Source organism: Methylomonas stagni, from assembly GCF_050154735.1.
GTDB lineage: Bacteria > Pseudomonadota > Gammaproteobacteria > Methylococcales > Methylomonadaceae > Methylomonas > Methylomonas koyamae_A.
In genome coordinates this window covers 2,803,836-3,034,521 of the sequence record NZ_CP189557.1, presented here as the reverse complement: position 1 = coordinate 3,034,521, position 230,686 = coordinate 2,803,836, and the positions used below count along the sequence as shown (strand labels likewise).

Genomic DNA, 230,686 nt, shown 5'->3' with positions numbered 1-230,686 from the left:
ACGGCTTGCTGACCGGTGCCGGCCAGGTCGACGATGTAGCCGTCCTTTTCCAGAATATCCTGCAACGCAAAGCGCATCGCGCGGTCGTCGTCGGCCACCAGAATGCGCGGACCTTGCGGCGTGGGCGCGGCGTCGGCGATCGTTTCGGTGCCGATTTCGCGTAGCAGCAATTGTTCGATGAATTGATATTCCTCACGCAATTGGCGCAGCAGCGCTTCGCTGTTTTCAAGGCTATGCTGCTCTCCGGCATCTTCCAGCTGCTTGGCGACGGCCGCGAGCTTATCGGCGCCGAGATTGCGGCTGGCGCCTTTCAGGCTATGGGCGAGTTCGCGAACCTGCCGTGCGTCGTTGGTCGTCAAGGCCAAAGCCAATTGTTGGATTTGGACCGGCGAATCTTCCAGATAAAACCGCACCATCCGCTCGAAACCTTGACCGATTTCGTCGCGCAATTGGCGCAAGACCTGGTCGTCCAAGGTGTTGGGCGTCGCGTTGGCGCGGATATTGGGCGTCGCCGCGACAGGGGCGTTCTCCAGCCAGTGCAGCAGCTTTTCGCGCAACGGCGCCAATTTGATCGGCTTGGCCAGGTAATCGTCCATACCGGCGGCCTGGCACAAGTCGCTGTCGCCTTGTCGGGCGTTGGCGGTCATCGCCACGATCGGAATGCGCGCCAGTGGCTCGGGCAACAGCCGGATGCGGCGAGTGGCTTCGAAACCGTCCATGTTCGGCATGTGGCAATCCATCAAGACCAGGTCGAAGGGTTTGCGCGCCAGCCATTCCAAGGCTTCGTTGCCGGACGCGGCGATTTCGTACGCGCAGCCCAGCCTCTCCAGCATGCCGGCCGCCACCATCTGACTGGCGCGGTTATCCTCGACGATCAGGATTACGCGGCCCAACTCGGCTGAGTACGGCGTTTCGGCGATGGCTTCGACCGGTGCGGACTCCCGGTAATCCTGGCCGACGGTCAGGATGAAGTCGTATAACTTGGATACCTGTACTGGTTTGGTCAGATTGGCGGCCACGTTGGGCAGGCGGGACTGGCCGGCGGTGTTGCCCGGATTGGACAGCAGGATGATTTTCAGGTCGGCCAGCGCCGGATCGTGAGCGATCAAATCCAGCCAACTCAGGTCGCCGGCGTCTTTCAGATCGACGATCGCGAATTGGTACGCCTGGTCCTGTTCGCGCGCCGAGCGCAGCATGTCGACCGCGCGAATGCCGTATTCGCTGTGGCGGTAATGGATTTGCCAATGTTCCAGGGTCTGGGTCAGGAATTGGCGCATCTTGGCGTTTTCGGAAATTACTAGGACGCGCAAATTGGCGAAATAAGCCTGGCGGGCTTCCGACAACGCTTGAGTGCCGCGAGGCGCCTCGAAGGGCACGGTAAACCAGAAGGTGCTGCCGCCGCCGGGCTGGCTGACGACGCCGATCTTGCCGCCCATCAGATTGACCAGTTGCCGACAGATCGCCAAGCCCAGGCCGGCGCCTTCGTGGTGGCGGGTGCTGGAGCCGTCGGCTTGGACGAACGCGTCGAAGATCGTCAGCTGGGCGGCGGCGGAAATGCCGATACCGGTGTCGCTGACCTCGAAGCGCAGCAGATGCAGGTCGGCGCTGGCGCTTTCCACGCTCACCCGAATCGAGATTGCGCCTTGCTCGGTAAATTTCAGCGCGTTCCCGACCAGATTGATCAGCACTTGCCGGACCCTGGAGGCCTCGCCGTTCATCACCAACGGGATTTCGTCGGCGACGGCGTAATGGAGTTGCAGGTTTTTGCGGTGAGCTTGGCCGGCCATCAATTCGACGACTTCGTCCAACGTTTCGTAAAGTACGAAATCCACCGGCTGACGTTTCAACATACCGGCTTCGATCCGGGAAAAGTCGAGGATGTCCTCGATCAATTTCAACAATGCTTCGCCGGCGTTGCGGGCGATCATCGAATATTCGAGTTGCTTGGGCGTCAGGCCCATGTCCTGCAATAGTTCCAACATGCCCAGCACGGCGTTCAGCGGCGTGCGCAATTCGTGGCTGACGTTGGCGGCGAATTCGCCTTTCAATCTCGCCGATTCCAGTGCGGTGTCGCGGGCGCGTTCCAACTGCTTTTCGCGGGTTTCCAATACTTCCATCATCGTATTGAAGGCGCTACCCATATCGGTGATGTCGCGCGGGCCCTGTAATTTGGCTCGGACGTTTTTCGCGCCGGCCGATGCCTTGCCCATTTGCTTGGCCAGCAGTTGGATCGGCAGGGTCAGGCGGCGGGTCATCGCCAGCAGGAACACGAAAAACAGCATGGCCGCGCCGCCCGAGACCAGCAGCGTCGCCCAGAGTATCTGTTTTTTCATCACGTTCAGCGAGTGTTTGCCCTGGGCCAAACGCACGTAACCGATCAACTCCGGTTCGGCCTGGGCCTCGAACGGCGACGCGTCCTGGTCGCCGCCGCGCGCGAACACCGGTGCCACGAAATACCAGGCTTGATCGGTTTCCTGGACCAGACGCAGGTCGTCCGGCCAGCCGGATGCGTCGCCGCCGTCGGGCAGCGTGGTGTCGCCGCGCTCGAACAAGGCTTGCCGGGCGGCGTTGAAAATCGCAACCCCGCGCACGTCCGGGAAGGACAGAAATCGCCGGGCCGGTTCCTCGGCGTTTTCCTTGCTGGCGTAGAGCAAGGCCAGCGCGCTTTGGGCGGCGAAGGCTTCGGTGGATTGGCGGCCCTGGGCGATCCATTGATCGCGAACGATGCGGTAGGACAGGGTCGAAATGCCGAACGAGGACAGTAGCGAGATTGCCAGCAGCCCGACGGTAAAGGTGACCGTCAGTTGTTGTAAAAACTCGCTCCCCGCAGGCGTGGCCTGGCTCGCTGCTTCATTCGGGCTTAGGGGTTGGGAAAACCATGGCGAATTCGCGGCGGGTTTGACTGGAAAAACGCAGGCCTAAATGTTCGGCGGTCCGTAAGTTGACGGCGACCAGCAAATCCCGCAGCAATTTGACCGACTCGAATTTGCCGCCGGGCCTGGCTTGTTGCAAGGCCAAGCTGGCCAAGCTGCGGCCCATGCCGAAATTGTCCGGATACAACGAAAACAACGCGCCTTTGCGGACATGGTCGAGATTGCTGGAGAACACCACGAAGTTTTTCTCCCAGGCTTCCCGGAGCACTTCGGGCAACAGCGATTGTTCGTCCATCGCCGCGTTTTCGCGCGGTAGCCACAACGCGATCGAGTTGTCTTTGATTTCCAGCAGGATCTGCCGGAACAGGTCCGAGGAATCGCGTAGGTTGCCGGTCGGTTGGGCCGTCAGGATCAAGTCCCTCTCCTTGGCGGCACGTTCGGCGTGTTCGATTTCCCAGGCGGTTTGGCGGGGATCGTAAATCACGGTGACTTTTTTGATGTCCGGCACCAATTTTTTCAAATGGTCGAACATCGCTTCCGGGGCCGGCGTCAGACTGATGCCGGCCAAGCCTTGCGGTACCTCGTCCGGGCGGATCATGGTCGCGCCGATCACGACCGGAAAAGCCGCCGAGAGCGGCCTGGCCACAGCCAGTCCGGCGCGGCCCAGCGTGACGACCACGTCGATCCGGTCGTTTTTCAGGGCGCCGATCAAGCGGTCGGCGGCGGTCGAGTCGCGGTCGTTGAGCAGATAGTGGCCGACCGGTTTGCCCAGTTCCTCCTCCATGCCGCGGGCGATTTCCAAAAACACCGAGCGGTAAGGTTCGCGGACATCCGGATAAACGATTGCTACCGTCGGCGTATCGGCTCGCGCGATACCGGCCATCGCCGACAAAAAGACTGCCAATAGCAGCGTGAAAATCAAACGACCGAACAAAATAACTCCTGAATAATGCATGAATGAGCCAGTCGCGGCGACAATTCGTCGGCTAAAAGTTAACGCTGATTTCCCCGTAAAAACTGCGGGTCGCCAGCGGTAAATCGTTGGGGATGGCGGTCGGGCTGCCAACCAAGCTGGGTTCGCGGGCGCTGACGTCAAATAGGTTGCGAACCGAGAACGCCACTTCGACATGTTTGGCCAGATTTTGCCGGCGTAGGGTCAAGTCGACCCAAGTATAGTCGGCTACCGGCTCGCGTGTGTCGCCGTAGCTGCGTTCGCGGCCGACAATCCACTTGGCTTGCGGGCTGAGCGACCAGTCAGGCAGGAATTCCCAATTGGCGCGCAAATAAATCTGGTGATGCGGCGCATAGCCGGCATCGTGATTCAGCGCTTCGTCGCGGCTGCGTTGGTAGGCGTAATTGCCGATCAGTTTCAGATTGTCGGCGGCCTGCCATTCCGCTTCGAACTCGGTGCCGTAACCTTGTTGGGTGCCGGTGTTCCGCGCGGTGGATGTCGTCGAACCGCTGTCCGGCACGAAGCGGATAATATCCTTCCACCAATAGTTGAAGAAGTTCAAGCCCAGGCGCAGGCTGTCGGTCGGCCGGTAGTCGAAACCCAGCTCGAGGTTTTCCATCGTTTCCGGCTTCAAGCGCGGATTGCCGAGCTGCGCCGGGTTGTTGATGATGTACATCTCCTGAAACGACGGCGCGCGGAACGCCGAGCCGTACATCAACTTGGCGGTCAGGTTGTAGTCGGCCTCCCAGATCAACGCGGCGCGCGGATTGAAGGTGTTGCCGAAATCCGAATAGCGGTCGTAGCGGGCGCCGGCGGTCAGCGTCCAGTCGTTGGCGAAATTCCACTGATCCTGCAAAAACAAATAGGCGACCTTGCGGTCGACTTCCGGGATAAAGGTCGACGCGGTGCCCGAAACATCGGTGAGCGGAATGCCCGGTAGCGACGGAATCGGCAGGCCTGTGGTCGGGTCGATACCGAAGTTCTGGCTGACTTTGGCCCGGAACAGACTGTCGTAATTGAAGCCGATACCGCTGCGCAATAAATGTTGCTGAAAACCGGTGTAAGCAATCGATTGGTTGATGCGAACATGGCGTTCCCAGACTTCCGGGTTGCCGATATAGCCGTTCGGGAAGGTGACCGGCGCGCCGAGGCCGATCTGGCCGTTGCCGCCGATCGGCAACGTGGTGCCGGGCGGAAACAGTGTCAAATTGCGTTCGATTTCCTGGGTGGTTTCGAAATAACTGGCTTGGGTGGTCAGATCCCAGTTATCGATATCGTCGTTATGGTAGGTGACGTCGGCATTCCAGCGGTCGCTGGCGTAGCGGTTGATCGGGTCCAGCGCCTGAGCGACGCCCGAGCCGTTACCGAAATCGCCGCGATGTTGCAGGCCGCCGCGAAACCGCCAATGACCGCGCGATAAATCGATGCGGGCGTCGAGGTTGTCGCGCGACAGATTGAGCGGTCCCGGTGCCAACGAGGCTTTCGGCCCCAGGCCCAGACTGTCGAAATAGCTTTGCAGGTCGGCATCGACGATCGAATCCTGGCCGGCGGTCTTGTGGTATTCCAGCGCCAACGCCACGTCGAAGCCGGCCCATTCGCCGCCGTGCAGCGCCCAGCCGTCGTACGTGTCGAAGCTGCCGACCCGGCCGCCCACCTCGGTGCCCTCGATGTCTTGCCGGGTTTTGGTGATGACGTTGATGACGCCGGCGAAGGCGTCGGCGCCGTACACCGCCGAGCCGGGACCGCGCACCACTTCGATCCGGGCGACATCGCGCAGCGGCATGCCGCCCCAGGCCTCGCCTCGGCTGCCGGTATAGGAATTGGTGATCGGGATGCCGTTGACCATCATCAGCACTTGCTGATTGAACTGCGAAAAAATGCCGCGAAAGGTGTAAATCGGGTTATAGCCTATGGTGTTGCGCTCCACATGCAAGCCGGGAACCGTTTCCAACGCCTCGTCGATATCGGTCGCGCCAATCGACTTGATGTCTTCCGCGGTGATGACCGTCGCGATTGACGGCGCTTTGGAAATCGGCTGTTTGTAGCCGCTGGCGATGCTGACCATTTCTTCGCCGCCGTAGATTTGCGATAGGGCTTTTTCTTCTTCCTCGGTCGAAACCGGTTGCGCCGAGGGGCTTGCGCTGACGCAAACCGCGGCGAGGAAGAACAGGCGGCGATGCATGGTGGGCTCCTGAATGGATGTCTTGTCTTGATGGCGAAGCTCGGGTCACCGATGGGCCGGGCCGGTTGCGGAGCATACCAAGCCCGGACCATCGATTGCCAGAGATAATTGAAGCGCAGTTTAGTCGGGCTTTGCGGGATGCCAAGTGCGGCGAGGCGATCCGTCGTAAACAATGCCGTCGCACGGCGTAGGGTAGAGCGTGCCGGCCGGGCGTTCGCTGGCTTCGATATAACCCGGCGGCATTCCTGCCAGAAATACCGGAAAGATGAACAAATACAGCTCGCGTGCGCTCATGCCCAGGTCGCTGCCCAAGGCGGCGACCAGCGCGGCGTAATTCATTTTCATCCGCCAGCGGCCGTTCAACAACATTTGCTCGACCGCCAAGGCCAACTTTAGATAAGGGCCTTGGTCCAGGCCCAATGCCTTCGCCAAATCCAACAACGGACCGATGCGTTCGTCGCCGTTGACTAGCGGCCTGCCGTAACCGCCGATGCCGCGGTGGGTGGCCAGTTCCTCGCGAATACAGGTTTCCAGATCGCCGCCCTGTTCGAGTTGGCGTAACGCGCGGCTGAAAAAGTCGATCGATCGTACGAAAATGCCGCCGCCGTATATTTCCGCTTCCGATACTGCTAGGGCCGCCGCCAGACCCAGCGTCCCGGTGCTACGGGTACTGCCGGCCAAGGCCGCGACCCGATTGTTCCATAGCCGGACATCGGGATAACTGGTGTAAATCCAGATCGCGTGCAGCAATTTCAGTTGGGCTGGGTCGAAGTGGCGGCCGGTGATGCCGAACACGTACAACTCCAGCCAGTCCATGTCTTTTAATTCACTCAGCAAATCGCGGCCGCGAAACACCACGTGGCTGCCGGGGTAAAACTTGCCCATCCGGCTTTTCAAGACGCCGACGTGGCGGTCGAGTAATTTTGCCCCCCTCATGCCGCTTGCTCCACCGGTGGCGTTTCCAATTCGACGACGCCGAACGGAAATTTCTTGTAACCCAGCGGCCGCTGTTCCAAGGCATGCGCCGCCGCGCCCGGCAGACGCAACAGCAGATACAGCATTTCGCTTTGTTCCGGGTCGAAACCCAAATCCGCTAGCGCCGCCGCCGCGACGCCGGACAGTGCCAAAGGCCGGCCGGCCAGTGCTTGCAGCGCCGCCAGATTTTCGATCAGCCAAGGCAGGCGCGGCCCAACGCCGTATTTCGCCAGGCAGTCCAGGGTTTGCCGTACCGGTAGCGAGGTGCCGGCGCCATGGTCGTCGAACCCGGACGGATGCTCGACCGCCGGCCAGACACTGCCCGGATCGGCGGTCAGCGACTCGGTCAGCCAACGCCGCCAGGCGTTCAAATCGGTGCCGCAGCGCAGCCAGCCGTTCGCCGCGTTGTAGACTTCGCGAGCGCCGCCGGCCTGACCGGCGCCGACCGCCAACGCGGCCATCAACGACGAGGCGGCCGGCGAGCCGCACACGCCGCCGCACATGGCCGCATGCACGGCCGGGTCGCGCGGTCCCGGATTCGCCAGCGCCAGCGCCAAGCTGTCCAATAGGGCGGACTGCGCCGGACTCGGCGCTTCCGGCATGAACAACATATACAAGAGATCGGTCCAGCGGGCCCGGCCCAGCATTTCCCCATACACGTCGTAGCCTCGGCAATAGGCGGTGCGGGTGGCGAAACGGTTGTCGGACTCGGCTTCTTCCCGCCAGATGCGGGTGCGTATCGTTGGGATGGTTTGATCGGCGTTCATAATGCCTCCTAGGGTAAACAAACTAAACTGATGCCGCCGTCGACGACGATTTCTTCGCCGACGACATAGGCCGAATCGTCGGACGCCAAAAACAACGCGACCTTGGCGACTTCCTCCGGCGCGCCGAAGCGCTTGATCGGCGAGCGGTCCTCAATATCGGTTTTGATGGCTTGAAACACGTCGCCGGGTAACGGCAGGCGGTTGAAGCCTTCGGTATCGATGGGGCCGGGGTTGATCGCGTTGACCCGTATGCCTTGTCCTATCAAGGTCAATCCCAACGATTGCACCATCGAACGCAAGGCCGCCTTGGTGGCGGCGTACACGCTGAAATTGGGGGTGCCGCTACGGTTGGTGATCGACGTGGTGACGATGATGGAGGCGCCGGGTTTGAGCATCGGCAAGGCTTTTTGGATCGTAAAAAACACGCCCTTGAAATTGACCCGCATGATGCGGTCGAATTGGTCTTCGGTGGTCAGTTCCAACGGTGTCGGTTCGGCGATGCCGGCGTTCAGAAACAGAATGTCCAAAGTTTGAAAATGTTGGCCGACCTGTTCCAGCAGGGCTTCGATGTCGTTCAGACAACCGGCCTCGCTGACGAGGGCCAGCGTGTCGTCGCCCAACTGTTGGCGGGCGGTTTCCAAGCGTTCCGGGTCCCGTCCGGTGATCGCCAGCCGGGCACCCTCGGCGAGGAATAGTTTGGCGCTGGCCAGGCCGATGCCGCTGGAGCCGCCGGTAATCAACGCGGTTTTACCGCTGAGTTTGTTCATGAAGTCGCCCCGCTTATAAGGTGTTGGTCAGGACGCGCATCCGCACGTTCATCGGCGGCTCTTCGTCGGGATCGATCAGCACGTCAAGCAGGGTCGGCCCCTTGCGCGCGCAAATCGCGGCGATATTCAGATTGGCCAAGTCTTGCGGCGAGCGGATCGTGTAAGCGTCGGCGCCGAGGGCGCGGGCCAGGGCCGCGAAGTCGCTGGGCGGCAAGTCGCAACCGATTTGTTCGGCCCCGGCCAAGCGCTGGCCGTGTCTGACCATGCCCAACGACTGATCGTTGAGCACAATAAACACCACCGCCAGACGCTCGGCGACCGCGACCGAAATTTCCTGACCGTTCATCAACATGCTGCCGTCGCCGGTGATGCACACGACCGGCTGACGGCGGTTGGCGATCGCGGTGCCGATTGCGCCGCCGATCGCCCAACCCATCGCCGCGAAATTCATCGTTACCCGCAACCAGCCGCCGTCGGTGCGGCGCAGCCCCGGCGTAATCTTGCGGCCGCCGCCGCCCAATCGGCGTTCGCCGACCCGCCGGTCGATGCCGGGATGCAGATAATGCACGGCCCAGGAGACGCTGTTGCCGGTGTCGGCCAGGAAGCGGGTGGTCGGCGGAAACAGTTGGCCCAATTCGCGCATCAAGCGCTGCGGTTTCAGCGGCGTGGCATCACTTTGATATTTTTCCGGCGCGCTTAACAGTTGGTGGGGATCGTGTTGGTCGACCTTGTGTTCGCGGGAGGCGCGCTGCCGGGCATATTCGAAATTGTCGGTTTTTTGCTGGTGATGCAGGTGCTCGACCAGCCGGCTGAACACCGACAAGATCCGGCCGCGCACGTGCAGCCGGGCCATCGGCGTACGCGACAGGTTTTCCTCGGACTCGTCGATATGAACCAAGCGCTCGTTGAGCAGGCTGTCGCTCCAGCCGCCGCTATTCCACTCGCCCATGTTGGCACCGATGGCTAGGATCAAATCGACTGCTTTGTCTCGCAGCGCGGCGTCGGCGGTTTCGTGGCCGCCGAAACCGAACACGCCCCGGAACAACGGATGGCGGGGATTGACCAGGCCTTTGCCGTCGGGCGTGGTGACTAGCGGCGTGCCTTTCAGCGCGGCGAATTGCAGAATCGAACCGATCGCTTCGCCGCAGCCGCCGCCGATCAGCAGAACGACGTTTTGGGCCTCGGCCAGCATGTCGCGCAGTTCGGTGATGGCGTCGTCGTCCACCATCGACGACGGCGCCAGCAGTTGCTCCAGGTTGTAGGACGGTGTGCCGCGGCTGCAGGGGCTGCGGAACACATCCACCGGCACGGTCAGATGCGACGGTCCGCGCGGGGCGCGAATCGCCCGTTGCAGCGCGGTCACCAGTTTGGTTTCCAATTGCTTGGGGTGGGAGACCAACGAGTTGTATAGCGTGCAATGCCGGAACATGCCCAGCGTGTTGATGCCGGTGCACGAGGATTCTTGCAAGGGGTATTTGCCGAACGCCGGCAGGGCCGGCTGGCCGGTAATGACCAACATCGGAATGTTGTTGTCGTAAGCGCAGGCCACGCCGGTAATCAGGTTGGTGGCGCCGGGACCCGATGTCGAGCAGCAGACGCCGATTTTGCCGGTTTCCCGAGCGTAGCCGTCGGCCATGAAGGCGGCACCGGCTTCGTGGCGGGCCAACACGTGACGGATACCGCCGCGCCGGCTGCTACGGGCGATGGCGTTGTAGAGCGGCTCGATGGCGCCGCCGGGAACGCCGAAAACGTATTCGACCCCCATCTGTTCCAGATAGGCGACCAGCAGATCGGCGATGTCCGCCGGCTGCGAATGTCTGGGGTCGGCGATGTCGTCGATTAGGTCTGTATGGTGATGAATCAGGGAAATTTGCGCGCTCATGGTTACCCCGCGAGGTTAAACAATACCGGGTTATCGATAGCCGAATGGTTCGGGTGCCGGAACAGCGCCGCCGCGCTGCTTGCGGCAGGGTTGGCCGAACTTGGCCGGTGCGGTTCCGAAGAGAAAGTGTAGAGGAGCAATTTCCGCCGGTAGCGCGGGGGAATCGGGAGCGTTTCCAAATCGGGAGGGATTTTACGCGTGGCGGATAGTGGCGCGGCCGGATTGGCGGCTAAGCTTGGCCGGGGTACGCTTTATTCCAAGGCCGCTCGGGTTTTCTGTATCTTTTTGAGAAAATCGGCAAGCGTTGTCGCTCTGCTGCAAGCTCGATTGATCGCGAGGCGCCGACGGGCATTTAGGCGCTGGAAGGACAAGTCCAATCTGTGAAGAGGCTAACAAACGAATTTGCCTTGCCCGCGATTTGATGGAAGCGACGGCTGAGAAATGCCCGCCTTCAGGCTAACGGATTTGCGAAGTGGATCGCAAATTCATCGGAGTCGCCAGATGCCGATTGCGGCGAACAGGCCGGGCTGGCGAGTGCTGGCTTTGACGGCTGGCGACCAAGCGTTACCGAAACAGCCAAATCGCCAACCAGGGCACTACCAGAATCGCCAAGCCGGTTTGCCAGGTTGCTAAGGATGCGTTGGGCGGCGGCGGTTCCAGACGGTCGGCATCCGGGCTGCTGGGAATAAAGGCCAGTATGAGGGCGACCAGCAGCATGAACGGCGGCGCAAACAAAAATCCCAGTAAAATGCCCCACGCCGACGAGCCCAGATCGCGAGCGCGTTTGATCATTGCCGTGATGCCGAACAGACCGAGACCTCCGACCAAGGCCCAATAAAAACCATTGCGGATGTCGTCGGACCACTGCTCCGGCCGCAGTTCCAGCATGTAGATCACCAGCGCGGCATTCAAAAGACTGGGCAGGCCCAGGGCGATAAAGCGGGAGCGGTCGTAACGAAGCATGTTCGCGGGTATTCCGAAAGGTGGCGCAAGTTGGGATTTTAACGCATTCGGATTGACGCGCGCCCGTTCTTACGAACGGCGGCCGGCCGCGCTAGCTTGAATATTAGGTACTTTACGTCGCCCGGAGCGTAGAATGCGACCCTCCTATATCAATAAAAGTCGGGGGTTGGACATGAAGAACATAACATTAGCGCTGGTTTTGTCGGTCGTCGCAAGCCAGGCGTTTGCCGATGTCCCGCTGCAATCCGGCGACGAAGTACAAGGCAGTTGGAAACTGGAATACACCAAAAAATCGGCGGCGACTCAAGAAACCATCAAGCGGGAAGACACGTGGACCTTTGGCGCCGGCAAGGTCACGATCACCCATATCCCGCGCGAAGGCAGCTATTACGACCAATCGCCGGTCAATTACGAAGTGGAAAACGGTAAATTGAAAATTTCGCTGCTAGGCCGGTCGGATAAATTCGATATCTTCTCGCTGGTCGAAAAGGACGATAAGACGATGACGTTAAAAGGCAAGTTTGGGGATATTTACCACTTTAATAAGAAATAGATTTAAAGAATTGTTTGGCGGCTTCGCGGTGGCAGGCCGCCTCACTTTATTTGGAGTTGTGGAGGGTACGCGCCGCGTACCATTTTCAGATCATACAAGGGCGGATGCCAAGAGGCGATCCGCCTGTAGGCTTCCGCCGTACGGACTTACGAAAATACCAATTCCGGCAAAAAAATAGTAACGATGTTAACAAAAGCAGTGCCGAACTCGGAATAGGCACTTCGCTGACAGTAATGTGATATTCGAGAGCGTTAAAGGCGAATCCATGAACAAATAATCTAGTAGATAACCCCGCCTCCGAATTGAATATCCCTTCGAAAATAGTGTCATCGGCTAATAACTTTTGGTTGAGCAATTCCCAATCCCCAAGCAAGATATTGTCTGGATCGCGGTTTTGAAAAATAGCAATATAAACTTCTTCTAAATCAGCGAGTTCTCTATTCAGTGTTAATTTAATTTTAAACGTTCCTGACAGATTGCTACCCAGATCATACGGCAAAAATTGAGGAACATTGAATTGCCCCCAATCAAAGACGCCGGCCGGATTTGGCGCTAACGATGCTTCAACGTCCAATGGGGTTTTTTGGGTTCCGGCGGGTGCGGATTGGTAAAAAATACTTGAACTCGTTGCTCCGTACCCATTTGAACCATAAAAGGCCCGATAAGAGCCAAGACTCTGGCATTCTCCACCAATCAAACACCAGGTAAATGGAGTGCTATCCACCCATACGATGCTAGTGATGGGCTTGGTTAGATCGTAAATAGGAGCCCAAAAGAATGATGCATTGGCAGTTTTGCAAGCGCCAAGAAGCACTAGTAAACCAAACAACTTTGTGAGTCCATACAGTTTTTCGAGAAAAAACATAACAATTCCTCCTTTATTTTTGCCGAATAATTTGTGCGCCCCTGCTTGCAGCATATTGATTTAACTTGTCGACGGCGGTCAAAAGCAGGTGAGTTTTCTTGGAAAAATGGATATTTTTAAGAGTTTAGAGGCGTATGCTGCATCATGGCGTGCCAACTCTGACGGGAAGCTAAACATGCCTTATTCCTATGCTCCCGCGTGGGGTGATGGGTTAAGATTTAAACATCCGAATTCGTTCCCGCAGAAGACTCTATGAACTAGTCTGGCATCGAATAGTGTCAGATGTGTGACGCTTCATTCAACACTTCCGTCGCCCATTGATTCAGGCTTTTGCCTTTCGCTTTGGCGGTTACTAGCGCTGCGGCGTGGATTTCGTGTGGTATGCGCAGCATCAGTTTGCCGCTAGCCGGTTTTTCCGGCGGTTTGCCGATGCGGGCGCAAGTTTCCAGATAATCGTCCACCGCTTCCTCGAAAGCGCTGCGCAATTCGGTCACAGTATCGGCATGAAAGCCGATGACATCTTGAATGCCCAGCAAGCGCCCAACCAACAAGTTGTTTCTGTCGTCGAAATCGATGCGGGCGGTATAGCCTTTGTAAGTCATGCTGTTCATGCTCTGACTCCAATAATTGCCGTACCCTTGGATTTGCGCGTTTATTGGTCTATCGATAAGTCCGAATTTTTGAAATCGCGGCGTTTATGAACCACTGTGACAACATAGGCTTGATTAAACTTAATTTGGTAAATGATTCTCCAAGAATGCACGCCGATTTCCCTTAATTCCTGTTGTTCAAACTCGGGCACTTTTTTACCGAGGTAAGGAGACACCAGCAGGCTGTCGGTTTTTTGTATCAATTCCCGGATGATGCGTTTGGCAGTAAGCGGTGAATCCTGCGCGATGTAATCATGAATGGCTTTGAGGTCTGTTCTGGCGCGAGGCGTCCAAATTACCATTGCTCGATTTCGCGTAGCAAGATCTCGCTGCTAATGCCCTTGCCGTGCTCTACATCTTCTAGCCCCTGATATATTTTGTTCAGAACGTAGAGCCGATACACGATTTCTTCAAAATCTACCGTGTCTGGCAATAGATTGATGGCGGCGATGGCTTCTTGCTTGGCGGTTTGACAGTGCGACATATTACCTCCAAAAATTAAAATCAAGATTTAGGCGCCAATCGTATCAACAACTTCTCCAAAAACGCCACCTTATCCTCCATATCCTTAAACGTGTTGGTAAAGCGCAATTTATCGGCGCCGTCGAATTTGTAGACCTGCGACTGGCTTTGGATCATCAGGATTAGCTCGGCGGTATCGATTTGCGGCGTGGCGGTAAACACGATGCGGCCGCCGCTGGCGTGGGCTTCGATTTTCTTGATGCCCAGGTGAGCGGCATGTTGCTTGAGTTCGGTGACCGCGAACAAGGCTTTGACTTGATCCGGCAACAAGCCGAAGCGGTCGATCATTTCGATCTTGAGCTTACGCAAATCATCCTCGATTTCGGCGCTGGCGATGCGTTTGTACAGCACCAGGCGGGCGTGGATGTCGGGCAGATAGTCTTCCGGGATCAACGCGGCGACTTGCAAGTCCACTTCAGGGCCGTAATCCAGCGGCGCGTCCAGCTCCGGTTGCTTGCCGGATTTCAAGGCCTTGACCGCGCGTTCCAGCAATTCGGTATACAGGGTAAAGCCGATTTCCTGAATCTGGCCGCTTTGTTCGTCGCCCAACAGCTCACCGGCGCCGCGGATTTCCATGTCGTGCGAGGACAGCATGAAGCCGGCGCCGAGTTCGCCGGAGGTTTCGAAAGCTTCCAGGCGTTTGATCGCGTCCTTGGTCATCAAAGACTTGGGCGGCACGATGCAGTAAGCATAAGCGCGGTGATGCGAACGGCCGACCCGGCCGCGCAATTGATGCAACTGGGCCAGACCGAGCTTGTCGGCGCGATTGATGACGATGGTGTTGGCGCTGGGAATGTCGATACCGCTTTCGATAATCGTCGTCGCGATCAATAGATTGAAGCGCTGGTGGTAGAAATCCAGCATGATTTGCTCCAGCTCTCGCTCGGCCATCTGGCCGTGGGCAATCTGAATGCGGGCATCCGGCACCAGTTCGCCGAGTTCGCGCATCATCTTGTCCATGGTCTTGACATCGTTGTGCAAGAAAAACACCTGGCCGCCACGTTTGATTTCGCGCTGGCAGGCTTCCTGGATTTGCGAGTCTATCCATTCGCTGACGAAGGTCTTGATCGCATGGCGGTTGGGCGGCGGCGTGGCGATGATCGAGATGTCGCGTAGGCCGGCCATCGCCATGTTCAAGGTGCGCGGAATCGGCGTCGCGGTCAGCGTCAGCAAATCCAGTTCGTAGCGCAGCTTTTTGAAATGTTCCTTTTGGGTGACGCCGAAACGGTGTTCTTCGTCGATGATCACCAGACCCAAGGCCTTGTATTTCATCTCTTTGGATAACAGCTTATGCGTGCCGATGACGATGTCGACCTTGCCGTCGGCCAGATCGTCGGCGATGGCGTTTTGCTGCTTGGCGGTGACGAAACGCGAGGTGACTTCGACGCGCACCGGCCAGTCGGCGAAGCGGTCGCGGAAGTTTTGATAGTGCTGTTGCGCCAGCAGGGTAGTCGGCACCAATACCGCGACCTGTTTGCCGCTTTGCACCGCGACGAAGGCCGCGCGCATCGCCACTTCGGTCTTGCCGAAACCGACGTCGCCGCAGACCACGCGGTCCATCGGTTGCGGCGCGGCCATGTCCTGCAAGATGGCTTCGATCGCGCTGAGCTGGTCCGGGGTTTCCTCGAACGGGAAGGCGGCGGCGAAGGCGTTGTAATCGCTGTTGTCGATGTTGAAGGCAAAGCCCGCGCGGGCGGCGCGTTTGGCGTGGATGTCCAGCAATTCGGCGGCCACGTCGCGGGCCCGCTCCATGGCTTTTTGCTTGGCCTTGCTCCATTGCTCGCTACCGAGTTTATGCAGCGGCGCGTTTTCGGCACTGACGCCGCTGTAGCGGCCGATCAAATGCAAGGAGGCCACCGGCACGTAAATCTTGTCGCCGCCGGCATATTCCAACATTAGAAATTCGGCTTCGATGCCGCCGACCGTCAAGGTCTGCAAGCCCAGATAACGACCGACGCCGTGTTCCTGGTGTACCACCGGCGAGCCGATGCTCAGTTCGTCGAGATTGTTGAAGATGTTTTCCAGCGCGCGGGCGGCGGATTTGGCCCGGCGCCGGCGTTGCTGGACTTTCTCGCCGCTGAGCTGGCTTTCGGTGATGATGGCCAGTTTTGGCTCTTCGAGCCATAAACCTTGGTCCAGCGGCGCGACGACGATGCAGGGCGAATCCTCGCCGCGTAAAAACTCCGGCCAGCTCTGTATCTGTTTGGCGCTCAGCTTGACGCTTTTTAGCTTGTCGATCAGGCCTTCGCGGTGGCCGGCGGTTTCGGCGACGAATAGCACCTTTCCGGAAAAGCCTTCGATAAACTGCCGCAAGCGTTGCGCGGGCTCTTTCAAGCGGCTGTCGATCGCGACGTCGGGTAGAACCCTGCAATCGAGCGATTCGCCGTGTTCGGCTTGATTGTCCAGCACGATACGGCTGAAGCCGGCGATGTGGTGCTGGATTTCCTCGGTCGACAAAAACAAACGTTCCGGCGGCAACAACGGCCGGTCGACATCGTATTTGCGCTGCTGATAACGCTCGTCGGCTTCGTGGTAAAACCGTTCGGCGTCGCCGGCGAAGTCGGCCGGCAACACGAATAACGCGGTCTGAGGCAAGTAGGCGAGCAGCGATTCGGTACGTTCAACGAACAAGGGTAAGTAATATTCGATCCCGGCCGGGGCGATTTGCTTGGAAACGTCGAGGTAGAGAGGGTTTTTCGGCGAGGCATTCGGGAACTGTTCGCGAAAGGCCTGGCGGAAGCGTTTGATCGCGTCGTCGCTAAACGGGAATTCGCGGGCCGGAAACAACTCGATCTTTGGCATTTTGTCTTGCGACATCTGCGTGTCGGGATCGAAGCTGCGGATCGATTCGACGTCGTCGTCGAACAGCTCGATGCGGTAGGGCTGTTTTGACCCCATCGGAAACAAATCCAGAATCGAGCCGCGCACCGCGAATTCGCCGTGCTGGTAGACTTGCGACACACACTGGTAGCCCACCGCTTCCAGCTTGGCGCGAGTTAGCTCCAGGCTCAAGGTGCCGCCGACTTCGATCGCAAAACTGTGAGCGAGGATGTGCTCGCGCGGCGCCAGCCGGTGCATCAGCGTCGAGACCGGTACGATCAGCGCGCCGCGCTTGGTTTCCGGCAACAAGGCCAGCGTTCGCAGGCGTTCGGAGATGATTTCGGGTAGCGGCGAGAATACGTCGTAGGGTAGGGTTTCCCAGTCGGGGAATTGCAGGATGGGGTAGGCGTTGTCGAGAAAAAACGCCAGTTCGTGTTCCAGCCGTAGCGCGGTTTGAGTGTCCTGGGTGACGATAACCAACAGGCGCTTTTCCTGGGTAATCGCACTGGCCAGCGCTAGCGAGTCGCCGCAGCCGCTCAGGTCTTTGAAAGTTTGAGTGGCGGCGGAATCGGGTAGACTGGGAAGTTTGAGTGGCGAGCGAGTCATCGGTTATTGGCGGTGGAGAATGGCGAGGTGTGTGGCTGAAATTTGACGGTCGCGCTGGCCGCGCAAGTCGCCTGAAAAGTCTTGAGCGGAGATTGGTGGCTGGTATGCGCTTGAATCTTCGGAGGAGCGCCGACGTAAGAGCGAATCGACTGTCTGCCGATGATCTTGGCGCGCGCTAACCGATGTTTTTTTGTTGCCGCTCGATGTCTTGGACGTAACGTTGAATGCTGGATTCGAACATCTGCGAAACTTGGGTGAACTGGCAGCCGACCCGCTGCTGTTTACCGGCCGCTCCGGCCCGCATGGTGGCGATATCGCGGACCATGATGCCGACATTGGCGCGGCTGCCGTCGTTTAGATACAGCGCGCAATCGCCATGTTCGGCGCCCTGTTGCAGGAATTCGGAGAACTTGGTGTCGTTTACCAGCATCGCGAATCCGGAAATGCTCAGATCGGCCAACGGAAAAATCCCCGAGAGCGTTTGCGGATTGTTGTCTTCATCCACGGTGCGAAACTCGATTTCACAGAAACTGTTTTTATGCGAGAGCGGAATTTTTACTCGATAAAACTGGCGGCGCTGCATCCAAAATATCGCGTCCGGCAACGGCATCGCTAGAACCTGCATGCCGTTACGCTCGGTTTTTTTGATGGCTTTGCCCCGGAACGATACTTTGATACCGTCGAACTCGGTACGGAACAGGACTTTCGCCGAAGTCAGCAATTGTCGGTTCAGTTGCTCGTTGGGCGCGACATCGAGCGCCAGCAGATTGGCTTTCTGGTCGAGCTCGACGATGGTGGTCAAGAACGAAGCGTTGTCTTCGCCGAAATTCGCGGCGATGATGCACTTGTTTTTTACCAAGTCGGTCAAATGGCCATAAATCATTTTGGCGTTGCGAACGAGGTAGTCGGATTCTTTTTCCATTTACAGGGCTAAATAATGCGGTTTGACAGAAACGCTATTGTAAAATGCTCCGATTATAGCGTATGTCCGAGGAGAGTTGATGGGTTGGCTGTTGCTGTTGGCGGCGGGTTGTTCGGAGATCGTATTCGCGATCAGTCTTAAATTTAACGACGGCTTTACCAAGCTGTGGCCGAGCGTGGTGACCGGGATTTCCGGCGCCGGCAGTTTTTACCTGTTGATGTTGGCAATCAGAACCTTACCGCTGGGCACCGCGTACGCCGTTTGGACCGGTATGGGCGCGGTCGGCGTGGCGATCGTCGGCATTTTCCTGTTCAAGGAATCTTCCGATTGGATACGGCTGGCTTCGATTCTGTTGATCGTGATAGGCATCGTCGGCTTGAAACTGACCCATACCGAATAATGTTGCATATCGTGGCTTCCTCGCCGGTCAGGCCGGAATGGCTAGAGCGTATCGGCTCGGGCGATGATGTCGTGCTGTTGGATGCCGCCGCGTTGTCGGCTCACGCCGGACATCGGGATAACCCGCTGTTGCAAAGCGTGCTGGATCGGGAATGTGGGGTTTTCGTGTTACGGGAATACGCCGAGGCCTGCGGACTTGCGCCGGACGCCGCGATGGCCGGCGTGGCCTGGACGGATTACGCCGGGTTGGTCGATTTGACTGTCAAGCATCCGGTGGCTCATACATGGCGTTGATAGTCGACGGTGCCGAATTGGCTACGACCGATGACGGGTTTTTGCGGAGTGCCGATCTGTGGAATCGCAACGTCGCCGACGAATTGGCGCGTCTGGAAGGCTTGGTGATCGAAGAGGCGCATTGGGAGATTTTGCTGTTTATCCGCGATTACTATCGAAAATTCCAGCATTTGCCGAATGCCCGGATGTTCGTCGCCGCGGTACGCAAAACCCTGGGTGAAGAAAAAGGCAATAGCCGCTATCTGCAAAAATTGTTTCCGCAAGGCCCGTTGAAATACGCCTGCAAAATCGCCGGCCTGCCCAAGCCGCCCACCTGTTTATAGTGTTATCGAGAATGTCGAATGAGTAACCCCCGCGTTGGATTTATCAGTCTGGGCTGCCCGAAAGCCCTGGTCGATAGCGAGCAGATCTTGACCCGCTTGCGTAGCGAAGGCTACCAAGTATCGCCGAATTACAAGGATTCCGATCTGGTGATCGTCAATACCTGCGGCTTTATAGACGCGGCGGTCGAGGAGTCGCTGGACAGCATAGGCGAAGCGCTGGCCGAAAACGGCAAGGTCATCGTTACCGGTTGTCTGGGTGCGCGGCAGGACGAGATTTTGGCGCGGCATCCGCAAGTGCTGAAAATCACCGGCGCTCACGCGACCGACGAAGTGGTCGAAGCTGTGCACGAGTATCTGCCGCCGGCGCACAATCCGTTCATGGACTTGGTGCCGCCGCAAGGGATCAAATTGACGCCCAAGCATTACGCCTACTTGAAAATTTCCGAAGGGTGCAATCACCGTTGTACGTTCTGCATTATTCCGTCGATGCGCGGCGACTTGGTCAGCCGGCCGTTGGACGAGGTGATGGTGGAGGCGGAAACGCTGGCTGCCGCCGGTGTTAAGGAGCTGCTGGTCGTGTCGCAAGACACCAGTGCTTATGGTTTAGACTTGAAATATCAAAGCCGCGATTGGCGGGGGCGAGCTTACCAAACCCGATTCCAAGACTTGGCGGCGGCGTTGGGCGAACTGGATATTTGGGTCCGAATGCATTACGTCTACCCCTATCCGCACGTCGACGACGTGGTGCCGTTGATGGCGGACGGTAAAATTTTGCCGTATGTGGATATTCCGTTTCAGCATGCCAGCAGCAGGATCTTGAAATTGATGAAACGCCCGGCCGCCGCTGAAAACAATCTGGAACGCATCCGCGCTTGGCGGAAAATTTGTCCGGATTTGACGATACGCAGTACTTTCATCGTCGGTTTTCCCGGCGAGACAGAGCAGGAATTCGCAGAGCTACTGCAATTCTTGAGCGAAGCGCAAATGGACAGAGTGGGTTGTTTCGCCTATTCGCCGGTCAAGGGCGCGGCGGCGAACGCGTTGCCGGACGCGGTGCCGGAAGAAGTCAAACAGGAGCGATTGGCACGATTTATGGAGCATCAGGCCGCGATCAGCGCCGAACGTTTAAAGCAACGGATAGGCCGTCGTGAGGTGGTGTTGATCGACGAGGTCGTCGAAGAAGGCGCCGTGGCTCGCACTAAAAGCGATGCCCCGGAAATCGACGGTCAAGTGTTCATCGATGGTGCAAACCATCTGCGGGTCGGCGAATTCGTTGAGGTCGAAATCGAGGAAGCCGACGACTACGATTTGTGGGGTGCCTTACTCTAACGACGGAACGAGCCATCTCTCCGCGCCAGACGGTGCGGTTGGATGGATCGTGTTACAAGCAAATCGGCCGCAAATGAAAAAGCCGCTGGTCAGGCGGCTTTTTCGGGGCGATTTATAACGGAGTGACGTTTTCCGCTTGCGGGCCTTTTTGGCCGTTGGTCACTTCCATCGTGACTTTTTGGCCTTCTTTCAGGGTTCTGCGGCCGGAACCGTTGATAGCGCTAAAATGGACGAATACGTCTTTGCCGCCTTCTTGCTCAATGAAGCCGAAACCTTTCTCGTCGTTAAACCATTTAACTTTGCCTTCTACTTGAACTGACATAAATCTCTCTTGCTAAAAAGTGCTTTCGCTGTTTGGAACTAGGGTTGGTGAATAAAGCGGGTAAGCGGAAAACAAAGTTTGTTGATCCTATTGCGAGCTTGAAAAGCGACAACGATACCGAGCTAAATCGGCTTCATTATACATGGCTATTCCAAGCGTTCCACAAAAATAGCAGGATTTTGCGTGTTAATGGATTATGACGATTAAACAAAGAAATGAATATTCGTCAATCGGTTTGATGTACAGGGTGTCTTTTCTTATTAAGTAATTGAAATTTTTAGAAAACTGGGTGTTGGTCGCGTGTTGCCGAATTGGCCGCTCGGTTTACGGTAGGTTAAAAATAGTGGCTGTTTAATAAAAAATGCGCGGCGATACTGCCGGCGTAACCGAGCAGGATGACCGGCATCCACTTTAAATGGGCGCTAAAGGTGTAGACTCCCTTGACCTGTCCCATCAGGCCAACGCCGGCCGCCGAGCCGATTGCCAGCAGACTGCCGCCGACGCCGGCCGTCAACGTGACCAACAGCCATTGGCCTTGGGAAATCTCCGGATGCATCGTCAGCACCGCGAACATGATCGTGCCGTTATCGATGAAGGCCGACAAGATGCCGACGACGATATTGGCGATCGTCGGGTCCATGCCGACATACAGCACGTCGGAAGCCATCGTTAAATAACCGATGAAACTTAGTCCGCCGACGCTGACCATCACGCCGTAAAAAAACAAGAGGGTATCCCATTCCAAATTGGCGACGTTTTTGAACACGTCGAAGCGTTGATTTTGATTGGCCAACGGCAGTTCGACGTTGAATAATTTGTAAACGTGGGCAAAATCGCTGACTTTTTGTTTGTCTTCGGTTTTTTGCAGGTAGTAGCCTAAAAACTTCAGATAAGTCAGTCCGGCCAGCATGCCGGCGGCCGGCGGCAGATCCAGGAAGTTTTCGAAACTGACCGCGGTAATGATCGTCAACAAGAACAACACCATCATCGTCAAAGCTCCTCGTTTCATTTTCGGAGCTTTTCCGACGGCGGCCGGGTGTTCGTTGGGTATCCAAAAATGCATCACGGCGGCTGGCAGCGCGAAATTGACCACGGCCGGAATGAACAGCGAATAGAAATCCACGAAGGGCACAACGCCGCTTTGCCAAACCAGTAATGTGGTGATATCGCCGAACGGACTGAACGAACCGCCGGCGTTGGTGGCAACAACAACATTGATGCAGGCCATCGTCATAAAGCGTTTATTATGCTTGCCCATTGCGACGATGACCGCGCCCATTAGCAGCGCGGTGGTCAGGTTGTTACACACCGACGACATAAAGAATGACATCACGCCGGTTATCCAGAACAACTTGCGATAACTGAAGCCCTTGCTGAGCAACCAGACACGTAGGTTGTCGAATACGCCGCGGCTTTCCATCGCATTCAGATAGGCCATCGACACCATGATAAACAAGAACAGTTCGGCGTAACTTTCCAGGCACGCACGAAAGGCGCGGCCGGCTTGTTCGCCCATCCCGCCTTGCACGTAAATCGAAGCAATGAAGGCCCAGATCAGGCTTGCGGCCAGCACCATCGGTTTGGACTTGTTCAGCTCGGTGATTTCCTCGGTCATCGCCAGCATGTACGCAAGCGCGAATATTGCGATCGACAGATAGCCGACCCAATGCCGAGTCAGGTTGAGGGCGACTTGGTTGGCATCGGCGTCAGCCCAGGCCAGTAGCGGTAGGAAAATTAACGAAATGGCAAGCAGGGTGCGCTGCAACACGTGTGAACTCCAATTTCAAAGGCTGTCGGCGAGGTGTCCGGCGCGGAATACTAAGGTTCGCGGCGCCTCGCGAGCGGTTCCGCCACCCGGTTCGGCGGGTGGCGGTGGGCCGAGCTGGATTGGCTCTAGCCGCGTTCGCTTTCCAACAAATAGGTTAGCCACAAGGACGACAATTTCTCCTGCACCGTATTTTGCCGCAATCGCGCATTCAGGTTGGGAAAGTCGACATAATCCAGCGCTTGATCCTGGTTGTAGCAGGAATACATAAAGCTTTCCTCGCCGGTTTCCGGATCGACGTGTTTGCACATACATTGTGCGCAAACGCCTTTCATCATGCATTGCATCGGCGAATTGATCGAGCCGACGGCTTCGTGGCCTTCTTTCAGGTAAGGCTTCAATGCGCCGAAGCGGGCCGCCTTAACCGCCGCCATCATCCGGTCGGAACCGATCACGATCAAATGCTCGACATCCTGCAGTTTCAACGCGGTGTCGCCCAGTTGGCCCTCGGCATAGGCGATCATCGCCTCGACGATGTTACCGACGAAGGTCTTGTCCTGCGGACGGGTGACCGGAATCGCCTCGTTACCGGGCAATTTGTCCACCGCCCAGACGATGACGTCGGATGCTTCCTCGATTTCCGCTACCTTGAACAAGTCGACGCGGTTGCGGTAGCCGGCAAAATACAAGACTTTGTTGCCGGCGGCGCGCATCGCCTTGCCGATCGAGAACAATACCGCGTTGCCCAAGCCGCCGCCCAATAACAATACGGTTTTGCCGGTCGGGATTTCGGTCGGTGCGCCGGTGACGCCCATCAATACCAACGGATCACCTGCTTTCCAGGTCGCACATAGGCGGCTGGAGCTGCCCATTTCCAATGCAATCAAGGATACCAGGCCTTGGTCTTTGTCAACCCAGGCACCGGTCAGAGCCAAACCTTCGGCTGCCAGCGCGGTGCCTTCGACGACGGGCGCCAAGGACTCGTAGTTCTGTACTCGGTAGAATTGACCCGGCTCAAAGTTTTTCGCCGCCGCCGGGGCCTTGATCACGACTTCGATGATGGTCGGGGTCAGGCGGTTGACTTCGACGACATGGGCCAGGAACAATTCGTCCAGCTTGTCCTGCATGGCCCGCCAGGCCGCGTCGCGCTCGGCTTGTTTTCCGGCATCCAGCTTGGCGATTTCGTTTTCGAACAGTTTGACCATATACGGATAACCGTCCTTGGCGCTGGCCATCGCTTTGACGACGTTGCCGGCATAAACCGGATGGTTGTCGCCGTAGAAGCTAATATAGCGACCTTCGCTTTGGTACGAGGTAAACGGTGAGGGCTTGCCGACCTTGACTTGTGCCTCGTCGGCCATCGGTACCAGTTCGGCCTTGCCTGGCAGCCAGTCGGGTTCGTGGCGTTTGTAGAACTTGCCTTCCATCGCGAAGGTGCGGGGATGCTCGGATTGGTAAATGGTGTTCGGCGCGGTACCGGCGGCGATAAACAGGCCGCGCAACGCGACTTCCTGTTCACCGACGGTGCGCCAACGGCCTTCCTGCAATTCCAGTTTCTCGAAGCGCACCGCTTTTAGGTGGCCGTAGTCGTCGTTGATGGCTTCCAGCGGACTCATGCCTTCGGCCAGATAAATGCCTTCCGACAAGGCTTCGTGGATTTCTTCGTGGTTTTGGCGATAGGCCGGCGAATCCTTGATGCCTTTACGATAGAACATGGTCACGCCGCCCCATTGTTTCAGGAAGGGCAGGAAGTTCGGCGTTTCGCCGGCCGCCGCCGCGCGGGCGCGTTCGGCTTCGATCACCCGGCCGTGGGCCAGGAATTCTTCCAGGATTTCCAGTTCTTCCTTGTCATAACGGCCGCGTACTTCGGCCTCGCCGTATTTGGCGACCAATTTGTCGTAACGTTTGGTAATTTTGCTGACTTGCAACGGATAGTAAGCCAGCAATTCGGTGGCGGTATCGATAGCGGTCAAACCGCCGCCGATCACGCCTGCCGGCATTCTGACTTGCAGGTTGGCCAGTGACGATTCCTTGGCCGCGCCGGTCAATTGCAAGCCCATCAAGAAGTCCGAGGCCTTGCGAATGCCGCGGGTCATGTTGTTTTTCAGATCGATGACAGTCGGTTTGCCGGCGCCGCTGGCGATGGCGATGTGGTCGAAACCCAGATCCCAGGCCTCGTCGATGGTGATTGTGCCGCCGAAACGCACGCCGCCGTAACATTTGAAGGCGTTGCGGCGCAGCAGGGTCAGGTAAATCACTTTCAAAAAATTCTTGTCCCAACGCACGGTGATGCCGTACTCGGCGACGCCGCCGAAGCCGAGCATGACCCGTTTATCCAGGTCTTCGTAAAGCGCTTGGAAATCGATGATCGGTAACGGCGGATTGTCCCGGTCGCCGGTCAAATGCAAGGGCAGCGGTTCGATTTTCAACGCGTCGATGCCGACCACGCCGAAGCCTTCGTTGAGCAAATAATGCGATAGCGTGTAACCGGCGGGCCCCATGCCGGCCACCAAGACGTTTTTGCCGTTGTAGGGCAGGGCGACCGGGCGCTTGACGTTGAGCGGGTTCCAGCGGGTCAACAGGCTGTAAATCTCGAAACCCCACGGCATGAACAGCACGTCGGTCAGGACGTTGGTTTCGATTTGCGGAATGTTGACGGCCTCGGTTTTTTGGTAAATGCAGCCGCGCATGCAGTCGTTGCAAATCCGGTGGCCGGTGCCTGGGCACATCGGGTTGTCGATGATGATCATCGCCAGCGCGCCGATGTTGTCGCCTTGACGCTTGACCAAGTGCATTTCGGAAATTTTTTCCTCCAGCGGGCAACCGGTCATCAACGAACCCAGGTGGTTGGCCTTGAAGGTGTTGTCTTTTTTGTTCTTGATGCCTTTCGAGCACGAATCATTGTCGCGATCGTGGCAGTAAATGCAGTGATCGATTTCGTACAGTGCCTGGCGTTGTTTGAAGCGCTTGTCGGTCAATGCAAAACCATCGCGGCGGCGGTGATGGTGTTCGTCGCAGGCCCAGACTTCGTAGCCGTCTTGCGAGACGCTGGCGTGCGCCACCAAGTTGTCCAGATCGGTTTTTTCGGCGATCTTGAAGCTCAGCCACTTTTCGACGACGGCTTGCAGTTCCGGCACTTGTTTGGCGGCGAAGCTCCAGCGGCGGACGATGTCGAGCAGCGCGGCGGCGAAGGCGGCCGGGCCGTCGCTGATGGCGGCCTTGCTCAATATCGGTGAATCGGTGACTTGTTGCTTCAATGCGGCAATATCCGCATCGCTGAGATCGGCATTTTGGGTTAAACGCCAAAAGTCCGCGCCGAGCTGGCTAACAGCTAGTTCCGGATCGGTTGCATACAGTTCGGATCTGCCGGTTGCCGCCAGCAGGGCATCCAACTGCGCGCCGAGTTCGGCGATGTCCCAGCCCTCGATAGTCTGGCCTTTGAACAGTTTGGCCAAATTGCCAACGATTTGCGTGCGGTAAGTGAACACGCTGTCGAACTCGCCGCGAATCTTGTCGATTTGTTGCTCGCGCACATCGCCGACGTTGAACAGTTTCGCGACGAAGGTGCCAACTAGCGGCGCCATTTTGACCAGAAGTTCCGAGATGTCCTCGGGCTTCATGCCCGCTCCGCCGCAGGCGCGGTAAGCCGCGATTTCCTTGAACAAGTTAGGATCGTGTTGCTCGACCGACAGGTCGAACACCGTCATCAGGTCGTTCAGTCGCCGACTGTCGTACAGGTCTCGATAGTCGAAACCGGGGATGCCTAAAGTGAGTTGAGTCAGGTCGCGGGTGTTTAACTGTTTGGTCATCAAGTGTTTCCGTGATAGTTCGCTTGAAGTGGAAAATCGTAGTCTGGCATCGCGGCCGTCGTCACGGCCGCGATATGGAGCGCGCCGTGGCGTTCCTTGAGTGGAATGTTTTACGGCAGTTGATCGACGGTTTCATCTTTTTCGGGCGGCATCAGGTCTTCCCGGGTCAAGCCCAGGCTTAACGCCAAGGAGCTGGCGATATAAATCGACGAATAAGTACCTTTGATGACGCCGATCAACATTGCGATCGCGAAGCCGTGTATGGTTTTGCCGCCGAGGAATGCCAAGGCCAACAGGGTCAGGAATACCGTCAGCGAGGTCAGAATGGTCCGGCTCAAGGTGTCGTTCAGGGCGCGGTTGGTGATGTCGGCGATCGGTTCGCGGCGGCTGGTGCGGACGGTTTCGCGAATTCGGTCGTAGACGACGATGGTGTCGTTGATCGAGTAACCGATCAGCGCCAGGATCGCCGATAGCACGGTCATGTCGAATTCCCAGCCGAACACCGAGAAGAAGCCCATCGTGATGATGGTGTCGTGGAACAGCGCGGCGATCGCGCCGACCGACAGCTTCCATTCGAAGCGTATGCTGACGTAGACCATGACGCCGACGAAGGCGAAGAACAGCGCCAAACCGCCGTCGTTGATCAATTCGTCGCCGACTTGCGGGCCGACGAACTCGACGCGGCGCAGCTCGCCGGCTTGGGCTTGACTGCTGTTGGCGACGGACAGGACTTTCTCGCTGAGTTCCTTTTGGCTGATGTTTTCGATCGGCTTTAGGCGGATCAAAATATCTTGCGAGCTGCCGAAATTTTGTAGGTTGGCGTCGGCGAAGCCTTGTTGTTCCAGGGTCGAGCGCATTTTGTCGATGTCGACCGATTGGTTGTAATGCATCTCGTAAACGCTGCCGCCGGTAAAGTCGATGCCCAAGTCCAGGCCCTTGACGAAAAACGAAATCAGCGAGATCAGGAACAGGGTGCCGGAGAAGAAATAAGCCAGCTTGCGCTTGCTGAGGAAGTCGATATGGCGTTCGGCGGTCATGACTAGGGTTTCCGATAATTGAAGTGGTGGCGGGGCCAATGCCGGACGGCGACGGCGCCCACGGGCGATAAGGCTGGGAATTGTACTATTTTCTCCAGAAAGTGGGAGTAAAAAGCACGATCAGCGTGATAATTTCCAAACGTCCGAGCAGCATTGCCGCCGAGCAAATCCAGGTTTGAAAATCGCCGAGGCTCTGATAGTTGGTAGCCGGGCCGACTTGGTTTAGTCCGGGGCCGGCATTGTTGATGCACGCCAGAATCGCGCTTAACGCAGAGATCGCGTCCAGCCCGGAAAAAATCAGCGAAAAGGTCAGCACCACCACCGAGATAAAGTACATAAAGATAAAGGCCAGAACCGCGAAAATGATCTTATTGGGTATCGGCATGTCGCCGATCCGGATCGGGTTGATGGCCCTCGGATGGAGAATGCTGAACATCTCCCGGCTGGCCTGCTTCCAAAGCAGCAGTGTGCGAAACATCTTGATGCCCCCGCCGGTCGAGCCGGTGCAGCAGGTAATACAACTCAAATACAGCATCCACCAGGGGACGAACGGCGGCCATTTGTCGTAATCGACACTGGCGAACCCGCAGTCGGTCGCGATCGAGACCAAGTTGAACGCCACGTGTCGCAAGCTTTCGAGAAAAGTGGAATACACACCGTTATCCCAAATGTACCAACTGCACAGCCAGATGCTAAACGCGACCAAGGCCAACATAGGCAACACTTCGGCATCCTGCTTGTAGGGCATTAGGCTTCCGAGGTGTACGGCCTGGTAATGCAGCGCGAAGTTCATTGCCGAAATCAGCATGAACACGATCAAAACCAGTTCGATGGCCGGCGAGTCGTAATAGCCGACGCTGGCGTCGTGGGTGGAGAAGCCGCCCAGGCCCATTGCCGAGAATGCATGGCATATCGCGTCGAACCAACTCATTCCGGCCATTTTAAGCGAGGCGATGCACGCCAGCGTGATGCCGGCATAGACTAGCCACAGCAGGCGGGCGGTTTCCGTGATGCGGGGCGTGATTTTGCTGTCCTTGATCGGCCCGGCGATTTCGGCTTTGTAGAGCTGCATGCCGCCGATACCTAAAAGCGGCAGAATCGCCACCGCCAATACGATGATGCCGAGGCCGCCGATCCAAACCATTTCGTGCCGCCACAGATTCAGCGACGGCGCTAGCGCGTCCAGACCGATCAATATCGTGGCGCCGGTGGTCGTAAAGCCGGAAACCGTTTCGAAGAAAGCGTCGGTAAACGACAGGCCAGGGATGCCCCACAGTAGCGGTAGCGTTGCCGCCGCCGACATCAATATCCAAAACGAGGCGACCAGTAGGTAGCCGTCGCGGGTTTTAATGTCGCCGCGAAAGCGCATCGTCAGACCGGCCAGCACGCTGCCAAGGCCGATATTCAGCGACATGCCGCGGACGAAATGATCGGCCATGCCGTCGTCGAAGTAGAGCGAGGTGGCGATGGGCAGTGCGTAAGTCAGGCCGAAGACCATCAATATCAGGCCGAGTACGAATCCTAATGTACAAAAACGTTGCATAGTGCCCCGAGGTTGCCGGAGTGGGAACGGATCGATCATGGGTTGCCGGTAGCGCAAGGTCTTGCGCGACGCCGGGCGCGACCGTAAATTGTAGCAAACCTGGCGCGCGGCTAAAAATTCAATCGCCGCGCGCTCCATCGCGCCGGAAATTGCCAACCGGAGTCCGCCGGGATTGAAATCGCGCGAAGAAACCGTAGGCGATTCATTTGGTATAGTTTGCTCGGCCGGAGTCGAGCAACCATTGCTCGAATTGGTCCGCCGGCAAGGGAACGGTATACCAATAGCCTTGCGCATAGTCGCAGCCGGCCGCGGCCAGCAAGTCGCGCTGCCGTTCGGTTTCGACGCCTTCGGCGATGACCTGCATGCCCAGCGTGTGGGCCATGGCGATCATCGCCGCGCATAACACCCGGTCGTTCTCGTTGCTGTCCAGGTTGCGGACGAAGCTGCGGTCGATTTTCAGGAAATCGATGTCGTAGCGCTTCAGGTAGGCGAGCGACGAGTAGCCGGTGCCGAAGTCGTCGATCGCCACCTGGATGCCGGCATCGCGAAACAGTTGCAGCTTTTCGGCGACGATGGGTTTGCCGCCCAAGGTCAGGCTCTCGGTGATTTCGATCGTGACGCTGTCGCCCGGCAAACCGGCGTCGAGCAGAATTTGCAGCCAGTTCTTGTAAAAGGTTTGATCGGTCTGAAACTGTACCGGCGACTTGTTGACGCTGATCTGGAAATCGGGGCGAAAGCGCTCCCGCCATTCGCCGACTTGGCGGATCGCCCGCCGGAAAACCCAGTCGCCGATATCCAGGATCAAGCCTTGTTCTTCGGCCAGCGGGATGAAAATATCCGGCCCAATTAGGCCGCGTTGCGGATGTTGCCAGCGGATCAGCGCTTCGGCCTTGTAAACCGAACCGTCGCGCAGGTCGACGATGGGTTGGTAGTAGAGTCTGAGTTCGGCGTTGGCCAGGGCTTGGCGCAGGCCGTTGACGATGCTCAGCCGATTCAGCGCGACTTCGCGCATGTCCGAGGTAAAGTAGCTATAGCGATTGCGACCCTGGTGCTTGGCATCGTACATCGCCTGATCCGCATTTTTGCGTAAGTCGTCGAGCGCCTCGGCGTCGTCCGGGTAAAACGTGATACCTATACTGGCCGAAATGTAAAAAACCTCGCCTTCCACATGAAAACTGGTCGCCAGTTTTTCCAGGATATGTTCGGCGATACGCGAAGTGGCGCTCGGCGACTCGATGTCTTCGAGAATCACGGTAAATTCGTCGCCGCCCAAGCGCGCGACCGTGTCGGTGGCGCGCACGCTGCCGCTCAGGCGCCGAGCCGCTTCCTGCAGCAATTTATCGCCGATGTCGTGGCCCAGCGTATCGTTGATTTCCTTAAAATGATCCAGGTCGATAAACATCAAGGCCAGCGGAATGCCGCTGCGCTCGGATTTTTTGACGGCTAAACTGAGGTGTTCTTGAAACATCCGGCGGTTGGGTAGGCCGGTGAGCGGATCGAAATTGGCCTGGGTCCAGATCAATTCCTCGGCGCGCTTCTTTTCGGTGATGTCGGAGAACAGAGCCACACGCCGGTGCGGCGCGCCGGATTCGTCGAAAATCGTATTGATCGTCAGCCACTCGGCAAAGATTTCGCCGTTTTTGCGCTTGTTCCAGATTTCGCCCTGCCAGGCGCCGCAAGTGTTCAAACGATGCCACATTTCCTGGTAAAAGCCGGCATCGTGGCGGCCGGAATTGAGCATGCGCGGTTTTTTGCCGACCACTTCGTCCAGCCGATAGCCGGTCAATTCGGTAAAGGCTGGATTGATGTTCAGGATCGCACCGTTGGCATCGGTGACCATCATCGCTTCGCCGCTGTTTTGATAGATCAGCGAGGCCACTCGCATTTCGTCCTCGTTGCGCTTGCGTTCGGAGATGTCGCGAATGAATGCGGCAAATTCCCGGCCTTGCGCGGTTTCGACCAAGGTAACCGACAATTCCACCGCGAAATGCCGGCCCTGCCGATCGATCGCCAGGGTTTCGACGCGCATGTTCAGGCGGTTGGCGCCGGATGCCAGAAAGGTCCTCACGCCTTCTCGATGCTGCTGCCGATAAATCGGCGGCACGATGGTTTCCAACAGTTTCCGGCCCAAGGCCTGGTCCCTCGGCCAACCGAACATCGTTTCGGCCTGATGGTTCCAGCCGCTGATGGCCCCGCTTTCATCCATCAGCACGATAGCGTCCAGTGCGTTTTCGATGATCGCATCGAGCTTGCGTTGTTTTTCCAGGACCCGGTTTTCGCTGGCCAACAGTGCCGCCTGATAGGTCAGCTCGGCGATTTTGGCTTGGTGCCGGCGCAATTCGTCCAGTTGTTCGTGAATGATCTGATTGAGCAGGTCGATGTACTGGCCTTCGGTGTGCTTGACCACGTCGTGTTCGCCGACGGTGGCCAGCATGTCGCCCCGGTCGTCGACAACGACCAGGTGACGGACGCCGCGAGTCTGCATCAGTTGAACCGCGTCGATGACCAGATGCTCGGGAGACACGCTGAGCACCGGACTGCTCATCGCGTCGCCGACCAGCATATCGGCGGCTTGGCGGCGATAAAGGCGGACCATGTCGCGCTCGGTGATGATCCCGACCGGCTTGACGCCGTCGACGACGATCGCGCAGCTGGCGCGGCAGGCATGCATGCGGACGGCCGCGTCGCCGACGGTCGCGGTGCGGCGTAGCGACAGCACGTTGGTGTCCATGATGCTGGCGATCGTGCGCAGCCCGACGAATTCCTCGATCCCGCTATGCCGGCGAAAATCGGTTTCGGTGACGATGCCGTTGAGCCGGCCTTGGTCGTCGACGACCGCCAGATGGCGTATTCCGTGCTGTATCAATAAATGAACCGCGTCACGAAAATCGGTCTCGGCTGGTGCGGTAATCAGCGGAGCCGCCATGAAATCGCCGACCGGCAGCGCCAGATCGGTGCCGTTGCCGAGCAGTTTGACCATATCCCGTTCGGTGACGATACCGAGCGGCATTTGCTGTTCGCCGATGACCAACGAGCTAATGCGGCGGCGCGCCATCATATCGGCGCAATCCGCCAGCGGTGTCGCGGGCGCGACTTGCACGACCTCCCTGGTCATCAAATCGGCAATGGTTTTTCGACTCATCCTAATCTCGTGGTGCCCTATGCGGTGTCAGGCCCGGCCGAGCCTTCCGCTATTTTAGCCCTTTCGCGCAGGATCGGGTTGTCACACAACCTTAAACAAACCTTCATTCCACTGTCACACGGCCAATTTAAGCTAGTCCCATCGCGTTAAGGACCAAATAACAAAAGGAAAAACGGTTTTCCAACGCCGTGCGGCCGTCGCGGTCGACACGCGCGGCAAAGTTGAGGGGGAAGGGCCATGAAGCTGATTTATTCGATACACAAATACGACGTTTCGTTATTTACCTGGCTGAACGGCGTCGGTGCGCACGCCAATTTGGTAGGTGTATGTCGATCGATTTCCAAGACCGGCGACGGCGTGCCGTATGTGATGCTGGCGATTTGGTTGTACTGGGACCAGGGCGGTCACGACCGGCTGCTACAAGCGCTGTTGCTGGCATTTTTGTTGGAGCGTCCGATTTATTGGTTGCTCAAAAACGGTTTCAAACGCAACCGGCCGCAGCAGGCGCTGCGCGATTTTCGCAGCACGATCAAGCCGTCCGACCAGTTTAGTTTCCCGTCCGGCCATACCTCGGCCGCTTTCATGGTGGCGACTCTGCTGGGCAATTTCCTGCCGACGCTGATGCCGTTGTTGTATCTGTGGGCGGCGTCGGTGGGGTTTTCGCGGGTAGTGTTGGGCGTGCATTTTCCGACCGATACGCTGATGGGGGCTCTGCTGGGCGTTGCCATCGCGATTTTTAGCTTAAATCAAACCTTATTATGAAAATATTTTACGGGGTGCAGGGGACCGGCAACGGTCATATCACCCGCGCCAGAGTGATGGCCAGGGAGCTTAACGCGGCCGGTTTCGATGTGACGTTTCAATTCAGCGGCCGGCCGGCCGACAAGTATTTCGACATGGAAGTGTTCAACGGCTACCAGCTCAAGGATGGCTTGACCTTCAATACTCACAAGGGCCAGGTCAGTTACGTTAAGACCGCGTTGCAAGCCAAGCCTATCCGCTTTGTCAAGGACATCGGCAGCCTGGACTTGAGCGGCTACGATTTGATCATCAGCGATTTCGAACCGGTGACGGCTTGGGCCGCCAAACGCCAGCGCAAGCCGGTGTTGGGTATCGGTCATCAATATGCGTTCGGCCATGATATTCCGCGGGCCGGCGGCGACCCCATCGCCGAGCGGGTCATGAAGTATTTCGCGCCCGCCGACATTGGTATCGGCCTGCATTGGCATCATTTCGGCCAGCCTATATTGCCGCCCATCATTGAAACCCCGGCGTTTCCGCAAAGCGTGCAGGCGAACAAGATTCTGGTGTATTTGCCGTTCGAGGACATCGGCGAAGTGATGACGCTGCTGAGTCCTTTCGAAAATTACCAGTTTCATGTCTACGCGCCGGAGCCGATCGCCAGCCCCTACTCGCATATTCAGTGCAAACCGCTGTCTCGACAAGGCTTTCAAACCGATTTGTACGACAGTGCCGGCATCATCAGCAACGCCGGCTTCGAGCTGGCCAGCGAATCCCTGCAATTGGGTAAGAAGATACTGGTCAAGCCCTTGCACGCCCAGATGGAACAGATCTCCAACGCCGCCGCGTTGAAACAACTGGGTTACGGGCACACGATGTACAACCTGGACGCGGCGGTGATCGACGAGTGGTTGCGGCATCCGCATGCGGTGCATGTGACTTATCCTAACGTTGCCAAAGTCATCGTCGATTGGCTCAAGGACGGCATGCCGGCAATGGACGCCGACTTCACCGAACGGGTCTGGGAAAAAGTGGACGTGCTACAGGTCAGCTATTGACTGATCCCGTCTTCAATCATCGCCTTCGCCGCTGGCGGTGCCTTTCAATTGCTGAGACAGCAACGTCTGCGCGCCGGTCGTGACGACTTCCTCGCCGGCTTGCAGGCCGGCCGTCACGAAATAGTCAAGACCGTCCGCCGCGTAGTCCAGCAACGGCCGCGCGCTGAAACGGTCGTCGGCCGATTTGACGAACACCGTGGCTTGCCCCAAATGCCAGACCAGCGCGGAGGCCGGAATCCGCACGCCGGTCTGGCCGGTTTCGGCGCCGGGCAGCCAGGCCGTTAGCGGCGCGCCGTAGGGCAGGCGGCAGGCCCGACACAACATAAAGTAGCGGCGGCCCTGGCTGACCGGATCGACTTGCGGCGCCGGGGCGATGGCTTCGGCGCTCAGTTCGGTCTGGCGTTGGGCGTCGGCCTGAATTCGGGCCTTGCCGACGGCAAGATCGACGGGTGCGTCGGCCGGTAAGGTGATTTGCAATAGCTGGGCTTGGCCGGTCAGTAGCTGTTCGGCTTGCGGATGATTCGGGCGGGTGAACCAGTCGGTTAATGTTGCCCCCCAGGTCAGCCGGCTGGCGGCGGCGATCGCTTGTTGTTGGTAGCCGCTACTTGCCAGGCCGGATTTGTCGGCCTGCCACAGCGCTTGTTGTTCCTGGAGGCGGCGGGTGGAAACAATGTCTTGCCGGTGCAGGTCGCGGGTCCGGGCCAAGTTATGGGCCGATTCGTCGAATTTGGCCCGAGCGCTGTCCTGTTGGACTTGCGCGGCCAAATATTGCTGGCGGATTGCCAACAGCGGCTCCGGGTTCAGCACGCTGCCGTAAGCCGAAAATTCGGAACGGCGCCGGCTGCTTTCCAGGCGACGGGTGACGATGCCGGCCAAACGTTGGCCGGACCGAGTCAGCGTCAGCGCCTCGGTGGTGGCGCCTGCGGCCGGGACCTGGCCGGGCTCGGCATCGTCCGGGTCGGTAGCCGCGGCGGCGCTGGCCGCGACCGAGGCGGCCAGCAGACAGGCCGGAATACGGAGATTGCGCATGATGTGATCGAATGAATGTCTGGGAAACCGGCCGATTCGACGCCGGCGGATCGTCGAAATTATAAGGGTGCGCGCCAATGGCGCCCTGAATTTTTTGTTGTGTAAAAAAATTAGCCCGTTATGCTGTTGGGCTACCGTTAGGCTTTACAGGATATCGTCATGAGTGAAACGCCAGAAAACTTGAAATACGCGGCCACCCACGAGTGGGCCAAGCTGGAGGATGCCAACCTGGTTCGGGTCGGGATTACCGATTTCGCCCAGTCCGAACTGGGCGACATCGTGTTCATCGGCTTGCCGGAAGTCGGCAGGACCGTCAAGCAAGGCGAGCAATGCGCCGTGGTCGAGTCGGTAAAAACCGCGTCCGATCTGTACAGCCCGGTCGGCGGTAGCGTCGTCGCGGTCAACGACAGCGTGGCCGACGCGCCGGAGCAGGTCAACGACGCGCCGTACGCCACTTGGCTATTCTGCGTGCAGGCCGCCGATCCCGGCGAATTGGACGGCTTGCTGGACGCCGCCGCGTATACTGCTCAAATCGAGGCTTAGGAAACGGCATGGCCAATCAAAACGCAAAAGGATTGAAGCGCTTGGTGAATGCCTGCTTCTTCTCGATCGCCGGCTTCAAGGCCACTTGGCAACATGAAGAAGCTTTTCGCCAGGAGGTCGCGTTGTTTCTGGTGACCACGCCGCTGGCGATCTGGTTGGGGCATACCCCGATCGAAAAAGCCTTGCTGATCGGCAGTGTGGTGTTGGTGCTGTTAGTGGAGCTGTTGAACTCGGCGGTCGAGGCCGTCGTCGATAGAGTCGGTTTCGAGCATCACGAATTGTCCGGCCGGGCCAAGGACATCGGCTCGGCGGCGGTGATGCTGTCGCTGATTTGGGCCGCCGCGACCTGGGCTCTGATCTTGTTGTAACGGCCGGACCGGTTCGGCCGGTCTGCTATCTTTGCCTTGTACCGGGCGCCAACATCCGGTACCTTAGCGCCCGCCGAAAAACGTTATTTCAAGGACAACAATGAGCGCACTTATCTGTGGATCGATGGCCTACGACACCATCATGGTGTTCCACGACAAATTCAAAAATCACATCCTGCCCGAGAAATTGCACATATTGAACGTGTCGTTTCTGGTACCGGCGCTGCGCCGCGAATACGGCGGTTGCGCCGGCAATATCGCCTATAACCTGAAACTGTTGAACGAGGAACCGCTGATCATGGCCACGGTCGGCCACGATTTCGAACCCTACGCCCATTGGCTGAGCCAATGCGGCATTTCCAGCCGTTACATCAAGGTGCTTGACGACCATTACACCGGTCAGGCTTACATCACCACCGACGTGGAAGACAATCAAATCACCGCCTTCCACCCCGGCGCGATGAATTTCTCCCATCTGAACAGCGTGCCGTTGGCGTCCGAGATCAGCGTCGGTATCGTTTCGCCGGACGGCAAGCAAGGCATGCTGGAGCACGCCGAACAATTCGCCGAACTGGGAATTCCGTTTATCTTCGATCCCGGCCAGGGCATGCCGATGTTCGACGGCGACGAATTGTTGAAGCTGATGGATCTGGCCAATTACGCCACGTTTAACGATTACGAGTCGGAATTGATGCAACAGCGCACCGGCTTGAGTCTGGAACAACTGGCCGAGCGGGTCGACGCGTTGATCGTGACCTTGGGCGGCCAAGGGTCGAAAATTTATACGCGCGGCGAGTGCATCGACATTCCGTCGGCCCAACCCAAGCAACTGGCGGACCCGACCGGTTGCGGCGACGCATTCAGGGCCGGCTTGTTGTACGGTCTGATGAACGACTACGATTGGGACGTGACCGGCCGGATCGCGTCGTTGCTGGGCGCGATCAAAATCGAGCACAACGGCACTCAAAACCACACCTTCACACTGGCGGAATTCAAGGCCCGTTACGAACAAACCTTCGGATCGGCGTTTTGAGTTTAGCCAAAACCCAAGCCCTGCTGGCTTTGATGGCCCGGCTGCGCGATCCGGACACCGGTTGCGCCTGGGACGTCAAGCAGGACTTCCGCAGCCTGATTCCCTATACGATAGAAGAAGCCTACGAAGTCGCCGACGCGATCGAGCGCGACGACTTCGACGATCTGCGCGGCGAACTCGGCGACTTGCTGCTGCAAGTGGTGTTTCATTCCCGAATCGCCGAAGAACGCGGCTTGTTCGATTTCGAGCAAGTCGCCGGCGCGATCGGCGACAAGCTGGTGCGCCGCCATCCTCACGTGTTCGCCGACGCCAAATTCGATAGCGACGAACAACGCCAGCAAGCCTGGGAAGCCGCCAAGGCCGAGGAACGTCAACAAAAGCGGCCGGCCGACGCCGATGACAGCGTGTTGGCCGGCGTTGCCCAAAGTCTGCCGGCCCTGGTGCAATGCGAGAAAATCCAAAACCGCGCCGCCAGTCACGGCTTCGACTGGCCGGCCGTGGAACCGGTATTCGACAAGGTTCGCGAAGAATTGCAAGAAGTCCACGAAGCCTGGCAATCCGGCGATCAAGCCCACATCCACGAGGAAGTCGGTGATTTGCTGCTGGTAGCCGTCAATTTGGCCCGCCATCTGAAAGTCAATCCGGAAATCGCGTTGCGCGAAGCCACTCGTAAATTCACCCGCCGCTTCAATTTCATCGAACGCGAGGTCAAGGCCAGCGGCCGGCAATTGTTGGATTGCGAGCTGGCCGAACTGGACGCGTTGTGGAACGAAGCCAAGCGTCGCTTGCAAAGCCAATGAGTCGCTTGGCCGGTCCGATCAGGGGGCGTGTCTCGCTGGGGTGTTATCGTTGGGCACTCTGGCGGCCGGGACGGTCCGCGCGGAAGTGCTGGGCACGATTTCCGAGGACTCGGCCCCGCCAACGGTGCCGGCCGAGAGCAGCGGCCGCGACGATCGGCGAATTGTTTACCGGGTCATTTGTACGCCGGAAGACCACGATTTACCCGATTGCGATCAATCCACCGTCGATGGCGGCGTTGTCCCGTCTTCGGCCAATGCGGTTGCGGTACCCGATTTACCGGCCGATGCCGAGGACGACGCCAAACTGGAGAGCGCGGCCGCCGAACCGGCGGCCGCCCATGCCCGAAAATCCGGCAAGTCTAAAAAAGCCGGAAAAAAGACCGCGGCCAAATCCAGCACCGGCAAGAAACGGCATCGCTAGCCGCCGAATCGGGTTTCAGGCCGCCTGGGCGTAACCGCCGGTGGCGGTTTGCGGCTCCGGCGCGGCATCCAGCAGGCGTTGGCTGTCTTCCAGCCAATGTACGATGCTCAACTGGCCGGCGGCATTCTCGACCAGGGCGGTACAACTTTCCACCCAGTCGCCGCAGTTGGCGTAAGTCTTGCCGAACTCCATATCGCTGATGTCGGCGTGGTGGATGTGGCCGCAGATGATGCCGTCCACCTTGCGCTTTTGGGCTTCCAGACTCAGGATGTGCTGGTAGTTGTCCATGAACGCCACGATATTCTTGACCTTATGCTTCAAATACGCCGACAGCGACCAGTATTTGTAACCCAAACGGGCGCGGATCGCGTTGAACCAGCGGTTGATGTACAGCAGCACTTCGTAAGCCTCGCCGCCGATGTAGGCCAAGCTCTTATTGTGGCAGACGATGCTGTCGAACTCGTCGCCGTGCAACACCAGAAAGCGCCGGCCGTCCTGGGTCTTATGGACCGCGTTTAGTTGAATGTCGATGCCGTTGAAATGCATGCCGGCGTGTTTGCGGAACATTTCGTCGTGGTTGCCGGGAATGTAGACCACGCGGGTGCCGGCCTTGGCTTTTTTGATGATGCGTTGCACGATGTCGTTATGTAGCGCCGGCCAGTAAAAGCCGCTACGAAATTTCCAGCAATCAATGATGTCGCCGACCAGATACAGGTAGTCGGACTCGCTGTTGTCCAGAAAGTCCCGCAAGTACTCGGCCTTGCACCCCTTGGTGCCGAGATGGGTATCGGAAATCCAGATCGAACGATAGTGCAATTTCATGGCACGCTCACCATAGCAGTTTGACATGAGTTCAGCATAAATCTGTTATGTGACAGCTCGGTAAAGCTTGCGTGACATTTCGGTTAAAGCTGCTTGGGCCGCCACTTTCGGCGTTGTCGGCTATGCTTGTGGCGTGGCGTCCAGCTTGATCGCTCCGTCGATCGGCATGGTTGTCGTTATCCGAATCGCCATCGTTTCAGCCGAACCTACGGAGTAGTCATGAGTACCGAAATCAACCTGTCCGACACCGAACTGCGCCAGATCGACGCCTACTGGCGCGCGTGCAATTACTTGGCCGCCGGGATGATTTACCTGCGCGACAATCCCTTGCTGCGCGAGCCGTTAAAACCCGAGCACATCAAGCGCCGCCTGCTTGGCCATTGGGGTTCCAGTCCCGGTTTGAGTTTTGCCTACGTGCATCTGAACCGCTTGATTAACAAGTACGACCAAAGCGTGCTGTTCATTGCCGGCCCCGGCCACGGCGCGCCGGGCGTGTTGGCGCCGGTTTACTTGGAAGGCACCTATAGTGAGATTTATCCGAACAAGGGCGAAGACGAAGAAGGCATGCGCCAGTTTTTCAAGGAATTCTCGTTTCCGGGCGGTATCGGCAGCCATTGCACGCCGGAAACGCCGGGTTCCATCCACGAAGGCGGCGAGCTGGGTTACAGCATTTCCCACGCCTTCGGCGCGGCTTACGACAATCCGGATCTGCTAGTCGCGGCCGTGGTCGGCGACGGCGAGGCCGAGACCGCCGCGTTGGCGACCTCCTGGCATTCCAACAAATTCCTGAATCCGGCCCGCGACGGCGCCGTGCTACCCATCCTGCATCTGAACGGCTACAAGATCAACAACCCGACCTTGCTGTCGCGCATCTCGCATCAAGAGCTGGAAGACCTGTTCAAAGGCTACGGCTGGACCCCGTATTTCGTCGAGGGCGACGATCCGCTGACAATGCATCGGAAAATGGCCGAGACCCTGGAAACCTGCCTGCTGGAAATTCGCAAGATACAACAGGCCGCCCGCGCCGGCGGTGACGTGGTAAGGCCGCGCTGGCCGATGATCGTGTTGCGCTCGCCCAAAGGTTGGACCGGCCCCAAGTTTGTCGACAATCGCAAGGTCGAAGGCTTCTGGCGCGCTCACCAAGTGCCGATGGCCGAAGTCAGGGAAAAGCCGGCGCATTTGGCGCAATTGGACGAGTGGCTGAGGAGCTACCGGCCGGAAGAATTGTTCGACGCTAACGGCAGTTTAATTCCGGAATTGAAAGCACTGGCGCCGAAGGGGTCGCGACGGATGAGCGCGACGCCGCACGCCAATGGCGGCGTATTGCGCCGAGCATTGCGGATGCCGGATTTTCGCGACTACGCGGCGGCCTTGCCCGGCCCCGGCAAATCGGTCGCCGAGAACACCCGGCCGCTCGGCCTGTTCCTGCGCGACATTATGGCGGAGAACATGCGCAACTTCCGGGTATTCGGCCCGGATGAAAATTCGTCCAACAAACTGGATGCGATCTACGGTGCCAGCAAAAAAACCTGGCTGGCCGACTATTTGCCGGAAGACGCCGACGGCGGCGAATTGGCGACCGACGGCCGGGTCATGGAAATGCTGTCCGAGCACACGCTGGAAGGCTGGCTGGAGGGCTATCTGCTGACCGGCCGCCATGGTTTTTTCTCGACCTACGAGGCCTTCGTTCACGTCATCGACTCGATGTTCAACCAGCACGCCAAATGGCTGGCGATGATGAAGGCCGTGTCTTGGCGGGCGCCGGTGTCGTCGTTGAATCTGCTGATTACCTCGACGGTCTGGCGCCAGGACCATAACGGTTTCACCCACCAGGACCCCGGTTTCCTGGACGTGGTCGTCAACAAAAGCCCGGAAATCACCCGAATCTACCTCCCGCCCGACGTCAACTGCCTGTTGTCGGTCGCCAACCATTGTTTGCAAAGCACCAATTACATCAACGTCATCGTCTGCGACAAGCAAAAACACCTGCAATATCTGGACATGGACGCCGCGATCAAGCATTGCACCAAGGGTATCGGCATTTGGGAATGGGCCAGCAACGACAACGGCAGCGAGCCGGACGCGGTGCTGGCCAGCGCCGGCGACATTCCGACCAAGGAAGCGCTGGCGGCGGTGGTCCTGCTACGCGAGCATTTCCCGGACTTGAAAATCCGCTTCGTCAACGTCGTCGATCTCTACAAGCTGACCCCGGCCGCCGAGCACCCGCATGGCTTGAGCGACAAGGACTTCGACAGCCTGTTTACCGTCGACAAGCCGGTTATCTTCAATTTCCACGGCTATCCGTGGCTGATTCACCGCCTGACCTACCGCCGCACCAACCACAAAAATCTGCACGTGCGCGGCTACAAGGAAAAAGGCAGCATCAACACTCCGCTGGAATTGGCGATCCAAAATGAAATCGACCGTTTCAGCCTAGCCATCGACGTGATCGACCGGATACCCGCGCTCCGAGTCGCCGGCGCCCACGTCAAGGAAAAACTCCGCGACCGCCAGATCGAATGCCGCAACTACGCCTACGAAAACGGCGTGGACTTGCCGGAAGCGGACAACTGGCTGTGGCCGTGATCGTTTGCTAAACCCGTCGGCAGCCAGCCATTCCGGCGCGAGCCGGAATGGCTGGGACATCGCCTCGGGCGCGGCGGAAACCTAAGTGTTGTCGCCTGGCGCTTGGCTTGATTCAATGTCGGCGCCTTAATTGCCATTGCAGGTCGTAAAATGATTTACGGAAGGAGACACTCAATGTTTAACAACGGGTTGTCGCGCGGGTGAATCGTGGTGTGGTGGTTACGGAAACTATTTAATTGCTTGTTAGGCTGTGAACGAGATAGCGTAGATTGGAACGAAGAACTAGCTTCAACATTTTAGAACGGTGGGTGTATTCGAAAGACAATGACAAGCGTAATTATGCAAAAATACAAAAGTGAAATAGAAGAAATGTCAATATGGGCTAAAAAATTGACAAATTGGGATAAGCTTCGCGCTATACAAAATAGCAAAATAATTAGTTCAACATATGTATGGCTATTTGTTGTTCCGCTTGCGGCAAAGTTCTTATCGAAAATAAATGACTCCATAAAGATAACTATCGATGGCAATGTGTACGAATTTATTTTAACGCTACCATTCTCGTGGGAATCATTCTTTTACTCATCATTATGCTTTGTTCTTGGAAATATAATTTATATAGTTCTGGCTCCAGAGTTAATAAAAGATTTTAAAGATTATGGTGAATACACCGGATCAAGAAGAAATATAAATCATCTATCCAGGTACATGACAGAAAAATACAAACGCCATTTAGCGAAAATTCGTCAGAAAGAATCAGAAGATTCTAGAGAGTACGAAGAATTAAGACGGATTTCCGGAATTACTACAGGCGATAAGAGTCAAAAAATGCCAAGGACTGAAGAAGATCAATTCTGGGCATTATATGATTATTTGAATACCGAATATCATTGTTTTAGATACATCTGTTCCACTCTTTATGTAATTGGCTTTGTATTATTCTCATGGGTAATTATAAAAAATATTTTTTGGGTATTAGCCGCGTAGGGTGGGCACGGTGTTTGTGCCCACGCGGATTGAAAGCAAATTTATTTTGTGTTTCGCTAATTCGAAGCTGATTTTAATGTCGGGTTTCGGCCCGACGGCCGAGTTTCTTTCTTTTGTTTGGCCAAAAGAAAGAAACCAAAGAAAAGGCCACCCCATGCCGCTTGGCTTACTCGGCACATCCTTGTGCCTCGCCCTTCGGGTGCTATCGCATGCAAATCGGCTATCCTGCCGATTTGTCCTGCGCGCCTGCGAGTTTGAGCGGGGTTTTCGGAAGGGCTGTCCTAGCCCTCCGAAAACGCGCGGCATTCCTGCCGCGCCCCTGCCGGGCAAATCCCGCTCAAACCCTTCGGTGCTCGGCGCGGCATCAGGGGAGAAAACCTGTCGTGGTCGCAACGTTGTTCAATCAATACGCGCAGCCGGGCGAGTCTCGTAACTCGATAAGATGCGCTAAATAGGATGTGCCGACGCAAGGAGGCGCATCGTTCGAGTATCAAACACACCATGACCGAATATCGTCGTTTTTACATACCGAAAGCCATGTGGTTTTTTACCGTCAATCTTGCCGAACGCAAAAATAATCATTTATTGACTGACAAGATTGATGAATTACGCGATGCCTTTCGATATGTAAAACAACGCAAACCTCTTCATGTTGATGCCATCGTCATCATGCCGGATCATTTGCATTGTATTTGGACATTGCCGCCCGACGACGGTAATTTCTCTGTCAGATGGAATATATTGAAAGGGCGATTTTCCAGGACAATCGACCCCGGTGAAAGAATCTCAAAAAGCCGTCAAAAACGACGAGAGCGTTGAATCTGGCAACGCCGATTTTTGGCTCATTTAATCGAAGACCAAGACGATTACAACCGTCATGTCGATTATATCCATTGGAATCCGGTAAAACATGGGTGGGTCAATAAAGTTTGTGATTGGCCTTATTCGAGTTTCCATCATTATGTTGAGCAAGGTATTTATACGAAAAACTGGGGAAATAATGAAAAATCAGATATTAACGGCATTGAGTAACTCTACCGATGCGCCTCCTTGCGTCGGCACATCCTATCGGCGCACCTTATCGAGTTGGAGAACCGTAGTATGTGATTGCGTTCCTCCGATTACGCTGCGCTAATCGGAGCTTGTACTGTGGCGAGCGCCTCTTATGTCGAATGTTCGGTCGCTTAGAGATTTACTCTGGTACTGCCAATATGAATACTTACGTCGCCTTTTTTCGTGGCATTAATGTCGGTGGCAACCGTTCGCTACCGATGAAGGAACTTGTTGCCGCCTTGGAACAGATCGGGGCTCGGAAGGTTCGGACATATATTCAAAGCGGCAACGCGGTATTTGAGAGTACTGAAAAAAACCTGGCTCATCTTTCCAAGCAACTTTCCGCCGAGATCAATATGCGCCGTGGTTTCGAGCCGCATATTCACATTCTTACTCTCGAAGCACTCTCCAAAGCCATCGCGGAGAATCCATTTCCCGAGGCGGTGATTGCCCCGAGTAGCTTACACCTCGGTTTTCTCTCCGCATCGCCAAAAAATCCAAACCTGGAGAAGCTTGCCGCCCTAAGAACGAATAGCGAACGTTTTCTGTTAACCGAGCACGTGTTTTACCTTCATGCGCCGGAGGGGATTGGTAGGTCGAGGCTCGCTGCTAACTCAGAGAAACTTTTGGGTATCTCAATGACGGATCGCAACTGGAAAACGGTTTGTAAAGTCATGGAAATGGCAAGTTCGGGATAGCAGCTCCCTAAGCTCGCAATGCACCGGAACCGCGCAAAAAGCCGCGCAGTTCATGGTTCGTTACCATGTTGGTTAAAGCCCGGCGGCCGGGTTTTCGTAAAGCCGAAGGCTAGGGGAACGGTAAGGGCGTTGTCGTGACAGGAATTACCAAGCCCCCGCGAAAGCCGGTGTTCTAAAGCCCTTCAATTTCATTGTGATTCGGCTCATTCCCGACAGGCTTGACTTCTTTGGCAAGTTTGAGCCATTTTCGTCAACGATGATTGCTGACCGTCGGCGGGATGGAGTTGCCGCTGGCTTGCAAGTCTATGGCTTCCGGGTGTGCGGTGTAGTGTTGCCTGAGGCAAGCCGCGAACGCTTGCTTGGTCGCGTCTTCGATCGGGCAGGGGTCGGTTTCCGGCAGACAGGCCAGCAGGCCGCGCAACAAAGCGTCCTGCGGCACTGGCATTCCGGCGAGCCATGAGGCCAGCAAGCCGCGATGAATTTGGGCGGGCAACGAAGCCAGAATGCCGACGTCGTTCTGATCGTGTACCAGCAAGCCGGAAGTGGTGCCGCGATCCAAGGTCAACACTTGGAAAAGATACAAAGTGTGGTAGTCGAGCTGGCGTTGGCGGTGTTCCGCGCTGGGTTGGGTGCGGGTCGCCAGCACCGCCGCCAATATCGCGCAATAGGTATCGATCGCGGCCGTACCGACGGCCTGGGCCAGCGCCAGGTCGGCGTCGAAATCGCCGCTATTATGGTTTTCCAAATAAAAGTGGCTGACGCCGCGATGGCGTTCCAACGCCGGGATATAGAAGTAGCGGTCGCCTTGTCGCGCGGCTTCGTCGTAGAGCGCCGGCGCGGCTTGTTTCAGGCAGTCGGTAAACCGGGTCGTGTCCGATTCGATCGGGTTCGACGGATTCAGGTCGGCCATCATCCGCCAGTAACCGTTGCCGTCCTTCATTTCGGTCCAACTGATGTGGATGTGTACCGACGGCGCCAGCGGGTTGTTCGGATGGATGATCGTGGAAAGCGCCGACGCGGAAGCCAGCTTCTTGGCGGGGTCGTCGTCGTACTGGACTTGCGAGGTGTTGACCGAGGCGCGGTTGAATGCGTTCAGGTCGGTGGCCATGTAGCGGGCGCCGCCGCCGTGCCGGCCTTGGTCGCGCAGCCATTCGATCGGCTCGAATGGCTGGCCGTCGCCGAATTGGACCGCGATTGGGTTTAGTTGGCTCACGAAACGCCGCCTAAGCTCGCGGAGCATCGCGTAAGCGCGCTCGGCGCGCGGGGATTTTGCGTGAATCGCTTGCATATTCTGATTTCCGAGATTTAACGAGTTGGTTGAGGTCGGTTAGGCAACGGTCGCCGCGATGCGCCGATCGGGTGCTACCGGGGCGGATCGATGGACTCGACTCGGTTTTGGGTTTGTTGTTGAAATTCAGGGACCAATTGTTTCAAACAAGATAGCAGCTCGCCGGTTTCGCGGCACAGGCAGCCGGCCTGCATGCGCTCGATGCTGGCCAGCCATTCGCCGCTGTCGTAGACCCTGGCCTTGGCTAGCCGCAGTTTCGGCAGGCCGGTGGCTTGCAAGGCCTCTTGTTCATGGAACAGCTCTTCGTATAATTTCTCGCCGGGACGCAAGCCGACGTATTCGATCGCGATGTCGCGATCCGGGATTTTGCCGCTGAGCCGGATCATTTGTTCGGCCAGATAACGGATCTTGACCGGCTCGCCCATGTCCAGCACAAAGATTTCGCCGCCCTGGCCGGCGGTTTCGGCCTGCATGATCAGCTGGCAGGCTTCCGGTATCGTCATGAAGTAGCGGGTGATGTCCGGGTGGGTGACCGTGACCGGGCCGCCGGCCTTGATTTGCTCGCGAAACAGCGGCACGACGCTGCCGGCAGAATCCAGCACGTTGCCGAAGCGCACCGTCGTGAAGCGGGTCGAGCCCGGCCGGTCCAGGTTCTGGCACAGGATTTCGGCGGCGCGCTTGGTCGCGCCCATCACGTTGCTGGGATTGACCGCCTTGTCGGTCGAAATCAACACAAAGCGCGCCACGCCGCCGGCGATGACGGCTTCGGCGAGGATTTTGGTGCCGATCAGGTTGTTGTGCACGGCTTCGCGGACCTGATATTCCAACAAGGGCACGTGCTTGTAGGCGGCGGCGTGGAACACGATTTCCGGACGCTCGGTTTCGATCAGGCGTTGCACGGTCAAGATGTCGGCCACGTCGCCGAGCACCGCGACCCGCGGCAATTGCGGAAACAGCCGGGCCAGGTCGGCGTCGATCTTGTACAAATTGAATTCGCATTGGTCCAAGACGATCAGCCGCCGGGGTTTTACCTTGGCGAGTTGCTTGCACAGTTCCGAACCGATAGAACCGCCGCCGCCGGTGACCAACACCGTCTTATCCCGCAGATGGGCCTGAATGCCGGGCCAGTCCAATTTGACCGGCGCCCGACCCAGAATGTCTTCGATCGAGACGCTGCGCAGATTGGCCTTGGTGACCGCGCCGCTCAACAACTCCTTGACCGACGGCAGGGTTTGGAAATCGGCGCCGCAGCCTTCGCAGATTTCGACGATACGGCGCATCTGCGCGGCGTTGGCCGACGGCACCGCGATCAACACGGTTTCGATGTCCCATTGCTTGACCAATTCCGGAATTTGCTCGGCGTTGCCGGCCACCCGGATGCCGCGAATCTCTCGGCGAAATTTGCCCGGATGGTCGTCGACGAAAATGACCGGAACGTAGCCGCTGTCGTGATTCGCAAGCAGGTCGCGCGCCAGCATTTCGCCGGCCGATCCGGCGCCGACGATCAACGCCCGCCGGCCGACCCGCTCGACGAAGGCCCGCTCCTTCCAAAACCGGTACACCAAACGCGGCACGCTGAGCAGCGAGAATAGAATGATCACGTATAGCGGTACCACCGAGCGCGGCACGCCTTGCAGACGGTTGTAAAGAAACAGGCCGCAGGCGATCCAAAACACCCCGCTTAACACCGCCTTGCCGATCCGGATCAGATCGGGCAGCGACGAATAACGCCAGACGCCCCGGTACAAGCCGAACAGCCAGAATTGCCCGACCTGGACGCCGATGACGCCGGGCAGAAACAGAAACGCCGAATACAGGTATTCGTCCGGAATCGCGTGCAGATTAAAGCGCAGCCAATAAGCGCCGAACCAGGCCAGCGGCACCATCGCTAGATCGTGCAGAAAGATCGTCGTGCGCGAGCGGAAACGCCAGGTCACGGCTGAAACTCGGGTTGGCCGGCTTGATAATGCCGGGCGAGCAGGATCAGCGGCGTGTAGGCCAGCGCGATCGCCGCCAGCGCGTAAGCGGGGCGGGAGAACACCCAAAATGCAATCGGCAACAGCCAAAGCAGATTGATCGCCCAGCAGGCCAGCAAGACGTTGGCGTGGCCGTGGCGCTTGGCGGCGTGTTGATAGGTGTGCGAGCAATGCGCAGCGTACCAGCGTTGGCCGCCGAGCGCGCGGCGCGCCAACGTGTAGCTGGCATCGACGATGAACAGACCGTAAAGAATGACGCCGCAATACAGCAGAGCCGGGGCCTCGCGCGTGGCCAGCACGATCAGCAAACCCAGCGCCAAACCGATGAAGCCGCTGCCGACGTCGCCCATGAAGATTTTCGCCTTTGGCCGGTTCCAGATCAGAAAACCCGCGCTGGCGGCGGCTAAGGCCAGCGCCGTTGCTGCTAGGCCGGGGTGGATGTAATGTAGCAAGCCGGCCAGCGCCGCCGACACGAACAGGGCTTCCGAGGCGGCGATGCCGTCGGTGCCGTCCATGAAATTGAACAGATTCAACGACCAGACCAAGCCCAACAACGCCAAGGCATAGCCCAGGCTGCCCGCTTGCCAAATCAGCCCGCCCAATAATCCGTCCAGCGGCGCCGGGATTAGCACGGCCGGTAAACCGTTCAGCAGCCAGACGGCCGTGCCGGCCGACAGCAGATGAACGGCCAGTCTTAAACGGGCGCTGACTTCGGCATGGTCGTCGAGAAAGCCGATCGCGGCGACCGGTAGCGCGGCGGCCAAGGCTAGCGCGGCGTCGGCAGGTAAACGACCGCCGAGGTATAGCCAAGCCGAGGCGGCCGCGAAACTAATAACCATCGCCAAACCGCCGCCGCGCGGGTTGGCGTGGTGTGGGAGCTGCGTTGATTGGGGATGTCCAGCACGCGGTTGCGCAAGGCGTAAAGACGGATCAGTCCGGTCAGGCCGGCCGACAGGCAAACGACGAGGAAGAAAAGCAGCACGCGGATCAGGTCAAATAGCGAATCAGGTCGGGCAGGGCGTCCCGAAGATTGCGGGTGGTAGTAAAGCCCAGTTCCCGGCGGATTTTAGCAGACGAATACCAGGCCGAATCGGTTAATTTCCGCAAGGTGTCGCTATCCAACGGCATGCGCTGCCGGCACAGCCGGTTCAGGCCGTCGCCGAACCGAGCGGCGGCGCGCAGAGCTTGGAATGGCACGCGCCAGCGCGCCGGCGGTTTGCCCAGCGCGGTGCGAATCCAGTCGTAAATTTGCCGGGTGGAATAGGGCGTATCGTCGGTGACGATATAGATTTGGCCGGCGGCGGCCGGGTGTTCCGCCACCAGGATCGCCGCTTCGACCAGATCGGCGACGTGCACCATCGAGCGCCGGTTGCCGGTTTCCGGCAGCGGCGGAAACCGGCCTTGGTGGATGGCGCGTATCATCTGCGGCAAATTGCCCTTGTTGGTGTTGCCGTACACCATGCACGGCCGGATTACGACCGGATGTGGCACGTAGCCGCCGTGCAATACCAACTGCTCGGCGGTGTATTTGGAGCGGCCGTAAGGCGTGTCGGCCGGCGCGGACGCGGTTTCGTCCCACGGCGCTTGCTCGGCATCGCCGACGGCCTTGACGCTGCTGAAATAAATGAAACGCCGCACGCCCGCCGCTTTGGCGGCTTCCAGCAATTTGCGGGTGCCTGCGGTATTGACCGCGAAGTACTCGGCCTCGTCCTGGCGATTTTCGGCCAGCGCATGGGCCTTGCCGGCCAGATGGAACACGGTATCGATACCGTCCAGCAACTCGGGTGGACAAGCCGCTTCGCCGGCCATGTCCCAGGCGAAGTCAATGCCGGCCGTCGTGGCGCGGCCGGCGGTTTTCGGCGCATGGCCGCGCACGCATAAGGCGTCGCGTAGGGCCGAGCCGATAAAGCCGTTGGCGCCGGTGATTAAAATCGAGCGGATCGCGTCGTTCATCAAGTGGACAGGGATGCGGCCGGAGTTGGGTTTAGTCGGGGGCGGCGTCGAGCAAGAGCCGATACACCGCGAGTGTTTGCGCCAGGACGATGGCGTCGGAGAATTCCTGTTCGACCTTGCGGCGGCCGGCTAGTCCCATGGCTTGGCGCAACGCTGGGTTGGTCAGCAGTTTTTCCAGCGCGGTGGCCAGGGCCGGTACGTCCTTGACCGGCACCAAATAGCCGTTCTCGCCGTCGGCGACGATTTCGTCGCAGCCCGGCGTGTCGGTCGTGACGATGGCGCGGCCGCTGGCGGCGGCCTCAATCAGGCTCTTGGGAATACCTTCGCCGTAAAACGACGGCAACACCGCGATGTGCGCGTCGCGCCAGAAGTGGGCGACGTCGTCGACGTGGCCAACGCAGCGGACGTCGCCTTGTCGGTTCCAAGCCGTCAACTGGGCTTGGCTGATCGGCGCGAGGTTTTCGTGATCGGGGCTGCCGACCAGCAACGCGTCAAACTCCAGGCCCTTGCGTTTCAAAAGGCCGACGGCGGCGACATACTCGCCGATGCCCTTGTCCCACAGCAAGCGGGAAACCAGGGCTATCGTTACCCGGCCGGGCGGTTCCGGGATGGCGCGAAATTCGTCGGTATCGACACCCGAACCCTTGATCAGGTGCAGGGCCGACTCGGGAACCCGCAACTGGTCGCGCAACAACGCGTAATCCGCGCGATTCTGGACGATGGTTTGGCTGTTGGGGCGCCGGAACAACAGGCTGAACAGCGGCTGGACCACTTTCCGCAGCCATTTGGCGCGTTGGTGTGACGACGAAAAAATCGTACCGAGGCCGGCCAACAGGTTGACCGTTTTCAGTTCCGGCATCAGCAATGAGACGATGCCGCCGTAAAGTACCGGCTTCAGCGCGACTTGGTGGACCAGATCGGGTTTTAGGTGGCGATAGGCCCGCCACACTTGCATCAAGGTGTTTAATTCGATCCACGGATTGGTGCCGCCGCGATCGACCGGCAGGTCGATCAGTTCGAAGCCGGCCGCGCGGATCGCGTCGCCATGGCGAGTGACGCGGGTCATGACGCTGATGTCGAAGCCGGCGGCTCGAGCCGCCTTGGCCAACGCCATCCGGTGCGAGCAGAAATACCAGTCCTCGGTGACGAAATAGAGCAGTTTCGGGTTTGCCATGACCGAATTATCCGCCTAGCCCGTCTGCTTTTCCAGCCATGCCTGAAACATTAATACGTTCCACAGCGGGTATTGACGATTTAAACGGCCACCTCGGTGGGCTTGCCAGGCCTCGACTATCGGTCGCGGTTTTAGAAAACCCTGCTCGCGCAAGCGGCGTTCGTTCAATAGGTCGTCGGCCCAGTCGCGCAACGGTTCGCGCAACCATTGGTCCAACGGAATCGAAAAGCCGGTCTTCGGCCGCTCCAGCAACGCCGGCGGCACGTGGCGGTAAAGCACTTGTTTGACGATATGTTTGCCTTGGCCGCCGCGGATTTTCATCGCCAACGGCAAGCGCCAGGCAAATTCGACCAATCGGTGATCTAGAAACGGCACGCGGGTTTCCAGGCTGACGTTCATCGCCGCTCTATCCACCTTGACCAGAATGTCGTCCGCCAAATAGCCGACGGTGTCGGACAGCATCATGCGTTCGACGAAACCGAAACGAGCGTCGGGCGATGGCGTTGCCGGCTCGCGGCCGTCGACGACTAACTCGGCCGGTTCCCGCCAGTGCGAAATCAAATGCCGATACAGCGCGTCCGGCGAGCGGGCATGCAGCACGCCGGCCAGTTTGTGCAATTTGTCGCCGGGGTTGGCGTAGCGCCAGGCGTTCGGCAATAACGGCGCGGCCAACCGGGCCAGCCGGTTCCACTGTTCGGCGCCGAAGCCGGTTAACAGATTCGCCGCGAGGGTGCGCGCGACGGGCGGCAACGGCGCCAATTTGCGCCATAAACCGGCACCGAGGAAATAGCGGTTATAGCCGCCGAACAATTCGTCGCCGCCGTCGCCGGACAGGCTGACCGTCACTTGCTCGCGCGCCAATTGGCTGACCAGCCAGGTTGGAATTTGCGAGGCGTCGGCGAAGGGTTCGTCGTAAATCGTCGGCAGATTCGGGATTACCGCGCGGGCCTGAGCCGCCGAGACGTAGAGTTCGGTATGCTCGCTGCCCAAATGGCGGGCCACCGCGTGGGCGTATTCGGCTTCGTTGTAGCCGGCTTCGTTAAAGCCGATCGTGAAGGTTTTTACCGGCCGCGCCGACTGCGCTTGCATCAACGCGACGATCAACGACGAATCGATGCCGCCCGACAAAAACGCGCCGAGCGGCACGTCGGCCAGCATCTGACCGGCGATCGATTGGTTCAGCAAGTGCTCCAATTCGGCGGCCGCCTCGGCTTCGTTGCCGGGATAGGGGAGTCGATCCCGGCCGCCGCCGCGTTTGCCGTCGACCAATACGCGACCGGTTGCGGGTCGTCGCGCCCGGCGAAACGGACGTAACAGCCAGCCGGCAATTTGCCGATACCCCGGTAAATCGAAAGCGGGGCGGGCACGTAGCTCAGACGTAGAAACAGGGTCAGCGCTTCGCGGTCGATCTCGCCGCGAAAATCCGGATGCGCTCTCAGCGCTTTCAACTCCGAGCCGAACAGCAGCGTGCCGTTTTGCCGGCCGTAATACAACGGCTTTTCGCCCAACCGGTCGCGGGCTAGCGTCAACACGCGATCGCGCCGGTCCCACAACGCGAACGCGAACATGCCGACACAGGCGGCCAGGGTTTGTTCCAGGCCCCAGGCGGCAATGGCCGCCAGCAGGGTTTCGGTATCGGAGTGACCGCGCCAGACCGGCGCGCGGTTTTCGCGTTCCAACTGTTGGCGTAGCGCCAGGTGGTTGTAGATTTCGCCGTTGAAGGCGATGACGTAGCGGGCGCAAGCCGACGGCATCGGCTGGTGGCCGGCCGGACTCAAATCCTGGATCGCCAAGCGCCGATGCGCCAAACCCAAGCCGGCCTCTGCATCCAGCCACAATCCGCTGTCATCCGGGCCGCGATGGTTCAGCGTGGCGTTCATGATAGCGAGGCTGTCGCCAAGACGCGTGGAATCGCCGCCGTTGGGCTGAAAGATGCCGGCAAAACCACACATGGTTTCAGTGTCCTCGAATATTGTATGTAAAGGTGTTCATGCCAGCGCTTCCGGGAAAATCGCTTCAACCGCCCGCCGCCAAGTATAGCGTCGATTGTAGTCGCTCAGCTCCGGCTGGGTCCGGTCGGCCAAATAGGCGGCGATTTGCTCGGCCGCCGCGTCCGTGGCGAGCGAGCAGGGAATTTGGCAGGCGCCGGGCGGGGTGATTTCCGGCAACGAGCCGCCGTCCGACACGACGATTTTGCGGTGGAAGCGGGCGGCTTCCACCACCGGTAGGCCGAAACCTTCGTAGGCCGATAAAAACATCAAGGCGTCGGTGTGGGCATACAGCGCTAGGAGTTCGGCGTCCGAGACGTTGCCCAGCACGCGGATGTCGGCGCGGTCGGCGATATAGGCGTCCAAATCGAAATCGAAGTTCCGCCGGGAACCGGCCAGCGCCAATCGGCCCTGGTAACCGTGGCGGTCGCGCAGCAACTTGAAAATATCGACGATGCGGCGCAGATGTTTGTGCGGACGACGGTCGCCGACGTAAAGCAGATACGGCGGGTTCAGCAGCGGCGGTTCGATGTCGCCGCCGGCGTCGGTCAGCACCGGTCCTTCGTAAGCCACCCGGACTTTGCCCGCCCAGCGTTCACCGACCTGTTCGAGTATATCCTGGCGAGTCGTGGCCGACACCGCGTAACAGGCTTGCGCCCTGGCGACGTGGTGGCGCAGCATTTGTCGGAAATACAGTTTCTTGGCGAAGCCGAGCGACTGCACATAGCCGTCCACCAGCAGCGGAATCAAGTCGTGGACGACGAAGGCGCTCGGTATCTTGATCCCCAGCGGCATGTCGAAATGCGGATAGAAATAGCGGTCGGCGCCTTGCCGGTTGACCCAGCGCGGCACCGAGACGTGTTGACGGAACGAAATCGGCGGCGCATCGACGGCGTGCAAGCGGCAAGCGCCGAGTTCCAGATAACGTTGCAGGGCCCGATAGTGCATGCCGTTGGGATCGCAGCCCCGGTCGATCAGCACGTCGATGGTCAGGTCGGCGCGGCGCGGACTGTCCAACAGGGCGAGTAGCAGCGAGGCGGTGTAGCGGCCCAGGCCGGTGTATTGCAGCGCGATCGGGCGGGCGTCGTAGATCAGTTTCACGGTGGTCTGCTTGGGTTAACGGTGATTGACGGCCGGCGCTAGACGTTCGGCGATTTTTGTCAGCCAGCTATCGATGTCGTCCGGATCGGCTACCAACGCCGTCGGGTCGGCGATGGCCTCCGGCAGGCCGCCGCGCGCCGAAGCCACGACGGGAATACCTAGGACTTGCGCTTCCAGCACCACGCGGCCGAATGCTTCGTGCCAGCGCGACGGGACGATGACCAGTTTGGCGTGGGCGTAAACCCGGCCCGGCGATTGCCACGGCATCGATATCAGATTGCCGTCGCGTCGCTCGGTCAGGTTGCGCCGGTCGAACAAATAAAACCGCTCGCCGGGCAAACGCTCGGCGATTTTACGGGCGATATCGCCGCCCTTGAGAATATTGTCGCCGATCAGGACGATGCCTTTGTGCGACACGTAGGTCGCGTGTCGCGCGAAATCGGCTTGTAGCGTCGCGGTATCCAGCTCGGGATATTGAATGTCGATGGAGGCGTCCGGCGCCAAGCACTGCAATTCCTGGGCGATAAAGCGCGAATTGGCGACGAGCCGCGACTTGGCGATGGCACGGCGCAAATCGCGCAACCACAAGCGCTCCAGCGGCCATTCGGCAAGGCGGTACAGCGCGAACATCCATTTTTTCAGGCCTCGCCGGTAGTTCCGGTTCCAGCCCAGCCCGTATTCGTCGCGCACCAGATACACGGTTTGGCCGGTAAAAGCGTTGATTACCGCCGGCGCGTAAAGGCCGTAAGCGTAAAGTGCGTCGAAATCCTTCAAAGAGTTACCGAGTTCGCGTAGCGCGGCGCGGTTGCGCCAGTAGGCGAAGAAGCGGAAGCGAACCGTATCGGCCGGCAGCGAAATCGAGCGAATGTGCCAGGTGTCCGGCAGCGGCATGCGCAGCGACTCGGCGCCGTGGCTGCGCAGATTGGCGACGATGACGGCGGTGATATTGTCGCCGGCGGCTTCCCGACGTTTCAACAGCGCCAAGGTGCTGTGTTCGGCGCCGCCGATGTTGTAACCGAAGTACTTGGAAAAGATCGCGATACGGGCCATCAAAAATTCCCGCCGGCAAACTGTAAGATCGCTTCGGCGCGCCGATGCCAGGAATAACGTTGTTCGGCGGCGCTCAGCGCGTTGGCGGCGCGACGCGCGGCGGCGGCGGGGTCGCTCAGGAAGGCCGCGAAGCCGGCTTCGATACCGGCCGATTGCTCGGGATCGAAACAAAACCCGACACTGTCGTCGAAGACTTCGCCTATCGAGCCGATGCGGGCGCCGAGTATCGGGGTGCCGCTGGCCATGTATTCGAACAATTTCAGCGGCGAGGTGCACCAGTAAATCGGCGAATGCCGGGTCGTCATATAAAACAGCAGATCGGCGGCGACCTGGTACTCGCGTATCGTCTCGGCAGGGCGGTGCGGCACGAAATGGACGTTGCTTAGGCCGCGGTCGCGATAGTAGTCGCGCCAAACCGCGCACTCGCCGTCCTTGCCGCCGACATGCACGAAAGTGATTTGTTCGCGGCCGCGCGCCAGATATTCGAACAGTTCGGCACCGCCTTTATAGAGGCTGCCGGTATGCACCACCAAGAGTGTATCGGCCGGCAAATTCAGGCGTTGCCTGAGTGCGGCTTTCGGCAATGCTCGCAACGGCGCGTAGGCCTCCGGGAAGGCGGCATTGTGGGCCGGCAGCAGGTTGGCCTCGCTAAAGCCGTAGACCTTGCGGTAGTGTTCGGCCAATGCCAGGCAATTTGTGGTCATTTTAAAGCGGCCCGCTCGGTTCAATAGCCGAAACAGGGTTTTGGGCAGCCAGCCGTGCGGTTGATCGTGCGCTTCGTAAACTACTTGGCCGCCGGCGAAAATCACGCAGAACGCGACGACGATGTCGCGGGTGACAAATAGAGCCGAGCGCTCGGCACGAGCACCGCTCAACGCCGCCAGACAGGCTCGGATATAGCGTTGCCATTGCTTGGCCGACCAGGGCAGCGGACGGTGCGCGAACGGCGGATTGCCACTCAACCCGCCGGGCGAAATCAGCAGAAATTGCCCGGCCAGCCGGTCGTGGTAGGCCTGGGCCATCGACAGGATTTGACGGGCCTGGGCGCCGGACGCGGACAAGCTGGCACGGGTGATGTAAATAACGCGCATGCGGTTCCAATATTTTCAACTAACGATCATGAAGCGGTTTTTTCGGCCGAACAAGCAAAAAACTTGGCGTGGGAACGGCCGGGCTTAAGCCGGACGCCCTTCCGCGCCGGACCAGGCCAGCAGCAATTTCGCGGTCGCTACGTTCAATACGGTATTGACCAGCAAGGCCAGCGCCAGCGCCAGCGGCTGGGTCAACTCCAGCGCGGCCAGCAAGGCCAGCAAGGCCGTGGCCGGCAAATAACTCAGCGGCGACACCCAATAGACTTGGCGTTGGGTGATGGCGTTGCTCAGCGTCGTCCGCCACACCAAGAATGGCGAGCCGGCCAAAATGGCCAAGGCCGCCAGCAAGGTATCGTTCCAGCCCTGTTCCAGCGCCAGCGCCAATGCCGCCAACCCGGTGCTGAGCAGCACCGAAGTCGCCAGCACCCAGCGGGCTCCGCGTCGGTATTGATCGCCCAAATCGCGATCTTGCCGGAATAGGCCGTGACGGACATGCAGGCGTTGTAGCACAAAGTCGGCGATGTTGGTCACCAGGCCGCAGACCTTTTGCAAATAACCGAACAGGCCGGCGCTGCCGAAATCGGCTTGCGCGGCCGGAATCAGTAGCAAATAACGCACGCCTAACTGTTGCAGCAATTTGGAGAAAAACAGCGTCATCGCTTGATACAGGAAATCGCGGTCGAGTCGGCGTAACGACAGATTGACGCTCAGCCGATAGTAACGGCAGATTCGCAAGTTGCTCAAACAGCCGCCCAATAATTCCAGCGTGACGATTTGCAGCGCGTCGCCGTACCAAACCAGCGCGGCGGTCAAGCCCAGGCGTAACGCCGTTGCCTGCGCCAATTGCGCGTCCAGCAACTCGGCGTAACGCTCCGGATCGGCGATTTTGGCGGCGTGAATTCGAAATCCGCAACCGGCCACACAGAACAGCAACATAGACCAAAACCCGGCGGATAAGGGTTCCGGATACAAAGTGGCGAACAGGCCAGCCGCCCACGCTAGGCTGATCAGACCGGCATAAGTCGCGGTGCGATCGATCAACGCGTCGCTGGCGGCTTTATCGAGCGACAATGCCGCGCGGCGGCGGATCAATTGCTTATCCAGTCCCGATGCCGTCAGCAAGGTTGACAGATTGAACAAGGCCAGCAAACTCATATATTCGCCGATTTCCGCGAACGGCCAGCGCCATTGCATGACCAATAAAAACAGGCCTTGCGAGGCAACGCTGAGCAGGCGCAGCCAGATCGGTTTGACTACCGCGTGGGTTCGGGCGCGATGGGGGCGGGACGGAGCCGGCATCCGGCCCTACCAAATACTGTCGTGGCGGGTTTCGCCGGTGTAGGCGGAACCCGCCAATGCCGGTCTAGTCCGCATTCGCCAGACGCGCCCGCAACTCGGCAAACATTGCGCGGACTTCGTTCAGTTTCTCGGCGCGGTTTTGCCGGTAGGCGCCCCGATAATACGCGCGCCCGGCTTCGACGGTGTCGCCGTCCGCTATATTCAGAGGATATTGCCAAGCTTGCAGCAGCGATTCGTATTTTTCCGACCAGCCGACCGTCAGCAAGGGGACCTGCGCGTATAAGGCCAGGCAGCAGCCGTGGTAGCGCGCCGATACGCAAATCAGCGCTCGCGGCAACCAGTCCCAAACCGCTTCGGGATCGGGCGCGATGCTAACCTCGACGCTACCGGCGAGCGCGGCGCGGATTTCTTCGAGGTAGGCGGCCTTCTCGCCGGTATAAAACGACGCGATGACCACTTTCCGGATTGCGTCTCCGTGAGCGCTCAGCATGCGTTGGGCGGCCGCGACGATGTCGGCGGTCTGCGATTTAAAGTTGGGAATCACCAGCAGCACGTCGCGCGCTGCCGGGTCGTTCGCGGTTTCGAACGTGGCCAGCCGGGGGTGGCACAATACGAAGTCGGAGCACAGGCCGATGGGTTGGGGCAGGCCGAGCGCGGCGGCGGCGGCGTGGGAATGCGCGTCGCGGGCGTACACGATGTCGGCCAAGGCATAGAGTCCTTGGAAAATCGGGCGGTGCGCGGCTTGCTGAATCGACAGCGAATGGGGCAAAAACGCGATCTTGGCGCCGGCGGACTTGGCGAGCCGCAGCAAATGCAACTTATTGTTCATCAGCATCGGCGCATTCGCGTGGTCGTGCAAATAGCCGCTGATGTCCAGCACCGTGCCGATGTCGGTCAGCGTTTTAAAGCCGAGCCGGGCGAACGGGCCCGGCGCCAGTCGCGCGCACCATCGGTCCAAGCCACGACGGATCAGCGCGTTCGGCATCAAGAAATAGCCCCGGTACCAGGCGTGCCACTGCGAGCCGCGCGGCATTTCGATGACCGGAGCCGCGCCATCCAGTAAATGATGGGCGACGGTTTCGAACATCAGCCGCGAACCGAAATTTTCGTAGCCGAAGCCGGTCAGCAATACCTGTTTTTTCACGATCAAACCTTGCAAATGCGTCCGCTTTTCGGTGACTTACCGCTGGAAAGCGCGGGGTTTTGGTGGCCGACCAACAGACAGAATACGATCTTCTGGGTGGCGGGTAAATTCAGAAGGACGCGGGATTGGCGGTCTGTGTTTGGGCGGATCGGCCAGTTCAAATAGCAAGTGGCCAAGCCCCGGCTTTGCGCGGCCAGCGCGAACAACAAGGAGGCGAAGCTGCAATCCATGACCGGCACGTGGCGGTCGCGCGGATGGTTCACCGCCGCCAGATCGGCGACGAAGGCCAGCACCGTGCAATGCTCGACGCCGGTGAAATTGGTCAGGCCGATGCTGTTTGCCAGCAGCCAGTCGCGTTTTTCCGGGGTTTCGACGATCAGTACCCGGTACGCTTCGCGGTTGCACGACGTCGGTATATGGCGAGTGTCGTGCAGGATCTCGGCGATGGCGTCGCCGGCGGGGGCAGGCGCGATGAAATGCCGGCAACTGGTGCGTTGGGCGAAGGCGGCGCGCAAGCTGGCGTAGTCGGGTGCATCGAGCGGGATCGCGACGTCGGCCGGCGCTTCGACCGGCAGCGCCGGATTGGCGTGTCGTTGCCGATATTCGGCGAGGACGTGGTCGCCCCAATCGGCGATGGCTGGCGGCAATTGCGAACGGTAGGTTTCGAAGTCGCGTTCGGTTTGGCCGGCATAGGCTTGTCCGAACGGAATCCGGCATTCCGGGTTGCGCAAGCCTTTTTCCAGCCGATGAATGTTACGGCGTAGCAAATATTCCTTGGCCTTGGCGCCGCGCCGCTGGCGGATACCGGCGAACAGCAGGCGGTTGTCGGCCAGAAAGACTCGGAAATATTCGCGAAGAGATTTTAGTTTGCTGAACACGGGCGATACGACGATGGATTGAGCGGGCTAAGCTCCCCGCGTAGCCGGCGGATTCTCCACTTAGCGGGCGGCCTTGTCAATCGGAGCGACGCAAGCGTGGGCGCGGTCGGCGAGTTCCCGATACAGCTCGATAACCTTGGCGGCGTAACCGTCCCAACTGAATTGGCGCGCTCGCGCGCGGGCGTTGTCGCCCATCGCGCGGATTTGTTCGGGATGGGCCTTGAACCACAACATCCGCTCGCGCAACGCGTCGCGGTCGCCGGCCGCGATCACGAAACCGTCGATGCCGTCGCGCACCACCGAGCCGGAAGCATCGCTGACGATGGCCGGCAGTCCGCAGGCCATGGCCTCGAACACCGCCTTGGCCGAACCTTCCAGCCAACTTGGAAACACAAACACATCGCAATTCGGCAGGTATTCGAAGGTGTTGACGAAACCCGGTGTCAGTACCGGGTTAGTGGCGGCTGCGACATCGATTTCGGGATATAGTCGCCCGCACAAATGCAGGCTGTCGCCGGCAAAGGCCGGATCGCGCCAGGCATCCAGCAGCAAATCGACACCCTTGCGGCGGTTAATGTTGCCGGCGAAACAGAAGTCCAGCGGAGCACCGGGGCTTTTGGGCGGGTGTAGCTTAGTTGGGCCGGAACGCGGGTCCACGCCGAATTCGGCAATGCGGATTTTGTCCGGCGTCACGCCGATGCGTTGCAATTCCTCGGCGACGAACCACGATGGCGCGGCAATCAAGTCGGCCAGTTCGCACGCGGCTTGTTCGAAATCCAGCATGCTGCGATGGGTCATCAGAAAATCGAGGTCGTATTGCTCGGCGATGCGCAGTGAATACGCGGTCGGTGCGACCGGCATGTCCAACAGGACCGGAATACCGGCCGTCTTCAATGCCGTCAGCAATCGCGGGCAGGCGTCCCAGACGTGGGCGATCGGCCGCGGTCCGGAGCTGGCTTCTTGCCAGTGGCGGGCCGCGAACCACTCGAACAATTTGACGTCCGGATAGCGATGGTTAAAGCTGGGCGCCAGGTAAATTCGGGCAGCGTTCAACAGTCTGGGGAGATGGCCGAGCCAGCCCATGTCCCGGTAGACAAAGCCCGGCGATTTGAGTTGAGCTTGGCGCGACAAACAATAGCCGCTATCGCCTTGGGCCGACAGCGCGCGGATGATGCGCTCGGTGCGCACGCCGATATTGCCGGGCTTGCCGACGATGGTATTGGCGAAATGGCGGATATTCAACATGGCCGGAGGAGTGGGCAATACCCCCGCCCGGCGAGAGGTGGCCGGGATGAGGGGATCAAAAAACCTAAATTTGCGATTTGATAACGATATTCCGTCATTCGGAGGGTGTCGTAAAAGCCCCTCTCCTTGCGGGGGAGGGGTTGGGACGAAGGGGAATATCAAGGTAAGGCATTGATTTTATATCCATCACCCTGCCCTCTTCCGCGAGGAGAGGGTTCTGTTTCGACTTTTACGACACCCTCATTCCGACGGAGGACGCCGAATCCAGCCGCGTCAGAACACAAGACTTGGCGTTCTTGATTTGAGGTCCACTCTCGGTTATCGGTGTTTAGCTAGGCTTATACCGGGCTGGTAAAAGCCGGGCGGGTTTGCCGTGCCAGCCGATCAGCGACCGTTACCGTGTTCGGCATAAACTGCGTAATGCCCATCCTTATCGAAAGACACGACTTTGTAGTCGTCCTGGCGGCCGCCCATTTCCATGCCGGGGCTGCCCATCGGCATGCCCGGCGCGGCCAGGCCGGCGATGGCCGGTTTTTCCTTCAGCAGTTTTTGCGCGTCGGCGGCCGGGACGTGGCCTTCGATCACGTAGCCGTCCACGACGACGGTGTGGCAGGACGCCAATTTCTCCGGCACGCCGTAACGGGCCTTGATTTGATCCATGTCCGAGCTGATCACGTCCTTGATTTTAAAGCCGCTGTTTTCGGCATGCTCCAGCCATTTGCCGCAGCAACCGCAGGTTGGGCTGCGGTAGACGGTCATTTCGGGTTGGCTGGATTCCTCGGCGAATAACAGACCGCTGAACATCGTAGCCAGCGTTAAAACGGAAATTTTCGCTATTTTCATAAGAGCCTCTTCATTCGCCATTCAGCGTTACGATAATCGTGCGCGGCCCCGCGTGATTGCGGTGTTCGCATAAATAAATCCCTTGCCAGATGCCCAATGCCAATTGGCCGGCGCCGACCGGTATCGTCAGCGAGCTGCCGAGGATCACGGTCTTGATGTGGGCGGGCATGTCGTCCGCTCCTTCGAGGGTGTGACGGTAGTAAGGTTCATTTTCCGGCACCGCTCGGGAAAAGTAACTTTCCAGGTCGCGGCGCACATCGGCGTCGGCGTTTTCGTTGATCGCCAACGAGGCCGAGGTGTGTTGCAAAAACAAATGCAGCAGGCCGACTTCCAGTTCGCGAATTTCGGGCAGCTGGTTGACGATCTCCCGGTTGACCAGATGAAAACCACGCGGTTTGGCCGCCAATTGCAGGCGCTTTTGAAACCACATCAGCCGGCGCGATGGTATTGCGGACTGAATTCGCGCACGGCATCGACCATCGCCTTGACGTGCTCGGGGGCGATGTCCGGCAAAATGCCGTGACCGAGATTGAACACGTGGCCGGTGCCGTGGCCGAAGTCGTGCAGGATATTGCCGACCTTGGCGCGGATCACCTCGGGCTTGGCATACAGCGTAATCGGGTCCATATTGCCTTGCAAGGCCACCTTGGCGCCGACGCGGGCGCGGGCGTTGGCGATGTCGGTCTGCCAATCCAAACCCAGTGCGTCGTAGCCGGTGTCGGCCATCGTTTCCAGCCACAGGCCGCCGCCCTTGGTGAACAAGATGGTCGGGATTTGCCGGCCGTCGCGCTGGGTGTTCAGCAGTTCCCGCACCTGGCGGGCGTAGCTCAACGAAAACTCCAGATAATCGCCATGGCTAAGCATGCCGCCCCAGGTGTCGAACAGCATCACCGCGTCGGCACCTGCGGCGATTTGGGCGTTCAAATACGCGGCCACCGCTTGCGCCAGTTTGTCCAGCATTTGATGCATCAAGGCCGGTTCCTCGAACATCATGCTTTTGACTTTCTGAAAGCTTTTGCTGCCCTTGCCTTCCACCATGTAAGTCGCCAAGGTCCACGGGCTGCCGGAAAAGCCGATAAGCGGCAGTCGGTTGCGCAGATTGGATTTGATTAGACGCACGGCGTCGACGACGTAACGCAATTCGGTTTCCGGATCGGGAATCGGCAGGCGCTTGACGTCGTCGGCAGTGCGGATCGGATGGGCGAATTGCGGGCCCTCGCCCTCGGCGAAGGACAGACCCAAGCCCATCGCGTCAGGTATCGTCAGAATGTCGGAAAACAGGATGGCGGCATCGAAGCCAAAGCGCTCCAAAGGTTGCAGGGTTACTTCGCAAGCCAGTTCCGGGTTGGTACACAGTTGCATGAAGCTGCCGGCTTTGGCGCGGGTAGCGCGGTATTCGGGCAAATAGCGGCCGGCTTGGCGCATCATCCAGACCGGGGTGCGTTCGACCGGTTGCTTTAACAGTGCTCTAAGGAATATGTCGTTTTCTATTGTTGTCATCGGTGAGAAGGTGGTGAGTGATCAGCGTTTGCCGTCTTTTTGAATGGCCTTGAACCGGATCGGCTGGGCGGTTTGAAATTCGCCGGGCATCAGCGTTTTAAACTGATTGGCTTCCGCCGGGCTGGCGAACGAACCGTAAATCAGCACGAACTTTTCCTGATCGCCCTGGCGAATCGTGTAGTACTTCAGACTCTCGCTGTATTCCGCGTATTTTTTGAAAAAGCGCGGCAGGCCGGCTTTATTCGACAGCGTCATGACTTGCAGCGTGTAATGAGTGCCCGGTTGAGCGGCAATCCAGTCGCTATCGCCCTGATCCGACGGCTTGGCCGGTTTCGCCGGCTTTTCGGGCGGTTTGCCGGCGACGACCGGCGGCGTCGCGGATTCGGTTTTGCTCGGAACCGTCGGCGTCACGGCCGGTGTCGGCGGCGCAACGGGCGGAGTCGCCGTAGTGGTTGCCGCAATCGGCGCCGGAAGGCTGGGAGCAGCCACTGGCGCGGGCTGCGCTGCGACTGGTGCCGACGCGGTTTGCACGGCGTTTGGTTCGTTTTCGGCCGGCGCGGCTTTAGTCGTTTGCTGCGCTATCGGAAACGGCTGGGGGGTGGATTGCGGCGCTGGCGGCGGCACCGGTTCTGCCGCGTCGGCGGGACGTTCGTCAAGCCGCGCGGTCGGCGCCGGTCCGTCAAGCGGCTTGGATGCCGGTGTCGGCGTTTCAGCCGGGGCCTGGGCGGGTGGATTCACCGGCTCGGCCGGTAGCACTTGGCTCGTCGGCTTGCCGAGGGACGGCGCGGCGACGAGGGTTTTCTCGTCATTGTTCGGCCACAACCAAACCATTGCACCCCCGGTGCCGGCGATCACCGCGATGACTCCCAGCCATAATCCCCAGCGCGCGCCGGTTCGGCCTTGTTGCTCGGCCAGTTTCGGCAGTTCTTCGAGTATCCGGCCGGGAATGCCGTGGGTTTCCAGGTACAGCGCTTCGATCAACGGGTCGGTGACCGCGTTGAACGAAATGGCGGAACCCGGTTGGGCCGACAGGTTTTGCAGAAAATCCCGATAATGGCGCTGCTTGAGCGGCGGCAGTTCGATGACGTGGGCGTCTTCGATGCGCCGGTCGGTACCGGCCTTGATGCTGAATTGGTCGTGGCTCAGTGCGAATACCAGATGCAGGCCCGGCAGCGAATCGGCGAATTCGATCAACATCGTGATCAGCCCCGGCATCAGATGGCCGGCATCGTCGATCAACAGCACCACCGCCTGCTTGCCGCAAAGTTCGCGCAGTCGAGTCAAATCGAAACTGGCGGCAAGATTAGGGATATTCAGGCTGCGCAACAATTCGTGGACGATAGTCTCGAAGCTCGACGCCGGTGTCGCTTTTAACAGCGAGATTTGCCATTGTTCGCGCTGGCTTTGTTGCAAGGCTTCCAGCAGCGTGGTCTTGCCGATGCCCGGCGGGCCGCAGACGACCAGGGCTTGCTGCAGATTGCTCAGCAAATGCACCAACAAGTCCAGCTTTTGGGCGCGCTCCGGCGTCAATAGGCTGCGCTCGGGCCTATGATCCAGCGTGCGCTTTTGGTAGCTGTAAGTCAGATTTTCGTTATCCGGCATAAGCGTTCAAGGTTGCCTGCAACGGCGCTCTCTCCACGCTGATCGGCAACAAGGCCTTGCCGAGCGCTTCCAACAAAATCACCCGAATCTTGCCGTCGACGTTTTTCTTGTCCACCGCCATCAAGTCCAGATATTGCTCGGTGCTCATCTCGGTCGGCGGCCGGGTCGGCAGGCCGGCGGCGTGCAAAATGGCCAGCACGCGCGCGACATCGGCATCGCCCAGATAACCCTGCCGGCGCGACAAGTCGGCCGCGAAGCCGGTGCCTATCGCCACCGCCTCGCCGTGCAGATATTCGCCGTAACCGCAACCGGTTTCGATGGCGTGGCCGAAGGTGTGGCCCAGGTTCAAGGTGGCCCGTACGCCGTTTTCGAATTCGTCTTCGCCGACCACCGCCGCCTTGTTGGCGCAGGAGCGTTCGATCGCATAAGCCAAGGCGGCTTTGTCGCGAGCCAGCAACTTCGGCATATTGGCTTCCAGCCAGTCCAGAAACTCCGGATCGCGGATCAGGCCGTATTTGATCACTTCGGCCAAGCCGGCCGACAATTGGCGATCGTCCAGGGTATCGAGCACGTCGGCGTCGGCGATCACGCATTGCGGCTGATAGAACGCGCCTATCATGTTCTTGCCGAGCGGATGGTTGACGCCGGTCTTGCCGCCGACCGATGAATCGACTTGCGCCAGCAAGGTGGTCGGAATCTGGATGAAGGCGATGCCGCGCTGGTAGCAGGCCGCCGCGAAACCGCCCATGTCGCCGATGACGCCGCCGCCCAGCGCGATTAGCGTGGCATTGCGGCTAAATTTGTTGGCCAGCAGCCCGTCGAAAATCTTTTCCAGATATTGCAGGGTTTTGTACTGTTCGCCGTCGGGCAAGATGACCGTTTCGGTTTGGTAATCGCCAAGCCCGGCTAAGACCTTGGACAGATACAGCGGCGCGATCGTGTCGTTGCTGACGATCGCGACCTGCTTGGAACGGATGTGCCGGGTCAGCAGCTCGGCTTGGCCGAGCAGGCCGGCGCCGATATAAATCGGATAGCTTCGTTGCTTGTCGAGTTCAACTCGCAGCTCTTTCATGGTTCTCCAGGGCGGCTTGATATTGCTGCAAAATGGTTTTGACGACGGTCTTGCCCGGCAACATGCCGGAATCGATTCTAAAATCCGCGCATTCCCGGTACAGAGGATCGCGGATGGCAAACAGTTCCTGCAAACGCTGGCGCGGATTTTCGGTGCGCAGCAGCGGCCGCTGAGTATCGTGTTTGGTGCGGTGCAGGATTTTGTCGATCGAACAATGCAGATAGACGACAAAGCCGCGGGTTTTCAGGGCCTCGCGGTTTTCCGGCCGCAGTATCGAGCCGCCGCCGGTTGCCATCACGATGCCGTCCAGTCCGGTCAATTGGCGAATCATCGCCTGCTCCCGGTTGCGAAAGCCTTCCTCGCCTTCGTAGGCAAAGATGGTCGGGATGTCGGTGCCGGTGGTTTCTTCTATGACCTTGTCGCTGTCGTAAAACGGCCATTGCATCGCTTTCGCGACCTGCTTGCCTATCGTGGTTTTACCGACACCCATCAGGCCGATCAGATAGATATTGGGAGCTGGTTTCATGGCGCGGATGGGAAGCGGCTATCAAAAAATCCGGCCATTATGCCGTCTTTTGCCGTCGAACGAAACGCCAGCCAACCCGCGAACACGGCAAATCGAGATTTGCACTCCGCACAGCGACTCGAACAGACCCTACCGGAGTGCAAACCTCGGTTTGCCTCTCTGCTTATTCAAACTGAGCCGCAATTTGCCGCTGTATTTTTTCCGCCATGGCTTTGCGGTCCTCCGCATCGCGAATCGGCCGGCCCACTACCAAATAATCGGCGCCGCTTTGGATGGCCTGTTCGACGCTGACCGCCCGTTTCTGGTCGTCGTCTTCCCGGTTGTCGACCGGCCGTATGCCCGGCGTAATCACCAATAACTTGTCGCCCAAGTGAGAGCGAATCAATTCCGCTTCCAAGCCCGACGATACGATGCCGTCGCAACCAATCTGCAGCGCCCGCTTGGCGCGAGACAGCACCAATTCGCGCACATCGCATTGAAAGCCTAAGTCGTCCAAATCGCCCCGGTCCAGGCTAGTCAACGCCGTCACCGCCAAGACCTTCAGATTGCCCTTGGCTTCGGCCGCGGCTTCCATGATGGAATCGTTGCCGTGTATCGTTGCCAGGTCCACGCCCTTGCTGCTCAGGGCTTTGATCGCTCGCCCGACGGTGGCGGGTATGTCGAAAAACTTGAGGTCCACGAAGACTTTCTTGTCGCGCGCCTTCAACCATTCGATAAAGCCGAAATAGTCGCCGGACATAAACAGTTCCATACCGACTTTATAAAACACCACGGAATCGCCCAGTTCCTCGACCAGGGCTTGGGCTTCGGCGATGCTGGCGACGTCCAGCGCCATGATCAGGCGTTCGCGAGGAGGAATGGGTTTTTGAGAGATAAAGGTATTTGACATGAGAAGTCCGAATTAACGTTAACGGCGAGATTTTAACCGCAAGCCGGATTTAAATTGGGAGCATTTGCTGGCCCGTCAAAGGCCTGGGCGGGGATAAACACGCAAACACCGTGTCCGCGCGGGAAGGGCGGAACAAAATGACTAATCCGCGCGAGGCTTTCCTGCGATTTATCCAAGGCGGTGTAGGCCGAATTCGTGACCGTTTTCCGAGCGTGACGTGAACAAGCGACGGAACTTTTCCTGGAAAAACTTTCACGGAATGGATTTTTGCATCATTATTAACTTGGAAAAGTGGGGTAACCGATGACGAAAACATTAGGATGTCATTAAAAACGACAGATCGGAATGCCGTTCGCGTATAAATCGGCCGTTTGTTTACGGCTGCGGGAATGCTCGCATTCGGGCCGGGGAGTCGTAAAGCATTGATTAGCAGGCTAAAGGTATCGCCGAAAGGCGTTTTGCGACTTTGTCGGCGTGATGATGAACCAAGATGGTGCGGTTGCAACGCTATGTGATGGTCGGCAAAAAACTCGACACTGGGCACTTAGCGCGTGTTGTGCCTGATGAAGATTGGCTTATCGGTGTATCCTTAAGGCGCACTCGGGATGGTGTGTTCGGTCACGCTTGACATTGCTGCGGTGGGCCACGAGTGGAACCAGCGTTTAGAGGTATGGCAATCGTCGGGGGCTTCCCGGCTAACAGGGATAACTGGTGTGCATTTTGCTGACAGTTACGTTTGAATCCAGTCGCCGCATCGAACGGCTGGCTTATAGAAGCGGCCTATCAGTGTTTGCAACGACTTAAAACACCGAAAGGCCGAATCGATAGTCGGGTAGGGAGCCTAGATTCATGGGGCTGAAATAAAGCGCTGATAAATTATTGGATCAGCGCGGATCGATCGGATGTTCAACGAATAGTCTATAACTTCTGGATATGAACCAACTTCGCTCAAAAGGATTTATCCGTCCCTTGCGGCCTGAAATGCAAGGGGTTAAACGCGCCATCGATACCGGGATCATTTTTGTGTCGATGTTTGCGTCGCTGGAGCTCTATCAAATCCCTTTCACGCGCGAGTATTTGATCCTCTTCATCGCTTGTACGGTGTTGTTCGGTATCTTCGCCGAACATCAAGAGATCTATCACGGTTGGCGCGGCGACCCGATGTTCGACGATGCATTGCGGATTTTACTGTCGTGGATAGGCTCCTTTGCGGTGGTGTCCAGCGGCGTGTACTTGCTGGAGCCGGATTTCGAATTCTCCAAGCAAGTGCTCGAGTTGTGGTTTCCGCTGGTGCCGTTGGGCATTATATTGGTGCACACGCTCCGGCGAGCGACATTGTCGTTTCTGCGTTTGCACGGCTTGAATGTCCGTTATTACGCGATATTGGGTGCCAATCCGCTCGGCAAGCGCTTGAATATCGCGCTGACCGAAATGCCTTGGTTGGGCTACCATTTTGCCGGCTACTTTGACGATCGCGTCGAAAATCCGCAACGCCGCGAGCAAGGCGAGTTGATAGAAGACGACATTACCGGCGATTTCAAGGAATTGTTAAAGCGCAGTCAGCGTGGCGAGATCGACCATATCTACATCACCCTGCCGCTCCGCGCCGAAGTGCGGATCAATCAGTTGATCCGCGAACTGGCCGACAGCACGGTGTCGGTGAATATCGTTCCCGATTTTTTCACCTTCAACCTGATGCAATCCAAACTCAGCAGCGTCAAGGGTATCCCGGTAGTCAGCGTGTTCGACACCCCGCTCAATTCGGTGTTGGACGGTATGGCCAAACGTCTGGAAGACTTGGTGTTGTGCGCGCTGATTTTGCCGCTGATCGCGATTCCGATGCTTCTGATTGCGCTCGCGGTCAAGGTCACTTCGCCCGGTCCCGTCATCTTCAAACAATTGCGTTACGGCGTGAAGGGCGAGCCGATCGAAGTCTGGAAGTTCCGCTCGATGTCGGTCTGCGAAAACGGCGACGCCGTCAAGCAAGCGACCGCCAACGACAGCCGGGTCACGCCGCTGGGCGCGTTTTTACGGCGTACCTCGTTGGACGAATTACCTCAGTTTCTAAACGTCCTGCGGGGCACGATGTCCGTGGTCGGCCCGCGTCCGCACGCGATTGCTCATAACGAATACTATCGCAAGCAAATCCAGGGTTACATGCTGCGCCACAAAATGAAACCCGGCATCACCGGCTTGGCGCAAATCAGCGGCTGCCGGGGCGAAACCGAAACCATCGACAAAATGCAGGCCCGCATTCACTACGATCTGGAATACATCCGCCAATGGTCGCTGTGGCTGGACATCAAGATCGTATTCATGACCGTCTTCAAGGGCTTTGTCGGGGAGCAAGCGTATTAAGCGGCTCGCTAAATGAGGTTAGGGCGGCGGCAGAAAATAGTAACTGCCAACCCGAGCAAAATTCCAAAGCTATCGATGAAAACATCACCCAGTTGCGGGCCTCGGCCTACAGTGAATAATTGTAGCGTTTCGCTACAAATTGCAAAGACTAGCATCTGCATGATTTGTTGGGGTTTTGGTTTACGAAATCGGTTGCCAACCCAAACAGAGATTGGCAAAAAGGTAAATGTAACGATATGCCCCAGTTTGTAAATGTCAATTACAGGAATGGTGAAAGACAGTTTAAAAGTTCTTAAATGTTCCGCATGTTCGATTGGAAGTATTGATTTAGTCGGCCAAACTGATTGCCCAAGTGTTTCCTTAAGTGATTCCGGCATTAATACTCCGGATAGAATGCCGAGTATGGTAAATATTAAAAACCAATCGGATCGAATGCTGATATGGCTTCGAACAGCTTTTACAGTGATCCAAACGCCGAAGCCAAGCCATACAGATAATAACCACAATCTGTATTGGACAAACTGCGGATTTAATTCAACTGGATTTAAGCTGAATGATTTAACGAGTAATTGTCCCTGGCAATGCGTCAGTTGAGCGGCTACTTGGAGTTTTGTGGTATCAGCGCTAATTTCAAAAATACGCTCGTATTGAGCCCAATCGGATGATTCCGGTAAGTTGATAAGAACATGGGGGCGGTCGTATCGAGGTTTGTCAGACTGGTCGAATGCCAATAATACAACGCGAGCCGTTTCCCAAGTCGCAGAGCCGTTTACGACATTATTGGTCATCAGGGTCGAGTTGAGCTTGACCAACCTGCCGGGAGTTACTGGAGTAATAAATTGATAGATGGAAACAAAGCTGTTGGAATCGTTAGACGTTAGGGAAACGGCGGTCGCACCATGTACTCGGCGTTCCAAATCATCCGGATTTACTTTGTTCGGGAGGTCGGAAAAATAAAGCTCTACTCCCTTCTTTGAGTAAGCCCAATGCTCTAAGCCAAATTCAAAGCTAGGATTCTCTAAGAGCTCGGAGGGCTCGGATATAAATTGCGGGTAATTGTTAAAGAACGCTATGGTTACAACGCTTAGGAACAACGCTGCAATGATTATATGTGATTCAGATGGCTTGTGGCTCGAGAAGGTCGGCATCGGATATCTAGAATCTAAATTAAATACCATTCGAGGTAATGATGATACATTTTAGCGGATGTTTAATCTATTTTGTGTGAAATGATATTTATAGTTTAATTAAGCAGCAGTAGGTCTACTGTTTTAGTTATGGGGTCTTGGCGAAAGAGTTCGCTACATTAACGAATGTCGCCTATTTAGATGGTTAAGGAACCTTTGATTAATTCAGGTTTTCAAGAAAATCAATGCGCAAGTCGTTGATTTAATTGGTGCTGAAATTCATGTTGACGAATTAATCAGAGGTTTCTTAAGTGTAAGAGGTGGTTTTCTTGATTTCTCTATGCCTGTTCTAATGCAGAGAGATAGCAGGCTTGGTTCTCTGAAGGTTCAATATTTCAGCGATTTTTGACGGTTTTTATTAATTGGGTTTAGTTGATTAAGTGGGTAACTTGGGACTGGAAATGGAAAAAGAATTAACTGTGCTGGTCAATACTTCCGATAGTTTTGAAGATTGTTGGGAGCCTTTTTTTACATTATTTAAACGCTATTGGCCTAATTGCCCATTCCCGATTGTTTTGAATACGGAATTAAAGGGATTTGAATTCGATGGGCTTAACATATCGTGTTCAAAGGTAGCGGAAGGCGAAACTCGGCGTCTAACTTGGAGTGAATGCCTTGCTCGTTGTTTGGATAAAATTGACACACCCTACATATTGTATTTTCAGGAAGATTATTTCTTAGAAGAACCGGTGAAAGAAGAATATATTCACGAGTTCTTAAATGAGATGCGAGAAGGGCGTGCCGATGTCATCCGATTAATGGAGCTTGGCGGTTCTGGTCCCTGGCAACCAACCGAAAACAAATTGCTGTGGCGAGTGGCCAAAAGCTCAAGGTATTTGTTGGGATTGCAAGCAGGTCTTTGGCGAAAAAGCACAATGCAAAGCCACATTCGTCTTCACGAGAATCCATGGCAATTTGAAATATTCGGGTCGTTTAGAGCGCGTCGCAAAAATGACATTATTTTATGCGTAAATAGGGATTTGTTTACACAGCCCGGTGCGGCCGTGTTGCCTTACAGGGCAACAGGTGTTGTCGCAGGGAAATGGCAAAAACATATTGTTGAGCCGCTATTTGCAGCGCACGGGCTAACCGTGGATTTTGCCAAACGTGGGTTTTATGACCCTGCTGTGAAAAAGAAGAAGGCCAATATCATAAAACGAATCATGGGAAGAATGCGGTCGCTTTATTAATTTTGATTTGGCCTAAAATTCCAGTAGATTTCTGGATTAAAGGCTTTGTCAAATAACTATGCTGGGTTTAAACTAAATTTTGACAGTGACTAAAATAAAAAAGCTTTCCTCCGGTGTCGCGTGGGGGACATTATCGACAGTTTTTGTAACCGCTTTCCAATTGATATTTATGGCAGTGATGGCTAGGCTTCTTGATCCTTCTGCTTTCGGGGTTGTTGCTGTTGCTAGCGTTTGTTTGCGATTTTTCAGTTTTTTCGCGCAAATAGGGACTGCACCGGCAATCATTCAGAAGCAAGAACTGAATCAAGGGGATGTCTCGGCGGCTCTGGCAGTCTCCTTAGGCATATCCGCTACATTTTGCGCTTTAGTGCAAGTGGCCGCGCCGGTATTCGAAATATTTTATGAAATGCCGGGTTTGGCTTCGGTCATACGCGTGTTGTCGATAAACTTTGTAATTTCGGGTTTTGCGGCAGTTGCGCAAGGCTTATTGCAACGCAACACGGCATTTCGTTCGATAGCGATCATCGACGTTGTTGCCTATCTTATCGGATACGGCATAGTTGGAATAACCGCGGCGTATTCTGGTTTAGAAGTTTGGGCGTTAGTCTGTGCGGTCATGACCCAACTAACGGTAACCGCGGCCTTGAGTTATATGGCAATGCCATTTTCCCTGTCCTTGAAGCATTCCCCTGCACAGCGGAGACATTTTCTTAGCTACGGTGGTAGATATTCAGTTATTGGTTTCATGGAGTTTTTGGCCGCTGGCCTTGATTCCTTGGTGGTAGGTAAGTTGTTAGGGGCAAAAATATCCGGCTTTTACAGTCGAGCTAACCTACTGGCAAATTTGCCGGTACAACAACCCGCCAATATTTTAACCAAGGCGCTATTTCCTATCGTCAGTTCTATAGGAAATCAAAGAGAAAAGCAGAAGTACAGCTTGCAATTAAGCATATTGTTGGTGGGTAGTTACGCATTTTCAGTTAGTTTGACGATTTATTTAACTGCCAATGATATTGTAAAAGTATTATTAGGAGAAAACTGGCTGGAGGCAATTCCAATTTTGCAAATGCTGTCGTTATCGGTTGGGCCGTCCTTTATTTCCCACGTCGCGGGTGTTACGTTAAATTCGATTAATAAGCTGCGCGTGAAAATGCAAGTACAGTTTTTTGCGCTGGCCTTGATTTCCTTATTGCTATTTGTACTGGCTCCAAGCGGCAATGTAGTGGATATCGCGTTGGCATTGGTGATCACTGAATGGGTAAGGCTGATAGTCGTTACTATAAAGTTAAGTCGGATATTACGTATTTCAGTTAAAGAAACGTTGCTGGCCGGGGTTTGTATAATAACGATGGCAACTTTAACGATTGTAACGGTTTATGCCTCTATCCAGTTTATACCTGAGAATATTCCCAAAATATTTCGGTTGGCAATCGATGGTCTATCCGCAATCATAGGTTTTGGACTTGGTTTAATGGTGAGTCGATATGTTGCATTTCGCCTGCCTGCCGTTAAGTATTTACTGAAACAATCGGCAATGTTAAAAAAATTTTTTCCAAAAAGATATTTTCTATGAAAAAACTGAGATTGTTGTATTTGCCGGTAGAGTCAGTTGAAGGGGACCAACGAGCTAGACGAAAAATTTTCGCCGACATGCTTTCGGAAGGCCGCTTGGAAGCGCTGGAAATCTTTTCGTATCGAATTTTCGGACGTGAACACGGCTGGGATGCCATGGCGGAAAAAGTCTACGAAATTGCAAAAGATTTCGGTGCGGATGCCATCTATTGGCATGGACTCTGGACTGGACATTTAAACGAGAAAATCATGGCAAGGATCAGGGATTTGCCCAGCAAGCCGGCGATCTGTAACGAAAATGGCGATCCGTTCGGCAACTTTTGGGTAGTGCCGTATCCAAAGTGTTTATTGTCTTTAATTAAATATACCGATGTTTGTTTCAACTCAGGACTGGGGCGCGTAGCGGAATATTTGAAGAGGCATGGCGCGAGGCATGTTTATTTATTGCCGCACGGATACGATGAGGTATCATTTGGCGAGCCTATAAAAACCGAAAGAGATTATCAGAACGACTTGGTGATGATCGCCAATCAATGGAAATCTCGTCGGCCCTTTGCGTCCGCGCCCGGCGCTAAAGAAAGGCCTAAGTTAATTGCTGCGCTACAAGAAGAATTCGGAGATAAATTTGCGCTGTATGGAAAAGGCTGGGAGAAGTTCCAGTGTGGCAGAGGGCCTATCGACTTTTTTAAACAGGTCGAGGCATATAACGCATCCAAAGTCGCAATCGGTATTCCGCAATTTAGCGACATCGAATATTACGACTCCAATCGTCCGTTCAACACCATTGCAATGGGCATACCCTATGTATCCGGTTATTCGCCGAAATTTGATGAAATCTTGAAGGACGGGGTACATTGCCATTATTTCAAAACCCCCAATCAAGCCGTCGATAAGGTTAAATGGTTGCTTAGCATGCCTGAACAGCAAAGACTGGAGATGGCGTTAAGCGCCGCCGAATATGTAAGGAAGCATCACACGCAACGTAGCAGAATGGAAATTTTATTATCTACGTTGGAAGGGATTTGGGCGTATAAACATTATAATTCTCCGTTTCCTGAAGAAATAAAAACTTTTATCGCCCAATAAGTTTCAAAATTTAAATGAATATTCTCTTTAAAGTCGCCGGAAAGCTTCGATATTGGTATTGGCAAATATCGGCCAGAATGTTGGCTAGAGTACATGGCGTGGTTTTGGGTAGGGGGTGCAAATTCTATGGCATGCCGATATTCTCCATCGCTAAAGATTCGAAAATAATAATCGGCGATAGAGTTGTTTTTTGCTCCGACTCAAGATTTACCGCACTTGGCGTAAATCATCCTGTTATTCTTAGAACTTTGCAGCCGGGGGCAGTGTTGATGATAGGGGACGACTGTGGACTTAGCGGTACTAGTATTTGTTCCGCCAAGTACGTCAGTATTGGTAAGAGAGCGTTATTAGGTGCAAATGTGTCGATATTCGATACCGATTTTCACGCAAAGGCTTCGGATAATCGCAGATATTGCAAAGACTCGGCCAAAATCGCCGTAAAACCTGTCGAAATATCCGATGATGTATTCATCGGGGCTAATTCAATTATCGCAAAAGGCGTCTCTATTGCCGCGAATAGTATTGTAGGAGCTGGTGCGGTGGTTGTGCGAGATATTGCCCAGTCAAAAATTTATGCCGGAAACCCGGCGAAGGAAGTCGGCAATGTCGAATAAAAAAATACTCTACGTACAGCATTCGGGGGCAAATGGAGGGGCCCCAATGAGTTTGTTCTATTTACTGGAATATGTCAGAAAAAAATACGAGATTGTGGTTTATTTCATAACCGATGGGCCGGCGGTGGAGTTTTACCGTAATGCCGGCATCAGCTGTGTGGTCGATTCACGTTTGGGTAAATTGCCGCACTGTACCATCGAGAACCAGTCTTTGAATCCGTTTGGCGCAAAGTTTTATCACGACTTGAAAGCTTACGGTCGTCATTATTTGAAATTGATTCCAACTTATTTGGCCATGCGGCAAATATTGGTTGAAGAACAGCCGGATATTGTACATTTGAATTCGACGGTTCTGGTTGCCGAGGGACTAGCGGTAAAATCGATGAAAATTCCGTTGGTCTGGCACATGCGGGACTTTTTGGAGTACGGGCATTTTCGCATACGATATTCGGCAATAAGACAAATTATCGCGTATTGCGCCGATGTAGTCGTCTCGTTATGCCAATCCGAATTGAATAGAGTTAGGCCGGTACGAAACGGCGTAGTGATCCCGAACTTTGTCAATTTTGATAAATTCGACTATCGCATCGCCAAACCGGTGCATTTAAGGCAAAAACTCGGCGTGCCGGATAATGCCAGGATTATCGCGATTTTGGGCTGGCACACCCCGGCAAAAGGAGCGATGGTTCTTCTGATGGCGTTTGCGGCGATAGCCGATCGACACCCCGATGCGATATTGGTGTTGTTTGGCGAAGGCGCCAAAGAGCCGGATGTTACTAGATTTAAGCAGATCTTGCGTAAATTGACCGGTAAAAAAATCTGCGCTTGGAGCTTCAGGAAGTCATAAAAGAATATGGCTTGCAGAATAGAGTATTTTTCCCAGGCGTCATTTTCGATATTGCCGACTATATAGCCGAAGTGGATGTCGTCGCTGCGCCGTTTACCGAGCCGCATTTCGCCAGGCCGATTCTGGAGGCAGGCGCGATGAAAACTCTCGTGATCGCTAGCGATATTGATGGCACGCGCGAAATGATCCTAAACGGAGAAGCCGGCTATCTGGCTAGGCCAAACGACATTAAACATTGGAGTGAACAATTAAGTTGTGCATTATCGGTTGATAATGGAGATAAAATTACTGCGATGTTTAATAATACCCAACGTACTTATAATGCGGACGTGAATGCCCAAGCGACGATTGAGCAATATCGGATAGTTTTGGAGTTCCGCTAATCATGGAAGCTGTATTCAGATTTAAAAAGTTAACTGCGTTTATATTTTGCTGTTATTTATTGTGGGCATTTTTTGGTATCGATTTGACGATCAATGGAAGCGGAGCGGAAAGGTTGCCATTGCACCGAGTGTTTTTGCTAGGAACTGCATTTATTTTTTTATTTAATCTTCGAGTCGGTGTTTCAGGTTTGCTCCAAAACAAGTTACTCATCGCACTTGTGTTTTATTTGTTAGCAACCGCGTTGTGGGCAGGCGATCCAAAGGAGGTTGTAAAAACTTTTGTGTTTTTGATTCTTGGATTGACGATATCGATGATGATGGCAGTTGCATTCCGAAACGACTTTATTAATTTAACTAGATTGCTTTTTTGGTCGACCTTTTTAATGGTTATGGCTAGTGTGATAATGGCACTAGTATTTCCGAAATACGGCGTGAATGCGACAGGTTTCGAGAAAGTACGGTGGATAGGTATTACTGATCATCCGAATAAACTCGGCGGAATGGTTTTATTGTCAATATGGTCTTGTGTTAATTTGTTTGTTTTGACAACGAAAAAATTCGAAAAATTTCTGGTTTTTATATCGGCATTCATTTCAATAATAACGGTGATTAAGGCTGACAGCATGACTAGTATTGTTGCGTCGCTGTTTGTGTTCTGCCACATGTTATATATTAAGATTTTTTCTAGAAAATCGATGTCTTTTAAAGTGGTGCTTTTTGGCCTGGCAGGTTTTGTATTAGCAATAGTGACTACTTTTTATATGAGTTCGAGAGAGTTGGTAAGTCAGTCGTTGGCTTCAACTGGGCGTGACGTTACTTTGACTGGAAGATCTACGCTTTGGGAAAAGGGACTGGAGTCTTTCGCTGAAAACCCGATATCTGGTGAGGGGTTCGACGATCTCGAGCACCTAACCCGTAAGTATCACATAAGAATGTCGCACTTGCATAATGGTTACATCGAGATATTAGTAAAAGGGGGGTGGTTGCTGAGTTGTTGTTGTTCGCGATACTGATACGGAAAACTAAAGAACAGATTTTTATTGGGCATTACGATAAGAAGTTTTACACTCTTATTGCTACTGGGATGTTTGGGGTATTAGTTCATAATATGGCCGAATCCTCTCTGCTTAGAGGATTAAATGGCTTGAACCTGTTTTTGTTTTTGATGATGGCTTTGTCCACAGTCAAAATAACAGATATAAGAAGTCGCAATAATTTATAGGGCGTAGCTTGCCAGTGTTTTCTTTTGCCGGGTCTTAATTATGGTGGTATGGATTTGTATTCCAGTTTTTAATCGTATCGAATTTACGTTGGCTTGTTTAAAATCGATTTATTCGCAAGATTATAAGGATTATCGTGTAATCGTTTGCGATCACGGTTCTACTGATGGGACTACTGGTCGAATTAATGAGCTATATCCGGATGTCGTTGTTGTAAATGCGGATAGCTGCTTATGGTGGACCGGTGCAACTAACAGATGTGTGGAATATGTATTAACACAAGCCGGTGAAGGGGATCATCTGTTGACATTAAATAACGATACTGAGTTGCCTGAAAATTACCTTTCCGAAATGCTTAAACAATCCAGCAACTATCCTCACTCGTTATTGACCTCTGTTGTTCATGATATTGCAACGGGTCAACGAGTTAGCGAGGGCTTTAGGCAAAGTTGGTGGGGAGCCAAGGATAGAAGAGTGCGATTTTCCGAACATCATGTGTCGAGTGATGAGAACGCAATGCAGGTTAATTTAGTATCGGGACGTGGAACACTAATTCCGGTCGAGGTGTTCCATAAAGTAGGCTTGTATGACGAGCGCCATTTACCGCATTATGCCGCTGACTATGATTTCGGCCATAAAGCTTTTCGGGCTGGATACCCAGCGTACGTGTTTCAAAGTTGCAAGGTATTTTCGTATGTTGAGGCGACAGGATTGTCGGCGGTACGTAATAAGTTTAGTTTCGACAGCTTTGTAAAATACTTAACGAACATTAAATCGCCCGCTAACCTTTCGGCGCGATGGTGGTATGCGTGGAATAACTGCCCAAAAATTATCTTGCCTTGGTATATGGTTCTGGATTTTCTTCGGTTGGTTGCAGGCTATTTAAAGTATTTCATCAAGTAAATCCCATTTCCAGAAGTAGAGGTTCTTTTGTACTGGAATTTATTTTCTCAGCGCGCAGTTAGGCAGGTTTTTTGTAATATTCACTTTGCTGATTAAACATGAAAAAAGTAGTTATCGCTCAATATCGATTGTTGCATTATAGGTTGGGTTTATTTGAAGGTCTTCGAGAGGCCTGTTTGGCAAAAGGAATCGATCTTCATTTGTTGCACGGGCAACCGACGGCTCGTGAGGCCACTAAGAAAGATACTGGCACTTTGCCGTGGGCAGATGTCGTTACAAATTATTATTTGCCAGTAAAAAACAGGGATATACTTTGGCAACCTTTTCCGTCTCATCTTGCCGATACCGATTTAGTGATAATGATGCAAGAAAATCGATTGCTATCGAATTATCCATGGTTGTTATTTAAGCGAAGCGGTAAGACCAAAGTAGGTTATTGGGGCCACGGCCGTAATTTTCAGACGCGTAATCCAAAAGGGTTTAGGGAAAGATGGAAGCAGTTTTTAGTTGGGCGAGTCGATTGGTGGTTTGCTTACACCGATATGACCAGGGATATTTTAATCGCCGATGGTTATCCCGCCGAGCGCATCACTGTGTTGGACAATGCGATTGATAACGAACGATTCGAAGCCGATTTGGCGGGGATTTCGGACGACAGATTGCGGGAAGTTCGGGTCGAGTTGGGTATCGGCGATACCAGTCGCGTAGGATTGTATTGCGGATCGCTTTATCCGGATAAGCGGTTGGACTATCTGGTTGCCGCGGCCGACCGGATTCGCGAGTCGATTCCGGATTTTCAGGTGGTGATTATTGGCGACGGGCCTAGCGCGGCGGATATTCAGGCGGCGGCGGAAAGTCGCCCGTGGTTGCATTGGCGGGGCGTTCGAAAAGGGGTAGAAAAAGCCGCCTATTATCGCCTGGCCGACGTAATATTGAATCCCGGCCTGGTTGGCTTGCATGTATTGGATGCGTTTTGCGCCGGTTTGCCGATGGTAACAACGTCCGACGCGCGACATAGTCCCGAGATCGCTTATTTGAAGGACGGTGAGAACGGATTGGTTGTTAACGGCGCTTCGGATGCCTACGCCGACGCCATTGTGACACTACTTGGGGATTCCGAAGCCTACCAGCGGATACGCGCCAATGCGTTGGCCGCCGCGCGTCGTTATACGTTGACGAATATGATCGATCATTTCGTTGACGGCATGCAGCGGTGTTTGGCGATGGAGCGTAAAAAATAGGGCAAGTTTTGCCCATAGGGTTTTGCTGGCTTCTGAGAGCGCCCAACGGAAAACTGTTTTTAAGGCAATTGTCCTGGGTTTGGCAATCGTATAATAAGGCACATTGCCGAGAACTAGTTTTCTGTGGCATACCTTATGCCGAATTGGGAAAGTTCGGTCTTACAGGGATAAAAACTCTTCCTCGTGGCTGTTCTTTGGGGTCATCGGACATAAGAGTAGAAACCGTGTTAATCGTGCTAGCGGTTACTCAATTATTTATTCAGAGGATTTTGTCGTGACAACCTTTACAGACAGGTTGATGGGGATGCCCGTTTACACCGGGCCCCACGCAGACGTTTTGGCCGAAATGGCTAGGGCGATTTCAGCGGGCGAAACCGGCCGATACATCTCGATCACCAATACCGAATCGATGTATCACGCCTTGCGCCGCCCGGATCATTTAAAATTCATTCAAAACGCTAACTTTTCATTGTGCGACGGCGTGGGCGTCATCGCGGCCGGTTATTTTTGGGGCTTGAAAATCAACCGTTATAATGGCCCGATCTTGCAATTGGATTGCAGCGAGTACGGTCAGTCCAGAGGGTGGCGGCATTTTTATTACGGCGGTAAGGAAGGCGTCGCGGATTTAATGGCGGAGAAATTGAAAGAACAATTTCCGCAAATGCAGGTGGTCGGTACCTATTGCCCGCCGTTTAGGGAGCTGACCGCCGAAGAGGACGAGGAAGTCGTTCGCATGATCAACGAGACCAAGCCCGATATCGTTTGGGTCGGCTTGGGTCTAGTAAAGCAGGAAGCCTGGATCGCCAAGCATTTGCACCGGGTTCGCGCACCTTGGATGGTTGGGGTCGGCGCGGCCTTCGATTACCATTCCGGCGCGGTGCCGTGGGCGCCGGAATGGATACGCGCGCTGGGATTGGAGTGGGTATTCAGGCTGATCATTCAGCCCAAATTAAGGGCTAAACGGTATTGGTGGTCGTTTATATTCGTCGCCGAGGCCGCCGCGGCTGGTTTAATGCGGCGGTTTCAGCGAGCAAAAGTTAATTGAAAAGGAGTAATGCGGTGGTTCGTGTAGCTGTTGTAGGTTTGGGAAAAATGGGGTTGTCGCATCTGGCGATTATTAATGCACATCCCGATGTGCAGGTAACGGCGATCTGCGACGCGACTGGCTACGTCCTGGACGTGTTAAATAAATATACCGGGGTGCCGACGTTCAGCGATTACGACGTCATGTTGCGGGATGCCGAACTGGATGCGGTGGTGATTGCTACGCCGTCCAGCATGCACGGCCCGATGGTTCGCAAGGCATTGGAAAAAGGCTTGCATGTATTTTGCGAAAAACCGTTCAGTCTCAATCCCCAAGAATCCGAGGAACTGGCCGGTATCGCGGCGCAAAAAGGCTTGGTCAATCAGGTGGGCTACCATTACCGATTTGTCGGTGTGTTTCAAGAGGTCAAGCGTTTGCTGGACATGAACTTGATCGGCGATATCTCCCACGTTTTGGCCGAGGCTTACGGCCCGGTCGTGATGCGTCCCAAGGGCAGTTCGTGGCGAACTCAGCGCACCGCCGGCGGCGGCTGTCTTTACGATTATGCGGCGCACCCGCTGAATTTGCTGACTTGGTATCTCGGCATGCCGCTCGGCGTTGGCGGCAGTGTCTTGAACAGCGTATTTTCTAAGGAGACCGATGACGAGGTCTTCGGCACTTTGTATTACCCCGGTGGTATGAATGCGCAAATCTCGGTGAACTGGAGTGACGAGTCTTACCGCAAAATGAGCACCAAATTCAGCATTTGGGGCGCCAAGGGTAGGATCATCGCGGACCGCCAGGAGTTGCAAGTTTATTTGCGCGATACCGCCACGATACCGGCCGGTTACCAACAAGGCTGGAATGTCAACAACACCACCGCATTGACGGAAGAAGTCTGGTTTTATGTGCGCGGCGAGGAATACTCCGCGCAATTGGATTACTTCGTTAAATGTATCGCCGAAAAACGTGCCGAAAACGTCAACTCGTTTGCCAGCGCGGCCGAAACCGACAAAGTGATCGCGATGATGATTGCCGATGCCGAAAAGGGGCCATCGGTGAAAAACGACGAAGCTTTGCCGGTTACCGCCCCTAAAAAAGGCGGGCTGTTTTCGTTCTTAAGCAATTGACGATAGGCTGGTTGTGATCGTTATCGCCCAGTCAGGCTGAGCACGGTGTTGTAGGGCCGCTTTTGCCGCGATTGGGCGGTATGCGTTAACTTAGCCGTTCGTGGTGAGCTAGTTGAACCATTAACGACTTAATCTTCGGTTTTGCTCGGGACGAATGGTTAAGCCTTAACTAAACGGTATTGGGGTAGAAAAGAGGTTAGCGAACTGTGGGTTCGTTTTCCTCGTCTTAACTTTCCGCAGAGCGAGGGGGTAATAAACAGGGAATTTGCCCGCTTTTAGCCTTTGACGAATTGCTACCCGTTTTTAACAGTTACCCCATGAAGGGGCTGGAGTAGATTAGATGGACCAATTACTTTTTGGCGACAATCAATTTTTTGGCGTCAATCATATGTCGGAAGAAAAGGCGCGCGCTCAGGCCATGCGTTTTCAGGACATCGGGGCCGTGATCGAGGTATTGGACAATGCCTACGACGAAGGCATCAAAACCTTTATGTGTACCACGCACGAGCGGATAGCCTTGGTTTGCGACCACATGCGCGCCAACCCAACACGTTACGCCGATTATAAATTTTACCCTTGCATGCCTTATGCGCATAAATACGCCAATGCAATGACCGATCACGGTTTGTTGGGGGCGATCAAACACTTCTTGCCGGAAGAAGGCTTCCTGGATTCGGCTATGCGTGGCGGTATGTCATTGGCAAAAAAAGACATCGAAGGCATCACCACTTTATTGATAGACGCCGAGATGAAAATGTTCGCTGGCTTACAAACACCGGTGATTTTCTTGCAGAATGTGGTTGTCGACTTTTTGTTGGGCCTGGGTTTTAACGAAGCCTTTCGGATATTTGCCAACCACGTCAAGGCGAGATACGGCGCCGAGCCCGGCTTTATCACGATGAATATGCCGAGGCTGTTGGATGTGTTGGAGGAATTGGGCGTCGAGAATCCCATCGTTTGCGCGAATATCAATAAAGTGGGTTTTAGGATGTCCGGCGGATTTGAGGCCTACGAAACGGCCTTGAAAGAGAAAAATTTCGAGCCATCGCAATGTCGGTATTCGCCTCCGGCGCCATCCCAGCCAACGAGGCCATCGAATGGGTCTGTGCCCAGCCGAATATCGAATCGATTGTCTTTGGTGCGTCCAGCAAAGGCAATATTCGGTCTACCCGCGAGTTGGTCGATCGGTATTGGCCGCGCGACTGACTATTTACTTTAAATCATCAATCAATCGCTTGTTCCAAATGAATGAGCGATTGAGTCGCTTCAGAGCATTCGCTCTAAGTTCTATCCTCCCAAATCTCTTTTTTCGGTTCTAATACCGTGCGCTTTTTACAGTGGCGATCGTTACTGATTGAAAGCGGCATTTTGCCACAGTCGCAACTCTAAAAGTCAACGAAGGATCTGCGAATTTTCACAAGCCTAAACAGAGCAAACTGATTAAATTTTGATGAATTGGTTTTTTTGTTAGAAAGATTGTTGTACATTATAGTGCGGCATCGGATTGTGAGCTTTAGCGGAATTGAACTCCAGTAGTGTGCCGAGAAAACTTCGTTAGTGCAGGGAGAAATTAAAAGGAGTCAGCGGCATGAGAAAACTGAATTTTGGGTGCGGTTTGAAGGTTGCACCCGGCTGGGACAATATCGATTTTCATTCGAACCGTCCGGAGGTTAAGCGAGTTAATCTCTTGAATGGATTTCCCTATCCGGACAATCACTTTGATGTCGTTTACAGCAGTCACGTGATAGAGCACTTTACCCGCGACGATGCGCGATTTTTATTAAAAGAAGCCTATAGAACTTTGAAACCGAATGGAATATTACGCATCGTAGTTCCCGATTTGGCGGTTACCTGTAGGGAATATATACGGATTCTGGAGCTGCCTGATGACGATATCCCTAAACTGCACCTGCATGAATGGATTTCTATCGAGCTACTCGATCAATTGGTTAGAACGCGGCATACTGGCGAAATGGGCGCGTTTTTCCAAAAAATGCGTAATGGCGATTTCCGGGATATTTCGGATTATGTGCAATCCAGGACTCAGTATGCAAGCTATAGCCCACCAATCGGGGAAAAATCATTCATCGATAAATTGCGAGGAGTGAACTTGCAAAAGTTGTCAACTAAATTGGACTACTTCTATGTCCGGTTAGTAACAAAATTGTTACCGCGCGGATTAAGGGAGTTAGTTTTTGATGGTACGGGAATTGGCGAAAGGCATAAATGGATGTACGATTATTTTAGTCTGACTAGGTTATGCGAGTCTGCTGGGTTTGTTGACTGCAAGTCGTTGCCATATAACGAGTCTCAAATACCGCAGTTTTCCAGGGATTGTCTTGATAGTAACAATGATGGTTCAGTGTACAAAAAAACTCGATTTATGTTGAAGGAATAAAGCTTTGAATGGCTATAGTGTTGGGTTATGTTTGAGTTTTGTAAGAATGGCTTAGTAGGCTATTGGTTGTTTGAAAAATGTAGCTAGCTTTATTAGCGATTTTTCAATTGCAACTCGAAGTTTTGTGTTGACTGTATTCTCGAAATAAATGTTTATCAGCCATGATATAAATATCATTAGTGCGATGGTTGATAGATTGATCATTAGCCCGTTATCTGTCAAAGAATTGTTTCTCATGATCACATTGCCAACTTTAAGGTGCAGAAGATAAAATGGATAGGTTATTGCGCCTAGGGTTGGAAGTATTTTCCAGGTAATGTTGTCAAATTGTCTGGTTGAAATGAGTGCTACAAGGGTGTAAATGGTTAAAGTTATTGCTATGATTGTTTCCGGTGTTAATTCGGAGTGTCTTTGTAGTGAGAAATATATTGCTGTTATGAAAGAAAGAGTTAGTGTGATTAATGCTAATATTGTATGTTTTTGTCGGTACAAATGGTATAGAGCGCCTCCGCCGGCAAAATAATAGCCGTAGGACGTGATGAATATTTGTTTGCAATAGCCGAGGTTAACTCCAAATGCGTCAGAAAGGCATAAGGCAGACCAAATCAATAATATCCAATGGTAGTGTTTGTATATATTGAATATGATTAATATGGCGACCAGCAAATAAAATCTAAACTCTATTACGATGCTCCAGTAAACTCCATCGATAAAGTTTTCCTGCATTGGTTTCTGCAAAAAAATGACATTGGCGATAATTTGCCGAATGGATATGCTCTCGTAGCTTGAAGCGACTACTATAAGGCTAGTAATCACAATGGCGAGCCAGTACGTCGGTACGATTCTAGCGACTCTAGAAGCAAAAAACTTCGAAAATGACCGGCCTTCCGCGCTAAGGGCAATTACAAAGCCACTGATAAGGAAGAATAGATCTACGCCAAAGCGGCCATAACTAAAAAATTCAAGGGAAGGGAATTCGAAAATCTTACCATACTTAATATTATATCGAGTATGCCAGCTATGAGCATCTCCAAAGTAGTGAAAACAGGCTACTGATAGAGCGGCCAGGAAACGATATGCATCAAGAAGCGGGATGTGATTATTCATATTTAAAATAGAACTATGTGGACAGTCATCGCTATCGATTGAGACCTATGTCGCTTTGCGGGAGCGGGATGTGTTTATCAAAAATCGGTGAGTCCTTGCACGCTATAAGGCTTTTACCTATTAAGTCGATGCAAGGGTTGATGAATAAGCTATTTTTCTCAACTCCTTCAGCGATCCATTGTTGCCATGATGCGGTTTGATGTCTTACATTCTGCTCGGTAATGTTGTAGTCAAGGATTATCTGGTTAGACGTAGACCAGACAAGATTGTTTCGTATTGTAGTGCTGCTTCCCGGTATCCAGTATATTAATGATGGGGTGTCAATACTATTGCTGATAATAACATTACCTTCTACCGTATTGCCTTCAGGCCAAAACATATTTATGCCAGGCTTGGTCAGTTCCGGGTATTTTTTACGCCATATTTCGGACTGGTAAGGTACTTTGTTCAACCTGTCCTGATTTTTGTTCCAATCATAATTGGGGGTCAGTATTTTTGATATTTTGATTGCGGAGTGGTCGGTGATAATATAATTATTGTAAAAGTTATTGTCTCTGCCGCCATGAATATAAAAAGACACTCCCCCGATATTCTTAAGAATATTTCCGTTAACATGGAATCCACTGGCACCATCGTCTAAATAAATACCCATGGCGTAATCGGGGGATTGATAAATTACTTGGTTGGTACTCACATCAGTGCCTTTTAAGCCATAGCCTGGGATTTCATGAATATAGTTGTTACGGATGGTGTTACCTCTTCCCGCCCAGTCGCGCCCGGTGTAAATCGCGCCACAATCGGAGGATAGTAGACAGAACTGACGGACTTCGTTTTTTTCGATTAAATGTTCGTTACCGGCAACCAGAATAGCGCTCCCGTTTCCAAATTCCACTAAGTTATGCGTTACAACGCTTCCAACGCCATCGACATAGATGGCACCCGAATACGTTAGAATACTGACGCCAACGTGATGAATATGATTGTTGTGTAGAATATGTCCTGAAGGTTGCAACGTATTTCGGTTGCCACCGGTCATGATGGCGCCGTGTTTGCCTGTGTCGTATACCGAGCTATTGCTCAACGTGACGTTATTGCCGCCACGCACTTCCAAGCCGTTCCCGCCAGTCCCTGCAATTTCCAAACTGTCCAGTTGAATTTTTGTGCTGCTTCTGAATATTAAACCGCTGCCAGCGCTATGTTTAAATTTAAGGCGGCTAAAATTAACGTAGCTAAGTCCGTCAGCAATAACCACGTTTGGTAGCGAAGAGACCGTTATTGTTTGAATGGGCTCTAGATTAGTAGGTATGAAACTGATTTCACGGGTTTGTTTGTCATAAAGCCACTCGCTAGCCGCATCCAGAAAAGATCGTTGGTTAAGAAGATAAAATCGTCTGCCGGGTTGTAGATCGTATTGTGCGGGACCTGAGGTTTGAATAGTATTCGATGCCTGATTGATAAGGGCAACCCCCAGATATTGGTCAAACCAATCGTTGCCGGGAAAGATGTGGATTTGGGTGTCCGCTATGTTTTCGTTCATAGCCGGAAGAGTTTCCATCGTCGTGAAGCTGGTTTTCTGGACTAATGGATTTTTAATGTGCGCCCATTCTTGGTTGGGCCACCGAGCCAGTGTCATGCGTTTTTCATTTACGTACAGGTCAAATAAGGGGGAGGTGCCTTTTGCTCTGTTCGTGTCTATTGGTTCGCTATTAATTGGTTTTTTTGCAGAGTGCAAGTCCATATTCCGTTTTCGCCTGGATGGCATTCGATAGGTATCCCTCCGCTCAGCGTGACTTCGGCACCAAGCTCCGCTTGCCAAGTAATGGTTTGGGTTGGCGAACCCGAATCTGCTGAGTCAAATCGAAGCGGATGATCCAAATAATAAATGCCGTGTGCAATGTTGACATAAATCGGCTCTTTGATTTTTTGGCTTTTTTTCAAAGAACGTATAATTTCTTTCGCTTTTTCGGGGGTTTTGATCGGACCATCATTACCTGCGGAATTTTGCTCTCTAAGTGTGCCGGACCAAGAGTCGTTGCCGAGCGGGTTAATATAAAGTTCAAAGGCGCTGGCTGGTAACGCGATGAATACTAAACTCAGAATTAACGCTCTCATAATATGTGGTACCTCATTGATTGATTGCGGTGACACTTTTGACAAATACTTGTTTGTCCCAATACGCCACTTTGGGCATTGCTGTCTGAAAATCGCTTGCCGCTTAAATGTCGTTCTTCACGTTGGGGTGGTCCAGGGTGTGCTTTAGTGGAGTTGGATGAGCTCTGCCCTGAGTCTGTGTTTCCGCTAACGTAAACGTCCCGATTATGCATGAGCGCATTTTTTCCCCGCCGCACCCTCGGCACGTTGTTTTTTAGCGTCCAGTGGGCATTTTTCTCCCAAAAGCCGTCCACCACCCAGGCCGTTTGATCGGGTCGCGCACAAGAGGGCGTTCGCACGGCAGTGAGCAAGCGGGAGAGCTGCTTTTCTGTCGGCGTTTATTCCGGTGCGGCGACGTGAACAATCAGGCGCGCTCCCAAAGCCAGCCACCATTGCCGGTGTTTACGCGAATCACCTGGTGGCTCTGTATGTGATTTCCGGCAGCATCGTTCGGATTCGTCGCCGCTAGGCTGGATGTCTGGTCCGGCGCTCGGTCGCCCAGCAAGCCGAGTTGTCCGAGCAATCGTAGGCCATTGTAGGTCAGACTCTCTAAGCGCAGGATGGCGCGAATACACCTACTTCGCTTAGTACAGGCTTTGCCGGACAGCAGGCGCTCTAGGTCGAGGTCGGTCTTAATTTCGGAGTGAAATTGCCCATGGGTGCCGTGGTCGCGTAACGTTCTGCCGCCTTGGCTTCCTCGTCGTCCAGACGGGTCCAACAGCCTTCCAGTTTGATGTCCGTCAACAGTGGGAGCTGTCAGTGCTGGGCGATAATACGCTCGACTAGGCAAATTGCCCGCCAAAGAAGGCGGGTTCGTTTGCCGAAAGCATGTTCGAAATCCATCGAAAATAGCGCTTCGCGCATGTCCGAACGTTTTGCGACGAAGGCCGCTGGCCGCTTCTGCTACCCAATGGTATTTATTCTGCCGACGGGGATACCGTTTCACAAGATATTCGAAGCCAGAGTCCTTGCGCAACAATATCCTTTGTTCCTTTGGCGACAAAAGATTGACGCGCGGAAAAAGGCATTTTAGAAAATACTCGAACTCCAAGTACGAGTGCCAGCGGCCGGGCCGCAGCTCCAGGCCCAACGCGCATCCGACTTCGTTCCCAAGATAGGCTCCTACCGGCGTCGTAGGGCGTAAATAGCCACCCATGCCCTGATAGGTGCGGCTGATCTCTTTCTTCTTGTTGCCGCTTTGGTCAATCATAAAGATATCCATGTCCAAGCAGACGTAGCCGTTGTGCGAACTGGTCGGCGCGGCGGTAGATCGATCAGGTGAACCTGCATTTCATCCAACGGTTCTCGCAACGCCCCGCTGACACGATCCTGTCGTTGTCCCAGCAAAACGCAGCTCAGCACTTTGCGTAGACTGGGTGTCTGCTTGAAAAAGCAATTGTCCGGAAATGGCTCGATCGCTTCGAAAGCGCTTTTGCCGATACTGAGCAAGCTGGTCGTCGATTTCACTGTGTAGGAAGTTTTGGTGTCTTGTAAGATCGGTATCCGTCCATCGACCACCGTTTCAATATTTTTTATACCGGGCATGGACCCAACAAGGCCAGTCCGGTGTAGGCGGTAAATTCCATTTTTGAAGCTTTCAGCTTGACGCGACTCATAGATATTTCGGGCGCGCAGATAAAATACCGGCTATCCGATTTTTATCATACAGTCGCTTCCCGGCGGATATCCCTGAGCGCACCGCCGTCGATTCAATTCCGTACTGCGCGTCTTCCATGTCTTGATCGAGGCAATCTGCTCCATGAGAGCATATGGCATAGAGTTCAAAGAAAAGGACTCGCGATCATGCTCCTTTGCTGAGCGCGGGATGGCGTAATCACCGTCAAAAAAATTGCCCAATGCAATAAGGCAATGATAGTGAAAACTCCGGCGCGCTTGGCTGGAGTCAGTCTTCGGCAAAGCAGAGCTGTGTTGGTATGTTCCATTGGTGTCGTCATGAAACTGAGTCGGTGCTAACTACATTGCGGACAAGGAGGTACAAGGGCTTCCTTTGGAATTAAAATCCTTAGCCATATTAAGTCTCCCGTAAGAAGTCGATATTGAGGTTGTTTTCTACAAATAAGAAATTGTGCGTTTTTAGGGTGTCAACCCCACTGTCGACAATCTCCTCAATTTGGCTTAGGTTTACGGGTTCTGGTTTACTTGAAGCTGTATATGCATCATATCCGTTATTTAAAAATAACTTGAAAGTTGATAGTAAATTCGGGTTGACTGCCACTTCATCCGGAAAGTGTTCGCAAATGTTTATCTCTAACATCCAAATCGGTTTCGGATCGCGATTTATAACTGATAAAGCACCTTGAAGAAAGTAATATTCAGCCCCCTCAACGTCTACCAGTATGAGTAACCTTTTGTCTAGAAATCTGGATTGTAGGATAGTATCGAATGTCGAGCAAGGAGCCAAAGTTACATACTGTGGTGGGGTATGGCTCCATCCCGGTAAGAGTGAAGCCATTGTACCGCCGCCATAGATTTCGATTATTCCATTTTTATTGCTAAGGGCTAGAGGATAAACTTCCGCGTTGTCTTGGCAATGATTTGCCTTTAAGTTTTTCAAAAGGTAAATTAGATTTGTGTTGATAGGTTCAAATGCAATAATATTCTTATTATAAGTAAGCGCAAGGCAACAGTAATATCCTATATTCGCGCCAACATTAATAAACATGTCGCACTTGGTTAGTAATTTTTTTACTAATTTTGTTTCTTCTATTTCAAATTGGCCAGACTGCATGGCTTTGTTGCCTATCAGCTTAAATCCATGCGGTGTTTCTACGGGTTCGTTATATAGTTGCCAGCTATCTCGAAGGTATCGATAACTCATCGAAAGTTTTGGATAGCGGTCAATTAGCGTTCTTACAGCGCGTAGGAAGGGCATTGCTCTCTCCGTGTGAAATTTTTTAAATTGACTAGAGGAAATATTTAACAGGTTGTTGAAAGATACAAAGCACGGGAAAAATATCCCACAATACAGGTGTTTTCCCATGAAAAGCGCTTAGCGACAGCGAACAATTAATCGATGACTTACGCATAGGTTTTTTGTAGGAACTGTGCTTTTACTATCCAAGTGGAAAACAATTTCAAGTTTCAAAAGTCAGTTAAACACGCTAGCATCTGTTTCGTTTCAAATTAAGCGTAGACCTGGAGCTCGATTATATACAACTCCGCTATGAATCGGTGACTATATTTCTTTTTATTTGCAAAAAATACTTTTACCTGATTACCCATAACCCTCAGCCAATTTGAGCAAGCGGCCCGGCATGGGCGGCGTATTTGCTGCAGCGATGAGAAACCGGGGCATGATGGTTTGGAGATCGAATCTGCGGTTAAAGCGATAACAAAACTCGGCCAAATAACGAGGTAAATGGTTGGGGTTGATGGCATGGTAAGTGCTATTGATTGAGCGTTTCACGTTGCCGATCATGGTGTTAACCCAGGCGAATTCTTCTTTAGTCACGCTGTCCGGGCCGCCGCCGGTAACGATGCTGTAGTTTGTAACAGCCGTGATCGAGCAAGGCGGAAAAGCAGGCTCGACCGTCGGAATACACCAGGCTACCCGGTTCAAGATGTTTGCCGGCCCAGCGCTTAATTTCGCTGTTGCGGAAACCTTTGACGACATTCAAGTTCATCGCGATGGGATGGTGTTCCTTGTTCAGCGGCACCGCCGCGACAAACGGCGTCTTGTTTTCCGAGCCTCGCCCGCGTTTTCCTCCCCCGATGCTCACCCCCCAATAGACGTCATCCAGTTGGATGATGCCGGTCAGCGGTGTACGGTCATCCCGCTCTTTCATGGCCTGCATGATCTCGTGCTTGAGACTCCCGGCAGTGTTGTAGGACACACCAATTTGCCGCTTCAAGGCCAAGGCGGACAAACAGGTTTAGGCTTGCGTCAGTAAATGGATGGCCAGAAACCACACCGTAAGCGGTAGCTTTGTCTGTTCGAACAACGTCCCGCTGATCAACGAGGTTTGGTGGTGGCACCTCGTGCATTGATACAAGTGGCGGGTCTTGATTACGCTATAGCCGCGACCACCGCAGCCAGGGCATTGAAAGCCGGACGGCCAGCGTGCCTGAAACAGCGCTTCGGCGCACTGAAGTTCGGTACTGTATCGTTTCATGAAATCCGTCAGACTGAAGCCTTTTTGAAATTGGATCGGATTCTTTTTCGTGGCACGATCTCCTGTCAGTTCATGGCTTTCATTGGACTATCAGGATGCTTGGAAGTTGCTGAGAGTAGCGGGGAATCAGGTACTTTTAAGATTATCCTGAATCCGTGTTGCCGCTTATTTGACGCTTCCGATTGCGTATAAGCGCATTTTTTCTGCCACAAATTTCAAATAGCTATAGTCGAGATATTTGTAGTTTGCCCAGTAAATCAGCTCAAGACACCCACAAGCGCCCGGTTTAAATTAAACTGAGCGCGCTGCTTTAAATGCATTCGTTCCCACACCTGCAACCATGCCTTAATTCCGCCAGCAAGGCGGCATTGGCTGAGGGCAAAAAAGATCCGTTCCAGGATCAGTAGGGTCATTGCCAGGAAGATGGTGTTGATCCAGGCGAACGAGGTGTTGGCGCGCTTGACGCGAATGCAGTTGAGCCGGTAGCTGTTTTTGCCTTGGCCGAATTTGCCTCCTATGGATATGCGTTGCAAGTTCTCCTGCCAAGGTTGGGTTTTTCTCGTTTGAGCTGTTCGCGATTGGTCTCGGTTTCTTGCTTGGGCGGCCGAGCGGCTTGTCTGCAATGCGGATGCCATACTGCTTCAGGTAATCGCGATTGGCGCGAGGGGGGCTGCGGATAGGATCGGCGAGCACCCGTTCCGGGTAGTGGCTGCAGTGCGCAAGATAGGCTTCGACTTACGCGATCAGGTCCAAGCCTTCGTGAAAGGCGTCCCGCGCAAGTGGTCGAGATGGGCAGGCCACTCGCCCGTCGGGCTGATGCTGAACTTGGCGCCAAATTCGACCGATTTGCCCAGCTTGCCGCGCGTCCTCGGTCGCGCGCACAGGGTTGACTGATACTGACGATGCGATGATCGCGGTGCTTGGATTGGGTTCGATACATGTCCCATTGTTGCTGGTAGAGATGCTGAGTCACCCTGTTGTTTAGCACTACGATAAACCACGGCATTATCACGCTTCAATATGCTGCACCTGTCGCGGCCTAGAATTCGCTGAATACCTGCGAATTTAATGTGCTTGACCACAATTTTAGCATGGCTATTGGGTCAGTCCCATGTCGGACGGTAATCCCTTTATTCCTAGCAAATTGACAGGCGAGTCGGTGCAGACCAGCTTTACGCTCCTGCCCTCGATGCTGATACAAGGGTCGGCATTGATGCTATCGACTTCAACCCCTTGGTTGACCCAATCGCTCCAGAGTGCTCCCCCTTTTTCTGCTCCAGTGTCCGGTACCTTGTAATTGACTCTGATGTCGCTGCTGGCGTGCCAGACTATATTCTTTCCAATAGTATTACTTTCTTTCGGCAAATGGTACACAAGGGAGTAACCCATATAAGCGGTAGAAATTACAACATTATTCTGGATGGTATTTCCTTCCATCCAGGTGTCGTGAGCCATCGGTTCGGATAAAACAGGATATTTCGTTTTCCATAATACACTGTTAATTGGCATGGTATTTAAAGAAGCGCGATTCCATTCCCAATTATAATAGGGGCTATATAGTCCGGCGAATATCGCAGATTTATTGGTCTTAATGACGTTGTTCAAAATTAAGGTGTCCCGGCCATTACCCAGTTGGATTGCGCGGCTGCCGGCGTTGACCAGCAAATTGCCGAGCACTGTCGTGCCACTAAGGCCGTCGTCCATATAAATGCCGCGAGCGCCTTCATAGGTATACCGAATGATATTATTAGGTATATCGACTAGGCTTAAGCCGTAACCGTAAGAGTCATGGATGTAGTTATATTGGATAATATTTCCGCGAAATGTCCAGTCCCTGCCGCCATAGATTGCGCCGCAATCATTGCCGGCCTGACAAATCGAATAAATTTCATTCTTTTCGAGTACGTTGTCGTTGCCGGAAAAAAGTATCGCCCCACCCGTACCCTGCGCAATAAGGTTATGAGAAATATGTGCGCCAACTCCTCCAACCGTAACCCCGTAAATCATCAACAACTTGGAGCTGTAATTATAAATTCTATTGTTATAAATTCTATTTTCCGAGGCTTGTAGGGTAGGTCGATCGCCTCCGTAAAGAGCTATTGCACCAGTACCAGTATGGTGAATATCGCTATTGGAAATGATGACATCGGTGTTGCTTTGCTTGGCATTGATTGCCGATGCGCCGATATTGTTTATTTCCAAATTATCGAAAATAATCGAGTTCGAATCGCTGGCGACAATGGCGTCGCCTGCGCTATGCCTGAAGGTCAGATTTTTAAAGCCAAGATAGTGTGTGCCGGTTAGAATAATTAAATTCTTGGTTGAAGAAATGGCGATTGATTTTGGAGTTACTCCGCTCGGTGGGATAAGCAGTAACTGCTTGTTGTTTTTATCGTAAAACCATTCGCCAGGGAGGTTCAAAAAACCTTCGGCATTTTGTAAATAAAAACGTCGTCCTTCCCCTAAATCGTAATTTGTCGATGATGCAAGTGTGATCTGGTTATTGGTCAAGTCCAACGTCTTCACGCCAACGATTTGGTCGTAATAATCGTTGCCTGGGAAAATATGCACTTGTGAGTCGCTTAAATCCCCGGAAAATGCAGGTAGGGATTGGTAAACCTTAAATTGGGTGCGATCATCTAGCGGGGTTTTTACATAGGCCCATCCGTAATCCGGCCATCTTGCCAACTGCATCCGCGAGTCGTTGACGAAAAGCTCGAAAGCCGGGCCATTGCCCTTGATGCGGCTGTTGTCTTCGGCGGTTATGCTGTCGGCGACTGTGGCGTCCAGAGGGCAACTGAGAATTTGTTCGGGATTTTCGGCGTCGTAAGCTTGACAGCCTGTTAACAGTAGGCCGCCGGTAACCAACGTGGCGCCTTTTTCGCCTAACCAGATAATCTCCTTACCGGCTTCTCCCGAATCGGCATCGGTAAACTCCAATGGTGTTTTCAACTGATAGGTGCCTGCGCCAATATGTACTGTCACCGCTTCTGTCAACTGTCCGGCGGCTTTCAGATCGCGTATGGCTTGTTGCGCTTTGTTAAGAGTCTTGAACGGTCCGGTTTTCGCTGAAACATTGATTGCGGTGGAAGAGCCATCCAGTCTGTCGTCGCCATTTCTCGCCACATACAGGTCTTTGGCAAGTGATACCGAACAGAAACAAAGCGACACTACGCTAAACAATAGTCTTATTGACATAAACTTCTCCTAAAAATCTGATATTGCATTCCAATGTTTCGCCGACCACGGTTTGCAAGCGGTTAAAAATTTGCTGGACAGGGGGATTGGTATTTCCGTCCTTGGACGCGAGGGTACTGGACAATTATTTCAGGACTGGGACATCTTTGTATATAACATACAAGGTCAATATTGCCAACTCTTTGCGCGCTACTAGGTTTTGTGCATCATAGATGCCTGCATGCCGATTCGTCGAACGTTGACAATAAAGCCTTTCTGTGCGGGGAGTGGGAGGATGTGCGTTGATATGGCATGATCCCGATTGAGCAAGCGGTCGTCACATTTCAACAAACAGACGTCTATGTTTAGTACCCAGGTGTTTGTCGCCGATACCCAAGGGTCGATGATGAACAGTAAGCCGCCTGATTTTACAAATCAGACTTCTGATATTAACAGGCAGGCTCGACTGTTTAGCAATCAGGCGGCTTATTTGAATACCGGACGGCCTCTGTTTGATACCGGGCCTTTCAGATTTACAACGCATGCGTGATTTGTCATCGGCGGGTGCTGCCTGCTTGTAATCAATTGCCGGCTGCTTGCCGGAGAGCGCTGAGTGTTCATCGGAGGCATTCCGCTGGTCAAAACAGAACTCTGAGTGTTCATCGTAGCCGGGTGGGTTTTAATAACCGGCGCCTGGGTGTTAACCAGGGGCATCTGCGTATCAAGCGGCGGACCTTGGTTGTTCATCCGAGAGTTCTGGATGTTAGGCATAGTCGCGTGAAAGTGTGTGGAGCATGGAGGCATATTGGGACTAGTCCGCTGAATGTAAATGACATAAGAATTGTGGCAACTAGAGGTCGAATGCTGCTTGTCAACCAAACAGAGGAGAAGCGATCGAGGCAATTTATTCATTAGATCTTGTCGATCGCAGTTGGCAAATTTGCGTAGGGGTTTCTGTCGAATATCGGCTTTTTAACGCGAAGATCGTCAGAGGTGTTAGCGTTTAGCCATCAAACCGGAGTCAGTCTCTTCGGTTTCACCTAGGTTTGTCCATCCGGGTCGAAAGAAATAAGTCGGCTTTGCCGGGGAGTTCCCGGCAAAGCCGCCAAAAATGCGGCTGATAAACCCGGTTCTCAGATACCATCTGTTGCACAGAAGGATGCGCCGCGTGAGGCTTAGCCCGAACCAATTAATTAGGTTTTGGTTATGAACGCTATTTGGCGTTGTTGTCGGATGAAGAGCCTGGTGTCTTGCGGGCAAAGCGTTTACCTAGGCTATCCAGATGTTCGTCCAGGGAGCCGTCCTTACCGGCCAGTTTGGCAGCGTGATAAACATGCAGTGTTTGGGTATAGGCATCGCTGCCTGCCGCTAAAAACGTATCCTCCATTTTTTTCATCAATTGCCTCATGGTCATCATGATCGGTTCCATTTTCCTGACCATTTCGACATCGGCGCGGTATTCGTCCAGATCGAAGGCTCGCGGCAAAATGCCTTCGTTTTGAGTTGCCAATGCCAGGCCTTGATCAACGAAGGCCCGGCTTTTGTCGCCCATCTTGGGTAAGCCCCGGCGGTCTTCTGTCGACAGGTCTATTAAAAAGGGTAGTTGAGCTTGTATATCGGCAAAAGCCTTCAATACAGCTTCTTGTTGTTCGGGGAGTAATTCCCCTTTGATCAATTCTGTAGCCATGGCAACCTCCAAGGGTAAAAGCCGACAAGTGCTTTGCGTTGCAGTCGGAGCAGCAAGGCACCTGCTAGATTAATTTGAGTTTTGGGAGATACGAAAGGTGTTAGATTTTGGCATCAGTAAGTCGTCGATATGGTTTAAAATCGACCTCAATTTAGATTATTCCCTGGACTCGGCTCCGATTATAGTTAGTGTTTAAGTAATTTCTAGCAAACATGAGAAATAATTCGCCTAATAATGCATGTTTCTGCTGGGATTGGCGGCTTTGTCGGGTTATAAGGGGGGCGATCGATTGTTATTCCCTGGATTACCGCGATGTACTTTGGTCTAATGTTGCTTGCTTTACCGACTCCGTAAACTGTGACGCAAGTTTAATCATTCAGGAGTTAAATTCATGCAAGTCGTAAAATCACTTCTGCTGGCCGGCGTTGTTGTGTTGTCCGCAGCCAGCGTATCGGCGGTCCAAGCGAGTACCGTTTTAACGCCGGCTTCGGCAACCGTGATCAACCATTCGGTTGCGGACGGTTCGTTTCAGGACGTTTACAGCTTTGCGATCGACAACGCCTATAGCGCCTACAACTTGTCCGGCGCCTTGAGCTTTCAATCCATACAAACCGTGGTCAGCTTGACTAGCGATTTTGCTTCACCGTTGGTGACGAGTACCACTGGCGTCGCCAGCGCTAGTGTCGAGCTGCTGGATTCGTCCGCTGCTCTCGTTGCGACCGGTTCGTTGAGTTCTTTCTCGAGCCCGTCCGCGCCGACTTTGGTTTCTTTGCCGATCCCCGGTTTCCCGTCGTTCTATCAAGCATTGTTGACGACGTTCAATACCATTACGTTGAACAACGTCCCGGTAATCGGTGCGGGCAATTACTTCTTGAAAGTGCAAGGGTTGGCATTTAATAGCGGTACGTATACCGGTAGCTTGAGCGTATCGCCCATCGTGCCCGCCACTGTACCGTTGCCGGGCGCAGCGTGGGCGTTCCTGACCGGTTTGTTGGGCGTATTGGGTGTGCAACGCCGCCGTTCATTGAAAGCCTAGGCTTACGCATTGCTCTCCTAAAAAGCCGGCGCTAATGCCGGCTTTTTTATGTGCGGCATATTGTCGCTGGTTCACGGATTGAGCTGAGACGTAAGCGCCCGCCGCCAAAAACCAAGCCGCGCAAATCGAATGTGGTCTCGATGTAATCGAGCTTGCAGGCCTACCAAACCAACCTTCGGCAAATGGAGGGGGCATCCGATCATCAAACCCCGGTTGGCGGTCGGCAAAATGACTTTCAAGTCGCCGGAAACCCTCCGCAACCGATGGCTGAACGCCGAAACCTCGATTCCAATGAGGCTATCAACCTAAAAAGAGCAGTTTGGCGATGAAAAATTCCGTTCGTCCTGAGCTTGTCGAAGGGCGCGCGGGATTTTTCATTCACCCGTTTGGCAAGTGTATTGCGAGCCGTCCATGCTTCGACGTTGCTCAGCACGAAAGGCCCGCAATACACACCAACTGCCCTTTTTAGGATCAAACCAATCTTCCGTCAATCGAATACGCCTCGATTTCACCGAGGCCGCCAGAACCGATCAGCGACGAATCAAAGGTAGAGGCGGATGTTGGCTTGTTGTCATCGCTTTGCAATATGTAATTATCAAAATAACTCGATGTTAAAGCCAAACCCATCGCAAGGTGGGGACGGAAAACCACGGGTCCGTTTTGTCGCGATAGCCGAGTTGCCATGCTGAGCAACTCTCACTAAGACACTAACGGAGACCCCGATGTTAACGAAGTCATTATTAGCCGCCGCCATCGCGGCCGCCGCTTTTTCCAACGCTGCCAGTGCGTCGATCGCTTCCGGCGACCTGATCGCCATCGGCAGCTTGTCCGGCAGCGGTGCGGGCTTGAACGCCGATTTATCGGGCTTGACCGGCACCCTGGAAAACGGCGTTGCCGCGAATTATTTGGGCGGCATAGGCTCCGGATTGGCTTATGCCGGCGGCAATATTTTCATCGCCACGCCGGATCGCGGCCCGAATGCGGTCGCGTACAACAGCGGTTTGGACGATACCGCTTCGTACATTTCCAGATTTCAAACCTTGAGTTTGGACTTGAGCACTAACCATTCCGGCACCGGCTTGGCATACAATTTGGCACCTAAATTGGTATCGACCACATTGCTGTCCAGTGCCACCGCTTTAAATTATGGCGCAGGCGTCGGCAAGCAAATCGACGGTGTCACGCCGGTCGGCAATGGCGCGCCGGCTCTGAACGCGGCGAATAACACCTACTATTTCACCGGCAGATCGGATAACTTCGGTTCCGCCAATCCATTGACCGGCATTCCCGACGCTTCGTCCGCCAACGCCAGCAACGCCCGCTTCGATCCGGAAGGCGTTCGCGTTTCCAACGACGGCAAAAGCGTGTTTATTTCCGACGAATACGGTCCTTATGTTTATCAATTCGACCGCGCAACCGGCCAACGCATTCGCGTCTTCAATCTGCCGGCCAATTTGGATGTAGCGAAATTGAGTCCGGTCGGCAAAACCGAAGAAAGCAACACCAGCGGCCGCGTCGATAACAAAGGCATGGAAGGTCTGGCATTGACGCCCGACGGCAAAACCTTGGTCGGCATCATGCAAGCTCCTTTGTTGCAGGACGGCAAAAAGTCCGGCATCGACCGCATCGTGACCATCGACATCGCCACCGGCGCAACCCATGAATATGCCTATCAATTGACCACGGGTTCCGGCGTTAGCGAAATCGTTGCGATCAACGACCACGAGTTTTTGGTGGACGAGCGCGACGGTAGCGGCCTGGGCAATGGCGACAGCGCGGCGGTCAAGCAATTGTTTAAAATCGACCTTAGCGGGGCTACCGACATTTCCGCATTTTCAGGTAGTACCGCCGCTTTACAAGCCACTGCGGTGCCGAAGACGCTGTTCTTGGATGTCGTGAAATCCCTGAATGCCAACGGTATCAGCAGCGACAAGATTCCGGCCAAACTCGAAGGCGTGTCCTTCGGTAGGGACATTACCGATGGCGGCGTGCTGTATCACACCTTGTTCGTCGCCAACGACAACGACTTTTTGCCTAACGTTGCCGGCACCAACCAGTTTTATGTGTTTGCGTTCGCCGATTCCGAGCTTAACTATCAGGCTCAGCAATTCTCGGCCGTGCCGGTACCCGGAGCGGTTTGGTTGTTCGGTAGCGCGTTGATGGGCTTTGTAGGTCGTTCGGTGCGTAAAAACCGCTGCTGATATCAATTATTAACCCGGTATTTAAATACCCGTTGGCTTTGATTTTATCAGAGGGCGTGCCTTCATCTAGGGTTTGGACAGGTTCAGGATGAACGGTCAAGGCCGTAGGGTACGCACCGCGTACTTTTAGAAGCTCATCGTGGTGGCGGAGATCATGCGGTATGCGGTGCGTACCCTACGTTTCCAATACCAATACCAATACCAATGCCATACGAAGCGCTGATCGGGCAAGGGGGTGATCGCTTCGCGCGGAAATTTGTAGATTTTTGACAAGACTGAACTACACTAAAAACCAAGGGACTAGAACGATACAGCGATTCCGTTAACGATCTTTATTTGTCTAGATGACGAGGAGGTTTGCGACAGTGTCTTCAACTTATATTTTGCACCCGGTCGTAAAGACCTTTATTGATTCGTAGAATCAAAATACCGAGAGATACCAACGAACCCCGAAGACTTAAAATCTTCGGGGTTTCGTGTTTTTGGGGGCTGGCGCGGGAGAGATTACCGGTACGATTTCGGTCTCTCGACCCGATCGCGGGTATAGCTGACAGAATTGATAGGCGTATTACGCTTTTGAACCGTTAATCCCACCCATCAAGCGGGATACGGCGCAGCCGATCGTACATAACTGAAGCCGTATCAAGTAACGCTTATTTCATAAGCGGCCTCGTTTAGCAAGCTAAAGGCCATCCTGAATTTCGCAGCTTGGTTACGTCGAATGGTATCTTTTTTCTGATGGTTAATTGGATTCGGCGTCTTGTCGGCCATAAGCCCCATTGTGCCGAAAAGGTGTTCTGCGATACCATGAAGACAGATTTAAGTTGTTAGATTGGATGGCCGGTCGATGTGTATGCAACGTCGAGGAGCGGCTGGTAAGGCTGTATTCCGACAGAGTCCTATTGAAGACTGTAAAGTCCTTGGATGCCTGCTTTTGCGACAATGTTGGGGCCGCCGGGCGCGGCAGTCCAGATGCTTGGTTATCGCGGCGGGAGTAAGTCTTCCAGATAAAGAGGCCGACACTTCGCTGCTTCAGCGTGTAGAACGTGCTGATTGCAAGACCATGTTGCCGCAGTCGCCTGCTCAAGCTCGAACGCTGTTGCTGTTTGATAAGCGAATAACAACAAGTCTGAATGTATAGATGGCTCTCAGTCCAGCATCCACCCAGGGACGCGACACCGAGAACACATGCTAACTTTTTGTAAGGCGCTTATATGCTGTCGTGGTTCATCAATCGCTTACGCATTTAAGTTCAAGATATGTGATTTGAAAAGATGTCCTTTGGAATGGATTGGAGCTACTCATTCTAGCGCTTCAACTTATTCGAATTTTATGTTATAAACTGAAAATTCATTTTCTACAGTTGTTTATTTTAATAAAAAGCTAGGGTGGTTTGATTTCAATCTTGGCCGGTTAGGTTTTATCAACTGGGGCTTAGGGTGAATTATATTCTCACGGAATTCGTGCGTTAGACGAGGGCGTTTTCTGATTGGTATTTGGCTTGATTGTCATGAAGTGTACAAGCGAATCACTCAAGAGTTCATGGCGAAGCTGCGAGATGTTTGTTAATGTATCGGGCTAGTTGGTACGGGATATAAACCGGTACTTTATTTTTGCTGACGGATTTTGATAAGAATACAGTGACAATATAGATAAGCCGTCGGTTACTTGTCAGGGTATTTAGAGCAACCGAGCTTATAAACTACATGCTATTTTAATAGTCGGTTTTACCAGGAATTAAATTTTTTATATGTTGCGCTTCTTTTTATAGCTGGTGGGAGCCTGGTATTGGGTGGCGCGTGCTACATAAAAAATCAATTTTTTAATCATGTGGCGATTTTATGGAGGATTTTATGAAAATGATGGCGCTTAATATTTATGCGGTAAGTCTTTTGTTTTTTGCCATCCCGGCGTGGAGTATAAGCGTGGTGGATGCGGGTCTTGATCCGACGATTACTAACGAATATATTGTCGATGAAAATTTAAGTTCGATGACTTATTTGGATAGTTCGTCATCTCCTCAGACTCAAGGACTCTCTGGGTCGTTTAAGGTTAATTTTGCGCATGCCTATTGGGTTTTCGATGTTGATGATGACATCGCTACACCGGATGCTTACCTGGTAAACGATTATGGTGTTTTCTTTTGGGAGCCATATATATCTACTGAGAATCACGTGTCAGCAGGTCTTCAATTCCCTATTTATACCACTTTTAATGTTGAGCCGAATTCTTTGGAAAACGGTTCTGCGTGTAATGTTCCGTATGGGCTGTGTAATTATTATTTCGATTTTAACCAATACGAAATACCGAAGCTGACGGGCTTTATACAAAATGGAAAAATTATCTTGGATGGCTTTCAACCAAGTGCGCTAGGTGGATACTCTTATCATATTGAAGCTTTCGCTGTGCCGGTTCCGGCTGCATTTTGGTTATTTGCCTCAGGGCTATGTTTTGTTCCCAGAACACGGCGTCTATCGCTACTTTGCTCAGGGCGAACATGCATTTAAGGAGATGGGCATTCTGGAACTATGCCTGAAAAGTCGGTATTTTGTGAAAGATTTTCGGCAATCCCTAGCCTGAAAAATCGGGAAAATTGACGCGACTTCCAATGTTTCCGACGAGTCCAGCTGGGCTCGTTATTCCACAATATGGGCGTAAAAATTGGATTTTCGAATGACTTTATGGTGTGCCGCGATGCTTTCCGGGTTTTCTCGATTCTAAGCGAATAACAACAAGTCTGAATGTATAGATGGCTCTCAGTCCAGTATCCACCCAGGGACGCGACACCGAAAACACATGCTAACTTTTTGTAAGGCGCTTATTTGTCCGTCTGGTTAGGTTTTGGTAGAAACCGAACGACATGGGTTAAAATTGTCTGACTGAATTGGCAGTGTATGCATGTTGAGCTTGCCCGCTCTACTATGTTTTAATTGTGTCTCCCCAGAAGTTTGTAGATTTTCGATAAGATTGAGCTACACTTAATACAAAGGGACGGGAACGATACAGCGATTTCGTTAACGATTTCCAACAGCCTAGATGGCAAGGGGGTTTTCTACAGTGTCGCCAACTTATACATCTGAATCCGGTCGTTACGACCTTTATTGATTCGTGCAATCAACATACTGAGCAAATACCATCGAACCCCGAGCGCGCAAAGCCCTTGGGGTTTCGCATTTTAAGCGTCCTACGGTGTCAGATAATTGATGGGGCTGGGCTCCTTGTCCCGCCCAAACGGGCTGACAAATGTTTGGGTTGTGCGCCGGGTTGCGGATTTGAATGGCTTCCGACGCATGAAGCTGAATGCGTTGATTTTAGCATTCGTGCTATTGAAACTGGCTATCCCGATCAAGCCAAAACAGAACAACCAAGCTGCAGATGGAATTGGGACAGTTGCCGGTGTTAATAGAAAGGCATGTGATTCTGTCGACGTATAGGGCTGACACGTGCCTCTAAAACACCAATAACTAGTGACTTCTCTATCGCCTCGCCCCACAATTTGGCCTAAATTATTAATCCCTAACGCTATCACAAGATGCCAACCTGTCGTTCCTGTTACCATCAACGAGTTAAGGTCAAGCATGACGTCGTTGTCAGTTACAAAGGCGCTTTGTATGCCGACAGAGGAATTCCAAGAAGAACCGACTACTTGGCCCGCATTATTGATATCGTAGCCCTCGCTAAAGCTATTCCCTTCGCCCAAAGCTAAAACGCCTAAATCTATCATTTGTCCGCTAGTGTCGGTAACAAAAGCATGCAGGCTACCATTGCCTGTATCGGAGGCCCCCGTCACTTGGCCTGAGTCGTTAATAGCATTTCCACGGCTAGAATACTCATATCCACCCAATGTACCCAAATCGGTCATGGAACCGTTGATATCGGTTCTAAAGGCGTGGTCCCCTCCAACATTCGGAACCAATTCTGCCCACCCAGTCACCTGTCCTGAGTTATTAATATCTTGTGCTTGACTTCGATCGCCGCCCAAGGTGCCCAAATCGGTCATAGACCCGTTTATATTGGTGACGAAAGCATGGTAGTTGCCAAGAGAAGTGGTATCCGACCATCCTACTACCTGTCCAATATTATTAATACCGGTTCCAGAGCTGATGGCGCCTCCTAAGGTTCCCAAATCGATTATTTGTCTATTGCTGTTGGTAACGAAGGCGTGGTACTCGCTATCTGGGGCTGTCTCAAACCACCCGGTTACCTGCCCAAAAGCATTGATGGCGTGCACGACGAAGTTATGATTTGTTGAATTCACACCCGTTCTACTTGTCTGTCCGGAGTCATTAATGTCTTCTGCAAAACCTTGCCCTAAATCCTGAATTCGATAGAGTAAACTTGCATGAGCCATATTGCCCATTGACACAGAGGCAGCAAGAAGACTTACTTCCAGAAAAAACTTCGCATGGTTTACTAGATAAAATGTAGCCATACATCGCTCCAAGATTAAATGGTATTTTACTTGCGGACTCAAGTTTCGATACTCAGCCGCCGAGCCTGCTAAGGCAATTAGCTTTTTAGCTCCGGAATTTTTCACGTAACGTAATAATTACTCGACATATCCTCCATTCCATCTGATCGCCAGTTGAAAATAATCTTAGCTCTAGTGCGTAAACTATGTCAATTTTATCTTGTAAACATTATGGTTATTGGGCTTGGCCTGTTGCATGAAACTATCGGTATTGCGTCGGGCAACGCGGAATAGGGCATTCGCCAGCGGATCTATCCACTCATTTGGCCGTTGAATAGCGTTATCTCGCGCCGCGCAAGCGACAATAGTGTTGGAATTTCTTTGACGACCTGCTTCAAGGATGATCTGCCATCAAAAGGTCGAGCCCATCGGAGGGATTCGTTGTCGTTATGTCGTGTGGGCGCAACGTCATTGAAAAGACTGCGTTTGGAGGGCGATGCCGCAGTCGATAACGACCGCCCTATTAACTCGCATTCAACCGGCGCTATCGTTTACTATTGCCTAGTTACACCTCAGTTTCGAATCTAATCTCGATTCGCTGCTTGGCAAGCGGCTTATGGCTCCTCACGGAGCAAGGGTGGTGTTGGTTGCGCCGGAGCCAGGATTGAAGCGCGTATTCCAGTAACCTCAGCCTAAAACCTAAAAAAGGACCGTGCGTGGAAACCGCCGCCATTAAATATCCGGATGCTAAACCAATTGCTTTTATCGACGAGCGGATTGACGGTTGGCAAGCCCCGTGCGTGCAATTGGCGGGCATGATAGATACCGTTGTTTTGGATGCCGCGAGCGACGGGGTGGAACAAATTTTGAAGGCATTGGCTCGATACGATCGGCTGAGCGCAATCCATCCGTACTCGCGCGGCAGCGAGGCCGCTTTGTCTTTGGGAGCTAGCGAAATTAACGGCGACGACGGTAGACAGTTTCTCGGGCGGTTAGCTGACTTGACGGGGGCGGCGTGGCGGCGGCGGACATGACCGGCCTGTCGGCTTTGGGCGGTAACAGCCTGCTTGAAGTGCAAGCAGGAGAGACCGAGGCACAGGCGCCCAGCCTGTCCGACTCCGGCTTGCTGGACAATATCAATGATGCCAATACCTGGTTATTTCCAAGCCACACGGCCGGTGCATGGCAAAATTCGTTTAGTTTTGCCGCGATTAAAACGAATGGTGCGGTGATAACCTGGGGTGGGACTACGGATTATTCCCCGGAGATGGCTAGCCAGCTCAACGGCGAGAAGGATGTCGTGCATGTGTATTCGTCCGGCGCCAGTTTCGCCGCCTTGCATGCGGACGGTTCCGTGTCGGTTTGGGGCGCAAGCCTCGGCGATTACCGCGACGCGATGCAAGCGCTGGACGGCAGCGTGCCGGCGCTACAAATGTTCTCGACCCAATTCGGCGCGTTTGCGGCGTTGCGCGCGGACGGATCGTTGGTGACCTGGGGTTCCATCGCCGCTTTCAACAGTTCGGACCCGATCGCGGCGCAACTGGACGGCACGATCGATGTGGAACAAGTGTTTTCAACCAGTCAGGATTTCGCCGCCTTGCGTGCCGACGGGTCGGTGGTGACTTGGGGTTCGTCGTATTATGCCGGCGATAGCAGCGGCGTGGCCGGTCAGTTGGACGGTACGGTCGATGTCGTGGACATTTCCTCTACCGGCTACGCCTTTGCCGCGCTTCGCGCCGACGGCTCGGTCGTTACTTGGGGATTTTCACCGTTCGGCGGCGATGCCAGCACGGTCGCCGGTCAACTCGATGGCTCGCTGGATGTGCTGAGCATCGCGGCGAATTTCGTATCCTTCGCCGCTATTCGCGCCGACGGTTCGGTGGTGACTTGGGGCGAATCGGCTTGGGGCGGTAACAGCGGCGCGGTTGCCGATCAATTGGACGGCACTGTTGACGTGGTGCGGATTTTTTCCTCGTTGTATGCGTTCGCGGCATTGCGTTCCGACGGTTCGGTGGTGACCTGGGGACGGGCATCCGACGGTGGCGACAGTCGTTCCGTGGCAAGCTCGCTGAACGGCACGGTGGACGTGGCGGAAATCTATGCGACCGAGAATGCGTTTGCCGCGGTGCGTGCCGACGGCTCGGTCGTGACTTGGGGCGATGCGCAATACGGCGGCGACAGCTCGGCCGTGGCGGACGAAATCGACGGGACTATCGACGTGGTGAACGTTTGCGCCACGAATGGCGCCTTTGCCGCGTTGCGGGCCGATGGCTCGGTGGTGACGTGGGGCTATGCGTTCACCGGCGGCGACAGTAGTACGGTCAGCGCCGCATTGGATGGTACGGTCGATGTCGTGCAACTAGTCAGCAGTGGCGTGGCGTTTGCCGCGTTGCGGGCGGACGGTTCGGTAGTGACCTGGGGCGACTCGCAATTCGGCGGCGATAGTGCCGCGGTCGCCGCCGAATTGCGGAAAAACGTGCTCGAGCTAGCCACCGTCGAGGATGACCGTCATTTGACGTTCGCGGCGAATCAATTGCCGGTGCTGTCGGGCGTGGACGATGCGACCTTCGCCGGGCCGTTCCAAAGCCGGACGCCGCAAATCGTGGACGGCGATGTCGGTGTCAGCGATGCTATTACCAATAACTTGGTGCGCGGGCAGTTACTGGTTTCCTACGATCCCTATTTCGCGGGCTCATATAGCGACAATCTGTCTTTCGTGGATGGCGTGGGTGGTATCGGAGTGTCCGGACGGGCGCTGTCCTTCGACGGCCATGTGTTTGCCGAGTTGGATGCGATAGAGAACGGGGCGCACGGCGGGCGATTGGTTTGCCACTTTACGACGGACTATGCGACGCCGGCCGCGATCGAGGCATTAATCCAAGCCTTGGCCTACCAAAACGACCCGCAAGCCAATTCCTATAATTCGGAGTCGCGGGTTCTGACGATCCGCATCAGCGACGGAGAGGGGCAGACCAGCAGTCCGGTTCAAATCACCATCCATACCGTGGCAACCACGGTCGGAAACGATGACGCGATAGGCTATTTTGGCGGGGACCGGGCCGATGCGATCTTCGGTTTGGGGGGTAACGATACGTTGAACGGCCTGGCTGGCGACGATTGGCTCGACGGCGGGACCGGCGCCGACAACCTGATCGGCGGGGCCGGTAACGACACCTATATCGTCGATAATCTCAAGGATAAAATCGTGGAACTCGCCGGGCAGGGCGTCGATACCGTGGAAGCCGGCGTTAGCTTTACGCTGACCAAGTTTTTGGAAAATCTCACACTGACCGGCGCCAACTCCATCGCCGGGAAAGGCAATAGCTTGGCGAATACGATCACCGGCAATAGCGGCGGCAACGTACTGACCGGTGCCGCCGGCGACGACACGCTGGACGGCGGTTTGGGCAACGACAGCCTGTTGGGTGGAGCCGGCAACGATTGGCTGCTCGGTAGCTTGGGCGACGACCTGTTTAACGGCGGGGCCGGTATCGATACCGTCACCTTTGCCGAGGCCGGTAATGGCGTATCGGTGAGTTTGCTGACCAGCGGCGCGCAAGCGACCGGCGTGGGCAACGACCGTTTCGTCGGAATAGAAAACCTGATCGGCGGCGATCAAGCGGATTATTTAAGCGGCGGCAACGTCGGTAATCGTCTGGACGGCGGCGGCGGCAACGACGTACTACGCGGTTTGAAAGGTAAGGATGTGTTGATTGGCGGCGATGGCGAGGACATCTTCGTTTTTGATACCAAGTTTTCGAAGGCCAATCTCGACAGCATGCTGGATTTCGCTAGCGGAACCGACCGTATTCAACTGGACGATGCCGTCTGTAAGAACATTGGCGGCTTAGGTCGATTGGCGATGGACGACGAGCGGTTTTACCTGGGCGCTAACGCCCACGATGCCAGCGACAGGGTGGTATACGATCCATCCTCCGGGACGTTGTATTACGATGCCGACGGTACCGGCAGCACGGCGGCGGTACCGATCGTTTTAGTGGCCAACCATGGCCCGGTCGTCGCGACCGACCTTTGGATTGCATGAGCGGCCGGAGGCGTTAGCCCGGTGCCGGGCTTGTAGGCGCGCGAATCGTCCGAGGTTTGCTTGCCGCTACCCGGCGTGGCGGATGTCGGCGGCTTATCGCGGCGGGAGTAAGTCTTCTAAAAAAAGGCCGACAGTTCGCTGCGTCCGGCGACCCCGGCCTTGCGATAAACCGCTTGCGCTTGGTCGCGTATGGTGCGTTCGCTGGTCCGCCGCAGCTCGGCGATATCGCTCAGACCGAGGCCTTTCAAAATCAACAAGCCGACTTCCGCTTCCGCCGGCGTCAAATGCCAAAGATCAAACTGCTTCTGAATTTGAGCAGCCAGCCCGGCGACCAGTTCGCGATTGGTTTCCCGCCATTGCCGGGCTTGTTGCTCGGCTAGCGCCAAATCCCGGGTCAGTCCGGAAATTTTAGACTGCGCGAGTTGGTAGCTTAGCCGGCCGAAGTAGACCAGTCCCGCCAGCGACAACATCAAAATGACCACTTCGGTCAGCAAGTGCATCCAGGACACGCCGTCTCGATAGTCCCCGAGCAGATCGATAGCGATCAGCACGAAAACCAATAGGCTGACGGCTATGGCCCACAGGCTGAAACGTTTGTTATCGTCGATTAACGCCACGGATCGTCGCTTATCCGTCGGATGACGGATGTTAAAAGTCGCAGTTTAACCCACTATTCGTTCCAACTTAATTCGTATCGGACATCCGGTTGGAGACATGTCATGAGAAACGCTAAACAAGTAGTGAACGTATGGGACCCAGTGATTCGAATTGGACACTGGACTTTGGTGCTTGCCTTCTTTACCGCCTATCTGACCGAAGACGACCTTATGATCGTGCACGTTTGGGCCGGCTATAGCGTTGCCGGCTACCTGCTGCTTCGATTGGCGTGGGGGCTGATCGGCGGCAAGTACGCACGCTTCAGCCGTTTTGTTTACTCGCCGGCCAGGGTATTCGCGTATCTGAAAAACTTAGCCGCCGGAAAGCCGCAGCATTATATTGGCCACAATCCGGCCGGCGGCGCGATGGTGATCGCCTTGCTCTTGAGTTTGAGCGGAACCGCGTTGACCGGCATGAAGTTATACGCGGTAGAAGACAATAAAGGACCTTTCGCGGTATCGATAGGGCACGCGGAAACGTCATTCCGATTTATTGCCGCCGCCAAGGCGGACGAGGCTAAGGACGACGATGAGGATGGCAAATCAGCTGATGCCGGGGAACGGGAGGATCAACAAAGCGAAGAATTTTGGGAAGAGTTGCACGAGTTTTTTGCCAATTCGACATTGTTGCTGGTGTTATTGCATGTTTTAGGTGTCGTGGTTTCCAGCCGCGTCGACAAAGAAAACTTGGTGAAAGCCATGCTGACGGGTAAAAAAGACATCGATGACACTTATCAATAGAATCGCAAGCGCCGCTACGACATTATCGATGGCTAGGAGTCAAGTTGAAACATTCGGAATTCCATAATGCGGGGAGAATCGGCTGGTTGCGGGCCGCGGTGTTAGGCGCCAACGACGGCATTGTGTCGGTATCGAGCCTCATTATCGGTGTGGCGGCCTCCCATGCCGACCCGCAATCGATAGTGGTCAGTGGCGTTGCCGGACTGATGGCCGGCGCCATGTCGATGGCGGCCGGCGAATACGTATCGGTAAGCTCGCAAGTCGATACCGAACAAGCGGATTTAAAGCGGGAAGCGCGGGAGTTGGCGGAAAATCGCCATCACGAGCTAAACGAATTGACAACGATCTACGTGAATAGAGGGCTGCAACCCGAACTGGCTCGACAAGTGGCCGAACAATTGATGGCGCACGATGCTTTGGCGGCCCACGCGCGGGATGAGCTGGGTCTAACGGATGTTGCCGCCGCTAGGCCCCTGCAGGCTAGTATCGTCTCCGCTCTGACATTTTCGCTGGGCGCTTTGTTGCCGCTTTCGATGGCGATGATTTTCCCGCATTTGCCGTTAGCTCCAGTCAGCCGATGGCTGATGGCGGCCGGCGGATCGGATGCATTGCCCATGATTAGTGCGGTGGGGGCGATTTCCTTGCTGGCGCTGATGTCGTTGGGCGCACTGTCCGCGAGGGCCGGCGGCGCATCGGTGTGGTTGGCGGTCGGACGGGTTTCGTTTTGGGGGATGTTGTCGATGATCGTAACCGCCGGCGTCGGTTTGCTGTTCGGTGCGGCAACCGCTTGAGGGCGTAGCTCGCGCAGGCGGATGCATACGTCACCGCTTACAAGTGCTAAGCCGGCAAGCATTTCAATCGAAACCTGCCAGTGCAGTTCCGCCACTCAAAACCGCCGGAATATCTGTGGGTCATGGCGAGTCTTGGGCGCCAACTATCGGGGAGCCAAGCCAAAAAGTCGATTCAGGAAATTCAAGCTTCGTGGTGCGAACCGCAAAAATGTGCCGATGCTGGTGAGCAGAATCGGCATTTCTGTATTTGGCTGGAATCCGCGACGGCGTTAGCTTGCTAAGCCGCGGCATCCAACGGTCTCAACGCCGATGGCGCGCCGACGGCCGGCAGCGGTACCGCGCCGCTAAACGGCTCGTCCTGAAAATCCGCGTCGTCGGCAAACACGACGCGTTGGCTAGCGGTAGGCCGGTCCGGCAAGCGGTACCATGGCATCAGACCGGCGGCTTGTGCGGAAACCGGGCCGCGAGCTTGGAAATCCATCTTGCCTTGTTCCGTGCAATATTTCATTTGAGTGAGTGCGTTGGCGATGTAATTCAAACGTTTCCAACCGCGTAACTTGGCGTGCCAGCGCGATTGATCCTGTTTGCGGTTCTCCAGAAAGGCCAGATAGTTGCTCTGCGACAGTACCGACTCGACTTCGTAGGCAAAGGTCAACATCTGGCTACGGGTCCATTCGGCCGGAATGCCGCTGTGGACCAGGGTGTAATTGAGTTTGCTGTCGTGGTGGATCAGGCCTCGTCGGCGCAGCCAATTCAGTAATTCGTCGCGGTCCGGGGCTTCCAGCACCGCGCGGTGGCTGCCTTGAGCGGGCGAGAAGCCGGCGGCTTGCATCAATAATTCCAGATCTTGGTTGCCCAGCACGCAGACCGCGCTTTTTCCCAGTCCCTTGACGTAACGCAGAACCTCCAGCGATTCCAGCCCGGCGCCGACCAGGTTGCCGGTCAGCCATAAGCGGTCGGTTGCGGGATCGAAGCCGACATCTTCCAAGCATTTGCGCAAAGCACTGAAATGGCCGTCGATACTACCTATCGCATAAATCGTCATGGTCTAGTTCCGAGGGGAATCGTTAAGGGCACTCGATTTGGCTATCAAATTGGATGCCAGTTCGGCTGTCCGATGTTGGGTCGTCGATTATTTGACTCTAGCACTTGAATTTACTGAGGGGCGCGCTTGGTCTTCGGTTGAAAGCGGTATGCCGAATGGCGATTCCCTTCGGCGATTGCTTGATTATGCGGCTTGCTTTGTCGGAACTGCGACAAAAAGCCGGGCATGCGCTCGCGATAAGGGGCGGATAACGAGTGGGGTGGCCGGCGGTGCCAACCCGCTTGGGTTCCATTCCGAGCCGGACGCCATGGACGGATTTAAGCCAACCATCCGTGGCGCTGGATGCCTGCTTCCCGGCCGGCATGACGGTCTTGAACATATCCGACAAAGTAGAATTCGAAACGTGGGATAAACACCTGAATGTCCAAGGTGCCGTTCGCTGAGCGGAGTCGAAGCGAAATGGCTGGCTTCGACTTCGCTCAGCCAGCGGCTACATTGTTCGCTTAGCCACCGGCTATATTGTCCGCCCAGCCACAGGCCTGCAATGCCCGCTCAGCCAGCGGCTGACATTGACGGTCGCCGTTTAACTTCCGGGCACTGGATACCCGTTTCCCGGCTGGCATGGCGGCCTTAAACATATCCGACAAAGTAGAATTCGAAACGGGGGGATATACACCTTGATGTCCAAGATGCCGTTCGCTGAGCGGAGTCGAAGCGAAATGGCTGGCTTCGACTCCGCTCAGCCAGCGGCTATATTGTCCGCTCAGCCAGCGGCGTGGATTGCCAGCTCAGCCAATGACTTACATGGACTGTCGCCGTTTAACGTCAGGCATTGGTAACCGCCTTCCGCCAAACGCCCTCCGAATAGCTACTCGAATTAGTTTTCGGCATCGTGGACCTTGTCGCAAAAACACGACGTTTTTTTGCGTTGCTGTCACGCTGTCACAAAGTTGTCATATTGCCTGCCTAAAATGCCTCCCAACTCGCCGAACAGCCGAAAGCGGCTCGGTAATGTGTTGATTTTATTAAATATCGGAGACATCGAAATGAAGTTTTCTAAACTGGGTTTGGCGGTGGCGGCGGTGTTGGGCGCCGGTACGGCCGGTCAAGCACTGGCATTGGACTTATACGTGGATACAAAAACCCAGCAGATTTTTGCCGAGCCGGGTCCGGGCCGGGCCAAGCTGGGCTCGTTCGAGCGAGTGGAAGACGGTGCAAACCAAAAAGCCGAGATGAGCGCACAGAAAGCCGAGATCGCGCACATTAAGGAAGAATTGGCATTGAAAAACAACGAATTGAAAGCGTTGGACGAACACGTCAAGGACGAGAAATACGGCGAGTTGCAAATCAACGAAAAAGGCATCAAGTTCGAAAGCAAGGACGGCAATTTCGAAATGATGATCAACGGCCGTATGCAAGTGGATTCGCAAACCAATGTCTCGGGCTTGAGCAACCACGGTATCGCCGACCCGACCGGGGCGAGTACCACGAATCAATTGGCCGACGGTGCCGGCATCCGTCGCGCGAGGATAGGTATCGAGGGTAGTTATTACAAGGATTTCGGCTACAAGTTCGAATACGACTTTGCGCGCGGCAACGGTACGGTGGCGAGTGGTCTAACCGACGCCTTCCTGACTTGGAACGGCTACGCGCCGTTTCAAGTGAAAGTTGGTCAGTTCAAAGAACCGTTCAGCATGGAAGAAGCCACCAGCAACCGCTATTTGACCTTCATCGAGCGTAATAACGTGGTTAATACGTTCTCGGATAACGACAATGCTTACAAAGTCGGCTTGGGTTTAGGTTACTCGGAACCGCGTTGGACCGCGAATATGGCATTGCAGACCGAATCGGTCGGCTCGGGCGGCGCGACGAGCAGCACCAGTTCCTTGAATGCGATGGGTAACACCAACCGCAATAACGGCTCCGGCGATACCGGTTGGGGCGTTACCGGCCGGGTGACCGGTCTGCCTTGGTTCGAAGACAAAACCAAGTTTTTGCATGTCGGTTTGTCGGGTTCCGAGCGCCAGATTGAAAATAATTTCCTGGCGAACGGTACGTTCAGCAACGGCGGCATCAGTTTCGGCAACCAGATCAACACCAATGTCGATAGAACCTATATTCTCAACACGGGTAACTTAACCGCTACCAACGGTTCCAGAATTGCCCAACGCATAGCTCGTTTCGGTGGTGAAACCGCGTTGGTCTACGGTCCGTTCTCGGCACAAGCCGAATACATTCAGGCCAACGTTTCCGGTAAAGGTTATCACGACGAGATGTTGAACGGTTGGTACGGTTACGCCAGCTACTTCCTGACCGGCGAATCGAGAGCGTACAAAACATCTACCGGCGCTTGGGATAGAATCAAGCCTAACCGCAACTTCAGTGCGCGCGGCGGCTGGGGCGCTTGGGAACTCGCGGCCGGTTACGATTATTTGAACTTGATCGACGGCGGCATCAACGGCGGTCGTGCGCAAACCGCCAAGTTCGGTATTAACTGGTATCCGAACTCGCATATTCGGATGATGGCTAACTTTGTCCATGCGTTGAATATCGACACTGCCGGCGTAATTAACGCCGCAAACGGCTCGGCGAACGCTCGTGCTCGCGCCTATAACAGTTCCAACTTCGACGTGGTTGAATTGCGCGCGCAAGTTGACTGGTAGTTGCCGTTTCGTTGGGCAAGGATGCCTGCTAATCACCGAAAGCCGCCTCGATTCCTGAAAAGGACGAGGCGGTTTTTTTATGGTGCGTTGGGTGAGACAGAGTACCGTGGTAAATTTGCCGGCATTCATTGACTGCAAGGTAGTTGTTTATGTACCCCACGATGCGCCAGTTGCTGTTCCGTCCTGTCATTTTCGTCAGCTTCGTGCTGGGCATCCTGGTGGTTGGCGAATTGGCCGCCATCGGTCGGCTGACCTGGGTGAACGATCAACGCATTCATACCATAGAGCAGGACATTGGCCGCGGGCGGCATCTGGAAGAAACGATATTCGAACTATTGCATTTGCAGCTCAGCTTGTCGGCCGAGGAAGGCGTCAGCGATGCCGAAAAGGCCCAAAAGGCCGCGATTCAGGCGCAACTGCTGGATAGTCTGCAAGATTACGATGCGGCGATCCCGGTCGATTTGCAGCAATTGCAGGACATATTCGCCAAGGCGGTGCAAGGCGATCGCACCAATCTGCTGACAGCCTTGCAGGTCATCAAGCAGGTGCTGGACAAGCAAGCCATGGAGGAAGAGAAGCTGCTGATCAACATTGAGGACGACGGCCAATTGGAAATGCAGCTGGCGGTTATTTTGCCCTTCCTGTTGCTTTGGGTGGTTAGTTACTTCTTCCGAAATAATGTCTTGGAGCCGTTGGACGCTTTGAAAGCCTTGTTGTCCGGTCTGGCCGAAGGTGAAATGAAGCCGATCACCCGGACCACCTCCGATCCGTTGATGCATTCGTTATTCGATCGCTACAACCATCTGGTGTCTCGCTTGGTCGAATTGGAGCAAGAGCATTTGGAACATACCGCGTCGCTGGAATATCGGGTGCGCCAAACCACGCACGCATTGCTCGAACGCAGTCAGCAATTGGCCAAGGCCGAGCGATTGGCGGCGCTGGCCGAATTGGCGGCCAGCACCGCCCACGAGTTGCGCAATCCGTTGGCCAGCATCCAACTGGCGCTGGAAAATATGTTGGCGGAATGCCGCGACAGCGATTTGGCGGAACGCATGCAGTTGGTCTATCGTGAAGTGCAGCGCTTGACGCGCAATTTGAACGATTTACTGGCTTCGGCGCGCGGTAACGATGCGGCGGCGCAGCGGATCGCGGTCGCGCCGGTCGTCGCCGAACTGCTGACCTTGCTGAAGTATCAGGCCCAGGAAAATATCGGATTCGATTGCGAAATCGACGCCGACATTCACGTATTCCTGCCGGAAAGCGAGTTCCGGCAAGTGTTGCTCAATCTATTGTTGAATTCGATACAGGCGATAGGCCCCAATAGCGGCACGGTCAGAGTCACCGGCAGGGTCGAAAACGGGCACTTGCTATTGACGGTGAGCGATAGCGGGCCGGGCTTTAGCGGCGATTTCCTGCGGCACGGCATTCGCCCTTTCGTCAGCCTTAAGGACGGCGGCAGCGGTTTGGGCTTGGCGATGGTGCAACGCTTCGTCAAGGATAGGCAAGGCCGGCTGGATCTGCGCAACAGCCCGGACGGTCACGCTTGCGTTACACTGAATTTGCCGGTGACCGTTTAGATCGGCTTGGGCTTGGCGGCCAGCAACTGCTAGACTAGTCGGCCTTTTTTCATGGTTTTTCCGCCTATGTCTCAATCCAATTCGCTGACGGCTTACGGCTGGCTATCGATAGCGGCCGCGCTGAGCACGATAGCGCTGAAAAGTTACGCCTACTGGTTGACCGATTCGGTCGGTTTACTGTCCGATGCGTTGGAATCGCTGATTAACTTGGTCGCCGCGATCATCATGGTGATCGTGCTGAGCGTATCGGCCCGGCCGCCGGACGATAGCCACGCTTACGGCCACGAAAAGATCGAGTATTTTTCCAGCGGCGCCGAGGGCATCATGATTGTGTTGGCGGCTTGCAGTATCGCTTTTGCCGCCTGGGAACGGCTTTGGCACCCGCAAGCTTTGCAGCAGCTCGACTTAGGTATCGCGGTGTCGGTGTTCGCGTCGTTGATTAATCTGACGGTGGCGCGCATATTGATTGGTGTCGGGCGCTCACGTCAATCGATTACTCTGGAGGCCGACGGCAAGCATCTGATGACCGACGTCTGGACCACGGTCGGCATTTTAGGCGGCATTGCGCTGATCGCGGTCGCCAACCGCTACGATCGCGAACTGGCGCTGGCCCACCAACTGGGACTCGCAGGGTGGGACGTGCTCGATCCGCTGATTGCGTTTCTGGTGGCCGTGCAAATCGTTTGGGCCGGATTTCAGTTGATTACTCGGACGGTTGCCGGGCTGATGGACGCGGCGATGGCGCCGGACGAAGTCAGGGAAATTATCCAGGTGTTGGAACATTACGCGGTCGAGCGCGGTATCGCTTACCACGCCTTGCGTACCCGCTACGCCGGCGCGCGGCGTTTCATGTCGGTACACGTTTTGGTACCGGGTGGTTGGAGCGTCCAGCAAGGCCACGATTTGCTGGAGGAAATCGAAAGCCGTTTGATGGATTGCTTCGATAACATCGACATCGACACCCATTTGGAACCGATTGAAGATTTGGCCTCCTGGGAGCACTGACCGAATATGAACGACACGTTGCTGATTATCGAGGACGAAACCCTGCTCGGCTCGGAGCTGGCCCGATTTTTCCGAAAGAAGAACTGGGAAGTTTCGGTGACCGAATCGATACGTGAAGCCGAAGAGCATTTGTTGAAACAGGCCATTGATCCGCTCGTGGTTTTGTCGGATATGAATCTGCCCGACGGCAACGCTCTGGATTTGCTGGAGCGGATCAAGGATAAAAACGCTTGCAGCAGCGAATGGGTGTTTTTGACCGGTTACGGTAGCGTCGCCGATTCGGTACGCGCGGTGCGTTTGGGGGCTTACGATTTCGTCGAAAAGCCCTGCGAATTGGAGCGCTTGAATTTGTTGGTCGAGGGCGCGGCCCGTAGCGCCAGGGCACAGCGTCGAGTATTGCAGCAGGCAACGGCTCAACAGCGCCGCTACAGCGTCGACGCGCTGATCGGCGGCAGTCCGGCGTCGGTGGCGCTGCGCGGCATGATGACGCAGATTGCCCAAGTGCCGTTTTCCAGTCTGATCGTCAGCGGCGAAACCGGTACCGGCAAGGGTTTGATTGCTCGTATCCTGCATTGCGCCGGCGCGCGGTCCCACGCGCCGTTGATCGAAATCAATTGCGCGGCCTTGCCCAGGGAATTATTGGAATCGGAGTTGTTCGGCTACGAGGCCGGCGCATTTACCGGCGCCAAGAAGCGCCATCGCGGCCTGTTCGAGCAAGCCCATACCGGCACCTTGTTTCTGGACGAGATCGGCGAGATGGATCTGGATCTGCAAACCAAACTGTTGAAAGCCGTCGAGGACTTGCGGATTCGTCGCTTGGGCGGCGAGTCCGAAATCGACATTGACGTGCAGATCATCGCCGCAACCAATCTGGATTTGGCCGAAAAGGTCAGGGACGGGCAGTTTCGGCGGGATTTGTATCACCGGCTGAACGTGATGAGTCTGCGGGTGCCGCCGTTACGCGAGCGTAAACAGGACTTGGACGAATTGGTGCCGATATTCATCGCCGACAGTAATCGCAAGTCGGCCAAAAACGTCCGCAATATTTCCGAAACGGCCTGGCAGGCGCTCAAGCGTTACGACTGGCCGGGCAATATCCGCGAATTGCGCAACGTGTTGGAGCGTTGCGTGCTGTTGGCCAGCGATGAGAATTTTCCGGAACAATGGTTGCAGTTACCGGATCTCGGCGGTCAAACATCGGCGGGCGTGCGCGGCGACGGTATTTATTTGCCGCTGGATGGCAGCTTGAGTTTGCAGGACATCGAGAAATTCGTGATCCAGGAAGTGTTGAACCGGACCGACGAAAATGTCACCGCCGCGGCCCGAATGTTGGGCACGACGCGCGAAACCTTGCGCTATCGGGTCCAGAAATACAATCTGAAATGCAAATAATCCGTTCAGGATTCGGTCATCGTCAGCACCGCTTCCCGGCTGACGCCGTTGTGAATTTGAAAAGCGCGCAATTCCAATACGCCCTTGGTATTCAATGAAACGATCAATTGCAAGGCCGTCGGATATCCGCTTTGCTCGATGTCGGTCGGCGACGGGACGGCCGGAGCGCTGGGATGGGAATGATAGATCGCGAATAGCGTTTCGCCTTTATCGCGCATCTGCTTCATCGCGGCAATTTGTTGGCGGCTGTCGAGCAAAAAGCGGGTGCCGGGCGTTTCGGCATCGTTGGCGATCGGGTAGCAGCTGATGGGTTTGCCGTCCGCGTCGGCGCCGATTAAACCGCAAACTTCCGCCTCGGGCGACTGTTGCGCCAAGTGCAGCAGTTGATTGGTGAGTTTGCGCGGGAGTTGGATTTCCGATTTATTCATAGGGGTTGCCATAGGCCTGAAGTAACGCGGGGATTGCCGGCGAGGTCGCGATGGGTAGCGACTGCCCGGTAACCGTGATTGTCGAAAATGGCTTGGACCGGCGCGGCTTGCTCGTAACCGTGCTCCACCAACAAACGCCCGCCCGGCTTTAAATGCCGGCCGGCTTGTTCGGCGATCGACTCGATGTCGCTCAAACCCTGTTTTTGGCTGACCAGCGCCGAGCGCGGTTCAAAGCGGACATCGCCCTGTTGCAAATGAGGGTCTTCCGCGGCGATATAAGGTGGATTGCTCAGGATCAGGTCGAAGTCTCGTTCCGTCACTTGCGCAAACCAATCCGAAACAACGAAGCGGACATTGTCGACCGCGAGTCGTTCCGCGTTGCGTTCGGCGACGGCCAAGGCCGGGCTGGAATTGTCGCAGGCTAAAACCGTGCTCAACGGCCTTTCCGCCGCCAGCGTGATCGCCAGTATTCCCGAGCCGGTGCCGAGGTCGAGTATTTTGGCGGCCCGGTCCCTTGCCAGCCAGACGAGGCTGAGTTCCACCAACAGTTCGCTGTCGGGGCGCGGAATCAGCACGTCCGGGGTCACGATAAATTCGCGCGACCAGAATTCGCGCAGACCGAGTAGATAAGCGACCGGATGGCCTTGGCTTCTCAGCGCGAGCATTTGCCGAAATTCATTGGTTTGCTCCGAATCCGGGCGATGGTCCGGCCAGGTGCGCAGAAATGAGCGGGGTTTGTTCAGGCAATGACACAACAACACTTCGGCATCGAGTCGCGCGGACGGGGAGGTTTTTGTCAGTTGCCGCTCGCCGGCCTCGAGTAGCGTTGCTATCGAGGTAGCGCCGGGGTCAACGACAGGTTTGGTACTATCAAGCATTGCCCAGTTGGGTTAGCAGTTCGGCTTGGTGTTCGTGGATCAACGGTTGGATAACTTGATCCAGGGCGCCTTCCATGATGTCTTCGAGTTTGTACAGGGTCAGGTTGATGCGGTGGTCGGTGAGTCGGCCTTGCGGATAATTGTAAGTGCGAATGCGCTCGGAACGGTCGCCGCTGCCGACTTGCAGCTTGCGGCTTTCCGATTGCTCGGCGTGTTGCTTTTCCTGCTCGGCGGCCAGCAATCGCGCTTGCAGTACCGACATCGCGCGGGCGCGGTTTTTGTGTTGCGAACGTTCGTCCTGGCATTCCACCACCACGCCGGTGGGAATATGAGTGATCCGGATCGCCGAATCGGTGCGGTTGACGTGCTGACCGCCGGCGCCCGAAGCACGGTAGGTGTCGATGCGCAAATCGGCCGGATTGATCTCGATTTCGTCGACGCTATCGACTTCCGGCATGATCGCGACGGTGCAAGCCGATGTATGCACGCGGCCTTGCGATTCGGTTTCCGGCACGCGTTGCACCCGGTGTGTGCCGGACTCGAATTTCAGTTGTGAATACACATTCTGGCCGGCCACGCGCAGGATGACCTCTTTATAGCCGCCGTGCTCGCCGCGATTTTCGTTGATGATTTCCACGCTCCAACCTTGGCGCTCGGCATAGCGTTGGTACATGCGCGCCAGATCGCCGGAAAAGATCGCGGCTTCGTCGCCGCCGGTGCCGGCGCGAACCTCGAGAAATATATTGCGGTTGTCGTTGGGGTCCTTGGGTAGCAACAGGATTTGCAGTTCTTGTTCGAGTTGTTCCCTCAGTTGTTCGGTCGAGGCGATTTCCTCCTTGGCCATCTCCCGTAAATCCGGGTCGCTGTCCTTGGCCATTTCCCTGGCCGATTCGAAATTAGCTTCGTTTTCCCGATAAGCGTTGTAGCAGGCAACGATGGGTTCGAGTTGGGCGTACTCCTGGCTTAGGCTGCGGAATTGGTTTTGGTTGCTTTGTACTTCCGGTTGAGTGAGCAGTGCGGTGATCTCCTCGAAGCGCTCGCCGAGGTTTTCCAATTTGGTTTGTATCGAGGGTTTCATCAAGAGTTAACGTAATTTGAAAATTTCGCGCGAGGCGGCGATAAGATCGTGGCGCTCGTTGGCGCCGGCTTCGCGCAATTGCGCGCAGGGCGTGTGGATCAGTTTATTGGTCAGCGTGTGGGCCAGGCGCTGTAACACTTCTTCGGCGGATGCGCCGTTGCCGAGCTGCTGAACGGCTTTTTGTAACGCTTCGTCGCGCGCCAATTCAGCTTGTTGGCGGTAGTCGCGAATGGTTTCCTGGGCGCCTTGCGAACGCAGCCAGGCCAGGAAGTGTTCGACCTGGGTGTCGATGATTTCCTCGGCCTGCTCTGCGGCCCGGCGGCGCGAGTCCATGTTTTGGTTGACGGTATTTTGCAGGTCGTCGACGGTGTACAAATAGACGTCGCGCAATTGCGCCACTTCGGCTTCAATGTCGCGGGGTACCGCGAGATCGACCATGAACATCGGCTTATGCTTGCGCTTTTTGATGGCGCTCTCGACCCGGCCCTTACCTAGAATCGGCAATTGGCTGGCGGTGGAGGAGACGACGATATCGGCTTCGGTCAGATGGTCGGGTAGTTCCGACAGCGCGATCGCATAGCCGTTGAATTGCATTGCCAGGGCGTGGGCCTTGTCGTAGGTGCGATTGGCGATGATGACGCGGCCGATGCCGTGCTGGTACAAATGCCTAGCGGTCAGTTCTATCGTTTCGCCGGCGCCGATCAGCAGTGCGGTTTGTTCGCTGAGTTTATCGAAGATTTGCTGTGCCAGTTGCACGGCGGCAAACGCGACCGACACCGGACTGGAGCCGATCGCGGTATCGGTGCGAACCTTCTTGGCTGCGGAAAATGTGTGATGAAACAACTTGCTCAGATTCCTGCCCAGCGTGCCGGCCTGATAAGCGGCGTGGTAGGCGGTTTTCATTTGGCCGAGAATTTGCGGCTCGCCGAGTATCATCGAGTCTAGGCCACAGGCTACGCGAAACATGTGGCGTATGGTTTCGCTGTCTTTATAGCTGTACAGATAGGGCGTAAACTCCGCCGGCCGAATTTGCTTGGTGTCGGCGATCCACTCGATTAAAGGTGCTTGGCTATCGTTGTCGGTTTGACAGTAAAACTCGGTACGGTTGCAGGTCGACAGAATGGCTGCCTCGTTGATTTCCCGCAGACTCCGCAGATTCCGTAACGTGAAATCCAGGACGTCCGTCGGGAACGACAGGCGTTCCCGGACGGCTACCGGCGCGGTGTTGTAGTTAATGCCTACGGCGAGAAATGTCATCGGCTGCGAACAATAGCACACTGAAAGTATCTTATTTTAAGGACTGCGCGGTTTTTGTCCAAATGCAAACAAAGCCGGCCTCGTTTCGGCGCGGTTTTCTGGTAATCTATGGCGCCATATTTCTTGAAAAAACGGGTCGAATGATTGCATGAATAAATGGATAGGCATCGCAATACTTTCCGCTTTGTCGGGGTGCGCGTTAGCGCCGGAACAGCCGGCGGAAAACGAGGCCGCGGCGGTCAAGCCCGAGGGCTTGGATTTTAGAGTCAACCGCAATACCGTGATCGATGAGGAAGTCTTGTACTTGCTGATGGCGGCGGAAATGGCCGGTCAGCGCAATCAATACGATTTGGCCATGGATGCCTATCTGCAAGCGGCCAAGCGCGTCAACGATCCGCGAATCGCCGAGCGAGCGGTAAAAATCGGTTTGTTCCTAAAGGACGAGAGGCGCACGCGCGAGGCTTTGTCGATCTGGCTGGAGAAAGACGGAAAAAATCTCGGTGCCCGAAAATTCGCGGTGATGCTGGCGTTAAAAAATGGCGACCGCAGTGCGGCTGTCGATCACCTGAATGCGATGCTGAACGATGATCCGGCCGGTTTCGAGGCCGGAATGTTGGAAATGGCCAAGATTTTGGAAAAAGAAGGCCGGGTACAGTTCGCATACGACGTTTTGGACGAATTGGCCAGGCAGCGACCCGATCAAGCCGGCTTGTTGTTCGTTCAGGCAGTGTTCGCTTCATTATTGCCGAATAACGAATTGGCCCAGCAAAAAATCGATAGAGCCCTGGAGTTGCAACCCGACTGGAATAAAGCAGTCATTTTTCAAGCGCAATTAGCCGGTCGTGCCGGCGACATGGCCAAAGCCCGGCAGTTTTTGGAAAAGGCGGTCAAACAGGCGCCGGACGACAAGCAGTTGCGGAAAATGTTGCTGGAGGTGTTGATTAACACCGGCGGGTTCGATGAAGCGATTAAATTATGCCAAAGCGTTTTGGAGGATAAGCCCGACGATCCTGAGACGCTGTTTATGCTGGCGGTTATTTACTTGCAACAGAATCAATCGGACAAAGCTGAAAATTATTTAGAAAAACTCGTGAGTAACCCGGATTGGGAAAGTCAGGCCAGTTTTTATCTGGGAAAGATAGAACAAGAGCGTCAGCGGCCCGACAAGGCGATTGCCTGGTTCGACAAAGTGGGTGAGGGTAATTACGCATTCGACGCCGACATGGCGGCTTTGTCGCTATTGATGGCGCAGAAACGATTCGATGAAGTCGAGAGCCGAATCGGGCGGATGGAGACCAAGTATCCAGACCGGCGCTTGCGGGTGTTGCTGGCCAAAGCCGAGCTCTTCAATCAACAAAGCAATTACTCCGAAGCGTTTGGCGTGTTGTCGGAGGCGCTCAAGGAAGTGCCCGACAATCGCGAGGTCTTGTATGCCAGGGCGCTGGTTGCCGAGCGCTTGGACAAGCTGGATGTTCTGGAAGCTGATTTGTTAAAGATCTTGGAAAAGAAACCGGATGATATCGCGGCGTTGAATGCCTTGGGTTATACATTAACGGACAGGACAAATCGCTATAGCGAGGCTGAGAAATATTTGGAGAAGGCCCTGGCCTTGCAGCCGGACGAGGCGGTTGTGATCGATAGTTATGGATGGTTGCAGTTCAAATTGGGCAAGCCGGAACAGGCCTTGGTTTATTTGCGTAAGGCTTACGAAAAGCAGGCGGAAAACGAAATAGCCGCTCATATCGCCGAGGTGTTGTGGTCGTTGGGTGAGCAAAAAGAGGCCAAGGAGTTTTTTGAAGGCGTTTACAAGAAATTTCCCGACGACGAATATTTACTTGAGTTTAAGAAGCGGTTTCTCCAGGTTACGCCGTAGTGAATCAGCGTGTTTGGTGGTTAGTCGTTCTCGGTTTGCTGGCCGGCTGCGCAACGCTGTCGGAGGGGCCGATTCTCGAATACCGGGTGGCTGACGCGGGTGCGGCGCAAACTTTAGATCGTTGGTATTTCGAGGGGCGTTTGTCCTTTGTCGACGAGCGGGAGTCGGTTTCGGCTCGTGTGAATTGGCGTCACTCAAACCAAGTCGATGAAATCGAATTGGTTGGGCCATTGGCGCAAGGGCGCGTTAGGATTTCCGTGAGCGGCGACATTGTTGCGATCGATGACGGTGAGGCGCGTCGCGAACTTCGGGGGGATGTTGACTCGATGGTAGAGGAAGGGCTGGGTATTTCCCTGCCGATCAGTGCGTTGCGGTTCTGGGTGTTGGGCGCGAGTCAGCCGGAATCTACGGTTACCGTCCAGCCAAGCGGTTTTTTTCAGTTGGGGTGGTTAGTGATTTTTCAAGAGATGTTTCAGGTGGAGCGAGTCGCTTTGCCGAGGAAAATGAGTGTGCAGCGGGACAAAACCCGAATAAAGTTATTTGTGGATCGGTGGGATTTGTCGTGACGAGAATTCAAGAAAATCGGTGGGGTGAGCGTTGGCCGGCGCCGGCCAAACTCAACCTGATGTTGAGAATTACCGGTCGGCGACCTGACGGTTATCACTTGCTGCAAACCGTATTTCAATTAATCGATTTGTGCGATTGGTTAACATTTCATCCGCTTGACGAAGACGTGGTTGAATTGGTTACCGAGATTCCAGGCGTGGCGGCGCAAGACGATCTCACCGTCAGGGCTGCCTTGTTGCTAAAGCATCATACCGGATGCAAGTTCGGTGTGAGAATTCAGGTGGACAAGCTGTTGCCGATGGGTGGCGGTTTGGGTGGAGGCAGTTCGGACGCAGCGACGACATTGGTGGTGCTGAATGCCTTGTGGGGGCTGAATTTGTCGACCGAAACTTTAATGTGTTTGGGGTTGCGTTTAGGTGCTGACGTGCCGGTATTTGTTGCTGGGCATTCCGCATGGGGAGAAGGGGTGGGTGATGTCTTAACGCCAATGACATTGCCCGAATCCTGGTTTGTGGTCATTAAGCCGGACTGTCACGTGAACACGAAGGAAATTTTTTTAGCTGATCGGTTGACACGAGATAGTAAATCAATCAGAATGAGCGACTTTATTGCAGGGGATAGCGTAAACGACTGTCTCACTGTGGTTAGGGAGTTGTATCTGCCCGTGGCGAATGCATTGGACGCCTTATCGGGTTATGCGGAATCTCAGTTGACTGGTACGGGCGCGTGCGTGTTCGCGCGGTTTGAAAGCAGGTTTTCGGCTGAGAAGGTTTATTCTGCATTGAAGGGTGATTGGTCGGTTTATTTGGCCAAGGGGGTAAATAAATCCCCGCTTCATGAGATGTTCGGACACGGATCTGTTTAATCTAATTTTTGGGCTGTCGCCAAGCGGTAAGGCACGAGGTTTTGATCCTCGCATACCAAGGTTCGAATCCTTGCAGCCCAGCCATAATCCTCGTATGTAGCCTCTTGGGAGTATGCTTCAATGCACGAAGCTTCGGTAATGGTATTCTCCGGTAATGCCAATAAGGCGTTGTCCGAAGGTATTGTAAAGAAGCTTAATATGCGGTTAGGCATGGCCAGTGTTGGCCGGTTCAGCGATGGTGAGATTTTTGTAGAAATTGAAGAAAACGTAAGGGGGCGGGATGTCTTTGTAATCCAGCCTACTTGCGCGCCAGCCAACGAAAACCTGATGGAGTTGTTGGTGATGATCGATGCCTTGCGCAGGGCATCGGCGGCAAGAATTACGGCGGTAATGCCTTATTACGGTTATGCGAGACAAGACCGTCGCAGTCGCTCGGCTAGGGTGCCTATCACGGCTCGGCTGGTTGCCGACATGATAGGTAATGCCGGAGCTGATCGAGCATTGACGGTGGATTTGCATGCCGATCAGATAATGGGTTTTTTTGCAATTCCCGTTGATAACGTCTATGCGTCTCCCATTCTTCTGGGTGATATTTGGCGGCAAGAGTACGAAAATTTGATTGTTGTCTCTCCAGATGTTGGGGGGTTGTTCGGGCGAGGGCTATAGCCAAACGGTTAGGTGATGCGGATTTGGCCATCATCGATAAGCGTAGGCCTAGGCCGAATGTGTCTGAAATCATGCATATTATCGGCGATGTCGAAGGGCGCACTTGCGTGATGGTCGATGATTTGGTCGATACGGCCGGTACTCTTTGTCATGCTGCGGATGCTTTGAAAAAGCACGGAGCGAATAAGGTGGTGGCCTATTGCACCCACCCGGTTTTATCCGGGGCGGCTGTAGATAATGTCAGAAATTCGGTCTTGGACGAGTTGGTTGTAACAGACACGATTCCGTTAAGTAACGAGTTGGTGGCTGTTGATAAGATTCGGCAGCTCAGTGTGGCGGAGATGCTGGCTGAAACAATCAGGCGGATCGCCGTAGGCGAGTCGGTTAGTTCGCTTTATGTGGATTAGGGTTTTATTAGTTTTTGGGCGAGTGCCTTTTGGGGTGCTGCTTTTGGAGAAATAAATGGCTAACGTATTTGAATTTGTAGCGGAATCTCGCTCAAGTGCTGGAAGTAGTGCTTCGAAAGGGGTTCGTCGCATCGGTAAGGTTCCGGCGATTATTTATGGTGCTGGTGCTTCCCCGCAAATGCTGGTGCTGGATCACAATGAAGTTGTTAAGCATTTGGAGCATGAGGCTGTTTACTCTCATGTGTTGGATGTGAAAATCGACGGTAAAACTGAAAAAGCCGTTTTGAAGCAGATTCAAAGACATCCTGCCAAGCCGCAAATTCTTCACATGGATTTTATGCGTATCGATGAAACGCATAAGTTGAAAGTTCATGTGCCGTTGCACTTTGTTAACGAGGCGATTTCCGTTGGCGTTAAAAAAGGCGGCGTTGTTACTCATGCGATGGTCGATGTTGAGGTGCTTTGTTTGCCTGCGGCGTTGCCTGAGTTTATCGAGGTCGATTTGGCTAAGGTCGAAATTGGCGAAGCCGTACACTTGTCCGATCTCAAATTGCCTAACGGTGTTGAGGTTGCTGCCCTTCAGCACGGTGCCGAGCATGATCATCCCGTTGCGCAAATCGTCAAATCTCGTTCTGGTGAAGAATCGGAATAACACTGTTTTTTGATGATTAAGGTGCTGGTTGGTTTGGGTAATCCAGGTCGGCAGTATGAAAAAACCCGGCATAATGTCGGGTTTTTGTTTCTCGATCATCTGTTGCTTGGTTCTGGTGGGCGTTGGCGAAATGTAAGTGGGTTTGAGGCGGAGATTGGGGAGCTGGTTATCGGCAATAAGATGCTGGTGTTGGTAAAGCCTCAAACGTTTATGAACAGAAGCGGGTCCTCGGTTACAAAAGTTTTAAAGTACTACAAGTTTGCGAGAGAAGCGATGCTGGTTGCTCACGACGACCTTGAGTTGCCGATGGGTGTGGTTAAAACCAAGCAGGGTGGCGGGCATTCGGGGCACAACGGGCTTCGCGACATTATCGCGCATTTGGGTTCAAACGAGTTTGCTAGGTTGAGGTTCGGCATCGGGCGTCCAGACATAGGGGGGCGTGTCGCTGATTATGTGCTGAGCTCTCCTTCTAAGGAAGTGTTATCAAAGCAGTCTATGTTGTTTGATGCTGTCTCGGCCAAAATAGAAGGGATGCTTAATGGTGAAGAGCTTGTCTACGGACTTTAAAAAGATATTGACGGAAAGGTTTAAAACGAGGATAATTGACTGATTAAGTAAAGGAGGGGTTCCCGAGCGGCCAAAGGGATCAGACTGTAAATCTGCCGGTTCTACCTTCGGAGGTTCGAATCCTCCCCCTCCACCACTTCATTTGAAATTAGAAGGCTACGCGGGTGTAGTTCAATGGTAGAACTCCAGCCTTCCAAGCTGATTGCGTGGGTTCGATTCCCATCACCCGCTCCATTTTCTGGAAGTTTATTTTGCTCATATAGCTCAGTAGGTAGAGCACTTCCTTGGTAAGGAAGAGGTCACCGGTTCAAATCCGGTTATGAGCTCCAGTTTGGTTGATTGTTTTGTGTAGGGTGTTTTTACAATGGCAAAAGAAAAATTTGAAAGAAAGAAACCGCACGTAAACGTGGGCACGATTGGTCACGTCGACCACGGAAAAACCACGTTGACCGCCGCGTTGACGAAAGTAATGGCGGAACTGCAAGGCGGTGAAGCAAAAGCTTTCGATCAAATTGACAATGCGCCAGAAGAGCGTGCGCGCGGTATTACTATTTCGACCTCGCACGTTGAATACGAGTCTGCGTCACGCCACTACGCACACGTAGACTGCCCGGGTCACGCCGACTACGTCAAAAACATGATTACCGGCGCCGCTCAAATGGATGGCGCGATTTTGGTTTGCTCGGCCGCCGACGGTCCGATGCCGCAAACCCGCGAGCATATCCTGCTGTCTCGTCAGGTCGGCGTTCCGTACATCGTGGTGTTCCTGAATAAAGCCGACATGGTCGACGACGCGGAGCTGATCGAGCTGGTTGAAATGGAAATTCGCGAATTGTTGAATCAATACGAATTCCCCGGCGACGACACCCCCATCATTATCGGCTCCGCGCTGAAAGCGTTGGAAGGCGATCAAAGCGAAATCGGCGTGCAATCCGTCGTCAAGCTGGTTGAAGCACTGGACAGCTATATCCCTGAACCAGAGCGCGCGATCGACGGCAAATTCTTGATGCCGATCGAAGACGTCTTCTCGATTTCAGGCCGCGGTACCGTCGTTACCGGTCGTGTAGAGCGTGGGATTATTAAAGTGGGTGAAGAGGTCGAGATCGTCGGCATTCGCGACACGCAGAAAACCACCTGTACCGGTGTAGAAATGTTCCGCAAACTGCTCGATCAAGGCCAAGCGGGCGACAACGTAGGTGTCTTGTTGCGTGGCACCAAACGCGACGACGTCGAACGCGGTCAAGTTCTGGCTCACGTGAACAGCATCAAGCCACACTCGCACTTTAAAGCCGAAATTTACGTGCTGTCCAAGGAAGAGGGTGGTCGTCATACGCCATTTTTCAACGGCTATCGGCCGCAATTTTACTTCCGTACCACCGATGTCACAGGCGCGGTTGAATTGCCGGAAGGCGTCGAAATGGTGATGCCTGGCGACAACATCTCCGTCACCGTCAAATTGATCTCACCGATCGCGATGGAAGACGGTTTGCGCTTTGCAATTCGCGAAGGCGGTCGCACCGTGGGTGCCGGCGTCGTGGCTTCAATTATCGAATAAGTTGCCTTTAGGCGACTGCACAATGAGTTCTCTGGAATAGGTCAGTAGTTCAATTGGTAGAGCAGCGGTCTCCAAAACCGCAAGTTGGGGGTTCGAGTCCCTCCTGGCCTGCCACCCAGGGTTTCTTTCTTACTTACATCTTTAGTCAAGCAATGAACGCACAGGCAGAAGAAGCTACCTCGGTAGGCGATATAGTAAAGCTGGCTTTTTCGCTGGTTGTTATGGTAGCGGGCATCGTTGCGTTTTATTATTTTTCGGATTTCCAGCTTCTCTACCGCGTTCTCGGATTAGTTGCATTGATTTCTGGGGCGGTTGCGGTTTCATTTACGACCGCGAAGGGTAGAGAGTTTTGGGGTTTTATGCTTGAGGCCAAGCAGGAATTTAAGCGTATCGTGTGGCCAACTCGCGACGAAGCGGTCAGGACCACTTTGATGGTGTTCCTGATGGTATTTATTGTCGGTCTGATATTGTGGTTGCTTGATATGTTCCTGTTTTGGGGTGTTCAGCTTTTGATGAATCTGGGGATTAAGTAAATGGCGCTACGTTGGTATGTGGTTCACGCCTATTCGAATTTCGAAAATAAAGTCAAACAGGCCCTGGAAGAAAGAATCAAGCGCGAAGGCTTGAGCGAATACTTCGGCAAGATTCTGGTCCCAACCGAAGAGGTCGTTGAAATGCGAATGGGGCAGCAGCGCAAAAGCGAGCGTAAGTTTTTTCCCGGATATGTTCTAGTACAGATGGAGTTGAACGACGAAACATGGCATTTGGTTAGAAACGTTCCTCGTGTATTAGGTTTTATTGGAGGTGCCTCCGATAAACCTTCGCCGATTTCTGACAAAGAGGCGATGGCGATACTGAGTAGGGTTGAAGAAGGTGTGAACAAACCTCGCCCGAAAGTGTTGTTTGAAGTTGGTGAGGTGGTTCGTATCGTTGATGGGCCGTTCAAGGACTTCAATGGAAGTATCGAAGAAGTCAATTATGAAAAAAGCCGTTTGCGCGTTTCGGTCCTGATTTTCGGAAGGTCTACTCCAGTTGAGTTAGAGTTTGGACAGGTTGAAAAAGTCTAATTCTTGTATTGAGATTTTGTGAAAATCCCTGTCATCGAGGTGGCAGGGATTTTTGTTTGTTGGGGAGCTGGAAAGCGTTAATACCCGTTTAGGAGCGAAAAATGGCAAAAAAATTGATTCGTACATCAAGCTGCAGGTGAAAGCAGGCGAGGCAAATCCAAGTCCACCGGTGGGCCCCGCGCTTGGTCAGCGCGGTGTTAACATCATGGAGTTTTGTAAGGCTTTTAATGCCCGCACTCAAGAGGTTGAAAAAGGCTTGCCTCTTCCCGTTGTAATTACGGTTTACAGCGACAAGAGCTTCACCTTTATTACTAAAACACCGCCTGCATCAATTTTGCTTAAAAAAGCGGTTGGAATTAAAAGCGGCAGCAGTAAGCCGAATTCCAATAAAGTTGGTACCGTTACGCGCGAACAACTCGAAGAGATCGCGAAAACTAAAATGGAAGATTTGAATGCGGCCGATATGGAAGGGGCGATTAAAACAATCGCAGGTAGCGCTCGTAGCATGGGTTTGAATGTGGAGGGCGTGTAATGGCTAAAATCACTAAACGTGCAAAAGCAATCAAGGAAAAAGTTTCTAGAAATAAACAGTACAGTATTTCAGAAGCAATTGGTTTGTTAAAAGAATTCGCCAATAGCAAATTCGACGAGTCAGTCGATATTAGCGTTAATCTCGGTGTCGACCCTAGAAAATCCGATCAGAACGTTCGTGGTGCTTCCGTGTTGCCGCACGGGACAGGTAAAACCGTGAGAGTGGCGGTTTTTACCCAAGGCCCAAATGCCGATGCCGCTAAAGAAGCCGGTGCCGATATCGTTGGTATGGACGATTTGGCCGAACAAGTTAAGCGCGGCGAAATGAATTTCGATGTGGTTATTGCGTCTCCCGACGCGATGCGGGTCGTCGGTCAGCTTGGTCAAATCCTGGGTCCAAGAGGCTTAATGCCAAATCCGAAGGTCGGCACGGTGACGCCTGATGTTGCTACTGCCGTGAAAAACGCAAAATCGGGTCAAGTTAGGTACCGGACGGATAAGGCTGGCATTATTCATTGTTCTATCGGTAAGGTTTCATTCGATGAAGTGGCAATTAAACAAAATCTGGAGTTTTTGATTGCCGACCTTAAAAAAGCAAAGCCGACCGCCGCGAAAGGGGTTTATCTGAAAAAGATTTCCTTGTCTTCGACAATGGGGCCAGGCTTGTCTATCGACCAAAGCAGCGTCGATATCTAAACACATTCACGACTTTGGGTTGCCGGTAAACGGCAACCGTCAAAGACCGTAGGGGCGAAAGCTTAATCATCCTACGCAGACGGAAGCTGGAACCATCGATGGTGAAAGGGACCGTAAGGAGCATCGCAAAGATGCGTTTTATTGTTTCTGATATCACATCGGAAAATAATTGGAGAAAAATGTGGCACTCAATTTAGATGGCAAAAAAGTTGTCGTAGAGGAAGTTGCTGAATTCGCCGCCAAAGCCCACTCCGCAGTTGCTGCGGAATATCGTGGATTGACCGTTACCCAATTGACGAAATTGCGTAAAACCGCGAGAGAAACGGGCGTTTACTTGCGAGTAGTCAAGAACACATTGGCTAAACGTGCTGTTGCGGGAACTGAATTTGAATGTATGCAGGAGGGTCTGGTCGGACCACTGATCCTGGCATTTTCAATGGAAGATCCAGGCGCCGCCGCGCGATTGGTAAGCGATTTCGCGAAAGAAAACAATAAACTGGTTGCGAAGGTTGTTGCGATCGGTGGTCAAGCATTTGATGGTTCCGAACTGGAGCGCTTGGCCAGACTGCCGACTCGTGATCAGGGCATCAGTATGCTGATGTCGGTCATGAAAGCCCCCGTCGAGAAACTCGCCAGAACCTTGGCGGCTATCAGAGACGAGAGAGAAGCGGCATAACTATCGCCTTAACCAGTTAATTAGTATTAAATTTAGAGGAATTAAGAATGGCAATCTCAAAAGAAGATATTTTGGAAGCAGTCGCGAACATGACTGTCATGGAAATCGTTGATTTGATTTCTGCAATGGAAGAAAAATTTGGCGTATCCGCGGCTGCTGCAGTCGCGGTAGCTGCTCCGGCTGCTGCGGCGGCGGTTGTCGAAGAACAAACCGAATTTGATGTAATTTTGACCGGCTTCGGTGAAAACAAAGTCGCGGTCATTAAAGCTGTACGCGGATTGACCGGTTTGGGCTTGAAAGAAGCAAAAGACGCTGTCGAAGGTGCGCCTACGACTGTCAAAGAAGCTGTGAACAAAGCAGAAGCAGAAGCCGCCAAGAAAGAACTGGAAGACGCAGGCGCAACTGTCGAAATTAAATAATTATTTCGACAGCACCTTGGGCAGCGAATGCCCAGCAAACCGGGCTGGCGGTATTTTACCGCCGGCCTTTTACTGTTTGTCAAACAAACGGTAGTAAATCATCCCTGACGACGAAGGTATAGAAGCAATATGGCCTATTCTTTTACCGAAAAAAAGCGCATCCGTAATAATTTTGGGAAAGGTTCGGAAGTACTCGAAGTTCCCTATCTCTTAGCAACACAGATTGATTCTTACGCAAATTTTTTGCAGTTGGGCGCGGACCCAGAAAAAAGACGCAATCAAGGATTACATGCTGCATTTTCGAGTGTATTTCCGGTGGTTAGCCACTCAGGATACGCGGTTCTGGAATATGTCAAGTATCGTTTAGGTGAGCCGGCGTTCGACGTCAGAGAGTGTCAGCAGCGGGGGGCCACTTTCTCCGCGCCATTGCGCGTAATGGTGCGCTTGGTGATTTACGACAAGGACGCCCCTGCCAATACCAAAGTCGTAAAAGATATTCGCGAGCAAGAAGTCTACATGGGTGAGTTACCGTTGATGACTGAAAACGGCACGTTCGTTATCAATGGAACTGAGCGCGTCATCGTGTCGCAATTACATCGTTCGCCTGGGGTGTTTTTCGATCACGATAAGGGTAAGACTCACTCTTCCGGTAAATTGCTGTTTAACGCTCGAGTGATTCCGTATCGCGGCTCTTGGTTGGATTTCGAGTTCGACCACAAAGACGCGGTTTATGTGCGTATCGACCGCCGCAGAAAGATTCCGGCAACGATCTTGCTGCGCGCCTTGGGTTACGACAACGAAGAAATGATTCAAATTTTCTTCGACACCAATAAGTTTTCGTTGACTGCCGACAAATTCATGTTCCACGTGATTCCGGAACGACTGCGTGGCGAAATGGCGGTGTTTGACATAAAGCATGACGGTAAAGTGCTGATCGAAGAAGGTCGGCGCATCACCGCGAAACACGTTCGCCAACTCGAAAAATCCGGCGTCACCGAGATCGAGGTGCCACGCGATTATTTGTTCGGGAAGATTCTTGGGCACAACGTTGTGGATAAAGCCACTGGCGAATTGTTAGCCAGCGTTAACGACGAATTGACCGAAAACCTGTTGCAAAAACTGATCGATGCCGGTGTCAGCGAGATCAACACCTTGTACGTAAACGATTTGGATCGGGGCCCATATATTTCCAACTCGATGCGCCTGGATACGACAACCAATCGCTTGGAGGCCTTGGTAGAAATTTACCGGATGATGCGCCCAGGTGAACCGCCCACGGTCGAATCCGCCGAAAACCTGTTCGAGAACCTGTTTTTCACCGACGAGCGTTACGATTTGTCGGCAGTCGGCCGGATGAAGTTTAATCGGCGCTTGGGCCGAGAGGAAATCATCGGTACGGGCACGTTGAGCAAGGAAGACATCATCGACGTATTGAAGGAGTTGATCAAAATCCGCAACGGAAACGGCATTGTCGATGACATCGATCATTTAGGTAATCGCCGGGTACGGTCGGTGGGCGAAATGATTGAAAACCAATTTCGGATCGGATTGGTGCGAGTCGAGCGAGCAGTTCGAGAGCGCTTAACTCTGGCTGATTCCGAAGGGCTGATGCCGCAAGAAATTATTAACGCTAAGCCTGTGTCTGCCGCAGTGAAAGAGTTTTTCGGCTCCAGCCAATTGTCGCAGTTTATGGATCAAAACAATCCATTGTCGCAAGTGACCCACAAGCGCAGGGTCTCCGCGTTGGGTCCAGGCGGTTTGGCCAGGGAGCGTGCCGGTTTCGAGGTTCGCGACGTTCATACCACGCACTACGGTCGGGTTTGTCCGATCGAAACGCCGGAGGGACCAAATATCGGTTTGATCAACTCGTTGTCGGTCTACGCCAGGACTAACGAATACGGCTTTCTTGAAACGCCGTACCGGAAGGTAGTCAACGGTATGGTGACCGATCAAGTCGATTATATTTCGGCTATCGAGGAAGGCGAGTATGTGATTGCGCAGTCCAGTGTCGCGGTAGACGAACACGGTAAATTGGTCGAAGGCTTGGTATCCTGCCGCTACAAAGACGAATTTACGTTAGCTTCGTCAGAGACCGTGCAATATATGGACGTGTCCTCCAAACAAATCGTTTCGGTCGCGGCATCGATTATTCCATTCTTGGAACACGACGACGCTAACCGGGCGTTGATGGGCTCCAACATGCAACGGCAAGCGGTTCCGACCTTACGAGCGGAGAAACCGCTGGTTGGTACCGGTATGGAGCGTGTCGTCGCCAAAGATTCCGGCGTAACTGTTGTGGCGACCCGTGGCGGTCGTATCGAAGCGGTTGACGCGGCCAGGATCGTGGTGCGAGCCAACGATAATGAAACGGTCGCCGGCGTACCGGGTGTCGATATTTACAACCTGATTAAATACACCCGGTCTAACCAAAACACCTGCATTAACCAGAAGCCGCTGGTTAAATTGGGCGATATCGTTAATAAGGGCGACATCCTCGCCGACGGTCCTTCTACCGACTTGGGCGAGTTGGCTTTGGGGCAAAACATGCTGATCGCCTTCATGCCTTGGAACGGCTACAACTTTGAAGACTCGATTCTAGTCTCCGAGCGCGTGGTTAAGGAAGATCGTTTCACGACAATCCATATCGAAGAGAAAACTTGCGTCGCTAGGGAGACGAAGCACGCTCCGGAGGAGATTACCGCCGATATCCCGAATGTCAGCGAGGAAGCTTTATCGAAGTTGGACGAGTCCGGTATCGTTTATGTCGGTGCCGAAGTCAAGGGTGGCGACATCCTGGTCGGAAAAGTTACGCCCAAGGGCGAGACTCAACTGACGCCGGAAGAAAAACTGTTACGGGCTATTTTCGGCGAAAAAGCCGCAGACGTTAAAGACACCTCGTTACGGGTGCCTGGCAACGTAAGGGGTACCGTCATCGACGTGCAGGTATTTACTCGCGACGGTGTCAAGAAAGATAAGCGCGCCCTGGAAATCGAAGAAGCAGAAATCAAGCGTTATCGGAAGGATTTGGACGATCAGCTGAAAATTGTCGAGCACGATATTTTCGCGCGGGTCAAAGCCATGTTAGTTGGTAAGAAAGCTGAAAAAGGTCCGAATGGTCTGAAAAAAGGCGAGGAAATCGTTTGCGAGTATCTGGATGGCTTGGTCCCTTCGGAGTTGATGAAAATCAAAACCCAAGACGAGGATATCAACGTTCAATTGGAAACGATCGCCGAGCATATCGAGCAACAACGCAAGGAATTCGACGAACGTTTCGAACAGAAAAAGAAAAAAATCACGATGGGCGACGATTTGGCGCCTGGCGTGTTGAAGATGGTTAAGGTTTATTTGGCCGTCAAGAAGCGTATTCAGCCCGGCGACAAGATGGCGGGTCGACACGGAAATAAAGGGGTTATCTCCCAAATCGTGCCGATCGAAGACATGCCTTACACGGCGGACGGCAATCCGATCGACATCCTGCTGAATCCGTTGGGCGTACCTTCACGCATGAACGTCGGGCAGGTGTTGGAAACCCATTTGGGTTGGGCCTCGAAAGGCTTGGGCATCAAAATCGGCAAAATGCTGGAAGCTCAGGCCAAAGTTGTTGAAATTCGCGGTTATCTCGAAAAAATCTACAACTGTAGCGGACGGAAGGAAGATTTGGATTCGTTCTCCGATAAAGAGGTGCTGGAGTTGGCGGCCAATTTAGTTGGTGGCGTCCCGATGGCAACCCCGGTTTTCGACGGCGCATCCGAGGATGATATCCGGGAAATGTTGCGTCTGGCCGATCTGCCTGAACACGGACAAACTCGGCTTTACGACGGGTTAACCGGTGAACCGTTCGAGCGTGAAGTCACCGTCGGCTACATGTACATGCTCAAATTGAACCACTTGGTGGATGACAAAATGCACGCGCGTTCCACGGGGCCATATAGCTTGGTCACTCAGCAACCGCTGGGCGGAAAGGCGCAATTCGGCGGCCAGCGTTTTGGGGAGATGGAGGTGTGGGCCTTGGAGGCTTACGGCGCCGCTTATACCCTACAGGAAATGTTGACCGTGAAATCCGACGACGTTACAGGCCGTACCCGAATGTATAAAAACATTGTCGACGGAAACCATTCAATGGAAGCGGGAATGCCGGAATCCTTCAACGTTTTGGTCAAGGAAATACGTTCGCTTGGCGTCAATATTGAAATGGAACAAGAGTAATCGGGCTCTGGATTTGGTTCTGGACAACATCGGATAACAATTAGAGAGGATAAGCTCTTGAAAGATTTAATGAATTTTTTAAAACGTCAAGGTCGCACCGAAGATTTCGACGCTATCCGCATTGGTTTGGCTTCTCCCGACATGATTCGCTCGTGGTCGTATGGCGAAGTGAAAAAGCCCGAAACGATTAATTACCGCACATTTAAGCCTGAGCGTGATGGTTTGTTTTGCGCCAAAATCTTTGGTCCTATCAGCGACTACGAATGTTTGTGCGGTAAATACAAGCGCTTAAAGCACCGCGGTGTAATTTGCGAAAAGTGCGGGGTAGAAGTAACGCTATCCAAGGTTCGTCGCGAACGGATGGGACACATCGATCTGGCCAGCCCGGTCGCTCACATTTGGTTCTTGAAGTCTCTCCCGTCGCGTATCGCGTTGCTGCTAGACATGACTCTGCGGTCGATCGAGCGCGTGTTGTATTTCGAGACATTCGTCGTCACCGATCCCGGTATGTCGCCGTTGGAAAAAGGTCAGTTGTTGACCGACGAAGAGTATTTGAATGCGATGGAAGAACACGGTGATGATTTTGTCGCCAAAATGGGCGCCGAGGCGATTTATGATCTGTTGAAATCCATCGACTTGAAAGATGAAATCAACAAGTTGAAGGAAGAGATTAATTCGACCAACTCCGACACCAAGATTAAAAAGTATTCTAAACGCCTGAAGGTCATCGATTCTCTGCTGGCGTCCAACAATCGTCCGGAATGGATGATTATGACCGTGTTGCCGGTGCTTCCGCCCGAATTGCGTCCGCTAGTGCCGTTGGACGGTGGCCGTTTCGCGACCTCCGACTTGAACGATCTCTATCGCCGCGTCATCAACCGCAATAACCGTTTGACTCGGTTATTGGACCTGAACGCCCCGGACATCATCGTTCGCAACGAAAAACGAATGCTGCAAGAAGCCGTCGATGCCTTGTTGGATAACGGCCGTCGCGGCCGGGCCATTACCGGTAGCAACCGGCGCCCGCTGAAATCGCTGGCCGATATGATCAAGGGCAAGCAAGGTCGTTTCCGCCAAAATCTGTTGGGCAAACGGGTCGACTATTCGGGGCGTTCGGTAATCGTGGTCGGTCCAACCCTGAGATTGCACCAATGCGGTCTGCCGAAAAAAATGGCCTTGGAGTTGTTCAAGCCGTTTATATTCAGCAAGCTGCAACTGCGCGGATTGGCGACCACTATTAAAGCCGCTAAAAAAATGGTCGAGCGCGAAGGCGCCGAGGTGTGGGATATCCTCGAAGAGGTCATCCGCGAGCATCCGGTGCTCCTGAACCGTGCGCCAACACTGCACCGTTTGGGCATCCAAGCATTCGAGCCGACCCTAATCGAGGGCAAGGCGATCCAACTGCACCCGTTGGTATGTAGTGCATTTAACGCCGACTTCGACGGCGACCAAATGGCCGTGCATATTCCGTTGTCGATCGAGGCGCAGTTAGAAGCTCGTACCTTAATGATGGCGACCAATAACATCTTGTCGCCCGCAAACGGAGAGCCGGTGATCAACCCGTCGCAAGACGTGGTTTTGGGCCTCTATTACATCAGCCGTGAAAAAGTCAATGCGGTCGGAGAAGGCAGCATATTCACCGATTTGGCCGAGGTTATGAAAGCCTTGGATGCCAAGACAGTGGAGTTGCAAACCAAGGTTCAGGTCAGGATTACTGAAAAACTTAAAAACGCTGACGGTGAGTGGGAAAGCATCACCAGTCGTAAACAAACAACGGTGGGGCGTGCCCTGATCTGGGAGATTGCTCCTGATGGCATGCCGTATGAGCTGATCAACGTTGATATGACCAAGAAAAACATTTCGAGGTTGATCAACTATAGCTACCGCTACTTAGGTATAAAAGAAACCGTAATTCTCGCCGACCAAATCATGTATTTGGGTTTCAAATACGCAACGAGAGCGGGTGTTTCGTTCGGTATCGAAGACATGGAAATTCCGGCTAAAAAAGCCGATATCATTCGTTCCGCCGAGGCCGAGGTTAACGAAATCCAGAATCAATACGCGTCAGGGTTAGTGACCGACGGCGAGCGATACAACAAGGTCGTCGATATTTGGTCGCGGGCAAACGATCAAGTTGCGAAAGTGATGATGGAAGGCTTGGGTGAAGACGAAGTGGTCGACGCCAAAGGTAATAACGTCAAACAAAAATCGTTTAACTCGATCTTCATGATGGCCGAATCTGGCGCGCGGGGTTCGGCGGCGCAGATTCGCCAATTGGCGGGGATGCGCGGATTGATGGCTAAGCCGGACGGTTCGATCATCGAAACGCCAATTACCGCGAACTTCCGGGAAGGTCTGGACGTATTGCAGTATTTCATCTCGACGCACGGTGCTCGTAAAGGTTTGGCGGATACGGCGTTAAAAACCGCTAACTCCGGTTATCTAACTCGACGTCTGGTAGACGTGGCGCAGGATCTGGTGATTGCCGAGCTGGATTGTGGGACCCAAAACGGTCTGACTATGACGCCGATCATCGAAGGCGGCGATGTGGTCGAGCCGCTGGTCGATCGGGTATTGGGCCGCGTGGCAGCAGTCGATGTGACCGACGCTTCCGGTTCAAAAGTGTTGATCCCGGCGGGTACGATGATCGATGAGAACCTGGTGACCGTTTTAGAGGAAAACGGCGTTGATAAAATGCTGGTTCGGTCGGTTATTACTTGCGAATCTCGGGTGGGCGTTTGCGCCAAATGTTACGGCCGCGATTTGGGACGTGGGCATCTGGTCAATAGCGGCGAGGCCATTGGTGTCGTCGCGGCTCAATCGATCGGTGAGCCGGGTACTCAGTTGACGATGAGGACCTTCCATATTGGTGGCGCGGCCTCCAGGTCGGCGGCTGTCAGCAATGTTCAAGTTAAATCCAGCGGTACCGCAAAACTGAATAACCTGAAGACCGTTAGAAACCGAGAAAACAACTTGGTCGCGGTATCCCGTTCCGGCGAAGTTGGCGTGATGGACGATTATGGCCGTGAAAGAGAACGCTATAAGATTCCGTATGGCGCGGTACTTTCGGTCGACGACGGCGGACGTGTCAGTGCCGGTGACATTATCGTCAACTGGGACCCGCACACTCATCCAGTTATCACCGAAGTGGATGGCTTCATTCAGTTGATCGATTTTATCGACGGTATCACCGTTCAAGAGCAGTCGGACGAAGTCACCGGGCTTACATCGCGTGTGGTAACCGATCCTAAGCAACGAAGTGCGGCCGGTAAAGAGCTGCGCCCCATGGTACGGTTGATAGACGAACAAGGCGGACAAATTAACTTACCTGGAACCGATATTCCGGCTCAATATTTCTTGCCCGCCGGCGCAATTGTCGGGGTTAAGGATGGTGGTGAAGTAAAGGTTGGTGACGTATTGGCCCGGATTCCGCAAGAATCCAGTAAAACCCGCGATATCACCGGTGGTTTACCGCGGGTTGCGGACTTGTTCGAAGCTAGAAAAACCAAGGATCCGGCCATTCTTGCCGAAGCTACCGGTATGGTGTCTTTCGGTAAGGAGACGAAGGGTAAGCAGCGCGTCATCATTACCGACGCCGAAGGGGAGCAATATGAAACGCTCATTCCAAAATGGCGTCATATCACGGTGTTCGAAGGTGAGTTTGTAGAAAAAGGCGAAACGATTGCCGAAGGGGAATTGACGCCGCACGATATTCTGCGTCTGAGAGGTATCGAGGAGCTGTCTGATTATCTGGTTAAGGAAATTCAGGATGTTTACCGTCTACAGGGTGTAAAAATAAACGACAAACATATCGAGGCCATCATCCGGCAAATGCTCCGGAAAGTTGAAATAACAGCTTCCGGCGAAACCGATTTTGTGAAAGGTGAACAGGTAGAGCGCGTATTGGTCAATATTGTTAACGAACAAGCGGAAAAAGAAGGGAAAATTCCTGCTAGCTATGACTCGTTGTTGCTAGGGATCACTAAGGCATCGTTGGCGACTGAGTCGTTTATATCCGCCGCCTCTTTCCAAGAGACCACAAGAGTGTTGACCGACGCTGCAGTGCGAGGCATCAGCGATAGTCTGAACGGCCTTAAAGAGAATGTCATTGTTGGTCGTTTAATCCCGGCCGGTACAGGTCTGGCCTATCACGAACAAAGGCGGAAAAAACGACATGCCGACTTGGCGAGCGGGATGGATTCCGGCATGTCTTCAGTCGAAGTGGTCGATGTCGAGGAAGCGCTGAAACAGGCGTTGAATATAGAATAGCTCTAGTAAAAAAGCTTGACCTAACAATGATCTGCAGGTATTATGCTCTGCTCACATCAGCCAAGAGATTTGGGTGGAGCAATGCTATCCGGTTGGGCGACTAATTGTATTGCTTATTAACATTGCATATTTGGAGTAGTTAAGAATGGCCACGATCAATCAGTTGGTCCGTAAGCCTCGTGCTAAAAAAATCGAAAAGACCAATGTTCCGGCATTGGAGGCCTGCCCCAAAGGCGAGGTGTGTGTACTCGTGTTTATACGACTACGCCTAAGAAGCCTAATTCAGCCTTGCGTAAGGTGGCTAGGGTTAGATTGACCAATGGTGCTGAGGTTAGTAGTTATATTGGCGGAGAGGGGCACAATTTACAAGAGCACTCCGTGGTTCTGATTCGTGGTGGTAGGGTCAAAGACTTGCCCGGTGTTCGTTATCACGTTGTGCGAGGAAGCTTGGATACTTCAGGCGTAAAAGATAGAAAGTGCGGGCGCTCCAAATATGGCGCTAAGCGGCCTAAGAAATAAAGGTTGGTAAACAATGTCTAGAAGAAGAGTTGCGGCGAAAAGACCGGTCAATCCTGATCCAAGGTTTGGTAGCGATATGTTGTCCAAGTTCATGAATATGATCATGGTGGACGGCAAAAAGTCTGTCGCTGAAAAAATTGTATATGGTGCGTTGGATGTGATCGAGCACAAGGGGCATAAAGAGTCGCTAGAGCTTGTGGCAAAGGCGCTGGAAAATGTGCAGCCTAGGGTTGAGGTAAAGTCTCGTCGCGTAGGAGGGGCAACCTATCAGGTTCCGGTAGAAGTGCGTCCTGCGCGTAGACTGGCGTTGTCAATGCGTTGGTTGATCGATGCTGCCCGTAAGCGTAACGAGCGGACCATGGCTGCGAAGCTGGCCGGGGAATTGCTGGATGCGTCCGAGGGTCGTGGTGCGGCGGCTAAGAAGCGAGAAGATACTCATAGAATGGCCGAAGCGAACAAGGCTTTCGCTCATTATCGCTGGTAAGGTTCGTGATGCCTTTGGGGTGATAACGTGGTTCGCAAAACGCCTATAGAGCGTTATCGAAATATAGGCATAATGGCCCACATTGATGCCGGGAAGACGACCACTACCGAGCGTGTTCTGTTTTACACAGGGGTTTCGCATAAGATCGGCGAAGTGCATGACGGCGCCGCGACAATGGATTGGATGGCTCAAGAGCAAGAGCGGGGCATCACGATTACGTCAGCGGCGACAACGTGTTTTTGGTCTGGAATGTGGAAGCAGCATTCCGAGCACAGAATCAATATTATCGACACGCCAGGGCACGTTGACTTTACGATTGAAGTTGAGCGGTCTCTTAGGGTGTTGGACGGCGCTTGTGCGGTGTTCTGTGCGGTAGGAGGTGTGGAGCCTCAGTCCGAGACAGTTTGGCGGCAAGCTAACAAATATCACGTTCCCCGTTTGGCATTCGTGAATAAAATGGATCGCACCGGGGCTGACTTTTATCGAGTATTAGAGCAGATAAAGGGACGATTAGGGAGTAATGCGGTCGCGATGCAGCTCCCAATAGGCGTAGAGGACGGCTTTAAAGGGATTGTTGATCTTATTGAGATGAAAGCTGTGTACTGGGACGATGCCAGTATGGGGTTGAAATTTCAACAAGGGGAAATTCCTGCGGACATGGTTGTTCAAGCAGTTGAGTGGCGGGAAAAGTTGCTTGAAGCGGCCGCCGAGGCGTCCGAGGAGTTTATGGATAAATATCTCGAGCAAGGCTTTTTAAGCAATCAGGATATTAAGTTAGGTATCAGAGCGCAAACGCTAAAAAATAAAATTGTTCCGGCGTATTGTGGCTCCGCCTTTAAAAACAAAGGCGTTCAGTGTGTGTTAGATGGTATCATTGACTATTTGCCATCGCCCGCAGACATTGATGCTGTGGTCGGCCACGTAAACGAAGAATTAGATGCTACGCGTCACCCGAGTGACGACGAGCCTTTTTCCGCCCTGGCTTTTAAAATCGCCACTGATCCATATGTTGGAATGTTGACGTTCCTGCGGATTTATTCTGGTGTTTTAAAGTCCGGTGATGCGGTTTTGAATGTTGCAAAAGGCAAGCGTGAACGAATAGGACGCATCGTTCAAATGCACGCCAATAGTCGGGAAGAGATTGGCGAAGTTCGAGCCGGCGACATCGCCGCCGTAATTGGATTAAAAGAGGTTACTACCGGTGATACGTTCTGCGATATGGCGCATCCCATTTTGCTGGAGCGTATGGAGTTTCCTGAGCCGGTAATCTCTGTTGCGGTAGAACCGAAAACCAAAGCCGATCAAGATAAGATGGGCAATGCGTTGGCAAAGCTGGCGCAGGAAGATCCGTCGTTTCGGGTGAGTTCCGATCCGGAGTCCGGGCAAACGCTAATAGCGGGCATGGGGGAGCTTCATCTCGAGATCATTGTCGATCGGATGCGGCGCGAATTTAATGTCGAAGCTAATGTCGGCGCACCGCAGGTGGCGTACAGGGAAACGATACGTAAGTCCTTGGAGTGCGAGGGTAAATTTATTCGACAGACCGGCGGCAAAGGGCAGTACGGTCACGTGTGGCTCAAGTTGGAGCCCAAGGCGGCTGGTAGCGGCTATGAGTTCGTAAACGGCGTTGTAGGTGGGGCCGTTCCTAAAGAGTATATCCCTGCGGTAGATAAAGGTATTCAAGAGCAAATGGAAAACGGCGTACTCGCTGGTTTCCCAATGGTGGACGTCAAGGTTACTTTGTTCGATGGTTCGTATCATGATGTCGATTCGAATGAAATGGCTTTCAAGATAGCAGGGTCTATGTGTTTCAGGGATGGAGCTAAGGCTGCAAATCCTGTATTGCTGGAACCCATTATGAAAGTGGAAGTAGTCACTCCAGAGGATTATATGGGGGAAGTCGTTGGTGACGTTAACCGGCGCAGAGGGGTTATTCACGGCATGGAAGACGTACCGGCTGGTAAGGTAATTAGTTGTGAAGTGCCGCTCTCGGAAATGTTTGGCTACGCAACCGATTTGCGCTCGGCCACGCAAGGTAGAGCAACCTACAGTATGCAGTTTGAAAGATATAACGAAGCACCTGCGCATATAGCGGAAGCGATTATTAGAAAAGTATCTTAAATTTTTTATAAATATCAGGTATCGAGTCATGGCAAAAGAAAAATTTGAAAGAAAGAAACCGCACGTAAACGTGGGCACGATTGGTCACGTCGACCACGGAAAAACCACGTTGACCGCCGCGTTGACGAAAGTAATGGCGGAACTGCAAGGCGGTGAAGCAAAAGCTTTCGATCAAATTGACAATGCGCCAGAAGAGCGTGCGCGCGGTATTACTATTTCGACCTCGCACGTTGAATACGAGTCTGCGTCACGCCACTACGCACACGTAGACTGCCCGGGTCACGCCGACTACGTCAAAAACATGATTACCGGCGCCGCTCAAATGGATGGCGCGATTTTGGTTTGCTCGGCCGCCGACGGTCCGATGCCGCAAACCCGCGAGCATATCCTGCTGTCTCGTCAGGTCGGCGTTCCGTACATCGTGGTGTTCCTGAATAAAGCCGACATGGTCGACGACGCGGAGCTGATCGAGCTGGTTGAAATGGAAATTCGCGAATTGTTGAATCAATACGAATTCCCCGGCGACGACACCCCCATCATTATCGGCTCCGCGCTGAAAGCGTTGGAAGGCGATCAAAGCGAAATCGGCGTGCAATCCGTCGTCAAGCTGGTTGAAGCACTGGACAGCTATATCCCTGAACCAGAGCGCGCGATCGACGGCAAATTCTTGATGCCGATCGAAGACGTCTTCTCGATTTCAGGCCGCGGTACCGTCGTTACCGGTCGTGTAGAGCGTGGGATTATTAAAGTGGGTGAAGAGGTCGAGATCGTCGGCATTCGCGACACGCAGAAAACCACCTGTACCGGTGTAGAAATGTTCCGCAAACTGCTCGATCAAGGCCAAGCGGGCGACAACGTAGGTGTCTTGTTGCGTGGCACCAAACGCGACGACGTCGAACGCGGTCAAGTTCTGGCTCACGTGAACAGCATCAAGCCACACTCGCACTTTAAAGCCGAAATTTACGTGCTGTCCAAGGAAGAGGGTGGTCGTCATACGCCATTTTTCAACGGCTATCGGCCGCAATTTTACTTCCGTACCACCGATGTCACAGGCGCGGTTGAATTGCCGGAAGGCGTCGAAATGGTGATGCCTGGCGACAACATCTCCGTCACCGTCAAATTGATCTCACCGATCGCGATGGAAGACGGTCTGCGCTTTGCAATTCGCGAAGGCGGTCGCACCGTGGGTGCCGGCGTCGTGGCTTCTATCATCGAGTAATTAACCATGGCAAATCAAACTATCAGAATCCAATTAAAGGCATTCGATCATAAACTCATCGATCAATCCGCCGGAGAGATAGTAGAGACAGCGAAGCGGACTGGCGCCCAAGTTAAGGGTCCGATTCCTTTGCCTACTAGAAAAGAAAGATTCACAGTACTTATTTCGCCTCACGTTAACAAAGATGCGCGCGACCAGTACGAGTTGAGAACTTATAAGCGGTTGCTTGATATAGTCGAGCCAACCGATAAAACTGTCGATGCCTTGATGAAGTTGGATCTGGCGGCTGGCGTAGATGTACAAATCAAGCTGAAATAAGCAGTAAGTAATAATTTTGAGGATTGGCAGATGTCAATAGGTCTTATTGGTCGTAAATGTGGTATGACCCGGATTTTTTGCGAAGACGGTTCAGCGGTACCAGTAACTGTGCTCCAAATTGACTCGAATAGGGTCATACAAGTGAAAAGTATCGAAAAAGATGGGTATCGTGCGGTTCAAGTTGCTGCGGGCGATATCAAGTCTTCGAAAGTCAATAGAGCAATGGCCGGTCACTATGCATCTGCCAACGTTACAGCGGGTAGGGGTTTGTGGGAGTTTCGGCTGAGCGACGAACAAGGTGTCGATTTGGCTCCCGGCGCATCTTTGGACGTAAATGTTTTTGAAGCCGGACAAAAAGTGGACGTGTCCGGCACAAGTATCGGTAAAGGTTTTGCCGGTACGGTTAAAAGGCATAACTTCCGTACTCAGGATGCAACGCACGGTAACTCGCGATCTCACCGCGTACCCGGTTCGAATGGTATGAATCAGACCCCTGGACGGGTTTTCAAGGGCAAGAAAATGTGCGGTCAGATGGGTGCGGTGAAAACCACGGTACAAAACCTGACGGTTCATTCTATTGACTCTGAAAGGGGGTTAATACTCGTTAGAGGCGCTGTACCCGGTGCTAAGGGCGGTGATGTCGTCATCACACCAGCAGTCAAGAAAGGTTAATAAGGTTAATTTATGAGTTTGCAAATACCTGCAATAAACGGTGGAGACGCAGCTCAAGCGCTCGATGTCTCTGAAGCCGTATTCGGTCAAGAATACAACGAGACGCTGGTGCATCAACTGGTAACCAAATACATGGCTGGGGCTAGGGCCGGAACAAAAGCGCAAAAGACTCGCTCGGACGTGAGCGGAGGCTGCGCTAAGCCGTGGCGGCAAAAAGGCACTGGACGTGCACGCGTTGGTAGCACTCGCAGCCCAATTTGGCGGACAGGCGGTGTTACATTTGCCGCCCAGCCGCGTTCGTACGACCAAAAGTTGAACAAGAAGATGTACAAAGTAGGCATACGCTCAATCTTTTCAGAGCTTTTAAGACAGGGGCGTCTTGCGGTTTGCGATGACCTCACTCCTGCCGTGCCAAAGACCAAAGAGTTCCTGAAAAAAATCAGCGGGATCGAGGTCAAACGTCTACTAGTAGTGGCTGAGGATTTGAACGAAAATCTGATTCTTGCTGCCCGGAATATTCCTTATGTCGCAGTTGTAACACCGACCAGCGTCGATCCGGTGTCTTTGGTTTCGGCTGACAAAGTCATTGCCACTGCGGCGGCGTTGAAACAAATTGAGGAGCGATTGGCATGAGTGCTCAAAAAATTAAGCTAGCAAATGTGCTGCAGGCCCCAATCATTTCAGAAAAAAGCACAAACGCTGCGGATCAAAACAACCAGTTCGTCTTTAAGGTTCAAAAAACTGCTAGCAAACTACAAGTAAAGCAGGCGGTCGAGCTCATGTTCAATGTAAAAGTCGAATCAGTTCGGGTTTTGAACGTGAAAGGAAAAATAAAGAGATTTGGACGCAGTATCGGTAAACGCTCTGATTGGAAAAAAGCATACATAAAGCTTGAATCCGGTCATAGCATCGAATTGGCAACGGCATAGTAAGTTTTAATTAGGTTAATTAGGAGCGGTAGAAGAGCATGGCTATTCTGAAATCAAAGCCGACATCTCCAGGTTCTCGGTTTGTAGTGCGTGTACAAAATAATGATTTGCATAAGGGTAAGCCATTTGCGCAACTACTGGACAAAAAAGGGAATACTGGCGGTCGTAATAACATGGGGCGAATCACCACGCGCCACATCGGCGGAGGACACAAAAAGTTCTACCGTATCATAGATTTCAAACGCAACAAGACAGACATTCCGGCTGTTGTTGAACGGATCGAATATGACCCAAATCGGACTGCGAATATCGCGTTGGTGTTATTTAAAGACGGTGAGCGCCGCTATATTATCGCGCCCAAAGGCATTGAGCTGGGTCAAGAAATACTGAGTGCCGAAACAACGCCAGTTAAACCAGGCAATTGCATGCCATTGCGGAACATGCCACTTGGCACGACTTTGCACTGCGTAGAGTTGCGGCCGGGTAAAGGAGCTCAAATCGCCCGGAGCGCCGGAACGTCGGTGCAATTGGTCGCGAAAGACGGCGCCTACGTTACAGTTCGCCTGCGATCCGGTGAGATGCGTAAGGTCTCCGCAGATTGCAAGGGTGTCGTCGGCGAAGTATCTAACTCCGAACATAACTTGATTTCGTTAGGGAAAGCCGGTGCGAAGAGATGGAGAGGTGTTCGCCCGACAGTGCGCGGTGTCGCAATGAACCCGGTCGATCATCCCCATGGTGGCGGTGAAGGGCGCACTTCCGGTGGTAGACACCCGGTATCACCCTGGGGTACCCCTACTAAGGGTTATAAAACGCGCAAAAACAAACGTACTGACAATATGATTGTCAGACGCCGTAAGCAAAAATAAGAGGTATCTGACGTGCCACGTTCAATTAAAAAAGGTCCATTTATCGATCACCACTTGTTGAAGAAAGTAGACGAAGCGGTTCGAACGAATAATAGGAAACCGATTAAAACCTGGTCTAGAAGGTCGATGATTAGTCCTGAGATGTTGGGGCTGACCATAGCGGTTCATAACGGAAAACTACACGTGCCGGTCTTGATTACCGAAAATATGGTTGGTCACAAGTTGGGTGAGTTTTCGCCAACGAGAACCTACAAGGGCCATATTGCTGACAAGAAATCGAGATAAGGAGTGAATGTGGAAGTATCAGCAAAATTGAGTAACGCTCCGCTGTCTGCTCAGAAGGCAAGATTGGTTGGCGATCAGATTCGCGGTTTGCCGGTTGAAAAAGCGCTAAACCTGTTGAATTTCAGCTCAAAGAAAGCCGCCGCAATTGTTAAGAAGGTTTTGGAATCGGCAATTGCGAATGCAGAGCATAACGAAAATGCCGATGTCGACGAGCTGAAAGTATCGACGGTCTTCGTGAATGAAGGCAGGACGTTAAAACGCGTAAGTGCAAGAGCTAAAGGGCGTGCAAACCATATCCTGAAAAGGACTTGCCATATAACCATTAAAGTAGCAGAGAAATAGAGGTAGAAAATGGGACAAAAAGTACATCCCACTGGGATTCGTCTCGGGATTGTAAAAGATTGGACTTCTAGATGGTACGCAAATAGCCAGAACTACCCTGTACTGCTGCTGCAAGATCTTAAGGTTCGCGAATACATAAAACAAAAGCTTGCGCACGCTTCAGTTAGTCGCGTTCAGATAAATCGTCCGGCGAACAACGCGAACATTACTGTGCATACTGCGCGGCCTGGTATTGTTATCGGCAAGAAGGGCGAAGACATCGATATTTTGCGACAAAATATTTCCGCAATGATGGGCGTTCCGGTTCAGTTAAATGTGGAAGAGATTCGGAAACCTGAACTAGATGCTTATTTGGTAGCGGAAAGTATCGCTCAGCAACTCGAAAAACGAATTATGTACCGCCGAGCTATGAAAAGAGCCGTTACGAACACAATGCGTTTAGGTGCCGAGGGTATCAAAATTACAGTCGCTGGACGGTTAAATGGTGCGGAGATCGCTAGAACCGAGTGGTATCGCGAAGGTCGAGTTCCTCTTCATACGTTGCGAGCCGATATTGATTACGGTACCGCCGAGGCGAAAACGACTTACGGCATTATCGGTATAAAAGTCTGGATATTTAAAGGTGAGGTGTTCGATATGGACGCCCATACAGCCTCTTTAAATGCCGAAAATAAGAAGTAGTTGAAGGAGTAAATTAGACATGCTTCAACCGAAAAGAACAAAATTTCGAAAACAACATACCGGCAGAAATAACGGCACAGCCTTGCGGGGTTCGTCTGTTAGCTTTGGCGAATATGGCTTAAAGGCGTTAAGTCGTGGTAGAATGACCGCCCGTCAAATCGAGGCGGCACGTCGGGCGATTAGTCGGCACGTAAAACGTGGAGGAAAGATTTGGATCAGAATCTTTCCCGATAAGCCTATCACCAAAAAGCCATTAGAAGTTCGGATGGGTAAAGGTAAAGGTAGCGTGGAATACTGGGTCGCTCAAATTAAGCCTGGTACCATGCTGTTTGAAATTGAGGGTGTTTCCGAGGAGATGGCTAGGGAAGCATTTCAGCTAGCGGCCGCGAAATTGCCGGTAAAAACTACTTTCTCTGCACGGACAATAATGTAATGAAAGCGTCAGAATTACGAACCAAAACAAAAGACGAACTCCTGACAAATCTACTGGAGCTGTCCAGAGAACAATTCAACCTGCGGATGCAAAAAGGCACTGGTCAACTCTCCAAATCCAGCCAAGTAAGGCAAGTCAGAAGGGACATCGCGCGGATCAATACTATTCTTGGCGAAATGGCGCGGGCTTAAATATGAACGAAAATGTAGATGGCGTACGCAAGGTAACGGGACGCGTCGTGAGCAACAAAATGGATAAAACAGCGTCGGTTCTAGTAGAACGATTGGTTAAGCATCCAGTTTACGGTAAATATATAAAACGCTCGACTAAGTTGCTGGTGCACGACGAAAATAACCTCTGCCAAGAGGGAGACATCGTCGCAATAGCCTCGTGTCGCCCTATTTCAAAGCGGAAATCTTTTACGTTGCTGGAAGTAGTTGAGTCTTCAGGCAAATAATTTAAATAAGTTGGGAATTTAAAAATGATTCAGATGCAAACTAGCCTTGACGTCGCCGATAATAGCGGCGCAAAAAAGGTCATGTGTATCAAAGTTCTAGGCGGGTCTCACCGCCGGTACGCCGGAATTGGCGATATTATAAAGGTGAGTGTAAAAGATGCCATGCCAAGAACTCGCGTAAAAAAGGGCGACGTCTATAACGCGTTGGTTGTGCGCACCAAACGAGGTGTGCGCCGTTCCGATGGCTCTGTCATCCGTTTCGACGGCAACGCTGCGGTCATTTTGAATAACCAACTACAACCGATCGGCACCCGCATCTTTGGACCTGTTACGCGTGAACTTAGGGGCGAAAAGTTTATGAAAATTATTTCATTGGCGCCAGAAGTCCTATAAGCGAGGGTTTACAGATGCAAAAATTAAACAAGGCGACGAAGTAATTGTCATCGTCGGCAAAGACAAGGGTAAGCTAGGAAAAGTTGCGAAAATCCTGGATAACGAAAAAGTCCTGGTTGATGGGATAAATGTGGTAAAGAAACATCAGCGTGGAAATCCGAATTTGGGCGTTTCCGGCGGAATCGTCGATAAGAATTTGCCGGTCCATATTTCAAATGTAGCCCTTTATAACCCAAAAACAAAGAAAGGCGATCGTGTCGGCTTTAAAGTCCTTGATGATGGAAAGAAAGTCAGATTTTTTAAGTCTACAAACGAGAACGTCGAGCTCTAAGGGTAATTAAAAATGGCTAGATTAGAAAAAAATACAAAGAGGAAATCGTTCCGGCTTTGGTGAACCAGTTCGGTTACAAAAGCGTTATGCAAGTTCCTAAGTTGACCAAAATCACGTTGAATATGGGCGTTGGCGGTGCCATCGCAGATAAAAAAGTGTTGCAATCCGCTGTGGCGGACATGGAAAAAATTTCAGGTCAAAAAGCCGTAGTTACTTTAGCTCGAAAATCAATCGCCGGGTTCAAAATTAGGGACGATATGCCGATTGGTTGTAAGGTTACATTGCGGGCGGATCGCATGTACGAATTTTTAGATCGCTTGATTACAATATCAATTCCTAGGATTCGCGATTTTCGCGGTATGAGTTCTAAAAGTTTCGACGGGCGTGGAAACTATTCTCTGGGTATTAAAGAGCAAATCATTTTCCCCGAAATCGACTACGACAAGATCGATGCACTTCGCGGTATGGATATTTGCATTACGACAACGGCGCAAACAGATGAAGAAGGCTTGGCGCTGTTGAAACTTTTCAATTTTCCATTCAAAAACTAGAGGCGCAACGATAATGGCTAAAAAATCCATGATAGCGCGCGAATCGAAGCGCGCTGGTTTGATTAAAAAATTCGACACAAAAAGAAAAGAGTTAAAAGAAATTATTCGTTCGCCTGGTTCTTCGTTTGACGAAAAAGAGGCTGCTCAATTACAACTTCAAAAACTACCAAGAGACTCCAGCAAGTCGCGGTTACGCAACCGTTGTAACTTGACCGGGCGTCCGCACGGTTTCTACCGTAAATTCGGACTCGGTCGGAACAAATTAAGGGAAGCCGCCATGCGCGGTGACGTTCCTGGTTTGACTAAAGCAAGCTGGTAAGTCCGGTTATAAAAGAGTTTTTGGAGATTAATTTATGAGCATGACAGATCCAATTGCAGACATGCTGACCAGGATAAGAAATGGTCAAGCGGCTGGCAAAAAAAGCGTCAAAGTACCTTCGTCGAAACTTAAATTGGCAATCGCAAAAGTTTTGAAGGAAGAAGGCTACATTAGCGATTATAAAACCGAGGTTAACGGTACGCATACCGAAATGACCGTTGATTTAAAATATCACAACGGCGTCCCTGTAATCGAAAATGTAAAGCGTATTAGTCGTCCCGGCTTGCGTATCTACCGATCAAAAGACCAATTGCCAAAAGTATTGGGCGGATTGGGCATTGCTATCGTTTCTACATCCAGCGGTGTTATGACTGACAGAGCGGCGCGCGCGATCGGTCACGGCGGCGAAATTATCTGCACCGTTTGCTAATCATTCCGAGGTAAGTTATGTCGCGAGTCGCAAATTCGCCGGTTACCGTCCCAGCCGGTGTAGAAATCAAATTGGACGGAAAAAACATGTTAGTTAAAGGTAAGCTGGGTGAATTAGCCTTTACTTTGAACGATGCTGTTGACTTAGAATTGCAGGATAATCTTATCCGAGTGAAGTGGGATGCCGATTGCAAAGGCGCGAAAGCGCATGCGGGCACGACGAGAGCTTCTATTAGCAATATGGTCGTGGGAGTTTCGGACGGCTTTGTTAAAAAAATGCTTTTAGTTGGTGTTGGTTATCGGGCTCAGGTTAAAGAGAGCCTACTAACACTAGCGCTCGGTTATTCCAACCCAGTCGAATATCCGATTCCTGACGGGATTACTATCGAGGCGCCAACTCAAACGGAGCTACTGGTTAAAGGTCGCGATAAACAACGAGTTGGACAAGTCGCTTCTGAAATTAGAGCGTTACGTCCACCGGAGCCCTACAAAGGCAAAGGAGTGAGAATCGCCGATGAATATGTCGCTCGCAAAGAAGCTAAGAAGAAATAGGTGAAGTGATGGATAAAAAGTCATCAAGAATGAAAAGAGCGTTGCGCTTACGCTCTAAAATTAAAGCTCTGAACGTTAATAGGCTAACAATACACCGCACTTCTCAGCACATTTATGCGCAAGTCTTGAGTGCGGACGGAAAGTCCACATTGGCCGCCGCTTCTACGGTTCAAGGCGATATTAAGAGCGCGTTATCCAACACGAGCAATATTAAAGCCGCATCTGAAGTTGGGCGCGTAGTCGCTGAAAGAGCGTTGGCTGCTGGCGTCACCGAAGTCGCGTTTGACCGTTCGGGTTTTAAATATCACGGTCGCGTAAAGGCACTTGCTGATGCCGCCCGCGAAGCCGGACTGAAGTTTTAAGGGGTTATCATGGCAACAGCACCATCTCAAGGTAGTACAGACGGATTACAGGAAAAACTCGTATCGGTAAGGCGGGTTGCAAAAGTAGTGAAAGGCGGACGGGTATTCGGCTTTGCAGCTCTGACCGTGGTTGGCGACGGCGATGGCCGTGTTGGCTACGGGGTTTCCAAAGCGCGCGAAGTTCCGGTCGCCATTCAAAAATCGCTGGAGCAAGCCAGAAAGAACATGCGCAAAGTCGCGCTTATTAACGGCACGTTGCAATATTCCGTCATGTCAGATACGGGGGCTGCGAAGGTTTACATGCAACCGGCTTCGGACGGTACCGGTATTATTGCCGGCGGTGCTATGCGAGCTGTGTTTGAAGTGGTTGGCGTGCACAATGTATTGGCAAAATGCATCGGTACCAGTAACCCGATTAACGTCGTTAGAGCGACTATTAACGGGTTGACCTCGATGAAAGATGCCAAGCAGATCGCCGCTAAACGTGGCCTATCCGTTGAACAAATAACAGGATAAGTAAATGTCTGACAAAGTATTGAGCGTCACGATGACCAAAAGCAAGAACGGTCGCTTGAAAAATCACCAAGAGTGTTTGAAAGGGCTTGGGCTGAGAAAAATTAGGCAGACTGTGCGAGTCATCGATACCCCTGAGAACCGCGGCATGATTAATAAGGTCGCGTACATGGTTAAGGTCGAGGAAGTCTAATGTTTTTAAATACTATCCAAGCATCCGAAGGTGCTAGAAAAAAAGCCAAACGTGTGGGCCGCGGTATCGGCTGTACTGATGGTAAGACTTGCGGAAGAGGGCATAAAGGTCAAAAAGCACGGGCTGGCGGTTTTCACAAAGTTGGCTTCGAGGGCGGTCAGATGCCATTGCAGCGTCGTTTGCCTAAAGTCGGATTCACGTCTCATCTTAAGAAATTTACCTCTGAAGTAAGGTTGTCAGAAATCAATTCGCTTACTGATGATATCGTTGATATCCAGGTCTTAATTGCGAACAACGTTGTCCCTGTTTTCACAAAAAAAGTCAAAGTCGTGAACACTGGCGTTGTTAATCGTGTTTTTACGGTTAAAGGGTTGGCTGTAACGGCGGGTGCGGTATTAACTATCGAAGCTGCTGGCGGCAAAGTAGAGGCGTAACGTGAGTGCGAAAGGGTTTGATGTGGCAGCCGGCACGTTTCGGTTTGCGGAGTTAAAATCGCGGTTGTTGTTTGTCTTGGGTGCTTTCGTGGTGTATCGCGTAGGCGCTCATATTCCCGTGCCAGGCATCGATCCTAAAGCGCTTGCTACCATGTTTGAGCAGCAATCGGGTTCTATATTGAACATGTTTAACATGTTCTCTGGCGGGGCTTTGATGCGGCTCAGTTTATTCGCCTTAGGGATCATGCCCTACATTTCAGCCTCTATTATTATGCAGCTGATGACAATAGTCATTCCTGCGATGGAGCAGTTAAAGAAGGAGGGTGAATCCGGTCGTCGTAAGATTTCTCAGTATACCCGCTACGGCACGGTAGTGTTGGCTATGTTTCAATCGGTAGGGATTTCTGTCGCGTTACAGAATCAGACGGCGGGCGGTTTGGCTGTCGTTATACAGCCGGGTATCGGGTTCGTCGTGGTAACCACAATTACGCTGGTCACTGGCACGATATTTTTGATGTGGCTAGGCGAGCAAGTAACCGAGCGCGGCATAGGTAATGGCATATCCCTGCTTATATTCGCAGGTATTGTTTCCGGATTGCCGTCGGCTATCGGAGGGACTCTTGAGCTTGCGAGAACTGGCGAAATGAATGGTGCTTTTATCGTGCTGTTGTTCGTACTCGCAATCATAGTTACGGGGATTGTCGTCTTTGTAGAGCGAGGGCAAAGGCGTATCACAATCAACTACCCAAAACGTCAGCAAGGGAATAAGGTTTACGGCGGTCAAAGCTCCTTTCTTCCTCTAAAGTTGAACATGGCCGGGGTGATACCGCCTATCTTCGCGTCCAGCATTATTCTGTTTCCAGCCACTATAGCCGGTTGGTTCGGAAACGTCGATGGATTTGCCTGGTTGCAAGACATTTCTTCGGTGTTGTCTCCAGGACAACCCATTTATGTGCTTTGCTACGCTATTGCTATCGTTTTTTTCTGTTTTTTCTACACAGCGTTGGTGTTCAATTCGAAAGAAACAGCTGAGAATCTGAAAAAGTCCGGGGCTTATCTTCCAGGTATTCGGCCAGGCCAGCACACAACGCACTATATCGATAAAGTCATGACCCGGTTGACATTAATCGGAGCGGTTTATATCACTCTAATTTGCTTGTTACCCGAGTTTTTAATTGTATATTGGAATGTTCCTTTTTCCTTTGGCGGTACTTCTTTGCTGATTATCGTCGTGGTTGTGATGGATTTCATATCGCAGATGCAAACGCATTTGATGTCGCAGCAATACGAAGGATTAATGAAAAAAGCCAATTTGAAAAAGTCTTAACTTAATTTAGGAGTCAGCGATGAAAGTGCGCGCCTCAATAAAAACTATCTGTAAAAGTTGTAAAGTGATCAAGAGAAATGGTGTGGTCCGCGTGATTTGCAAGGACGGACGTCATAAACAGCGTCAAGGCTAATTTGTTTTTGTGATTTATTTTTCGGAGTGATATAATCCTCCGTTTAACCTAATAGCACTGTGTTTGGAGTATCTGAATGGCTCGTATTGCCGGTATTAACGTGGCTGACCATAAGCATGCGGAGATCGCGTTAACAGCGATTTATGGGATTGGCAGGCAGACTGCTAGAAACATCTGCGATCAAATCGGGGTGTTGCCAACCGTTAAAATTAAAGACTTGACCGAAGAACAAGTTGAAGCAATCCGGAAAGTCATTTCAGGTATGACTGTAGAAGGCGACTTGCGTCGTGAAGTGTCTATGAATATTAAGCGTTTGATGGATTTGGGCTGCTATCGCGGGATCAGGCATCGGCGTGGGCTGCCTCTCAGAGGGCAGCGAACCAGAACCAATGCCAGGACTCGTAAAGGTCCTAGAAAACCAGTTACCAAGTAAGATTTCCAGAAAGGCAAGTTAGATGGCAACCCAAAATCGAGTAAAAAAGCGTGTTAAGAAAGAAGTCGCTGATGGCATAGCTCATGTCCATGCTTCGTTCAACAACACTATTGTTACTATAACTGATCGCAAAGGCAATGCGCTGTCTTGGGCGACGTCCGGAGGCTCAGGCTTTCGCGGATCCAGAAAGAGTACACCCTTCGCTGCTCAGGTAGCCGCCGAAAAGGCTGGCGCTGTTGCTCAGGAATATGGCATGAAAAACCTCGATGTCATGATTAAGGGGCCCGGACCCGGAAGAGAGTCGGCTGTTCGGTCGCTTAACAGCATGGGTTTTAAAATTTCAAACATCGTGGACGTCACTCCCATTCCTCATAATGGCTGCCGTCCACCAAAAAAACGTCGCGTTTAGGATAGTGGAGTAAACAATGGCAAGATATCTTGGCCCTGCTTGTAAACTGAGCCGTAGGGAAGGTACTGATTTATTTTTGAAAAGTAGAGGTAAATCTCTAGAGGCCAAATGTAAGTTAGATCAACGACCCGGGCAGCATGGCGCTAAACGTACAAGAAACTCCGACTACGCGCTGCAGTTAAGGGCGAAGCAACGGTTGCGCAGAATTTACGGCGTCCTGGAAAAACAATTTAGAAATTACTATAAAGCCGCAGACCAAAAGAAAGGCGCGACTGGTCAGAACTTGCTGAATTTCCTGGAAAGCCGCTTGGATAACGTGGTTTACAGAATGGGTTACGCGGCTACCCGCGCTGAGGCCCGTCAACTGGTATCTCACAAAGCGGTAATTGTGAATGACAAGTTGATCAACATTCCGTCGTTTCAAGTCTCGGTTGGCGACCAAATCAAAATCAGGGAAAAGTCAAAAACTCAGCAACGCATTAAAGATGCGTTGGTCGTCGCTGAACAATACGGGTTCCCGGCTTGGGTAGAAGTGAACGCTAAAGAAATGAGCGGTGTGTTCAAATCCGTACCAGATCGTATCGATTTGGGTTCGGACATCAACGAACAGTTGGTTGTCGAGCTTTACTCCAAGTAAAAAATAAGTCCAGGATTTAATCTATGCAGAGTTCTATTGGCGGCCTTTTAAAACCCAGACTAGTCGAGGTTGTTAACGAAACGGCCAACCACTCAAGAATCGTTATTGAGCCTTTAGAGCGCGGTTTTGGGCATTCTTTGGGTAACGCGTTGCGCCGTGTCATGTTGTCGTCTATACCCGGTTGCGCGGTTACCGAAATCTCGATCGAAGGCGTTTTGCACGAGTTTACTACGCTGGAAGGAGTTCAAGAAGACGTCATCGACATCATTTTGAATTTGAAAAAGCTTGCGGTGGTAGTGCATTCTCGGGACGAAGTCACGTTGACTCTCTCCAAGAAAGGAGTTGGTTCTGTTTCGGCTGGCGACATCGATTTGCCCCATAATGTTGAGATCATAAATCCTGAGTTGGTGATCGCCAATATCACGCAACCGGAATGCGCGCTGAACGTCAAAATTAAGGTTGAGCGTGGTCGCGGTTACGTACCCGCCAGCATTAGAAAGGAACAAAATGAAGACGCCCCGGTTGGCGTTTTGATGGTCGACTCGTCATTTAGCCCGATTGTTAAGGTTGCATACCACGTCGAGAGTACGCGTGTTGAGCAGCGCACGAACCTGGATCGGTTAGTAATCGAACTGGAAACGAACGGCACAGTTGATCCAGAGCAGGCTATTAAGTTAGCTGCTTCCATTCTCCATGATCAATTGTCGGTTTTTGTTGATTTCGAGAAAGTTAACGAAAGGGTGGAAGAAGAAGTTGTTATCGAAGAAGAAACCTTCGACCCTATCCTATTGCGTCCAGTAGACGATCTGGAGTTGACCGTAAGGTCTGCAAACTGTTTGAAGGCAGAGAATATTTTCTACATTGGGGATCTTATACAGCGCACCGAAGTTGAGCTATTGCGTACCCCTAACTTGGGAAAAAAATCGCTTACCGAAATCAAGGATATCTTGGCCATTAAAGGTCTGTCGCTAGGTATGAGGCTTGAAAACTGGCCGCCAGAGAATTTGGCCGATCAGTCACAATCAGGCATTTGAAATATAAGGCATAAAAATGAGACACCGTAAATCTGGAAGACAGCTTAATAAAAACAGTAGCCACCGTAAAGCCCTATTTAGCAATATGGCCTGTTCGTTGTTTAAGCACGAGTTGATTAAAACTACTTTGCCGAAAGCCAAAGAGTTGCGCATGATTGCTGAACCTCTGATTACCCTTTCGAAAGTTGATTCAGTAGCTAAGCGCAGGCAAGCTTTCTCTAAGCTGCGCGACCGTGATGTGGTTACTAAACTGTTTAACGAACTGGGGCCCCGTTATCAATCTAGAAATGGCGGCTATCTGCGCATCATTAAATGCGGGTTTAGGCCCGGGGACGACGCGCCGATGGCTTATGTCGAATTGGTTGATCGGCCTGAGCCGGCTCAGGCGTCCGCTGAGTAAGCTAGTTTCGAAAGGTACAAAAAAGCCGTGTCGGCCCAAGCCGACGCGGCTTTTTTAGTTTTAGGCCTTGCTGGTCTAATCTATTGAGACTCCTGAAGGGGGCGATTGAGGAGTTCAGGTAGCACACGCCAATTTTCCAGTTTCTGTTCGAAGCTCATCGCGGCATTGGCTGGGCTAGTTGAAGGTAAGCGGTAGCGCTTAATTTTTTCGGTAAACGCCTTGCTATAGTAATGCTTGTTGAATATTTTGTCGGCAGTCGCGCCGTTAAATAATATTGCTTCAATTTTGCCGTGGCTTTCGAAGAAGCTATCGAAGTCATTGATTACGACGCTCGTAAAGTCTATATCGGAATCCATGCTGCCGGGGCGGCGGCATCTCTTCATTACATCCCACAATGCGACGCCCGATAGGGTAAGTTTGTTTAATCGTTCGACATAAGCCGAATCGGGATTGATGCTTAGTAGCTTACAAATGATCGGCCAGAATTGATTCCTGGGATGAGCATAATATTGCTGATCTTGCAGAGAGCGAATGCCGGGTATGCTGCCCAGGACAAGTATTCTGGCATTCTTGTCAGCGATAGCTTGGAAGCTCTCGATTATCGTCATTTGATGAAGATTCCCGTAGATATTTATGTTCTAAAAAGATCGTTTATCTGGTTATAGGCTTTAAATGTCATGACTGTGAAGCTGGTTTTAAGCGGTCTGCTTGGCTATCGATATTGCTTATGTCTCGCTCCGGTTCTGCTAGCGATCGATTCTTTGAGGTTTTAGTAGTTAGCGCGTTTGGTTTTAAAGGTCGTCATCCTTGTCGGCGAATTTATCGGATAGCCGCAACAACACCAGTAGCGCGCCCGCGCCACCGTGACTTCTGGGTGCGGAACAGAAAGCTAATACGTCTCGGTGCTGACGTAGCCAAATATTGATGTCGTTTTTTAAAACTGGCAGTTGATCCGGCGAATTGTAGCCTTTGCCGTGAATAATCAATAAGCAGCGACAGCCTTTTTCAACGCAGCGGTGTAAAAAGTTCAATAGCTGGCTTTGCGCCGAGCGACTACTTAGGCCGTGCAGATCGATTTCGGCGTCAAGGTCGTAATGCCCCTTACGTAGTTTTTTTAATACGTTCTTTTGTACGCCCGGCACGGCGAATAGCATTTGGTCTTCTTGAAATAAACGGGAAGGTACATCGTCCAACGGTATTTCCAAAGGATCGACAATCTCTGGCAATTTAGGTTTCGGCCTGGGAGGCGGGCTCTTATTGGGTCGTAAAATGACCGTGTCGGCTTTGATTTCTTTGACCTTGCCGACGGCCTCGCGAAAAAGCGTGGTCTCTTCAGGCGTTGTGGTTTTTTTGTCACGTAAGCTGCTGGATTTGCGGTTTTTTTGCTAACATGCGGCAATTTTAAAGCGTTTTATCGCGACATGCATATTCTGATCAGCAACGACGACGGCTATTTGGCGCAGGGCATCAATACCTTGGCCGCAGCTCTCAGACCATTCGCCAAGGTTTCGGTAGTCGCCCCCGATAAGAACCGTAGCGCTGCCAGTAATTCGTTGACGTTGGATATGCCGCTTAGGGCGACCGTGTGCGAGAACGGTTTCGTTCGGGTTGACGGGACGCCTACCGATTGCGTGCATCTAGCCATTACCGGATTGTTGGCGGATGAACCCGATATGGTCTTCGCCGGCATCAATCACGGTGCGAACCTGGGGGATGACGTGATTTACTCGGGGACAGTCGCCGCCGCTACCGAGGGACGTTTTCTCGGATTGCCGGCGGTGGCTATCTCATTGGTTGGGCACAATGCCAAGCATTTCGATACGGCGGCCCAAGTAGCGGTGACTTTGCTAAACAAAATGCAATTTCGGCCTTTGCCGGAGGACACCTTGTTGAATGTCAACGTGCCCGATTTGCCGTTTTCCGAAATTAAGGGCTTCTTGTCTACTCGGCTTGGTCAGCGGCATAAAGCCGAGGCTGTCATTCGCGGATCTGATCCGCGGGGGCAAACCATCTATTGGGTGGGGCCGCCTGGTGCCGAGCAGGATGCCGGTCCCGGAACCGACTTCGACGCCGTTAAGAACGGCTATGTGTCAGTCACTCCGCTACAGCTGGATTTAACTCGCTACGAGCGTTTGGAGGGACTGCGCGACTGGCTGGCATTGGACGCATAAGTATGAGTCGACGAATACAAGGCATCGGTATGACATCGCGGCGCACCCGCGAGCGTATGATCTCCCGGCTACGCCAGCAAGGAATTTCCGATAACAAAGTGTTGGCAGTCATGGCCGACACTCCCCGCCATATTTTCGTCGACGAGGCTTTAGAGAGTCGCGCTTACGAAGATACCGCATTGCCGATTGGGCACAATCAAACGATCTCGCAGCCGTACATCGTCGCGAAAATGACTGAGTTACTGCTGCAATCCGCTGTTCCCGCCAAGGTTTTGGAGATCGGTACCGGTTGCGGTTACCAGACGGCTATCCTCGCCAAACTGGTCAGTCAGGTTTACACCGTTGAGCGAATTGCTCCTTTGATGAAAAAAGCACGCGATACTTTATGGGAGTTGAACATCAAGACTGTCGGTTTCAAGCATACCGATGGTGGATGGGGCTGGCCCGAACATGCGCCGTTCGAGGGCATCTTGGCTGCGGCGGCTCCCGCCGAAGTGCCGGAAGCTCTATTGCAACAGTTGGCGGTCGGGGGGTGCTGGTGATACCGGTCGGTCAAGAGGGGAAGCAGTATTTGCATCGTATTGTGCGTACCGACGAAGGTTATTTGGACGAAGTGATCGAACGCGTCACTTTTGTGCCGTTTCTGTCGGGTGTTACCGGGTAATTCGCGAAAACTTTGCTTGTGGACTCGTGATTCCTGAAGGCGGTAACCATCCGTTGTTACTCGCGAGCAGTTGGTGTTGGCAAACTTGATTACAGGTTTCATTGTGCCGGCGCCAATCCTCTTCTTCGGCGAGATTGCCGGCATCTGGCATACAATGGATGCAATTCAATCGTGTCCGTGATTCCGCTTTGAAAAATAATACCCAATATTCGGTCGGTATCGACTTAGGTACTACCCACACCGTGGTTGCTTACGCCGAGGCCGAAGACCCGCACAAGACCATCCGTCTGTTCGAAATACCTCAATTGATCGCGCCGGGTGAAGTCGATTCCAGGCCTTTGTTGCCGTCGGTGCGATATCACCCGGCGTTTGGCGAGCTTAATGCCGATAGCGGTTTTTTAACGGCCCCCGATGGTGCGGTGCTTGGGGAAGCGGCGCGATTGCTCGGTACCAAGTCTCACGGCCGGCTGGTGACTAGCGCCAAGAGCTGGTTGTCGCATAACGCTGTCGATCCGGCTGCGGCTATTTTGCCGTGGGGTAGCGACGAGTCGGTGTTCAAGGTTTCTCCGGTGGCCGCGAGCGCTAGCTATCTGCAATATGTTCGTAGCGCATGGGATCAACATTTTCCCCAGGCGCCGTTGTCCAGGCAGAACGTGGTGATCACGGTACCGGCGTCATTCGATGAATCGGCGCGTGCGCTGACCCTGGAGGCCGCCAAGTCCGCCGGCTTGGTGGATGTACGCTTACTGGAAGAGCCTCAGGCGGTTTGTTATGACTGGTTACGTCGGCATGACGGCAAAGTCGCAGCCAGTCTGGCCGGTTGTCGTCTTTTGCTGGTCTGCGACGTCGGTGGAGGCACCACCGACTTGACATTGATTCGCATCGACCACGGTGACGGCGATCCAAAACTCACTCGGATCGGCGTGGGCGATCACTTGATGCTGGGCGGCGACAACATCGATCTAGCGCTCGCGCGTCTAGCCGAAACACGGTTAACCGGGGGTGATAAGAAGCTGTCGGCGGGTGATTTGTCGCAATTACTCGAACAATGCCGGGTAGCAAAAGAACGTCTGTTGGCGGATGCCGCTCCGGAACAATTCGCCGTCACTTTGCTGGGCGGTGGCTCGAAACTCATAGGCGGAGCTCGAAGCAGTTTTCTTACCCGTGACGAAGTGCGACGCATCGCGCTAGACGGATTCTTCCCGCTGTCCGGAATCGAAGAGCTGCCGGACAAAAAACGAAGCGGAATGGTGGAGTTCGGTTTACCGTACGCCCCGGAGCCCGCGATTAGCAAGCATATCGCCGCTTTTCTTAAGGCGCATGCCCGAAGCTCGAGAGCAGCGTTGACTGGTACCGGCGAGGGGGCGGAGTTCGCGGGTCCCAGCGAGGTAGTAGACGGCTTGATCGTGCCTGATGCGCTGCTCTTGAATGGTGGTTTATTCCGTAGCCCTGCGCTCGTTACCCGCGCGCTTGAGTTGTTGGGACATTGGCGCGGTGAGCCGCCAGTACAATTAGAAAACCTTGATCCGGAATTGGCAGTGGCCTACGGTGCTGTCGCGTATGCGATCGCCCGGCGCGAGAAAAAACTGAAAATCGGCGGTGGCGCGGCCAGGGGCTATTTTTTACTGGTAGACACCGTTAACGATGCGGGAGCTCGATTTACCAAGCCTGGCATCTGTATTTTGCCCAAAGGTAGCGAGGAGGGGCGGGAAGTCACATTGACCGGCCGGCAATTTGCGCTGCGGATCGGCCAGCCGGTACGTTTCCATCTGATGTCGAATAGCACGGACGCCGATTATCGCCCCGGCGACGTCGTCGAACTTGACGATGACCGTTTTCATGGGCTGCCGCCGCTGGCTGTCGCGTTCGCCGGTGATCAACGAGTGGAAGTCGTCGTGCAGTTGGTGGCGACCTACACTGAAGTCGGCACCTTGCGCTTGCAATGCGTGGCGAAGGCGGATTTGAATCAGCGCTGGGATGTGGAGTTTCAAATAAGAAAAACTGCCCCAACGATCGGTGGAGGGGAGTTGCCGAATCAACTACCGCAAGCCCTAGAAAAGATTCAGACGGTTTTTGGAGCGAAATCCAGGGACGTTGATCCGCAAGCGGTGAAAACCCTACGTGCCGATCTGGAAAAATCCTGGGCGCGCCCCGAGCCGATTGGCGCACGCCATTACTGCGCGAGCTTTTCAATGCGCTGCTGGAGGGTGGAAAATATCGGCGGCGAAGCGAGCAGCATGAACGTTTGTGGTTTAGCTTGGTCGGTTTTTGTCTGCGGCCCGGTTTTGGGTATCCGCTCGATGATTGGCGGGTTGAGCAAATATGGAAGTGGTATGGTGACGGACTCCAGTTTGTCAATGAGAAACAAAATTGGACGGAGTGGTGGACCTTGTGGCGGCGCGTGGCGGGAGGATTGCAGGCCGAGGCTCAGCAGCGCTTGTTCGGCGACGTTGCTAAATTTATAAACCCCGCCACGGCTCGTCAAGCGGGCCTCGCCAAACAATTGATGACGCGTGGGTACGAAGATATGGTGCGCTTGGCCGCAGGTCTTGAGCGTTTGCCTGTCGCAGATAAAACTCAGCTTGGTGAATGGCTGTTGAAACGGCTGGAAAAGGCTGGAGAGCCCGAACAAAGTTGGTGGGCGCTTGGCCGGGTTGGCGCGCGCGTCTTGTTTCATGGTAGCAATCACGAGGTAATTCCGTCGGATACCGTGTCGAAGTGGTTGCACCGGTTATTGGCGGTAGATTGGAAAAAGCAATCTCAAGCCGGTTTCGCCGCCGCATTACTCGCGCGCCGCTGCGACGATCGTGTCCGCGATATCGACGACCATTTGCGCGCCTTGGTGCAGGACAAACTCAAGCAGGCCAAAGCGCCTGTCTCCTGGCAGCAAATAGTTTCCGACTACATACCGCTCGACGAGCAGCAAGAACGGCAAATATTCGGAGAGGCGTTGCCTCCAGGTCTTAAATTGCTTGAAGAGCATTAACCGGGCTGTAGTTAAATTGCGAAGTTGTCAATAGCTGCTTGATGGTTCCCTGTTAGTATTGTCGGCAAAACCACAAATTCACGGCGGATATCTGTCCATTTTTAAAAATTGGGCTAAACTCGACAGCGTTTTATGTCGTCGTAATTCCTAATCCAGTCATGTATGGAGCGAGTAAACCATCTCCAGCTTGACCGCGAGATCGGCACAGGCGGAACGCACAGGGGCGGCAAGCGAGTTTGCCGCTAACGACGAGTATCCGGCAATCGAAAATGGATGGTCGGCGGGACGGTCAATCATCGGAACAGCCTAGCTTGCATTTAGGCGGCTTTCCAGGAACTCAGTAAAGTAGGTGGGCTATGGCTTCGGTAATTTCATTATTCACCACGGCGCAAATCGCCGGACTAAGCACAGATGCTGTAGCAGCGCTAACCACCGAGGACATGCAGGCTCTGAGTACTGCTCAGATCGTCGCATTTACCACTGTTCAATTTCCGGTATTCAACAGCCTGCAGATTGATGCGTTGAGCACGGCGCAAATCGTCGCCATCGAAACCGCCGATATTGCAGTGATGAGTACGCTAGCGCTATCTTCCGGGCTATCCAGCAGCGACTTCGCCGCGCTGAGCACCCAACAAATCGTCGCGCTGAGCACCGCCCAAGCCTTCGGCCTGAAAACCAGCCAAGTGGCCGCGCTGACCACCCAACAAGTGGCCGCGCTGGAAACCGCCGACCTGGTGGGCCTGGGTACCAGCAATGCCGCATCGCTGACCACCGCCGGCATCGTCGCCCTGACCACCGCCCAAGCGGCGGCGCTGGCCACCGCCCAAATCGCCGGGCTGACCACCCGCCAAATCGCCGCGCTGGAAACCGCCGACCTGGCCGCGCTGAGCACCGCCCAAGCCGCCGCGCTCAAATCCCATCAAGCCGCCGCGCTGACCACCGGCCAAGTCGCCAACCTGATCACCGCCGACCTGGCCGCGCTCAGCACCCTGGCGCTGAGCAACCTGACCACCGCCGGCATCGTCGCCCTGACCACCGCCCAAGCGGCGGCGTTGACCACCGCCCAAATCGCCGGGCTAACCACCCAACAAGTAGCCGCGCTGGAAACCGCCGACCTGGCCGCGCTAGGCACCGCCCAAGCCGCCGCGCTCAAATCCAACCAAGCCGCCGCGCTGAGCACCGCCCAAGCCGTCAACCTGGAAACCGCCGACCTGGCCGCGCTGACCACGCTGACCCTGAGCGGACTGACCACCGCCAGCACCGCCGCGCTGAGCACCCAACAAATCGTCGCGCTGAGCACCGCCCAAGCCTTCGGCCTGAAAACCAGCCAAGTGGCCGCGCTGACCACCCAACAAGTGGCCGCGCTGGAAACCGCCGACCTGGTGGGCCTGGGTACCAGCAATGCCGCATCGCTGACCACCGCCGGCATCGTCGCGCTGACCACCGCCCAAGCGGCGGCCCTGGCCACCGCCCAAATCGCCGGGCTGACCACCCGCCAAATCGCCGCGCTGGAAACCGCCGACCTGGCCGCGCTGAGCACCGCCCAAGCCGCCGCGCTCAAATCCCATCAAGCCGCCGCGCTGACCACCGGCCAAGTCGCCAACCTGATCACCGCCGACCTGGCCGCGCTCAGCACCCTGGCGCTGAGCAACCTGACCACCGCCGGCATCGTCGCCCTGACCACCGCCCAAGCGGCGGCGTTGACCACCGCCCAAATCGCCGGGCTAACCACCCAACAAGTAGCCGCGCTGGAAACCGCCGACCTGGCCGCGCTAGGCACCGCCCAAGCCGCCGCGCTCAAATCCAACCAAGCCGCCGCGCTGAGCACCGCCCAAGCCGTCAACCTGGAAACCGCCGACCTGGCCGCGCTGACCACGCTGACCCTGAGCGGACTGACCACCGCCAGCACCGCCGCGCTGAGCACCCAACAAATCGTCGCGCTGAGCACCGCCCAAGCCTTCGGGTTGAAAACCAGCCAAGTGGCCGCGCTGACCACCCAACAAGTGGCCGCGCTGGAAACCGCCGACCTGGTGGGCCTGGGTACCAGCAATGCCGCATCGCTGACCACCGCCGGCATCGTCGCCCTGACCACCGCCCAAGCGGCGGCGCTGGCCACCGCCCAAATCGCCGGGCTGACCACCCGCCAAATCGCCGCGCTGGAAACCGCCGACCTGGCCGCGCTGAGCACCGCCCAAGCCGCCGCGCTCAAATCCCATCAAGCCGCCGCGCTGACCACCGGCCAAGTCGCCAACCTGATCACCGCCGACCTGGCCGCGCTCAGCACCCTGGCGCTGAGCAACCTGACCACCGCCGGCATCGTCGCCCTGACCACCGCCCAAGCGGCGGCGTTGACCACCGCCCAAATCGCCGGGCTAACCACCCAACAAGTAGCCGCGCTGGAAACCGCCGACCTGGCCGCGCTAGGCACCGCCCAAGCCGCCGCGCTCAAATCCAACCAAGCCGCCGCGCTGAGCACCGCCCAAGCCGTCAACCTGGAAACCGCCGACCTGGCCGCGCTGACCACGCTGACCCTGAGCGGACTGACCACCGCCAGCACCGCCGCGCTGAGCACCCAACAAATCGTCGCGCTGAGCACCGCCCAAGCCTTCGGCCTGAAAACCAGCCAAGTGGCCGCGCTGACCACCCAACAAGTGGCCGCGCTGGAAACCGCCGACCTGGTGGGCCTGGGTACCAGCAATGCCGCATCGCTGACCACCGCCGGCATCGTCGCGCTGACCACCGCCCAAGCGGCGGCCCTGGCCACCGCCCAAATCGCCGGGCTGACCACCCGCCAAATCGCCGCGCTGGAAACCGCCGACCTGGCCGCGCTGAGCACCGCCCAAGCCGCCGCGCTCAAATCCCATCAAGCCGCCGCGCTGACCACCGGCCAAGTCGCCAACCTGATCACCGCCGACCTGGCCGCGCTCAGCACCCTGGCGCTGAGCAACCTGACCACCGCCGGCATCGTCGCCCTGACCACCGCCCAAGCGGCGGCGTTGACCACCGCCCAAATCGCCGGGCTAACCACCCAACAAGTAGCCGCGCTGGAAACCGCCGACCTGGCCGCGCTAGGCACCGCCCAAGCGGCCGCGCTCAAATCCAACCAAGCCGCCGCGCTGAGCACCGCCCAAGCCGTCAACCTGGAAACCGCCGACCTGGCCGCGCTGACCACGCTGACCCTGAGCGGACTGACCACCGCCAGCACCGCCGCGCTGAGCACCCAACAAATCGTCGCGCTGAGCACCGCCCAAGCCTTCGGGTTGAAAACCAGCCAAGTGGCCGCGCTGACCACCCAACAAGTGGCCGCGCTGGAAACCGCCGACCTGGTGGGCCTGGGTACCAGCAATGCCGCATCGCTGACCACCGCCGGCATCGTCGCGCTGACCACCGCCCAAGCGGCGGCGCTGGCCACCGCCCAAATCGCCGGGCTGACCACCCGCCAAATCGCCGCGCTGGAAACCGCCGACCTGGCCGCGCTGAGCACCGCCCAAGCCGCCGCGCTCAAATCCCATCAAGCCGCCGCGCTGACCACCGGCCAAGTCGCCAACCTGATCACCGCCGACCTGGCCGCGCTCAGCACCCTGGCGCTGAGCAACCTGACTACCGCCGGCATCGTCGCCCTGACCACCGCCCAAGCGGCGGCGTTGACCACCGCCCAAATCGCCGGGCTAACCACCCAACAAGTGGCCGCGCTGGAAACCGCCGACCTGGCCGCGCTAGGCACCGCCCAAGCGGCCGCGCTCAAATCCAACCAAGCCGCCGCGCTGAGCACCGCCCAAGCCGTCAACCTGGAAACCGCCGACCTGGCCGCGCTGACCACGCTGACCCTGAGCGGACTGACCACCGCCAGCACCGCCGCGCTGAGCACCCAACAAATCGTCGCGCTGAGCACCGCCCAAGCCTTCGGGTTGAAAACCAGCCAAGTGGCCGCGCTGACCACCCAACAAGTGGCCGCGCTGGAAACCGCCGACCTGGTGGGCCTGGGTACCAGCAATGCCGCATCGCTGACCACCGCCGGCATCGTCGCCCTGACCACCGCCCAAGCGGCGGCGCTGGCCACCGCCCAAATCGCCGGGCTGACCACCCGCCAAATCGCCGCGCTGGAAACCGCCGACCTGGCCGCGCTGAGCACCGCCCAAGCCGCCGCGCTCAAATCCCATCAAGCCGCCGCGCTGACCACCGGCCAAGTCGCCAACCTGATCACCGCCGACCTGGCCGCGCTCAGCACCCTGGCGCTGAGCAACCTGACCACCGCCGGCATCGTCGCCCTGACCACCGCCCAAGCGGCGGCGTTGACCACCGCCCAAATCGCCGGGCTAACCACCCAACAAGTAGCCGCGCTGGAAACCGCCGACCTGGCCGCGCTAGGCACCGCCCAAGCGGCCGCGCTCAAATCCAACCAAGCCGCCGCGCTGAGCACCGCCCAAGCCGTCAACCTGGAAACCGCCGACCTGGCCGCGCTGACCACGCTGACCCTGAGCGGACTGACCACCGCCAGCACCGCCGCGCTGAGCACCCAACAAATCGTCGCGCTGAGCACCGCCCAAGCCTTCGGGTTGAAAACCAGCCAAGTGGCCGCGCTGACCACCCAACAAGTGGCCGCGCTGGAAACCGCCGACCTGGTGGGCCTGGGTACCAGCAATGCCGCATCGCTGACCACCGCCGGCATCGTCGCCCTGACCACCGCCCAAGCGGCGGCGCTGGCCACCGCCCAAATCGCCGGGCTGACCACCCGCCAAATCGCCGCGCTGGAAACCGCCGACCTGGCCGCGCTGAGCACCGCCCAAGCCGCCGCGCTCAAATCCCATCAAGCCGCCGCGCTGACCACCGGCCAAGTCGCCAACCTGATCACCGCCGACCTGGCCGCGCTCAGCACCCTGGCGCTGAGCAACCTGACCACCGCCGGCATCGTCGCCCTGACCACCGCCCAAGCGGCGGCGTTGACCACCGCCCAAATCGCCGGGCTAACCACCCAACAAGTGGCCGCGCTGGAAACCGCCGACCTGGCCGCGCTAGGCACCGCCCAAGCGGCCGCGCTCAAATCCAACCAAGCCGCCGCGCTGAGCACCGCCCAAGCCGTCAACCTGGAAACCGCCGACCTGGCCGCGCTGACCACGCTGACCCTGAGCGGACTGACCACCGCCAGCACCGCCGCGCTGAGCACCCAACAAATCGTCGCGCTGAGCACCGCCCAAGCCTTCGGGTTGAAAACCAGCCAAGTGGCCGCGCTGACCACCCAACAAGTGGCCGCGCTGGAAACCGCCGACCTGGTGGGCCTGGGTACCAGCAATGCCGCATCGCTGACCACCGCCGGCATCGTCGCCCTGACCACCGCCCAAGCGGCGGCGCTGGCCACCGCCCAAATCGCCGGGCTGACCACCCGCCAAATCGCCGCGCTGGAAACCGCCGACCTGGCCGCGCTGAGCACCGCCCAAGCCGCCGCGCTCAAATCCCATCAAGCCGCCGCGCTGACCACCGGCCAAGTCGCCAACCTGATCACCGCCGACCTGGCCGCGCTCAGCACCCTGGCGCTGAGCAACCTGACCACCGCCGGCATCGTCGCCCTGACCACCGCCCAAGCGGCGGCGTTGACCACCGCCCAAATCGCCGGGCTAACCACCCAACAAGTAGCCGCGCTGGAAACCGCCGACCTGGCCGCGCTAGGCACCGCCCAAGCCGCCGCGCTCAAATCCAACCAAGCCGCCGCGCTGAGCACCGCCCAAGCCGTCAACCTGGAAACCGCCGACCTGGCCGCGCTGACCACGCTGACCCTGAGCGGACTGACCACCGCCAGCACCGCCGCGCTGAGCACCCAACAAATCGTCGCGCTGAGCACCGCCCAAGCCTTCGGGTTGAAAACCAGCCAAGTGGCCGCGCTGACCACCCAACAAGTGGCCGCGCTGGAAACCGCCGACCTGGTGGGCCTGGGTACCAGCAATGCCGCATCGCTGACCACCGCCGGCATCGTCGCCCTGACCACCGCCCAAGCGGCGGCGCTGGCCACCGCCCAAATCGCCGGGCTGACCACCCGCCAAATCGCCGCGCTGGAAACCGCCGACCTGGCCGCGCTGAGCACCGCCCAAGCCGCCGCGCTCAAATCCCATCAAGCCGCCGCGCTGACCACCGGCCAAGTCGCCAACCTGATCACCGCCGACCTGGCCGCGCTCAGCACCCTGGCGCTGAGCAACCTGACCACCGCCGGCATCGTCGCCCTGACCACCGCCCAAGCGGCGGCGTTGACCACCGCCCAAATCGCCGGGCTAACCACCCAACAAGTGGCCGCGCTGGAAACCGCCGACCTGGCCGCGCTAGGCACCGCCCAAGCCGCCGCGCTCAAATCCAACCAAGCCGCCGCGCTGAGCACCGCCCAAGCCGTCAACCTGGAAACCGCCGACCTGGCCGCGCTGACCACGCTGACCCTGAGCGGACTGACCACCGCCAGCACCGCCGCGCTGAGCACCCAACAAATCGTCGCGCTGAGCACCGCCCAAGCCTTCGGCCTGAAAACCAGCCAAGTGGCCGCGCTGACCACCCAACAAGTGGCCGCGCTGGAAACCGCCGACCTGGTGGGCCTGGGTACCAGCAATGCCGCATCGCTGACCACCGCCGGCATCGTCGCGCTGACCACCGCCCAAGCGGCGGCCCTGGCCACCGCCCAAATCGCCGGGCTGACCACCCGCCAAATCGCCGCGCTGGAAACCGCCGACCTGGCCGCGCTGAGCACCGCCCAAGCCGCCGCGCTCAAATCCCATCAAGCCGCCGCGCTGACCACCGGCCAAGTCGCCAACCTGATCACCGCCGACCTGGCCGCGCTCAGCACCCTGGCGCTGAGCAACCTGACCACCGCCGGCATCGTCGCCCTGACCACCGCCCAAGCGGCGGCGTTGACCACCGCCCAAATCGCCGGGCTAACCACCCAACAAGTAGCCGCGCTGGAAACCGCCGACCTGGCCGCGCTAGGCACCGCCCAAGCGGCCGCGCTCAAATCCAACCAAGCCGCCGCGCTGAGCACCGCCCAAGCCGTCAACCTGGAAACCGCCGACCTGGCCGCGCTGAGCACGCTGACCCTGAGCGGACTGACCACCGCCAGCACCGCCGCGCTGAGCACCCAACAAATCGTCGCGCTGAGCACCGCCCAAGCCTTCGGGTTGAAAACCAGCCAAGTGGCCGCGCTGACCACCCAACAAGTGGCCGCGCTGGAAACCGCCGACCTGGTGGGCCTGGGTACCAGCAATGCCGCATCGCTGACCACCGCCGGCATCGTCGCCCTGACCACCGCCCAAGCGGCGGCGCTGGCCACCGCGCAGGTGCGGGCCTTGACTACTAGGCAGGTCTCAACTCTGGAAACCGCCGATTTGGCCGCATTTACGACGGCTCAAGTGGTTGCGCTGGCGACCAATCAGATCGTCGCGTTGACGACTGCGCAGGTGGTTAGCATGGAAACGGCGGATGTGGCCGCATTGACCACCAGCCAATTTATTAAGTTGGAGACCGCCGACATTCAGGCGCTGTCTACCGCGCAGATTTTCGGTTTAACCACCGCTCAAGTTTGCGCGATGACCGACGCCCAAGAGCTTGCGCTGACAACGGCCCAGTTGAACGCGATGACCACCGCGCAATTGAACGCGTTGTTTACGACACCGTTGGTGCTGGATCTGAATGGCGACGGTATTTCGACTTTAAGTCGAGCAGCCGGCGTGAGCTTCGATATCGACGCCGACGGTAGTCGGGAGACAGTGGGTTGGGTCGGCAGCGGCGACGGTTTGCTTGCGATCGATACCAATCGAGACGGGGTCATCAATGACGGTTCGGAATTGTTCGGGTCCGCGACCCGGCTCGCTGACGGTCAGACCGCCGCCGACGGTTACGCCGCATTGCGAGCCCTAGATAGTAATCAAGACGGTTGGATTAGCGCCGACGATAACGCATTCAAGGAGTTGAAGGTCTGGACCGACAACAATGCGGACGGCTTAAGCCAAGCCGACGAGTTGCATAGCTTGACCGAGCTTGGCATTAGTCGGTTGGGTGTGAACGCCGAGACCACCTCTTCTCTGGATAACGGTAACTGGATAGGCTTGACTTCGAGTTACGAAACCGTCGACGGTGACAACCGCGCGGTGGTCGATGTCTGGTTTGCGAAGAGCGATCAGGCTAATCCAGAAGCCGATTTGAGAGCCAACGTCAATCGCCTGGCCCAAGCGATTAGCAGCTTTGCCGATGCTGACAGCGGTAATGCGTTACCCGTGACACCCGGTTTGCCGAGCGGCTCGGAAAGGGTGTCCGCCAACCCGGCATCGCTTGCGACGCTCGCCCTTGCGGATACCCTCAAGCAATTCGACGCCAATGGCAACCCGCTGGCGTTGGCGGCCACACCGTCGCAGACCGCGCGGACCGGTTTGACGCCGTCGCTGCCTGGTCTCGACGATCCAGCCAGCGGCTATCTCGCCAGCAAAGGCAAATAAACGCGTTACCTTCAAACAACAGGCATCGGGAGTTCGCTCCCGATGCCTTTTTTATGTCGTTTGCGTTATTTGGCTGATAGCGGCGGCATTGCAACACCATGATGTCCGGCCGCTTGTGTTTTCCAGTTATCATGCCGGGTTTGGCGTATAGCACTAGCGGGTATCACACTCTACATGGCTGACAAGTTTCAACATTCGGTTATTCAATGTTTGACCGCGATCGCCCAGCATCACGGCATACAGATCAATCCGGAACGGCTGATCGACGAGTATGCACTGGAAGCCAAGGAACCCAATGCGGCGATGTTGCAGCGTATTGCCAACGAGATAGGGCTGAAAATCAAGATTGCCCGCTTAAGCTGGCAGACATTACTAGCGCAAGCCGGCGTTTTCCCGATCATGGCCAGACTGCGCGACGGTGGCGCCGTGATTGTGGTCGGCATCAAGAAAGAAGCGCCGGAACAGGTGGCGATCCTCGATCCGCTGGCCGGCGACGCGGCGGTGACCTATTTGGACCGCGAGCAATGGTGGGAACGTTGGTCCGGCGAAGTGGTGCTTCTGAAGCGCCACCACGCCCTCGGCGATCCGAATCAGCCGTTTGGTTTGCGCTGGTTCATTCCGGAAATCCTGAAGCAGAAGGCGGCTTTTCGGGACATTGCGGTCGCCGCGTTCGCGATGCATTTTTTAGGGTTGGCCTCCCCGATCTTCTTTCAGTTGGTCATCGATAAAGTGTTGGTTCACCAGAGTCTATCCACGCTCTGGGTCTTGGGCATCGGTGTGATGCTGGCCTTGGTGTTCGATTCGATATTCGGCTACCTTCGCCAGTTGTTGACCTTGGCGGCTACCAACAAAATCGACATGCGCCTGACGCGGCGCGCCTTCGCGCAATTATTGTCGCTACCGATCGATTATTTCGAGACCACCACTGCCGGTGTCATTACTCGCCACATGCACCAATTGGAAGGCATACGCCAATTTTTGACCGGGCGGCTGTTCTTTACCGCACTGGACGTGTTGGCGCTGCTGATATTTCTGCCGATTTTGTTTGCCTATTCGGTCAAGCTGGCGCTGATCGTGTTGGGGTTTTCGGTGGTGATCGCGGCGATTATCGCGGTCTTACTGCCCAGCTACCGGCGCCGGTTGGATGCCTTGTACAGTGCCGAGGGCAAGCGCCAGGCCTTGCTGGTCGAAACCATACACGGCATGCGTACCGTCAAGGCGCTGGCGATCGAACCGATGCAACGGCGGATCTGGGACCAATTTTCCGCGCAGTCCATCACGATGCATTTTCGGGTCGGCAAATTGTCGATCGCCGGCGGAACCATCACCGATTTCCTCGGCAAGCTGTTGCCGATCGTCATCATCGTTATCGGTGCTCAAGACGTGTTCGATCAGACCTTGTCGGTCGGCGCCTTGATTGCGTTTCAAATGTTGTCCAGCCGGGTCAGCTCGCCGTTGTTGCAAATCGTCGGCTTGATCAACGAATATCAACAAACGGCGCTGTCGGTGCGGATGCTCGGCGAGATCATGAACCGCGCCCCGGAAGGCCGGTCCGGCGCCGGCGGTTTGCGGCCGCAATTGGCCGGCGCCATCGCCTTCGACGCGGTGGCTTTTCGCTATCCGGGGTCCAGCGTCGCGGCGCTGGATAGAGCCAGCTTCACGATCCCGGCCGGCAAGGTCATCGGCATCGTTGGCCGGAGCGGTTCCGGTAAAACCACGCTGACCAAATTGATTCAGGGTTTGTATCCGGTGCAGGAAGGCATTATTCGTTTCGACGGCGTGGACATGCGCGAAATCGATTTGTCTCATTTGCGGCGGCAAATCGGCGTGGTGCTGCAGGAGAATTTCTTGTTTCGCGGCAGCGTCCGCGAGAATATTTCGGTTACCCAGCCGGGCGCCAGTTTCGAAGACATCGTCGCGGTAGCGCAGGCCGCCGGCGCCGACGAGTTCATCGAACGCTTGCCGCAAGGCTACGATACCTTGCTGGAAGAAAACGCCGCCAACCTGAGCGGCGGGCAAAAGCAGCGGTTGTCGATCGCCCGCGCTTTGCTGTCGCGGCCGCGAATATTGATCCTCGACGAAGCCGCCAGCGCCCTGGACCCGGAAAGCGAGGCAATCTTTATCCGCAACCTGTCCCGCATCGCCGTCGGCCGCACCGTGATTATGATTTCCCACCGTTTATCGACGCTGGTCAACGCCCACGGGATCTTAGTGATGCAGCAAGGCAAGTTGGTGGACAGCGGTCGCCACCAGGACTTATTAAGCCGCTGCGATACCTATCGGCAATTATGGAACCAACAAACCAGTCATCTGTGAAACCCGGCGTTCCGAATAAGCACGCCACCGACGAACTGGCGGTGGACTTCCTGCCGGATGCCGACGAAATCGAGCGCAGTCCGCTGCCGCGTCAGGCCCGCGCCACGCTGTACGTGCTGCTGACGGCCTTGCTGGGCTTTTTGCTGTGGGCGGTTTACTCGGACGTCGATCGGGTCGTGGTCGCGCGGGGTCGCCTGGTCACACCGCTGCCCAATATCGTCGTGCAGCCGCTGGAAACCTCGATCATCGCCAGCCTGGACGTGCGGGTCGGCCAAATCGTCCACAAGGGTCAGCAATTGGCGACCCTGGACCCGACCTTCGCCGAAGCCGATCAGGCCCAGTTGCGGATACGTCTGGATAGTTTAAACACCCAAGTGCAACGTCTGAATGCCGAACTGTCAGGGACCACGTCGGCCGATGCCGAATCGGACACGGCCGACCGGCAATTGCAGGCGCAACTGGACGCCGAACGCAAAGCCAATTATCAGGCCCAGCAAAAGCAGCTCTCGGAAAAAATTCAACAACTGCATGCCGGGATTACGACTAATCTACGCGATCAGCAAGCGCTATCTGCAAGGGTCAAGCCGCTGCTGGAGATCGAGGAAATGCAGAACAATTTGGTGAATCGGCATTACGGCGCGCGCGTGCAAATGCTGGAAGCCCAGGAGAAGCGCATGGAAGTCGAGCGCGATTTACAGTTGGCAAAGAACCGCGAACAGGAATTGAAGCGGGAACTGGCCGCGCTGGAGGCCGAAAAGGCGGCCTTCGATAAAGGTTGGCGGCAAAAAACCATGGAAGATTTGCTGGCGACCCAGCGCGAGCGCGACGAGGTTAACGAACAACTGCAAAAAGCCGAAAAACGCCACAAACTGGTCACGTTGGTATCGCCGGCCGAAGCCGTGGTGCTGGATGTCGCGAAATTGTCACTGAGTTCGGTAGCCAAGGCCGCCGAACCGCTGTTTACGCTGGTGCCGTTGGAGGCCGAATTGGAAGCCGAAGTCGAGATCGATTCGCTGGACGTCGGCTACGTCAAACCGGGCGATCTGGCTAGGCTGAAACTGGACGCCTATCCCTTCCAACTGCACGGTACCTTGGATGCGACGGTGCGGACGCTGAGCGAGGACGCGTTTCGCCGCGAATCGGCCGGTCCCGGCATGGAGGCCTATTACGCCAGCCGCTTGGCCTTGGGCGACGGGCGGCTAAAGAATCTGCCCGGCCAAGCCAGATTGTTGCCGGGCATGACCTTGACCGCCGAAATCGTGGTCGGCAAGCGTTCGGTGATTTCTTACCTGCTCTGGCCGCTGACCAAGGCGTTGGACGAATCGATACAAGAACCCTGATGGCACACAACACAAGTAATGCAACCATGAAAGCGACGACTTTGGTGGAAGTCATGGCGCAAGCCGACGCGTTGGCGAAAAGCGGCGACAGCGCCGCCGCGATCGCCTGTTATACCGATTGGCTAGCCTCGCCCGGCGCCGAGCCGCAATTGCGCCACCTGGCGCTGTTCAATCTCGGCAGCCTGCTGCGTCCGGCCGGACGCATCGAGCAGGCGATCGCCGCCTATCAAGAGGCCCTGCAACTTAGGCCGGATTTTTATCAGGCGGCGGTGAATTTGGGTTTGACGTTGGAAGCCCAGGGCAACCAGGCCGGGGCAATGGCGATCTGGTTGCAGGCGCTGCAACCGGTCGAGGGGCAGACTTTGTTGTTGAATCACGCTGGCCGTCTGCAAGAGGTCAACCGCAACTTCGACGAAGCAGAAGCCTTGCTCGGGCGCAGCTTGGCGGTGATGCCGGATCAACCCGACGTGATGCAGCATTATCTGCATATTCGCCAGAAAAAATGCCAGTGGCCGGTGTTCGACGGCGTGGCCGGCATCTCGTTACGGACTTTACAACAGAACGTCGGGCCCTTGGGCTTGCTGGCCTCCAGCGACGATCCGGCCCTGCAATTGGCGGCGATCACCGCCTGGGTGGAGCGCAAGGTGCCGCGCAATCTGGCGAGGATGGCGCCGCTCGACGGCTATCGGCACGACAAATTGCGGATAGGCTATTTGTCCTGCGACTTTCGCTGGCACGCGGTCAGCATTTTGACCGCCGAGTTGCTGGAACTGCACGACAGAGAGCGCTTCGAAGTGTACGGCATCGATTTCAGTCCCGAGGACGGCGGCACGATGCGGCAGCGTATGCTGGCGGCTTTTGATAGGCATTTGCCTATCCATGCGCTGTCCGACGAGGAGGCGGCGCAAACGATACGCCGCCACGAAATCGACGTATTGATCGACCTGACCGGCTTGACCGCCGGCGCCCGGCCCGGCATCGTCGCCCACAAGCCGGCACCGGTGCAGATTTCGTATCTGGGTTACGTCGGCAGTTGCGGCATGGCCGAGATCGATTACATCCTGGCCGACCGCTACGTATTTCCGGAAGCGCTGGCCCGCTACTATTTCGAGAAGCCCCTGTATTTGCCGGAGGTCTATCAAGCCAACGACAGCCAGCGCCCGATTGCCGAGACGCCGAGCCGGGCGTCCTGCGGTTTGCCCGACGACGCTTTCGTGTTCTGCTCGTTTAACGGTAGCTACAAGATCAGCGAGCCGGTGTTTACGGTATGGATGAACATCCTGCGGCGGGTGCCGAACGGTGTGTTGTGGCTGGCGATCGACAACCCGACGGCGCGCGGCAATCTGGCGGCCGAGGCGGTAAAGCGCGGCGTCGATCCCGGCCGGCTGGTGTTTGCCGACAAAGCCGCCCCGTCCGAGTATCTGGCCCGCTACCGGGCGGCCGATTTATTGCTGGACACCAACCCCTATAACGCCGGCACCACTGCCAGCGACGCGTTATGGGCCGGTTTGCCGGTGCTGACCTGTTCCGGCAAGACCTTCGCGTCGCGGATGGCCGGCAGCTTGCTGCACGCGGTTGGTTTGCCGGAATTGATTACCACCAGCTGGCTGGATTACGAAAATCTGGCGGTGGGGTTGGCATCGGAGCCGACGGCGTTGCAAAGCTATCGACAACGCTTGCACACCCAGGGCCGCAGTTCCGCGCTATTCGACACCCGCCGCTTCGTCAAAAACTTCGAAGCGACGATCGCCGGGTTGTTCGACTAAGGACGGACCGGGCAAGCACTGCGGGGCCGGCCGTTGGTTCGAAGGCGGTTCCGCGCGATTTGATTGGCGGTTTTCGACGCTTTCGCCGCTAGCCGAAATTGGCGAATCAACCTAACGATCATGAAAGGGTTAGCCCCAAGGCGTGAGAAAAAGGGCGTGGGGGCGGCTTTAGCCGCGATTGACGGCGTCCGGCCACCGGTATGTCCGTACTTTACCCACCGGATTTTTTAGGATTAATGACCTACGACAACCTGCAAATCACCCGGAGAAGCCCATGATAATACCGACCGAAGCCATCGGCAGCATCCCTCGTCCGCCGCAATTATTGGATGCGCTGGGCGAATTCCGCGCGGGCCGGTTGTCGCGCGAACGGCTGGATGCCTGCTACGACGCGGCGCTGCGAGACACCCTGGAACGCTTCGAGCGCACCGGATCGCCGGTGATTTCCGACGGCGAACAGACCAAATCCAGTTTCGCCACCTATCCGCTGCAAGGGCTGGACAATCTTGCCGCCGACGGGGTAGTTATCCCGTTCGCCGACGGGCATACCCGGCAACTGCCCAGGTTGAATGCCGGGCCGTTCCGCTACGGCGCTTATGCCGGCGATTATGTCCGCGCCGCCAAACGCTATACCGCACGGCCGCTGAAACAGGCCGTCATCTCGGCGTCGGCGCTCAGTCTGCTTTACCCGCAACAGGGCTTGGAAGGCTATACGCGCGAGGCGTTTATCGACGATCTGATCCGGGAAGCCGTGGCGGACATTCGCGGTTGTCTGGCGCAAGGCGCGCAGCATGTGCAGATCGATTTTACCGAAGGCCGCTTGTCCGTGAAGCTCGATCCGTCCAAACAACTGCTCCGGCAATTCATCGCGTTGAACAACCGGGTATTGGCGCATTTCACGGCGGACGAACGCCAACGCATCGGCGTCCACACCTGTCCGGGCGGCGACCACGACTCCACCCACAGCGCCGACGTCGATTATGCCGAGCTGTTGCCCGAGCTGTTTCAACTTCAGGCCGGCCATTTTTATATGCAACTGGCGAGCGAGAACAAGCCTGAACAGGTCTTGGCCGTGGTCCGCGACCATCTCCGGGGCCATCAGCGAGTCTATGTCGGCGTCATCGATGTGCTTGATCCGGCGGTCGAGTCGCCGGAATCGGTCCGAGACCGGATCTTGCAAGCCGCCGAATTTATACCGGTCCACCAATTGGGCAGCACCGACGATTGCGGATTTTCGCCGTTCGAAGACGACAGCTCTACCGGGCGAGACACCGCATTCGCCAAAATCGAAGCCCGCGTAATCGGCACGAAACTGGCCGAGGCCGCGCTGAAACTGGGGTAGGCAGCGGTTGAGGCAAACCGTTCCGAAGCCAGCTTGAATCCACGCGATTTCGGGCGGATATATCAACTGAGCTATCCGTGCTTGTCCTCACTTTGGTGTCTTAGGCCCGCAAATCGACGCAGACGGCCAATTTGTCGGGCGAGGCATTTTTGGGGGAGAGGCCTTGTCCGGGGAGCGCCGGGAGCTTGAGCGGCGGAACGCTAATGTTCGCGTGCTTCGCGGCGTTTTTAGTTCAATCCGCCGCGATGTGCCCGACAGGTCCGGCGACTCTGAGCTGAAGACCAGCGCTTCAACAAAATCTCACATCGATTGCCAATCACACTGGACCGTTCCGGTTTAGACCGGGAAGCATCCAACGTGAACTCGCAACGGCCGCTGTTGAAAGCGCAGGATTCTCGACAAAACAGCTAACGATTTCCCGGCAACCTGCAACGTTCGCCGTTGAACATAGACCAGTGTCTGGTTGAGATAGACCGCTAGATGCCCGCCAAAGAACATTGTCCGATTGACGCAGATCGCCGAGGTGGCGCAGTGCGGCGTTCCATGGTTATCGTGGAACGCTTCAAAAACTTTCTAGGCCGATTCGCGTTCATCGTAAAACGTTCCGTGTTCCAACAAGCACGTTGCTTATCGAAGTTGGAACGATGCTGTACCAATAGAGAAGCGTGCGTGTTTAACACAGATCGCTGTGGGTTGTAGCCGGAATCGTCCCCGCTCAATCCGCAACGGTGAGGTTTGAAACCGCGCCGTCGAGCGTTCCGGCCCGCTGGCCCGAGGTTTGAGCCGGAACGGGATGTTTTCGGATAGCGATTGTGGCTTGATCAGGACCGTCCGATTTGGGAATCGTAATCGGACGAATGGTTGGTATGTCTCCGATTACGCTTCGCTAATCGGAGCTACGCGGGCTCGCCAGAAACCTGATTAGGTTTAAGCCTGGCGCCACAAAACCCAGGCCAAAGCACCCAAGCCTCATCGAAAACATGCTTATAAATCTTCTTGTTGAGACTTAAGTTGAGAGGATTGATTTTGGTCCTACTAAGAAATTTAAAAATGGCAATTTAGTAGGTAATCACGAGTTTCAACATACAATACAAGGTGAACAACTTGGCCCCTTATATCTGCCATCAAATCTTTTAGGTGGTACAGCAGGATTAATCTTCAATGGGTTATGGGGAGGGAGTGCGAACTGGAATGAAGTTGGGCCGTATTCGTCCCCTCAGTCTCCGTGGTGACAATTATGATGTGGATGCATTTTCTAGAAAATGAAACTTTGTAATAACCTTTGGTGCTAGTTCGTAAATTATTTCATATAAAGTTCAATGATATATAGATTATTGGGTATGTTGCATAGGCCTGCATGACCCGCACAAGCTATTGATGCAACCGATAAAAATACAACTAGCACTAAATAATATAAAAAGTAATGAATGCAGATAGACCAACTTTCAGAGGAATGTGTGTATTAATGCTGTTATCAATTTTTACGGTTACCGCTTATGCCTAGGTTCTGGTTTTTTATTTTAATAATTAGCTTGAACGGGTGTGATGTTTTTTATATTAAGCGGCTTGATTTTCAAAGGCCTAGCGAATTTTCATTTGTTTCTCGCTATGAAGCAAATAAAGCTGAAATCATTTCAGCAGTGGAAAATTATGCTTTGGCAAACAATATGTCTTGTAGCGTAAAACCCAGTGTGCTTTTGGATTGTAGCTTACAGCCTAAAGATGTTGTGGTTTTTGAAGATGCAAATGGAGTTTCTATTTGCTTATTTATGCTTGGAATTAGTTGGGAGGCTGGTGATTTTAATCAATTCACCGAATTAATTAAAAATTTAATACACGAAAAGTTACGTTATGCAACACTAAATAATTTTAGTGAAAAAGACGATTGTAATAACATACCAATGCCGTAAGAAGTGTTGCCGGCTGGGTAAATCTCGTAAGGTGGAACGAATCGCGGTTCCGCCGTATGTGGCATTTCGATTGCGGCTCGCCTACGACCGCGCGGCGGATTATTGTGATTTTGCCGGGTGATTCGCGGCGCAATCCACCTGTTGCTATAGGACCGTAGGTCCGATTAGCGAAGCGTAATCGGACGCATGTATTTAATTCATTCCTCCGATTACGCTTCGCTAATCGGAGCTACGCAAGTTGGGCGACATCCCGCTGGCGGTCATCGACCAACGGCCGGACGGTAGTCTGGTCAACCTGGCCTACATCGAAACCGACTTCGCCAACACCCCGCGCTATTTGCGTCGGGTGGCCGGCGACCTGACCCAACCAATCTGGGCCTGGCCGATCGCCCCCTACGGCGACACCCCAGCCCTGGAAGACCCGGACGGCGACGGCGTGAAGACCACCTTCAACCTGCGCTACCCCGGCCAATACTACGACGCCTTCTCCGGCCCGCACAACAACCACACCCGCTATTTCTCCCCCGCGCCGGCCGCTACCTGCAACCCGACCTGATCGGCCTGGAAGGTGGCACCAATGTGTATACTTACGCCAACGGTAATCCGATCAGCTATACCGATCCGACCGGGACTTGGGCATTTGAAGCGGTTGCCTCCTTTTTCGAGTCGATTAACTTTAGCTCCATGTTTAGTTCGGGCGGGTTCTTCAGCGGATTGGTCTCTAACGTGTCAATAGGAGCGGCTACGGTAGTTGGAGGGGTCGTTGGGGCTGTTTATCCGTCATCGTTGGAAAGCGATGAGACGCCATACTATCAAGCCGAAGCCAATAATGGAGATGCGAAACCTCATGGAGGCGATACACATAACGGTGCGATTGACGCTTTAATCGATGATCTTAAACAAGACCCGAGTGTTGAAAATATTCGTAAAAACCAACAACAAGTAGATGTAAATGGCGATAAAGTTGGCAATAACAGACCCGATGTCCAATATGACCAAGATGGGTGCCACTACTGCGTTGAGTTCGATAATAATCCTTCGAACAGCGATAAACATGGTAATGTGATTAGAGGTAATGACTCGAATGTGGAAATTATCCTTAAATTGTTAAATTAAATGAAAATGCTTGAATCCGATATTAATGATTTACTAGACAAATTAGATGGCTTAGGTTCAGACCAGGAGTTTTATGCTGCACGCGAACTAGGTAAGTTAGGGGGCAAGTTGCCTACGTTATTGCTAAAGAAGTATCAAACATCAAGAAAATGGCAGGCAAGATGTTCTTGCGTTTTCCACTCTATCCGTTTTGCCAGAGTTGTTGACGAGGCGGTTCAGTTGGGAGTTCAAGCACTTTCAGACAAATCAAAGGTCGTCAGATATAGAGCTTGCATGTTGTTAGCGTGTTCTTTAAATGCGAATGCATTATCTGCATTGAAAGAGTTAGAAGCAAACGCTACCGATACTGAAACGCGCGCCAATGCGCACGCAGCAATTGATGCAATCGAGCACCAGAATTCAAATTATTTTGTCGATAGAACGCATTCAGGCAAAGTAAAACTAGAGTTTGACTAGGACCGTAGGTCCGATTAGCGAAGCGTAATCGGACGTATGTGATTTCGTTCCTCCGATTACGCTTCGCTAATCGGAGATACGCTGACTGACCATGCAAAAGATCGCCAACGGGCAAGTCGGAGATCCAAATAGAGTTGTAGAAGAAGGGCGAGAGTACACTGACAATGAAAATGGAAATATAGCCTATGTGAAAGGCGATCGTGTTGTTGTTAAAGATTCTGATGGAAATCTCGTAACCCAATTTAAAAACTCAAGAAGCAATACCCTCAAAAGAATTGAGTCCGGTAGATGGGAACCAAAATACTTTTTAACGAATATTACGATTAAACGCTCCATATTCGACCCTTTGGCACTTTAAAATTAACCTAATATAGATATTTCGGTGTCTGTGCTAAATCATGCTATGAAACTAAAGTTGGCTATTCAGGTGTTAATTCATGCTAGCGTTTGGCGCGCTGTTATCTATATTTGTAAGAATGGAATTAGGTGGGGTTATGTATAGACAGTTTAATGTATGGAGAATCAACGATAACGGGGGGTGGTAATATATCGATGCTTTGAAAAACTAGATAACAAAATGTTCTGTGTTCAAAGTGCTGATTATTTTAACGAACCAATAACTGACGTTAAATTATATAACTCTGAAAAGCAAGCATTGGAGCTTTTTATCGAAGAAGCCCCCGACAGTCGATCTGGGTTATATCCATCAGTAGAAGAAGCGATCGAGAAATTTACGATTGATTTTTCGTAACTACTAACGCCCTATCGAAGCCTGATAGGACCTACGCAAGTTGGGCGAACATCCCGCTGGCGGTCATCGACCAACGGCCGGACGGTAGTCTGGTCAACCTGGCCTACATCGAAACCGACTTCGCCAACACCCCGCGCTATTTGCGTCGGGTGGCCGGCGACCTGACCCAACCAATCTGGGCCTGGCCGATCGCCCCCTACGGCGACACCCCAGCCCTGGAAGACCCGGACGGCGACGGCGTGAAGACCACCTTCAACCTGCGCTACCCCGGCCAATACTACGACGCCTTCTCCGGCCCGCACAACAACCACACCCGCTACTTCTCGCCCCGCGCCGGCGGCTAGCCGCGCTCTTCGATACCGGGCAGTCGGGCAAATGTTGGCTATGCTTAGCGTCGGTTCCGAAGCGGTGGCGTTTAACGCGGGTCACAAATTCCCGAAAGATGCCGCGCCATTACCGGCATCATCTCGCCGGCGATCTTTTTCCGGTCGCGGCCTTGCGCGTTGGCGGTCGGCCGCGTTGCCGACTTGGCGTCACCGCCGGCAGGGTTCCGGCCTATTTTGAGTAGCCTATGAAAATCGATATTACTTTTTTGAATTACGAGCAGTGCCAGGTCATGTTATCGGAGACGCCGCGCGACGGCGTGCTGGTGGTTTGCCAGACCGACGCTTCCGGCGCCGAGGTCGTGCTGGGCCGCTTTCCGCTGACCGGCGCGGCCTTGCCGATCGCGATACCGATCGGCACCGAGCGGAGCGAGGAGTTGGAGCGCCTGGTGTTCCACGAATACAACGGCGACACGCAACGGGCGGTCGCGCACCGGTTGAATCTGGCCGCCACGCTGTTAGCCCGGCAAGCCTTGCAAGCCGGGGTTTACCGGGCTAGGCCGAGTACGGTCACGCGGGTGGCGGCGCTGACGATTGCCTATAACGAGGACTTCGTGCTGCCGAAATGGGTGGATTACTACGGACGCCAGTTCGGTCTGGAAAACCTGTATGTGATCGACGACGGCTCGGACCGCGATCCGCGCACTTATCTGCCGGCGGCCGTCAACGTGATTCGCCAGCCCCGCACCAGTTTCGATTCGTGGCGGCTGTCGCGCAGTCTGGGCATTTTCCAACATTTTCTGCTGGAGACTTACGACTTGGTGGTGGTGACCGATTCGGACGAATTCATCGTGCCGACCCGCTCCGCGTATTCGAGTCTGGCCGATTACGTGACCCGCTTGTCCGTCGATACGCCCAGGCGGTTAATCCCGACCGGTTGGGATTTGGTGCATCTGCGTGGTAGCGATGCGGCGATCGATCTATCTCAGCCCATCGTCGGCCAGCGGCGGGCCTTGTTGCGCAACACCGCCTTGGACAAGGTGGCCATCCTCAGCGACCCCGTGTCGTTCACGCCGGGCCAGCACCAATGCTACGAACGCAGCGAAAAAGCCGACGACCTGACGCTGATTCATTTGCGCTATTTCGATTACGAGTTTTCCCGCGAAAAACTCCAGCGCTACCGGACCACGACCTGGGCCGCCAACGATTTATCGGCCGGCCTGTCCTACCATCAACGCCAGGAATTCAGCGCGTTGGAGCAGGAGTTTCAGCGCTTCGAGGACCGTTACCAAGGCGGCGGTCAGGAAACCAACGTACTGAACGACTTTTGGCGGGCGCAGTTGGGGGTGTAGCGGGGAGGGCTTTTTGAGCAATCAAGACGCTCGGATTCTGCGTTTTGGACGTGAGCGGACTTTTAATAAGGCGGTTGATTGGGCACGCAAACTGTCGCTATCGATCCGTTTTTTAAGGTTGCGCTTCGCCAACGCGGCTTGCTAGGTCGGTCCAACTTCAGCGAACTTGAGACGGCAAAGCAACCACGGGCGACCTCGCCAAATTAGCCTGTCAGCCGGCCCTGGGCAACAAGACTCGAAAGCAAGTGCCCTTGCCGACCGTGCTTTTCACTTCGATGCGTCCGTTGTGTTTGTTCACGATGCCGTAGGATAAGGAAAGACCCAAGCCGGTGCCCATGCCGACCGACTTGGTGGTAAAGAACGGATCGAAGATTTTTCCAAGCTGTTCCGGCTTGATGCCCTTGCCGGTATCCTCCACCTCAACCCAGACACTGTTCTCGTCATAAGCGGTGCGAATCGTAATTCGGCCGTGATCCTCGATGGCTTGCACCGCATTGATCAGCAGGTTCATGAACACTTGGTTGAGTTGGGACGCGATGCAGTTGATCTCGGGGATTGCGCCATATTCCTTGACGACCTCGGCTTTGTACTTGATTTCGTTCCATACCACGTTCAGCGTGCTGTCGAGACCCGCCTCCAGATTCGCCGACTGCTTTTCCAATTCGCCAACGTGAGAGAAATCCTTTAGATCCTTAACGATGCGCCGCACTCGCTGCAAACCATCGAGGGATTCCGCCAGAAGTTCGCCGATGTCTTGGCGCAGATAGCCGATATTGATTTCCTGCTTCAGAAGCGTTATGTCTTGCAAGGCCTCATTCACCAGCTTACCTTCGACGTCTTCGTAAGCCGCGAGCAGTCTGAGCATTCCATCCACATACTCTTGTAACGTGCTCAAGTTGGAGTTGACGAAGCCAATGGGGTTGTTGATCTCATGAGCCACGCCGGCCGCGAGCTGACCGATCGAAGCCATTTTTTCGGATTGCAGCAGTTGCATCTGGGTTTCTTCAAGCTGCTTGATTAGGTCCTCTTGACGCGCCTTCTCGGCCAGCAGTTGGGTATTGGCCATTTGCAGCGAGGCGGTGCGCTTTTGCACCTGCTCTTCGAGTTTATCTCGGGAGTCGCGCAACGCTTCCTCGGCGCGTTTGTGTTCGGTGATATCGTTGAAGCCGAAGACGCGACCGATGATGTGTTCGCCAAGATATTGCGGCCGCGATCGGCATTCGAAAACCCGGCCATCCTGGAGACTCAGGATATCTTCGGTTTCCCCGTCCCCAACGAGCTCTTGTAAGCGCACACGAAATGCCTCGGGCTCGACGACCTGCCCGGCAATGAACTCAAGAATATCGGCTTCTTCTGTCTCGAACAGCAAGTCGTCCGAAATGCCCCACATGCTACTGAACTGGCGGTTCATGTTGGCGATCTTGCCGTGCCAATCGATGACCAGTATGCCGTTGCCGGTCGATTCCAGCGTGGCCCTGAGCTGGGACAATAGCTGGGCCAGGGCATCCTCGGCCTTGTGTTCGTTTTGGACATCCCTGGCTTGGATCAGAATCAGCGGACGGCCTTCGTGGTGAATGATCTTGACCGATTTGGTCACCGTCAGCAGCGAACCGTCGGCGCATTGATAAAGCCCATCCTGGGTCTCGATATCCTGGTATTGGCCGTTGCGGACGTCTTCCCAATAAAACACGTCCTGCAATGAACTTTCGATATTCGTGATCGCCATGGCCAGCAAATCCAGTTCCGAATAGCCGAGCATTTTCTCTGCCATCTTGTTGGCGACGATGATCCGCAACTCACCGGGTTCAACCAGCAGCATCATATGCTGGCAGTAATCGATCATCAGATGTTCGAGGCTGCTCATCTGGCTTGCTCCTGGCCGGGGCTGCTCGGGTCGAAATAATAATTGACCCGTTTGCGAGGACTGAGGTAGTTGTATATTTCCCTCGGAACCTGCGCCGGTCTGATCGCCTTCGCGATATTCGCATCCGCTTCGCAGGCCATGTCCACCAGGATAGCCTCGTCCCTGGGGATATCCGCGTCGTAAATGAGCACCAGCGGTTTCATCGGCTTGGCGGTATTGACGGTGACGACCATGCCGATCACGCCGTTGGAAAACTGCACGATCGTGCCTGGCGGATACACCCCAAGACAACGGATGAAGACCTGGAGCAATTTCTGATCGAATTTGTTGCGCAACTTGGCGAACATCGTCGACAAAGCCTCGTGAGGTGTCAGCGCGTTGTTAATGTTCACCGGGTTGCAAAGTTCATCATAATGGTTGGCAATGACGACGATGCGGGAAAGCAAGCCTATCGCTTCGCCCTTGAGTCTGCTCGGGTAGCCGGTCCCATCGAACAATTCGTGATGTTCGCTGATGATGGTCAAGACGGCGGGTGCGAGCCCCAGTCGCTGGCCGATATCCGCGCCATACTGGCAATGCATTTCGAATAAATGCCGCTCGGCCTGATTGAGCGGCTCCTTTTTCATCAAGATCTTGGACGGAATCTCCTTATGACCAATATCGTGAAATAGCGCGCCTATGCCCAAAGTGCCGACCACTTCTTGGGGCAACTCGATGTCGCGCGCCATCATCAGCGACAGCATGGTGACATTCAACGAGTGGTAATACATTTCCTCGGCACCTGCCTTGCCTATCATGACGTGTATGGCGAGTTCCGGCGCGGAAAGCAGGGAGTCGATAATTTGATCCACCAATTGTCCCGCCTTTCGCACGGTTTCCGCCGGCATGGTAAACAGGCTTTTCTCGATGCCGTGTATCGTTTTAGCGGTATCGATAAAGGCATTTTCAATCCGCGCCGCTGCCTCTCGCTGCCGCTGGATGCGTTCTACCAGCGCGACCTTGGCCGCCAACACCGGCGAAATATCAGGCTTGGCCGCTTCCGGTGTTTGCTGTACCGGCTGTGTCTTTTGAGGGAGCGGATTGACATCGCTGAGGGCCGGATCGTAACGAATCGACTTGAGCCCGAGACTCTGGATGGTCTTGATCTGTGCCTCGTTCTTGATCTTGAAATTGCTGAACGAGAACGGGTGATCAAACCACTTGAGATCGAGGTGGATATATAACCCGACCCGAAGCTGATCCATCGTAATGTTGAAGTTATCTGGCATCGGTAGCGACAGTCCGATCTACTTGTGTCAAATGGAATACTGCGGAATTCGGCGGTCTCGACCGATATTCCGCGCCCGGCCACTCAAGGTTTTGCGATCCGTTTTCACAGGGATGTAAGCACCGCCGCAGTGTGATTGAGCGGACGCCGATCCGAGATTATCGTGCCCGTGGTGGTGGGTTTCGCCCCACTAATTTGTGCCTCGGAGCCTTTGCGACGCCCACCGCTATCTTTTCCGGAAAACCAATGTGAAACGCCGCAACCAAGGCTTGCGATTGCCGATGGAGTTCGTCTGGCGTTCATTGTCCGCCGAATTCCTTCGAATTGCGGCACTAATTTTCAGTGTCTGTCAACGCGTGTTTGCACACTAACATAACAACTCCAGCAATCACAAGTGAATGGGTGGTGCGATAGCGGTGGTTCGCCCTAATGGTCATGAAGTGATTTGTCACCCAGGATACTGAAAAAGGCAGGTGGGGTGGCTTTAGCCGCGATCGAGAGCGTCCCGCCATTGGTGGGCCTAACTTTGCCTAACCGCTGCTTTTAGGGTCTGAGAATCTCGGATCAGCAATCGCCGTCGGCATTCAGCAAGCCCGGCATCAGACCGTCGACGAAGTGGGCGAAGCGGCGTGATAGCCGCTCGGGAGCCGGCGGCGTTTTATCCTCGAAGACTTCGATCAACTCGATGAACCAGCATACGAGGTCGGCGGCAAACACCGGTTGCAAGCTGTAGGGCGGCGCGCAAAATTTCAGGTAGCCGGCCAGCGCTCGCGGGTGTTCTGCGAACAGCATGCGGGCGGCGGCGTGGCTGGATTCGGCACTGACCATCGGTAGAAAGCCGGCGGTGTAGATTTTGGCGAACGCCTGTTGGGCGCAGACGGCGCGTTGCAATGGGTCGGCAATCGGCGATCGGCTGCCGCCCAAGAACAAGGCGCATTGGACCGCGGTACTCAGCGCGGTGAAATACACGAACGAAAACTGCAGACCGACGCCTTTGCAGATCAGTTCGTAGAAGCGTTGGGTGCCGTCGCCGTTTTGCGAGCCGTTCGCCGGATAATGTACCAAGCAGCCCGGCCCCGGCTGGCTGACGAAATCGCCCAAGGCCAGCCGATTCAATTCCCACAAGTCTTCCGCCAAGGTCAGGCCGTGCAGCGGCGTCGCGGCCAGGAATTGCAAGGCGTGGTTCAGCGCGCCGCGCCGCGAGGCGTTGTACATCGTCGCGCGGGCCACCTCGGGGCGCCAGGTCGGCAAGCGTTCGGCCGGGGTCGCACCCTGCATCGCCGCTTGGCTGACATTGACCAGCTTGCCGTCGCCGATGTCCACGAAGGTACTGCCGACCTCGGCGCAGCTGAGTTTGGCATCGCCGCGCAGCAGTTCGAAGGCGTCGGTGTGATACGTCGGCGACATCCAGTCGTCGTCGGCCATCATCGCGCAATAGGGCAAGTCGCCGCACCACTCGAACAGATAGCTCAAATTGCCTGCGCCGCCGACGTTCTTCTGGTGGGCGATCGCGAAGATATAGGGATTCAGGGCCCGGATGCGCTCCAGAAATTCGCGTTTTTCCGGGGTTTCGCTGTTGTCGGCGACCAGCACCACGGTTTCCTCGTTGGCCGTGCCGACCAGCGAGGCGATCACCGAGCGCGCCATCGGCGTCCAGCGCGCGGTCGGCAATAAAATCGCGGCTTGCGCGGAGGCGGGCAATGGCGGAAAGTGCCGGTCGCCGGTGGCGATGAGCGGAACTTCGTGAGTCATGGCGCGTTCGGTGCGAGGTATCGAACCATGGTTGGCGTCAAGCCGGTACTCGGCGCAGAAAGCCGTCCGGCGAGGCGGTGATGGCGATTTTATGTTCGAGGGTTTTATCGATCTCGAAATTCAGCACCTTGCCGTCGGCGGCTTGGCGGCCTTCGCCGCGCAGCAGGCGCAGATATTCCCAAACCGCGGTCTTCGGGTTGTTGCCCTTGTCCCAGGGACGGTCGCGACAAAAGCCTTCCGGCAGATCTTCGACACCGGTATCCCAGACCACGCAGTAGCTGTCTTCCGAGGTCAGCGGCGCGTAGGCTTCCAGTTCGGCCAGTACATGGTCGTGGGTGTGGTTGGAGTCCAGGAAAACCAAAATGCGTTGGGCTTGCGCCGCGCGGGCCTTGACGGTGGCGACGATGTCCGGGGCGATCGACGATCCCTGGAGGGTCTCGATTTTGTGCGCCAGCGGATGGGCTTCGATGGCCGCGCGGTTGTGGGGACGGATGTCGATGTCTATGCCCAACACCTTGCGCGGGCTTTGCAGCGGGTCCAAGGCTTGGCCGGCGGCGACCGCGTCGCAATAGTCCAGCAGGGCCAGCATTGATGCGCTCAGCACCAGCGAGCCGCCGTGGGCGATGCCGGTTTCGACGATCAAGTCCGGCTTGACCCGCCAAATCAATTCCTGAATCGCGTAAACGTCCTGCGGCACCTGGATGACCGGCCGGCCCAGCCAGGTAAAGTTCTGCGCGTAGTTGTGGCGGATGGACTCGCGCACCCAGATGTTGGAGAGACCGATGAAATCGCGGTCGGTGCCGATCCGGCGAATGTTGTCGGCGACGTAAGTTTCGAATTGCTTGTTGGCGTCCATGAGAGGCTTCGGTGTGGTAGGGGCGAAATCGGTTGGTTAATCTTTCCAGCAATACAGCACGGTTTCCATCAGCAGCGGCGAATGGTGGCGCAACGCGAAGCGGTAGCTAGAATCCAGGCTACGCACGTAGGCCGGAATCTCGAAAATATCGCTGGGGAAGTGGTAGACGCTGAGCGCCATTTTGGGGCCGTAGCGGCGGATCGTGGCGGCCGCGCCGCGCAACAGCGCCATTTCCAAGCCTTCCACGTCGGCTTTGATCAAGGTGGCCGGCTCGCCTTGCAGGTAGTCGTCCAGGCTGTAAACCGCGCTGGTCGGCAGATCGTCGCGGTCGGCGGCGGTCGCGACCAGGTTCAAGCTTTGAGCCGGTCCGCTGACGTTGACGCAAGCCATCCGGCCGCTGGCCTCGGCAACGCCGGCGTTGACCAGCGCGATTTGACCGTCGTCCAATGCCCACTCCGCCGTCAAGCGTTCGGTCCGCCGGCGTAACGCGGCAAATTGCCGCTCGCCCGGCTCGAAGGCGTGAATGCGTTTGAAGGCGCCGTGGCAGGCCCAGATGAACTTCTCGACCGTATCGCCGACGTAGGCGCCGGCATCAATGAAGATGTGGCGGTCGTCGTCGGCAAATCCCGGCAGGCAAAAATATTGATCGGGGGCTTGCACGTCGCGGCAAGGTGCCGGCGAGCCGCTCAGCCAAGCCAACACCACGGCGCCCAAGGTTTGCCGGGATAATTCGTCGGCGAGAAAAGCCTCGTTGATTTCTAGAATGTCTGGATAGCGGCTGACCGCGAAAAACGCATCGAAGCTCAGCGCGGTCAGGCCGGTTGCGGTCAATTGCTCGACGACGGCTTTAGCCGCGTGGCGGGCCGCCACCAGCACCCAGCCTGTTTCGGCGACCGAAGGATGCTCCGGCGCTACGACCGGAACGCCGCGTATCGCCGTGTGCCATTTTTCGGGATTGCGGTCCGCCACGCAAACGACCTTGGCGCCCAGCCCTTGCAGATACTGGACGGCCCAGGTGCCGACGAATCCGGCCCCGTAAACGACGATGCCGGTCGAGAATGCCGCCTGAAAGCGGCTAACCAAGGGCTGTTGATCGGTACGGAGATCGGCGGCGCGCGTCCAAAAATCGCTCAATGGCTGCTCCGTTCGTTGGGCAGGGCGTAGATCACCGCGCCGGTGCCGCACCAACTGTGCAGGCGCAGCAAGAACCGGTAATTCGGCAAGGTTTGCATCAGCCACAGCGGCAATTCCCAGAGTCCTTGGACGTTGTGGTAGGACGTGGCGACGACGATAGGCCGATGACTCAACAAGGTTTGCTCGGCGCCCCTCAGCGCGTCGAGCTCGCCGCCTTCCAGATGTAGTTTGATGAAGGTCGGCGTAAACTCCAAATCGTCCAGCGCGACGACCGGCAATTTGCGCTTGCCGAGCGGAGTCAGTTGCGAGGCATAGTCCAAGCCTTCGTAAAACCGCCCCATCCCGGTTCGAGCGGCGATTCCGCAATCCATGACCCGCAACCGGGAATCGTCGCAAAGCCCCAGCTCGTCCATGGTGACTTCGAGTTGCTCAAGGCTGGTTCGGTCAGGTTCGATCAAGCATAGTTCAGAGAAGTGGCCACCGGTCAACTGGCAAAAACGTCGAGTCACGCTGCCGGTATGGGCGCCCAAATCGATAAAACGCTCCTCGTGGTTTAGGCAGTCCAACACTTCGGGGATAAAGAAGCGGTCGTCGGTCGTGACCGGCGCGGCGGAAAACGTCCATTCCTGGCGCAGCCGCCGCCAGGCGATGAATTGCAGGTGGTGCGCGCGGGACACGGCGTCGTGCCAGCCGTCCATTACCGTTTCGATGCGGTCCAGATCGGTGTCGCTGAACGGGTCGGCGAACCAGCCGTTGGAGAGCGGATGGCGATCGCGGTAGGCTTCGGCAATGTCGTAAAACGGCACGGCATCCTGCCAGCCTTGCCGAGTCAAATATTCGGCCAACGGTGTAAAAGGATCGTTGGCGATGCTGATTGCCAGCAAGGTCTTGGTTTTGAGTTTGTTCGGGACGTCCTCGGGCGCGATCAACCGGGTTTGTTCCCAGAACGGGGTGTTTGCCAGCGTGCCGGCGTTGGCGTCGACGACGGTTTGCACGGTGACGCCGATCCGCTTGAAGTAGGCATGGGCCAGTCTGCCTAAATTGCCGGCACCGTACAACGTTACCGGCTTGTCTACTCGGCGAGGGGCTGCGTGACTCGGTACTTGCTGTAACCGGCGCAGCATTCGGCGGGCTTCGGCCGGATCGGGTAGGCGGCTAAATTGCCGGGCGATGGGATGTTGCAAGATCATCGGCTGAACGGATTTGCGATCGGGAACACGACGAATCGGGGCGCTTCAATCGTCCAACAGCGTCCGGATTTGTTCGGCATGGGCGCTGAGATCGACGACGGTTTTGGCGCCGCAGTAATAACAAATCGGTTTCTGGTGCTTGAGATCGCCTCCCAGCATGGTTTTGCGAATGTCGTTGAGCGCGCGGCCTTCCAGTATCTCCCGCAGACTTTGTTGGCTCAGATCGCCGATCGCCAATTCGCCGAAGATGTCTGCGCAACAGGCCGAAATCTTGCCGTCGAATTTGACGTAGGCCATGTAGAACGGCATCTCGCAGGGCGCGTTGGAACCGGCGAAGCCGATTTTTTGGCCGTCGTGGGTATGGAACACCGGCATGTCTTTCAGATGGACCACCTGCGAATGCTCGCATAAGGTTTTCAGCCCGTCCCAGCCTCGCTGGAACAGGCTGTCGGTGATGCCGTACAACTCGGCGTCGGACGAGGCCAGTTTGATGTAAAGCTGGACGGTTTGACGCTGTTCGACGGCTTCGGCCGCCGCGTAAATGTTGCGCATCAACTTGTCGAAGAAGTCCTTACCCTTGATGGTTTGGTATTCCTCGCGGCTGAAGGCATCCAGACTGATGTGGATTTCGTCGACGCCGGAATTCAACAGTTCTTCCAGAATCTCGGGTTTCAGGACGGTGCCGTTGGTGATGATGCGCAGCTTTTCGGCCAGCCCCCGCGACTTGCAGGCGGCCAGCATCGCCGCGATCTTTTTGTTCAGCAGCGGTTCGCCGTAGCCGTGAAACTGAATCATCGCCATTTTGTAAGGCAGGGCTTGCAGATCGCCTAGCAGTTTGTCGAACACCGCGTCGCTCATCATGCCCTTGCGGTGATCGGTGTCGTAACGTCCGGAGTGCATGTCGCAGAAGGTGCAGCTCAGATTGCATTCCGAAGTCGGTTCGACGATCAGGCTTAAGATGCGTTTTTCGGCGAGCGCCTTGAGCAGATTGTCGACCCGGGTTGCGGCGATGTCGATGTTTTTGGCTTCTTGTTTGGTGAGCATAAAACTTACGCTAGGGTTTGCCGGGCATTGCGCGGTGCGGAACGGGGCGGCTCGGCGAGCGCCCGGCTCCAGGACCGCAGTCTCGGGTTGTCCGGAAAGTACTTCAAAAAGTGAAACACGCTGCCTTTGGAGCGCTCGAAATCGCCATGCGCCAAGTCCGCGCCGGCGGGGATACTACCGTCGTCGGCATACGGGCCGTTCGGGTTTTGGAAGGCTTTAAACCAGTCGCAGGGGCGGTTACCGAATACGGCGGCGTAAGCAGGGTGGCGTTTCTCGGCGTTCATCAAATTAAGGTAATGCGCATTGAGTCCGGCGGTCATTTCGGCAAAAGTGTAGCGGGTTCTGGCGAATTCGGCGGCCTGCTGGGCCAACGCCAAGCGTCGTTCGGGCTGGTTGACCAGATCGCTAAGCGCTTCGGCGAAGTCGGCGGGGCCGTTGACGACCAGCCCGGTCAGCCCGTGCGTGACGATTCGGCGCTCGGCCGGGTTGTCCAGCACGATAGGTACGACGCCCATCGCCATCGCTTCGATCAGCGCATTCTCGGCGGTACCGTAGTGCAGAGGGTTCAGCAGATATACCAGAATATCCAGTTCGGCCAATGCGGCGACGATGTCTTCGGAATAACCGGCGAATTCCAGCAATTCCGGCCGGCCGGCCGCGATGCACCGCGCTTGCAGTTCGGCGCGGTTGGCGATGTCGCCGAGCAATTTAACGCGTAGGTCGGCCAGCGGCACCGCCGCCAGAAATTCGACGAAGCGCGGATACAGTTTGGCGAAGTTCAAGGTGCCGACGTAACCCAGACGCGGCGGCCGGCCTTGACGTTGCGGGAGCGGCGGCAAGTCGGCGAGGCCGGCGCTGGAGACCACTCCGAGGCTTTGTCGCTCGGTATCGCTTAAACCGGAGAAGGCCGGGTTATCCAGCGAGCATGCCGAGGTGAACACCCAGCGGTCCGCGATCGCCGCTAAACCGGCCGGAATACGCGGATTCCCCAGGCCGGAAATATGGCACCAAAACAAGGCCCTGTGCGGCGGGAGCTCGGCTTCGCATAAGCACTTGGGCAACAGCGGGTGGTTCCAGAATTCGAATTGCACGATGTCAGCCTCCGCCATCGCAACGCGCAGCCTATCGGGCGACGGACAAACTTCGACCGCGAAATTCGGATCGCCTAGCGAGGTGATGGCTTCGACGAACTGGGTTTTTTCCAACGCTTCCAGGCAAATAAACCGGTGCGACACCCCGGCGTTCTCAGCGGCCGCTTGCCGGGCCAGGCCCGACAGGGCTTTACCGACGCCGCCGCCCAGGTGCGGGGTGATGTGCAGGACCCGGATCATCGATGGTTGGCTGGAGGCCGTCGGTTCAAGCGGTTTCTAGGACGCTGCGTCGCAACAGTTTGGGCAGCAATTGCTCGCGGTAAGGATCGATGTTGTCGGGCAGGCAATGGGTCAATTGGCCGCATTGCGAGCACACCGGGTTTTGTCGGCGCTTGCCTTCCAAATGTTGGATGCGCAAGCGGTTGAAGGCGTCGGAATGCCAGATGTCGCGGATCGATTGTTCCCTGGCGTCGCCGATGATCAATTTACGGCCCCAATCCAGAAAGCAGGAGCTGACCAAGCCGTCGGCATTGACCGACATCGAATAAAAAATGTAGGGGCAGGTGTCGGTCGGCGTGATCGGTTGCTGGTAAATGCCTTCGGTAATCTTGAAGCCGGTGCGTGTTTCCACGTCGAATTCCGGCCAGCATGGCGCGAAATTTTCGATAAAAATCCGGTCGCAGTAATCGCCGAAGGTATCGTAGAACTCTTGCTGCTGAGCTTCGGTAATCAACTCTCTGGGAATTTTGATGACGATTTCGCAATCGCCCTTATGCTCGTACAACCAATGAATGTTATCGACGAAGCGCTGGAACTCGAAGTCGAACTTGGTGAAGCGTTGGTATTGCTCCTCGTTCATACCGTCGACCGAAATATTGATCTTATCCAGGCCGGCTTCGATCAGCGGTCCCATCCGGTCCGGATCGATCAGCGTGCCGTTGGTGGTGGTGTCGATGTAAGGTATCCGGCCGCTTTGCTTGGCATAGGCCACCATCTCGGCCAGGTGTTTGTTCAGCAGCGGCTCACCGTCCTTGTACATCCGCAACACTTTGATGTCTTGCGGGAAGTCCGCCAAGTCGTCGATGATCTTTTTAAACAGCTCCAGCTTCATCGCGCCCTGGTAGCGGCCGGTTTGCTTAATCAGTTCGCGGTCGCCGGTCGGGCAAAACGTACATTGAAAGTTGCAGGAACTGGCCGGATCGACGAACAACACGAACGGCGTTTCCAGCGGAATCACGTCTTGCAGCGGGGTGCGTTCGTCCAGGTTAATGCGAGGTTTGATTTGTGCTTTCATCAAGATTTTCCTAGGGTTGGCTCCTGCGGTGTCGATAGCGCCCGACGACTCAGTCGAGCGGTCCCAAAAACTGGGTCAGTTTGCGCGGATCGCCCCAAAACGCCATCGGTTCGTAATCGGGGTAGGCATGGTAGCCCAGATTCAACGCGATGTCGGCACCGCGCTTGCGAATATGCCGCTCGACCAGCGTTCTGATCGAAATCGGCGTACCGCTACAGACGTTGTAGACACCGTTGGCGTCCGGGCGTTCGACTAATTGCACCAGGCGGCGGGCCGCGACTTCGATCGGCAGGTAATCGCGGAGCTGTTCTCCGCCGGACATATCGAATGTCGGCCGCCCGTCGGCAATCGCCCGCTCCAATTGCGCCAGCAGGCTGTTGGCGTGCTGGCCTTCGCCGTACAGGTAGAACAGTCTAGCCCATTGCAGCGTGAAGGAATGATGTCGTTGGAGTTGTTGCAGAAATTTTCGCAAACTGTCCTTCGCCAGCGCGTAGGGATTGGCCGGCAGCGTCGGCAAATCTTCGGCCAGGCAGCCGTTTCGCAAGCCGTATTCGAAGCAGGTGCCGGCGACCAATAATTGCCCGACGCCTTGTTCGACCAACGACTTCAGGAAGCGGTAATCGCCGATCAGGTTTTGTTCGAAATGGAACAGCTCGCGGTAATTGGGCAGTCCCGGCCAAGCCAGGTGGATCACCGCGTCAAGTTGTCCCAAGCGGTCCGGCAAGCGGTCGGCGTGTACGTCGCCGCTTAGGAACTCGACTCGGTCGAACCAAACCAAACCTTGCGCCTTGCCGGCGTCGCGAGCCAGCGCGGTGACGCGGTGGCCGCGTTCCAGTAAGTGTGTGACGACGTGGCGGCCGACGAAGCCGCTGGCGCCGGTAACTAAGACCTTCATGGTCGGCTCCGGGCGAGTCTGGGCTGGATTCGCGTCGGCATCTTCGGCCTAAAACACGCTCAATTCCGGCACCGCGACCGCGAATTGCCCGCCCCAGTCGCGGATTTTCCGGTAATCGGCGACGATTTCGGCGCGGATATTCCACGGCAGAATCAGCAGGATGTCCGGCTGGCGCTCCGTCAGCGCGGTCGGCGGCAGAATCGGGATGTGCGAACCGGGTAGGAATTTACCTTGCTTGGACGGCGCGGCATCGCAGACATAGGCCAGCAAATCCGGTTTGACGCCGGCATAGTTCAGCAGGGTGTTGCCCTTGGCCGCCGCGCCGTAGGCGGCGACTCGCCGACCGAGCCGGCGTTGCTCGATCAGAAAGGCCAGCAAATCGTTTTTGATGCGGTCGGCGCGCGGCTGAAACGCCCGGTAAACGGCCAAGTCGGCCAGGCCGAAGTCGCGCTCGTGGGTCAACACCTGGGCGACCGCCGCCGTCGGCTCGCGCCCGTGTTCGGCATGGCAACCGTACACCCGCAGGCTGCCGCCGTGGGTGGCCAGTTCCTCGACATCCCAAATCCGCAAGCCGGCCCGTTCGAAGATGCGGCTGACGGTTTGCAGCGACAGGTAGGAATAGTGTTCGTGGTACACGGTATCGAACTGGGCCGATTCGATCAGCCGCAACAGGTGCGGAAATTCCAGCGTAATCGTGCCGGCCGGTTTCAACGCCGTTTTGAGGCCGGCGGTAAAGTCGTTGATGTCCGGCACGTGGGCGTAGACATTGTTGCCGACGATCAGATCGGCGCGTCGGCCCTGGTCGGCCAGACGGTGGGCCAGCGCGTCGCCGAAAAACTCGCGCAGAATCGGAATGCCTAGGGCTTCGGCGGTGGCGGCGGTGCTGGCGGTGGGTTCAATGCCCAGGCAGGGAATGCCGGCGGCGACGAAGTTTTTCAGCAAATAACCGTCGTTGGCGGCGACTTCGACGACCAGGCTGTCGGCATCCAACGCCAAGCGCTCGCGGATGGTCTGGCAGTAATCGGCGGCGTGGCGCAGCCAGCTTTGCGACACCGACGAAAAATAGGCGTAGTCGCGATCGAACAATTGCTCGGCCGCCGCGTAATCCTCGGTTTGCACCAGCCAGCATTGTTCGCAGACGTAGAGTTTCAGCGGGTAATACAGTTCGGGCTTGTTCAGGTCGGTGGCATTCAAGTAGGCGTTCGACGGCGGTGCGAAACCCAGGTCTAGGAATACGTGTTCGAGCGGCGCGTGGCAGTGGCGGCAGTTCATAAGGCGATTCCGCGAAAGTCGGGGGGCAGGGCGGGGTGTTGGTTGTCTCTGGCCGACAAATCGCCGATCGGTAAGGGCCAGGCGATTTGCACGGCCGGGTCGGTCGGCGAGACGCCGGCTTCGGCATCCGGACAGTAGGCGGCGGTATGCAGATACAGCAGTTCGCTGGCGGCTTCCAAGACTTGAAAGCCGTGGGCGCAGCCTTCCGGAATCACCAGCATCCGGGCGTTGGCGGCGCTCAATTCCTCGGCGTGCCATTGCAGGAAGGTTGGCGAATCGGCCCGTAAATCCAGTGCCACGTCCCAGACCCGGCCGCGCAAACAGCGAACGAATTTGGTCTCGGCATGCGGCGGCCGCTGATAGTGCAGGCCTCGCACCGCGCCGACCGAGTGGGTCAGCGAATGATTGATCTGGACGATGCGGCGCGCGCCGACCGCTTGCGCCAGTTCGTCCTCGCAAAACCAGCGGGCGAATGCGCCGCGCGAGTCTTGAAACGCTTGCGTCTCGACGACGACGACGCCGGCCAGCGGGGTCGGCAGCTGCTTCATGAGCGTGCCCAGGCGATGCCTGCTTGCTTGGCCGCCGCCGAATAGTCCTGCAATTGCGCCCGACTGACCGCCGGCTTGGCGGATAGCGGCGCTTGGTACCAAGCTGCCGTGGCGGCCAGCGCGGTATCCAGCGGCCAAACCGGCCGCCAATCGAGTCGGCTTTTGGCCTTGCTGCTGTCCAGATACAGTAGGCCGGCTTCGTGCGGTTGCGGATCGCTGCCGATTTGCCAGTGCAGTTCCGGCCAATGCCGCTGCAACTCGGTCAATACGTCGGCCACGCTGAGGTTGCCTTCGGCGTCCGGGCCGAAGTTCCAGGCGTCGGCGGCGTCGCGCCGTTCCTCCAACAAATGTTGGCCCAGCAGCAGATAACCGCTCAACGATTCCAACACGTGTTGCCAGGGCCGGGTGGCTTGCGGGGAGCGGATTTCCAGGGTCTCGCCGGCTTCGACGGCGCGGACCAAATCCGGAATCAGCCGGTCTTCCGACCAATCGCCGCCGCCGATCACGTTGCCGGCGCGGGCCGTGGCCAGTAATGGCGTACCGGAGCGTTGAAAAAAGCATCGCGATAACTGGCCGCCAACAGTTCCACCGCCGCCTTGGAGGCGCTGTAAGGGTCGTGGCCGCCTAGGCTATCGGTTTCCCGGTAGCCCCACGGCCATTCGCGGTTTTGATAGCACTTGTCGGTGGTGACGACGACGACGGCTTTCACCGCCGGCACGTGGCGGCAGGCCTCCAACAGATTGGCGCTGCCGACGACGTTGCTGGTCCAGGTGTCCAGCGGTTGCCGGTAGCCGCGCCGTACCAAGGGTTGCGCGGCCAAATGAAAGACGATGTCGGGTTGGACATCGGCGACGATTTCGGCCACCGCCGCGCTGTCGCGCATATCCTGAAGGTATTCGACCATGTCCAGGCCGAGTAGCTGCCAATGGTTGGGCGCGGTTTCCGGCGGCAAGGCCAGGCCGATCGGCTCGGCGCCCAGTTCCCGCAACCACAGGCTCAGCCAGCTGCCCTTGAAACCAGTGTGGCCTGTAACCAGCACCCGCCGGCCGCGATACTGGCCGTTGAACAAGGTCATGCCCAAACCTTCCAGGGCGGATCGAGGCGCCACAGTTCTTCCAATTGGGTCTTGTCGCGCAAGGTATCCATTGCTTGCCAGAAGCCGGCGTGCTTGTAGGCGCGCAGTTGGTCTCGGGCGGCCAGATCGGCCAGCGGTTGGCCTTCCCAACTGCTTTGATCGCCATCGATTACTTCGAAAATATCCGGCTCCAACACGAAAAAGCCGCCGTTGATCCAGGCCCCGTCGCCGGCCGGCTTTTCCTGAAAGCCCTTGACTGCGGTGTCGGCGATGTCCAGCGCGCCGTAGCGGCCGGGCGGTTGGATCGCGGTGACGGTCGCCCATTTGCCGTGGCGGCGGTGAAAATCAATCAACGCGCCGATGTCCACGTCGGACAATCCGTCGCCGTAGGTAAAACAGAAGGCTTGGCCGTCCAGGTAATCGCGCACCCGTTTCAGGCGGCCGCCGGTCATCGTCGCTTCGCCGGTATCGATCAGCGTGACCCGCCAGGGTTCGGCGTAACGCTGGTGGACTTCCATTCGATTGGCGGCCATATCGAAGGTGACGTTGGACATGTGCAGGAAGTAGTTGGCGAAGTATTCCTTGATCACGTAGCCCTTGTAGCCTAGGCAGATGATGAACTCGTTGATGCCGTAATGCGAAAACAGCTTCATGATGTGCCAGAGTATCGGCCGGCCGCCAATTTCTATCATCGGTTTGGGCTTTAAATGCGATTCTTCGCTGAGCCGAGTGCCGAGGCCGCCGGCCAGTATGACTGCTTTCATAGGAGTTCGATTAAGGCGTTGGCGGGAAGAGATTACTCGCTGCTCCGGCGCCGGCATTGGTCAAACCGGCCGGCGGCTAAACGGCGGCCATGATACCGCAATTGGGAGGGATTCGGGTTATGGCGGCCGGGATGGAGCGTTTCCGGTGGCGGAGCGTTTTGGGATGCCAGGCGCGCCGCCGGATCGGCGCTAAGCGCCGGGCGGGCTCAGTTCCCGAAAGGTCAACACCGCGCCGACCAGTTTGCCGTCGACGTGCATCGGGTGAGCGGAGCATTCCACGGTAAACGTGCTGCCGTCCTTGCGCCGGAACAGGTCGGTGCCGTGGCGAGGTGCGCCGTCGTGGCAGGCGGCGTAAATGCCGCATTGCTCTTCGGCGACCGACGTATCGCCGTGGATCGTGGTACAAGCGTTCTGGCCGAGCAGTTCCTGTCGACTGTAGCCGAGCATCGCCAGGGCCGCCGGATTGACGAAGTGGCACAGACCCTTGCCGTCCACGCCGACGATGCCGTCGCCGGCAGACTCCAGCAACAACCGGAAACGGGCTTCGCTGGCGCGCAACGCCGCTTCGGCTCGCTTGCGTTCGCAGAGCTCGTGGTCCATGCGGGCATTGGCCGCCTCCAGAATCGCGCTTTGCTTTTCCAATTGCTCGGTGCGTTGCGCGACCAGTTCTTCCAGGCGGCGCCGGTAGTAATACAATTCCTGAGCGGTTTCCTTATCGGCGGTTACGTCGATCAACAGACCTTGCAAACACAGCGCGCCGCGCGCTTCGTCGCGCACCACCTTGGCTTCGTCCAAAAACCAGCGGGCTTGGCCGTTATCGTTTAGCAATCGGTATTCGCAATGCAGCGGGGTGTAGTGTTCGTAGGTCGCCGAATAGGCTTCGACGACGGCATCGCGGTCTTCGGCATGCACCCGTTTTAAGAAGCCGTCGCTACCTTCCAGCCAGCTGTCCGGCGCGAAACCCAGTTGCCGGATCTGTGGGCTGACGTACAGCAGTTTGCCCGGCGTGTCGAGCGACGCGATATAGGTGATGGCCGGCATTTGCTCGATCAGGCAGCGGTATTTGGCTTCCGCTTCGCGCAATTGTTCGACGGCTTCGGTTTTATCCAGCAAGGCTTGTTGTTCGCGCATGGCCCGCATCACTACCGCCGGCAACCATTGCAGCGTTTCGCCGTTGGCGTTGGAGCCTTTCACGACGTAATCGCGGGCGCCCAGTTTTAAGGCGTCCACCGCGATCATCGCGTTGTCCGAGCCGGTCAGCATCACCACCGGCATCGGCAGTTCGCCGGATTCTTCGGCCAATTCGGACAGAAACTCGACCCCGCTCAAATCGGGCAAATGGTAGTCGAGCAGGATGCAGTCGATCTTCTCGTCGCGCGCCAGTTTCAAGCCCTGGTTGCCGGTTTCGGCTTCGAACAATACGAACTCGCAGTCGTGGTGTTGGGCTAGCGCTCGCTTGCAAGCCATCCGGTCGATTTGGTCGTCTTCCACCAGCAGCAAGCGGATGACCGGTTTACCGTTTAAATCGGTCATAGCGGCGACTCGCTGATGGTCCAGTAGGCGTCGATGGCGCGCACGATCTCGACGAATTGCCGGTATTCGACGGGCTTGCGCATGTAACCGGCCACGCCCAGCTCGAAACTTTCCACCTTGTCTTCCTGTTCGTCGGAGGTGGTCAACGCGACGACCGGAATGCGTTTGAGTTCCGGCAGCGATTTGACGGCATGCAGAAACTCGATGCCGTTCATCACCGGCATGTTCAAGTCCAGCAGAATCAAACAGGGTTGCTCTTGACTGGCATCCTGAAGGTGCGCCAGGGCTTCCTCGCCGTTTTCGACATGGGTCAGTGGGTTGGAGACATGCAGCTCTTTCAAGGCGCGCTTGACCGTCATCGCGTCCACGCTGTCGTCTTCCACCAGAAGGATGGGATTGCTCTTGATTCTCATGGTTACGGGTTCAATTGGGTTGCGGGTGCTTGTTTGGGTACCGTGAAATAAAAGATACTGCCTTGGCCGGGCTCGGAGTCGAGCCAGACCCGTCCGCCGCTTTGTTCGACGATTTTTTTGACGATGGACAGCCCGACGCCGGTGCTTTCCACCCGGTCGCGCGGGTGGAGGGTTTGGAACAATTGAAAGATGCGTTCGAAGTGACGCTCGGCGATGCCGGGGCCGTTGTCGGCGACGCTGAATTGCCAAGCGTCCGGCTGTTCGGCGCAGTCGATGGCGATGCGGCCTTCGGGTTTGTCCAGATAACGGATCGCATTGGACAGCAGGTTTTGCAGGACCTGCTGCATGCCGGTGCGTTCGACGGCCAGCGTCGGCAGATCGGTCCCGACCGAGACCGCGATGTGGGACGGCGGGGCCAGCGCATCGATCACCTCGCGCGCCAATTCGTTGAAATCGACGGCGCTGACCGCCTCGTGGATACGGCCGATCCGCGAATAGCGCAGCACGCCGTCGATCAAGCCGTCCAATCGGCGCACCCGCTGAATCAACAGACGCAAGTGTTCCTGGCCTTCGGCATCCAGGCGTTCGGACTGGTCGGCGGCAATCCAGTCGGCCAGCGAGCCGATCGCGCGCAACGGCGCTTTCAGATCGTGAGAGACCACGTAGGCGAAATTCTTCAATTCCTCATTGACGCTTTCCAGTTCGTGGATCATGCGTAGTTTTTGTTCTTCCAGCTGTTTGCGCGGCGTGATGTCGTACACGGTGGCCAGCACGCGGCCGCTTTCGATCGGGGTGATGCTAATGTCGGTGGCGAATTCGCTGCCGTCCTTGCGCAGTCCGCACAGCGTTAGACCGCTGCCCATTTTGCGGTATTCGGGATGCTCGGCGTAAGCGGCGCGCTTTTCGGTGTGCGTGAGCCGGAAGCGGCGCGGGATCAGGTCTTCGACGGTCAACCGGGTGAATTCGTCGGTGCCGTAGCCGAACAGGCGCTCCGCCGCCGGATTGGCGAGCAGAATCCGGCCGTCCGTGTCGGCAACCAACATCGCGTCGGCGGCGATCTCCATCAGCCAGCCGGCGTCGTGTCCGTTCAAGATATTTCTAGCGGCAATCATGCGGATGCTCCTCGGTCCTGCCGACGGTAAGGGCCAGGATCATACAATAAATTCAGAGAAAATAAGCATTCTCTAAAACTGTCTCCGGCTGGCGCGCGTCTGTCCGGCCGTGTGAAAGAGTGCGCCGGTACTGTCGCGCGTACCGGCGTTGCTGTACTAAAGTAGTGCCGAAACCGTCTATTACAATCCGACCCGATGACATTCGCTTCCCATCCTCTTAAACCCCGCTGCCTGTGCTTGGACATCGAAACCGCCCGCCAGGATAGCTTGCATCTGCGCGAAATCGGCGCCGTCCGCCCGGATACCGGCGCGAAACTGCGCATTTCCGGCAAGGCTAAGGACTTGAGCGCGCGGCTGGACGACATCAGTCTAGGCGCGGCGTTTGTGCTGGGGCATAACATCGTCGCCTTCGACCAGCCGGCCCTGGCGCTGTTGCATCCGGATCTGTCTCTTCATCAACTGCCGCTGGTCGATACCCTGGAACTGTCGCCGCTGGCCTTTCCGCAAAACCCTTACCACCGCCTGGTCAAGGATTACAAACTCTGCACGACCACCCGCAACGATCCGGTACGCGATGCCGAACTGGCTTACGAGCTGTTTCTGGAGCAGCGCGAGGCCTTGTTGCAACGCGTCGAGGAACACCCGAACGACATGCTCTGTCTGCATTTTTTGTTGGCGCCGGAAAGCGGACGCGGCGTCGCCAGTTTCTTCGCGACCTTGCGCAATGCGCTAAGGCCGACCTTGGCGCAAGCCCAGGCGGCTTGGTTGAAAGCGACCACCGGCAAGGTTTGCAGCAACGCCCAACACCGCGTCGCCGAAGATTGTTTCCCCGATGCGAATTGGCACAAGCCGCTGGCCTACGTGCTGGCCTGGCTGCGGGTGGCCGGCGGCAATTCGGTATTGCCGCCCTGGGTGGGCGCGCAGTTTCCTCGAACCAAAATCCTGATTAGCCAACTGCGCGACGTGCCCTGCGGCGATCCGGCTTGCGCTTGGTGCAGCGAACAGCACGACTTGAAAAAACTGCTGGCGCGCTACTTCGCCGGCATCTCGGATTTTCGCGCCACGCCCACCACCGCCGACGGCCGCTCCTTGCAGCAAACCATCGTCGAGCACGGTTTCGCCGGTCGGCCGATGCTGGCGATTTTGCCGACCGGCGGAGGCAAGTCCTTGTGTTACCAGTTGCCGGCCCTGGCCCGCTATTACCGGAGCGGCAGCCTGACCGTGGTGGTTTCGCCGCTGCAATCGTTGATGAAGGATCAGGTCGACAACCTGGAAGCGCGCGGCATCGCCTGCGCCGGCTATTTGAACAGCCTGCTCAACCCGTTGGAGCGGCGGGTCGTGCTCGACAAACTGCGCTTGGGCGATTTGGGATTGATCTTCGTCGCACCCGAGCAATTCCGCAGCAGCGCCTTTGCCAACGCCCTGGCTCACCGCGACGTCGGCGCCTGGGTGTTCGACGAGGCGCATTGCTTGTCCAAATGGGGGCACGACTTCCGCCCGGATTATCTGTACGTGTCGCGCTTCATCAAATCGCGGCAGAAGGATAAACCGTCGCCGGTATTCTGCTTTACCGCCACCGCCAAGCCCGACGTGGTCGCCGACATCGTCGGCCATTTCAAGCAGAGGCTGGACATGGACTTGGCGGTGCTGAGCGGCGGGGTCAGTCGCGACAACTTGAACTACGAAGTCCACGCGGTGCCGGCCCAGGCCAAATACCCGGCGGTGTTGAGTTTGCTGGAAGCAGCCTTGCGCGGCGACGGCGGTGCCATCGTGTTTTGCGCCCGGCAGAAAACCGTCGAGGAAATGGCCGAGTTCTTGACTCAGGCCGGCCTGGACTGCGGCCACTTCCACGGCGGCATGCCGCCCGAGCATAAGCGGCGGATGCAGGAAGCCTTCATCGCCGGCGAGTTGCGGGTCATCGCCGCGACCAATGCTTTTGGGATGGGCGTGGACAAGGCCGACGTGCGGCTAGTGATTCATCTCGATACCCCCGGCTCGCTGGAAAATTATTTGCAGGAAGCCGGCCGCGCCGGCCGCGATCAGGCGCCGGCGCGCTGCATCTTGCTGTACGACGACGCCGACCTGGACGTGCAGTTTCGCTTGTTGCGTAATTCCAGGCTGACCCAGCAGGACATTTACGCGATTCTCAAAGCCCTGCGCGGCATCGAACGTAAGGACAGGAGCGAGGGCAGCGTAGTCGTCACCAGCGGCGAAATCCTTTTAGAAATCCCCGACAAGCATGGCATCGACCCCGACGCCGCCGATGCCGACACCAAGGTGCGCATCGCCGTGGCCTGGCTGGAAGAGGCGCGGCTGCTGGAGCGCCAGGAAAACCATACCCGGGTGTTTCCAGGCTGTTTGAAAGTCGCGACGCTGGACGAAGCCGGATTATTGTTGAAGCAAAAGCTAGGGCCCAACGCCGATCCCGAACCTTATCTGGCCGTGCTCGCGGAATTGCTCAACGCCGGCGACGACGAAGGCATCAGCACCGACGACCTGATATTGGCCACCGGCCAGCCGGCGCAGGTGGTGCAAAACCTGCTCCGCGATTTGGATCGCTTCAAGCTGGTGTCCAACGACACTGAAATCGGCGTGAGCTTTTACCGCGACCCGGACACCGTCGAACGCCTGGCGGACCTCGTCAAACTGGAGGACGCGCTAGTCAACTGTCTGCGCGAAGCCGCGCCGGATGCGGATCTGGAACAATGGCAGATGCTGCACATGCGCCGCTTGTGCGACACCTTGCGCCGCGACGCCGGCGTCGAATTGGAACCGGACCGTTTGACCCGCTTGCTGAAAGCCTTTGCCGAAACTTTCGGCGACGACGGCGACAAATCCCGGCGCGGCTTTTTTGCGTTGCGCCCCGGCGGCCCGGACCACCGCTACGTCAAGCTGTTGCGCGACTGGCGGCAAATCGAGCACATCCGCGCCAAGCGCATGCGGCTGGCTCAGGCCCTGGTCGGCTATTTCGCCGGGCTGCGCCAGGGCAACAATCTGTTGGTGACCTGCGAACAGGGCGTGTTGGAAGCCGCCTTGCAAAGCGATTTGACCTTGCAAGACCTGGAAATCAGCGACTGGCAAGCGGCGCTAGCCGCCGCGCTGCTGTATCTGGACGCCAACGAGGTCTTGCACTTGGCGCGCGGCAAGGCGATTTTCCGTTCGGCGATGCATATTCAACTGAATCCCGAGGCGCGCCGCCGCCAGTTTAAGAATGCCGATTACGCCGAGCTGGCTTTGCATTACAAGGACAAGATCATCCAGGTGCACGTGATGGCCGAATACGCCAAGCTGGCGCTGGGCAAGATCCAGGCGGCGATGAGTTTCATCGTCGATTACTTTGGTATGGAACGGGCCGAATTCGTGCGCCGCTATTTCGCCGGCCGCGAGGACATCCTGGAAATGGCAACCAGCGAGGCCGCCCACCGCCGCATCCTCACCGACCTGAAAAATCCCGAGCAGCAAGCCATCGTCGCCGCGCCGCCGGACGCCAATTTACTGGTGCTGGCCGGACCCGGCGCCGGCAAGACTAAGGTTATCGTCCATCGCGTGGCCTGGCTGCTGCGCGAGGCGCTGGTCGCGCCGGATGCGATCATGGTGCTGACTTACAATCGGGCGGCGGCGGTTGAAATACGCCGCAGGCTGTGGGCCTTGGCCGGCGCCGATGCCGCCGGCGTCACCGTGCAAACCCTGCACACGCTGGCCCTGCGCCTGACCGGCACCAGTTGCGCGGTGGCCGCCGAGCGCGGCGAAGTGGTGGACTTTGCCGCGGTGATCAAAAACGCCGCCGCCAACTTGCGCCGCGCCGACGCCGACGAGGAAGCCGGCGCCTCGGCGCGCCGCGACCGCCTGCTGGCCGGGCTGCGTTACGTGTTGGTTGACGAGTACCAGGACATCAACGCCGACCATTACGACTTGATCAGTGCTCTTGCCGGCCGAACCTTGAGCGGTGCCGACGATAAATTGACCTTGATGGCGGTCGGCGACGACGATCAAAACATCTACGCCTTCAACGCCGCCAACGTGCGTTTCATCCGCCAGTTCGAAGTCGATTATCAGGCCAAGGTGTGTTACCTGGTGGAAAATTACCGCTCCACCGGGCAGATCATCGCCTGCGCCAACCGCGTCATAACTGGCGCCAAGGAACGCATGAAGCGCGAGCAGCTTATCCGCGTCGACCACTTCCGCCGCGACCAGCCGGCCGGTGGCGAATTCGAGGCGCTGGACCCGTTGACCTTGGGCCGGGTGCATATCCTGCGAACACCTCCGCCAGCCGGCGCGGAACTGGCGGCAGCGTTGGCCGAATTGAAACGCTTGAACGCCTTGCGTTTTGGCGAACGCCCGGCTCATTGGGGCCGCTTCGCGGTCATCGCCCGCCATTGGCAAGCTCTGGAGCCCTTGGCCGCGCTGTGCCGCAGTCTGGAGATTCCGGCTAGGTTATTGCGCGACGACGAATTGCCGGCTTTGCATGCGACGCGCGAAGGGGCGGCGTTGCTGACTTTGCTGTCGGGTCAGTCCCGGAAATCCGTTCGCCCTGAGCCCTTCGGCTTCGCTCAGGACAGGCCCGGCGAAGGGTGGCAGCTAAAAGCAGGGCACCGTCGGGAGAGCAGTGGCCGGCGGCTGTTGATTCGTCATGGCGCCTTGTCGCGCTGGTTTAAACGCCGCTACGGCCAGTCGGTTACCGAGGCTATCAGCCATCCCTACCGGGCGATGTTGGCACAATTCATCGCAGACGCAGAAGTCAGTTCTACAGACAACGTGCCTTTCATCTCCCCTCTCCCTGGGGGACGACTGCAAGGAAGCAGGAGTGAGAGCAACGTCCGGAACGGTTGCCGGGAGGGGCCGGGGGTGAGGGGCAGGGCCGTTTAGTCGCCGCCGACCTGATCGAAGCCCTCTACGAATTCGGCAGCGGTCGCCAAGCCCGTTTCGCCGACGGCCCGCACGCACCGCTATTGCTGCTGACCGCCCACCGCGCCAAGGGCCTGGAATTCGACCACGTCCTGATCCTGGATGCCGGCGGCTGGCAACAAGCCGGCGACGACGAACGCCGCCTGTTCTACGTGGCGATGACCCGCGCCCGCCAAACCTTAACCCTGTGCCAAAGACTAGGCGGACGCCACGCCTTCATCGCCGACTGCGCGCCGCTGTGCCTGACCAGCACTATCGAAGCTGGCGGCGACCTGCCGGAAGCCTGCCAACGCCGCTGGCTGGCCGGACCGGAACAGGTTGTCCTGTCCTGGCCCGGCTACTTTGCCGCCAACCATGCCATCCACCGCGCCATCGCCGCCTTGGACTACGGCGACCCGCTAACCCTGCGCCCACGCGGCGACGGCAAACCCGGCTGGGAACTAGCCGACGCCAACGGCACGACCGTCACCCGCATGGCGCAAGCCTTTGTTCCGCCGCAAGGCGCTATCGTCGCGGTTCGTGTTGCGGGGATTTTGGCGAGGCAGGCCAAGGCGGGGGATTCGGAGGGTTTGCGGTGCGAGAGGTGGGAGGTGGTGTTGGCGGAGATTGAGTATTGGGTTAGTTGATAGGTTGTGTTGCCCGCGGAATATCGGGGATGATATAAGGACGCTATCTAATTACTTGTTGGGCAAACAGGAATCACATGCAGTTAATAATCCCTTTGATATCAATCGTTCTGTTCACTATTTGGTATTCAGCTTATCTCAAGCTTTCTGCCAGAATTATGCATGGCTCCGTTGTTAGCTGGACGCACTCCTTTTTGTTTTCCTTGTTGATGCTTTTTATAATCGCGCTCGGACGTGCTGCATCAAATATCTGGGATGTTTCGTTACCTATCGGTCTAAGTCTGCTTTATAGCTTTGTTTTACACCTGGGCCTGGGCGGTTGGTTCTTCAGCAACCGAATCTCCAACAAGGAAGGCAGGTTACTTGGATGGCGTGGTGGAATGCGGCTTGTTGTCATCACATATGGCCTTTTTTGTCTAACCTGTGCAGTATTATGGTCAATACTTTATTTTCTAGGCCCTCCATCGTAAGTCCGCGTAGGTCCGATTAGCGCCAGCGTAATCGGACGCATATTTTTGATTCAAATGCTTTTGTTTTAATCGTTTCGCTACCGCGAAGCCCTATTTACCGCCGGTTCGCGGACCGGCAACCGCGATACTTTTCTTTGCTTGTCCAAAGAAAAGTATCCAAAAGAAACGACACCCCATGCCGCTTTGATCCTGCGCTCCCGAGGGTTCGGGCGGGGTTTTCGGAAGGGCTTTCCTAGCCCTCCGAAAACGCGCGGCTTCCCTGCCGCGCCCCTGCCGGGCTGATCCGTCCAAACCCTCAAGTGCTCGGCGCGGCATCAGGGGATAAAACCATCCGGTGGCGTAGGGTGGGCACGGTTTTTGTGCCCACGCGGATTTAAAACTGGGATGAATATTGTTTCGCTATCGTGAGGCCTAATTTTTAATGCCGGTTCGTGGACCGGCAGCCGCGATACTTTGGCTACGAAAACCATCCTTGGTTTTCGCCCTGCGGGCCAGCCCATTGGCTGTTTAAATTCGCGCCAGGCGAATTTGTGTTTGGCCTCGGCAATTGCTCCTGCATCCATGCAGCCTCGTAGGGTGCGCACCGCGTAGCGATTGCGGTGTTGAAAAAGTTGGATAGATAGACGCCTTTTGATGCCGCGTTTACGTGCAACGCCAAGGTTAGGGTTATAGCTATTTGGGAGTAGAATTAAACCATCCGTATGAATTGAGCAGGAGGGCAAAATGAATTTCACCATTGAACTGGAGCAAGAATCTGATGGCCGTTGGTTGGCGGAGCTCTTGGAGTTGCCGGGTGTCCTTGCTTACGGCACATCTTCGCTGGAAGCGGTGTCCAAAGTTGAAGTTCTCGCCCTTCGCGTGATTGCTGAACGGCTCGAAAACAACGAGAGCCGCCCCTGCTCCATCAATATTACCGTTCCGATTGCGGCATGAGCCAATGACCATCGGTCAAAGCAAAGCATCTTCTCGCGGCGCTGCTCCGACTCGGTTGGCAGATCAAACGACAATCCGGTTCGCATAGAACACTTACCCGGAATGGCTGGCACGGTTTTGTTTTCGCCTTCCATGATGACGATGAAATCGGCCCCAAAATGATGGCGCGCGTTGCAAAGCATACTGGCCTATCTCCAGATGATCTGTAACCTTCTCGGCGCTCGAAGCGGACATCCTATAGTTCCGTAGGCGGCGCACCGCGCTTCTTTTTCGGGGAATACGCCGTACCCCCCGTTTGAATTTCATCTTCCCGCCGCTTGGCGGTAAAATCGGGGCAATTTTGCCAGCCGCGGACCCGTCATGGACAACGACATTTACCTCTACGACACCGAACGTTTGCACGCCATCGCCTCGGAGGATTTGGTCAAGCAAGGTTTGCGCTATTTCAACGACAACCGGGTGATCGGCGTTAGACTGGAAGAGGGTCGGCTGACGGCTCAGGTCGAGGACGAAAACGGCGAGCAATATTGGCTGGAGCTCGCGGCCGATGCCGACGGTAATTTGCTGGTGGGTTGCGATTGCCACCCCGAAGCCACAGTCTGTGTCCATGCCGTCGCGGCGTTGTATGCCTATGCCGACCAATTCGCGACTATCGACACCACCGGTCTGGATAGCGCGGTGGACGAGGCGATACAGGAGCGCGTTAAAAAGGGCCGGAACGAAGTCCGGGTCAAATTGCTGAGCGGCAATCTGGGTTTCGGCACCTGGCAGGCCACGTCGCTGGTGTCGGCGACGCATTGGCAGCGTTCCTATCAGGTGCAGATTCGCTCGCTGGACCAGCGCGTCAATTACTGCACTTGTCCGGACTTGGCGAGCAACCGGCTCGGCACTTGCAAGCACATCGAGGCGGTGCTGCATCATGCTCGCAAGCAACCGCATTACCAACGTTTGAAGGAGGCCGGTTGCCCGTTGTCCTTCGTTTATCTGGCCTGGGAGTCGGCGACCCGGCCGGTATTGAAACTGCAGCGCCGCGCCGATATGGCCGAAGACTTGGCGGCGTTGCTGGCCGAATTTTTCGACGAACAAGACCGCTTCTCGGGGCGCTTGCCGGAGGATTTCTTCCGCTGCTCGCAACTCGTTTACGGCCGCGAGGATTTTCTGCTCGGCGACGATGCCGTGCAATACGCCCGGCAAGTCGCCGAAGACGCGGCGCAAGCCCTGCGCGGCCAGGACATCACCCGGCAAATCCAGCGGGGCAACGGCGTGCTGCCGGGGTTGAAGGTCAAACTGTTTCCGTATCAGGTCGACGGCGCGGCGTTTCTGGCTTCGCGCGGCCGGGCCTTGTTGGCCGACGACATGGGATTGGGCAAGACGCTGCAAGCCATCGCCGCCGGCAGTTGGTTGGCCGAGCATGAAGGCGTCAAACGCATCCTGGTGGTTTGCCCGGCGTCGTTGAAACACCAATGGGCGCGGGAAATCGCCAAGTTCACCGGACTTTCCACCCAAATCGTCAGCGGCGGCCCGGAGCAGCGCGGCGTGCAATACCGCGCCGATGCGAGCTTTTTCATCCTCAATTACGAATTGGTGCTGCGCGACCTGAGCTTGATCGGCGAAGCGCTCAAACCCGATTTGCTGATTCTCGACGAAGCCCAGCGCATCAAGAATTGGCGTACCAAACTGGCCTCGACCGTCAAACTGATTCCGGCCCGCTACGTGTTCGTGCTCAGCGGCACGCCGCTGGAAAACCGCCTGGAGGATTTGTACAGCCTGTTGCAATTGGTGGACGCTCGGGTGTTGGGGCCGCTGTGGCGCTGTCTGCTGGATTTTCACGTCACCGACGAACGCGGCAAGGTCATCGGCTACCGCAACCTGTCGGAGCTGCGCCGCCGCATCGCGCCGGTGTTGCTGCGCCGCGACCGCAAACTGGTCGCCGACCAGTTGCCGGATCGCACCGAAGTGACGCTGGACATTGCGATGACCGACAAGCAACAGGAATTGCACGGCTCGGCGCTGCAAGCCGCCAGCCAGATCGCGCAAATCGCCAAGCGCCGGCCGCTGACGCCGGGCGAGCACAACCGCATGCTGGCGGCCTTGCAACAGGCGCGGATGGCTTGCAACGCGGCGGGACTGGTGGACAAGGAAACCGTCGGTTCGCCGAAACTGGACGAACTGGCGCGCTTGCTGGAAGAACTGTGTCTGCAAAGCAACCGCAAGGCGGTGGTGTTTTCGCAATGGGCGCTGATGACCGAGATGGTCGAGTCGCTGGTGCGCGGCATGGGCCTGGGCTGCGTGCGCCTGCACGGCGGCGTGCCGAGCAACCGGCGCGGCGAATTGATGGAGCGTTTTCGTGGCGACGATTCCGTGCAGGTGTTCATTTCCACCGATGCCGGCGCCACCGGTTTGAATCTGCAGGAAGCCACGGTGCTGATCAATCTGGACATGCCGTGGAACCCGGCGATCCTCGATCAACGCATCGCCAGGATTCACCGCCTGGGCCAGAAACACAAGGTGCAGATTTTCATTTTACTGGCCGAGGATTCTTACGAACAGCGCGTCGCGCAATTGGTGAAGGGCAAACGCGATTTGTTCGACAACGTCATCGAGCCGGACGCCAGCGAGGACGTGGTCGGCCTGACCAAGAAAATGCTGGAAACCCTGATCGATGATCTGGCGGGCGGCCCGCCGGCCGACGATGCGGCGAGGGTGGAAACGCTCGAGCCGCGGGCGGTTCCGGAAACCGAAGCGGAACCGCCGCGTCCGGCCGCCGTCCATGTGCCGCTCGGAACCGGTGCCGACGACGAAGACAGCGTAAGGCTGGCCGTAGCCGGCATCCAGACCGCCTTTGGATCGCGCATCGAACGCGTGCTGGCCAAAGCCGGCGGCTTGCTGGTCGTGGTCGAAAGCTGGCGGGAAGGCGACGAAAAGGTCGCCGAAAACGTGTCTGACGGCGGTTTGCCGGTCGCGGTGATCGACCGCCGTACCTGGCGTAGTTTGCAGCGGTTGGGCTCCGCCTCGCCATTGGCCGAAACGCGGGCCGTGTACGAGGCCGCCGCCGAGCCCGCGCCCGTCAATCCGTTGCATGAAACGGCCTTGCAAAAACTGCGCTCGGCGCAAGTGCTGTTGGAACAACAATGCACGGCCGGCGTGATGGATTTGCTGGCGTTAGCCCTGCTCGACAAGGTCGCCGCGCTGGCCGGAATAGACTGCGCGCCGCCGCCCAACGAAGCGGCGATCTGGCTTTACGCCGACATCGTGCCGCGCGCGTCGCTGACGGCCGAACAGGTTGCGCTGATTGTGCAAGCCGTATCGCTAAGCTTAAGCCCTTGGGTTCCGGAGCCGCTGCTGCGACAGGTCGCCGCGGACGCGGAGCGCTTCATTGATGCCGCGACTTGACGGTCGCCCACCCGGCCGGACCGGACGAAACTAGGCTCAATGCGCGAAGAGCAAGGCATTCAGTCGTTTGGAAAGTCGGGTAAGGAAACCGTATCACGAGTGTCTTGACCAGCGCGATGGCATTGCGTCATCCCGGTTGGTGAATAACAACGCCATGGAAGGGGCTTATCCGCGATTGGCGCCGTTCCGATCAGTGGATACTCAACGTCGTGATAGCCGATTCCGACATCGATTATTACGCCAATGCGGTTTTCCGAGCTGTGCGGGTTGTCCGGGCCAACGGAGATGTATGTGCCGGCCGGGGCTCTTGCCGGTGCAAGTGGGCAATGGAAGCTTTCTAGCGTATTTGTTATGCAGACGTCGGCGGCAAATTGTCTTATGATTCTCGCGCTTGGATCAAGCTCCAACTTTCGGCGAGGGTGTCTGATGAATCGAGGTATGGCTTTGAAAATCGGCTTGGTGGTCTTGCTGTCGGGATGTGCTAAACCCGGCTTGCAGACCGGAGGCAGCGGTAATCTGGTGTCCGGATCGGCGGCGGGCGGGACCAGCGTCGATGCGAATAAATCGCTGGAGCGCTGCGCCAGTCCCATGGGGACTTTGGCGGTCAGCGATGGCCGTATTACCGGCGCTCAGGCGGTGACGACGGTCGATCCGTTGATCCGCTTGGCGGTGCAACAGTCGAACTGTTTTGCGATCACCGCGATCGGCAACACCGCCACTCGAGCATTGATTAACGAAATCGTCGGCGAACAGCGCAATTCCGGGGAATACCGGGCCGGCTCCAAACAGCATAAAGGCCAACGGGTCGCCGCCGATTATCTGATGGAACCGCAGGTGATCGTGCTGAACGAATCGACCGAAGGGCATCGGGCGGGCGCCTTTGGCGCCGGCTACCGCCATTACTCGCCGCCGGGGCAAATTTCGTTGGGCGGCATTCTGGCCGACTCGCTGGCCGCCACGATGGCGGACGCCGCCGATAAACGGACCACCGATGTGACCCTGACCTTGACCGATATTCGCTCGACCGTGCAGATCGGCATCTCGCAAGGCAGCGCCACCGCCAACCGTTTGCAAACCAACGGCTGGGGCGGCTATTTGGGGGACAGCGTTGGCGCGGTGGTCGGCTTGGCGAGTTTCAAAAACACGCCCGAAGGTTTGTCCACGGCGGCGGCGTTTTTGGATGCCTACAATCAACTGGTCGTCGCGGTTAAAAACTACAAGGCGCAGGAAATCAAGGGCGGTGCCGGTACCGGCGGCGTGTTGAATCTTCAATAGCGACGGGGCGGAATGGCTTGGACCGGCTACGCACCGCGTACCGCTCGAAGTCGCGGCTCGCGATTCAGTTCCCGCGCCGGCTTTCCTGAAACGCCAGATACAGGCGCAGATCGAACTCCAGTTGGTGATAGTCCGGTTCCATGTGGCGGCACAGTTGGTAAAAGGCTTTGTTGTGGTCTTTTTCGCGCAAATGCGCCAACTCGTGGACGACGATGGCGCGCAGGAAGGCGGCCGGCGCGGTTTTGAAAACCGCGCCGATGCGGATTTCGGTTTTGGCCTTGAGTTTGCCGCCTTGCACCCTGGCGACGACGCTGTGCAAACCCAGCGCTTGATGAACGATGTCCAGTTTGTCGTCGTAGACGATTTTGCTGAGCGGAGCGGATTGGCGCAAATATTGGCTTTTCAAGTCCGTCACGTAGTGATAAAGCGCCTTGTCGGTCTGGACGTGGTGAGTCCGCGGGTATTTGCCGGCCAGCCAGTCGCCCAGCTTGCCGCTGCTCAGCCATTGCTCGGCGCGCTCGACCAATTCGGCCGGATAACCGTTTAAATATTTGGAAACCGGGGTGTGCATTGGACCGAGAGGCTTATCGGGCCGGAACCGGCGCGGTCTCTGGGGAAGCGGCGGCGTCGGCCGGCTTGATTCGGCTGCCCTCGCGTAATTTGTCGCTGCCGCCCACGACCAGGACATCGCCGGGAGCGAGGCCTTCCAAAACGGCAACGCGGTCGGCGTCGACCGGCCCGGTCTTGATCGGCCGAATCGTGACGGTTCGGTCGGGTTTGACCCAGTAAACGAAATCGCCGTTGGCGCCGTGCTGAATGGCGGCGGCCGGGGCTAGCGTCGCGGCGGGTAAGGTGTCCAGCCGCAGCCGGATATTGACGAACTGGTTGGCGTACAGTCCGCGCTCGGCGTTGTCGAACCAGGCCTTGAGTTTCAGGGTGCCGGTGGCGGTATCGATTTGGTTGTCCACCGCCAGCAATTTGCCGTCGGCCAATTTGCGCAGGCCGGAGCGGTCGAAGGCTTCCACCGTCAGATTGCGTTCGCTACGCCAGCGGCGCATCACCGCCGGCACCTGATCCTCGGGCAGCGTGAACAGCACGGTGATCGGTTGAATTTGGGTGATAACGGCCAGACCGGTTGTGTCGCCGGCGCGGACGATGTTGCCTTTATCCACCAGCCGCAGGCCGATTTGACCGGCGATTGGCGCGACGATGCGGGTGTAGTCGAGTTGGAGCTTGGCGTTGTTGACTTGCGCTCGGTCCATTTCGACGGTGCCCCGGTATTGGCGTACCAGTGCCTCCTGGGTGGCGGTTTGCTGGGCGGCGATTGAATCCTGTGCCAGCAGGGTACGATAGCGCTGCAAATCCTGCTCGGCATTGCTCAACAGTGCTTCATCCCGCATCAGTTGGCCCTCGGCCTGGTGCAATTGCACCTGATAAGGGCGGGGATCGATCTCGGCCAGCAGTTCGCCGGCTTGTACGGTTTGGCCCTCCCGGAAGGCTACCTTGACCAGTTCGCCGTCCACTCGGCTTTTGATCGTCACGGTTTGTAGCGGGGTGACGGTGCCCAGGCCGTGCAGATAAATCGGCAGGTCGCCTTGGTTGACGGTGGCGGTGGTGACGCTGGCCGCTGGTGCGTCCCCAGCGCCGGTCGAGCCGGGTCGCTCGCTAGGCTCTTCGGTGGCGTGCAGGCGCCAGTAGCCGTAGCCGGCGGTCAGCGCGAACAGCAGCGCGGCGGTCGGCCAACCTGACCGGCCGGCGGCGCGGGTTTCGGGAGGTCGTGGATTGTCCATGCGGGCTTACCGTGGTGTCCTTGTCGGCGGGGCGGAGTGGCCCGGCGACTTCGAGGCGTTGTCATAAAAAAGGCATCCGGTGGATGCCTTTTCCAAACCTCGGGCCGGCCGCGCCTTAATCGTAGTGATAGTGTTTGCGTAGCGGTTTGACTACTTCCCAATGACTGTCCAAACCGGCTTGAAAGATCACCAGATCGCCGGGGACGATGCGCACCGCTTCGCCGCCGGTCGGCGTGACCAAGATTTCGCCGTCCAGGACGTAGGCGGTTTCGGTTTCGTCGAAATCGATCGTGAATTTGGACACTTCTTTTTCCCAGATCGGCCATTCGGAGACGCCCAATTCCTGTAAACGCTCCTCGCTGGGATTGTGTTCGATAATAATCTGACTCATGACTTCCTTTCGGGTTCGGGTGGTAAGAGGGTTTGATTCTACCATTGTCGGCGGCGCGGGGCCACGCGGCCGCGTGCTAGAATGGCTCGGTAATTTTAGTCAAGCGGGGCCGGGCGTCACAGTTCGAGTCCGGCACATTTCGGGCGGGGGCCGATTTTGAAGACTCTACAACACGTCAATATGCACGAGGCGATCGCCGCGTTGAGCGGCGCTCTGGACCTGGTGGGCGTCGACGAAGTGCGGCACGGTAAACGGGTGGCGATGATCGCCCGCGCCGTGGCCGATCGTCTGGGTTGGTCGGCCACCGATCGGATGGCGATGTTGCATGCCGGCATGTTGCACGATTGCGGCGTGTCGCGGATTCACGAGCACCGTCAGTTGACCGAGACGCTGGAATGGGACGGCGCGGAAGATCATTGCATCCGAGGCGCCGAGTATTTGGCGGCCTGCCGGCCGGTTGCCCATCTGGCCGACGACATTCGCTATCACCACACCCGTTGGCGGACCTTGCTGGAATTGCCGCTGGCGCCGGACTTGCGCTTGCGGACCAATTTGCTGTTTCTGGCCGATCGCATAGACGTGCTGCAGGCGCCGTTCTTGAATAGCGAGCATATTCTGAACGAATTTTCGAATATCATCGCCCGGATTCGCGGTTTGGCCGGCTTGCTGTTTTGCCCGGAATTGGTCGAGGCGTTCGCCGAGTTGGCGGAGGTCGAGGCGTTCTGGCTGGCGATGGAGCCGGAATACCTCGACGAGGACTTGCGCGTGATCGGCGCCGGTCTGGAACCGGTGTTGCTGGACATGGCCGAGCTTAAAGATTTGGCGACTTTGTTTTCCCGCGTGGTCGACGCCAAGACCCCATTTACCGACGAGCATTCGCAGCGGGTGGCGTTGATAGCCCGCGAATTGGGCGCCGATTTCGGATTATCCGGTTGCCATCTGGAGCAGATTGAAATCGCCGGCTTGCTGCACGACATCGGCAAACTGCGCGTGTCCGAGGACATCATCAATAAGCCGGGAGGCTTGACGCCGTCCGAACGGGCGACGATGCACCGGCACAGTTACGATACCTTCAGGATTTTACTGCGGGTGTTCGCCGATTCCAAAATCCCGATTTGGGCCGGCTATCACCATGAAACCCTGGTGGGAGACGGTTATCCGTTCCGTAGTCAGCCCAAGGAATTGGATTTGGAATGCCGGATCATCGCGGTGGCCGATATTTTTCAGGCCTTGATTCAAGTGCGGCCTTACCGTCCCAGCGTGACGGCGGAAGAGGCTTTGGCTGATTTGCGCCGGCGCGTCGCGGAAGGCAAGCTGGACCCGGACGTAGTCGGCAAGTTGGCGGCGCGCGCGGAGGCTTACTATCAATTGGCGAGTGCCTGACGCTAGATTGTCGGCGACCGACTCTATCTTGACCAAGGTTCTGGTACTCGCTCGGCAACGGAGACCGCTCGAAAACGCAGGATTTGTAGGGAGAAGGGCGCTTGTCGTGCGCGGAGTTCGTCGGAAAGACCAAAACTCTTCCGGTGCCGGAGAGCCTTCCAGCACGGCTAAATCCCGGCCTACGCCACCGGCTTTCATTTTTCGTGGGGATGCAGGGGGAGGGACCGTTAGGTTAGCGCCGGTCGCGGCGGCGGTCCTCGCCGTCTTCGCGCGGCGATTCGTTAATGGCTTGTAGCGGATCGAAGCCCAGTGCGTCGGGCGGTCGGCGCCTGTCCAGCAATTGTCGGCGATCGTTCGGAGACGGCCGGTGCGGGTAAACCCGAATGCCGGTTATCGTTTGCAAGTTGCGCAATTGTGGATTGGGATTCAGATAGTCCGCCAGCCAGACCGCGAACAGACCCGCCCCCACGCTGGCGGCCAACGCGATCGCGGCGGCTAGCCAATAATCCGGTCGAATCGGTTCGGTCGGCAGGGTTGCCCAATCGATCACGCTCAATTGCGGATGGGTCTGGCGCTGTTTGACTTCGATGTCCGCCAAGCGCTGCTTGGTGTCTTGCTGCAGTTTTTCCAGGCCTTCCAGTTCTTGCAGCATCGCTTGGTATTTTTCGAATTGTCCAGTGTATTCGGCGGCTTTTTGCTTGTGTTGAGCCAGTTGCTTTTGCAAATCCGCGACGGTGCGTCGGGCGGCCACGTAGGCGGTGTTTGCTTCCTGCAACATGAAATCGGTGCCGCTATGCTCTTTTTCGCTGATCTTGGCATCGAGTTCGCTCAACTGCTGTTTGACGATTTTCATGGTCGGATGAAAATCGATGTAATGCTCGGTGTAGCGGCCGCGCAGGTTTTCCAGTTTGTCGCGCAAGCGCTCCGCGGTTTCTTGCAGAACCGCCAAACTGCGGCTGTCTTGGTTCGGAATTACCGGCCGACCTTCTTCGATCGCGGCGCGGATCGCTCCGACTTTCGCTTTCGCCTTGGCTTCTTCTTCCAGCGCGTTATTCAGGGAGGCGTTGAGACCCTGCAGGCGGGCGTGGGCTTGGTTGTCGCTACTATCTTGGGACAGGATATTGTGGGTTAGTCGGAACTGATCCAATTCGCGGCGTTTTGCCGACAACAATAGTCCCACCCGATCCAGTTCGCCGTCCAGGGTCGCCGTGGATTGAGCGGTGACTTGGCGAATGTAGTCTTCGCGGAGTTGTCGATAAGTTTCTATCCAGGCGTTCAGAATCACCTGCAGTTTTCCAGGGTCGTAGCCTTCGGCGTGTAATTTAATCAGATTGCTGTCGGCCACCGGCGTGGCGCCCAGCATTTTATGCAGATCCGCGACGTCTGTCGGCGCGGACCGCTCGCTGAGACGCGCGGCGGTTTTTTCGAGGATGTCCTGGCCGAGCAAGACCTGGGCCTGGATGCCGGTCTGTTGCGGATCGGCCTCGGCCGGCGCTTGGTCGACCTGGGCGGATTCGCTGGTCAATACCGAAGCCTCGCTACGGTATATGGCCGGTTGCATAAAAATCAGAATTTGAGAAATCGTAAACAACGGCAGGAAGGCCAGCAAAAACAAGCTGATGCGCTGCGGAATTCTTAATGGCGGTGTTGGGTACGCGTTAGCGTATTGTCGGAACGATTTGAGAAACATCGCTGTGTTCTCCTCATGTCGGCACAAATTACGGTGGTTCTTGCGGCCGGCGCATGTGCCGGACCGTGCGGTGGAGCTGGGCCGAAGCAAGGCGCCGGAAGATCGCCGGCGTGGCTGGAAAGGGCAGGGAGGTCCGCCGAGGTACGCAGTGTAACGCAATCGGCGGCGAGTGTAATCGGGTTTTCCAGGTTGTCGGGCGACGTGCGTCGGCTATAGTCCTATTCATGCATAGCGATGGGCGTTTGCGAGCCGCCGGGAATAGCGGTGGATGGGGAAAGGGGAGAAGCGTTGGCTCGCCCACGGTGCGCCGCGATGTGAGCGGTCTTGGAATGGCACGGCGGTGGATTCGCAAAATGTGCGAGACAAATCAATATTTTGTGGCATCCAAGCGTGTTAGGCCGGTCGATCTATTGCACAATGCCGGCTCGATTTTGGTGGGGTCTATGTCTGCGAATAAAGCTGGAATAATCAGAATGCATGTTTACGAACTCAGAGTCGGAATGTGCGTATGCGAGTTGGAAGCACCGAAAGGCGAAAATCCGTTTATGCTGGATCGCATTGTCATCGAAAGCCATGCGGATATTCAGGCCATACAGGCGGTTTGCGATTACGTTTATATCGACGTCAAGTTTCAAAAAGACCATACCGGAGCTATTCCGACTCGCTCGACCGAGGCGCGTAAACAGCTCAGCTTTGCCCGTTCTTTCGAACAGACCGCCGTCACCTTTCAGCGCGTCGGCAATTTGATTAAGACCGTGCTGGACGATATTCGCTTCGGCAATCAATTCAATACCGAGGCAGTCAAGCAAGCGGTTGCCGAATGTGTCGACCAAGTGCTGGAACATCCCGAAACCATGTTATTGCTGACCCAGTTGAAGGACCAGGATCAATACACCGCTCAACACTGTATGAATGTGTGCATTTTGGCGATCCTGCTCGGCAGGGAATTGAAGTATTCGCTCGAAGACCTCAACAAGATCGGCTTTTGCGGGTTGATGCACGACGTCGGCAAAATGAAGGTGCCGTTGGAGATTTTGAACAAGCCCGGCAAGCTCGACAAGTTCGAACTGGACATCATGCGCAATCACACGGTCTACGGCCGCAACGTGTTGATGTCGGCCAGAGGGGCATTCCCTGGCGCGGTCGATGTCGCGCACAACCACCACGAACATCTAAACGGCGGCGGTTATCCGCGCGGCTTGGATAAATCGGCGTTGTCCGATTTCACCAAAATGGTTGCCGTCGTAGATACCTACGACGCGATGACCAGCGACCGGGTTTATCAGCACGGTCAACCGCATTTGATTGCGTTGGGCACGCTGGTCAAGGGGATGAGCCAACGTTACGAAGCCCATTACGTCACGCATTTCATTAACTGCATCGGCTTTTATCCGCAGGGCAATGCCGTCGAATTGAGTAGCGGCGAAATCGGCATCGTGGTCGAACAAAACAAGGCCGATCGTTTGAAACCAAAGATATTGATCGTCAAGGATAGCCAGCGTAGCGACATCGAGCCCCGGTTGCTGGACTTGGCCAAACCGGTGGCCGATCCACAGGGAAACCGCTATGCCGTCAAGCAAGTGGTGCGAGCCAAGGATTATCGGTTGGATTTGAACGAATATTACCGGGATGGCTTGTTCGTCAAGGACTACGCCATAGCCGGAGCCTAGGGGCGCGGCGGACGGCTGGCATGATCAAAAAAATTAACGCCGAGCAGCTGGAGATCGGGATGTATATCGTCGATACCGATCGAAAATGGCTGGACTTGCCGTTTTTTCGAACCCGCTTTCCGGTGACCTCGGCCAAACAAGTCGCGACCTTGCGCGAGTATTGCCGGTTTGTGTGCATTGACACCGCCAAAGGCAAGGATATTAGCGATTCGCCGCCGGCCGGCGCGATTCCCTCGAGCGCGGATCTGGATACGACGACTTGGGAAGGCTGTTACGCGGCGGTTCGTCTCGGCTACGCCGACGTTTTGCGGCGCGCGGCGGCGGAAAATACGCTGGATTTTGCGACGGTTGATAAGCTGGCGGCGGAGTTGGAGCAGGGGATTTCGCCGGACTCCGGGCGGGTTTGGGGGGCTTGATGCGCGACACCCAACCGGACCCGGCCGCGAAAGCGGTCAATGCCGCCGCGTTGGCGTTGGTTTGGGGGCTGGCGACAGGACTGTCGGCCGAGGCCTTAAGACACTTGGGCAGCGGCGCGCTGTTACTCGACATTGGTCTACAACGTTTGCCGGACGCGATACGAGCGGCCGAGCGGCCCTTGGATGCCGGCGAAACGGCTTTGTTTCGGCAACATCCGCAATGCGGACGCGATATGTTGCTGGCGGCTTCCGACGTACCGATCGAGGTATTGGACATCGTGCTAAATCACCATGAACGAGCGGACGGCAGCGGCTATCCGCGCGGACTCGGCGGGGGAGATTTGAGCCGAGCGGGGCAAATCGCGGCGATGGCCGCCGAGTGCGAGGATTTGTGCTGGGAACACGCCGGTCGCCCGGCGAGGAGCGGTTTACAAGCCTTGGCAAGCATTTATAACGCCGGAGCGCGGCTATTCGACGGCGATTTGACGGCCGATTTCGTGCGGGCGCTAGGCGTTTGGCCGCCAGGTTGTTTGGTCGAACTGGCCGGCGGCGAGTTGGCCGTGGTTGGAGACATTCCGGCATCCGAATTCGGCGCGCTTAGCCTAAGGCCGGTCACCAATTCGGCGAAGGAGCTGCTTGATTTTGCCGCCGATCCCAATCGCACGGTGAGGGTATCGGCGATTGAAATCGTCCGCATACTGTCGTTGGCCGACCCGATTGCCCGATTTGTCCGCTATTACCTGCGGCAATGCGGGGGCCATTAAAGCCGCCGGCGAAACTTAGCCCGGTTGGCTTTTAGCGCGGGCCGGCAGCAAGCTTCTCGCCAACTCCACGACACTGTCGGCCTTGATTTGATTGATCGAGAAATCCAGCTTGTTCAGTTTGAAGGGGTCGACGACGGACGGCGACTTCAACACCTTGTTGATGGCCGTTTGGTAAACCCGGCTGACCGGCGTCGGTCCGAACAGCGTAATCGATGGCCGGTTCAAACCCCAGGCCATGTGGGTCGGTCCGGTGTCGTTGCCGATCAACAGGTCGCAGCGGGCAATCGCGGCCTTTAGGTCGTTAAAATTCAGTTTCGGCAGCGGCCGCGCCAGACTGCGTTCGGCCAGCCATTGCGCCATCCAGTGTTCTTGCTGGCTTCCCCAGCAAATCAGCATATTGGCTTCCAGGCCGAAAATGACCCGCAGGTACTGCTCCAGCGGATAATTGCGGCTGGCCCAGGTCGAGCCGATCACCAAAATGACGTTGGCTTGGTCCGGTGCGAAGTACTCGTTCAACTCGGCGGTCGGCGGCGTGAAGTACAGAAAGGGTTGTTTGGCTAAAATCCGCTCGGGGCCGATGTCCAGACCCAGCGGTTGGGTCAGCACCGCGACGTTGCGGTCTATCGTGTTGGCATCGTAGGGAAACGCCACGGTTTCCCGATAAAACCAGGCCGCGAATTTCTCTCGGATCGAATCGCGGTCGAATCCGACGCAATTGGCCGACAACAGGCGCGCGACCAGCGCCGATTTAATCAAGCCTTGGGCGTCGATGACCAGATCGTAATTCGTGGCGGCATAGCCGCGCACCTTGGCAATTTCGCTAAAAATCGCGGCTTTGTTCGATTTCAGCGCTTTCAGATTGACGGTCAGGACTCGGTTGACGTGGGGATTGTGCTCGACGATGCCGGCAAAGCCTGCCTCGACGATCCAGTCGATTTCGCTATCCGGTAGCGCTTCCTTGATAAATTGCAGCGCGACCATCGAATGGACGATGTCGCCCAGAGCGGACAGTTTGACGATGGCGATTTTCATCCGCTCAGGGGCGAGTAGCGCCAATACCCGTTCCGGCGCGATGTCGGCCAGACAGCGGGTGTGACCGAGTGGGCAGTCACGCTGGAAACACGGCGAGCAGTCCAGGCCCAGGGTCAGAATTCGTGCGTTGGGGTGTAAAGGCGGCGTGAATCCCGGATCGGACGAGCCGTACAGCGCGACGACCGGCTTGTCCAGGGCGGCGGCGACGTGCATCAAGCCCGAGTCGTTGCTGACGACCGCATCGGCCAGCGACAGTAAATCGACCGCTTCGGCCAGCGCGGTTGCACCGGCGAAATTGCGGCAAACCCTGCCTGTCAGATCGTTGATGGCGTTAGCCACTTCGCGGTCCTTATCCGATCCGAACAGCCATACCTGCCAACCCTCCGCGTGTTTGGCCTTGGCGACGGCGGCGAAATGCTCGGCCGGCCAGCGTTTGGCCGGACCGTATTCGGCACCGGGGCAGAGCGCCAAGATGTTAGTGTCGGTCGCCACCTCAAACTGGTCTGCGACTCGCTGTCGTTGTTCGGCGGTTATCGCCAATTTCGGAAACGCATAGGCCGGCGGTTGTTCGGCGTCGGCCGGCAGGCCCAGCGCGACGAAGCGTTGCACCGTCATCTTCAAGCGGCGTTTATACAGCCGGCGAGCGTCGTTCAGCAAGCCCCAGCGCAGTTCGCCGAGATAGCCGGTGCGTTGGGGAATACCGGCGAAAAACGGTATAAAAGCTGACTTCCACGAGTTAGGCAGGACGATGGCCCGGTCATAACGCCCGCGAATTGACCGGCCCAGTCTAAAACGCGCGCTCAGCCCGAACTCGCCGTGCCCCAACGGCATCGCGATGCCGTCGCGCACTTCCGGCATCCGCGCCAACAGAGGCAGCGACCAGGCCGGCGCCAGGACGTCGATGTGACACTCGGGGTGTTGTTGCTGGAGGGCGATGAACAGGCTTTGCGCCATCACCATGTCGCCGACCCAGGACGGGCCGACGACCAGGATGCGATGCGGGGAAGGCACGTCGGCTTAGGACACCAAGCTCAACCACTCCTTGCGGTCGGCGCGGCGGCCGTGAACGTAATCGAAGTACAAGGCTTGCAGTTTTTCGGTGACAGGTCCCCGGCTGCCGGAACCGATGTCGCGGTTGTCGTACTGGCGGATCGGCGTCACTTCTGCGGCGGAGCCGGTAAAGAAGGCTTCGTCGGCCACGTAAACTTCGTCGCGGGTAATGCGTTTTTCGATGACTTCGTAGCCTTGCTCGCGAGCGATCGTGATCAAGGTGTCGCGGGTGATACCTTCCAAAGCCGAGGTGGTTTCGGGGGTGTACAGCTTGCCGTTGCGGACGATGAACAAGTTCTCGCCGCTGCCTTCCGCGCAGAAACCTTCATGGTCCAGCAACAAGGCTTCGTCGTAACCGGTGGACAAGGCTTCTTGCAACGCCAAAATCGAGTTGATGTAGTTGCCGTTGGCCTTGGCCTTGCACATTGTGCTGTTGACGTGATTGCGGGTATAGGACGAGGTGCGGATGCGGATGCCTTTTTCCATGTTTTCCGCGCCCAGATACGCGCCCCAAGTCCAGGCAGCGATCATCACGTGGACTTTCAGATTGTCGGCGCGCAAGCCCATGCCTTCGGAGCCGAAGAACACCATGCTGCGGATATAAGCGCTGTCCAGGTTGTTCTTGGCGACCGCGTCCTTGTGGGCCTGATTGATCTCGTCTTTCGAATACGGCATTTTCATGTTCATGATATGCGCGGAACGATACAGACGGTCGGTATGCTCGGCCAGCTTGAAGATCGCGGTGCCGGCGTCGGTTTTATAGGCGCGCAAACCTTCGAACACGCCGCAGCCGTAATGCAGGGTATGAGTCAGCACGTGCACTTTCGCATCGCGCCAAGCGACCCATTGGCCGTCTAGCCATATCCAACCGTCTCTGTCATCCATCGTTGTCATCGTCTGAACCTGCTGTGTTGTTGAGTGTTAGCGCGCCGCTACGGCGAGAATCGGGCGCAAATTGTACTATAAACCCGGCAATCGCGGCACTGGTCGGGCACGCCGGACGGTTTTCGCCAACCGGGCTACTTTTCAGCGCCGCGTTTACCAAAATTTACCTTTCCAGGCATGGTTTTACGCGCCTTGCCGGTTAAAATTCATCCACGGTCGCTCCGTAGCGGATATTCAAGGGGGCGGCGTTTGCGATCGACTTTAACCATCAGGAGGAAGCATGTGCAGTGAAAGGAAATGGGCCGGAGTTGCCGCCGGTTTGATGCTGGCGGTCGGTCAGGCCGACGCCGCATCGTTTCAGATCAATTTGAACTTTAGCGGCTTGACCAGCGAACAGGAAAGCTATTTCCAAGACGCCGCCGGATTTTGGGAATCCATTATCACCGGCTACGATAGCGCGGTAACTGATCAACGCATCAACGGCGTTACGATCAGCGCCTCGGCGGCGGCCATCGACGGTAGCGGCGGAACCCTCGGCTCGGCCGGACCTACCCAGACCTGGCAAACCAGTCGTTACAACACCGGCGGCTACTCGCTTACCCGGCTCGGCGACATGAAATTCGATACCGCCGACATCGCCAACATGATCAGCAACGGCACGTTCTTATCGGTGATCGAGCACGAAATGGCTCACGTGCTGGGCTTTGGTACCTTGTGGGAAGCCAATGGCTTATACACCAGCGGCAGCGGCCAATACACCGGCGAATATGGGGTGGCGGCCTACCGTAGCGAATTCGGTCAAGCCGGCGCGACTTACGTGCCGGTAGAACAGGGCGGCGGCAGCGGCACCGCCGACGGCCATTGGAACGAGGTCGACAAAGGTGCCGCCAATACCGGCATCGTCGATACCGAAGGCCACGACATGCGTTACGAACTGATGACCGGCTGGCTGAATGCGCCTGCCTTTTTGAGTAATACCACGATACAGTCGTTCCGCGACCTGGGTTATTCCGTGGTCGCGCCGGTGCCGCTGCCGGCTTCGCTATGGATGTTCGCGGGCGCGCTGCTGGGATTCGTCGGATTGCCCGGCCGACGCCGGTCGGCTTGATGGCGGGCGCGGGTAGCGGTCGGCATCGGCGCGCATCCGGCTGCTCGGCCCGCCGATGGTGGCGGGCGTTTCCGGCGCGGGTCTGGCTGGTATTGGGTCTGGCGTTGTCGGGGCCGGCCGGGGCTGGCGGCTATGCGTTGCCGGCCGACGCCGACGCGGTGATACTGCGTTTCGATATGGCCGGCGGAATGCAGTCCCGGCCGGCCGACTCGCCGTTACTGACGTTGACGGCCGGCGGCCGCTTGACCGGGTCCGCCGCCTGGTTCGGCGACGGCGCGGATCGCAGCCGCCAACTGACGCCGGCCGAACTGCAAGCCTTGTTGACGTATCTGCTGGCCGACCAGCGCTTGCCCGATCTTGCCGCCGCCGCGATCGCCGAAGGGATGCGGGCTTTACGGGCCGCCGACGGGCGTTTATTCAATATCGCCGACGCGCCAACCACGCGCATCGAGCTGGCGTTACCGGAACACCGGCACAGCGTCGAATTTTATGCCGTCGATGCCGGCGCCAGCCAATTTCCGGAGATCGCCGAGTTACAGCGGTTGCGGGCGATCCAAAACCGCTTGCGCGACGTGCTGGACAGTCTGCGTTAAAGCTCGGCCAATACCGCCAGCGCTTCCTGAATGTTGCTGACCGCGTGTATCTCCAGATTCTTGATCGGGTCCTTGGGTTTGTTACTCTTCGGAATAATCGCCTTCTTGAAGCCGTGCTTGGCCGCCTCGTTGAGCCGAGCATGGCCGTTGGCGACCGGGCGGATCTCGCCGTTCAAGCCCACCTCGCCGAAAAACACCGTGTCGTAGGGAATGATCCGATCTCGTAAGCTGGACACCACCCCGACCAGAATCGCCAAATCGGTGCTGGTTTCGCTGACCTTGATGCCGCCGACCACGTTGGCGTATATCTCGTCGTTGCCGGTGAAGATGCCGCCGTGGCGCGACAGCACCGCCAACAGCATCGCCAGCCGGTTTTGATCCAAACCTACCGCCAAGCGGCGCGGATTGCCGTACTGGCTTTCGGTGACCAAGGCCTGAATTTCCACCAGCAACGGCCGGGTGCCTTCCCACAATACCGTCACCACGCTGCCCGGCGAGGGCTTTTCCGCGCGCGACAAAAACATCGCCGACGGATTTTTCACTTCCTTCAAACCGCTGCTTTCCATCGCGAAAAAACCCAGTTCGCCGACGCTGCCGAAACGGTTCTTGTCGGCGCGCAATACTCTAAAGCGCGAATCGTCGGTGGACGACAACACCACCTGGGCATCGACGATATGGCTCAAGGTCATCGGCCCGGCCAGCGATTGGTCCTTGGTCACGTGGCCGACCATGAAAAACGACACACCGCTGCGCTTGGCGTATTGGGTCAGATAGCTGGCGGATTCGCGCACCTGCGACACCGAGCCCGGCGCCGAATCCGAATCGGCGGTGTACATCACCTGAATCGAATCGATGATGACCACCTTGGGCTGTTCCTCGTCCAAGACTTGGCAAATCTGCTGTACCGAGGTTTCGGCCAGCATCTTGATGCCGGCCGTGTTCAATTGCAGGCGATGGGCGCGCTCGGCGATCTGCTGCAAGGACTCCTCGCCGGACACGTACAACACCGGCAAATGCCGGGCGATATGGGCGATGGCCTGCAACAGAATGGTACTCTTGCCGGCCCCCGGCGCGCCGCCGATCAACACCACGCTACCGGTGACGATGCCGCCGCCCAGCACCCGGTCGAACTCGGCCAGGCCGCTGGAAATCCGCTCGGCCTGGGCCAAATTGACCTCGGACAGCAAACGCACCTCGCTGCGCGCCCCGGCGTAACCGGATTTATCGCGGGCGGTCTTGCCGCCACCCAGTTGAACTTCCTTGATGCTGTTCCACGCCCCGCACTGGTTACATTGCCCGGACCATCCCGGATAATCGGCGCCGCACTCGGTGCAGACGTAAGCGGATTTGGTTTTTTTAGCCATAGCGATAAAGGTTTAACGATTTAGCCACAAGCCAGCCAAGTCATCGCTGAGTTGGTGGTGGTGTTTGATGGCGAGCAAATACACGGCGTCGGCCGGTACAATTTGTGGTTGATGTCTTGCAAATTGGCGAGAAAGTGATCGGCAAAACCTACAGAGCGGTTCAAACGGATGCCGAATTTGCCCGAGCGTGTTTGATTTGCTTCAAGGCTTCGCAGGCATCCTGGTGGCACCCCGCCGCTACATCGGCCAATCCGCGTTCGATTTCATGCAATAACAATAAGTGGATATGCGCCCGTTCCAGGCGATGGTAACGATCCAAGCGTTCCGCGCCGATCAACGCCGCCGCGGCTTCGCCATTTTTTCCTTACCGGTTTGCGCCTCGCTCGCCAAAGCGGATAACTGGGTCCGGGCCTCGGAAAACGGCACTATGTCGGTGACGGCAATACTCATGGCGGCTCCTGATTC

Annotated in this window: 198 protein-coding genes, 5 tRNA genes, 7 pseudogenes and 1 riboswitch (1 of these 211 running past the window's edge); of the genes and pseudogenes, 121 read left to right on the top strand and 89 right to left on the bottom strand. The window is 55.4% G+C overall.

Translation table 11 applies throughout. The features are described from left to right. The 8 genes from ACP4CD_RS14005 to ACP4CD_RS13970 all read right to left on the bottom strand — a co-directional run. Positions 1-2,654, bottom strand: partial view of an EAL domain-containing protein gene (locus ACP4CD_RS14005; protein ID WP_426991370.1) — the 5' portion only. 1,582 nt of this gene lie to the left of the window's left edge; 2,654 of the gene's 4,236 nt are visible here — the first part of the coding sequence; it begins with the start codon at positions 2,652-2,654; the stop codon falls past the left edge of the window. A 196-nt stretch (positions 2,655-2,850) separates the two neighbouring features. After that, on the bottom strand, positions 2,851-3,807 hold the full coding sequence (locus tag ACP4CD_RS14000; RefSeq protein WP_426991369.1) for an ABC transporter substrate-binding protein: 957 nt from the start codon (positions 3,805-3,807) through the stop codon (positions 2,851-2,853). Positions 3,808-3,859: 52 nt separating this feature from the next. Further along, positions 3,860-6,007 carry a TonB-dependent receptor plug domain-containing protein gene (locus ACP4CD_RS13995; RefSeq protein WP_313729133.1) on the bottom strand — a complete coding sequence of 716 codons (2,148 nt, stop codon included), beginning with the start codon at positions 6,005-6,007 and terminating at the stop codon, positions 3,860-3,862. 120 nt (positions 6,008-6,127) lie between these two features. After that, on the bottom strand, positions 6,128-6,943 hold the full coding sequence (locus tag ACP4CD_RS13990) for a hypothetical protein (RefSeq protein WP_064031603.1): 816 nt from the start codon (positions 6,941-6,943) through the stop codon (positions 6,128-6,130). Continuing rightward, positions 6,940-7,749 (bottom strand): citryl-CoA lyase, encoded by an 810-nt coding sequence (locus tag ACP4CD_RS13985; RefSeq protein WP_426991368.1) that lies wholly within the window; start codon positions 7,747-7,749, stop codon positions 6,940-6,942. The genes ACP4CD_RS13990 and ACP4CD_RS13985 overlap by 4 nt, the downstream gene beginning before the upstream one ends. A gap of 8 nt (positions 7,750-7,757) precedes the next feature. Next, complete coding sequence (locus tag ACP4CD_RS13980) at positions 7,758-8,516, bottom strand: SDR family oxidoreductase (RefSeq protein WP_426991367.1); 759 nt, start codon at positions 8,514-8,516, stop codon at positions 7,758-7,760. A 13-nt stretch (positions 8,517-8,529) separates the two neighbouring features. After that, the gene (locus tag ACP4CD_RS13975) at positions 8,530-10,398 is read right to left on the bottom strand and encodes a thiamine pyrophosphate-binding protein (protein WP_426991365.1); all 1,869 of its coding nucleotides are present in this window, start codon (positions 10,396-10,398) and stop codon (positions 8,530-8,532) included. Positions 10,399-10,962: 564 nt separating this feature from the next. Then, positions 10,963-11,361, bottom strand: a complete 399-nt coding sequence (locus ACP4CD_RS13970; protein WP_071155851.1) for a DUF805 domain-containing protein — start codon at positions 11,359-11,361, stop codon at positions 10,963-10,965. A 172-nt stretch (positions 11,362-11,533) separates the two neighbouring features. Between ACP4CD_RS13970 and ACP4CD_RS13965 the strand changes: the two genes are divergently transcribed. Next, entirely contained in the window at positions 11,534-11,914 is a 381-nt protein-coding gene (locus ACP4CD_RS13965) for a lipocalin family protein (protein ID WP_064031599.1), read from the top strand. Positions 11,915-11,999: 85 nt separating this feature from the next. Here the strand turns inward: ACP4CD_RS13965 and ACP4CD_RS13960 are convergent, their stop codons facing one another. The 6 genes from ACP4CD_RS13960 to ACP4CD_RS13935 form a co-directional block, all read right to left on the bottom strand. Continuing rightward, a complete protein-coding gene (locus tag ACP4CD_RS13960) occupies positions 12,000-12,779 on the bottom strand; it encodes a hypothetical protein (RefSeq protein WP_426991363.1) in 780 nt (259 codons plus the stop codon). Between the two features lie 278 nt (positions 12,780-13,057). Then, positions 13,058-13,390, bottom strand: a complete 333-nt coding sequence (locus ACP4CD_RS13955; protein ID WP_064031597.1) for a type II toxin-antitoxin system HicB family antitoxin — start codon at positions 13,388-13,390, stop codon at positions 13,058-13,060. 41 nt (positions 13,391-13,431) lie between these two features. Then, on the bottom strand, positions 13,432-13,731 hold the full coding sequence (locus ACP4CD_RS13950; RefSeq protein ID WP_064031596.1) for a type II toxin-antitoxin system RelE/ParE family toxin: 300 nt from the start codon (positions 13,729-13,731) through the stop codon (positions 13,432-13,434). Then, positions 13,725-13,913: a hypothetical protein gene (locus tag ACP4CD_RS13945; protein WP_064031595.1), complete on the bottom strand. Its 189-nt coding sequence runs from the start codon at positions 13,911-13,913 to the stop codon at positions 13,725-13,727. Before ACP4CD_RS13945 ends, ACP4CD_RS13950 begins: the two co-directional genes overlap by 7 nt. 20 nt (positions 13,914-13,933) lie before the next feature. Next, complete coding sequence (mfd, locus tag ACP4CD_RS13940; RefSeq protein ID WP_426991362.1) at positions 13,934-17,377, bottom strand: transcription-repair coupling factor; 3,444 nt, start codon at positions 17,375-17,377, stop codon at positions 13,934-13,936. Positions 17,378-17,552: 175 nt separating this feature from the next. Continuing rightward, positions 17,553-18,299 carry a flagellar brake protein gene (locus tag ACP4CD_RS13935; RefSeq protein WP_071155857.1) on the bottom strand — a complete coding sequence of 249 codons (747 nt, stop codon included), beginning with the start codon at positions 18,297-18,299 and terminating at the stop codon, positions 17,553-17,555. Between the two features lie 79 nt (positions 18,300-18,378). On the opposite strand from ACP4CD_RS13935, the gene ACP4CD_RS13930 reads away from it, so the two are divergent. From ACP4CD_RS13930 to rimO, 4 genes are read left to right on the top strand one after another with little or no spacing between them, the layout of a single operon-like run. Continuing rightward, positions 18,379-18,699, top strand: a complete 321-nt coding sequence (locus ACP4CD_RS13930; RefSeq protein WP_064031592.1) for a DMT family transporter — start codon at positions 18,379-18,381, stop codon at positions 18,697-18,699. Continuing rightward, the gene (locus ACP4CD_RS13925) at positions 18,699-18,992 is read left to right on the top strand and encodes a DsrH/TusB family sulfur metabolism protein (protein WP_426991361.1); all 294 of its coding nucleotides are present in this window, start codon (positions 18,699-18,701) and stop codon (positions 18,990-18,992) included. The genes ACP4CD_RS13930 and ACP4CD_RS13925 overlap by 1 nt, the downstream gene beginning before the upstream one ends. Beyond that, positions 18,983-19,315, top strand: coding sequence for a TusE/DsrC/DsvC family sulfur relay protein (locus ACP4CD_RS13920; RefSeq protein ID WP_064031590.1), 333 nt, complete (start codon positions 18,983-18,985; stop codon positions 19,313-19,315). The genes ACP4CD_RS13925 and ACP4CD_RS13920 overlap by 10 nt, the downstream gene beginning before the upstream one ends. Before the next feature lie 18 nt (positions 19,316-19,333). Next, entirely contained in the window at positions 19,334-20,644 is a 1,311-nt protein-coding gene (gene rimO / locus ACP4CD_RS13915; protein ID WP_426991360.1) for a 30S ribosomal protein S12 methylthiotransferase RimO, read from the top strand. 112 nt (positions 20,645-20,756) lie between these two features. Here the strand turns inward: rimO and ACP4CD_RS13910 are convergent, their stop codons facing one another. From ACP4CD_RS13910 to ACP4CD_RS13885, 6 genes are all read right to left on the bottom strand, one after another. Next, positions 20,757-20,966 carry a cold-shock protein gene (locus ACP4CD_RS13910; RefSeq protein WP_054760518.1) on the bottom strand — a complete coding sequence of 70 codons (210 nt, stop codon included), beginning with the start codon at positions 20,964-20,966 and terminating at the stop codon, positions 20,757-20,759. A gap of 334 nt (positions 20,967-21,300) precedes the next feature. Further along, a complete protein-coding gene (gene nhaD / locus ACP4CD_RS13905; RefSeq protein WP_409521103.1) occupies positions 21,301-22,590 on the bottom strand; it encodes a sodium:proton antiporter NhaD in 1,290 nt (429 codons plus the stop codon). A gap of 269 nt (positions 22,591-22,859) precedes the next feature. Further along, positions 22,860-26,540: a pyridine nucleotide-disulfide oxidoreductase gene (locus tag ACP4CD_RS13900; RefSeq protein WP_426991359.1), complete on the bottom strand. Its 3,681-nt coding sequence runs from the start codon at positions 26,538-26,540 to the stop codon at positions 22,860-22,862. A 110-nt stretch (positions 26,541-26,650) separates the two neighbouring features. Next, positions 26,651-27,577: a protein translocase subunit SecF gene (gene secF, locus ACP4CD_RS13895; protein ID WP_064031587.1), complete on the bottom strand. Its 927-nt coding sequence runs from the start codon at positions 27,575-27,577 to the stop codon at positions 26,651-26,653. A gap of 85 nt (positions 27,578-27,662) precedes the next feature. Beyond that, positions 27,663-29,120 (bottom strand): TrkH family potassium uptake protein, encoded by a 1,458-nt coding sequence (locus ACP4CD_RS13890; protein ID WP_064031632.1) that lies wholly within the window; start codon positions 29,118-29,120, stop codon positions 27,663-27,665. A gap of 202 nt (positions 29,121-29,322) precedes the next feature. Next, on the bottom strand, positions 29,323-32,262 hold the full coding sequence (locus ACP4CD_RS13885) for an EAL domain-containing protein (RefSeq protein ID WP_426991358.1): 2,940 nt from the start codon (positions 32,260-32,262) through the stop codon (positions 29,323-29,325). Positions 32,263-32,499: 237 nt separating this feature from the next. Between ACP4CD_RS13885 and ACP4CD_RS13880 the strand changes: the two genes are divergently transcribed. Both ACP4CD_RS13880 and ACP4CD_RS13875 read left to right on the top strand, forming a co-directional pair. Beyond that, positions 32,500-33,024 carry a phosphatase PAP2 family protein gene (locus ACP4CD_RS13880; RefSeq protein WP_071155866.1) on the top strand — a complete coding sequence of 175 codons (525 nt, stop codon included), beginning with the start codon at positions 32,500-32,502 and terminating at the stop codon, positions 33,022-33,024. Then, positions 33,021-34,061, top strand: a complete 1,041-nt coding sequence (locus ACP4CD_RS13875; RefSeq protein WP_064031584.1) for an MJ1255/VC2487 family glycosyltransferase — start codon at positions 33,021-33,023, stop codon at positions 34,059-34,061. Before ACP4CD_RS13880 ends, ACP4CD_RS13875 begins: the two co-directional genes overlap by 4 nt. A 12-nt stretch (positions 34,062-34,073) precedes the next feature. Here ACP4CD_RS13875 and ACP4CD_RS13870 read toward each other — a convergent pair whose 3' ends face one another. Next, entirely contained in the window at positions 34,074-35,090 is a 1,017-nt protein-coding gene (locus ACP4CD_RS13870) for an efflux RND transporter periplasmic adaptor subunit (RefSeq protein WP_426991356.1), read from the bottom strand. 159 nt (positions 35,091-35,249) lie between these two features. Between ACP4CD_RS13870 and gcvH the strand changes: the two genes are divergently transcribed. From gcvH to ACP4CD_RS13845, 5 genes are all read left to right on the top strand, one after another. Beyond that, positions 35,250-35,633 (top strand): glycine cleavage system protein GcvH, encoded by a 384-nt coding sequence (gcvH, locus tag ACP4CD_RS13865; protein ID WP_064031582.1) that lies wholly within the window; start codon positions 35,250-35,252, stop codon positions 35,631-35,633. 8 nt (positions 35,634-35,641) lie between these two features. Next, complete coding sequence (locus ACP4CD_RS13860) at positions 35,642-36,001, top strand: diacylglycerol kinase (protein WP_426991355.1); 360 nt, start codon at positions 35,642-35,644, stop codon at positions 35,999-36,001. Between the two features lie 100 nt (positions 36,002-36,101). Next, positions 36,102-37,034: a carbohydrate kinase family protein gene (locus tag ACP4CD_RS13855; protein WP_426991353.1), complete on the top strand. Its 933-nt coding sequence runs from the start codon at positions 36,102-36,104 to the stop codon at positions 37,032-37,034. Further along, positions 37,031-37,834, top strand: coding sequence for a nucleoside triphosphate pyrophosphohydrolase (gene mazG, locus ACP4CD_RS13850; RefSeq protein WP_426991351.1), 804 nt, complete (start codon positions 37,031-37,033; stop codon positions 37,832-37,834). Before ACP4CD_RS13855 ends, mazG begins: the two co-directional genes overlap by 4 nt. Positions 37,835-37,883: 49 nt before the next feature. Next, positions 37,884-38,255: a hypothetical protein gene (locus tag ACP4CD_RS13845; RefSeq protein WP_426991349.1), complete on the top strand. Its 372-nt coding sequence runs from the start codon at positions 37,884-37,886 to the stop codon at positions 38,253-38,255. Positions 38,256-38,270: 15 nt separating this feature from the next. Here ACP4CD_RS13845 and ACP4CD_RS13840 read toward each other — a convergent pair whose 3' ends face one another. After that, a complete protein-coding gene (locus ACP4CD_RS13840) occupies positions 38,271-39,077 on the bottom strand; it encodes a UDP-2,3-diacylglucosamine diphosphatase (protein WP_064031578.1) in 807 nt (268 codons plus the stop codon). Positions 39,078-39,296: 219 nt separating this feature from the next. On the opposite strand from ACP4CD_RS13840, the gene ACP4CD_RS13835 reads away from it, so the two are divergent. The 4 genes and pseudogenes from ACP4CD_RS13835 to ACP4CD_RS13820 all read left to right on the top strand — a co-directional run bounded on the left by ACP4CD_RS13835 (position 39,297) and on the right by ACP4CD_RS13820 (position 44,401). Further along, entirely contained in the window at positions 39,297-41,663 is a 2,367-nt protein-coding gene (locus ACP4CD_RS13835; RefSeq protein ID WP_426991347.1) for a phosphoketolase family protein, read from the top strand. Positions 41,664-42,002: 339 nt separating this feature from the next. Next, complete coding sequence (locus ACP4CD_RS13830; protein ID WP_426991345.1) at positions 42,003-42,650, top strand: hypothetical protein; 648 nt, start codon at positions 42,003-42,005, stop codon at positions 42,648-42,650. Between the two features lie 501 nt (positions 42,651-43,151). Further along, a pseudogene (locus tag ACP4CD_RS13825) lies at positions 43,152-43,682 on the top strand (REP-associated tyrosine transposase). 179 nt (positions 43,683-43,861) lie between these two features. Next, positions 43,862-44,401, top strand: a complete 540-nt coding sequence (locus tag ACP4CD_RS13820) for a DUF1697 domain-containing protein (RefSeq protein ID WP_426991343.1) — start codon at positions 43,862-43,864, stop codon at positions 44,399-44,401. Between the two features lie 250 nt (positions 44,402-44,651). On the opposite strand, the gene ACP4CD_RS13815 is transcribed toward ACP4CD_RS13820, so the two are convergent. The 21 genes from ACP4CD_RS13815 to pyrF form a co-directional block, all read right to left on the bottom strand. After that, positions 44,652-45,689 (bottom strand): coproporphyrinogen III oxidase, encoded by a 1,038-nt coding sequence (locus ACP4CD_RS13815; protein ID WP_426991341.1) that lies wholly within the window; start codon positions 45,687-45,689, stop codon positions 44,652-44,654. Between the two features lie 74 nt (positions 45,690-45,763). Continuing rightward, positions 45,764-47,626: a polysaccharide biosynthesis protein gene (locus tag ACP4CD_RS13810; protein WP_426991340.1), complete on the bottom strand. Its 1,863-nt coding sequence runs from the start codon at positions 47,624-47,626 to the stop codon at positions 45,764-45,766. Continuing rightward, positions 47,623-48,504 (bottom strand): MraY family glycosyltransferase, encoded by an 882-nt coding sequence (locus ACP4CD_RS13805; RefSeq protein ID WP_426991338.1) that lies wholly within the window; start codon positions 48,502-48,504, stop codon positions 47,623-47,625. Before ACP4CD_RS13805 ends, ACP4CD_RS13810 begins: the two co-directional genes overlap by 4 nt. 148 nt (positions 48,505-48,652) lie before the next feature. Next, positions 48,653-49,618: an NAD-dependent epimerase/dehydratase family protein gene (locus ACP4CD_RS13800; protein WP_426991336.1), complete on the bottom strand. Its 966-nt coding sequence runs from the start codon at positions 49,616-49,618 to the stop codon at positions 48,653-48,655. 31 nt (positions 49,619-49,649) lie between these two features. Then, positions 49,650-50,792 carry a glycosyltransferase family 4 protein gene (locus ACP4CD_RS13795; protein WP_313729107.1) on the bottom strand — a complete coding sequence of 381 codons (1,143 nt, stop codon included), beginning with the start codon at positions 50,790-50,792 and terminating at the stop codon, positions 49,650-49,652. A 15-nt stretch (positions 50,793-50,807) separates the two neighbouring features. Continuing rightward, positions 50,808-52,061, bottom strand: a complete 1,254-nt coding sequence (locus ACP4CD_RS13790; protein ID WP_426991333.1) for an asparagine synthetase B family protein — start codon at positions 52,059-52,061, stop codon at positions 50,808-50,810. Continuing rightward, positions 51,971-52,744, bottom strand: a complete 774-nt coding sequence (locus ACP4CD_RS13785; protein ID WP_426991332.1) for an asparagine synthetase B family protein — start codon at positions 52,742-52,744, stop codon at positions 51,971-51,973. Before ACP4CD_RS13785 ends, ACP4CD_RS13790 begins: the two co-directional genes overlap by 91 nt. Before the next feature lie 36 nt (positions 52,745-52,780). After that, complete coding sequence (locus tag ACP4CD_RS13780; protein WP_313729105.1) at positions 52,781-53,881, bottom strand: glycosyltransferase; 1,101 nt, start codon at positions 53,879-53,881, stop codon at positions 52,781-52,783. Positions 53,882-53,896: 15 nt separating this feature from the next. After that, positions 53,897-54,931 carry a glycosyltransferase family 4 protein gene (locus ACP4CD_RS13775; RefSeq protein ID WP_426994684.1) on the bottom strand — a complete coding sequence of 345 codons (1,035 nt, stop codon included), beginning with the start codon at positions 54,929-54,931 and terminating at the stop codon, positions 53,897-53,899. After that, positions 54,931-56,022: a glycosyltransferase family 4 protein gene (locus ACP4CD_RS13770; RefSeq protein ID WP_426991331.1), complete on the bottom strand. Its 1,092-nt coding sequence runs from the start codon at positions 56,020-56,022 to the stop codon at positions 54,931-54,933. Before ACP4CD_RS13770 ends, ACP4CD_RS13775 begins: the two co-directional genes overlap by 1 nt. An 84-nt stretch (positions 56,023-56,106) precedes the next feature. Next, the gene (locus ACP4CD_RS13765; RefSeq protein WP_426991329.1) at positions 56,107-57,321 is read right to left on the bottom strand and encodes a hypothetical protein; all 1,215 of its coding nucleotides are present in this window, start codon (positions 57,319-57,321) and stop codon (positions 56,107-56,109) included. Between the two features lie 64 nt (positions 57,322-57,385). Next, on the bottom strand, positions 57,386-58,465 hold the full coding sequence (locus tag ACP4CD_RS13760) for a polysaccharide pyruvyl transferase family protein (protein ID WP_426991328.1): 1,080 nt from the start codon (positions 58,463-58,465) through the stop codon (positions 57,386-57,388). Positions 58,466-58,467: 2 nt separating this feature from the next. After that, positions 58,468-59,343, bottom strand: coding sequence for a nitroreductase family protein (locus tag ACP4CD_RS13755; protein ID WP_426991327.1), 876 nt, complete (start codon positions 59,341-59,343; stop codon positions 58,468-58,470). A gap of 60 nt (positions 59,344-59,403) precedes the next feature. Further along, positions 59,404-60,606 carry a glycosyltransferase family 4 protein gene (locus ACP4CD_RS13750; protein ID WP_426991325.1) on the bottom strand — a complete coding sequence of 401 codons (1,203 nt, stop codon included), beginning with the start codon at positions 60,604-60,606 and terminating at the stop codon, positions 59,404-59,406. 366 nt (positions 60,607-60,972) lie between these two features. Then, complete coding sequence (locus tag ACP4CD_RS13745) at positions 60,973-61,431, bottom strand: DUF411 domain-containing protein (RefSeq protein WP_426991323.1); 459 nt, start codon at positions 61,429-61,431, stop codon at positions 60,973-60,975. A gap of 10 nt (positions 61,432-61,441) precedes the next feature. Then, positions 61,442-61,861, bottom strand: coding sequence for a secondary thiamine-phosphate synthase enzyme YjbQ (locus ACP4CD_RS13740; RefSeq protein WP_426991321.1), 420 nt, complete (start codon positions 61,859-61,861; stop codon positions 61,442-61,444). Next, a complete protein-coding gene (gene hemE, locus ACP4CD_RS13735) occupies positions 61,861-62,931 on the bottom strand; it encodes a uroporphyrinogen decarboxylase (RefSeq protein ID WP_426991319.1) in 1,071 nt (356 codons plus the stop codon). Before hemE ends, ACP4CD_RS13740 begins: the two co-directional genes overlap by 1 nt. 21 nt (positions 62,932-62,952) lie before the next feature. After that, complete coding sequence (locus tag ACP4CD_RS13730) at positions 62,953-64,533, bottom strand: SPOR domain-containing protein (RefSeq protein ID WP_426991318.1); 1,581 nt, start codon at positions 64,531-64,533, stop codon at positions 62,953-62,955. Further along, complete coding sequence (gene aroB, locus ACP4CD_RS13725) at positions 64,523-65,605, bottom strand: 3-dehydroquinate synthase (protein WP_426991316.1); 1,083 nt, start codon at positions 65,603-65,605, stop codon at positions 64,523-64,525. Before aroB ends, ACP4CD_RS13730 begins: the two co-directional genes overlap by 11 nt. Further along, positions 65,586-66,131, bottom strand: a complete 546-nt coding sequence (locus ACP4CD_RS13720) for a shikimate kinase (protein ID WP_064024119.1) — start codon at positions 66,129-66,131, stop codon at positions 65,586-65,588. The genes aroB and ACP4CD_RS13720 overlap by 20 nt, the downstream gene beginning before the upstream one ends. A 163-nt stretch (positions 66,132-66,294) precedes the next feature. Further along, positions 66,295-67,020, bottom strand: a complete 726-nt coding sequence (gene pyrF / locus ACP4CD_RS13715) for an orotidine-5'-phosphate decarboxylase (protein WP_426991314.1) — start codon at positions 67,018-67,020, stop codon at positions 66,295-66,297. Between the two features lie 981 nt (positions 67,021-68,001). Here pyrF and ACP4CD_RS13710 point away from each other — a divergent pair. Further along, positions 68,002-69,378: an undecaprenyl-phosphate glucose phosphotransferase gene (locus tag ACP4CD_RS13710; RefSeq protein ID WP_426991313.1), complete on the top strand. Its 1,377-nt coding sequence runs from the start codon at positions 68,002-68,004 to the stop codon at positions 69,376-69,378. Between the two features lie 8 nt (positions 69,379-69,386). On the opposite strand, the gene ACP4CD_RS13705 is transcribed toward ACP4CD_RS13710, so the two are convergent. Then, positions 69,387-70,526, bottom strand: coding sequence for a VanZ family protein (locus ACP4CD_RS13705; RefSeq protein ID WP_426991311.1), 1,140 nt, complete (start codon positions 70,524-70,526; stop codon positions 69,387-69,389). A gap of 440 nt (positions 70,527-70,966) precedes the next feature. Between ACP4CD_RS13705 and ACP4CD_RS13700 the strand changes: the two genes are divergently transcribed. The 13 genes from ACP4CD_RS13700 (at position 70,967) to ACP4CD_RS13640 (ending at position 84,173) form a co-directional block, all read left to right on the top strand. Further along, entirely contained in the window at positions 70,967-71,755 is a 789-nt protein-coding gene (locus ACP4CD_RS13700; protein WP_426991310.1) for a hypothetical protein, read from the top strand. Positions 71,756-71,840: 85 nt separating this feature from the next. Continuing rightward, on the top strand, positions 71,841-73,328 hold the full coding sequence (locus tag ACP4CD_RS13695) for a lipopolysaccharide biosynthesis protein (RefSeq protein WP_426991309.1): 1,488 nt from the start codon (positions 71,841-71,843) through the stop codon (positions 73,326-73,328). Beyond that, the gene (locus ACP4CD_RS13690; protein ID WP_426991308.1) at positions 73,325-74,413 is read left to right on the top strand and encodes a glycosyltransferase family protein; all 1,089 of its coding nucleotides are present in this window, start codon (positions 73,325-73,327) and stop codon (positions 74,411-74,413) included. The genes ACP4CD_RS13695 and ACP4CD_RS13690 overlap by 4 nt, the downstream gene beginning before the upstream one ends. A gap of 14 nt (positions 74,414-74,427) precedes the next feature. Continuing rightward, the gene (locus ACP4CD_RS13685; RefSeq protein WP_426991307.1) at positions 74,428-75,027 is read left to right on the top strand and encodes an acyltransferase; all 600 of its coding nucleotides are present in this window, start codon (positions 74,428-74,430) and stop codon (positions 75,025-75,027) included. Then, positions 75,017-75,874, top strand: a complete 858-nt coding sequence (locus tag ACP4CD_RS13680; RefSeq protein WP_426991306.1) for a glycosyltransferase — start codon at positions 75,017-75,019, stop codon at positions 75,872-75,874. The genes ACP4CD_RS13685 and ACP4CD_RS13680 overlap by 11 nt, the downstream gene beginning before the upstream one ends. Then, positions 75,853-76,257, top strand: a complete 405-nt coding sequence (locus ACP4CD_RS13675) for a glycosyltransferase (protein WP_426991305.1) — start codon at positions 75,853-75,855, stop codon at positions 76,255-76,257. The genes ACP4CD_RS13680 and ACP4CD_RS13675 overlap by 22 nt, the downstream gene beginning before the upstream one ends. A 2-nt stretch (positions 76,258-76,259) precedes the next feature. Beyond that, complete coding sequence (locus ACP4CD_RS13670) at positions 76,260-77,270, top strand: O-antigen ligase family protein (RefSeq protein ID WP_426991304.1); 1,011 nt, start codon at positions 76,260-76,262, stop codon at positions 77,268-77,270. Positions 77,271-77,519: 249 nt separating this feature from the next. Further along, positions 77,520-78,380 carry a glycosyltransferase family 2 protein gene (locus tag ACP4CD_RS13665; protein WP_426991303.1) on the top strand — a complete coding sequence of 287 codons (861 nt, stop codon included), beginning with the start codon at positions 77,520-77,522 and terminating at the stop codon, positions 78,378-78,380. Between the two features lie 542 nt (positions 78,381-78,922). Further along, on the top strand, positions 78,923-79,621 hold the full coding sequence (locus ACP4CD_RS13660) for a glycosyltransferase family 4 protein (protein ID WP_426991302.1): 699 nt from the start codon (positions 78,923-78,925) through the stop codon (positions 79,619-79,621). Between the two features lie 274 nt (positions 79,622-79,895). Next, a complete protein-coding gene (locus ACP4CD_RS13655) occupies positions 79,896-80,666 on the top strand; it encodes a WecB/TagA/CpsF family glycosyltransferase (protein WP_281022239.1) in 771 nt (256 codons plus the stop codon). Between the two features lie 14 nt (positions 80,667-80,680). Next, entirely contained in the window at positions 80,681-81,775 is a 1,095-nt protein-coding gene (locus ACP4CD_RS13650; protein WP_313729083.1) for a Gfo/Idh/MocA family protein, read from the top strand. 340 nt (positions 81,776-82,115) lie between these two features. Further along, positions 82,116-82,994, top strand: a complete 879-nt coding sequence (locus tag ACP4CD_RS13645) for a hypothetical protein (RefSeq protein ID WP_426991301.1) — start codon at positions 82,116-82,118, stop codon at positions 82,992-82,994. Between the two features lie 369 nt (positions 82,995-83,363). After that, positions 83,364-84,173, top strand: a complete 810-nt coding sequence (locus tag ACP4CD_RS13640; protein WP_426991300.1) for a class I SAM-dependent methyltransferase — start codon at positions 83,364-83,366, stop codon at positions 84,171-84,173. 51 nt (positions 84,174-84,224) lie between these two features. Here ACP4CD_RS13640 and ACP4CD_RS13635 read toward each other — a convergent pair whose 3' ends face one another. The 10 genes and pseudogenes from ACP4CD_RS13635 to ACP4CD_RS13590 form a co-directional block, all read right to left on the bottom strand. Continuing rightward, on the bottom strand, positions 84,225-85,280 hold the full coding sequence (locus tag ACP4CD_RS13635; RefSeq protein ID WP_426991299.1) for an acyltransferase family protein: 1,056 nt from the start codon (positions 85,278-85,280) through the stop codon (positions 84,225-84,227). Between the two features lie 31 nt (positions 85,281-85,311). Continuing rightward, positions 85,312-87,012, bottom strand: coding sequence for a right-handed parallel beta-helix repeat-containing protein (locus tag ACP4CD_RS13630; protein ID WP_426991298.1), 1,701 nt, complete (start codon positions 87,010-87,012; stop codon positions 85,312-85,314). Then, positions 86,973-87,392 (bottom strand): hypothetical protein, encoded by a 420-nt coding sequence (locus ACP4CD_RS13625; protein ID WP_426991297.1) that lies wholly within the window; start codon positions 87,390-87,392, stop codon positions 86,973-86,975. The genes ACP4CD_RS13630 and ACP4CD_RS13625 overlap by 40 nt, the downstream gene beginning before the upstream one ends. Before the next feature lie 403 nt (positions 87,393-87,795). Further along, the gene (locus tag ACP4CD_RS13620; RefSeq protein ID WP_426991296.1) at positions 87,796-88,653 is read right to left on the bottom strand and encodes a hypothetical protein; all 858 of its coding nucleotides are present in this window, start codon (positions 88,651-88,653) and stop codon (positions 87,796-87,798) included. Further along, positions 88,638-88,976: a hypothetical protein gene (locus ACP4CD_RS13615; RefSeq protein ID WP_426991294.1), complete on the bottom strand. Its 339-nt coding sequence runs from the start codon at positions 88,974-88,976 to the stop codon at positions 88,638-88,640. The genes ACP4CD_RS13620 and ACP4CD_RS13615 overlap by 16 nt, the downstream gene beginning before the upstream one ends. 487 nt (positions 88,977-89,463) lie before the next feature. After that, positions 89,464-90,324 carry an FkbM family methyltransferase gene (locus ACP4CD_RS13610; protein WP_426991293.1) on the bottom strand — a complete coding sequence of 287 codons (861 nt, stop codon included), beginning with the start codon at positions 90,322-90,324 and terminating at the stop codon, positions 89,464-89,466. A 342-nt stretch (positions 90,325-90,666) separates the two neighbouring features. Next, a pseudogene (locus ACP4CD_RS13605) lies at positions 90,667-91,564 on the bottom strand (IS1595 family transposase). A gap of 257 nt (positions 91,565-91,821) precedes the next feature. Beyond that, a complete protein-coding gene (locus ACP4CD_RS13600) occupies positions 91,822-92,097 on the bottom strand; it encodes a hypothetical protein (RefSeq protein ID WP_281022249.1) in 276 nt (91 codons plus the stop codon). A gap of 562 nt (positions 92,098-92,659) precedes the next feature. After that, a complete protein-coding gene (locus ACP4CD_RS13595) occupies positions 92,660-94,762 on the bottom strand; it encodes a right-handed parallel beta-helix repeat-containing protein (protein ID WP_281022250.1) in 2,103 nt (700 codons plus the stop codon). Positions 94,763-95,954: 1,192 nt separating this feature from the next. Beyond that, on the bottom strand, positions 95,955-96,428 hold the full coding sequence (locus ACP4CD_RS13590) for a hypothetical protein (RefSeq protein WP_281022251.1): 474 nt from the start codon (positions 96,426-96,428) through the stop codon (positions 95,955-95,957). A 391-nt stretch (positions 96,429-96,819) separates the two neighbouring features. On the opposite strand from ACP4CD_RS13590, the gene ACP4CD_RS13585 reads away from it, so the two are divergent. After that, positions 96,820-97,464 (top strand): hypothetical protein, encoded by a 645-nt coding sequence (locus ACP4CD_RS13585; RefSeq protein WP_281022252.1) that lies wholly within the window; start codon positions 96,820-96,822, stop codon positions 97,462-97,464. A 606-nt stretch (positions 97,465-98,070) separates the two neighbouring features. Beyond that, positions 98,071-98,149, top strand: a riboswitch (cyclic di-GMP riboswitch). Between the two features lie 37 nt (positions 98,150-98,186). Beyond that, positions 98,187-99,665: an esterase-like activity of phytase family protein gene (locus ACP4CD_RS13580; RefSeq protein WP_426991291.1), complete on the top strand. Its 1,479-nt coding sequence runs from the start codon at positions 98,187-98,189 to the stop codon at positions 99,663-99,665. 126 nt (positions 99,666-99,791) lie between these two features. Here the strand turns inward: ACP4CD_RS13580 and ACP4CD_RS13575 are convergent, their stop codons facing one another. After that, a complete protein-coding gene (locus tag ACP4CD_RS13575; protein WP_426991290.1) occupies positions 99,792-99,938 on the bottom strand; it encodes a hypothetical protein in 147 nt (48 codons plus the stop codon). 1,580 nt (positions 99,939-101,518) lie between these two features. Between ACP4CD_RS13575 and ACP4CD_RS13570 the strand changes: the two genes are divergently transcribed. Continuing rightward, a complete protein-coding gene (locus ACP4CD_RS13570) occupies positions 101,519-102,172 on the top strand; it encodes a hypothetical protein (RefSeq protein WP_426991289.1) in 654 nt (217 codons plus the stop codon). Between the two features lie 677 nt (positions 102,173-102,849). On the opposite strand, the gene ACP4CD_RS13565 is transcribed toward ACP4CD_RS13570, so the two are convergent. Then, the gene (locus ACP4CD_RS13565; RefSeq protein ID WP_281022255.1) at positions 102,850-104,097 is read right to left on the bottom strand and encodes a hypothetical protein; all 1,248 of its coding nucleotides are present in this window, start codon (positions 104,095-104,097) and stop codon (positions 102,850-102,852) included. A 695-nt stretch (positions 104,098-104,792) separates the two neighbouring features. Here ACP4CD_RS13565 and ACP4CD_RS13560 point away from each other — a divergent pair. Further along, positions 104,793-105,110: a DUF4347 domain-containing protein gene (locus tag ACP4CD_RS13560; protein ID WP_426991288.1), complete on the top strand. Its 318-nt coding sequence runs from the start codon at positions 104,793-104,795 to the stop codon at positions 105,108-105,110. Beyond that, positions 105,107-108,121, top strand: coding sequence for a hypothetical protein (locus tag ACP4CD_RS13555; RefSeq protein WP_426991287.1), 3,015 nt, complete (start codon positions 105,107-105,109; stop codon positions 108,119-108,121). The genes ACP4CD_RS13560 and ACP4CD_RS13555 overlap by 4 nt, the downstream gene beginning before the upstream one ends. Positions 108,122-108,237: 116 nt before the next feature. On the opposite strand, the gene ACP4CD_RS13550 is transcribed toward ACP4CD_RS13555, so the two are convergent. Next, a complete protein-coding gene (locus ACP4CD_RS13550) occupies positions 108,238-108,738 on the bottom strand; it encodes a helix-turn-helix transcriptional regulator (RefSeq protein ID WP_426991286.1) in 501 nt (166 codons plus the stop codon). Positions 108,739-108,759: 21 nt separating this feature from the next. Here ACP4CD_RS13550 and ACP4CD_RS13545 point away from each other — a divergent pair, with 21 nt between their 5' ends. Further along, positions 108,760-109,518 carry a cytochrome b/b6 domain-containing protein gene (locus ACP4CD_RS13545; protein WP_426991284.1) on the top strand — a complete coding sequence of 253 codons (759 nt, stop codon included), beginning with the start codon at positions 108,760-108,762 and terminating at the stop codon, positions 109,516-109,518. 44 nt (positions 109,519-109,562) lie between these two features. Beyond that, the gene (locus ACP4CD_RS13540; protein WP_426991283.1) at positions 109,563-110,309 is read left to right on the top strand and encodes a VIT1/CCC1 transporter family protein; all 747 of its coding nucleotides are present in this window, start codon (positions 109,563-109,565) and stop codon (positions 110,307-110,309) included. Positions 110,310-110,586: 277 nt separating this feature from the next. Here ACP4CD_RS13540 and ACP4CD_RS13535 read toward each other — a convergent pair whose 3' ends face one another. Further along, positions 110,587-111,354, bottom strand: a complete 768-nt coding sequence (locus tag ACP4CD_RS13535) for a symmetrical bis(5'-nucleosyl)-tetraphosphatase (RefSeq protein ID WP_426991282.1) — start codon at positions 111,352-111,354, stop codon at positions 110,587-110,589. Positions 111,355-112,400: 1,046 nt separating this feature from the next. On the opposite strand from ACP4CD_RS13535, the gene ACP4CD_RS13530 reads away from it, so the two are divergent. The 4 genes from ACP4CD_RS13530 to ACP4CD_RS13515 all read left to right on the top strand — a co-directional run bounded on the left by ACP4CD_RS13530 (position 112,401) and on the right by ACP4CD_RS13515 (position 117,991). Then, positions 112,401-114,017 carry an OprO/OprP family phosphate-selective porin gene (locus ACP4CD_RS13530; RefSeq protein WP_426991281.1) on the top strand — a complete coding sequence of 539 codons (1,617 nt, stop codon included), beginning with the start codon at positions 112,401-112,403 and terminating at the stop codon, positions 114,015-114,017. Between the two features lie 149 nt (positions 114,018-114,166). Then, complete coding sequence (locus tag ACP4CD_RS13525; RefSeq protein WP_426991280.1) at positions 114,167-115,594, top strand: ATP-binding protein; 1,428 nt, start codon at positions 114,167-114,169, stop codon at positions 115,592-115,594. 66 nt (positions 115,595-115,660) lie between these two features. Beyond that, positions 115,661-116,599 carry a cation diffusion facilitator family transporter gene (locus tag ACP4CD_RS13520; RefSeq protein ID WP_064025726.1) on the top strand — a complete coding sequence of 313 codons (939 nt, stop codon included), beginning with the start codon at positions 115,661-115,663 and terminating at the stop codon, positions 116,597-116,599. A gap of 6 nt (positions 116,600-116,605) precedes the next feature. Continuing rightward, on the top strand, positions 116,606-117,991 hold the full coding sequence (locus ACP4CD_RS13515) for a sigma-54-dependent transcriptional regulator (RefSeq protein ID WP_064025728.1): 1,386 nt from the start codon (positions 116,606-116,608) through the stop codon (positions 117,989-117,991). A 5-nt stretch (positions 117,992-117,996) separates the two neighbouring features. Here the strand turns inward: ACP4CD_RS13515 and ACP4CD_RS13510 are convergent, their stop codons facing one another. The 4 genes from ACP4CD_RS13510 to hemA are packed head-to-tail and all read right to left on the bottom strand — an operon-like array spanning position 117,997 to position 121,632. Further along, on the bottom strand, positions 117,997-118,419 hold the full coding sequence (locus tag ACP4CD_RS13510; RefSeq protein ID WP_064025730.1) for a M67 family metallopeptidase: 423 nt from the start codon (positions 118,417-118,419) through the stop codon (positions 117,997-117,999). Further along, a complete protein-coding gene (prmC, locus tag ACP4CD_RS13505; RefSeq protein ID WP_426991279.1) occupies positions 118,416-119,297 on the bottom strand; it encodes a peptide chain release factor N(5)-glutamine methyltransferase in 882 nt (293 codons plus the stop codon). Before prmC ends, ACP4CD_RS13510 begins: the two co-directional genes overlap by 4 nt. Continuing rightward, the gene (prfA, locus tag ACP4CD_RS13500) at positions 119,290-120,375 is read right to left on the bottom strand and encodes a peptide chain release factor 1 (RefSeq protein WP_064025734.1); all 1,086 of its coding nucleotides are present in this window, start codon (positions 120,373-120,375) and stop codon (positions 119,290-119,292) included. Before prfA ends, prmC begins: the two co-directional genes overlap by 8 nt. Positions 120,376-120,381: 6 nt before the next feature. Beyond that, positions 120,382-121,632, bottom strand: coding sequence for a glutamyl-tRNA reductase (gene hemA / locus ACP4CD_RS13495; protein WP_426991278.1), 1,251 nt, complete (start codon positions 121,630-121,632; stop codon positions 120,382-120,384). 148 nt (positions 121,633-121,780) lie between these two features. On the opposite strand from hemA, the gene ACP4CD_RS13490 reads away from it, so the two are divergent. From ACP4CD_RS13490 to rplQ, 52 genes and pseudogenes are all read left to right on the top strand, one after another. After that, positions 121,781-123,505 (top strand): tetratricopeptide repeat protein, encoded by a 1,725-nt coding sequence (locus ACP4CD_RS13490; protein WP_426991277.1) that lies wholly within the window; start codon positions 121,781-121,783, stop codon positions 123,503-123,505. After that, positions 123,505-124,071, top strand: coding sequence for a lipoprotein insertase outer membrane protein LolB (gene lolB, locus ACP4CD_RS13485; protein ID WP_426991276.1), 567 nt, complete (start codon positions 123,505-123,507; stop codon positions 124,069-124,071). Before ACP4CD_RS13490 ends, lolB begins: the two co-directional genes overlap by 1 nt. Beyond that, positions 124,068-124,937, top strand: a complete 870-nt coding sequence (gene ispE, locus ACP4CD_RS13480) for a 4-(cytidine 5'-diphospho)-2-C-methyl-D-erythritol kinase (protein WP_197471721.1) — start codon at positions 124,068-124,070, stop codon at positions 124,935-124,937. The genes lolB and ispE overlap by 4 nt, the downstream gene beginning before the upstream one ends. 9 nt (positions 124,938-124,946) lie before the next feature. Further along, a tRNA-Gln gene (locus ACP4CD_RS13475) sits at positions 124,947-125,021 on the top strand. A 36-nt stretch (positions 125,022-125,057) separates the two neighbouring features. Beyond that, a pseudogene (locus tag ACP4CD_RS13470) lies at positions 125,058-126,010 on the top strand (ribose-phosphate diphosphokinase). 55 nt (positions 126,011-126,065) lie between these two features. Next, positions 126,066-126,662 (top strand): 50S ribosomal protein L25/general stress protein Ctc, encoded by a 597-nt coding sequence (locus ACP4CD_RS13465; protein WP_426991274.1) that lies wholly within the window; start codon positions 126,066-126,068, stop codon positions 126,660-126,662. A 12-nt stretch (positions 126,663-126,674) separates the two neighbouring features. Continuing rightward, the gene (pth, locus tag ACP4CD_RS13460) at positions 126,675-127,229 is read left to right on the top strand and encodes an aminoacyl-tRNA hydrolase (RefSeq protein WP_426991272.1); all 555 of its coding nucleotides are present in this window, start codon (positions 126,675-126,677) and stop codon (positions 127,227-127,229) included. Positions 127,230-127,281: 52 nt separating this feature from the next. Next, positions 127,282-127,365: transfer RNA gene (locus ACP4CD_RS13455), tRNA-Tyr, on the top strand. Positions 127,366-127,389: 24 nt separating this feature from the next. Next, positions 127,390-127,463, top strand: a tRNA-Gly gene (locus tag ACP4CD_RS13450). A gap of 19 nt (positions 127,464-127,482) precedes the next feature. Further along, positions 127,483-127,558: transfer RNA gene (locus ACP4CD_RS13445), tRNA-Thr, on the top strand. A 35-nt stretch (positions 127,559-127,593) separates the two neighbouring features. Beyond that, positions 127,594-128,784 carry an elongation factor Tu gene (tuf, locus tag ACP4CD_RS13440; RefSeq protein WP_281022268.1) on the top strand — a complete coding sequence of 397 codons (1,191 nt, stop codon included), beginning with the start codon at positions 127,594-127,596 and terminating at the stop codon, positions 128,782-128,784. 38 nt (positions 128,785-128,822) lie between these two features. Then, positions 128,823-128,898, top strand: a tRNA-Trp gene (locus tag ACP4CD_RS13435). 38 nt (positions 128,899-128,936) lie between these two features. Continuing rightward, entirely contained in the window at positions 128,937-129,317 is a 381-nt protein-coding gene (gene secE, locus ACP4CD_RS13430) for a preprotein translocase subunit SecE (RefSeq protein WP_281022269.1), read from the top strand. Continuing rightward, positions 129,318-129,851 (top strand): transcription termination/antitermination protein NusG, encoded by a 534-nt coding sequence (gene nusG, locus ACP4CD_RS13425; RefSeq protein ID WP_064023908.1) that lies wholly within the window; start codon positions 129,318-129,320, stop codon positions 129,849-129,851. A 67-nt stretch (positions 129,852-129,918) separates the two neighbouring features. Beyond that, positions 129,919-130,383, top strand: coding sequence for a 50S ribosomal protein L11 (gene rplK, locus ACP4CD_RS13420; RefSeq protein WP_426994683.1), 465 nt, complete (start codon positions 129,919-129,921; stop codon positions 130,381-130,383). Further along, positions 130,383-131,078, top strand: coding sequence for a 50S ribosomal protein L1 (rplA, locus tag ACP4CD_RS13415; RefSeq protein ID WP_064023906.1), 696 nt, complete (start codon positions 130,383-130,385; stop codon positions 131,076-131,078). The genes rplK and rplA overlap by 1 nt, the downstream gene beginning before the upstream one ends. Positions 131,079-131,259: 181 nt before the next feature. Continuing rightward, the gene (rplJ, locus tag ACP4CD_RS13410) at positions 131,260-131,754 is read left to right on the top strand and encodes a 50S ribosomal protein L10 (protein WP_064023910.1); all 495 of its coding nucleotides are present in this window, start codon (positions 131,260-131,262) and stop codon (positions 131,752-131,754) included. Between the two features lie 47 nt (positions 131,755-131,801). After that, entirely contained in the window at positions 131,802-132,173 is a 372-nt protein-coding gene (gene rplL / locus ACP4CD_RS13405; RefSeq protein WP_064023905.1) for a 50S ribosomal protein L7/L12, read from the top strand. Positions 132,174-132,302: 129 nt separating this feature from the next. Continuing rightward, positions 132,303-136,379, top strand: coding sequence for a DNA-directed RNA polymerase subunit beta (gene rpoB / locus ACP4CD_RS13400; RefSeq protein WP_426991271.1), 4,077 nt, complete (start codon positions 132,303-132,305; stop codon positions 136,377-136,379). Positions 136,380-136,448: 69 nt separating this feature from the next. Continuing rightward, a complete protein-coding gene (gene rpoC / locus ACP4CD_RS13395) occupies positions 136,449-140,648 on the top strand; it encodes a DNA-directed RNA polymerase subunit beta' (protein ID WP_071158708.1) in 4,200 nt (1,399 codons plus the stop codon). Between the two features lie 145 nt (positions 140,649-140,793). Next, a pseudogene (gene rpsL, locus ACP4CD_RS13390) lies at positions 140,794-141,167 on the top strand (30S ribosomal protein S12). A 13-nt stretch (positions 141,168-141,180) separates the two neighbouring features. After that, on the top strand, positions 141,181-141,651 hold the full coding sequence (gene rpsG, locus ACP4CD_RS13385; protein WP_064023902.1) for a 30S ribosomal protein S7: 471 nt from the start codon (positions 141,181-141,183) through the stop codon (positions 141,649-141,651). Positions 141,652-141,678: 27 nt separating this feature from the next. Next, positions 141,679-143,772 carry an elongation factor G gene (fusA, locus tag ACP4CD_RS13380; RefSeq protein WP_426991268.1) on the top strand — a complete coding sequence of 698 codons (2,094 nt, stop codon included), beginning with the start codon at positions 141,679-141,681 and terminating at the stop codon, positions 143,770-143,772. A gap of 28 nt (positions 143,773-143,800) precedes the next feature. Beyond that, the gene (tuf, locus tag ACP4CD_RS13375; RefSeq protein WP_281022268.1) at positions 143,801-144,991 is read left to right on the top strand and encodes an elongation factor Tu; all 1,191 of its coding nucleotides are present in this window, start codon (positions 143,801-143,803) and stop codon (positions 144,989-144,991) included. Positions 144,992-144,997: 6 nt separating this feature from the next. Beyond that, complete coding sequence (gene rpsJ / locus ACP4CD_RS13370; RefSeq protein ID WP_020484801.1) at positions 144,998-145,309, top strand: 30S ribosomal protein S10; 312 nt, start codon at positions 144,998-145,000, stop codon at positions 145,307-145,309. Positions 145,310-145,339: 30 nt separating this feature from the next. Continuing rightward, positions 145,340-145,981, top strand: a complete 642-nt coding sequence (gene rplC, locus ACP4CD_RS13365; protein WP_064027404.1) for a 50S ribosomal protein L3 — start codon at positions 145,340-145,342, stop codon at positions 145,979-145,981. A 12-nt stretch (positions 145,982-145,993) separates the two neighbouring features. Continuing rightward, the gene (gene rplD / locus ACP4CD_RS13360; RefSeq protein WP_071158636.1) at positions 145,994-146,614 is read left to right on the top strand and encodes a 50S ribosomal protein L4; all 621 of its coding nucleotides are present in this window, start codon (positions 145,994-145,996) and stop codon (positions 146,612-146,614) included. After that, the gene (rplW, locus tag ACP4CD_RS13355; protein WP_064027399.1) at positions 146,611-146,910 is read left to right on the top strand and encodes a 50S ribosomal protein L23; all 300 of its coding nucleotides are present in this window, start codon (positions 146,611-146,613) and stop codon (positions 146,908-146,910) included. The genes rplD and rplW overlap by 4 nt, the downstream gene beginning before the upstream one ends. 38 nt (positions 146,911-146,948) lie before the next feature. Then, a complete protein-coding gene (gene rplB, locus ACP4CD_RS13350; RefSeq protein WP_064027397.1) occupies positions 146,949-147,776 on the top strand; it encodes a 50S ribosomal protein L2 in 828 nt (275 codons plus the stop codon). Positions 147,777-147,788: 12 nt separating this feature from the next. Continuing rightward, positions 147,789-148,061 (top strand): 30S ribosomal protein S19, encoded by a 273-nt coding sequence (gene rpsS, locus ACP4CD_RS13345; RefSeq protein ID WP_064027395.1) that lies wholly within the window; start codon positions 147,789-147,791, stop codon positions 148,059-148,061. A gap of 9 nt (positions 148,062-148,070) precedes the next feature. After that, positions 148,071-148,403 (top strand): 50S ribosomal protein L22, encoded by a 333-nt coding sequence (gene rplV, locus ACP4CD_RS13340; protein ID WP_071158639.1) that lies wholly within the window; start codon positions 148,071-148,073, stop codon positions 148,401-148,403. 9 nt (positions 148,404-148,412) lie between these two features. Beyond that, positions 148,413-149,084 carry a 30S ribosomal protein S3 gene (gene rpsC, locus ACP4CD_RS13335; protein ID WP_071158634.1) on the top strand — a complete coding sequence of 224 codons (672 nt, stop codon included), beginning with the start codon at positions 148,413-148,415 and terminating at the stop codon, positions 149,082-149,084. 19 nt (positions 149,085-149,103) lie between these two features. Next, complete coding sequence (rplP, locus tag ACP4CD_RS13330) at positions 149,104-149,517, top strand: 50S ribosomal protein L16 (RefSeq protein ID WP_064028927.1); 414 nt, start codon at positions 149,104-149,106, stop codon at positions 149,515-149,517. Further along, a complete protein-coding gene (gene rpmC / locus ACP4CD_RS13325; protein WP_064028925.1) occupies positions 149,517-149,708 on the top strand; it encodes a 50S ribosomal protein L29 in 192 nt (63 codons plus the stop codon). Before rplP ends, rpmC begins: the two co-directional genes overlap by 1 nt. 2 nt (positions 149,709-149,710) lie before the next feature. Then, on the top strand, positions 149,711-149,974 hold the full coding sequence (gene rpsQ, locus ACP4CD_RS13320; protein ID WP_071158632.1) for a 30S ribosomal protein S17: 264 nt from the start codon (positions 149,711-149,713) through the stop codon (positions 149,972-149,974). A 24-nt stretch (positions 149,975-149,998) separates the two neighbouring features. Further along, on the top strand, positions 149,999-150,367 hold the full coding sequence (gene rplN, locus ACP4CD_RS13315; protein WP_064028920.1) for a 50S ribosomal protein L14: 369 nt from the start codon (positions 149,999-150,001) through the stop codon (positions 150,365-150,367). Positions 150,368-150,389: 22 nt separating this feature from the next. Next, positions 150,390-150,698 (top strand): 50S ribosomal protein L24, encoded by a 309-nt coding sequence (gene rplX, locus ACP4CD_RS13310; RefSeq protein ID WP_426994682.1) that lies wholly within the window; start codon positions 150,390-150,392, stop codon positions 150,696-150,698. Between the two features lie 12 nt (positions 150,699-150,710). Further along, a pseudogene (rplE, locus tag ACP4CD_RS13305) lies at positions 150,711-151,249 on the top strand (50S ribosomal protein L5). 13 nt (positions 151,250-151,262) lie between these two features. Next, positions 151,263-151,568, top strand: coding sequence for a 30S ribosomal protein S14 (rpsN, locus tag ACP4CD_RS13300; protein WP_064028913.1), 306 nt, complete (start codon positions 151,263-151,265; stop codon positions 151,566-151,568). A 34-nt stretch (positions 151,569-151,602) separates the two neighbouring features. Further along, the gene (gene rpsH, locus ACP4CD_RS13295) at positions 151,603-151,998 is read left to right on the top strand and encodes a 30S ribosomal protein S8 (protein WP_064028911.1); all 396 of its coding nucleotides are present in this window, start codon (positions 151,603-151,605) and stop codon (positions 151,996-151,998) included. A 17-nt stretch (positions 151,999-152,015) separates the two neighbouring features. After that, positions 152,016-152,549, top strand: a complete 534-nt coding sequence (gene rplF / locus ACP4CD_RS13290; protein ID WP_426991266.1) for a 50S ribosomal protein L6 — start codon at positions 152,016-152,018, stop codon at positions 152,547-152,549. An 8-nt stretch (positions 152,550-152,557) separates the two neighbouring features. After that, positions 152,558-152,911, top strand: a complete 354-nt coding sequence (gene rplR / locus ACP4CD_RS13285; RefSeq protein WP_071158630.1) for a 50S ribosomal protein L18 — start codon at positions 152,558-152,560, stop codon at positions 152,909-152,911. 9 nt (positions 152,912-152,920) lie between these two features. Further along, positions 152,921-153,427, top strand: a complete 507-nt coding sequence (gene rpsE, locus ACP4CD_RS13280) for a 30S ribosomal protein S5 (RefSeq protein ID WP_064028903.1) — start codon at positions 152,921-152,923, stop codon at positions 153,425-153,427. Between the two features lie 4 nt (positions 153,428-153,431). Then, positions 153,432-153,617, top strand: a complete 186-nt coding sequence (gene rpmD, locus ACP4CD_RS13275) for a 50S ribosomal protein L30 (RefSeq protein ID WP_064028900.1) — start codon at positions 153,432-153,434, stop codon at positions 153,615-153,617. After that, entirely contained in the window at positions 153,617-154,051 is a 435-nt protein-coding gene (rplO, locus tag ACP4CD_RS13270) for a 50S ribosomal protein L15 (protein ID WP_426991265.1), read from the top strand. The genes rpmD and rplO overlap by 1 nt, the downstream gene beginning before the upstream one ends. Before the next feature lies 1 nt (position 154,052). Further along, positions 154,053-155,378: a preprotein translocase subunit SecY gene (secY, locus tag ACP4CD_RS13265; RefSeq protein ID WP_175463714.1), complete on the top strand. Its 1,326-nt coding sequence runs from the start codon at positions 154,053-154,055 to the stop codon at positions 155,376-155,378. A gap of 19 nt (positions 155,379-155,397) precedes the next feature. After that, positions 155,398-155,511, top strand: a complete 114-nt coding sequence (gene rpmJ / locus ACP4CD_RS13260; protein ID WP_082885534.1) for a 50S ribosomal protein L36 — start codon at positions 155,398-155,400, stop codon at positions 155,509-155,511. Between the two features lie 76 nt (positions 155,512-155,587). Beyond that, complete coding sequence (gene rpsM / locus ACP4CD_RS13255; protein WP_064028896.1) at positions 155,588-155,944, top strand: 30S ribosomal protein S13; 357 nt, start codon at positions 155,588-155,590, stop codon at positions 155,942-155,944. A gap of 22 nt (positions 155,945-155,966) precedes the next feature. Next, the gene (gene rpsK, locus ACP4CD_RS13250; RefSeq protein ID WP_064028894.1) at positions 155,967-156,353 is read left to right on the top strand and encodes a 30S ribosomal protein S11; all 387 of its coding nucleotides are present in this window, start codon (positions 155,967-155,969) and stop codon (positions 156,351-156,353) included. A 16-nt stretch (positions 156,354-156,369) separates the two neighbouring features. Beyond that, entirely contained in the window at positions 156,370-156,990 is a 621-nt protein-coding gene (rpsD, locus tag ACP4CD_RS13245; RefSeq protein ID WP_064028892.1) for a 30S ribosomal protein S4, read from the top strand. Positions 156,991-157,013: 23 nt separating this feature from the next. Continuing rightward, on the top strand, positions 157,014-158,024 hold the full coding sequence (locus tag ACP4CD_RS13240) for a DNA-directed RNA polymerase subunit alpha (RefSeq protein ID WP_426991264.1): 1,011 nt from the start codon (positions 157,014-157,016) through the stop codon (positions 158,022-158,024). A gap of 16 nt (positions 158,025-158,040) precedes the next feature. Then, a complete protein-coding gene (gene rplQ, locus ACP4CD_RS13235; RefSeq protein ID WP_426991263.1) occupies positions 158,041-158,424 on the top strand; it encodes a 50S ribosomal protein L17 in 384 nt (127 codons plus the stop codon). An 80-nt stretch (positions 158,425-158,504) separates the two neighbouring features. Here the strand turns inward: rplQ and ACP4CD_RS13230 are convergent, their stop codons facing one another. Together ACP4CD_RS13230 and ACP4CD_RS13225 are read right to left on the bottom strand one after the other, a co-directional pair. Further along, positions 158,505-159,032 (bottom strand): DNA-deoxyinosine glycosylase, encoded by a 528-nt coding sequence (locus ACP4CD_RS13230; protein WP_313729056.1) that lies wholly within the window; start codon positions 159,030-159,032, stop codon positions 158,505-158,507. Positions 159,033-159,215: 183 nt separating this feature from the next. Next, entirely contained in the window at positions 159,216-159,617 is a 402-nt protein-coding gene (locus tag ACP4CD_RS13225; protein WP_426991262.1) for a Smr/MutS family protein, read from the bottom strand. Positions 159,618-159,845: 228 nt separating this feature from the next. Here ACP4CD_RS13225 and surE point away from each other — a divergent pair, with 228 nt between their 5' ends. The 16 genes and pseudogenes from surE (at position 159,846) to ACP4CD_RS13145 (ending at position 185,379) form a co-directional block, all read left to right on the top strand. Further along, entirely contained in the window at positions 159,846-160,595 is a 750-nt protein-coding gene (gene surE, locus ACP4CD_RS13220; RefSeq protein ID WP_064028882.1) for a 5'/3'-nucleotidase SurE, read from the top strand. Between the two features lie 2 nt (positions 160,596-160,597). Beyond that, the gene (locus tag ACP4CD_RS13215; RefSeq protein WP_426991261.1) at positions 160,598-161,137 is read left to right on the top strand and encodes a protein-L-isoaspartate(D-aspartate) O-methyltransferase; all 540 of its coding nucleotides are present in this window, start codon (positions 160,598-160,600) and stop codon (positions 161,135-161,137) included. A 280-nt stretch (positions 161,138-161,417) separates the two neighbouring features. Further along, positions 161,418-162,278: pseudogene (locus ACP4CD_RS13210) on the top strand (Hsp70 family protein); the annotation flags it as partial. 1,226 nt (positions 162,279-163,504) lie between these two features. Beyond that, positions 163,505-164,245 carry a hypothetical protein gene (locus tag ACP4CD_RS13205; protein WP_426991260.1) on the top strand — a complete coding sequence of 247 codons (741 nt, stop codon included), beginning with the start codon at positions 163,505-163,507 and terminating at the stop codon, positions 164,243-164,245. 356 nt (positions 164,246-164,601) lie between these two features. Continuing rightward, on the top strand, positions 164,602-172,707 hold the full coding sequence (locus tag ACP4CD_RS13200) for a hypothetical protein (RefSeq protein ID WP_426991258.1): 8,106 nt from the start codon (positions 164,602-164,604) through the stop codon (positions 172,705-172,707). 174 nt (positions 172,708-172,881) lie between these two features. Then, positions 172,882-175,023, top strand: coding sequence for a peptidase domain-containing ABC transporter (locus ACP4CD_RS13195; RefSeq protein WP_426991257.1), 2,142 nt, complete (start codon positions 172,882-172,884; stop codon positions 175,021-175,023). Continuing rightward, entirely contained in the window at positions 175,020-176,363 is a 1,344-nt protein-coding gene (locus tag ACP4CD_RS13190) for an HlyD family type I secretion periplasmic adaptor subunit (RefSeq protein WP_426991256.1), read from the top strand. Before ACP4CD_RS13195 ends, ACP4CD_RS13190 begins: the two co-directional genes overlap by 4 nt. A 26-nt stretch (positions 176,364-176,389) precedes the next feature. Continuing rightward, complete coding sequence (locus tag ACP4CD_RS13185; RefSeq protein WP_426991255.1) at positions 176,390-178,129, top strand: tetratricopeptide repeat protein; 1,740 nt, start codon at positions 176,390-176,392, stop codon at positions 178,127-178,129. Between the two features lie 274 nt (positions 178,130-178,403). Beyond that, positions 178,404-179,471, top strand: coding sequence for a cobalamin-independent methionine synthase II family protein (locus ACP4CD_RS13180; protein ID WP_281022285.1), 1,068 nt, complete (start codon positions 178,404-178,406; stop codon positions 179,469-179,471). 1,496 nt (positions 179,472-180,967) lie between these two features. Next, a complete protein-coding gene (locus tag ACP4CD_RS13175; protein ID WP_157197877.1) occupies positions 180,968-181,381 on the top strand; it encodes a hypothetical protein in 414 nt (137 codons plus the stop codon). A gap of 238 nt (positions 181,382-181,619) precedes the next feature. Further along, positions 181,620-181,937 (top strand): hypothetical protein, encoded by a 318-nt coding sequence (locus tag ACP4CD_RS13170; RefSeq protein ID WP_426991254.1) that lies wholly within the window; start codon positions 181,620-181,622, stop codon positions 181,935-181,937. A gap of 23 nt (positions 181,938-181,960) precedes the next feature. Continuing rightward, a complete protein-coding gene (locus ACP4CD_RS13165; RefSeq protein WP_426991253.1) occupies positions 181,961-182,497 on the top strand; it encodes a hypothetical protein in 537 nt (178 codons plus the stop codon). Beyond that, positions 182,498-182,953, top strand: coding sequence for a hypothetical protein (locus tag ACP4CD_RS13160; protein WP_426991252.1), 456 nt, complete (start codon positions 182,498-182,500; stop codon positions 182,951-182,953). 91 nt (positions 182,954-183,044) lie between these two features. Then, positions 183,045-183,311: a hypothetical protein gene (locus ACP4CD_RS13155; protein ID WP_426991251.1), complete on the top strand. Its 267-nt coding sequence runs from the start codon at positions 183,045-183,047 to the stop codon at positions 183,309-183,311. Positions 183,312-183,844: 533 nt separating this feature from the next. Next, on the top strand, positions 183,845-184,048 hold the full coding sequence (locus ACP4CD_RS13150; protein ID WP_426991250.1) for a hypothetical protein: 204 nt from the start codon (positions 183,845-183,847) through the stop codon (positions 184,046-184,048). 227 nt (positions 184,049-184,275) lie between these two features. After that, complete coding sequence (locus ACP4CD_RS13145; protein ID WP_426991249.1) at positions 184,276-185,379, top strand: glycosyltransferase family 2 protein; 1,104 nt, start codon at positions 184,276-184,278, stop codon at positions 185,377-185,379. Positions 185,380-185,590: 211 nt separating this feature from the next. Here ACP4CD_RS13145 and ACP4CD_RS13140 read toward each other — a convergent pair whose 3' ends face one another. The 18 genes from ACP4CD_RS13140 to ACP4CD_RS13055 form a co-directional block, all read right to left on the bottom strand. Then, entirely contained in the window at positions 185,591-187,243 is a 1,653-nt protein-coding gene (locus ACP4CD_RS13140) for an ATP-binding protein (RefSeq protein WP_071157778.1), read from the bottom strand. Then, complete coding sequence (locus ACP4CD_RS13135) at positions 187,240-188,511, bottom strand: HD-GYP domain-containing protein (RefSeq protein WP_071157776.1); 1,272 nt, start codon at positions 188,509-188,511, stop codon at positions 187,240-187,242. Before ACP4CD_RS13135 ends, ACP4CD_RS13140 begins: the two co-directional genes overlap by 4 nt. 563 nt (positions 188,512-189,074) lie before the next feature. Continuing rightward, positions 189,075-190,262: a glycosyltransferase gene (locus tag ACP4CD_RS13130; RefSeq protein WP_426991248.1), complete on the bottom strand. Its 1,188-nt coding sequence runs from the start codon at positions 190,260-190,262 to the stop codon at positions 189,075-189,077. Between the two features lie 37 nt (positions 190,263-190,299). Further along, the gene (locus tag ACP4CD_RS13125) at positions 190,300-191,118 is read right to left on the bottom strand and encodes a cephalosporin hydroxylase family protein (RefSeq protein ID WP_071157772.1); all 819 of its coding nucleotides are present in this window, start codon (positions 191,116-191,118) and stop codon (positions 190,300-190,302) included. Between the two features lie 36 nt (positions 191,119-191,154). Further along, positions 191,155-192,252 (bottom strand): FkbM family methyltransferase, encoded by a 1,098-nt coding sequence (locus ACP4CD_RS13120; RefSeq protein ID WP_426991247.1) that lies wholly within the window; start codon positions 192,250-192,252, stop codon positions 191,155-191,157. Next, positions 192,249-193,442 carry an FkbM family methyltransferase gene (locus tag ACP4CD_RS13115; protein WP_426991245.1) on the bottom strand — a complete coding sequence of 398 codons (1,194 nt, stop codon included), beginning with the start codon at positions 193,440-193,442 and terminating at the stop codon, positions 192,249-192,251. Before ACP4CD_RS13115 ends, ACP4CD_RS13120 begins: the two co-directional genes overlap by 4 nt. 45 nt (positions 193,443-193,487) lie before the next feature. Continuing rightward, the gene (locus tag ACP4CD_RS13110) at positions 193,488-194,486 is read right to left on the bottom strand and encodes a radical SAM/SPASM domain-containing protein (RefSeq protein WP_426991244.1); all 999 of its coding nucleotides are present in this window, start codon (positions 194,484-194,486) and stop codon (positions 193,488-193,490) included. Between the two features lie 5 nt (positions 194,487-194,491). Next, on the bottom strand, positions 194,492-195,817 hold the full coding sequence (locus tag ACP4CD_RS13105; RefSeq protein WP_426991243.1) for a glycosyltransferase family 4 protein: 1,326 nt from the start codon (positions 195,815-195,817) through the stop codon (positions 194,492-194,494). Positions 195,818-195,842: 25 nt separating this feature from the next. Then, positions 195,843-196,871 carry a radical SAM protein gene (locus tag ACP4CD_RS13100; protein WP_313729037.1) on the bottom strand — a complete coding sequence of 343 codons (1,029 nt, stop codon included), beginning with the start codon at positions 196,869-196,871 and terminating at the stop codon, positions 195,843-195,845. Between the two features lie 49 nt (positions 196,872-196,920). Further along, positions 196,921-197,766, bottom strand: coding sequence for an NAD-dependent epimerase/dehydratase family protein (locus tag ACP4CD_RS13095; protein ID WP_426991242.1), 846 nt, complete (start codon positions 197,764-197,766; stop codon positions 196,921-196,923). Positions 197,767-197,814: 48 nt separating this feature from the next. Continuing rightward, entirely contained in the window at positions 197,815-199,038 is a 1,224-nt protein-coding gene (locus ACP4CD_RS13090; RefSeq protein ID WP_426991241.1) for a class I SAM-dependent methyltransferase, read from the bottom strand. Next, positions 199,035-199,586, bottom strand: coding sequence for a dTDP-4-dehydrorhamnose 3,5-epimerase (rfbC, locus tag ACP4CD_RS13085; protein WP_426991240.1), 552 nt, complete (start codon positions 199,584-199,586; stop codon positions 199,035-199,037). The genes ACP4CD_RS13090 and rfbC overlap by 4 nt, the downstream gene beginning before the upstream one ends. Further along, positions 199,583-200,092, bottom strand: a complete 510-nt coding sequence (locus ACP4CD_RS13080) for a hypothetical protein (RefSeq protein ID WP_426991238.1) — start codon at positions 200,090-200,092, stop codon at positions 199,583-199,585. Before ACP4CD_RS13080 ends, rfbC begins: the two co-directional genes overlap by 4 nt. Then, positions 200,089-200,694, bottom strand: a complete 606-nt coding sequence (locus ACP4CD_RS13075; RefSeq protein WP_426991236.1) for a GDP-mannose 4,6-dehydratase — start codon at positions 200,692-200,694, stop codon at positions 200,089-200,091. The genes ACP4CD_RS13080 and ACP4CD_RS13075 overlap by 4 nt, the downstream gene beginning before the upstream one ends. Then, positions 200,658-201,425: a glucose-1-phosphate cytidylyltransferase gene (gene rfbF / locus ACP4CD_RS13070; RefSeq protein ID WP_313729032.1), complete on the bottom strand. Its 768-nt coding sequence runs from the start codon at positions 201,423-201,425 to the stop codon at positions 200,658-200,660. The genes ACP4CD_RS13075 and rfbF overlap by 37 nt, the downstream gene beginning before the upstream one ends. 189 nt (positions 201,426-201,614) lie before the next feature. Further along, on the bottom strand, positions 201,615-202,958 hold the full coding sequence (locus ACP4CD_RS13065; RefSeq protein ID WP_426991235.1) for a PAS domain S-box protein: 1,344 nt from the start codon (positions 202,956-202,958) through the stop codon (positions 201,615-201,617). Further along, positions 202,955-203,371: a response regulator gene (locus ACP4CD_RS13060; protein ID WP_426991233.1), complete on the bottom strand. Its 417-nt coding sequence runs from the start codon at positions 203,369-203,371 to the stop codon at positions 202,955-202,957. Before ACP4CD_RS13060 ends, ACP4CD_RS13065 begins: the two co-directional genes overlap by 4 nt. A 2-nt stretch (positions 203,372-203,373) precedes the next feature. Beyond that, complete coding sequence (locus tag ACP4CD_RS13055) at positions 203,374-204,483, bottom strand: sensor histidine kinase (protein WP_426991231.1); 1,110 nt, start codon at positions 204,481-204,483, stop codon at positions 203,374-203,376. A gap of 195 nt (positions 204,484-204,678) precedes the next feature. On the opposite strand from ACP4CD_RS13055, the gene ACP4CD_RS13050 reads away from it, so the two are divergent. From ACP4CD_RS13050 to ACP4CD_RS13025, 6 genes and pseudogenes are all read left to right on the top strand, one after another. Then, complete coding sequence (locus ACP4CD_RS13050) at positions 204,679-209,349, top strand: RecQ family ATP-dependent DNA helicase (RefSeq protein ID WP_426991229.1); 4,671 nt, start codon at positions 204,679-204,681, stop codon at positions 209,347-209,349. Continuing rightward, positions 209,310-210,014: an ATP-binding domain-containing protein gene (locus ACP4CD_RS13045; protein WP_426991227.1), complete on the top strand. Its 705-nt coding sequence runs from the start codon at positions 209,310-209,312 to the stop codon at positions 210,012-210,014. The genes ACP4CD_RS13050 and ACP4CD_RS13045 overlap by 40 nt, the downstream gene beginning before the upstream one ends. Positions 210,015-211,207: 1,193 nt before the next feature. Then, complete coding sequence (locus ACP4CD_RS13040; protein WP_426991226.1) at positions 211,208-211,417, top strand: type II toxin-antitoxin system HicB family antitoxin; 210 nt, start codon at positions 211,208-211,210, stop codon at positions 211,415-211,417. Between the two features lie 35 nt (positions 211,418-211,452). Further along, positions 211,453-211,626, top strand: a pseudogene (locus ACP4CD_RS13035) (type II toxin-antitoxin system HicA family toxin); the annotation flags it as partial. A gap of 151 nt (positions 211,627-211,777) precedes the next feature. Then, positions 211,778-214,810 (top strand): SNF2-related protein, encoded by a 3,033-nt coding sequence (locus tag ACP4CD_RS13030; RefSeq protein WP_426991225.1) that lies wholly within the window; start codon positions 211,778-211,780, stop codon positions 214,808-214,810. Between the two features lie 426 nt (positions 214,811-215,236). Next, positions 215,237-216,085, top strand: a complete 849-nt coding sequence (locus ACP4CD_RS13025; protein ID WP_071157748.1) for a hypothetical protein — start codon at positions 215,237-215,239, stop codon at positions 216,083-216,085. 64 nt (positions 216,086-216,149) lie between these two features. Here ACP4CD_RS13025 and ACP4CD_RS13020 read toward each other — a convergent pair whose 3' ends face one another. The 3 genes from ACP4CD_RS13020 to ACP4CD_RS13010 form a co-directional block, all read right to left on the bottom strand. After that, complete coding sequence (locus ACP4CD_RS13020) at positions 216,150-216,656, bottom strand: M48 metallopeptidase family protein (RefSeq protein WP_071157746.1); 507 nt, start codon at positions 216,654-216,656, stop codon at positions 216,150-216,152. A gap of 13 nt (positions 216,657-216,669) precedes the next feature. Continuing rightward, on the bottom strand, positions 216,670-217,875 hold the full coding sequence (locus tag ACP4CD_RS13015; RefSeq protein ID WP_426991224.1) for an MdtA/MuxA family multidrug efflux RND transporter periplasmic adaptor subunit: 1,206 nt from the start codon (positions 217,873-217,875) through the stop codon (positions 216,670-216,672). Positions 217,876-217,990: 115 nt separating this feature from the next. Next, a complete protein-coding gene (locus tag ACP4CD_RS13010) occupies positions 217,991-218,266 on the bottom strand; it encodes a cupin domain-containing protein (RefSeq protein ID WP_064028806.1) in 276 nt (91 codons plus the stop codon). Between the two features lie 156 nt (positions 218,267-218,422). Between ACP4CD_RS13010 and ACP4CD_RS13005 the strand changes: the two genes are divergently transcribed. Beyond that, positions 218,423-219,649: an HD-GYP domain-containing protein gene (locus ACP4CD_RS13005; protein WP_426991223.1), complete on the top strand. Its 1,227-nt coding sequence runs from the start codon at positions 218,423-218,425 to the stop codon at positions 219,647-219,649. A gap of 232 nt (positions 219,650-219,881) precedes the next feature. Here ACP4CD_RS13005 and ACP4CD_RS13000 read toward each other — a convergent pair whose 3' ends face one another. Beyond that, positions 219,882-221,339 (bottom strand): GumC family protein, encoded by a 1,458-nt coding sequence (locus ACP4CD_RS13000; protein WP_064028801.1) that lies wholly within the window; start codon positions 221,337-221,339, stop codon positions 219,882-219,884. Between the two features lie 473 nt (positions 221,340-221,812). Between ACP4CD_RS13000 and ACP4CD_RS12995 the strand changes: the two genes are divergently transcribed. Genes ACP4CD_RS12995 through ACP4CD_RS12985 form a run of 3 tightly spaced genes read left to right on the top strand, consistent with a single transcriptional unit; the run spans position 221,813 to position 224,189 of the window. Next, positions 221,813-223,009 carry an HD-GYP domain-containing protein gene (locus ACP4CD_RS12995; protein WP_426991222.1) on the top strand — a complete coding sequence of 399 codons (1,197 nt, stop codon included), beginning with the start codon at positions 221,813-221,815 and terminating at the stop codon, positions 223,007-223,009. Between the two features lie 20 nt (positions 223,010-223,029). Continuing rightward, on the top strand, positions 223,030-223,425 hold the full coding sequence (locus ACP4CD_RS12990; RefSeq protein WP_426991221.1) for a DUF3391 domain-containing protein: 396 nt from the start codon (positions 223,030-223,032) through the stop codon (positions 223,423-223,425). Then, positions 223,425-224,189, top strand: a complete 765-nt coding sequence (locus ACP4CD_RS12985) for an HD-GYP domain-containing protein (RefSeq protein WP_426991220.1) — start codon at positions 223,425-223,427, stop codon at positions 224,187-224,189. Before ACP4CD_RS12990 ends, ACP4CD_RS12985 begins: the two co-directional genes overlap by 1 nt. A gap of 15 nt (positions 224,190-224,204) precedes the next feature. On the opposite strand, the gene waaF is transcribed toward ACP4CD_RS12985, so the two are convergent. Together waaF and ACP4CD_RS12975 are read right to left on the bottom strand one after the other, a co-directional pair. Continuing rightward, positions 224,205-226,232, bottom strand: coding sequence for a lipopolysaccharide heptosyltransferase II (gene waaF / locus ACP4CD_RS12980; protein ID WP_426991219.1), 2,028 nt, complete (start codon positions 226,230-226,232; stop codon positions 224,205-224,207). Between the two features lie 6 nt (positions 226,233-226,238). Continuing rightward, positions 226,239-227,165: a branched-chain amino acid transaminase gene (locus ACP4CD_RS12975; protein WP_281022319.1), complete on the bottom strand. Its 927-nt coding sequence runs from the start codon at positions 227,163-227,165 to the stop codon at positions 226,239-226,241. 271 nt (positions 227,166-227,436) lie between these two features. On the opposite strand from ACP4CD_RS12975, the gene ACP4CD_RS12970 reads away from it, so the two are divergent. Both ACP4CD_RS12970 and ACP4CD_RS12965 read left to right on the top strand, forming a co-directional pair. Next, positions 227,437-228,264: a leishmanolysin-related zinc metalloendopeptidase gene (locus ACP4CD_RS12970; RefSeq protein ID WP_168031274.1), complete on the top strand. Its 828-nt coding sequence runs from the start codon at positions 227,437-227,439 to the stop codon at positions 228,262-228,264. Then, the gene (locus ACP4CD_RS12965) at positions 228,264-228,857 is read left to right on the top strand and encodes a hypothetical protein (RefSeq protein ID WP_426991218.1); all 594 of its coding nucleotides are present in this window, start codon (positions 228,264-228,266) and stop codon (positions 228,855-228,857) included. Before ACP4CD_RS12970 ends, ACP4CD_RS12965 begins: the two co-directional genes overlap by 1 nt. Here ACP4CD_RS12965 and radA read toward each other — a convergent pair. Continuing rightward, entirely contained in the window at positions 228,854-230,221 is a 1,368-nt protein-coding gene (gene radA / locus ACP4CD_RS12960; RefSeq protein ID WP_168031278.1) for a DNA repair protein RadA, read from the bottom strand. The genes ACP4CD_RS12965 and radA overlap by 4 nt on opposite strands. Positions 230,222-230,686 lie beyond the last annotated feature (465 nt).

Excerpts from the sequence above, each read along its gene's own strand:
- ACP4CD_RS13995 (WP_313729133.1), bottom strand. The coding sequence starts at position 6,007 with ATGCATCGCCGCCTGTTCTTCCTCGCCGCGGTTTGCGTCAGCGCAAGC.
- ACP4CD_RS13990 (WP_064031603.1), bottom strand. The coding sequence starts at position 6,943 with ATGAGGGGGGCAAAATTACTCGACCGCCACGTCGGCGTCTTGAAAAGC.
- ACP4CD_RS13985 (WP_426991368.1), bottom strand. The coding sequence starts at position 7,749 with ATGAACGCCGATCAAACCATCCCAACGATACGCACCCGCATCTGGCGG.
- ACP4CD_RS13980 (WP_426991367.1), bottom strand. The coding sequence starts at position 8,516 with ATGAACAAACTCAGCGGTAAAACCGCGTTGATTACCGGCGGCTCCAGC.
- ACP4CD_RS13975 (WP_426991365.1), bottom strand. The coding sequence starts at position 10,398 with ATGAGCGCGCAAATTTCCCTGATTCATCACCATACAGACCTAATCGAC.
- ACP4CD_RS13970 (WP_071155851.1), bottom strand. The coding sequence starts at position 11,361 with ATGCTTCGTTACGACCGCTCCCGCTTTATCGCCCTGGGCCTGCCCAGT.
- ACP4CD_RS13965 (WP_064031599.1), top strand. The coding sequence starts at position 11,534 with ATGAAGAACATAACATTAGCGCTGGTTTTGTCGGTCGTCGCAAGCCAG.
- ACP4CD_RS13960 (WP_426991363.1), bottom strand. The coding sequence starts at position 12,779 with ATGTTTTTTCTCGAAAAACTGTATGGACTCACAAAGTTGTTTGGTTTA.
- ACP4CD_RS13955 (WP_064031597.1), bottom strand. The coding sequence starts at position 13,390 with ATGAACAGCATGACTTACAAAGGCTATACCGCCCGCATCGATTTCGAC.
- ACP4CD_RS13950 (WP_064031596.1), bottom strand. The coding sequence starts at position 13,731 with ATGGTAATTTGGACGCCTCGCGCCAGAACAGACCTCAAAGCCATTCAT.
- ACP4CD_RS13945 (WP_064031595.1), bottom strand. The coding sequence starts at position 13,913 with ATGTCGCACTGTCAAACCGCCAAGCAAGAAGCCATCGCCGCCATCAAT.
- mfd (WP_426991362.1), bottom strand. The coding sequence starts at position 17,377 with ATGACTCGCTCGCCACTCAAACTTCCCAGTCTACCCGATTCCGCCGCC.
- ACP4CD_RS13935 (WP_071155857.1), bottom strand. The coding sequence starts at position 18,299 with ATGGAAAAAGAATCCGACTACCTCGTTCGCAACGCCAAAATGATTTAT.
- ACP4CD_RS13930 (WP_064031592.1), top strand. The coding sequence starts at position 18,379 with ATGGGTTGGCTGTTGCTGTTGGCGGCGGGTTGTTCGGAGATCGTATTC.
- ACP4CD_RS13925 (WP_426991361.1), top strand. The coding sequence starts at position 18,699 with ATGTTGCATATCGTGGCTTCCTCGCCGGTCAGGCCGGAATGGCTAGAG.
- ACP4CD_RS13920 (WP_064031590.1), top strand. The coding sequence starts at position 18,983 with ATGGCGTTGATAGTCGACGGTGCCGAATTGGCTACGACCGATGACGGG.
- rimO (WP_426991360.1), top strand. The coding sequence starts at position 19,334 with ATGAGTAACCCCCGCGTTGGATTTATCAGTCTGGGCTGCCCGAAAGCC.
- ACP4CD_RS13910 (WP_054760518.1), bottom strand. The coding sequence starts at position 20,966 with ATGTCAGTTCAAGTAGAAGGCAAAGTTAAATGGTTTAACGACGAGAAA.
- nhaD (WP_409521103.1), bottom strand. The coding sequence starts at position 22,590 with ATGCTGGCGATGACCGAGGAAATCACCGAGCTGAACAAGTCCAAACCG.
- ACP4CD_RS13900 (WP_426991359.1), bottom strand. The coding sequence starts at position 26,540 with ATGACCAAACAGTTAAACACCCGCGACCTGACTCAACTCACTTTAGGC.
- secF (WP_064031587.1), bottom strand. The coding sequence starts at position 27,577 with ATGACCGCCGAACGCCATATCGACTTCCTCAGCAAGCGCAAGCTGGCT.
- ACP4CD_RS13890 (WP_064031632.1), bottom strand. The coding sequence starts at position 29,120 with ATGCAACGTTTTTGTACATTAGGATTCGTACTCGGCCTGATATTGATG.
- ACP4CD_RS13885 (WP_426991358.1), bottom strand. The coding sequence starts at position 32,262 with ATGAGTCGAAAAACCATTGCCGATTTGATGACCAGGGAGGTCGTGCAA.
- ACP4CD_RS13880 (WP_071155866.1), top strand. The coding sequence starts at position 32,500 with ATGAAGCTGATTTATTCGATACACAAATACGACGTTTCGTTATTTACC.
- ACP4CD_RS13875 (WP_064031584.1), top strand. The coding sequence starts at position 33,021 with ATGAAAATATTTTACGGGGTGCAGGGGACCGGCAACGGTCATATCACC.
- ACP4CD_RS13870 (WP_426991356.1), bottom strand. The coding sequence starts at position 35,090 with ATGCGCAATCTCCGTATTCCGGCCTGTCTGCTGGCCGCCTCGGTCGCG.
- gcvH (WP_064031582.1), top strand. The coding sequence starts at position 35,250 with ATGAGTGAAACGCCAGAAAACTTGAAATACGCGGCCACCCACGAGTGG.
- ACP4CD_RS13860 (WP_426991355.1), top strand. The coding sequence starts at position 35,642 with ATGGCCAATCAAAACGCAAAAGGATTGAAGCGCTTGGTGAATGCCTGC.
- ACP4CD_RS13855 (WP_426991353.1), top strand. The coding sequence starts at position 36,102 with ATGAGCGCACTTATCTGTGGATCGATGGCCTACGACACCATCATGGTG.
- ACP4CD_RS13840 (WP_064031578.1), bottom strand. The coding sequence starts at position 39,077 with ATGAAATTGCACTATCGTTCGATCTGGATTTCCGATACCCATCTCGGC.
- ACP4CD_RS13835 (WP_426991347.1), top strand. The coding sequence starts at position 39,297 with ATGAGTACCGAAATCAACCTGTCCGACACCGAACTGCGCCAGATCGAC.
- ACP4CD_RS13830 (WP_426991345.1), top strand. The coding sequence starts at position 42,003 with ATGCAAAAATACAAAAGTGAAATAGAAGAAATGTCAATATGGGCTAAA.
- ACP4CD_RS13820 (WP_426991343.1), top strand. The coding sequence starts at position 43,862 with ATGAATACTTACGTCGCCTTTTTTCGTGGCATTAATGTCGGTGGCAAC.
- ACP4CD_RS13815 (WP_426991341.1), bottom strand. The coding sequence starts at position 45,689 with ATGCAAGCGATTCACGCAAAATCCCCGCGCGCCGAGCGCGCTTACGCG.
- ACP4CD_RS13805 (WP_426991338.1), bottom strand. The coding sequence starts at position 48,504 with ATGGTTATTAGTTTCGCGGCCGCCTCGGCTTGGCTATACCTCGGCGGT.
- ACP4CD_RS13800 (WP_426991336.1), bottom strand. The coding sequence starts at position 49,618 with ATGAACGACGCGATCCGCTCGATTTTAATCACCGGCGCCAACGGCTTT.
- ACP4CD_RS13795 (WP_313729107.1), bottom strand. The coding sequence starts at position 50,792 with ATGGCAAACCCGAAACTGCTCTATTTCGTCACCGAGGACTGGTATTTC.
- ACP4CD_RS13785 (WP_426991332.1), bottom strand. The coding sequence starts at position 52,744 with ATGTGTGGTTTTGCCGGCATCTTTCAGCCCAACGGCGGCGATTCCACG.
- ACP4CD_RS13775 (WP_426994684.1), bottom strand. The coding sequence starts at position 54,931 with ATGGCCCGTATCGCGATCTTTTCCAAGTACTTCGGTTACAACATCGGC.
- ACP4CD_RS13770 (WP_426991331.1), bottom strand. The coding sequence starts at position 56,022 with ATGCGCGTTATTTACATCACCCGTGCCAGCTTGTCCGCGTCCGGCGCC.
- ACP4CD_RS13765 (WP_426991329.1), bottom strand. The coding sequence starts at position 57,321 with ATGCCGGCTCCGTCCCGCCCCCATCGCGCCCGAACCCACGCGGTAGTC.
- ACP4CD_RS13745 (WP_426991323.1), bottom strand. The coding sequence starts at position 61,431 with ATGAAAATAGCGAAAATTTCCGTTTTAACGCTGGCTACGATGTTCAGC.
- ACP4CD_RS13740 (WP_426991321.1), bottom strand. The coding sequence starts at position 61,861 with ATGTGGTTTCAAAAGCGCCTGCAATTGGCGGCCAAACCGCGTGGTTTT.
- hemE (WP_426991319.1), bottom strand. The coding sequence starts at position 62,931 with ATGACAACAATAGAAAACGACATATTCCTTAGAGCACTGTTAAAGCAA.
- ACP4CD_RS13730 (WP_426991318.1), bottom strand. The coding sequence starts at position 64,533 with ATGCCGGATAACGAAAATCTGACTTACAGCTACCAAAAGCGCACGCTG.
- aroB (WP_426991316.1), bottom strand. The coding sequence starts at position 65,605 with ATGAAAGAGCTGCGAGTTGAACTCGACAAGCAACGAAGCTATCCGATT.
- ACP4CD_RS13720 (WP_064024119.1), bottom strand. The coding sequence starts at position 66,131 with ATGAAACCAGCTCCCAATATCTATCTGATCGGCCTGATGGGTGTCGGT.
- pyrF (WP_426991314.1), bottom strand. The coding sequence starts at position 67,020 with ATGTCAAATACCTTTATCTCTCAAAAACCCATTCCTCCTCGCGAACGC.
- ACP4CD_RS13710 (WP_426991313.1), top strand. The coding sequence starts at position 68,002 with ATGCAAGGGGTTAAACGCGCCATCGATACCGGGATCATTTTTGTGTCG.
- ACP4CD_RS13705 (WP_426991311.1), bottom strand. The coding sequence starts at position 70,526 with ATGCCGACCTTCTCGAGCCACAAGCCATCTGAATCACATATAATCATT.
- ACP4CD_RS13700 (WP_426991310.1), top strand. The coding sequence starts at position 70,967 with ATGGAAAAAGAATTAACTGTGCTGGTCAATACTTCCGATAGTTTTGAA.
- ACP4CD_RS13690 (WP_426991308.1), top strand. The coding sequence starts at position 73,325 with ATGAAAAAACTGAGATTGTTGTATTTGCCGGTAGAGTCAGTTGAAGGG.
- ACP4CD_RS13685 (WP_426991307.1), top strand. The coding sequence starts at position 74,428 with ATGAATATTCTCTTTAAAGTCGCCGGAAAGCTTCGATATTGGTATTGG.
- ACP4CD_RS13680 (WP_426991306.1), top strand. The coding sequence starts at position 75,017 with ATGTCGAATAAAAAAATACTCTACGTACAGCATTCGGGGGCAAATGGA.
- ACP4CD_RS13670 (WP_426991304.1), top strand. The coding sequence starts at position 76,260 with ATGGAAGCTGTATTCAGATTTAAAAAGTTAACTGCGTTTATATTTTGC.
- ACP4CD_RS13665 (WP_426991303.1), top strand. The coding sequence starts at position 77,520 with ATGGTGGTATGGATTTGTATTCCAGTTTTTAATCGTATCGAATTTACG.
- ACP4CD_RS13660 (WP_426991302.1), top strand. The coding sequence starts at position 78,923 with ATGACCAGGGATATTTTAATCGCCGATGGTTATCCCGCCGAGCGCATC.
- ACP4CD_RS13645 (WP_426991301.1), top strand. The coding sequence starts at position 82,116 with ATGGACCAATTACTTTTTGGCGACAATCAATTTTTTGGCGTCAATCAT.
- ACP4CD_RS13640 (WP_426991300.1), top strand. The coding sequence starts at position 83,364 with ATGAGAAAACTGAATTTTGGGTGCGGTTTGAAGGTTGCACCCGGCTGG.
- ACP4CD_RS13635 (WP_426991299.1), bottom strand. The coding sequence starts at position 85,280 with ATGAATAATCACATCCCGCTTCTTGATGCATATCGTTTCCTGGCCGCT.
- ACP4CD_RS13625 (WP_426991297.1), bottom strand. The coding sequence starts at position 87,392 with ATGAGAGCGTTAATTCTGAGTTTAGTATTCATCGCGTTACCAGCCAGC.
- ACP4CD_RS13620 (WP_426991296.1), bottom strand. The coding sequence starts at position 88,653 with ATGGATATCTTTATGATTGACCAAAGCGGCAACAAGAAGAAAGAGATC.
- ACP4CD_RS13615 (WP_426991294.1), bottom strand. The coding sequence starts at position 88,976 with ATGCCCGGTATAAAAAATATTGAAACGGTGGTCGATGGACGGATACCG.
- ACP4CD_RS13610 (WP_426991293.1), bottom strand. The coding sequence starts at position 90,324 with ATGCCCTTCCTACGCGCTGTAAGAACGCTAATTGACCGCTATCCAAAA.
- ACP4CD_RS13595 (WP_281022250.1), bottom strand. The coding sequence starts at position 94,762 with ATGTCAATAAGACTATTGTTTAGCGTAGTGTCGCTTTGTTTCTGTTCG.
- ACP4CD_RS13590 (WP_281022251.1), bottom strand. The coding sequence starts at position 96,428 with ATGGCTACAGAATTGATCAAAGGGGAATTACTCCCCGAACAACAAGAA.
- ACP4CD_RS13585 (WP_281022252.1), top strand. The coding sequence starts at position 96,820 with ATGCAAGTCGTAAAATCACTTCTGCTGGCCGGCGTTGTTGTGTTGTCC.
- ACP4CD_RS13580 (WP_426991291.1), top strand. The coding sequence starts at position 98,187 with ATGTTAACGAAGTCATTATTAGCCGCCGCCATCGCGGCCGCCGCTTTT.
- ACP4CD_RS13570 (WP_426991289.1), top strand. The coding sequence starts at position 101,519 with ATGAAAATGATGGCGCTTAATATTTATGCGGTAAGTCTTTTGTTTTTT.
- ACP4CD_RS13565 (WP_281022255.1), bottom strand. The coding sequence starts at position 104,097 with ATGGCTACATTTTATCTAGTAAACCATGCGAAGTTTTTTCTGGAAGTA.
- ACP4CD_RS13555 (WP_426991287.1), top strand. The coding sequence starts at position 105,107 with ATGACCGGCCTGTCGGCTTTGGGCGGTAACAGCCTGCTTGAAGTGCAA.
- ACP4CD_RS13545 (WP_426991284.1), top strand. The coding sequence starts at position 108,760 with ATGACGGATGTTAAAAGTCGCAGTTTAACCCACTATTCGTTCCAACTT.
- ACP4CD_RS13535 (WP_426991282.1), bottom strand. The coding sequence starts at position 111,354 with ATGACGATTTATGCGATAGGTAGTATCGACGGCCATTTCAGTGCTTTG.
- ACP4CD_RS13530 (WP_426991281.1), top strand. The coding sequence starts at position 112,401 with ATGAAGTTTTCTAAACTGGGTTTGGCGGTGGCGGCGGTGTTGGGCGCC.
- ACP4CD_RS13525 (WP_426991280.1), top strand. The coding sequence starts at position 114,167 with ATGTACCCCACGATGCGCCAGTTGCTGTTCCGTCCTGTCATTTTCGTC.
- ACP4CD_RS13520 (WP_064025726.1), top strand. The coding sequence starts at position 115,661 with ATGTCTCAATCCAATTCGCTGACGGCTTACGGCTGGCTATCGATAGCG.
- ACP4CD_RS13515 (WP_064025728.1), top strand. The coding sequence starts at position 116,606 with ATGAACGACACGTTGCTGATTATCGAGGACGAAACCCTGCTCGGCTCG.
- ACP4CD_RS13510 (WP_064025730.1), bottom strand. The coding sequence starts at position 118,419 with ATGAATAAATCGGAAATCCAACTCCCGCGCAAACTCACCAATCAACTG.
- prmC (WP_426991279.1), bottom strand. The coding sequence starts at position 119,297 with ATGCTTGATAGTACCAAACCTGTCGTTGACCCCGGCGCTACCTCGATA.
- prfA (WP_064025734.1), bottom strand. The coding sequence starts at position 120,375 with ATGAAACCCTCGATACAAACCAAATTGGAAAACCTCGGCGAGCGCTTC.
- hemA (WP_426991278.1), bottom strand. The coding sequence starts at position 121,632 with ATGACATTTCTCGCCGTAGGCATTAACTACAACACCGCGCCGGTAGCC.
- ACP4CD_RS13490 (WP_426991277.1), top strand. The coding sequence starts at position 121,781 with ATGAATAAATGGATAGGCATCGCAATACTTTCCGCTTTGTCGGGGTGC.
- ACP4CD_RS13465 (WP_426991274.1), top strand. The coding sequence starts at position 126,066 with ATGGCTAACGTATTTGAATTTGTAGCGGAATCTCGCTCAAGTGCTGGA.
- pth (WP_426991272.1), top strand. The coding sequence starts at position 126,675 with ATGATTAAGGTGCTGGTTGGTTTGGGTAATCCAGGTCGGCAGTATGAA.
- tuf (WP_281022268.1), top strand. The coding sequence starts at position 127,594 with ATGGCAAAAGAAAAATTTGAAAGAAAGAAACCGCACGTAAACGTGGGC.
- secE (WP_281022269.1), top strand. The coding sequence starts at position 128,937 with ATGAACGCACAGGCAGAAGAAGCTACCTCGGTAGGCGATATAGTAAAG.
- nusG (WP_064023908.1), top strand. The coding sequence starts at position 129,318 with ATGGCGCTACGTTGGTATGTGGTTCACGCCTATTCGAATTTCGAAAAT.
- rplA (WP_064023906.1), top strand. The coding sequence starts at position 130,383 with ATGGCTAAAATCACTAAACGTGCAAAAGCAATCAAGGAAAAAGTTTCT.
- rplL (WP_064023905.1), top strand. The coding sequence starts at position 131,802 with ATGGCAATCTCAAAAGAAGATATTTTGGAAGCAGTCGCGAACATGACT.
- rpoB (WP_426991271.1), top strand. The coding sequence starts at position 132,303 with ATGGCCTATTCTTTTACCGAAAAAAAGCGCATCCGTAATAATTTTGGG.
- rpoC (WP_071158708.1), top strand. The coding sequence starts at position 136,449 with ATGAATTTTTTAAAACGTCAAGGTCGCACCGAAGATTTCGACGCTATC.
- rpsG (WP_064023902.1), top strand. The coding sequence starts at position 141,181 with ATGTCTAGAAGAAGAGTTGCGGCGAAAAGACCGGTCAATCCTGATCCA.
- tuf (WP_281022268.1), top strand. The coding sequence starts at position 143,801 with ATGGCAAAAGAAAAATTTGAAAGAAAGAAACCGCACGTAAACGTGGGC.
- rpsJ (WP_020484801.1), top strand. The coding sequence starts at position 144,998 with ATGGCAAATCAAACTATCAGAATCCAATTAAAGGCATTCGATCATAAA.
- rplC (WP_064027404.1), top strand. The coding sequence starts at position 145,340 with ATGTCAATAGGTCTTATTGGTCGTAAATGTGGTATGACCCGGATTTTT.
- rplD (WP_071158636.1), top strand. The coding sequence starts at position 145,994 with ATGAGTTTGCAAATACCTGCAATAAACGGTGGAGACGCAGCTCAAGCG.
- rplW (WP_064027399.1), top strand. The coding sequence starts at position 146,611 with ATGAGTGCTCAAAAAATTAAGCTAGCAAATGTGCTGCAGGCCCCAATC.
- rplB (WP_064027397.1), top strand. The coding sequence starts at position 146,949 with ATGGCTATTCTGAAATCAAAGCCGACATCTCCAGGTTCTCGGTTTGTA.
- rpsC (WP_071158634.1), top strand. The coding sequence starts at position 148,413 with ATGGGACAAAAAGTACATCCCACTGGGATTCGTCTCGGGATTGTAAAA.
- rplP (WP_064028927.1), top strand. The coding sequence starts at position 149,104 with ATGCTTCAACCGAAAAGAACAAAATTTCGAAAACAACATACCGGCAGA.
- rpmC (WP_064028925.1), top strand. The coding sequence starts at position 149,517 with ATGAAAGCGTCAGAATTACGAACCAAAACAAAAGACGAACTCCTGACA.
- rpsQ (WP_071158632.1), top strand. The coding sequence starts at position 149,711 with ATGAACGAAAATGTAGATGGCGTACGCAAGGTAACGGGACGCGTCGTG.
- rplN (WP_064028920.1), top strand. The coding sequence starts at position 149,999 with ATGATTCAGATGCAAACTAGCCTTGACGTCGCCGATAATAGCGGCGCA.
- rpsN (WP_064028913.1), top strand. The coding sequence starts at position 151,263 with ATGGCTAAAAAATCCATGATAGCGCGCGAATCGAAGCGCGCTGGTTTG.
- rpsH (WP_064028911.1), top strand. The coding sequence starts at position 151,603 with ATGAGCATGACAGATCCAATTGCAGACATGCTGACCAGGATAAGAAAT.
- rplF (WP_426991266.1), top strand. The coding sequence starts at position 152,016 with ATGTCGCGAGTCGCAAATTCGCCGGTTACCGTCCCAGCCGGTGTAGAA.
- rplR (WP_071158630.1), top strand. The coding sequence starts at position 152,558 with ATGGATAAAAAGTCATCAAGAATGAAAAGAGCGTTGCGCTTACGCTCT.
- rpsE (WP_064028903.1), top strand. The coding sequence starts at position 152,921 with ATGGCAACAGCACCATCTCAAGGTAGTACAGACGGATTACAGGAAAAA.
- rpmD (WP_064028900.1), top strand. The coding sequence starts at position 153,432 with ATGTCTGACAAAGTATTGAGCGTCACGATGACCAAAAGCAAGAACGGT.
- rplO (WP_426991265.1), top strand. The coding sequence starts at position 153,617 with ATGTTTTTAAATACTATCCAAGCATCCGAAGGTGCTAGAAAAAAAGCC.
- rpmJ (WP_082885534.1), top strand. The coding sequence starts at position 155,398 with ATGAAAGTGCGCGCCTCAATAAAAACTATCTGTAAAAGTTGTAAAGTG.
- rpsM (WP_064028896.1), top strand. The coding sequence starts at position 155,588 with ATGGCTCGTATTGCCGGTATTAACGTGGCTGACCATAAGCATGCGGAG.
- rpsK (WP_064028894.1), top strand. The coding sequence starts at position 155,967 with ATGGCAACCCAAAATCGAGTAAAAAAGCGTGTTAAGAAAGAAGTCGCT.
- rpsD (WP_064028892.1), top strand. The coding sequence starts at position 156,370 with ATGGCAAGATATCTTGGCCCTGCTTGTAAACTGAGCCGTAGGGAAGGT.
- ACP4CD_RS13240 (WP_426991264.1), top strand. The coding sequence starts at position 157,014 with ATGCAGAGTTCTATTGGCGGCCTTTTAAAACCCAGACTAGTCGAGGTT.
- rplQ (WP_426991263.1), top strand. The coding sequence starts at position 158,041 with ATGAGACACCGTAAATCTGGAAGACAGCTTAATAAAAACAGTAGCCAC.
- ACP4CD_RS13230 (WP_313729056.1), bottom strand. The coding sequence starts at position 159,032 with ATGACGATAATCGAGAGCTTCCAAGCTATCGCTGACAAGAATGCCAGA.
- surE (WP_064028882.1), top strand. The coding sequence starts at position 159,846 with ATGCATATTCTGATCAGCAACGACGACGGCTATTTGGCGCAGGGCATC.
- ACP4CD_RS13215 (WP_426991261.1), top strand. The coding sequence starts at position 160,598 with ATGAGTCGACGAATACAAGGCATCGGTATGACATCGCGGCGCACCCGC.
- ACP4CD_RS13200 (WP_426991258.1), top strand. The coding sequence starts at position 164,602 with ATGGCTTCGGTAATTTCATTATTCACCACGGCGCAAATCGCCGGACTA.
- ACP4CD_RS13195 (WP_426991257.1), top strand. The coding sequence starts at position 172,882 with ATGGCTGACAAGTTTCAACATTCGGTTATTCAATGTTTGACCGCGATC.
- ACP4CD_RS13185 (WP_426991255.1), top strand. The coding sequence starts at position 176,390 with ATGAAAGCGACGACTTTGGTGGAAGTCATGGCGCAAGCCGACGCGTTG.
- ACP4CD_RS13180 (WP_281022285.1), top strand. The coding sequence starts at position 178,404 with ATGATAATACCGACCGAAGCCATCGGCAGCATCCCTCGTCCGCCGCAA.
- ACP4CD_RS13175 (WP_157197877.1), top strand. The coding sequence starts at position 180,968 with ATGCCTAGGTTCTGGTTTTTTATTTTAATAATTAGCTTGAACGGGTGT.
- ACP4CD_RS13160 (WP_426991252.1), top strand. The coding sequence starts at position 182,498 with ATGAAAATGCTTGAATCCGATATTAATGATTTACTAGACAAATTAGAT.
- ACP4CD_RS13155 (WP_426991251.1), top strand. The coding sequence starts at position 183,045 with ATGCAAAAGATCGCCAACGGGCAAGTCGGAGATCCAAATAGAGTTGTA.
- ACP4CD_RS13145 (WP_426991249.1), top strand. The coding sequence starts at position 184,276 with ATGAAAATCGATATTACTTTTTTGAATTACGAGCAGTGCCAGGTCATG.
- ACP4CD_RS13140 (WP_071157778.1), bottom strand. The coding sequence starts at position 187,243 with ATGAGCAGCCTCGAACATCTGATGATCGATTACTGCCAGCATATGATG.
- ACP4CD_RS13135 (WP_071157776.1), bottom strand. The coding sequence starts at position 188,511 with ATGCCAGATAACTTCAACATTACGATGGATCAGCTTCGGGTCGGGTTA.
- ACP4CD_RS13130 (WP_426991248.1), bottom strand. The coding sequence starts at position 190,262 with ATGACTCACGAAGTTCCGCTCATCGCCACCGGCGACCGGCACTTTCCG.
- ACP4CD_RS13125 (WP_071157772.1), bottom strand. The coding sequence starts at position 191,118 with ATGGACGCCAACAAGCAATTCGAAACTTACGTCGCCGACAACATTCGC.
- ACP4CD_RS13115 (WP_426991245.1), bottom strand. The coding sequence starts at position 193,442 with ATGATCTTGCAACATCCCATCGCCCGGCAATTTAGCCGCCTACCCGAT.
- ACP4CD_RS13110 (WP_426991244.1), bottom strand. The coding sequence starts at position 194,486 with ATGCTCACCAAACAAGAAGCCAAAAACATCGACATCGCCGCAACCCGG.
- ACP4CD_RS13105 (WP_426991243.1), bottom strand. The coding sequence starts at position 195,817 with ATGATCCGGGTCCTGCACATCACCCCGCACCTGGGCGGCGGCGTCGGT.
- ACP4CD_RS13100 (WP_313729037.1), bottom strand. The coding sequence starts at position 196,871 with ATGAAAGCACAAATCAAACCTCGCATTAACCTGGACGAACGCACCCCG.
- ACP4CD_RS13095 (WP_426991242.1), bottom strand. The coding sequence starts at position 197,766 with ATGAAGGTCTTAGTTACCGGCGCCAGCGGCTTCGTCGGCCGCCACGTC.
- ACP4CD_RS13090 (WP_426991241.1), bottom strand. The coding sequence starts at position 199,038 with ATGAACTGCCGCCACTGCCACGCGCCGCTCGAACACGTATTCCTAGAC.
- rfbC (WP_426991240.1), bottom strand. The coding sequence starts at position 199,586 with ATGAAGCAGCTGCCGACCCCGCTGGCCGGCGTCGTCGTCGTCGAGACG.
- rfbF (WP_313729032.1), bottom strand. The coding sequence starts at position 201,425 with ATGAAAGCAGTCATACTGGCCGGCGGCCTCGGCACTCGGCTCAGCGAA.
- ACP4CD_RS13065 (WP_426991235.1), bottom strand. The coding sequence starts at position 202,958 with ATGACCGATTTAAACGGTAAACCGGTCATCCGCTTGCTGCTGGTGGAA.
- ACP4CD_RS13060 (WP_426991233.1), bottom strand. The coding sequence starts at position 203,371 with ATGAGAATCAAGAGCAATCCCATCCTTCTGGTGGAAGACGACAGCGTG.
- ACP4CD_RS13055 (WP_426991231.1), bottom strand. The coding sequence starts at position 204,483 with ATGATTGCCGCTAGAAATATCTTGAACGGACACGACGCCGGCTGGCTG.
- ACP4CD_RS13050 (WP_426991229.1), top strand. The coding sequence starts at position 204,679 with ATGACATTCGCTTCCCATCCTCTTAAACCCCGCTGCCTGTGCTTGGAC.
- ACP4CD_RS13040 (WP_426991226.1), top strand. The coding sequence starts at position 211,208 with ATGAATTTCACCATTGAACTGGAGCAAGAATCTGATGGCCGTTGGTTG.
- ACP4CD_RS13030 (WP_426991225.1), top strand. The coding sequence starts at position 211,778 with ATGGACAACGACATTTACCTCTACGACACCGAACGTTTGCACGCCATC.
- ACP4CD_RS13025 (WP_071157748.1), top strand. The coding sequence starts at position 215,237 with ATGAATCGAGGTATGGCTTTGAAAATCGGCTTGGTGGTCTTGCTGTCG.
- ACP4CD_RS13020 (WP_071157746.1), bottom strand. The coding sequence starts at position 216,656 with ATGCACACCCCGGTTTCCAAATATTTAAACGGTTATCCGGCCGAATTG.
- ACP4CD_RS13015 (WP_426991224.1), bottom strand. The coding sequence starts at position 217,875 with ATGGACAATCCACGACCTCCCGAAACCCGCGCCGCCGGCCGGTCAGGT.
- ACP4CD_RS13010 (WP_064028806.1), bottom strand. The coding sequence starts at position 218,266 with ATGAGTCAGATTATTATCGAACACAATCCCAGCGAGGAGCGTTTACAG.
- ACP4CD_RS13000 (WP_064028801.1), bottom strand. The coding sequence starts at position 221,339 with ATGTTTCTCAAATCGTTCCGACAATACGCTAACGCGTACCCAACACCG.
- ACP4CD_RS12995 (WP_426991222.1), top strand. The coding sequence starts at position 221,813 with ATGCATGTTTACGAACTCAGAGTCGGAATGTGCGTATGCGAGTTGGAA.
- ACP4CD_RS12990 (WP_426991221.1), top strand. The coding sequence starts at position 223,030 with ATGATCAAAAAAATTAACGCCGAGCAGCTGGAGATCGGGATGTATATC.
- ACP4CD_RS12985 (WP_426991220.1), top strand. The coding sequence starts at position 223,425 with ATGCGCGACACCCAACCGGACCCGGCCGCGAAAGCGGTCAATGCCGCC.
- ACP4CD_RS12975 (WP_281022319.1), bottom strand. The coding sequence starts at position 227,165 with ATGACAACGATGGATGACAGAGACGGTTGGATATGGCTAGACGGCCAA.
- ACP4CD_RS12970 (WP_168031274.1), top strand. The coding sequence starts at position 227,437 with ATGTGCAGTGAAAGGAAATGGGCCGGAGTTGCCGCCGGTTTGATGCTG.
- ACP4CD_RS12965 (WP_426991218.1), top strand. The coding sequence starts at position 228,264 with ATGGCGGGCGCGGGTAGCGGTCGGCATCGGCGCGCATCCGGCTGCTCG.
- radA (WP_168031278.1), bottom strand. The coding sequence starts at position 230,221 with ATGGCTAAAAAAACCAAATCCGCTTACGTCTGCACCGAGTGCGGCGCC.